Here is a 230686-nt window from a genome sequence, read left to right on the forward strand (position 1 = left end):
CTTCTATAATCTGTACAACTTGGCTCATAGAATAATCATTTCTTAGTTTTTCTACAATTAAAGTTTCGCTTTCTTCAACCATAAATGGGCTTGTAGAAAAAACATCTAAAACATCACGCAAATCAAAATACCCCATATAATCTTTAGTTTCATTTAAAACTGGGATAATATTAGTGTCATTGTCTGCAAAGATCTTTAATAGTTCTAAAACCGTTGCTTTTTCATCCGCAAAAAAAGAATTTAATAAGTGGGCGTGTTCCACTAATTCCTCTTCGTTATTTTCTAGTGTTTGTATATCCTCTTCAGCAAATGAACCTAACAACTTATTGTTTTCAATAACAGGAAAATGTGTGATATGGTAATTTATAAACACTTTTTGAGCACTTTTAACAGTGTCTTTTAAGCGAAGTGGTTTTATTTGGTCTAATAAGTAGTCGTTCATATTCATGCTTTACGAATATAGGATAAAATGATTTAATAAATTATATTTGCAGCCTAATTTTAGACAATGACAAAGTTAAGTGTAAATATTAATAAAATAGCAACTTTAAGAAATTCTCGTGGCGGAAATGTGCCAAATTTATTAAAAGTTGCAACAGATATAGAAAGTTTTGGTGGACAAGGAATTACTATTCACCCAAGACCAGATGAAAGACATATCCGTTATCAAGATGCTAGAGATTTAAAAAATATTGTAACGACAGAGTATAATATTGAAGGAAATCCTATAAAATCTTTCATGGATTTGGTCTTAGAAGTTAAGCCAACACAAGTTACTTTGGTGCCAGATGCGTTAGATGCAATTACCTCTAATGCAGGTTGGGATACGATTACACATCAATCCTTTTTACAAGAGGTAATTAAAGAATTTAAACAAAACGGAATTAGAACGTCAATTTTTATTGATACGGATGCAAAGTTGATTGAAGCTGCTGCAAAAACAGGAGCTGATAGAATTGAATTGTATACAGAAGATTTTGCAACACAATTTGAATTAGGTAATTTTGATGCTATTAAACCTTATACAGAAGCTGCTATTTTAGCTCATAAATTAGGATTAGGAATTAATGCTGGGCACGATTTAAGCTTAGATAATATTAAATTTTTTAAGGAGAATATCCCTAATCTAGCAGAAGTTTCTATTGGACACGCACTAATTGCAGAGAGTCTATATTTAGGTTTAGAGAATGTTGTAAATATGTATTTGCATCGACTAAAATAAGTAAGTATAATTTAGTAGAAATGTCTTCTCGAGCGCAGTCGAGAGGTTTATTTAGGTCTCGACTGCGCTCGACCTGACAAAATTAAACAATCTAAATGTCAAATAATCCGATATTACACTCAACTATAAAAGGCCAAGGAATTCCGTTATTAATTTTACACGGTTATTTTGGTATGTCTGATAATTGGAAAACTTTAGGAAATCAGTTTTCTGAAACGTATCAAGTTCATTTAATTGATCAAAGAAATCACGGACGTAGTTTTCATGAAGATGAATTTAATTATGAGGTTTTAGTTGAAGATTTATACGCATATATACAGCATTATAAATTAGAAAAAGTGTATATAATTGGACATTCTATGGGCGGAAAAACAGCAATGTTGTTTGCCGTTACATATCCTGAATTAGTTGATAAATTAATTGTTGTTGATATTTCTCCAAGACAATATCAACCACATCATAATGCAATTTTAGCAGGTTTAAATTCTATTGATTTTTCTAAAGAAGATGCTAGAGGGAAAGTCGATAAAAAACTAGCAACGTTAATTCCTGAATTAGGTGTTCGTCAGTTTTTATTAAAGAATGTGTATTGGAAAGAAAAAGGGCAATTAGCGTTTAGATTCAATTTAGAATCTTTAACCGATAATAATCCAGAAGTTGGTGAGGCATTGCCTTCTTTTACTGTTTTTGAAAAAGATACCTTGTTCTTAAAAGGAGAAAAGTCTAATTACATTACACAAGATGAAGAACCAATTATAGAAGCCCATTTTCCGAATTCTAAAATTGTAGAAATTAAAAATGCGGGTCATTGGTTACATGCAGAAAACCCGAAACAATTTTACGATGAAGTTTCTACGTTTTTAAAGTAAACGATAAGATTTATAAATAAAAAAAAGAGATTGAAACTAACTTTAGTTTTCAATCTCTTTTTTTGTTTTAAAATAATATTGATTATTTAATATTATGCTGGTCTAAGAAAGTTAGTATTAATTTTGCTATTTCTTGTGTTTTTTCTTCAGCGGCAAAATGACCTGCATCAAGCAAATGAAGTTCTGCATTTGGTAAGTCTTTTAAATACGCGTTGGCACTTTTATAATTAAATTTTAAATCCTTTTTACCCCAAACAATAAGTGTTTTAGGTTGATTTTCTTTCAGCATTTTCTGCCATTTAGGATATCTAATTAAGTTGGTGTTGTAATCCTGAAAAAGTTGTACCTGAATTTCTCTATCTTTTTTAGAACTTAAAAAAGCCAAATCATGTGTCCAAGCATCAGGGCTTTGTGTATTGGTTTTATCAGTATCTATATCAAACAGATATTGTTTGTTAATTATAGCATCTTTTCCTGTAAGACTGTACAGAAAATCATGTTTTTCTTTAGAAATATCCGTTTGTGCAGTTCTAAAAAAATCGATTCTTTTTGGTGTTAATCCCTCTAAATAGGCATTTGCATTTTGTACAATTAAAGCCTTAATTCTTTTAGGATTATTTGCCATCATTCTATAACCTACGGGTGCACCAAAATCTTGCATATACATTACATAATCATCAACTTTTAATTGATTAATTAACTTTTGAGTATAAGAAGCTAGTAAATCAAATGTATGTTTTGTGGTTTTCGGGTCTAAATGATCACTATAACCAGAGCCTAAATTATCTGGGGCAATAACATGATACTGTGTAGATAACATTGGTATTAGATTTCTGTACGAATGAGAAGAAGAAGGGTAACCGTGTAATAAAACAATGGTTGGGTTTTTTCTATCTCCAGATTCTCTGTAAAATAATTTAAGGCTATCAATCTTAATGTAATTATAGGTTGTTTTTGGTGGAAAATAATATGATTTCTTACTGATTTTAGAAGTATCTTTTTCCTACAACTTGCATCCAAAAATGGCACTTGATAAAAGTATAACTATTAATAATTGTTTCATTTTGATAGCCTTGTTTTAGGTTTAATAATCTCTAGATTAGACGTTAATTTTTAACATTCCTTCTCATAAAAACACTTATTTTATTGATGATGTCATCTCCATCTTCTTCTAAAGCAAAATGCCCAGTATCATAGATGTTATAATCAATGTTTTTTACATCTTTTTTAAAAGCGATAGCACCACTTTCTGGAAAGAAAGCATCATTTTTACCCTAAACAATTAATAATGGCGGTTGCTTGTCTCTTAAATATTGTTGCCATTTAGGATATAATTTTACATTATTCTGATAATCATAAAACAAGTCTATGTTTACTTTATGTGCATTTGGTCTAGAAAGCCTTAAGTAATCTAAGTTCCAATTATCTGGGTTTACAGTTTTAATATCTCTAACTCCATGCGTGTATTGCCATTTTAAACCTTCTAAAGAAAAAGCGGGTAATAAAGCGTCTTCTGTTTGCTTATTTCTGTTTTTCCATAGTGCTTTAATTCCTGCCCAAGCATCTCCTAAACCTTCTTTATAAGCGTTTCCGTTTTGGTTTATAATTGCTGTAACTCTTTCTGGATGTGCAGTTGCAATTCTAAAGCCAACGGGAGCACCATAATCTTGAATCATTAATGCGTAAGAACTGATTTCTTTCTTTTCTAAAAAAGCATTAATAGTGGTTGCTAAATTATCGAAAGTATACTCATATGATTTAGAATCAGGAAAATCACTATTACCAAAACCATTATAATCTGGCGCTATTAAATGATACTCGTTAGATAATTTATTTAATACTTTTCTGTATTGATGAGATGATGCAGGAAAGCCGTGTAATAATACAATTGTAGGGTTTTTAGGATTTCCTGCTTCTCTGTAGGCTATGCTAACTTCATTTATTAATATAGATTTATATGTTGTAGCTGTCATTTTTGCTGAAACATTAGTAGTCGCTTTAGTATCTACACCAATGTCTTTTTTGTTATTACATGAAATTAAAAGTGAAACCGTTGTAATTAGAATTATTAGATTCTTCATTTTTTTTATTCTTTGGATAAAAAACCATAGACAATAATAGATTGTACTATGGTTTTTTTATTTTTTGTTCTTAGTTTCTACCAGCCATTACACCACCATCTGTATCCCAGATTGCACCTGTAACCCAAGAAGCTTTATCAGAAAGTAAGAAAATAATACTGTTTGCAATATCAATAGATTCTCCAAAACGTCCAATTGGGTGAAAGTCATTAAAACCAACCAATGCTTTATTTGCAGCTTCTTTTCCTCCAAAAACACCATGATGAACAGGTGTGTTTACTAGTGCAGGAGATACAGCGTTTACACGAATATTATCTTCTGCTAATTCCATAGCTAAATGTTTTGTTAAAGAATGTAAACCTGCTTTTTGCATAGAATACGCAGAAGAAGGTGTTGCTTTTATTGCTTGTTGTGCCCACATAGAACCTACGTTTACAATAGAACCTCCATTTGTTTCTTTCATTTTTTTAGCAGCACTTTGTGTAATAAAAAAGAAACCTCTGTTTAAATCTTGGTAAGAGTTATAATCTTCCATTGTATGGTCTAAAAAAGGTTTAGGACCAAAAATTCCTGATGCATTTACCAAGAAATCTAAGTTTTCTAATGCAGTAATTTTTGTAATTAATGCAGCTACATCTTTTGTGTTAGAAATGTCTGCTGTGTGTTTAATTAAATTTGTTGCATCTGCAATTTTATCGGTATTTCTACCAACAACATGTACTATTGTTCCGTTTTCTAATAATGCATTTGTAGCTGCGTTACCAATACCACTTGTTCCTCCAATTACTAATGCTACTTTGTTTTTAAAATCTTTAATGTTTTATGTATTTATATTTTATAATAAAAAGACAGAAAAGTCTGTCTTTTGTTGTGCAAATTTTTTTATTTTATGATTTGCGAACACAAGTTTTTTGATTCTGTAATAGGCCAGTTTTCTTGGTGTAAATGGCTTTCGCCAACTGCTCCTTCGTATAATAAGTATATTTGTCTAGCAAGAGAATTAACTTGCTCTTCTTTAATGTTTTCTAAATTATTAGTAATTAATTTTACGATAAGGGCTATAAAACTATTTTTCTGAGATTGAATTTCATTTCTTATGATCTCATTATCTTTTGGTATTTCAGAAACTGTTTTAATACACCAACAACCATTAAAGTCTTTATCTTGAAAAAACATTTCTAGAAAATCGAAAATAGCTAAAATTTGATTTTTTCCTTTTGGTTTAGAAGTTGTAAAATTTTCAATATCTTGTATAAAGTTGATGTTTTTAAATTGTAGATACGCTAAACAAATATCTTCTTTAGATTTAAAATGATTGTATAGTGTTGCTTTTGCAATACCTGCTTCCGAAATAATTTCATTTATTCCCGTAGAATTATATCCATTCTTATAGAATAAGAAGGAAGCGGTTTCAATGATTTTATTTTTTATTTCAGAATGTTTCACGTTGCAAATATATAAAAATAAACAAAAAATAGACAAGTCTGTCTATTTTTTTTAATTAAACTTTAAATCAGTCTTTATTTTCGAATTTAGAAATAAATAATTTTAGAATCAATATCTTTGAGTTTTACAATTTTTCAATCATTTAATATATAAAAATGAACATAGAAAACGCACAAAAACAAGTAGACGATTGGATTAAAGCTCATGGAGTACGTTATTTTAACGAGTTAACTAACATGGCGCAATTAACGGAAGAAGTAGGTGAGGTTGCACGTATTATTGCTAGACGTTATGGTGAACAAAGTGAAAAAGAATCTGATAAAAATAAAGATTTAGGAGAGGAATTAGCAGATGTACTATTTGTGGTTTTATGTTTGGCAAACCAAACAGGAATCGATTTACAAGATGCTTTTGAGAAAAAATTAGATATTAAAACAAAACGTGATCACGATCGTCATCACAATAATCAAAAATTAAAATAATGACATTTTTAGAAAAAATAAAACAACCGCTGTTTTGGAGTAATTTTGCTAAAGTAGCTATTCCTTTCTTTGTAATTGTAACGGTAGTTTCTTTGTTAATGGCTAGTTTTAGCGATTTATTTTCTGCTGACTTTGCGAAAGTTATAGAAACTAATTTTGCTGACGGAAAATGGAAAAACTTCTTTGGGTTTAAAGTAGTCTTTAGTGCTGCTTATGGTTTGTATATGACCAATAAAAAAATGGTATAAATAAAAAGAAATCCCCAAGTTGAAACCTTGGGGATTTTAATAAAGTTGTTATTTCTGCTCTTGTTAATAGTAGGCAATAACAGAATTTAAAATACTTATTTTTTATAAACCTTAATTCCTGCTTTTATTTCTAAATCTAAATGATTTTTTCTAGGTGTTAATGGACAAGAATATTTGTCATTATAAGCACAATAAGGGTTGTAAGTATTGTTAAAGTTTAATATTACCGTGTTTTCTGCCGTAATATCTGTGGTCATTACATCCATATAACGTCCGCCTCCATAAGATGCTTCTCCAGAAGTATCATCTGTAAATGGTAAAAATAAATAGTCTTTATATTTTACGTCATCTAAATCATCCTGACTTTGGTAAATGGTTAATTCGTAATTTTTTCCTTGCAAAGTAAAATGTAATTTCCCGTATTCTTTGTACAAAGGCTTTCTTTCTGTGGTGGTTGCCATCTCAAATGTTGGTGCATTTTCTGTTTTTATTAATTTAGCTTCTACAATATAAGACGAATCTACTTCAAAGAAATCTAATCCTTTAAAGTGTCTTAAGTCTTTCTTTTTTAAAGGAGATATAGAAGCATCTTTAAAACTAGCGTTAAGTTCTTGTTGATATACTGTTTTCCCCATTATTGGACGTTTTCCTTGAGAATTACAAGAAATCATTATAAGAAGAATAGCAATAATAAATAGATTTATTTTCATTTTAAAGTATTTTAAAACAGAGTATTATACGTTTTTATTGATAATTTTTATTTTTAAAAATTATTTTTATCAAAAATACAATATTCAATTATTTTATGTAGTTTTGATGCATTAATAAAACAAAAAATGAATAGAGTCATTACATATCTTACCAAGTTATCGTGTAAAACGCGACAAAATCGGTATGTTTATATGTTTTGATAATAGTAATATAAAAATCAAACAATTATAAAAGTCCGACTTCATCGTCGGACTTTTTTGTTTTAATAAACGCTGTAACTTTTAATATCAATTTTATTCCAATCGAAAGATTGTTCAAGTGCTAAACTAACCAAACCATGAAAAAACTATATACCGATTATATCAATACTTTTAGAGGGCTCTCTAGTGAGGTTTGGTGGCTTTCATTAATTACATTTATCAACAGATCTGGAACTATGGTCATTCCTTTTTTGTCTTTATACCTTACAAAAAGTCTTCATTTTTCATTAACAGATGTTGGATGGATTATGTCTTTCTTTGGTTTAGGTTCTGTGGTAGGAACTTGGATTGGAGGAAAATTAACTGATAAAATTGGATATTACAAAGTAATGCTTGTGAGTTTATTTGGAACAGGAATTCTGTTTGTTTTTCTTCAATACGCAGCAACTTTTAATCAATTTTGTTTGGGTATTTTTACGGTAATGTTAGTTGCAGATGCTTTTAGACCTGCAATGTTTGTTGCTTTAAGTGCGTATAGTAAGCCAGAAAATAAAACACGTTCTGTAACTTTAATTCGTTTGGCAATTAACTTAGGTTTTTCTGCAGGACCTGCAATTGGTGGTTTAATAATTACAGGAATTGGTTATGCAGGCTTGTTTTGGATGGATGGAATTACTTGTGCGTTAGCAGCCTTTTTATTACTAAAAGTATTGCATCCTAAGAAAGCAAAAGTACAAGATGAAATAAAAGTAGAAAACCCAATTTCTGTATATAAAGATAAAGCTTTTTGGGTCTTTTTCATAGCCATGTTTATTTTCGGATTTGTATTTATGCAATATTTTTCTACAATACCTTTGTATTATAGTGATAAGCGTTTTTTATCAGAATTTGAAATAGGATTATTAATGGGTTTAAGTGGTTTATTTATTTTTCTGTTAGAAATGCCTTTGATAAAATGGTTAGAAGATTTAAAAAAATCTAAAGTTAAATTAATTGCCTTAGGCCTTTTTCTGGTCGGTTTTAGTTTTATTATTTTAAATTTAACAGGTTGGGTGGGTGTTTTAATTATCGGAATTTTATTAATGTCTATTGGAGAAATGATTGCTTTCCCGTTTTCGAATGCTTTTGCTATAGATAGGGCAGAAAAAGGAAATAAAGGAGAATACATGGCTTTGTATAGTATTGCATTTTCTTTATCACATATTTTTAGCCACAATGTTGGTATGCAATTGGTGGCTAAATTTGGTTTTGATACTACTTGGATGCTAGTTACAGCTTTTGCTTTTGTTGGCGTTTTAATTTTAATGTATCTACTACAGGTTCTAAAGAATGAAGTTTTGTAAATAAAAAATCCATCAACTTTATTGATGGATTTTTTTATGTTTTTTATGTTGATTGTTTTAAAACAGAAAACTCTATACTAGAATCTGTAAAAACAGTATGTGTTTGGGTTTTAAAATCTTTTTCATCCGCTTTGTAAATGTTGTCTACATACGTTTGCGGATTTAAATCTATTAATGGAAACCAAGTACTTTGTATTTGAACTTGTACTTTATGTCCTTTTTTAAACGTGTGAAAAACATCTTGTAGCTTTATATTTACGTCTGTTTTCTTATTTGGAATAAAAGGTTCTGGATGCTCAAAACTATTTCTAAAACGTCCACGTAAAACTTCACTTCTAACCATTAAATGATAATTACTCATTTTTAAGTGATCTTGAAGATTTTCATTTTTCTCTTCTGTTTCAGAAGGAAGAACATCAATTACTTTAACAATCCAATCTGCAGCAGAACCTGTAGTTGCTACTTTTAGTTTCGCTAAAATATCTCCTGCTAACGTAAAGTCTTCTGTTAAAATATCTGTTTCAAAAACCAATACATCCGGTCTTCTTGACGCAAAACGTTGATCGTCTGTCATGTATTTTCTTGGCGTAAAAACTGTTTTAATATCTTCTGAATACGGTACAGGTTTTTTAATATCACTAATGAAACTTATTTTTTCTGTTGATTTTTTTTCTGAACTTAATGCTTGATTTTCAGATAAAAACCAATCTTCTTTCACCACATTTTTAGGTGGCCATGCGTCATAAGATTTCCATTCTTTTCTGCCGGTATCAAAAACATAGGCTTCTGGCAATCCAGAGTTTTTATCGCCATTTCCTTTTAAGAAATGATTAAAGAATTTTGTTTCTACATCAGACTGAAATTTTAAAGAAATAGAATCTCCAAAATAATAGTTTCCAACATAGTTTTTAACGGTGTTTCTAGCCCATTTTCCATGATCCCAAGGACCAAAAACTAAGGTGTTGTAATTATTCTTACCATGTTTCTCAATACCTTTATAAGTTTCTAAAGGACCGTACAAATCTTCTGCATCAAATTCTCCGGCAACGACCATTGTTGCAACAGTAGATGGAACCTTGTTTAAATGCTGAATGATGCCTTTACTTTGCCAAACAGAATCATAATTAGGATGTTCTACAATTTCTTTCCAGAAAAAATCATCAATTTTATTTTTATTATCTGCAATTTTTGCATCTAACTTTTCATACTGAAAATATTCGTTTAGGTTTTTTAAAGGTCCTTTATCTAAGAAAAATTGATACTGATCTTGAGAATCCATTTTAGGAAACGAATACCAAGCTGAATCTGTTGGTGTGTCTTTGTAAGTACCAAATAAAGAAATTGCTCTAAAATAACTTAACATAAAAGCACCATTATGGTGAAAGTCATCAAAGAAAAAGTCTCCAATTGAGGCTTGTGGAGAAGCTGCTTTTAAAGCAGGGTGTGCATCAATTGTAGAAACGGTTGCATAATGCCCAGGATACGAAATACCCCAAGTACCTACATTTCCGTTATTATTTTCTACATTTTTTACCAACCAATCTATGGTGTCATAGGTGTCAGAAACTTCATCAGATTGTTTTGCTGCTTTATTAGGAATATAAGCACGCATATTATCATAGATGCCTTCACTCATCCAACGTCCACGAACATCTTGATAAACTACAATATTCAATTCTTTCATTAAATGAATATTAGGAGCAATTTTGGTTTTCATTTTTCCTTCTCCATAAGGCGCAGAACTATAAGGAGTTCTTTGCATTAAGATAGGATATGTTTTAGAATTGTCTTTTGGAGTATAGATGGTTGTGTGTAGTTTTACACCATCTCTCATTGTGATATCTACTTCTTTTTTTGTGTAGTTGTCTGCAACAAATGTGTTTTTATTGTCTTTTTTCTCTTCTGTTGCTTTTGTATTACAACTGATTAAAAAAGTAAAGGAAAAAGCTACAAAAAGGATTTTAAAAAAATGTTTCTTCATGGTTAGTTTTGCTGATTTTAGCTAGTAAAATTACAAAACTGAACATTAACTTTAATTATTTTGATGTTAAATTACATAATTGTAACCAAAATCATCATAACACTGATTTTTTTTCAACCTTTTTGTAGCCCTAAAATATTACTTAATAATAATTGTTTTTGATGTTTTAGCATTATTATCGTCAGAAATAACTACAAAATAAGTTCCTTTTGCTAATTTAGAAACATCAATATTTATAGCTGATTTTTGTTGATCATTTTTAGATTCTAAAACTTTTCTTCCATTAGCATTATAAAGTTGAACTAAACTTACATTTTGTTTGTCAGCTTTTACATTTAAAATACTACTTACAGGATTGGGATATACTGTAATTTTAGTATCCAAAGAAGGATTGTTTAAAGATAGGGTAGAGGTTTTGTAAAACTCTATTTCTTTAATGGCGCTCCAAGCACTTTCTCTTTTATCACCATCACTATTAAAACGTCCGTAACCAATTACTTTTACATAAGTAGCATCTACATTAATTGGATATTGATTAAAATCTGTAGTGTTGGTTGCTGTTAATAATAAATCTTCAGTAGTAGGCAATACCTTTGTGAAGTCTTTATCTTCAGTACCAGTTGTAGAAACTAATATTTGAAAACCAAAAGAGTCTGATTTATTGGTAGTGCTAAACTGAATTAAGGCAAGGCTATAAGTGTCTCCTAAATTATAAATAATATACTCACCGTCTCCTCTATAGAATTCTGGTAAAGTTGATCCATCATCTGCTGTCCATTCTGTATCAGAATCTTTATCCAAAGAATTTGTAGCAAACTCAGATTTTGATGAATTTTCTTTTGAAAAAGAATGTACAGTAACTTTATCTGTAGTTAAACCGGTTCCTGTATTAATAAGGTCGTATAAATCTGTTAAATCTGCGCCACTTTGTGTTATGGTTAAAGTTCTTACAATATCATCACCTCCTGCATCTTGTGTAAAAGTTATTGTACCTGTTCTGTTAGTTGCCTCTGTATTTTTTGTTACTGTAACAGCAATTGTTGCATCACCAGTACCAGAATTTGTATCAATGGTTATCCAAGCATCATTAGAAATAGCCGTCCAACTTACATTTGCTGAAACAGAAACAGGGTAGCTAGCCGCTTCTGCTGTAACTGTTGATAAACTACTAACCGTTAAAGACTCGCTTACTTGAATGGTACAATCTCCATCAGCAATACTAGCTCCTAAATTATCTATAAAACAAGCTCCAATTCCGTAACCTACCATCGCATCTGTTGTTGGTGTGTAAGTTCCCATATCTGCACCTTTGTTTTCAGATCCAGTTCCTGAAAAAGTAAAAATTTCACCATCAGCAGTAGCTGTAATTCCTGTTTCTTCAGAGAAACCTGTATTTGTTGCACCTAATGCAGCTCCAGTAAAAACATTTCCTTGGTAGGTTAATGCTGTTCCCATATTTGCATAAGCAGTTTCGCTATCTCCAGAAATAACGTCTGTTAAATTAGAATCTGCATTTGCAAAATAAATTAAATTATTAGAAACATTTCCTGTAGGATCTGTTGACCCTTTATCTTCGTTATAAAATAAAGGTGCATTTGTGTTTACAATAGAGTTATTAGCAACCGTAATATTTTCTGTTTTTTGATATCCGTTAGAAACATCGTCAGAAGTACAATCTACATCACATTTGCAGATCCACCTATAAAAGTGATACCATTATTCCATTTTGCTTGGTCGATAACTGTAATACAATCTTGAATGTAGTTATTTGTAATTTTATGATTACTATCGGTAATTCTAATTCCTCCTGTTCCGTCTACATCTTCACCTAAAAAGTAATTACCTTCTACAGTTGCGTAAGAACCATGTCGAAGTACTAAAGAACCTCTACATCTTCTAAAGGTGTTATTGGTATATGTATTTCCTTTACTTTTATTTGTTATAATTTCATTTTCACCATCAGACTGAACAAAATAATTATTGCTAATTGTTGCGTTACTGTTTACCATCTGGTATGAACTTGTACCCATACGTATGGTCTCACTATCGCCTGCATTAGATAAAGGAGAACCGTCTGCTTTGGTGCCGTATAAATCTTCTATTTTTGCAAAATTGTAAAAATAATTATTCATTACTCTATGCCCAACTTCTGCACAACTATTGTTTATTCCATCATCTCCCTCAGGAAATGCGTTGTATGCATATTCACCTAAAACGATTGCTCCGGCACTCACTTTATTCATAAAAGAACAGTTAATAACGGTGTTGTAAGTACCATATAACACAATCCACCTGTGTTTTGTAATTTGTCCGTCTGCTAAATCTTCTGCTAAATCATCTGGGTCAATTCCTAATCCATCAATTGCACAATTCTGAATGGTACTATGGTGTGCATAATTATTACCATTTCTAAATTCAATAAAATTACTAGCTCCATAACCACCTTTCCAATGAAAACCATCAACTATTAAATATTCTCCCGTTGCTATTACTGCTCCAGAATCATCTGTTTCACCACCAATTGTTAATCTTGGTCCTCCTGTAAACACAACTCCACCTGGAGTTTCTGCTCTAAAGGTAATAGGGTTTTCTGCTGTACCAGATCCTAAGAACCGCATGCGTTCATCTGTGTCGTAAACACCATTTTTTAAAATAATGACATCTCCAGGTTCATATATAACATCTCTTAAAGATTCAGGGTCATCTATGTTATAAGTGGTTTGAGAAAATGTATTGTAATTACATGTAACTACAATTATAAAAACAAGTACTACTTTGTGTAATGTGTGATAGTTAATCATTTCGTTTTTTTTTAATTTTTTAGCATATTATTTTTGTTTTTCAAATTGGTCTACCAATCTGGTCAACCAAAAATAACGATTTTTTTATAAAATATATCAATGTAATTCAACTAATTACAGATTTGTGTCCGTATTTAAATGATTTTAGATATTTTTATCGTTCATTAAAAAAGGTGTTATATGAGGATCGTAGGTGTGTTTGTTGTAATGATGGTTTTATTTAATTGTCAAGAAAAAAATAGTAGAAAGGGGATTGAAAAAGTTATAACCAAAACCAAAACGTTTACTAAGTTAGAGAAAGACAGGTATAATGTTGCTTTTTTAATTATGGATGGTACTTTTAATACAGAATTAACAGCTCCTTTTGATATTTTTCAGCATACTATTTTTAGAGAAAATATAAAGGCGATGAATGTTTTTACCGTTGCAAATACAGACAAACCAATTACTACTTTCGAAGGAATGAGAATTCTGCCAGATTTTAATTATCTAAAAGATTCGTTACCAAAAATAGATATTTTAGTTGTGCCTTCTGCAGAACATCATTTAGATACAGATTTAGAGGATACAGCGATGATTAATTTTGTAAAAAGAGTTGATAAGGATGCTACTTATATTACTTCTCATTGCGATGGTGCTTTTGTATTGGCAAAAGCAGGTTTGTTAAATGATAAAGTTTCTACCACTTTTCCTTCGGATATTGATAAAATGAGAGCAACGTTTCCGGGTTTAGATATTAGAAAAGAAGTGTTGTTTGTACACGATGGAAAATATATAACTTCTGCTGGTGGTGCAAAATCTTTTGAAGCTGCGTTGTATTTATGTGAGTTTTTATACGGAAAAGAAGTGGCAAAATCTTTAGCTAGTGGTTTGGTTATTGATTGGAATGTAGATGAGATTTCGCATTTAATTGTGGAGTAATTTGCTCTAGAATTGTTGTTACTAGTTTATGATTCTAATTTAACAGGTAGAAGATTAGATTCCTCAATCGTTCCTCATTTCGGAATAACATTCTTAGTGAAACTAACTTTTGATAAGGCGAATAGTTCATAAAAAACCTTAGCCCTGATTGAACGGTATGTTTGAGCTCTTACGCTTTTGGGCGTAAAGCGAGTAGTGAAAGCAGGAAATAGCTTCAAAATAATCTAAAAAAAGACATTCTTAAAATAAGTGTTTTTTCTATTAAAATTCTTGTATTTTTGCAAACTATGCAAGAACCAAAAAGACATCAATTAACCGACTGGTTACCAACTACAAACAAAGAAGTTAAAATTCGTGGTTGGGAAGAATTAGACGTTATTTTATTTAGCGGAGACGCTTATGTAGATCATCCATCATTTGGACCTGCAGTAATCGGTCGTATTTTAGAAAGTTATGGCTTGCGTGTGGCTATTGTGCCGCAACCAAGTGTAAACGATAATTTACAAGATTTTGAAAAACTAGGAAAACCTCGTTTGTTTTTTGGGGTTACTGGTGGTTGTATGGATCCGATGGTTTCTAATTATACGGCAAGTAAAAAGCGTAGAGATAAAGATGCCTATACACCAAATGGAGATAAGGGGTTTAGACCCGATTATGCAACGTCTGTGTATTCTAAGATTTTAAAGGAAAAATTTCCGGATATTCCTGTTTTAATTGGAGGGATTGAAGCTTCTTTGAGACGTGTAACACATTATGATTATTGGTCTGATAAATTATTACCAGGTATTTTAGAGACGTCTAAAGCAGATATGTTGGTGTACGGAATGGGAGAGCAACCTTTACGAGAAATTGTAGAGTTATTGCAAAAAGGGGTTCCGTTTTCTAGTTTAAAAAACATTAAACAAACAGCTGTTTACGTTAATGAAAAGAAAGAGAAATTACCTGTTGTAAATGATTGGGATGATGTTACTATTAACTCTCATGAGGCTTGTTTAAAGGATAAAAAAACGTTTGCTTCTAATTTTAAAGTGATAGAGCAAGAGTCTAATAAGTTAAAAGCACGTAGAGTTTTACAAAGAGTAGGAGAGAATACGTTGGTAATTAATCCGCCGTTTCCTACCATGACAGAAAAGGAAATTGATGGTTCTTTCGATTTGCCTTTTACACGTTTACCACATCCAAAATATAACAAACGTGGACCAATACCTGCGTTTGAAATGATAAAATTTTCTATCAACATTCACAGAGGATGTTTTGGAGGTTGTAGTTTTTGTACAATTTCTGCGCATCAAGGAAAGTTTATAGCAAGTAGAAGTCAGGAGTCTGTTTTAAGAGAAATTGATAAAGTGGCAAATATGCCAGACTTTAAAGGGTATTTATCTGATATTGGTGGGCCTTCTGCCAACATGTATCAGATGAAAGGAAAGGTACAGTCTATTTGCGACAAGTGTGTGGCACCTAGTTGTATATCGCCTGTAATTTGTTCTAATTTAGATACGTCTCATAAACCTTTAACGGAACTATACCAAGCAGTTGATAAACATCCGAAGATTAAAAAATCTTTTATTGGAAGTGGAATTAGACATGATATGTTGGTGCCGGAATTCAATAAAAACGCAGATCCAAAGGAATTAGATGCGTATACCGAAGAGGTAATGACAAAGCACGTTTCTGGACGATTAAAAGTTGCACCAGAACATACATCTGATCCTGTTTTAAAGTTGATGCGTAAGCCTTCTTTTAAATATTTTCATATGTTTAAAGAGCGTTTCGATAAAATAAATATTAAGAAGAAATTGAACTTACAATTGATTCCGTATTTTATTTCTAGTCACCCAGCAAGTGAGGTAGAAGATATGGCAAATTTAGCTGCAGAAACCAAAGATATGGGCTTTCAGTTAGAACAAGTGCAAGGTTTTACACCAACCCCTATGACGGTTGCAACAGTTATTTATTATTCAGGATATCATCCTTATACTTTAAAACCAACCAAAACACCTAAGACTAAAAAGGAGCGTGAAGACCAACATAAATTTTTCTTTTGGTATAAGAAAGAGAATAAAGATTGGATTAAAAACACTTTGAATAAAGTTGGAAGACAAGATTTATTACAGAAATTATTGCCTGAAAATAATTCTTGGAAAAAGAACAAAAATGCAAAAGAGGTAAAGAATACTTTTGATGATGCAGTGCCTGTTCCTTTTAATAAGAGAAAGAAAAAAGTAAGTAGAGCGCCTAAAAGAAGAAGGTAATTCTTTAGGTTTTTACAAATTGATACATAAAAAAAGGTCTGGTTTAATTAAAACCAGACCTTTTTTTGTGATCACTAAAGCATAACTATAAAAGTTTAGACACTATCCTAAAAAGTGTGTAAGTTCAAAATTTCAGGGTTAGGTTATTTATAACTTAATCCTGTTTTCAAATATAGCTAAAAATTGATTTAGTATCACTCCCCAATTTCTGATTGGCATGGTCCATTTTTTAGTGCTTTCTCTCAAAGCTAAAAACACGGATTTCATAACTGCTTCATCGGTTGGAAACGAGAGTTTGTTTTTTGTGTATTTCCGTATCTTTCCATTTAGGTTTTCTATAAGATTTGTGGTGTAGATTATGGTTCTTATTTCAATAGGAAAATCAAAGAATACTGTAAGCTCATCCCAATTATTTTCCCAACTTTTAATGGCGTAAGAATATTTAGAATCCCATTTAGTTTTGAAGTCATTTAAAGCAGCTTTGGCAGCTTCTTTTGTAGGAGCAGTATAGATTTGCTTCATGTCACGAGTAAATTCCTTTTTGTCCTTCCAGACCACGTAACGACACGAATTTCTTATTTGATGCACAACACAAATTTGAGTCGTTGATTTCGGAAAAATAGTTTTAATAGTATCCGTAAATCCATTTAAATTATCGGTAGCTGTGATAAGTATATCTTGAGTTCCTCGAGCTTTAATATCGGTTAAAACACTCATCCAAAAGGCTGAAGATTCATTTTTACCTAACCATAATCCTAGGACTTCCTTTTTGCCATCTGTTCTCAGGCCTACTGCAATATAAATAGTCTTGTTTATGACTTTAGAGTTTTCCCTAACTTTAAATACGATGCCATCCATCCAAACAATTAGGTAAGTGGCCTCCAAAGGCCTGTTCCGCCAAGCAATAACATCTTCTGTAATCTTATCTGTAATCCTTGAAATAGTGGATGTAGAAATATTAAAATCGTACAGCTCACGTATTTGTTCTTCAATATCACTGTTACTCATGCCTTTGGCATAAAGCGATATAATAATATTTTCGATGCCTTCTGTTGTACTTTCTCTTTTCTTTACAATTAAAGGATTAAAAGAACTATCACGGTCTCGAGGAACTTGAATCTCTGTTTCTCCTAAAACGGATTTTAATTTCTTTTTAGTGTAACCATTTCGAAGGTTGGCTGCTTTACTTTTTTTGTGCTTATCGTAGTCTAAATGGGCATCTAGTTCCCCTTCTAGTAACTTCTCAATACCACGTTTGTGCAACTGTTCTAAAAAGGATGTTAGCTCTGGTGCATTCTTGAATTGTTTTAAAAAGTCTTCGTTTAATAAATCTTCTGGTTTCATAAGTGTGTAAAAGTTAAAATTAATGAATAAAAAAATCTCAGATTAATATTTAACCTGAGATTTTAAAACTTACACAGTTTATGAGATACTGCCAAAGTTTATGATTTTTTAAAATTCTTTTCAGCTTTTGTTACATTCTTTTTTAGCTTTTCTATTTTACTTAACCACTTTTTGTTATCGTTAGGAGATAAATCACCATTCTTTTTAAGTTTATTGTATTTTTTAATACCACTTTTTAATTTATCGTTTGCTTTGCTTAATTTTTTCTGAGCTTTTACTTTGCTTTTTAAAGCCTTTTCAGCTTTTTTTACTTTCTTTTCAGCTGCCTTTTTTTCTTTTTCGGCTTTTTTGGCCGCTTTTATTTTTTCTTCATTTATAGTATGAATAGCAAAAATTTCATTGACCATTTCTGGTTTTAAGGTTTGAGTAACGTCTACCTTATCTAAATAAATTGATTTCTTTTTGATAGTATAAGTTTTGTCTTTATATACTACGTCTTGTGCATAAGAAATAGTTACTAAAAAAATGAATATTATAGTGAATAAGAATTGTATTTTTTTCATAATTATATGTTTAATGTTGCTATTTATTAGACACATAAAATTATAAAAAGTAACATAAAAACATAAAGATAATTTTAATACAGGTAATATTTTTTCTAATTTTACTGAAAATTAGTTTGTTATAAATAATAGGCGGTTACAACAAGAGAAGCGTGTTTTATTTCTATTTTTTTAATAAAAGAAAGTATAACGTATCTAAAAAAGAAGAAATTCACCTAAAATACTTCATGAAACTTATGTTTTAAAATAAATGCAGTATTTTTACTGTTCAAATAGAGTGAATTACAAAAAATATTTAAAATTGATGAAGAAAAAAGTATTTGTATCAGGTTGTTTTGATATGTTACATAGTGGGCATATTGCATTTTTTAAAGAAGCTTCTACATATGGAGATTTATATGTAGGTATTGGTTCTGATGCTACTGTGTCTGAGTTAAAAGGGCGTCATACTATAAATTCTGAACAAGAAAGAATTTATATGATTAACGCCATTAAATATGTAAAAAATGCTTTTGTGAATTCTGGTTCAGGAATGTTAGATTTTAAAGAAGATTTAGAAGCGTTAAAACCAGATTATTTTATTGTAAATGAAGATGGTTTTTCTCCTGCAAAAGAAGAATTGTGTAATGAGTTAAATATCGAGTTAAAAAACTTGAAAAGAATTCCGGATGCAGGTCTTCCTGAAAGATCTACTACTTCTTTAAGAACGGGAGGCAATTGTAGTTTACCATATAGAATAGATCTTGGAGGTACTTGGATAGATCAACCTTATGTTTCTAAATACCATCCAGGTTGGGCAATTACACTTTCTTTAGAACCAATTATTGAGTATAATGAACGTTGCGGAATGTCTACTTCTACTAGAAATGCTGCAAAAAAAATATGGCCTCATTATTTACCGTTAGAGAAGCCACAAAAATTAGCTGAAATACTTTTTAAGTTTGAAAATACACCTGGTTCTACTATGGTTTCTGGTGCTCAAGATGCAATAGGTATTTGTATGCCAGGTCTTGTTAGACATTATTATAGTGATGGTTATTGGCCAACAAAATTTGAATCTGTACATGACGAATCTGTATTGGGTTGGTTAGAAGACCATATTCAGATGGTTCTTTTATGGCCTAGAGAACAAGGTTTAGATTTGTTAGGAGAAACATATATTACAGAAGAGAATGTAAAATCTTTAGCAGATGCTTCTGAAGAAGTTTGGGAAGCGATTCAAAATAAAGATTTAGAGACATTTTCTGAAGCTTTTTTGAAGTCATTTGATGCACAAGTAAAAATGTTTCCTGCAATGGTTGATGACAAGATTCTTAAAGAAATTGAAAAATATAAAGAAAAAGCACTTGCCTGGAAACTAGCAGGAGCTGGAGGTGCAGGGTATTTAATTTTAGTTTCTGACAAGCCTATTGAAGGAGCGATGAAAATTAAAGTAAGAAGAAAAGAAGCTTTATAGTTTTTACAAAAAAAGATATTAAAGTTTTTCATCCTTTTATGAAAGGATGAAAAACTTTTTTTTATTTTTAAAATACCTGAATTAAAAACTTAGTTGCTCTTTAAATAAATAAGATTGTCTTCTAGAAATTTCTATTTCTTCCCCAGAATTCATTTCTATTTTTAACTTTCCGTTAAACCAAGAGACTACTTTTTTAACATGATTAATGTTGATGATTTGTTGTCTGTTGGCTCTAAAAAAGACTTCTGTTGGTAGTTTTTCTTCTACTTGTGCTAGATATTTATAAATTAATGGTTTTTTCTGATCAAAGAAGACACGCGTGTAATTGCCTACAATTTCAAATAACGAAATATCTTTTAATTTTACCAACCAACAATTTTCACCGTCTTTAATAAAAATTTGTTTGTCTAAACTTAACGCATTTTCATTTTTAATGATGGATGTTTCGTTGTTGTTCATACTTTCAATTACCTTCTCAATACTCTTAGAAAAACGTTTTTGATTAATTGGTTTTAATAAATAGTCAAAAGCATTGTATTCAAAAGACTTAATAGCATATTCGTCAAAAGCAGTGGTGAAAATTGTGATAGGAACTTCATCTAACATTTCCAAAAGCTCGAATCCATCTTTTTCGGGCATGTTAATATCTAAAAATAATAAGTCTGGTTTTGTGTTATTTATCAAAACAAAGGCATCATCTACATTTTCTGCTTCTCCTAATATTTCAATTTCTTTATGAGCTTTAATTAATTCTTTTAATTCATTACGAGCTAAACGAGAATCTTCAACAATAACTGCTTTTAATTTCATCATACTAGTGGAATTTTAATAGTTGCAATTACATGGTTTTCTATTTCTGCTAATTTAAAATTAGCAGCTTCACCATACTGTAATTTAAGTCTGTTTTTAATGTTTTTGATACCTAATTGAGTTCCTTTTACGTTTTTTTGTAGTGTTCCAGAATTTGTTAATTTTATTTGCAATTGATTATTTTCTATAGAAGTTGATAAAATTACTGAACCTCCTTGTTTTAGATTCGAAATTCCATGTTTAAGCGCGTTTTTAACCAACATTTGAATCATCATTGGTGGAATTTGTTTGTTTAAAGAATCCGGATCAATATGAGTTTCGAAATGCAAACGATTTTCAAATTGAATTTTAGAAATTTCTATATAATTTTCTACCATTTCTAATTCGTCTTCTAGAGAAATTGAATTTAAGGCGCTTTTTGTAAGAGAATAACGTAAAGTTTCAGATAAACTAGTGAGCATATTCCTTGCTTTATGAACATCTTCTAACATCAATCCACGTATATTATTTAGGCTGTTAAACATAAAATGCGGGTGTTGATTTGTCCTTTTAATGTATTTAATTGATACTCTTTTAGAGTGGCTTTTAATTGTAGTTGTTTAATTTGGACTGTTTTTAATTGATGATAAATTTTGATGGTTAAAAAAACAAAAAGCCAGATTACAAATAAGGTAGAAAAATAAAAAACATTATATATTTTACCTTCAAAGGTCATTTCTGAATCTGTATCATAATTAGTGCATTGTTTAACAATGTCTAACATTGGCCAAATAAACAAAGAATATAAAGCTTGTACAATCAAGAAAATTATTAAAATTTTCCATGTGATTTTTTTCCAATAGTTATTAAAGTTTATTTTTTTATCAATATAAAAAGAGATTAAAAACGTAAATACAAAAGCAAGTACCGCACATGTAACAGTTTCTAACCAATAGTACAAAACACGTTCAGAAGCTAACACATTGTCTGAAAGAAATAATTTTGGGCCAGCTAAAGTAGCTGTAAATAAAAGCAACCATCCAAGGAGATTGAATAGTATATAAAATCTTTTTAAAGATAAATTCATGTAATAGGTATGTTGGTTTTCTGATTTACAGTTTAAAAATTTAAAATTATTTTATCACAAGAATATTTGAAAAACGAATTCAACTGTTTTTTCAACTATTTCTATTGCTGCTTTTACAATTATAATCATAATTTATTATTTTTTGTATGATGATGTAAATGTAAGTGAGTAAACTACTTTTAAATTTGATAATATGATAAGCGGTAATTTGAATATGAGCAACGGAAAGTATATATATTGCATAATCACAGCTTTTAATCTATGCAATTATACTTTTAGTTTTATTAGATGCTAATTGGAATAGTAGTTTGTAAGGTTTTGATATTTAGAATTATAGGTTTTTAAACTCTATGCTTTCCTCTTGGGCCATCTCCTTTATATAATACAATTTCTGAATGTAATAGTTGTGCAGCATCTGCAGAACTTTTTACTTTAGAAGTACTACGTGCTAACATTTCCGATTCAAATTTTACTAACACACTTTTTCGGATTCCAATTTCTTTCCATTTAGATAATGGTTTACAACCTTTTGTAATGCCACGAGCAAGCGCTAAAGCATCTAACAAAGCTTGGTTTGCTCCTTGTCCTTTAAACGGACTCATTGGGTGTGCTGCGTCTCCTATTAAAGTCACTTTGGTTCCTTTTTCTAATAATTTAGGATTTAATAGTTCTCTGTCGTATACAGGGTAACCTGATATCTGCTCTTCATTGGTTGCCGATACTATTTGAGGAATAGGGCTGTGCCATTGAGTTCTTCGAGATGCTTCTTTTTTCAAAGATTTTGCTCCTTTAGTATTTAGATCTTTTGCCTCTTTTTCAGATATAGGAAAGCTAAGTTGCCACATTATGGAATCTGAATCATAAGGCATCATGTAAATTCTTTCATTGCCGTTTGCGGTTTGAAATACGGTGGCAGAATCTAGTAAAGAACTTTCTATATCTTTTAAGTTGTTTAGAGGACAAATACCTAATACAACCATACAGTTTAAGTAGCGTAGGGGAGAAGCGTCATCACCTATTAATCGTTTTCTTACGGTACTTCTAATCCCGTCTGCTCCAACAATTAGGTCTGCCTTTTCTTCTATAATATTATTGTCTACTTTAAAATTTAGATGAATATCTCCGTCCTCTGATTCTTTGTAATTCAAAAGTTGATGTCCCCATTTTACAATATTATTGTTACCGAGTTGTTCTAATAAAGCTAAACGTAAAGACTGTCTTGCAATGTGAATATTTGTTCGCTTGGGTGATGATTTTGTTTCTGACCGTCCCCATTTTCTAATTCCCCATTCTCCAATTATTTCTCCTTCAGTAGTATGCACCACGTGTCTGGTAGAAGTGATTCCTTCTTTTAGATTTAGAATACCCAAACTTGCCATTGCTTTGCTTGCTTGTTGTAAAGTAAGTCCGTACCCCTGAGATCTAGTGTTAAAACTAATGTCTCGTTCATAGAGGGTAAAAGGGATGCCACGATGTAAACAGGCTATCGCTAATGCAACTCCTCCAATTCCGCCACCAATAATGGCTACATCTGGGTAGTTCTCTTTGTTTACACTCGGAAAGTTATTAGCTTCAATAAGTCCTGTTCCTTTGCATTTAACACAGATGTGTAATGGTCCTTTAGGTAAAACAGGAGCAGTTGTTTCTCTATTAGATTTTTCAAATTGTTCTAATGATTTTTTATAATGAAGTCTTACTTTTTTAGGAAGACTTTTCCTTTTTTTACCTGTGCCTTTACAGTTTTTACAAACTCCCCAATAAACCTTTTTATCTTTCACTTCAGTTATTTTAATCAGTTTTTGGTTTTTAACAAATTGGAATTAGTTAACTGATTTTTGCTTTTTTAAAGGAAATCATTTTAATATTAACATTAAACCTATGGCTGATAAAACTCCTGATATTGTACTAATAATGTTGCTTTCTTCAAAAAAAATAACCTGTAACAATCCCAATGATTATAATTATGATTCCAATTATTTGTAATTTATTTACTTTCATAATGATAACAATAATAATAATAATAATAAATTATTTTTTTACCGCAATCATCATGTGTGGACTAAAAGGTAATAAGTACTCATCATTTTGTGTGAGGTTTTGCAAAGCCTTTAATGTTTTAGATTTTTTCTTATCCAGCATATTTGCAAAATATTCATTGTCTAACCAAATCATTCCTTCAACAGCAAAAAGATTTATAAAGTTGAGGTTTTGTTCTAAAAACTCTGCTTTTAATCCTTCTGGTTTGTGGTAAAAAGCATCTGCTAATAAAAAAGGAAAATCTTTTGGAGCATCATGAACACCTGTTGTTAATTCTTCTTTACACATATTAAAAAAAGAGTTGGCATGGATCATTCCATTCATTAGCCCCACAACTGTAGATGCTGTTGCGTTAATTGCAAACCCTAAAATAATTCCACCTTTTTTAACCACTCTTTTTGCTTCAAGAATGGCTGCAATTCTATCTTCTCTTTTTTGCAAATGATACAATGGACCGTGTAAAATTACCAAATCTGCAACATTGTCTTCAAAAGGTAATTTTTTAGCTTCACCAATAGCAACAGAAAAAGGGTTTTTTAATTTTTTGGCTCTGTTTTCTGCCAGTTTTATGTGTTTTAAAACAGGTTCTATTAAGTGAACGGTATGGTTGTTCTTAGCCAACCATTCAGAATATTTACCTGTACCACCACCAACATCAATAATTCTAGATTTTGGGTTAGAAATATGTAATTGTATGAGCTCTTTTATACGTTCAAATTCAAAAATTCCCATTCCTTTTTCTAGTCTGGTTTCTTCTGATGCTTTGTTGTAAAAATTGTCTAATTTTTTACTGATAAGAGTTTTATTTTTCACCTTGGATGTTTAAAAGATAAAAGTAAATAATTATAAACATTAAACTGCCATTCCGAAGACATAATGAGTAAGAATGTATCTAAAAGATAGGATTCTCAATCGTTTTTCATTCCGAAATGACAAAAAAACATAAAAAACGGATTGCTCCGTTGTTTTTTAGAAATAGCTGAATTAGCTTTTTAAGTGCTTGTTAAAAAAAGCAATGGTTCTTTCCCAAGATAAATCAGCAGCAGCTTCATCATATCTAGGTGTTGTATTGTTGTGAAACCCATGATTTACGTCTGGATAAAAATGAGCTTCGTGTTCAATATTATGCTCTTTTAAAATTGTTTCAAAAGCAGGCCAACCCTCATTTACTCTTTTATCTAAACCAGCATATTGTAATAACAAAGGAGCTTTAATTTTTACAGCATCTTCTTTTTGGGGTTGTCTTCCGTAATATGGAACGGCTGCAGCTAAATCAGGTAATCTTACTGCCATCATGTTAGAAATCCAACCTCCAAAGCAAAAACCAACAACTGCTACTTTTCCGTTACAATCTTTGTGAGATTTAAGGTAGTTGTAGCCAGCAATAAAATCTTCTAACATTTCACCTTGGTCCCTCTTTTTTTGCATATCTCTACCGTCATCATCATTACCAGGATATCCTCCCATTGGAGAAAGTGCATCTGGCGCTAAAGTTATAAAGCCTTCTAAGGCTGCTCTTCTGCCAACATCTTTAATATATGGGTTTAATCCACGGTTTTCGTGCACAACTATAATTCCGGGTAATTTACTTTCTCCTTCTTTAGGAATAGAAAGTAAACCTGTCATTTTTTTTCCTCCTTTAGGAGAGGCGTAATTTATCGTTTCAGATTTCAATCGAGGATCATTAGGTTCTACCAATATAGAATCTACATAATTAGGAGAAATAAAGCTTAATAAAGCTGGCAATGTAATTGCACCAACAGCATATAATGATAGTTTTTTTAGAAATTGCTTTCTGTCTATTTTATTATGCGCATAGTCGTCATATAAGTCAAATACTTCTTGACTAATGTCTTCTTTTTTAAGTGCTGCCATAGTTGTGTGTGTGTTAATTTTTGTTATAATTTCAACTAAGATAAATAATAAGGTGATGATTATTGTTAATTTATTTACAAACTTTGCAATCTTCCTTCTCCTTAATTTCTCCAACCAAGTTACCATCATCATTTAAAACAAAACCGCAGCAATCCATAAAGCCTTGTGCTATTAATTTTCTTGCACGCTGAATTTGAGATTTTGTAGTAGGTAACGATTGTTTTAATTGATCTGCAACTTCTTGTTGTTTCATTCCTTTTATATCCGAAAGAAATAAAGGGTCTCTGTATTTTTTTGGTAAGTGCTTTAATATTCCTATTAAACAATCTTTTTCTGTATGTTCATCTTTTAAGATACTCGTTTCTGCTTCAAAATTTGCAATTTCAAAAGTTTTATCGTTTACTCTCCAATAATCTAGAATAGAGTTTCTTGCTACTGTAAAACACCAAGGTTTTAACTTTGTAATATCTTTTAGAGTATGTAGTTTTGTATGAATTTTAATAAAGGAGTCCTGCAAAATATCATCTGCAATAATTGTGTCTTTTACTTTGCTGATAATAAATCGTTTTAAATCTTCAGAATATAAAGTCCAAACTTGTTTTGTAGTCATACTTTATTTTTAAAATGTCATTCCGAATAACAATAGAAGAATCCTGTGATGTGGTTCTCTTAATTCTTTATTCGGAATGATAGTTATTTAACAGTTACAATTGCTACAAGTACAGTTAGTGCAAGTACAATTTTTACAATCTCCGGTTTTACAACCTTCACAATTACAGTTACAATTTGTATTTTTCATGATATTCTATTTTAATGTTCATTTAATAGACGACGTATTATTTAAAAAGATGCATTAATTTAAGAAATATTTTTTTAATTCTTTTCTAATAGGAATTATTTTAACTGGAGAAATGTTGGTACCGCCAGTATTACCTCTTGGAACCCAAATTAATGTAAATAGTATAGCAGCTAATATTCTTAAGGCTTGCCCAATAATTTCTTCACTATTTTTTGTTTTAAAACCAAATATAAGCATGTAATAATGGCTTAAAGTATGTCTGTACAAATTATTTTGACCTAAAATATGTGCATTCTCTAAATGATAAAATGCTGTTTTATATTGTTTTTTATTAGTTGCAGCTTTTGCGATGTTTAATTGTTTATAGAATTCTGATTTAAATTTTTGATTCCGCATGTTTTTTATAATAGACAGAACCTTGTCAATAAAGATGCAGAAAAGTTAAAAAAAAAGAAATTGGATGACTTCATTTAAGTTTACGCCAATAAATTGGTCGAATTTTATTTTAAACTTCTATAGATTTTTGTAAACCCATTTTATTTTGATTCTCTAAAGTTTTGTTGATGTTCTTTTTATTTCATCATTCTAATCCTGATTATTACTATTTTATGGAAAAACGAATCTATTTGTGTTTTTCTTGATTTTAACAAAAATAAAAGGGATTTTTTTAATAGAATATTGATGATTGCTTATTTTAGCTTATTCAAACATTTTCTAGTTTCGCTTTTATGATTTTAAAAAACAAAAGAATATGGCAATTAAGTTTTGCGATGTCTTTATTACTATTGTTTTTAGCTTGTTCTAAACAAGATATTATTCGCCCGAATATAAAAAACAAATTTGCTAGGTTAGATAGTATTGCGCAAACACAACCACAAGAATTTTTTTTAGAATTAGATAGTTTAGTTCAAAATAATAAAGATTTAACAACCTTAGAACATGCCATGTTGCTGTTTAAAAAAGGAGAAATTTTATACCTGAATTTTAAATATCAAGAAGCAATTAATACACATTTAAAGTCCTATAAACTCTTTGTAGAATTAAAAGATAAGTACAACGAAGGACGATGTTTAATTACATTAAGCGGAGCTTATCTAAACGTGGGAGATATAGAAACATCGCAAATTTATGCGCTTAAAGCATTGCATTTAGCACAATTAATAGGTGATAAACGTATAGAAGGGAAAGCTTATAATCAACTATTTAATCTTCATTTTAAGTTAAAAGATTACAATAAAGCGTTGTTTTATATAACAGCAACCGATAGTTTGTTTTCTAAAAGTGTAGATACAGCTTCTATCATTTCATTAAAAAATAACAAAGCGAGTGTTTATTTGCAGTTAAAAGAATATAACAAAGCTTTAAACAGTTATTCTGAAGCAATGCATTTAAGTCAATCTAAAAGAGAACCTAAAATTTTAGCAAGTATTTTAAATAATATTGGATACACTTATATCGATGCAGGAAAATACGAAAATGCAGAAAAATTTCTAAGAGGTGCTGCAACTTTAAATAAGAATATAAAAGCAATTAATGCTGCGCCTTATAAAGGTTTGGGTAATTTATTTTTATTGAAATCTAAAAATGACTCGGCAGAAGTAAATTATAAAAAAGCATTAAGTATTTATGTTGCTAATAAAAATGTAAAAGATGAAATAGAAATTAGAGATAAGTTAATAGCTATTGCTATTATGTCTGGAGATTACGTAAAAGCCTTAGATAATCAAATAGTAAGAGATAGTTTGCAATTAAACGTGAATCGATTAGAACAAAATAGGCTTTTAAATTTTGCAAACGTTAATTATGAAGTTAAACAAAAGGAAACAGAAATTAATCATCAAAAAGAAATTAATAGTAGAAACCAATGGCTTTTAATTAGTACTATGTTATTATTTGTTTTGTTAGCTATAGCCACTGTTTTTTATGTGTATAATACAAAATTACTCGCAGCAAATAAAGCATCAAAGTTAGAGCAAAGTTTATTGCGCGTGCAGATGAATCCTCATTTTATATTCAATACATTGGCTGCAATTCAGAATATTACTTTAGAAGGAAACCCTATAAAATCATCTAATTATATTGCTAAGTTTTCTAAATTAATTAGACAAAATTTTGATTATGTTAGAAAAGAATCTATTTCGCTAGACAAAGAAATTAGTATGATTTCTAACTATATAGAAACCCAACAATTACGCTTTAATAATGTTTTTACGTATACTATTGAGGTAGACGATGCTATTGATGTTACTAAAATACAGGTGCCACCAATGTTATTGCAACCTTTTTTAGAGAATGCAATAGAATATGGTTTAAAAGAGAAACCAGAAGGAGGAAAGCTTCTGTTGACAATAGAAAAAGAAGCGCAAGAATTGTTGTTTGTTATTTTAGATAATGGAGTAGGAAGATCTGCAAAAGCCAAGCAAGAAGAATTAACAGAAGATTTACATGCAACATCTATTTTTAAAGAGCGTTTAAAAATGAGAAAAAAGGGAGAAGAAAAATCATTTATTCTTCAAGATTTATTTGATGAAAACAACAAACCATCAGGAACAAAAGTGTTTTTTAAATTGAAACTTTAATGATAAAAGCAGTTATAATAGAAGACGAATTTAATGCGTTAAATACATTAGATAAACTGATTAAATATACTCAAAAAGATATTGAAGTTGTCGCTAAAATAGATAATGTTACAGATGCTATTTCGTTTTTAAAAGAGGAAACTCCAGATTTAGTTTTTTTAGATATAGAGTTGATTGGCGGTAATGCATTTCAGATTTTAGAAGCTTTAGAGAGTATTTCTTTTAAGATAATTTTTACAACCGCTTATGATGAGTTTGCTATAAAGGCAATAAAGTTTGATACCATAGATTATTTATTAAAACCGATAGATTCAGTAGAGTTATCAGAATGTATAGATAGATTTAGAGTAGGCTATAAAAAAGAACAAGTTTATAAGAATGCTTTAGACAAGGTTTCTGAACTTAATAAAAAGGAGATTCAGAAAACCTTATTAATTAAAACGGCGGATGCTCAATATTTTTTGCAAACAAAAGACATTGTGCGTTGCCAGTCAGACGGAGCTTATACTATTTTTCATACAGTTGATAAAAAAATAATGAGTGCTCGTAATTTAAAATACTACGAGAATATTTTAAGTGAACACACTTTTGTACGCGTGCATCAATCTCATTTAATAAATATAAAATACATAAAAAAGATGAACTCAAACAATACGGTTCACTTAACAAACAATGAAGTTATACCAGTTGCTACACGTAAAAAATCGTACTTAAAACAGGTGTTAGATAACTTATAAATGCGAATATAAAACGAAAAAGAGCACATGTAAAACGGTTTTAAAATTATCCTAATCAAGTCTTAGTTTTGAGGTATACAAAGAAATAACCTTTAAATTAAAATATCATGGGATTAAAAGAAAACAGATTTACAAAAACATTTCAAGAAGAACAATTTCCAGAATTAAAAGCACAAATAAATGAAGCTGCCGGTTTTGATGTTACTTTAAACATTGAATGGAGTACTTTATTTGAAGATCGTTTTTTACACCTTTACAACGATTCTTACCCAAAAATATATTTCTTACCAATTATAGAAGCTTTTAAATCTATTGCTAGTGACGATATGGGGAAAGAAGCATTAGCAGAAAGCTTAAAAGAAATACACATATTAAATACCAAAGATCATCACAATCCAGCTAATGGATTCACATTTTCAGATGGAGTTTTAACAATAGACCATAGTCCTATATTAAATGCACCAGACGTTAATAGTAGAATTAAAGTGCTTATTGATTTATTAGAAAATAATTTATAAGCAAGCATTTAAGATTTAGTGTCATTGATAAAAGTTGTTAATATGTATAGATTCTTTTTTTATAGTATTTTAAGTATAGTTCTTCTACTGTTTGTTGGCTGTGGGGTGTCTAATATGAAAGCAAAAGAAGGGTTTGTAACATTTTTAAAAGAACATCATTATAATAAATATGAAATTATAACTTTTAAAAGAAACTTTAATACTGCAAATATGAACCCTAATTTATATTGGGTAGAATTAGCGCTTAAAGAGAATTCTAATATTATTATAAACTTTGAATGGAATGCAAAAGACAAAGCACTTTATGTTCCTTTTCATGACACTAAAGATAGAAGTATTGAAACATTAACAAATTATCAGAAACAAGAAATTCTACTTAGAGAAGAACTGTATGAAGTGTTAGATAATGATGTTTTAAGTATGGATGTAAATGTGTTTAATCATGCAATTAGCATTAGTTTAGATTCTGAGCCTACATTTAAGAAGTTTCAATATTTTTCAGATAAGATTTGTAGCGTTTTAGATAAATATCCAGATACCTGGACAAGGGAAGCACATGTAGATTTTAAAGTTAAAAGAGAAAGAAAAGGTTTTTACGAATTGATTGTAAAACCCAGTACGTTTAATGATAGCAACGGATCTTACAGATATAAACAACATGCTATAGTTGCAAATAACTATGGATCTGTAAAGGCAGAAAACATAGGTCATTTTATTAGTAAAGAATTTACGAAACCAAATTCTCCTGTGTACCTAAAGAATATTTGGGTCAATCAAAAAGATTTAAATTCATTTTATATCGCTTTTGAAAAACATGAACCACAAGAAAAAATCGAAGGAGATCGATATTTAACAAAAGGGGTAGGTATGTATTTGGTTAAAATGAATTACCCAAATCTAGAAAGGAAAACCTTAACCTATTACGATTACAAAACAATATCTAGAGACGGTATTTTTCTTTATTTAATAGATCAATTACCAAAAGACTATCAATATCTCTTAGAAGATTCATAACACAATTTTTTATCATGAAAAACACACATTATTATAAAGCGTTTGTAGCCCAAACGCCAGAGGAAATCTTACGTTCTGTTTTTAAAAAGGAAGAAGCTGTTTTAATCGCTATTTCATTAAATAATGGAAGTTATATAGAAGGAATAATTTTAGATCTAACGGAAGATAGTAGCCACAATAAATCGGTTTGTATGCTTTCTCAGAATGAAGATGTACTCTTTTTTAATACGCACAATATTGTGCTTATTACGGTTAAACAACCAAAAAAAATGGTTGTAGAATTGTCTAAAGGGGCAATTAGCAGGCCATTATCATCAGAAAATGAAAACTTAACGGTCTTGCAATTGAAACGCTGGTTAAATAATGAAAAAAGCTTGTTAGGAAGTGAAATAAAAGAATTTAATATAGACGATGTTTCGCTAGGAGAATTAAATAATCGATTAAACATTCAAGATGTTTTTACAGCATTAAAAAGTGTAGTTGATGAAATTACAAAAGATGCCTTAGGCAAAGAGGCTTGGCAAGGTATAGATACTATTGTTTTACAACAAGAAGACAAATTACAGCTTAATTGCCAAGTAAAAACACTAACAATAGCAATACCTATTGATAAAGCGTTACCAGAAAACTTATCTAATATTTTAGAAGAAAAATTACTTCAAATATTATAAAAATAAATAAAAAATCATTTTAATGAATTTAATAAAATAAAAATTATGGGACTTAAAGAAAAAAGAATTATCCAAGCATTTCAAAAAGAATTATTTCCAGCATTAGAAACAGAAATTAATAAAGCAGCAGGTTTTGCAGTTCCTTTAGAGATTTCTTGGAATACTTTAATGGAAGATCGTTTTTCTCATTTATATAATGATACGTTTCCTAAAATATATTTTTTACCATTAATAGAAGCTTTTAAAGCTATTTGTGTAGATGATATGGGCGTAGAGCTTTTACAAGCAGGTTTAAAAAACGTGGTGATTATTAATGAAAACGAAGAACATAATTTAGATCGTGCAATTACTTTTGAAGAAGGTGTTCTAAAAATTAATCACAGTCCTGTTGTAAATGCCGATGCTGTAGATCGTAAAACAGCTCGCATCATTTCTTTATTAGAAGAAAAATTAGAAGAGTTTGCAGAAGGAACTCCGGAAGCAGCAACTACGCAAACAGAAAGCACACAAGAAAAATCAGAAGAAACGAATAAAGTAACTATTCAAGAATTATATAATCAATCTGTTGTACTTTCTTTAGAAAAACAAGAGATTTTTGGTGAAATGGTAGAAGGCTTAGGCTGGAGCTGTGATATGTTAGAAGGAAAATTGACCTACGGAGACGATAAGGTTTTTGATATTCAGGTTTTAGGAACTTATTCAGAAAATGAAAAAAGTTGGTTATGGTCTTGGGCGAATACACAAAGTGGCATTCCAGAAAAGTTTTTACAAACAGCTTTAACAATAAAAGCAATAGGAGAAGCGTATCAAATTGAAGATATCATAACACCTAAAAAAGAATTCAGTTCAGACCCGGGAGCTTATTTTGCAACATTTGCATCTGTATTGGCAGAAGACAGTTGTTTTGTTCCTTTAGTTTTTAAAGGCTTAACGGTTTATGTTACGGTATCATCTACAGAAGCAGATAGTAAAGCAAGAACAGTACCTGCATTAATTTGTTCTCACTTTACAAATGCTGCAGCAAACTATCAATTTCCTCATAAATACAGTTTGTATTTTTATTTAAAAGGAAAAGGATATGAAGTAGAATTACCAGGAAACAACATTGTTGCTAAAAAAGGAGATGATCAAATTTTAGGAATTTTCGACTTAAAAGGTCGATTAATGAAAATTTCTAATTCAAAATTAACAGTTCAAGCCTAAAATAGAATGTCATATATATCAGAAACACTTTCAGAATTAGAAAAAGAACATCAAGCAGCTTTAAATACAGCGCAAGAAAAGATGTTAACCGATTTAAATGATGCGCAAGCATCAGGTAATTTCGATAAAATACAAGAAGCTAGTATTGTTTTTCAAAACATTACAACAGAATTAGCAGAAGAATACACCAAACGTATCGAAGAAATAAATGCTTTAAATCATAAAGAAATATTAGAAACAGTACCCGGAATTTATACGAATAATAGAGCCGACATCGATTTAAATTTATTGGTTTATGATGGTGATAGAGATTATGTGATCGCTTTTCAGAAAGACGAACTGATACAAAAGACATTAGAAAAGGTAAATAAAAATAGTGGTAAATTTAAATCTAGAAAACATTTATTAAAATCTAGTTTAAGGCTTACAAAAACCTTAGCTCCTATGCTTCATGAAATAGGAGAGCATTGTAAAAACACTTTAAAGCTAAAAGCTGATATTGAATTTTTTGTATACCAAGGAGATACTTTTAATGCTTCTTGTTATCCGCCAGATGAAAATAAGTTATACATTATTTTATCATCAGGAATCTTAGAGCGTTTTTCTAAAGAAGAGTTAACTTTTGTTGTTGGTCATGAAATAGGACATGTACTTTTTGAGCATTTTGATTATCCGGTAAGACAAATATTAGATACAGGAGAAAATGATTTAGCTCCAATTCATGCTATGAAATTATATGCTTGGAATAGAAATGCAGAAATTAGTGCAGATAGAGCAGGTTTATTATGTTGTCAAGACTTTGAAGCCGTTGGGCGCACTTTCTTTAAATTATCATCTGGTGTAACAACAGATTCTTTAGACTTTCAATTAAATGCTTATATAGAACAATTTGTAGATTTAGAAGAGGTTTTAAATGATTCTAATTTAGATCCTTCAGATTGGTATAGTAGCCATCCTTTTAGTCCTTTAAGAATTAAAGCTTTAGAGCTTTTTAATAAAAGTGAAACGTATGCAGCCTTTAACACGTCTATTTCTGGAGAAATTACAGAAGAAGCTATGGAGGTTGAAATTAAGCGCATTATGTCTCTAATGGAACCTGAAAATTTAGAGGAAGAAGGAGAACATTCCGAGAAAATACAACGTTTAATGTTTTTAGGAGGATATTTAATATCTAATGCCGATGGTGTTGTAGATGATTCAGAAATACAAGCATTAAGTAGTATTGTGGCTCCTAAAATTTTTGCCAATTGTATGATGACCATTAAAGGTCTTACAGAAGATGAAATGATTAGCGAAGTACAACAATTGACCAAAGATTTAGATGTTGTGCTGTCTGTGATGCAAAAGCTAAATATATTAAGAGATTTATCTATTATATCTTATGCTGATGGAGAAATAGATGATAGCGAAGTAAATGTTTTGTACAATCTAGCAAGGCTTTTGTATATCAATACAGATTTTATAGATCGTGTTATTGGTGATGCACAAGGAGTCTAATAAAAAGTTTATTAGTACTGTTTAAGAGTTGGGGGACTCTTTATGCAGTTAATTAGAAGGGTAGCAATTTTATATTGCTACCTTTTTTTAATATCCTAAGGTTTATAGTTTTGGTAATTCTTTTAATTAATCAGGTTTTATTGATGTTTTTAGTTTGTTTTATAAAAGTTGTGTATTCTGTTTTAGAACAGAATACTGAAAGCAGTAAAAAGAAACAATGGCGAAGTTTAAGAAGTTTATAAAAGTTAAAATCCGCTCATTATGAACGGATTTTGTAACTATTTTAAGTATAAAATATTTCTAGTAAACCTTTTTATTTAGTTGTAACAATTATAACACCGTTAGCACCTCTTACACCATATCTAGTTGTTTCTGGTCCTTTTAAAACCGTTACAGATTTAATATCTAAAGGCCTAATATTACCAAAAATTTCTTTTGATACAGTTGTTTCATTTAATATAAATAAAGGAGTCATATCTCCATTTATAGAATTGTATCCTCTAATTGTTATATCCTCGTCAGATACATGAACTCCAGCTATTTGTCCTCTTAAATAATCATAAATAGAATTAAATTGACCTGAGTCTGATTTTTTTTGTGTCTTAGTATTTTGAGATACGTGTAGGTCATTTCCTTTTTCAATTTTTATAATGATGTTTTCTTTTCCGTTGTATGCTATTTTTTTAATACCAATTTTTGGATGAAAAGCACTAATTTCTTTTGGTGCAGATTTTAGTTTTGTCTTAAAAACCCCACTAGAGTTTGTCCATACATTTTGTTTTACATCATCTAAAAGGATAATAGCCCCAGAAACAGGTTTGTTATTAACATCTTTAACTCTAATTGTAATGTTTTTGTTCTGAGAATTCATCCCAAGGCTAAAGAATAAGGAAGTTAATAGAATAATAAAATGTCTTTTTGTTACCATAATTTTTTATATTTAATGCTAAATATAACTTTTTATTACATATTTCTACGATATTGTCCACCAACTTTGAATAATGCTTCAGTAATTTGTCCTAGAGAACACACCTTAGTGGCTTCCATTAATTTATCAAATAGGTTCTCATTTTTAATTGCCGCTTCCTGTAAAATTGCAATTTGTTCTTTTACTTTCTTCGGATTCGCTTTGTTTAGCAATTCTTTTGTCTGAATTTGATATTGTTTTTCTTCTTCCGTTGCACGGATAATTTCTGCAGGTTGTACAGTTGGTGAACCTTTAGAACTTAAAAAAGTATTTACCCCAATAATTGGGAATTCTCCATTGTGTTTTAACGTTTCATAATACAAACTTTCTTCTTGTATTTTAGAACGTTGATACATGGTTTCCATGGCTCCTAAAACGCCTCCACGTTCTGTAATTCTATCAAATTCTTCTAAAACGGCAGCTTCCACCAAATCGGTTAATTCTTCAATAATAAAGGCACCTTGAATTGGGTTTTCATTCTTAGTTAAACCTAATTCTTTATTGATGATTAACTGTATTGCCATCGCTCTTCTTACAGATTCTTCCGTTGGCGTTGTAATGGCCTCGTCATAGGCATTGGTGTGTAAAGAATTACAGTTATCGTTAATTGCGTACAAAGCTTGCAGTGTAGTTCTTATATCATTAAAATCGATTTCTTGTGCGTGTAAAGAGCGTCCAGAAGTCTGAATATGATATTTTAACATTTGTGCTCTTGGGTTTGCACCGTATTTATTTTTCATGGCTTTTGCCCAAATTTTACGAGCAACTCTACCAATTACAGAATATTCTGGATCAATTCCGTTAGAGAAAAAGAAAGATAAGTTTGGTCCGAATTTATTAATATCCATTCCACGACTTAAATAATATTCTACATAGGTAAATCCGTTAGACAACGTTAACGCCAATTGTGTTATTGGGTTTGCGCCTGCTTCTGCAATATGATAGCCAGAAATAGAAACAGAATAAAAGTTTCTAACTTGTTTTTCGATAAAATACTCTTGTACATCACCCATTAAACGCAGCGCAAATTCCGTAGAAAAGATACAGGTATTTTGTGCCTGATCTTCTTTTAAAATATCTGCTTGTACGGTTCCTCTAACTTGCGCTAAAGTGTCTTTTTTTATTTGTTGATAAACATCCGAAGGTAAAATTAAATCTCCCGTTAATCCCAATAATAGTAGTCCTAAACCATTATTTCCTTCGGGTAAATCTCCTTGATAAACAGGTCTTTCTAACCCTTTGTTGTCATAGATTTCTTTAAACTTTGCTTCAACTTGTTTTTCTAATTTGTTTTGGATGATATATTTCTCACAATTCTGATCAATAGCTGCATTCATAAAAAAGCCTAACAACATAGGTGCTGGTCCATTTATGGTCATAGAAACAGAGGTCATTGCGTGACTTAAATCGAAACCTGAATATAATTTCTTGGCATCATCTAAACAACAAATTGAAACTCCTGCGTTTCCTATTTTTCCGTAAATATCAGGTCTTCTTCCAGGGTCATTTCCATATAAAGTAACAGAATCAAACGCTGTAGAAAGACGTTTTGCGTCCATTCCTAAACTCACATAATGAAACCTTCTATTGGTTCTTTCTGGTCCTCCTTCACCAGCAAACATTCTTGTTGGGTCTTCTCCGGTTCTTTTAAAAGGATACAATCCTGCTGTATAAGGAAATTCTCCCGGAACATTTTCTTGTAAATTCCAACGTAATAAATCTCCCCAAGCTTTATATTTTGGTAAAGCAACTTTAGGAATCTGTGAATGAGATAACGATTCACTGTGTGTTGCTATCTTTATTTCTTTATCACGCACTTTAAACGTGTAGATTGGGTCTTTATATTTCTGAACCTTTTCTTGCCAATTTAAAATCACTTCCCAGTTATAAGGGTTTAGATTTAATTTTACTTTGTCAAATTGAGCCAATAATAATTTTAAAAACTCTTTGTCATCTCGAGCGCAGTCGAGAGACAGAATTTCATCAGAATTTAATCCAGATTTAATAATTAGAGACTGCTTCGTACCTCGCAATGACGTGTCGTTTTCTATAATAGAAAGAATCGTTTGATAAATTCCATATAATTTTTGAGCAACCACAACTTGGTCATCTACTTTTTTATCATACGCTCTATTGCTTTCTGCAATTTCAGATAAATAACGAACTCTTGCAGGCGGAATTACAAAGATTTTTTCAGACATTTCTTTGGTGATTTCCATTTTAGATTTTAAATCTACTCCGGTTTTCTCTACCAACTTGTCCATAATACTTTTGTACAAAGTATTCATTCCTGGATCGTTAAATTGAGAAGCAATCGTACCATAAACAGGTAAATCATCTTGATGAATATGCCACAAATTATTGTTGCGCATGTATTGTTTTTTTACATCTCTAACAGCATCTAAAGCACCACGTTTATCAAACTTATTAATGGCAACCAAATCTGCATAATCTAGCATATCAATCTTTTCCAACTGTGTTGCAGCACCAAATTCTGGTGTCATCACGTATAAAGAAGTATCAGAATGTTCTATAATTTCGGTGTCTGATTGTCCGATTCCAGAAGTTTCTAAAATGATTAAATCAAACTCAGCTGCTTTTAAAACATCAATAGCTTCGTTTACATTTTTAGACAAAGCCAAATTAGATTGCCTTGTAGCTAATGATCGCATATATACACGAGAATTATTTATAGCATTCATTCTAATCCTGTCTCCTAAAAGTGCACCACCTGTTTTTCTTTTTGATGGGTCTACGGAAATTAATCCGATTTTTTTTTCGGGGAAATCAATTAAAAAACGACGTACCAATTCATCTACTAAAGAAGATTTTCCTGCACCACCAGTTCCTGTAATTCCTAAAACAGGAGCGGTTCCTTTTAATTTATCTAAAGGAGAAAAAATCTTTGTAAAATCTGTATGATTATTTTCTGCTAACGAAATTAACCTAGCAATTGTATTAACATCTTTATTCTTTAAATTTTCTAAAACTTTTTCATGTTCTAATTCCAATAACCAAGAACCATCTTCATTGCAAACTTTAAGAGTATGGGGTTCCTTTTCTTTAGTATCTGTTAAGGATGGATTTTCTGCTTTTTGAACTAAATCATTTATCATTCCTTGTAAACCAAGTTCCCTACCATCATCTGGAGAATAAATTTTTGTAATTCCATAATCCATTAATTCCTTTATCTCTTTAGGAAGGATTACACCGCCACCACCACCAAAAATTTTGATATGTCCAGCTCCTTTTTCTTTCAATAAATCTAACATGAATTTAAAATACTCATTATGTCCTCCTTGATAAGAAGTTATTGCAATGGCATTTACATCTTCTTGTATGGCACAATTTACTACCTCTTCCACAGATCTATCATGACCTAAATGAATAACTTCAACGCCTGTAGATTGAATAATTCTACGCATTATATTTATAGAAGCATCATGCCCATCAAAAAGTGCAGCAGCTGTAACAATACGTACTTTGTGTTTTGGTTTATAAGGTGTAGTTTGTTTCATTCGTAAAATTTATATAAAATTAGTATTGCAATTTAGTGAATTATTAAAAAAATACGTATTTTTTTAATAAATTATTGATTTTGTAGGGTTTTAGGGTTAATTCCATTTACATATTCTTCAATAACGTTGAGTTCCTTTGCATAAGAAAAACCTTCAAATCCGTTTATTTTTTCTAAACCAACTGTTGCGTTATAATATTTTAAATAGAGAGATGATAATGGTAAAAAAGTCCAATGCCATTTTTCTTCACTATAACCTGTTTTTCCATTTTTTTTAGAAGTATATGGTTGATAAAAACCAAATGTATGCGCGTTTTTTAACAACCAATTATATTCTTTTAGGCCTTTTCCTTTTTCGAAATAAGAATTCGTAAGACTGTTGATGTCAATATCTGTTCCCCAATGATGACGTGAAGTGGAAGGCATAGAACTAAATTCTAAAATCTTTTTTGCTCTTTCTAGAGGCGGAAAATTTTTATATTTATCATTCCATTTGTAATTCCAAATACGTTTTTGGTGGTCAAAATTTCTAGTTCCAGATATTACTGTAAATGAAATGCCCTCTTTTAAAGCAGCAGCATTCATTTGTAAAAAGGCCTCTAAAACTTCTTTTCTTAGGTATATTTCTTTTGATGAGTTTTCTTCTGGTACTAATGTAAAATCTGAGTTTTTTGTATAATCAAATTTTCCTAAAACATAATTCGAGTTTAGGTACTTTGGAAATTGAACGATAGAATCTTTTTTCTTAGAAACTTCAACAGTTTGTATGGCTATTTTCTTGGGTTTTGGTTTACAGCCATTAAAACATCCGAAGAAAAAAAGAACAACAGTTAGTTTTATAAGTATTTTATAAATGCCCAAAATTTTCGATTTTTTATGTAGTTAAAATTATTTTCATTTTGATATGCTTCACGTTCAAAACTTATATTTTTATAAGCAAGATAACGGTTTTTGTGCCTTAAAAATTTTAAAATCCATTCCAAAATATAAAAAATGTAAAAGAATATAAGTAATAATTCTGCTTGTTGTTTTATATGTATTTTTTCATGATTGATTAGTGTTTTGTTTTCTTTTAATTTTTTGTTTTTTAAGAAAATAAAAGGAAATAAGGTGATGCCTACAAAACCATTCGGAACAATATGTTTAGAAATTAAAATCATAGATAATAGTAGGCTAAAAGTTTAGTCTAAAATAAATAGATTTGTTTAGTATCACAAATTTAGTTTTTAAATGGCATAATTATTGCTCTTTGTTTTAAGTGTTAAAACGTTATTAATCACTCTTTTTTAGAAAGATAGAATACTGTTTTAGCTTACTTTTTATAGTAGATTTGTTAACTGATTCAATAATTTAAAATAGATATCATGAAAAAAATATTCCTATTCCTGTTTAGTACTGTGCTATTAACCTCTTGTAATGCTATAAAAGTTACAACAGATTACGATAATAAAGTTGATTTTAATCAATACAAAACATTTGCTTTTTACAAACCAGGAATTGATAAAGCAGAAATTTCTGATATTGATAAAAAACGAATTTTACGAGCAATAGAGTCAGAACTTATAGCGCAAGGTTTTTCTAAGTCTGAGAATCCAGATATGTTGGTGAGTATATTTACCAAGTCTAGAGAAAAGGTAGATGTACAGCAAAATAATAATTTTGGATACGGTTATGGTTGGGGTTGGAATCCTTGGATGATGGGAGGCATGAATAATAATATTAACGTTTCTCAATACACAGAAGGTACGTTGTTTGTAGACTTTATAGATAAAAAGAAAAAAGAATTGGTTTGGCAAGGAATTGGAACAGGAGCTTTAAAGCTTCAGAATAGAGAAAAAAAAGAAGCTAGAATTAAAGAGTTTGTAAAAGAAATTATTTCTAGATTTCCTCCAGGGAAAGAAAAATAAAAGTTAAAAAAGCGTTCTAAGGAACGCTTTTTTTATGGATTAAAAACTATTTTTGCAAGGTGTATAATAAAAGAGTAGAGTTAGAAGAAGGTGATTTTTATGTAAATGAACAAGGTTATAAGGTCTTTACAGAAAAGTTTCATCTAAAAAGAGGTCATTGTTGTAAAAGCGGTTGTAAACATTGTCCTTATGGATATGATAAAAAAACAGATTCTTTTAAATAAAAAAGTGACTTTTAAAGGGAAATAGTTTCTAAAAGGTAGATAAAATATAATAAAAATGATAAAAAGAATTTTAATTTTAGTGGTTGCACTTCAATTTGTAGGATGTGCAGAATTACAAAAAGTAGCAAACCAAATAACTCAAACTACTGGTTTAAGTGAAGAGCAAATAGGTAATGGTTTGCGTGAAGCTTTAGATAATGGTATAAAAAACCAGGTTTCTAAACTGACTGCTACAGATGGGTTTTATAAAAATGATTTGGTTAAAATTATGTTGCCTGCAGAATTACAAGCTGTAGACAATGGTTTACGTAAAATTGGTTTAGGTAACTTAGCCGATGAGGGAATTAAAGCTTTAAATAGAGCTGCAGAAGATGCGGTAAAAACAGCAACACCAATTTTTGTAGATGCAGTAAAAGAAATGACGTTTGCAGATGCAAAGAATATTCTTTTAGGAGATCAAAATGCAGCAACCTCTTACTTACAAGGTAAAACTACAGATAATTTAACAGCAAGTTTTAGCCCAGTAATTGAAAATTCTTTTTCTAAAGTAGGAGCAGATAAAGTTTGGAGTAACTTAATTAATAAGTATAATTCTATTCCTTTTGTGAATAAAGTAGATCCAGATTTAACTCAATATGTAACTAACGAAGCTTTAAAAGGTGTTTTTACAATGATTGAAGTAGAGGAAAAAGGAATTAGAGAAAAAGCAGGTTTAAGAACTTCTGCTTTGTTAAAACAAGTATTTGCATTGCAAGACTAAGTTTTATTCATTTTAACTTATAAGTTTTAAAAGACTCACTATTATATAAATAGTGAGTCTTTTTTTTTGTTTTAAAAATTAATATTTTAAGCTATTTCCTTTTTAAATTTGTTCTTTTTTTTAAGGGTAAAAAAGAATTTTTTCATACGATTTAGTCGATTTCTATCTAATAAATAGTAAAGATGCTCTATTTGTGAATTTTTGTTAAATTTAATAAAACAACTCTTTTTAACGTGTAATGTGTTGTTTATGAGTTTTTTGTGTGTTTTGTGTGCGTGTTTTTATTTTTTTATAATATTTAGGTGAAACTCATCGAGTGAAAAAAAAGTATAGTTTTTTAAAAAAAGTTTTATTTAAGAAAAATGAAGATAATTGTGTCAATAAAAATAATTGAAAATTCATATATTTATTAAATAATTAACTGTCAATTTGTGTTTTTTACACTTTTTTGCAGAAAATATTGTGATATCTATTAGCTTCTTGTTAAATAAAGAAGTGTATTTAGTTTTAAGTAATATTCAGTATTTTGTTTAAAACACTGAATATTGTTTAATGAATTTGATTTTTTTTATTCAAAAAATAAATAAATGTTAATCTATGTTTTTTATATTAAGAAAATTTTATGATTTTTGGAACATAATTAATTCAAATAGATATTACAATGAAAAAATTTTTAAAGGTATCCCTCATACTGTTTTTGGGGTTGATTGTGCAAGTTACTTTTGCTCAAAAGAAAACTATTTCTGGGACGGTCTCAGATGATTCAGGGAGCTTACCTGGTGTAAGTGTTTTAATTAAAGGTACAAGTACTGGTGTAGAAACCGATTTTGATGGAAAGTATCAAATTACAGCTCAATCAGGTGATGTTTTGGTGTTTAGTTACTTAGGTTACAAATCTACACAAAAGAAAGTAGGAACTTCTGCTGTTATTAATGTAGTTTTACAAGAAGATAGTAGTGTTTTAGAAGAAGTTATTGTTGTAGCATATGGTACAACAACTAAAGAAGCTTTTACAGGTTCTGCAAATGTTGTTGGTGCAAAAGATTTAGCACTTAGATCTGTAACGTCTCCAATTGGAGCTATTGAGGGTAAAGCTACTGGAGTTCAGTTTGTCGCGGCGTCTGGTCAACCTGGGTCTTCTCCTAGTATTGTAATTCGTGGTGTTGGTACTTTAAACGGAAGTACAACTCCATTATACATTGTAGATGGAATACAATTTGATGGTTCTTTAGGTTCTATAAACCAAGATGATATTGCTTCTATGACAGTTTTAAAAGATGCAGCTTCAACGTCATTATATGGTTCTAGAGCAGCAAATGGTGTAGTTATTATTACAACCAAAAAAGGAAAAAAGAATAGAATGACTGTAAGTGCATCAACTCAATACAGTGTAATTACAAGATCTGTTCCTAATTATGATATGGTAGGAGCTGGTTCTTATTATGAATTAATGTGGGAAGGTTACAAGAATACAATTGGTGGTGCAAACCCAGAAATTGAAGCTTCTGCAAAAATATTTAATCAATTAGGTTATAATCCATTTAATGTAGCAAATGACCAAATTGTAGGAACAGACGGTAAATTAAACCCTAATGCAGAACTTAAATATGAGTCTTTAGATTGGTTCGATTTCTTAGAAAGAACAGGTAGTAGAAAAAACCATTCTGTAAGCGTTGCTTCTGGTGGCGAAAATCATTCTGTCTTTTACTCTGCTTCTTATTTAAAAGAAGAAGGATATGTAATTGAAAGTGATTATGAAAGAGTTACAAATAGATTAAATGCAGATTTTTCTCCAACCGATAATATTACTGTTGGAGGTAGTGTTTATATTACATCTACAAATTCTCATGGACCAACTAGTGGAGGAGGGTCTTCTACAGCAAATCCTTTTAGTTGGGCTAATAGCTTAGGTCCTATTTATCCTGTTTATCAGGTAGATATTGATGGTAAAATTGTTAATGATGCTTCAGGTAATCCTTTATACGATTTAGGAGAAGGATACCCAGATAGTAATATTCAAACAAGACCTTACAATCCAGGAAGACATGGTATTGCAGAGTTAATTTTAAATGAAGATGAAGATAAGTTAAACTTATATGGGTTTAGAAACTATTTAGAAATTAAGCTTGCAGAAGGTTTAAAAGCTAAAGTAACTTATGGTAGAGATATTCAAGACAATATTATTAAAGGTTATGAAAATGAAACAGTAGGTGATGGTGCACCAACAGGTAGATATAGTGAAGATCGTTATAGAAGAGTTGTAGAGAACTTTAATCAAGTTTTAAGTTACAATACTTCTATTAAAGATGTTCATAATATAGATGTTACTTTAGGTCATGAAAGTTTTGATAGAAACTATTCTACATTAGGTGGTATTGCTAATACTCAAACTGCTACAGGTATTTATGAATTCGACAACTTTGCAGCTGGAGATAATGTAAATGGAAATAGTACAGATCATAGAATAGAAGGTTATTTTGCTAGATTAAATTATGATTTTGATAGCAAATATTACCTAAGTGCTTCTGTAAGAAGAGATGGTACTTCTAGATTTTCTAAAGATGCACGTTGGGGAACTTTTTATTCATTAGGTGGTTCTTGGAGAATTGATCAAGAGAAATTTATGGATAATGTTTCTTTTATAGATCAATTAAAATTAAGAGCATCTTACGGTGAAATTGGTAATGAAAGAGTTGGTTCTTATTACGCTTCTCAAGCATTATATGAAATTATTCCTAACGCAGGTGCACCTGGTATTATTTGGAGTAATACAGGAAATGTAGAATTAGAGTGGGAAAACCAAGTTAGTTGGGATGTTGCTTTAGAATTTAGTATGTTTAATAATGTGTTAGATGGTTCTGTAGAATTTTACAAAAAATCTTCTCAAGATTTATTATATGAATTAGGTATTCCTCTTTCAGAAGGATTAGATGTATTCCCTACAAACTTAGGAGATCTTTACAACCAAGGTGTAGAAGTAAGTTTAACAGGTCACTTATTAAGAACAAAAGATTTTAATTGGGATTTAAGTGTACAAGCTAGTACTTTTAAAAATGAAATTACAAAAATTGATAGTCCTGCAGACAACGGAACTAAACGTTGGGAAGAAGGAAGATCTATATATGATTACTACATCTACCATTATGCAGGAGTTGATTCAGCAAATGGAGATGCTTTATACTACATGTTTGAAGATACAGATGAAGGTGGAAGAACAGCTGTTTTAAATGCAGATGGAACACAGGCAACTACTAACGATTATCAAGAAGCTGGAGAAGCGTTTACAGATACTAATAGTATTCCAGATTTATTAGGATCTATTTCTAACTCATTTAGATATAAACAATTTACATTAGATTTCTTATTTACTTTTGGTATTGGAGGAGATATTTTAGATAGTGGATATTCTTCATTAATGCACCCAGGTACTTTTGGTAGAGCTTTACATGTAGATGCAGAAAACGCTTGGAGAGCTCCAGGAGATATTACAGACGTACCTCGTTTAGAAAACGGAAATCCTAACCAAACAATTGGTAGTTCTACTCGTTTCTTAACGGATGCATCTTATGTTTCTTTAAAAAATGTAAACTTAGGATATAGTTTTGATAAGGATGTTGCAGAAAAATTAGGTTTAAGTAATTTACGTATTTCTCTTTCGGGTGAAAATATTTTTATTAGTACAGAAAGAACAGGTTTAAACCCTCAATATAGTTTATCTGGTACATCAGGCGGATATGATTATAGTCCTTCTAGAACAGTTACTTTAGGATTAAATTTAGCTTTCTAGAAATTATTAAATTATAAATTATAAATAAAATATTATATTATGTTACGAAAAATTAATCTATTAATTTTAGGATTACTAGTAGTATTTGTTACCAGTTGTGAAGAAGAATTTCTAGAAACAACACCAACAGATTCTATTGCAGAGGCAGATGCTTTTGCAAGTGTAGACAACATGTTTTTGGTGTTAAATGGACTGCATAGAGTAATGTATGCTCAAAACCCAATATCAGGAGGAACTTCAAGTAGAAGTGGACAGAGTTATTATATGCCAGCTTTAGATGCTATGGGTGCTCAAATGATTCACTCATCACCAGGAAATGGTTGGATGACAAGTGAATTAAGATGGTTAACACATACAAATGCAAATTTTACAACAGTAAGTAATTTTTGGTACATGCGTTACCATATTATAGCATCATCTAACAATTTAATTAATTTAATTGAAGCAAATGGTTTTCCAGAAGCAGATGAAGATGTAAGAAATATTCTTGGTCAAGCTTATGCCTACAGAGCTTGGGCGTATCATCAGTTAATTTCAACTTTTGCAAAAGGATACTTAATTGGAGACCCTGCTACAGATGCTGGTGTTCCGTTATTGTTAATTACAGGTACTCCTTATACAAGTGCTCCTAGATCTACAGTTCAAGTTGTTTACGATCAAATAAATTCAGATATCGCAAATTCTATTAGCTACTTTGATGGTGCTTCTAGTCCAGAAAATAAATCTCATTTATCTATAAATGCAGCTCAAGGTTTAAAAGCAAGAATAGATTTAACACAAGGTAAATGGCAAGATGCAGCAGATGCAGCAATAGCAGCACGTGAAGGTTTTACTTTGTTAGATGAAGCTACTTGGTTATCTGGTTTTAACACAGTAGAGCTTTCTGAAGTAATTTGGGGGGGAACTGTTATTGAGTCAGAAACAAACTTTTTCCAATCTTTCTTTTACTTTATTAGTCCAACTTTTAATGGAAGTCAAAATAGATCAAACCCTAAGTTAATGAATAAAGAAGTTTATGATGCAATTCCATCTACAGACTTTAGAATTAACATGGCATTACCATGGGCTCCAAATACAAATTCTTCTGCATCTAATGGAGAAGGTGGTAGTTTTGAGACTGATCCTAATTATGATACTGAAGAAGAATTTTTTGCAGCAAAAGATTCAGTTATAAATAAATACGGTATGACTTCTGCGCACAACACACACCCATATATGGCGGTTAAGTTTTTACAGAAAAATCCAGGATCTATTGATCCAGATGATGTTATTTATATGCGTTCATCAGAAATGTATTTAATAGAAGCAGAAGCTAAAGCAATGTTATCAGATGTTTCTGGTGCTCAAACAGCTCTTCAGGCTTTTGGATCAGCAAGAGATACTGATTATGATTCTTCTGTATTTACTTCTGTAGATGCTTTAATGGATCACATTAAATGGCAAAGAAGAGTAGAGCTTTATGGAGAAGGATTTAGTTTTCATGATCACATCCGTTGGGATGAAGGAATTGATTTAACAAATTCTGGTGCTGATGATAACTTATATAGAGATGGTTATATTCAAGAAAAGCCTTCTTTAAATGATGGTTGGATTTGGAAAATTCCACAAGCAGAAATTGATGCAAATCCAAACTTAACTGAAGCGGATCAAAATTAAGAAGTTATTTTAACTTTATTAAATAGTAAAACCACCTTTTTAAGGTGGTTTTTTTGTGACTAAAATTTAATAAAAAGGATGCTCTGTTATATCGTACTGATGATAACCCTAAAAATTAATTGTATAAAAAATCTCTTTATTTTAAAACAAAGAGATTTTTTTTATTTAGTAAGGTTTTCTAGATAAGTGTTTTTTTAATGCAAGGTTTTAAAGTAATCAAAAGCCTTTATAAGCCTACTTCCTGTCCAAGAAAACATTTCTCCATCTACAAGTATCGCTTTTGCTTTAGGTGTAAAGTTTTCTATTTCTAAGATGTGTTCTTCTTTAAAAGGAAATGGTTCTGAAGACAGTAAGATAAAATCAAGTTGAGTGTTTAATTTCATTTCTTTTAAATCGATTTCAGGGTAGCGTTCTTTATGCTGATAGATATTATCAAACTTGTTTAACTCTAATAAATGATTGATAAAAGTTGTATTACCAACAGCCATCCAAGGATCTTTCCAAATAAAATAAACGACCTTTTTAGTTTCTTTATTCTTGATGAATTGCTTAAAATCTGTCAGTTTAAGACTGATTTCGGCAATCATTTTTAAAGCGTTGCTTTCTATAGAAAATAGTTTTCCGTATTGTTTTATAAGTGCTAGATTATCATCAATCGTAAAAATATCAGAAACATGAGTAGGTGCAATTTTTTCGCAAGTTTGTACGATTTCTTTAGTATTCTCTTCTTTGTTACAAAGGATAATATCAGGCTGTAAAGCCTTAATTTTATCAATATGAATACTTTTTGTACCGCCAACAACTGTTTTGGTTTGTCTTATGTAGTTGGGGTGAATGCAAAATTTTGTAACACCAACAATTGAATCTTCTAAACCTAAATCTACCAATAATTCGGTTAAACTTGGCACAAGACAAACAATCCGTTTTGGTGTTTTTTCTAACTCCAGCATTCGGCCTATTTGATCTTGAACCTGCATTTAATTATTGATTTAAAATAGCTGTCATTTCTTGTTGTAACTCTGCTGCTTTTGTAGCTGCTTTAGATGCAAAATCTTCGTTTTTAGAAGCGTAAATAATTCCTCTAGACGAATTGATTAGTAAACCAATATTTTCTGATAAACCATATTTACAAACATCTTGTAAATTACCACCTTGTGCACCAACACCCGGAACTAATAAAAAAGAATTCGGAACAATTTTTCTAATTTCTTTAAAGTATTCTGCTTTTGTAGCACCAACAACATACATTAAATTCTCTGAGTTTTTCCATCCTTTAGAAGTTTCTAAAACCTCTTTATATAATTCTCTGCCGTTTACTTCTTTTGTTTGAAAATCGAAAGCACCTTCATTAGAAGTCAACGCCAACATAATAGTATGTTTGTTTTTAAAAGCTAAAAATGGCTCTACAGAATCTTTACCCATATAAGGCGCAACAGTAACCGAATCGAAGGCTAAATCTTCAAAGAAAGCTTTTGCATACATGGTTGAGGTGTTGCCAATATCGCCACGTTTTGCATCTGCAATGGTGTAAATTTCTGGGTAATTACTATTTAAATACTGAATGGTTTTTTCTAGAGATTGCCAACCTTTAATACCATATGCTTCGTAAAAAGCCGTATTAGGTTTATAAGCAACACATAAATGATGTGTAGCATCAATAATTGCTTTGTTAAATGCAAAAATAGGATCTTCTTCTTTTAAAAGATGCGATGGAATTTTGTTTAAATCCACATCTAATCCGATGCATAAAAATGAATTTTTCTTTTTAATTTGTGCAATAAGTTCTTGTGTTGTCATTGGTTTTTTAATAGTTACGCAAAAGTAGTTATTTTTGTTTTTAAATAAACGCTTAGTTGTAAGTAATAGATATATTGTAAGACCAAAATTAAAAATAAATTTATGTTTAAAAAAGTATCTATTTTAGTTCTACTAACCATTTTTGTAAGTTGTAATTTAGAGAAACCAACTGTTTTTTCTGAAAAAGCTTTAAATGAAAAAGTATATAATTTAAATGATGAAGCATCAACTTTTAAAGAAATACTTGAACAACATAAAGGAAAAAAAATACTGATTGATGTTTGGGCTTCTTGGTGTAGAGATTGTATTGTAGGAATGCCTAAAGTAAAGGAATTACAAAAAGAATTTCCGGATGTGGTTTATCTATTTTTATCTGTTGATGAAAAAAAAGGATCTTGGAAAAGAGGAGTGGAGCGCTACAATGTTGTTGGTGAGCATTACAATTTACCAAACGGAATGAAAAAAGGAGATTTGGTCGATTTTTTGAATGTTAGTTGGATTCCGAGATATGTTGTTGTGGATGAAAATGGAGGGATTTCTTTATTTAATGCCATAGATGCTGCGGATAATGAGGTTATAATTGCATTAAAAAAATCTATATAAAACGTTATAGTAACTATTTACTTTTCTCAGTGATTTTTGTCTTTCCATTTCTTAAATTTACATCCAAATTAATAAAAACATTAACAAGCGCCTTTTAGGTGATAAAATAATAATTATGAGAACAAAAATAGTAGCAGGTAACTGGAAAATGAATAATGATAAGAAAGAAAGTAAAAAACTTATCAAAGATTTAAAAAAAGCAATTAAAAAAGAGAAATTAAAAAATACTCGTGTTATAGTTGCTCCTACTTTTGTAAACTTATCTGCTTCTTTAAAAGCAGCAAACGATTCTGCTATTGAAGTAGTTGCCCAGAATATGCACCAAGCTAAAAATGGCGCGTATACAGGAGAGATTTCTGCAGATATGTTAAAAGCAATCGGAATTAAAACGGTTATTTTAGGTCATTCTGAAAGAAGAACTTATTTTAATGAAACGGATGAATCTTTAGCAGCAAAAGTAGATGCTATTTTAGAAAATGATTTAGAAACTATTTTTTGTTTTGGAGAATTGTTAGAAGATAGAAAATCTGAAAACCATTTTGCAGTAGTAGAAAGCCAAATATCTAACGCATTGTTTCATTTAGAAGCAGGTGCTTGGAAAAGTATTATTTTAGCATACGAACCAGTTTGGGCTATTGGAACAGGAGAAACTGCAAGTGCAGAACAAGCACAAGAAATGCATGCTTTTATTAGAAGTATTGTAGCAAAAAAATACAATCAAGAAGTTGCTGATGCAGTATCTATCTTATACGGAGGAAGTGTAAAACCTGCAAATGCAGAAGAAATTTTTTCTAAACCAGATGTAGATGGTGGATTAATTGGTGGAGCTGCTTTAAACGTAGATGATTTTACAGGAATTATTAAAGCTATTTAAGCATCGTACTTAAAGATATTTACAATAAATTTGCATCGAGATTTTAAAATCTCGATGCATTTTTTTTACAAGAAAGTTTATGGACAATATTTATATAGAATACAATTTTACAGTAACGCCAAAAGAACCTGGAACAGAAATTTTAATTGCAGAATTAGGAGATGCTGGTTTTGAGAGTTTTGTTGAAAACGAAAATGGGGTAACAGCATATATTCAGAAAGACGATTGGAATGCCGCTGTTTTAGACGGGCTTTTTGTTTTAAATTCTGATGAGTTTTCTATTGAATACAACCAGAGTGAAATAGCACAAACCAATTGGAATGCAGAATGGGAAAAGAATTTTTCTCCTATTCAGGTAGAAGATGTGGTGAGTATTCGTGCTCCGTTTCATGAGAATCCTAATTTAAAATATGATATTGTAATTGAGCCAAAAATGAGTTTTGGAACAGGTCATCATGAAACTACACACATGATGGTACAGCATTTATTACAATTAGATTTAGAAAATAAAAAGACATTAGATATGGGATGTGGAACCGGAATTTTAGCAATTTTTGCTGAAATGAAAGGTGCAAATCCTATTGATGCTATCGATATTGATAATTGGTGTTATGAGAATTCAATCGAAAACGTTGAGCGAAATAATTGTAAAAATATTTCAGTTTTTGAAGGAGAAGCAGCGCTTTTAAGCAATAAAAAATATGATGTTATTATTGCCAACATCAACAGAAATATTTTATTGATGGATATGCAGGTTTACACCAACTGTTTAAATGATAATGGAGTACTTTTATTAAGTGGTTTTTATCAAGAAGATATTCCTGTTATTGATGCTGAAGTTTCTAAATATAATTTAAAGTTAGAAACTGTAATAGAAAGAAATAATTGGGTTGCTTTGAAGTACAATAAATTGTAATTTTGTAAATATGAGTACAAAAGAAAAAATACAAGAAGAAGTTGATGTCTTAGAGAAAGAAGTTTTTCAGCATGAAATCGTATTACATAATGATGATGTAAACACTTTTGATCATGTAATTGATTCTTTAGTTAATGTTTGCGACCATTCTTTTGAACAAGCAGAGCAGTGTGCAACTTTAGTTCATTATAAAGGGAAATGTACCGTTAAATCTGGAGAACTTAAAGATTTAGAACCAAGATGCTCTAAATTATTACAATTAGGTTTATCAGCAGAATTAGTTTAATTGAAAATAAGTAGTTTATGGAAAATGTTTTTAAGTACTATGAGTTTTCAGCTTTTTTTTTAGATACATCAGATAGCTTTTCTGGAAATGAGATTTGTTTTACAGAATTAAATGAAACTCATTTTTTAATTTTTGAAAAGAATAAGGATTCATATAATTTATATGTATCAAGATACCAGCATAAAAATGATATTGGTGTAAATGCACCAGAAATATTAGAATTATTAGTAGAAAACTACGATAAGAGTATTCCTGCTCACCGAATAATGATTAAGCAATATCTTCACTAAACTACCTTTCATCGAATATTTTTTTAGAAACCCCTATTTTATTTTTTATTTGTAGTGACTTTTATAGATAATATGAGTCTTATAGATAAGAAACAATATATATGGTTAAAAAAATTACTTTTTTACTAGTGATAATTTTTACGGTTCCGGCATTAGGATTTAGTCAAGCTATTCCTACTCCTGCAGGACCGCCACCTCCACCCGGGTTGCCTATAGATAATTTATTAGGTATTTTGTTTTTAATAAGTTTAGGAATAATATACGGATCTAAAAAGATTCTTAAAGATAGTAGTAGTTAGTTTTTATACTAAGTTTGGTTAGACGAAAAGGCCTTGAATTTTATTCAAGGTCTTTTCTATTTATAAAATCTTTAAATTATTATTTAAATTAAGTCTAAATAAAAATAATAAATTATATTTGCACGAAATATTACGAATATGGGGTGATGTAAAGATTTATTTAGATTAAAAAAAGACAAATTAAAATAGAAAAGTTTAATAAGAAGTAAGTACTATATAGGTTGATAAAAAAAGCGATTTCATTGAGATTAATAATTAGCGCATAAATTTATAGAGAAGAAATAAAAAGAAATCGTCACCTTTAAAAGCTTTTCGTATTTTTTTAAACGCAGTATTCATATGAGACTCTACTGTTTTTACGGATATGTCTAATTGGTCTGCTATTTCTTTGTATTTGAGTCCTTGAAACTTATCCATTTGTAAAATCTCTTTACACTTATCTGGCAAAGCATCAACTACAACCTTTAATTATAAAATACGCAGTTCTATTATTTCGTCATCATCATTAATTCGATCTCTTAAAGCACGTTCTTTAATTTCATCAAAAAAACTTTCTTTATGCTTTTGTTTTCTATAGGTATCTATATAGCTATTGTGGGTAATTCGGTATAGATAACTTTTAATCGATTTTTTAGAATCTATTTTTTTTCTAGTAGTCCATAATGTTATAAAGGTTTGTTGTACGATGTCTTCTGCCTCTTGTAGATTACCTGTAAAAGTGAAAGCATAGTCTACAAGTTTTTTATAATAGCGGTCAAATAGTATATGAAATGCTTTTTCATCATTTTTTTTAATATTATCAGCTAGCAATGAGTCGTCTAGAGAATTTTTCAAATTAATTGGAGGGGTTTTTTGAAAGAAAAAACAAATATCATAAAAATAATTAGATTTTGACTAAGGATTTAAAGGAAAGTGAACGTAATGTTAGTGTAAATTTAATAAAAGAGGCAATCTGTTGAAGAAAATAATTATAAAATATATAGCCAATACAATTACCAACTTAGAATTAGAAGAGCTGAAGTTGTGGTTAAAAGAAGAAAAAAATCAAAAGACTTTTGAACAATATATAAAAGCTTCTTATGATATTGATACAATAATGAATAAACCAGATCTAGATGCAGCTTATAAAAAATTAAGGCAAACTTTAGATGCGAAACAGAAATCAAAAGTAAGAATTCTACCTATTTGGTCTAAATATGCTGCTGCTGCAGTAGTTGTTTTTATGTTTTCTTATCTGTATACGTTTTACAATCAAGAACAACAGACAGAAGAGGTTTTAAACACTTTTGTAACCACGGTAACTTCTGGTGTAGATAAAGCAACTCTAACGTTAGATGATGGTTCTGATATCATTTTAGAAGAAGGTAAAACATATACCAACAATTCTGTAGCAAGTAATGGAGAAGAGATTGTGTATAAGGTTGAAGAAGAAATTACACCTAATAAAACAGGAGCTAAAACAATTGCATATAATTATTTAACGACACCAAGAGGAGGCGAGTTTCATGTAGTTTTAGCAGATGGTACAGAAGTTTGGTTAAATTCTGAAACTAAATTAAAATATCCTACTTTTTTTAAAGAAGGAGAATCTCGTAAGGTAGAACTTGTTTATGGGGAAGCTTATTTTGATGTGTCGTCTAGTAAAAATCATCATGGAGCAACTTTTAAAGTGCTGTCTAATTTACAAGAAGTAGAAGTACTGGGAACCGAATTTAATATAAAATCCTATAAAGACGAAACTAGCATTTATACAACGTTGGCAGAAGGTAAAGTAGCTGTAAGCAATAATAGTTTTAAAGAGAACTTAGTAGTTGGTGAGCAATCTGTTTTAAACAAAACAACTGGTGATATAGCTGTTAAAACAGTAAATATTTATAATGAAACAGCTTGGAAATCGGGTGTTTTTTCTTTTAAGAATAAGTCTTTAAAAGAAATTATGAAGGTTTTATCTAGATGGTATGATGTTGATATTGTTTTTGAAAACAAAAAACTTGAAACAATTAAGTTCAATGGTATTTTAAGTAGAAAAATGACACTCGAAGAAATTTTAATACCTATTAAAAGAAATGTCAATTTAAATTACAAAGTAGATAATTATAAAATAATTATAAAATAAAAAAGGGACGAAGTAAATACCGCTCAAAGTACTCTAGCTTCATCCCCCATTAAATATTAATTAAAAAGTTTAACTAATAGTTTACAAATTTATGAAAATTAATTTTACTCAAGAGTGGCTCAAAAAGCAAACTCAAACTTTAATTATGAGGACAGTATTTTTATTATTTTGTTCTACAGTATTTAGTTTTACTTCTATAGACGTAATCTCTCAGAATGCGGAAATTAAAATAAAGAAGGAAATAACCGTAACTGTCGATCAAATCTTTGACATTATTCAAGCGCAAACAGATTATACTTTTATTTATCGTTCAGATATGTTTAGAGGATTGCCTCCAGTACACTTAAATGAAGGTGTTATAAAGGCAAATAGGTTGTTATTATATGCAATACCTAAAAGGTATTATAGTTTCGAATTGTTTAAAGACAATACGATTGTAATAGAAAAAAGACCAACTTCTCGAAAAGTAGAAATAAGAGGTCAAATTGTTGATGTAAATAACGAGCCATTGGCAGATGTTAATGTAATCGTAGCAGATTTAAACTTAGGAACTTTTACAAATAATAAAGGGGAGTTCTCTATGGAATTACCTCATAAAAATTTTAAGATAACGATAAGTCTTTTAGGATTTAAAACTGTAGAGTTCGATTTAAGAACTCAACAAGATTTATCAAATATCAACATAACTTTAAAGGAAGATTTATTAGGGTTAGATGAGGTTGTGGTTGTTGCAAAAAAAACGATAAGTAGAGAAGGAAGTTCTACTTATAAAATAGGAAGTCAGGCAATAAAACAGGTTCAGGCAATGAATTTATCTGATGTGTTAAGTTTGCTTCCTGGTAATAAAATAGAGCAGTCTAATTTAACAACAAAAAAGCAAGCCAATATACGAAGTGCTGTCACTTCAAATTCTAATTCTTTTGGTACGGCAGTTATTTTAGATGGAGCTGCAATTAGTACAGATGCTAATATGCAAGCAAGAAATTCATCAACTTTAGATGGAGGTAAATCTGTTGTTGGTGGTGGTGTAGATTTAAGAAGTATCACCTTAGCAAATGTAGAATCTGTAGAAGTTATTGCAGGTGTAGCTTCTCCTAAATATGGTAATTTATCTTCCGGAGGAATTTTAGTAAAAAGTAAAGTTGGTAAATCACCTTATATCGTATCTACAAATGTAACGTCTACCAATTATCAAGCATCGGTAGCAAAAGGGTATGAGTTAAACGATTTTGGAGTTTTAAATACAGATTTATCGTATGCTTATTCTTCGGGTTCACCAACAGAACGTAAATTATTTTACCAAAGTTTTAACTTAGGATTGCGTTGGAAATTACCAGTTTTTAAAGGTTTAAAATGGAATCATTTTACATCATTTAGAGTTGGGCATTCAGATGATGGAAATCGTCATGAACCAGAAGAAGTTTTTAAAAACGATGCAGATGTTAAAAGTACTTCTTATCAATTAACGTTATCTGGAGATTTTTCTTCATCCGTTTTAGGGAAAATAAATTATAATTTTAGTGGAAATGTTGTAAACCAACACTCTTTTTATGATACTTATATTATTAATGGTCCTTTTCCTATAATAGAATCATTAGACAGTGGTACTTATAATACTACTTATTCTCCTAGTGCCTTTAATCAAATAAGAGATATAGAGGGAAAACCAATAAATATCAATGGAAGAATTGATGCTTCTCAAAATGCTAGTTTTAGAAATTTAGACTTCAATTTTGAAACAGGTTTACAGTATTCTTTTGATGATAATACGGGTAATGGTAGAGTTGCAACAGGAAATATTGTACATACCCAAGATGTTGCAGGAAGTAGATCTGCAACTTTTGAGAAAATTCCGGCTTCTAAAACATTTTCTGCTTATCATCAAACAATTATAAAACGTACGGGAGAAGCCTCTAAACAACAATTAAATTTAGGGCTCAGGTATGATTATATGTTGGAGCGTTATAATTTAGTATCTCCAAGAATGTCGTTTTCATCAAAACATAATGATTTTACAGCAAAAGTTGCTTGGGGAGTTTCTTATAAAGCGCCAGCAATGATTCAGTTATATCCTGGTAAATCATATATAGATTATATTAATTTTCAATACTATGCAGAAAATCCTGATGAACGTTTAGCGGTAGTAACTACGTATGTGTATCAACCTACTAATGAACATTTAAATCCAAATTATTCTGATTTAAAAGAAGTTGGGTTCGATTGGGCTCCTTCTTTTATGAATTTCAATTTTACGTATTTTAAAAAAGAAATGCGTAGAGGAATAAACACGACAGATGAGTTGTTATTGTTGCCTAAAGCTGTTTACGAAGTAGTTAGTGCGCCTACAGGAGAGCAACCAACTGTAGCGCCTACAGGAGAAGTAAACAACATTCCTAGAACGGTAAAAGTGATGAATAATAATTATTACGAATCTACAGATGGTCTAGAGGTTACTTTGAGTCCGCAGAAAATAAAAGCAACAAACACTCAATTTAATTTTAGATACAGTTATTTAGAAAGTGTAGTAACAGACAAAGGTTTTGATATTAATAAGTCTAATTATGTTGTAGGTGATAATTCTGTAAGATATGGTGTCTATGAAAACTCTTTAATAAAGGCAGTTAGAAGTTTCGGTACCTTAACACTAATACAACATATACCTGCTTTACGATTTGTTTTAACCCTTTCTGCAGAACTAAACTTTAAAGAAAGTAGCAAATATATAGGAGCAAGTTTATATCCATTTGCATATTATGATGTTAGCGGAAACTATATTGATATTCCTTTAGAAGACAGAGCTAATGCAGAATTTAGTGACTTAAAAAAAGACGAAAACTCTTTTACAACAACAGCAACTCCATTTTATAGCAATTTTAATTTACAGATACGTAAAGAATCTAAGCAAGGTCATTCGTTTAGTTTTTATGCAAATAATGCTCCTTGGAACAACCCAACTTATGAGTTTTTAGGAAGTAGAAGAAAATTGAATAATAAAATATCTGTAGGCTTTAATGTAACCTTATTAATTAAATAGTAACCAAATAAAAATAAATCAATAACCGTAAAACAAAAACATGAAACAAACAATTTTAAAACGAGTAGGATTAACAAAATTAATCGCATTATTTCTGTTAATATCAGTAGCAATTAGTTGTGATAGTGAAGATGATATTCCTAATTTAGGAAATTTAGAAGTTCAAGTTACATTGGCAAGTGGTCTTAATGATATTTCTTTAGCAGATATAGATGTAACTATTACGCAGACTGTAGATAACTCTACTTTAATTATGAATACAGATGCTAATGGTTTAGCTACTTTTTCTGATATTTCAATTGGAACTTACACTGTAGTTGTAGCACATGCAACAGAAGATTATACGTTAAGTGGTACTGCAAATAATGTTACAGTTACAAGACAAGAAACTGTTGCAACATCTGTAGAAGTAAATGCAGTTAATCAAGACGGAGGATTGGTAATTAAAGAAGTTTATACAGCTGGGTCTGGTTACATTACTTTATTTAAAGATTCGTTTGTAGAGATTTTCAATAATTCATCAGAGACTTTATATGCAGATGGTATGTATATCGCTAATTTATTTGGTGGTTCAGGAGCTACAGGAGACACATCAGTGTATACTGTATTAACAGATACAGATTATGTATACACAGATGTAATGAGTCAAATACCAGGTTCAGGTACAGATTACCCTGTAGAAGCAGGTAAAAGTATTGTAATTGCTTTAAACGCTATCAATTTTAAAGAAGGAAGTATAGCGCCAGATGCACAATTAGATAATACAGATGCTACCTTAGAGCATTATTCTGTAGATTGGTTAGAAGCACAAGGACGTGCAGGTAATGCTTTCTTTGAGCTTGACAATCCAGCGGTACCAAACATGACGAATATTTATATGTTTGAAGGAACTAATTTCTTTAGATTATCAACACCAGCAAGTATTGTTTTAGTTAGTGCTGATGTTACTTTTGATACTTCAGGCGTTGTAGATTATACAGCACCAGGATCTACAAGTACTTCTAAATTAATGAAAATTTCTATTGAAAATGTAGTTGATGGTGTAGATATTTTAGATAATTCTGGAGCTGCAGATTTTAAACGTATGCCTTCTTCTTTAGATGCAGGATATAGTTATTTAACTGCTGATGGAGCAATTTCTTATACAGGATTAAGTTCTAGAAGAAAAGTTGATGAAGTAGCAACTGCTCGTTTTGGTAGAACTATTTTATTAGACACAAATAATTCAACAGTAGATTTTGAAGCAATTGCTTTCCCAGATAAATATGGTTACAATAATTAATAAATTAAACCATGTAATAATAAAGAGAATGTTTTTAGCATTCTCTTTATTGTTTTGTGTGTTCGGAACTTTTTCTCAAAAAGCAGCAACTATAGATAGTTTGTCTGTTATTGAGCGAGACTTTCAATTCGAGTTATTTAAAAACAGGTATTTTCAAATTCCGTCGTTAATCAATCAAGCGAATCTTGGTAAATTTTCTTACGGAGAAGCGAGGTATTTATATGGAGAAGGAAAATTAAGACATCCGCAAGAATATAAAAAGCAAAACGGATTGTTTGCAAAGACCGCTTCTTTAGCAAATTTAGAAAATACAGATTGGACTTTTTATGGTAGTTTAGAATATTTAAATACTAGAATTGAAGATGTAGAAAACAATTTAACTTATTGTATTACAGAGTATAACTCTCCTTATTACTTTTTTCAGAAAACAACAGGTTTGTGGAATCATCAGAATTATAATTTTGAAGTAAGTGCGGCTCATAAAGTAAATTCTAAACTTAGTTTAGGAGGATATTTAAATTATGATACCAATTTTTACTTTAGAAAAACTGATACTAGAAATGAGTTAACAGCTTTAAAGATTAATGGAAAATTATCTGCGAGTTATCAGTTTAACGAAAAACATTTACTTAGTGTTGCTTTAGGTACAGCGTTTTTTAAAACAGATTCAGAACTAGGAAACAAGTTTCCGGAAAACAATACAGAGCTTACTGCAAATTATTACTTAAACACAGGTTTAGGTTCTTATATAAAAAACATCGATAATGGTTTTGAAACCAAAAGAGTCATTCCTCAATTGCAATTACACTGGCTTTTTAAACAAAATAATTGGGATGTATCTGTAGAAAGTACTACCAAATATGGTGTTGAGCGATGGATTGATAAAAACATTGTAAGAGTAGAAGAGAATGATGAGTTAACCAAGTATAGTTTTTTAAATCAAGAATTTAATGTTGTTTTTAATCAGTATCGTAAAAATAGCTTATTGTCAATAAATTTGAATGCGGAATATTTAAAAGGGAAAGGTAAAGTTTGGCAAGAAACAGGTGCGTATTATGCTAAAAACTTTAATGCTACAAACTATAATTTTAAAACTGAAGCAAACATTCTATTTTATAAACAATTATTAAATAAAGTAAGCTTGGGTATAAAATATGCTAATGTAGAGCAGTTAGATTTAAACTATGCCTATCAATTCGATTATCAATTTTTAGAGCCTACAGTAGCGCTAGGTTTGCATAAAGATATTTTTACCAAAGTGGCATTTTTTACCAACCTTTCAGGGTTATATCATCATGTTATAGATATGCAACACGATCCTTTTGCGGCTAATAATATTTACGTAGAATGGATTGGTAATAGCGTTGCAGATTATACGGGTACAAGTTCTTTTAATTTTAAGACCAAATTAGGTTTTGATGTAAAACTTAAAAATGAAAATAAATTAGAATGTTCTATCACGGGAGATTATTGGAAAGCGACAACATTATCTAATGAAACAGTGAATTATGTGTCTAAAAACGATGATTACCTAAGCTTAGTTTTAGGGCTTAAATTGTACTTTTAATATGTTTTCTGTCCTAAAGAATTAATAACTTAAATATAAAAATGAAACAGTTACTTAATCTAATGATCTTTTGTATTCCTCTTTTTATTTGGAGTCAAAAGATGGATAATGTTCATTTTGAAGAATATGATTTGGCAAACGGATTGCATGTTATTCTTCATAAAGATATAAACGAACCTAATGTAATTGTTGGTACAAAATACCATGTAGGTTCTAAAAATGAAGAAATTGGCAAAACCGGGTACGCTCATTTTTACGAGCACCTTTTATTCCATGGAACAAAAAATATCCCTCAAGGAGAATTAGAAAATATTATTTTAAATGCTGGTGGATATTGCAATGCGTACACCAATTACGATGTTACGTACTATTATCAATTACTACCTGCTCACGAGTATAAATTAGGACTTTGGGTAGAGTCGGAAAGAATGTTACATCCCGTTATAACGCAAGAAGGAATTAATCGTGAACGAGAAATTGTGAAGGAAGAAAAACGAATGCGTTATGACAATAAACCATTAGGTAATTCTTATTTTGAAATGATGTCTAAAATGTTTTCTGATGAAACTTACGGGCACAATATGATTGGTTCTATGAACGATCTTAATGTGGCTTCTAAAGAAGATTTTGAGGCATTTTTTAAAACCTATTACATTCCTAATAATGCCTGTTTAGTAGTTTCTGGAAATATTAATATTAAAGAAACTAAAAAATGGATCAAACTTTATTTTAAAGACATTTCGAAAGGGAAAAAAATAAAAAGACCTAAGAATTTTAATAGACTCTCAGGGCTCGAAAAACATACAGAAAGAACTGTAAAAGGTTTAAAAGAAGAATCTATAGTAATCGGGTATCCGTTAATGGCACAAAGTGATGCAGATGCTCCAGCAATGCAGATAATAACGGCTATTTTATCTGGAGATAGCGATTATTCTTATTTTGAGAATCATCTAAATTTAAAACAAGACACCATTATTAAGCGTATAAAAGCTTCTTCTGATTTTTGGGAAAAAGAAAGTACGTTACGGATAACTGCTACTGTTAAAAATAAAAATAGCGAGCCATATTTACTTCAAAAAATAGAGCAACAAATAGCGCTTTTAAAAAATACTCCTGTAGATACTACTTTATTACAAAAGGTTAAAAAGAAATTTGAATCTGCTTATGTAGACTACTTTTATCATGCAGAAACATTTGCAGATAAAGTGAGTAATTATTACCATTTGTATCCTAAAACAACTGATATTAAAAGCCTGATAGAAAATTTTAATAAAGTTACAACTGATGATATTCAGCGTGTTGCTAAAAAATATTTAGATAAAAATAATAGCGTCGTAATTGTGTATCATCCAGAATAATTGATTAAAAATGAAAAACATTTATATAGTACTTTTCGCTCTTTATTGCAGTTTTTCGTCTCTTGCACAAGTAGATCGTTCTATGCCGCCGGAAGCAGATGAACCTGTGAAATTAAATGTAGGTAAATTAATTCCTATAGAGTTAGAAAACGGACTTCGGGTTTATTTGGCTCCCGTAAAAGAGTACCCAAAATTCACCATTTCAGTAAATATTGAACTACCCGGTTATGATAAAGAATCAAGGTTAGCAGAAAAGAAAATTTTAAACAAAGCGTATTCAAGTAGGTTGTCAGAAAAATACCCTAATGGAGAAATAGATTCCATTACTAGTTATTATGGTGCTATGTCTAATGCAAATATGTTTGGAGGTACTATAAAAGGGATGAAAGAAGATATAGATCCTTTATTAGAGGTATATGTAGATGCTTTATTTCATCCAATTATTTCGGATGCCTATATAATCGAGAAGCAAAAAGATCAAGTAGAAAAAGAAGGTAAGGAAACAATAAAATTACCTTTACGTAAAAAAGAGTTTTCAGTAGGAAAAGTTATCGACTCTTTACTATTTGGCAGTGAAGAGAAGGTTGTTGAAATTAAAAACAAGGCAATTGCAAACTTTAAAGGTTTAACAATTAATGATGTTGAAAATTTTAAAAATGATAGAATTTTAGCCTATAATTCATTAATTGTAGTAGTTGGAGATTTTACAGAAAAAGAGTGTAAAGAATTAATGATGCGTTATTTTGGGAATTGGAAATCTGGAAAACCGTATGTTAAAGACAGTCCTTTAAATAAAAAAACTTCAATTATTAAAAGAAGGAAAATTGTAGTTGTAAATGCGCCAAATGCAGTTCAGTCAGATATTTCTTTTAGATGGCATTTAGGTGATGCACATACTTATTTTAAAGATGATATTAAACTTGAGGTATTGAATGAAATTTTTGGTGCAAGTCAATTATCATATTTATATAAAAACTTACGAGAAGATAAAGGACTTTGTTATTTTATACGATCTTCTGTAGGCACATCCGCAGTAGGTGGTAGGGGATCTGTTTTTACAACGGTACGAAACGATCAAACAGCTTATGCGGTAGAGAATATTATTTTAGAAATGTTGCGATTAAGAAATGGAAAAGTAAGTACTTCTGATTTAAAAATAGCGAAAAATAGCTTAATAGGTAGTTACACACGGTCTTTAAATGCAATATCACCAATTCCTTATATTACGTTTGCAATGCAAAAAGATGTATATCATCTTCCTGATGATTATTTACAAAGTAAGGTTGATAAATATTATGAGGTAAGTGTGGATGATATGATGGAGATGTCTCAAAAATATATAGATCCGTTTAAATCTGTGATATATATTAAAGGTAAAGTTTCTGAGTTAAAAGGTACTCTTGAGAAGTTTGGAGATGTTTTGTACTTTGAAGAGAATGGGACTAGAATAGACTAAAATTATCGCCCCTTTTTTAATTATTGATTATTAAAAATCCCAGAATTTATTCTGGGATTTTTTTATTGAATAGAAAAACTAATTTTTAAAAATTAGTTTTCTGTTTGTGTCATATTATCTGCAACTACAATTATATAATTAGCAATACTTGCTTTTTCTTCGGGTGTTAATTTACTCCATTCAGATACTGTTACCGTTGTAATTGATTTTAAGGTTAAACCTGGCTGAATTTTATGAACCCACCAAATAATTCCTTGTTGGTAGTTAGAGTGGTAAGAGCCTTCTATGTGAAGTAGTAAATCTCCTTTTTTAAAGTTTTTAAGAGAAAAATGCGCCATTGTAGCATCTTTTGCTGCTTGGGCAGTTTGTATATTTAACATATTTGGTGGTACATGACCACCCATATTATCGGCCATTTCTGCATACGCTTTTACGGTAGGGTCAAAATAGGTTTCTAAATCAGGACCAATTAAAGCTAATGCTTCTGGGCTTAATTCTTTTAAAGCATTTATTCCTTTTTTACTAATTAAAGAAGCATATCTTCTAGGAATATTGGTTGCAATAAAACGAAGTTTGTTTTCTTTTGCAAATTCAACTAAAGGTCTATAATCTGTGTCATAGTTGTTCCACATTTGTGTCATTTCAGGAAGCATTTTACTTTCTGGATACAATCCTGATAAATATTCATTTAAAACAAATTGATTTCCGCTTTCTAACATTTCTGCTCCAAAAAATAAAGAATCTCCTTAATATCAAACAAATTTTTACTTACTTCTAGTTGCAACCAATGTGCAATAGGATTGTAATGGTATTCGCCAAAAAATACCATATCGCTATCTGCAAGATCTTTAATCATTTTATCATAATTAGCAACTTTTCCATCGCTTTTAAATAATTGATATGCAGGCTTATTTTGAGCTTTCGTGGTATTGATAAAAGAGGTTAATAAGAAACTAATAAGTAGTAAGTATTTCATGTTTTGCTGTTGTTGTTTATTGCAAAATTAGCGGATGATTTAAGAGTGTTCAGTTAAAGGTTTGTTAAATATAAAGGCTTTAATACTAATTTTATCAAACTATTTTACAGTGTTTTTTTTGCTATTAGTTGAGAGAAGTAAAGTGTTTATACCACAAAAAAAAATAAGTTTTTGAGTGTGAATACCTTTAATTTTAGAAAAGTGGGCAAATTGTGGGCAAATAAAAAAAACCAGTAATTTCCAAATCGTTGGAAAGTACTGGTTTTAGTGGTGACCATGCTAGGATTCAAACCTAGAACCTCTTGAGCCGTAATCAAGTGCGCTATTCAGTTGCGCCACATGGCCGTTAAGCGGGTGCGAATATAATATCATTTTTTGATAACGGAAAGGAAATTATCATTTTTTTATGAATTTATTTTAATTTTAAAAGAATCAATGATTGGTTCTGCTTCTTTTAGGTCAGTTTTTAAAATAAATAGTTCTACAGAGTTAGATGGAACACCAAAACCAGCTAATCTGCCAGATTCTACTCCGTCTGATACTACAGAGTCAATACCTGCTTCTTTTAATAAGGATTGTAGTCCATTTACTAATATAGAGTTATCAGTAAACACTTTTGTATAATCTTCTGACATAATATTGTTTTTTTTAGGTTAATGAATTTTTAGTTATAAAAGCTCTCCATCCAATAATAGCTAGTTGAATTTTAGACGCTTTAGAAATATCCAGTCCTTTTTTTGTAAAGGAAGGTAAAATCAATTTGTTAATCTTTGCAAGTGTTTTAAAAACTTGTTTTTTCATTGGTCGTAAATTAGCTTTCAAATTTACTAAAATAAACAACTCAGCGTTTAAAGATTGAGTTGTTTAAAGATAAGCTACTTTTTTCTCTCTTCATATATAGTTCTGTTATTTTTTTGTTATAATAAAATTAGAAATATAATATCAGACAGGTCTTTGATGAATTTAGTTATAATAAGAATCATAATAGTTTGGGTTTTAAGGTTAGTAATTTAGGTCAATTTCGAAATTGTTTTATCAATATATAACCACTCTATGCTTGTTTCCAAGAGAACTATTAATTATTAATCAAATTGATTTTCTATTTATAACTTAAAAAGTTTATTTTGTTTTAATATGTAAGTTTATTTACTTGTTTTATGTTATTTATTGTAATGTTTATGTTTATTTATTGTCTTTATGTGTAAGTGTTTAATGGGGTATCTAGTTTCGTTTTTTTAAAACAAAGGGAAATCTGTTTTGTAAATTATAAAATTTTGGCTTTTCATTTTTTATTTATTTCTTAAAGTGATAAAAATGTATCTTCGTCAAAAATTAAAATTGATGAGTGTTTTTTATGTTATTATTGGATTAATCTTATTAGTTGTTGGCGGTGAGTTTTTGGTGAGATCGTCTATTGGTTTATCTTTTAAGTTAAGTATATCTAAAATGGTAATTGGTATGACTGTGGTTTCTTTTGCTACATCTGCCCCAGAATTATTGGTAAGTTTACAAGCTGCTTTAGATGGTTCTCCTGCCATAGCGTTAAATAATGTTATTGGTTCTAATATTGCTAATATTGGCTTGGTTTTAGGAATTACAGCTATAATTGGACCTATTGCGGTTAGTAAAGATTTTTATAAGTTGAATTGGCCTGTAATGATGTTATTTTCTTTGGTTTTATATTATTTTTTATGGAACGATAATGTTTTAACACAAATAGAGGGAATTATTCTTTTAGTTGGTTTAGCTGTTTTCTTATTTGTGTTGATAAGAAGTGCAAGAAAAGAAGATATTTCTATTGAAGAGGTTGATGATTCCCTTGCGGAAATTGGTTATGGGAAGATCTTTATTTGGTTATTAATAGGTGGTGTTGCACTTTATTTTGGATCGGAACTTTTAGTTAATGGGGCAAAAGATATTGCACAGAATATGGGAATTAGTGAAGGTGTTATTTCTATTACAATGATTGCTATTGGAACAAGTGTGCCTGAGTTAGCTGCTTCTGTTATTGCTGCTATAAAGGGGGAGAAAGCAATCTCTTTAGGTAACTTAATTGGTTCTAATATTTTTAATATAGCCTCTGTATTAGGTTTAACAGCTATTATTAAAGAAATACCTGTTACAGAAGCACAAATTTTATCTAGAGATATCTTTTGGATGTTAGGCTTTGCAGCTGTTTTATTGTTGCTAGTATTTTTACCTAAGAAGTTCGTTTTAAATAGATTTAAAGGAGTCTTTTTATTTTTAGGATATATCTTGTTTATTTATTTGGTTCTTTAAGTAGCGGTCAAGTAATGCTTTTATATAAGAAAAACGCTATCATTAATTTGTTAGCGTTTTTTCTGCCAATATGACTTAAGTTTTCTTTTTGGAGTAATAACGATTTTAATACGTCTTTTTTAATGCTGTTATTTTTGGGAAGTCATGTGATGAAATCAATTGGTTGTTTGTTGTAATATTAAAAAGACCTGCAGTAACTGGTTTTTAAGATGGTTTTGTTATTTCTTAAGTAAAAGGGTTTACAGTTATTGATTCATTCAAGCTATACGTAACAATCAACCACATTGTGTATCGTATTCTATTTTAATATTGTTTCTCATTTCTTAGAAGTAATTGTTTTGGGTATTTAAAAATACTGAACTCTTTGTTTTTTAAGGGGGCTGTTTTTTTTGCGTTAGGGATAGAGGTGGTATCCTTTTTTAATTTTAGCGATAGCAAAAATTTAAAAAGATATAACGGATAGCCCGACCTTTGGTAACGCCCAAAATAATTATATAAAAAAAAGCACCCACATTGCTGTAAGTGCTTTTTAAGATTTTATACTGTTAGTAATTATTTTATTGGTTTAACAGTTTTAATAATTCTAGCAGCTACTTTATATGGATCTGCGTTTGAAGATGGACGACGGTCTTCTAACCATCCTTTATATCCTTTTTCTACAACGATAATTGGAATACGAATTGATGCACCTCTATCAGAAATTCCCCAAGAGAAATCTGTAATTGCAGCAGTTTCATGCTTACCAGTTAAACGTTGGTCGTTAAACTCACCATAAATTTCAATATGTTCTTTTACTACTGGGCGGAAAGCTTCACAAATTTCAATATATTTATCTTTAGAACCACATTCTCTTAAAATAGAGTTAGAGAAGTTTGCGTGCATTCCAGAACCATTCCAATCAGTATCTCCTAATGGTTTTGGGTGGTACTCAATGTACATTCCTTTACCTTCGGTTAAACGGTCTAATAAATATCTAGATACCCAAATTTCATCTCCTGCTTTCTTTGCTCCTTTTGCAAACAATTGGTATTCCCACTGTCCAGAAGCAACCTCTTGGTTAATTCCTTCAAAGTTTAAGCCTGCATCAATACATAAATCTGCATGCTCTTCAACTAAATCACGACCATGAGTATATAAACCTCCTACGGAACAGTAATACTGCCCTTGTGGAGCAGGGTAACCACCTCTTGGAAATCCTAAAGGTAACCCTGTACTTGTATTCATTATAAAGTATTCTTGTTCAAACCCAAACCAGAAATCGTTATCATCATCTTCTATGGTTGCACGTGCATTAGACTCATGAGGAGTTCCATCTGCGTTCATTACTTCATTCATTACTAACCATCCATTGATACGTGTTGGATCTGGATAAATAGCTACTGGTTTTAAAATACAATCAGATGCTCCTCCAGAAGCTTGTTTTGTAGAAGAACCGTCAAAAGACCAAAGTCCTAACTCTTCAACTGTGCCTTTAAAGTCATCATGCTCTTCAACTTTGGTTTTGCTTCTCATATTCTGAGTTGGAAAATAACCATCTAACCAAATGTATTCTAATTTAATTTTTGCCATAATATATAATGTTTATGTAATGTTCGTCCTACAAAAGTCAAATATTTTCATTAGATATCAAAAAAAATAGGGGTAAAATATTTAAAATAGCTAAAAAATAATTTTATCCCTAAATTTGAAAGGGTATATTTGTATAAAGTTAAAAATAAGTAGAAAATATTACTAATATGTCAAGGATTAGATTTAACGCATTGCAAGAAACACTACGTAGAAAACCTATAAAAGTGATTCAAAATGAAAAAAGATCAACACTTTTTGGTCAGAATGTATTTAATAAATATGCTATGCAACAGTATCTTACACGTGCAGCGTACGAAAGTGTAATGAATGCAATTGATCATGGTACTAAAATAGATAGAAAAATTGCAGACCAAGTTGCGGTAAGTATGAAAGATTGGGCAATGTCTAAAGGTGCTACGCATTATACACATTGGTTTCAGCCGCTTACAGGAGCTACAGCAGAAAAACATGATGCTTTTTTTGAGTCTATAAATGGAAGTTTGGCTATGGAGAAATTTGATGGAGAACAATTGGTTCAGCAAGAGCCAGATGCCTCAAGTTTTCCGAATGGAGGGATTAGAAATATGTTTGAAGCTCGTGGGTACACAGCTTGGGACCCAACTTCTCCTGCTTTTATTTATGAAACAACATTATGTATTCCAACAATTTTTGTTGCTTATACAGGAGAGGCTTTAGATAATAAGACTCCTTTATTAAGGGCGTTACAAGCTATAGATACACATGCTACTGCTGTTTGTAAATATTTTGATAAAAATGCAAATAAAGTAAGTGCTACCCTTGGTTGGGAACAGGAGTTCTTTTTAATTGATGAAGCTTTGGTGCTTGCTAGACAAGATATACAGTTTACAGGAAGAACATTATTAGGCCATTCGCCTGCTAAAGGTCAGCAACTTGATGATCATTATTTTGGAACTATTCCTGCAAGGGCTATGAGTTTTATGCAAGATTTAGAGCAAGAATGTATGTTGTTAGGTATTCCTGTTAAGACAAGACATAATGAAGTTGCTCCAAATCAGTTTGAGGTAGCACCAATTTTTGAGGAAGCTAACTTAGCAGTTGATCATAATTCATTACTAATGGATGTGATGCAAAAAATATCTAGAAGGCATAAATTTAAGGTGTTGTTTCATGAAAAACCATTTGCAGGTATTAATGGGTCTGGAAAGCACAATAACTGGTCTTTGTCTACAGGTAACGGAACTAATTTGTTAAGTCCGGGTAAAACACCAATGAAGAACTTGCAGTTTCTTACCTTTTTTATCAATACAATTAAAGCAGTGTATCATTATGAAGAATTGCTAAGAGCTTCAATAGCGTCTGCAAGTAATGAATATAGATTAGGAGCCAATGAAGCCCCACCAGCAATTATATCGGTATTTATTGGTAGGCAATTATCTGCAGTTTTAGATGAATTAGAAAATGTAACTAAAGGAAAGCTTTCACCGCAAGAAAAAACAGATTTAAAGCTGAATATTATCGGTAAAATTCCTGAGATATTATTAGATAATACAGATAGAAATAGAACTTCTCCTTTTGCTTTTACAGGAAATAAATTTGAATTTAGAGCTGTTGGTTCTTTAGCAAATTGTGCGATACCTATGACAGTTTTAAATACTATTGTTGCCAAACAATTAAAAGAATTTAAGATTGAGGTGGATGCTTTAATAGAAGAAAAGGATCTTAAAAAGGATGAAGCTGTTTTTAATATTTTAAGAGAGTATATAAAAGATTCTAAAGCAATACGTTTTGATGGTGATAGTTATGGAGAAGCCTGGGAAAAAGAAGCTAAAAAAAGAGGTTTAACAAATTATAAAACTACTCCGGAAGCCTTAAAAGCAAAAGTTTCTGAGAAAACCATCTCTTTATTTGAAGAAATGGAGGTAATGAGCAAAGTAGAATTAGAAGCTCGTTATGAAATTGATTTAGAATCGTACGCTAAAAAGGTACAAATAGAGGGACGTGTTTTGGCTGATATTGCAAGAAATCAAGTAGTGCCTACAGCTATAATTTATCAGAATACTTTATTAGAAAACACCAAGAACTTGAAAGAGATTTTTGGAGATGAATATAAAATTATAGCCAAAGAACAATTAGAATTAATTATGTTAATTTCTAACCATATTACTAAAATTAATGCTTTGGTAATAAAAATGGAAGCTGAAAAAGTGAAAGTAAATAAGTATTCTGGATTTAAATTAGCAGCGCATTATAGTAATAAAATAAAACCTTTTTTTACAGATATAAGGTATCATTGTGACCAATTAGAAACTTTGGTTGATGATAATTTATGGCCACTTACTAAATATAGAGAGTTGTTATTTACTAAATAAACAGGTGTTAAATTGTTTATCTGTTAAAAAGTAAGGGTTAAAGATGATAATTATTCATTTTTAACCCTTACTTTTATAGGTGTTTTCCCTTGTTTTTGTTTCGTGTTTCTTGTTTTTTTAGATTTTATGGTGCTGATTGTTAGTTGTTTGTGTTTTTATTTTGTTTAGGGTTTTTATTTTATTTTTGGAATTAGATAAATAATTCTTATATTTGACTTGTTTAAACAAAGAATCGATCAAACTATATAGTTTACAACAACTCTTAATTTATGGAGTTGACTGAAAATGAAAAGTTATACTTAATAACTTAACATTTTATCCCTAATAATTTTAATTACCCCTAAAAATTTATTGTAGTATATCATATTCAATTTATCTCGAATAGATTTTGATATGCTTAATTTTTAACTAACGTATTTAAATTATTTATCATGAAAAAATTAGTAATTATGGCTATGTGTTTAGCTACAGGAGCGCTTTTCGCGCAAACTCCACAAGCAAATTGTGACGATTGTTCTTTTTCTCAAATCAATTCTGGACCACGAGGAGCAGTGGATAATACGAGTGATATCACTCAGAAAGGTATTCTAAATACCGCGAATGCCTATCAAATAGGAAATGGAAATTACTCTATAATAGATCAGGATGGTAAGAATATGGGTGTTGGTAATGGAGGAGATAGTAATAATTCTAGAGTCTATCAAGAAGGTGTTAGAAACCATTCAGATGTTAAGCAAGATGGAGACCGTAATATAGGTGTGGTTGAGCAAAGAGGATATGAAAACTTTGCTAAACAAGACGTAGGTGTTGGGTACTCGGAAGATAATGTTACAAGTGCTTTTCAAACAGGGACTTTAAACACTTCGTTTCAAAAACAACGTTATGACAATAACACAGCAACTGTAACGCAGGTAGGTACTGGTTTACTTGGTTTAGGTGCAAATTATGCAGAACAAGACCAAAGCAGTATGGCTAACGGTGTAGCTGGAAGTGTTGCAGAAATAGACCAAACAGGTACATTTAACGAAGCAAAACAAGTGCAAAGGGGAAGTAATAATGACGCGTATTCTCTTCAAAATGGTATAGGTAATACTTCTGCTGAAGACCAAACATCTGTTGCAGGAAGTACTTATTCTAATACTTCTACAGTTGATCAAACTTTTGTTGGAACTCCATGGTTAGGTAGTAACTTAGCTTGTGTTACACAAGCATCTGTTGCGGGAAGTAATACAAGTGCAATTACACAGACTAATGTTGCAGGTATAAATGCTTGGACTCCTGGAAACTCAGCAATTGTTAATCAAACAGCTAACTTATCTAGCAATATGAGTACAATTATGCAAAGTGGAGGTGCTAATCAAGCTTGTGTTGAGCAAATTGGTAACTAAAAACATTAAAATATTAACTTAATTTATAAGTAAGGAGGGGGTTTCCTCCTTACTTATTCTTCTAACACCTTCTATCATGAAAAAAAATAAAAACATATGGTGTTTTCTTCTATTTTTATTGTGTAGTTTATATATTACTGAGGTTTCTGCACAACAAGAAAAGTTGCCTACGTATTTTTCTAATAATTTCTCTCAGTTAAGTCCATTTAATGCTTCTTTTCTTATGGGTAATGATAATTTGTTGATAAATGGAAATAATCAAAATACCTTATTTCAACAACAATCCAGGAACATAAATAGTGTGGTGCTTAATCAGGTTGGATTTGATAATACTGCAGATATAAAGAGTTCAAATCAAACATCTCAGAATGTAAATCAAATAGGAAATGAGAATTATTATAGTTTTATTAATTACTATAATAGTAGTCCTATTAACTTTGGTGTTCATCAACAAGGAAACTCTAATTCGTTACAGATTTACGGTACAAATTCAATGATAAACGGAGCTGCTATAATTCAAAACAGCAATAATCAGGCACTTATTATTAAAAATTACTAAATGCATTTTTCTAAAATTGTTTTTTTTATTATATGTTTAAAAAGTAGCGTTGGTTTTAGTCAATCTGAAAATGATGTTTACGGAAAAATTAATGCTGATAAAAAAGATAATTTTATTACTCTAAAAGCAGAAGTAAATAATGATGGTTTGTTGCACATAGATAAGTTGTTTTATAACTTAATAGCACTAAAAAAAGGAAAGGGAGGGAATTACTCTAATAATAGACAGTCTGGAGAATTTTCTATTAAGCCCAATGAAAATATGGAAGTTTCCACTATAAGGGTTAACTTAAATGGAGGCGAAGAATTAAAAGTTTATTTATTTATTAAATATAACGAAAAATTAATATCTAAAGATTCACTTTGGATAATGCCTAAAAATAAACAGCAAAAAGTTGCTAATCAAACAACTGAAAAAGATTTTTTTCTTAAAGGGATAGTGGTAGATGAAGCGATCACTAAAATAGGTAAAGATTATCATGATCTTTTTTATCAATCTTATTTGTTATCTGGTATAAAATATCCTTTTGTTATAAAAATAAAAGAAAAACCAGGTATGGGAAGAACGAGTATTATTCTCGTTGAGGTAGAGGAAGTTAAAATACATGAGTTTTTTTCTAGACCAGATGAAGAATTTCTAAAATCGAATGTAGGAGTGGCGTTAGAACGACTGTATTTTTATGCTAAACAAAGAGGAGAGTTAAGAAATAAAAGTAAAATGTAAATAAAATTGTTATGAGAAAAAAGATATTATTTATTGTGTTGTTTGTTTGTGCTACTAGTTTTTCATTTTCACAACAATTGGTTTATAAATCGATAAACCCGTTTTTTGGAGGTGGTGATTCTTTTGCGTATCAACAGTTGTTAGCTTCTGCTAATGCTCAGAATGATTTTGTAGAGGAGAACTCAAGTCTATTTAGTCAATCTTCAGAAATAGAGAATTTTACAGATAATTTAAATAGACAATTATTAAACTCACTCTCTCAAGGATTGTTTCAAGAACAATTTGGTAGTCAAGGCTTGTCAGAAGGAACCTATGTTTACGGTTCTTTAGTTGTAGAGGTTAATCCTGGTGTTGGTGGTTTAAGTGTAAGTATCTTAAATACGTCTACGGGAGAACAAACTCAAATTACTATTCCAAACAATTAAACAAAATCTATGAAAAGGAAGTACTTTATTTTATGCTATTTCCTAATAGCAATCTTTTTTTCGAGTTGTGGAACTTATTTTAATCAACCTTTAGACCAGTCTAGAGCTAGAATCGGAGAAAATTCATCACCGGAAATGTCTATAAAAGGTTTTTTACCAAAAAATAAAACTGTAGTTGGAGTGTATAAATTTAGAGATCAAACTGGTCAATATAAGCCAGTAGAAAATGGTTCTACTTTTAGTACAGCTGTTACGCAGGGAGGTACTTCTATGTTGTTAAAGTCGTTAGAGGAATCTAATTGGTTTAAACCAATTGAAAGAGAGAATATTGGTAATTTATTAAATGAAAGGCAAATAATTAGAAATACTCGTCAAGAATATGCGGGAGATAATAAGCCTATAAAAATGCCGCCATTATTATTTGCAAATTATATTGTAGAAGGTGGTGTGGTGTCTTACGATTCTAATATTATTACAGGTGGTTCTGGTTTGCGTTACTTTGGAGTTGGTGCTTCAGGTGAATATCGTCAAGATAGAATTACGGTATATTTAAGAGTTGTTTCTACATCCACAGGCCAGATTCTTAAAAATGTTTATGTCTCTAAAACGATTTTATCACAAGGTCTTTCTGCAAATCTATTTAAATACGTGTCTTTAAGAAGGTTATTAGAAGCAGAAACAGGGATTACAAAAAATGAGCCAGCTCAATTAGCCGTAAAAGAAGCTATTGATAAGGCAGTAGAATTGTTAATTACAGAAGGTATTATAGATGGCATATGGGAGCCTGCTGGTGGAGAAGAAGTTGTAGATTTTGTAAAAAAGAATTATAAGGAAGAGCAAGAAGAGGCAGAGTTAACAGAATTATATAATAGAAAAGAAGAGTCTAGAAGAGGGAAGGTAGGCGTTGGTGTTGTTAGTGGGGTTTCTAAAATTGTTGGTGATTATTCTGATGCAGAATTCGGTTTAGGAACAGATTTACTGCTTAAATTCATGTTAAACAAATCTAGATTTGCATTTTCTTTAGGGCTTGGTTCTACTACGCTTTCTAATAAAAATATATTTGAAAAAACAGTTTATGATTCTAGTGTCAATTTTGAATACTATCTACTCCCTAATGATAAGATAACTCCTTATGCTTATCTTGGTGTGGGGTCTATTTCTAGTAAGGATTTAAGTGATAATTACTTTAAATATCAATACGGTATTGGTTTAGAATATCTTATTACTAATAAATTGGGAATAATATTAAGAGGGGAGCAAAATATTCTATCAACAGACAATTTAGAAGGTTTGGTTAGAGGAGAGAAAAATGATAAAATTTGGCATGTTAGAGCAGGAATTAATTTCTATTTTTAAAAAATAAATTAGTATGAAAACCTTACAAAAATTATTAACTCTTGTAATTATTAGCCTATTGTTTAGTTGTGGTGAGGAGACTACAATTGGTGCTGTAGAGTTTGGGAAAGTTACAGGAAAGGTTGTGAAATCAAGCAATTTTGAGCCTGTTGAGAATGCAAAAGTAACTTTGTCACCCACAAATAATACTACATTTACAGATGTTAACGGAGAATTTTTTTATGATGAAGTTCCTGTAAATGAATATTCTGTAGAAGCTTCAAAAGAGGGGTTTCTAAATAGTTTTGAGCCAGTTTCTTTAGAAGCGGGAACAACCGTTAATGTTATTTTTGAAATGCAGGTAGAAACTGCATTTAATATTCCACCAACAAGTCCAGTTTTATTAATGCCTATTGATGGTGTTGTTGATGTTGAAAATTCAGTTGAATTGGTTTGGTCTTCTGCTAGTGTAGATGATGATGATTTAACATATAGATTAGAGATTAAAAATGATTTTAATAATGATGTCATTAAAGTTCAAAATCTTTCTGATACCACTTACGTGGTTTCTAATTTAAAATTTGGAAAAAAATACTTTTGGCAAGTTGCGGTAACGGATAATATAAATTCTGAAGTTCTAAGCAGTTCAAATTCATTTACTATAAAAGGGAATCCAGATAACAGGTATACTTATGTAAGAGTTGAAGGGGGGAATAATGTAATTTATTCATCGAGTTTAGATGAAGATTTTGATGAAATAAATACCGTTAAATTAACAGAATCGAATACAAATTCTTGGAGGCCTAGAAAAAATAATACTGTAAACTTAATTGCATTTTTAAGACTATTTAATAACGAGGCTCATATTTTTACCATGAAACCAGATGGTTCCGATGTAAAAAGAGTAACTTCAGATATACCTATTAATACTTTTGATTTAAACGAAGTAGATTTTTCTTGGTCTTCAACTGGAGATAAACTTATTTATCCAAGTTTTGATAAATTGTATATGATTAATAAAGACGGTAGTGGTCTTCAAATGTTGTATAAAACTACAAATGGACATTTAATAACCGAGTGTGATTGGAGTGATGATGGAACAAAAATAGCGCTAAGAACAAATAATTCTGAGGGTTACGATGGGGCTATTTATACCATTGATATGAGCGGAAATGTATTAACTACGGTGGTGTCCGGAAGTGCTGGAGCTTTGGGAGGTTTAAACTTGTCTATAGATGGTAATTTATTAATTTACACTAAAGATGTAAGTGGTTTTCAGTCATTAAGTTATAGAAGACTGAGTAATAAAGTTTTTAAGTATAATTTTTTAACAATGACGGAAACAGAAATATTTACATCAAGACCAATAGGTACTAACGATTTAGATCCTCGATTTTCTCCAAATGAGGCAGAAATAATTTATGTAAATACTTCTAATGATGGTGTTTCTGAAAATAAAATATTTACCTCGCCAATTGATGGGAATAATAATAGAGAAGAAGTGTTTCTAGATGCAATTATGGCAGATTGGGAATAATTAAAATAAAAAATATTCAACTAAAAAAACCAAATGATAAAAATCATTTGGTTTTTTTATGATGCCACATAAAAGAAAGTTAAATTTGCAGCAACAACAACACAACAACATGAGTCAAGAAGTTTCTAAAAGATACGCACAAAGAGGTGTTTCGGCATCAAAAGAAGATGTACACAATGCAATTAAGAATATAGACAAGGGCTTGTTTCCTAAAGCATTTTGTAAAATTGTTCCAGATTATTTAACAAACGATGATGATTATTGTCTAATAATGCATGCAGATGGAGCGGGTACAAAATCTTCTTTAGCCTATATGTATTGGAAAGAAACTGGTGACATTTCTGTTTGGAAAGGCATTGCTCAAGATGCTTTAATCATGAATATTGATGATCTGTTATGTGTTGGTGCAACAGATAATATTATGTTATCTTCTACTATTGGTAGAAATAAAAGCAAAATTCCTGGAGAAGTTTTATCAGCAATTATAAACGGAACAGAAGAATTAATCGAAGATTTAAAAGGTTTTGGAGTAACGATTCATTCAACCGGAGGAGAAACTGCAGATGTCGGCGATTTAGTACGAACTATTATTGTAGATTCTACAGTAACTGCAAGAATGAAACGTACAGATGTTGTAGATAATGCAAACATAAAAGCAGGTGATGTAATTGTTGGTTTAGAATCTTTTGGACAAGCAAGTTACGAAACTGAATACAATGGAGGTATGGGGTCTAACGGATTAACTTCTGCAAGACACGATGTTTTTCATAAATATTTAGCAGAAAAATACCCAGAAAGTTTTGATGCTGCTGTACCTGAAGATTTAGTGTACTCTGGTAATACAAAATTAACAGACAAGGTAGAAAACTCTCCTATTGATGCAGGTAAATTGGTATTGTCTCCAACAAGAACGTACGCGCCAATAATTAAGAAAATCTTATCAGAATTTAATTCGGATACTGTACACGGAATGATTCATTGTTCTGGTGGTGCACAAACAAAAATATTACACTTTGTAGATGAGTTGCATATTGTAAAAGACAATATGTTTCCGATTCCGCCTTTATTTAAGTTGATACAAGAACAATCTAAAACAGATTGGAAAGAAATGTATCAAGTATTTAACTGTGGTCATAGAATGGAGATTTATGTTTCTCCAGAAATAGCAGAAGATATTATTGCTATTTCAAAATCGTTTAATGTAGATGCAAAAATTGTGGGTAGAGTAGAAGCTTCAGCAACTAAAAAACTGACCATTACAAGTGAGTTTGGTGTCTTTGAATATTAAAAGAAATCAAAAAATAAGGATATAAAAAACTCCAAATACTTTTAAAAGTATTTGGAGTTTTTTTTGTTTTGAACTAAGAATTTCTATAGAATTTTATAAGTTGTTAAAAGAGTGACTAATTTTTGAGTTTTAGTAAACTGATTAATATTCATATTCTAGACGTTCTCTTAATTCTAGTAGTTCAGTTTTTTGAGGAAATTGTTTTATCAACCTATCAACTAATTTTTTTCCTTTCAGACAATCTTTAAATTCATTTTCACATCTTAGACTATATGCGTTGGCTAATCGGTGGTTTATTACATAATCGTTTGGTAAAATTTTATTCGCTATTTCATATTCGAAAATGGCATTGTGCCAACTTCTTTCTTTTAGCCAATTATCGCCTTTCAAAATATATACAAGGCTTCTTTCAGCTTTATCTTTTAATTGAATTTTTTCAACATCTGCTTTAGTAACATTGTTATTCTGACTAACATTGTAAGTTACTAAACCTATTATAGAAAGCAGAACAAGAAGCGTGATACATATAGTATAAAATTTTCTCTCCCTTTCTTTTATAATCTTTAATCGAATAGTTCTTAATTGTGCTTTAGTGGCTTTTTTTAATACAATTTCACCTCCTGCAGATTTAATATATTCACTTTTAAGACTAAGAAAAGTCCTTTCAGGTCTGAACAGGCTTTTTTTTCTGAGTAATCTTTTATTGTTACTCAAACTAGTTCTCATTCCTTGAATACTTCCTCCTCCTGCCATTTTTTTTAGTTTTTAATGTTTTCGAATGGTTTAGTCTATGAGAATTTCTGGGGTTTAAACCGCAGTTTTCTGATGTTTAAATTTAGTGTTTTTAATATTTTGGAGACATGTTGTTTTATTGAATTTATCAATTTTTTAGCCCCATTTTTGTAAACCACAGTTATTTTTCAAATCAGAAAATATTTTTAAAACCTTCTTTGGCTGAATTGCTAAATATTAAATTAACTACTTAGATTCCCCTTTACGATTATATGTGTAGATTATTCCAACGATAAGAGCAAGAAACTAACTTTAATAGCAGTTTTAGATAAATTGATGAAACTAACGTTTCAGTTTTATTAAAATAAATAGTAATTACATAAAAAATAAAAGCTCAAAATAGGAATTGATAGAATTATGAGCCTAGAATAATAGTGTCTAAATTTATTGAAGAAAAGAGTTGTTTTTTTAGGTCAGTTGTTTGTTTTAAGCAGTATTTCTAGTTTTTTTTCCACCGAATAATTCATTTCGTCCTCAAGTTTAGTTCGGACAAAATAATATATAAAATCAGGGATTAATGGGCTTAAAACTCTGTTGTGATAAATTCTATCTTGGATTTTTCTCAATAATTCTTGGTCAATTTCCGAATTGATATTTACATCATTTAATTTTGATTCTATTAAGTTTCTCAAATGATTGAGATTGTCAATTGATTCCGTGTTAGAATTGATTTCTTTATATGCAAACATAAACACAGGTATTGAAGGTAAAATAACTTCAATTAGAAATGTTTGTAAACTCAAATCATTAAATAACGATAATAAAAAAAGTGTAACTACGGTAAGAATTGACAAAACTAGAACAGTACTTTTATATCGTTTTCTAACGGAGTAATCGTAAGTTATATTTGTCCTTTGACAAAGTAAACTTGCAATGTTTGTTTTTACATCTTTAAGATTTAAAGAATACCAACTAGTTACTTTTTGAACAAGAGATTTATTTTTTCTTGCTTTTTTTGAATTTCTTCTTATGGTTTCCTTGTCTATAAAAAGTGAATTTAATGTTTCATTTGTTGGAATATCGAGAACTTCACAATCAAATTGTTCTTGAATTGATGCTGCTATGTTTTTTAATCTTTCTACAATTTTTTCTACAATTTTTTCGCCAATAGCAGCAAAGACAAGATATAAAGCAAATATATAGCTTGATTGGTCTATTAGTTTTGGGTCTAATTTTACTATAATAGAAATGATTATTGGAAGCGGTACAGTTATAAATATCAATAAACCTTGATAATTTTTCGCATTAGAATAAACAGTTTTTTGGGCAAGTAAATCATCAATTTGATTATCTTGGTTTTGTAGGTTTAATATTTTTTTTCCTTTATTAGCCATAAGTTGGGAAATCTGGTCCGAAAATTTCTCGCCATTTATTTATTGCTTTTTGTTGGTCTTTTTCGTTTGTTTCTGCATATACTGCTTCTTTAGCTTTTTCGTAAGCCCAATCAGCTTTTTTAGATATTGCTATTTTTTCTGAAAATGTAAATGTATTTAGGTCTCCTTGATAGCCCTTAGGGTCATATACTGAATTTAATATAGCAGAAGATAGGTAATAGAAAAAATCTCTAATATCAAAATCTATCCATTGGCTCAATTCCGTTTTAGAATTAGCAAAATTTAGAACTATATTCTCGAATAAGTACGAGCCGGTTGTATAAGTAGAATTTCTTCTATTCCAATATTTTAATATTCTTATTAATTGTAATGTTCTCCCATCTTTGGCTTGATTTGCATCAGTAACTCTTTTTTGGTCGATTCTTGGGTCAGTTGGTTTCCAATCTCCGTTTCCATCAGGAATTAAATATAAATCTATATCTGTGAAAAAACAAGGAACAATATCAAATACCCATTCATAAGAATTAAGACTCAATGTAGCAGCTTCACCGCGACTATGCAGTTCAGCCGATTTGTATTGACCAATTTGTGATAAAGAGTTTTTTACTTTATTAACTACTCTTCTCGAATTTAAAATATCCGAGTCAGATAAATTCTTCAATCTTTGCCCAGTGTTAGGTGTGTTTATTTTATAGTGGTTGGTATTGTATTTTGTATAAGTCGCACCATTTCCATTAAAGCAAAACATTAAATCGACATCATCTAATTCTCTAATTTTTGTTTTTCTTTGAAAAGAACCAAAATTGACGTGTTTGGATTCGTTTTTTAAGGGAAAATTTAAATCTTCTTTTGAATCTAATCCATTTAATTGTGTGAACAACCAGTCTCGGCTTGTGCGAGCTTTGTCAGTTCTATCTTTCAAAAGATTTACTATGTCGTTATTAAATTCGTTAAAAGCTGAATTTACTGATGTTGCCATTTGGTTTGTTTATATTTCGTACAAAGTTGATGTGTTATGGAAAGTGGCGTTTAAAGTGAACGGCTATTTTCCGAAGGAAAATGGGAGTTTACAAAAATGCAACTAACTTTGATTAAGCTAAAAGTAGCAATTTTTTATACACGATGTTACCTGTAGTTTTATTTATTTGTCATAATTAATTCGACTAATTTTTTGAATGTACTTCTAACCAATTTATTGCTTTTTCGTTTTTTAATTGAGCAGCCCTTTTTATATTCTCAAATGCCAGTTCACTTTCATTATTCTTATAATGTTGTTCACCTTTTTGTAGATATGTCAAAGAAAGAACTGATTTTAGATCCTTGCTGTCAGGGTTGATTTTTTTTACTTGTTCATAACAGGCAAGAGCAGAATCATACTGTTCTTTGTCAGCATAGTTAATTCCAAGAACTATCCAATCTTTTTCTGTTCGCCAATCAATAAGATTAAAGTCTTCCAAATCATTATGCGTTGGTAGTTTTTTCTTAATTGCATTGCCCACTTTGTAATTTTCATGTCCTGACTGAGGTAAGTCGTCATTGTCTGTATCAATGAAAGACATGTCAAGATAAATGTTAATACTGCTCAAATTTTCAATTCGTTTTTCTTTGTCTGGAACTTCATAAATTGATTCCTTCAAATTGAAATAATCGAAGTTGAACAATATTGCCTTTCTTATGTAATTTTTTGAAACAGGAAGAATACTATCTGGCTTGAACATCCCTTTATAATTATTCTCCGCTAAAACTTTTCCGTAAGCAGAAATTATTTCTTGAGAAAAGGGAAAACAATATAAGTCATCCAATTTCCATTTTAAAGGGAATTTAATATCATCGAAAGTTAACTTGGCAAGTAAAGTTGCTTTATTTTCATTCTTTTGCCTACCAAACAACATATCTCTACTTTCGACTTCATCTAATGTTTTTAGCCAAAGTAAATGAAGATTTATTTCTTGTTTTCTTTTCCAATCTCCCGAAAAGTTAGCTTGTAATAAGTCTTCATCAAGTTTTTTCTTGATTTTTAAGTATGGGGTATTGCTTTCCTTTTTCCTCTTTATAGAATTGAATAAAAGTCTAGCGACTATTAAACCTCCAATGATGTAAAGTATTGTCATTAATTCTGTTGTTTTATGTTGTTCTTTTAAAGCACTAATGTTCATTTAAGTTCTGTCAATCCGAAATTACAGCCAACTCTTTACATCAGAATAAAAACTTTTCCTACCCCAATCCATAGCTCCTATAAAAGTAAGACAAAACAAAAGATTATGTTTACGGGTTTCCGTAGTTTAAATTGCGGTTTTGCGTAATCTTGTAAAAGAGGTGTGATTTAGAGGTTTTTTTTAGTGTTAAAAACGCTAAATTTCTAGATAAATAATCTAAAATCAACTTTAAAATGCTGATATTTAGAAGCTTTATTTTACGCACTGATAATTCAATAAAAATAAAATTATTTGTTAACTTTTGAGTGTTCATAAGTTTTTAATCCACTATATATCAGTTATTTAGTTGTTTTTTCTTGAAACTTTATGATTTTTATCATCTTTTAGGTTGTATATTTGCGGGATATTTATTCCTCAAAAACTTCTTAATTACTATGAAATCAGATACTGTAATGACACCTCGAAAAACTTATTCTAGAGACGAAGCTTTAAAAGCTGCACTTAACTATTTTAAGGGAGATGAATTAGCTGCAAGTGTGTGGCTAAATAAATATGCTTTGAAAGATTCTGCTGATACTATTTATGAAAGCACTCCTGATGAAATGCATCAAAGAATTGCTTCAGAAATAGCAAGAGTAGAACAAAAATATACAAACCCTTTAACGGAATCAGAAATTTTTGAGGCTATAAAAAACTTTAAATATATTGTACCTCAAGGAAGTCCGATGGCAGGAATTGGGAATCCTTTTCAAATAGCTTCTTTGTCTAATTGTTTTGTAATTGGTAATAATGGTGAGTCTGATTCTTATGGAGGAATTATGAAAATAGACCAAGAGCAAGTACAATTAATGAAACGAAGAGGTGGTGTTGGGCACGATTTATCTCACATTCGCCCTAAAGGGTCTCCTGTAAAAAATTCTGCATTAACATCCACAGGAATTGTTCCTTTTATGGAGCGTTATTCTAACTCAACAAGAGAAGTTGCACAAGATGGTAGAAGAGGTGCATTGATGTTGTCGGTTTCTATCAATCACCCAGATGCAGAAGATTTTATAGATGCAAAATTAGAGCAAGGTAAAGTTACCGGAGCCAATGTTTCTGTAAGAATTGATGATGCGTTTATGAACGCTGTAAAAGGAGACGGAACGTATTTGCAAAAATATCCCACGTTTAGTGAAAACCCTTTGTATACCAAAGAAATTGAAGCAACTAAAATTTGGAAGAAAATTGTACACAATGCATGGAAATCTGCAGAACCAGGAATTTTATTTTGGGATACCATTATCAATGAATCGGTACCCGATTGTTATGCAGATTTAGGGTATAAAACCGTTTCTACAAATCCTTGTGGTGAGATTCCTTTATGTCCGTATGATTCTTGTCGTTTATTAGCCATGAACTTGTTTTCTTATGTAGAAAACCCGTTTACAAAAAAGGCGGAATTCAACTTTGAATTGTTCAAAAAGCATATTGTGATTGCGCAAAGAATGATGGATGATATTATTGATTTAGAGCTAGAAAAAATAGATGGAATTTTAGCAAAGATTGAAGAGGATCCAGAAGAGGAAACAGTAAAAGCTACCGAAAGAAATTTATGGTTAAACATTAAACAAAAAGCTTTTGAAGGTAGAAGAACCGGTATTGGTATTACTGCAGAAGGAGATATGTTAGCGGCTTTGGGTATTCGTTACGGAAGTAAAGAAGGGAATACTTTTTCTACCGAGGTACATAAAGTATTAGGTGTTGAAACGTATAGAGCTTCTGTAAATTTAGCAAAAGAAAGAGGTGCGTTTTCTATTTTTGATGCCGATAGAGAAAAAGAAAATCCATTTATTTTAAGAATAAAAGAAGCAGATAGTAAACTGTATTATGAAATGTTAGAGCATGGGCGTAGAAACATCGCCTTGTTAACCATTGCACCAACAGGTACTACAAGTTTAATGACGCAAACATCATCTGGAATAGAACCTGTTTTTATGCCTGTGTATAAGCGTAGAAAAAAAGTGAATCCGAATGATAAGGATGCACGTATCGATTTTGTAGATGAGGTTGGTGATTCTTGGGAGGAGTATGTAGTTTTTCATCACCGTTTTAAACAATGGATGGAAGTGAATAACATAGATTCTTCAAAGAATTTTACGCAAGAAGAAATAGATGAGTTGGTTAAAAAATCTCCATATTACAAAGCGACTTCTAATGATATTGATTGGAATAGCAAGGTAGAAATGCAGGGAGCTATCCAAAAATGGGTAGATCATTCTATTAGTGTTACCGTTAATTTACCAAATGATGCAACAGAAGAATTAGTTGGCGAATTGTATTTAAAAGCCTGGGAAGTTGGTTGTAAAGGTGTAACGGTGTATAGAGATGGATCTCGTTCTGGTGTTCTAATTGCTGCAGACGATAAGAAAGAAACTAAAATAACATCGTCTACTTTCTCTAAGAAACGTCCTCAAATTTTAGAAGCAGATGTGGTTCGTTTTCAAAATCAAAAAGAAAAATGGATTGCTTTTGTTGGTTTGGTTGATAACAGACCTTATGAAATTTTTACAGGATTAACAGACGATGAAGACGGAATTTTAATTCCGCGTTGGGTAGACAAAGGATTGATTATTAAAAATAAAAACGAAGAAGGACTTACTAGATACGATTTTCAATATCAAAATAAAAGAGGATACAAAACAACGATAGAAGGATTGTCTCATAAGTTTAATCCAGAATTTTGGAACTATGCAAAATTAATTTCTGGTACCATTCGTCATGGAATGCCAATTGATAAAATTGTAGAATTGATACAAAGTTTACAGTTTGATTCCGAATCTATAAGTACTTGGAAAAACGGAGTGCAGCGCGCTTTAAAGCGTTATGTAGAAGATGGTACGGAAGTGAAAGGGCATACGTGTGATAATTGTGATTCAACCAATTTAATTTATCAAGAAGGTTGTTTAACTTGTAAAGATTGTGGTTCTTCTAAATGTGGATAGAATTTTATACATGAAATAAAAACGCCAAATGCTTTTTAAGTATTTGGCGTTTTTTTTGTTTGAATTTTTTAATTCTTTTTAATTCTTTCTGATTATGAAGCTTTATAAAGAAGCAATCGCTTTTTGTAAATCTTCTTTTAACTGAGAATTCATGATGTTCTTTTTCGAGTATTTCTGATTTATTTCAATCTCAATTCCGATGTAATTTTCTTTAAAACGCTTTCTTAAATACGTTGTAAATCCGTCTGCTTTTCCGAGATAGGGATAATTAAAACGCACATGCCATTTCGAATTTATCCTATGCAAAGCCTCTTTAAGTTGTAACGCTATCTTTTTTTCTTGTTGATTTGAGGAGTCGTATAAAAGGCCAATATCACAATTTCGAAGACTATCATTTAAAATAGGTGTAAACGAATGTATAGAAAGGTGTACAACAGTATTCTGGTTGGTAATAAGTGTTTCAATCTCATTTTTTACGGACTTTCTATAGATGTTGTAGTAAGTTTTAATAATGTCTTTTTTCTCTAAATCGGATAGTTTTTTTGTAAAATCAGAAAATAAATTTTTATGCCAAAGAGATCTATTTAGCTCTATGAACAATCTACTTGTTGTGCTGTAATTTGTGTAAATTGCTAAGTGCTTTAGCGTATTAAAAACATCTAAAGCACCTAAATCATAACCTCTATGGGTATTTAGAATTTCTTTATCACTAAAAAGAGTATGGAACTTTTCTGGAATTTCATTTCCTCCATGTTCACAGGTTATTACCAATTTCATTTCTATTTACTTGAGATAAATAGCGTGTTGGTTTCTAAGCAATTTGCTAATTGTGTATAAACGTTTATAATATTTTTATCCGAAGTATCAGCAGCAAGTGCATTTTCAATTCTTGTTGCGAGTGTTCCGTGTGCAAAAATAATCGTTAAAGCTTCTTGGTAGTTCTCAGAAATATTTTCTTTGACCAATTCAAAAAGATGTTTCCATACTTCTTTTACAGTGGAATCATCAGAAAGATTAAAAAGAGTTAAGTATTCTTTATTGCTGATTTTATAGTTTTCACCTTCATTAATAATTGGGTTTAAAATATTGAACAAATCTTGCTCGTTCCAGCTTTTTTGAATTTCTAAACTCGCTAATTTTCCATTTACCAATTGTTTTAGAACTTCAATAATCAACACACAAATAGCAATATCTGCTTTTGGACATTCTTGTATGTCTACTAATCTGATTTCTATGGCATTTCTATCAAAACGCGCAATGGCACCTCTAGAATTTAGAAAATGATGGTCTAAAATGTTATTGGTATCGTGTTGTTTAATTTGCTTTTTAATAGGATCAAAGATCGTTTTATGATAAGCTGATTTAGAAAACACTTGTTCAGGAATCACCATTCCTGTCATTTCCGGAATCTCTTTTTGATTGGTTTTATAATACTCTAATCGGGTGTCTTTAAAACCCGTAAAATTACCTTCTAAAATAGGTGAACTTGCGCTTAAACCCGGAATTAACGGTAAAATAACACGAATGGCAGCATGTAGTTTTTCGAATTCAACATCATCATAAAAAGGTAAGTTAATATGTGTGCTTTGTACATTAGACCAGCCGTGACCTTTGCAATTAAAAATTCGGTTATATAACTCATAAACCTCGCTATAACTGTGTTTCCATAGTTGTGTGTCTTGCAAAGGATTCATTAAAGGATGGCAAGCTGTTGGTAATAATTTGGTGTCTAACGGTTTTAAAATAGCATTAATTTCTAGAATATTTTTATGAAATTCTTCCGATAAGTTGGTAAGGTCTGCGGTAGGTCCGTTTGTTTTTATTTCCACAACATGTGCAACCAATTCGTTGCTCCAGGCAATAGCTCCATTATCAATATCAGAAGTAAGTTCTCCATTTTTTTTTGTCAATAAAATATCTACAATTGGTGCAACTTTAAAAGTGGTGTCATTAATTAACATGTATTCTAACTCAATACCAAAAACCTCAAACAATTTATATTTTGTTCCCATTTTATTCTAATCGTTTTTTTAATGCTGATAAAATTTCTGTATACACTACATCGCCATAAAAGGCATCTTCTACACCAAAATCTACATTTGGATTGTCGTTAATTTCAATAACCATCGGTTTGTTGTTTACAACTTTAATGTCTATTCCGTACAAACCTTTTCCCATAATTCTTGCCGATTTTAAAGCCATGTCTAAAACTTTTTTAGGCACTTTTTCTATCGGTAAACAATCAGCATCACCATCTTGTTCTTTTTTCTTTTTAGCATTCCAGTTATATATTTGCCAATGCCCTTTTGCCATGTAATATTTACAAGCAAAAAACGGTTTATCATCAATAATACCAATTCTCCAATCGTAATCAGAAGGGCAAAACTCCTGTGCTATGATAAGGTCAGATTCTTTAAGCATTTCATTGACTAAATCAGTATACTCACTTTCTGTTTTTGCTTTTTTTACACCAAAAGAAAAAGTAGAATCAGGTGCTTTTAATACACAAGGCAAACCAACTTTGTTAAGCACATCACCTATATTATCTCTATGCACAATAATTGTTTTTGGCGTTGCTATATTGGCATTGTTTAAAGCTTCTGCCATAAAAACCTTGTTGCAGCATTTTAAAATAGCATCAGGATAATCAATAATAGCAATTCCTTCTTGCTGCGCTTTGCGTGCAAAGGCATATGCTTCGTTATTTACCTCTGTACTTTGACGAATAAATAAAGCATCAAAAGAAGACAATCTGCTGAGGTCTTTTGGTTCAATAATTTCTGCATAGATGTTCATCTTTTCAGCAATATCAATAAACTTTTTTAGGGCTTTGGCATTACTTGGTGGCGCAGGGTCATTTGGGTCTACCAAAATGGCCAAATCAAAATCAGATTTTGCTAACTTAGGCGTGTCATATCGTTTTTTAGAAAAATACTGGTTGGCAAATTCATAGACACTTTCTAGGTGTTCATTTGGTATTTCAGATTCAGAAATAGCTTTGATACCTTGTATGTTCCACTTATTGTTGAAATTAAAATTTACACGTAAAAAAGGTACTTGAAAATGTTTGTAAAACAAGCTGCTTAATCCTTTGTATTTTTGAGCAACATTTTGACCAAAATAAATACTTAAAGTAAAGGACCTTGATTTGATGTTTTTTAAACTTTGTTGAATCTCATCATCAAATTCTTCTGAAACTATCTTTACAAGTTTCAGTGTTTTTAAATCTACAATGTTTTTTACAGTAGGGACGGCTAAATGACCTCTCGCTTCTGCTAATAGAGAAACATAGTATCCTTTAGATTGGTAACTGTAGTTTTTACAAAGGTTAAATATTCTAGCTTTTTTTATAGTAGAATATTTTGGATTGGTAAGATATTCTTGTGAGGAAATTACGGTAATATTATCAATCGAAAAAAGCCATTTTTCAGGTTGATTGGCAACAATGTATTTGTTCATTTAAGAAGCATAATCGCGATATATATTTTAAGTAAAATTATACTTTTTTTTGATTACAATTACAAAAGTTGAAAAAAAAATGTAATTATTTTTTTGTTGTTAACTTTCATGATAACAGAAGATAAGGGTGTTGTTTTTAATAACGTTTTGCGTTTTAAGGTGCTGTTTTTTTTGTTGTTTCAAGTTTTATTATCGCTGAAAATGAATCAGATGTTTAGTTTACGATTGTAGATTGTGACAAATCTTTATTTAAAAGAATTATTTCTCTTTCTTCTGTTGGTTTTAAATGTATACGTTCTTCTTTATTTTTATAGTAAAAACAGTTATTTCATCTCTTTTTGTTTTATTTAGATTAGGCGTTTCTTTATAATTCCATCATGAATTAATTGCTTATTTCTGTCTTTAGAACCTGTTTTTAAAAATCTAAATTGAATAGTTTCTATCTTTTATTACTATTCGGAGGCTTTTTTAGAGTACGTTTTTTAGGTAAGCATTTAATTTAAAGGCATTTTGACTCTCTTTTTTCTAAGAATATAAGTTATGTTATAGTTTTTGCTTTAAAAAGTCAAGATTATGTAGCTATCAAGATAATATCTGTTATTTTTGCCGTAACAAATTCTTAACCTTGAGTAATACAAACAATACTTTTTTCGAGAGTGATTTTATCGCTAAAAACCAACAAGTTTTTCTTCCTATTTTAGAAGAAAAAAATATAGAACTTTTTATAAAAAGAGAAGATTTAATCCATCCTTTTGTTTCAGGTAATAAATTTAGAAAGTTAAAATACAATCTAGAAGAAGCTAAAAAGCTTAAAAAGAAGGCGGTACTTACTTTTGGAGGTGCTTATTCTAATCATATTGTAGCGACTGCGGTTGCTGGTAAAATGGAAGGTTTAAAAACTTTTGGTATTATTAGGGGAGAAGAATTGGGTAAAAATCTAGAACAAACTTTAGAAGAAAACCCAACGTTAAAGGTTGCTCATGAACACGGAATGAAATTCCATTTTGTTTCTAGAGAACTGTACAGACAAAAAACGTCGTTTGGTTTTATTGAAAAAATGAAAAATAAATGGGGTGATTTTTATTTAATTCCAGAAGGAGGAACAAATTTTTTAGCAGTGAATGGCTGTGAAGAGATTTTAACAAAAGAAGATGCTCAGTTTAATTACTTATGTGCTGCAGTTGGTACTGGAGGTACGTTAGCTGGTTTGATAAAAACGTTAAAAAGAAAACAAAAGGTATTAGGTTTCCCTGCGTTGAAAGGAAACTTTTTATCCGAAGAAATAAAAAAATATACCATTAAGAATGATAATTGGAAATTACAAAAAGGATATCATTTTGGAGGTTATGCCAAGCATAGTGAAGAATTAATTACGTTTATTAATGATTTTACAGATAAAACAGGCATTCTATTAGACCCTATTTATACGGGTAAAATGGTGTTTGGTATTGTAGATTTAATTAAAAAAGATTTTTTTGCTGAAGGAACTAAGATTTTAGCAATTCATACAGGAGGAATTCAGGGAATTGCTGGATTTAACCAGATGTTAGAAAAGAAAAATGAGCCAATAATTAAAAGTATATGAAGTTAAGAGTTGTATTATTTTGTGTTAGTTTATTAATTTTATCAAGTTGTGGGTCTAGCAAAAAAGCTAGTAGAACTAAAAAGGATGCTGGTGTTGTTTTAAATGAACCGAAGCCTGTAAAAATACCTACATCAAGTGAAGTAGAACGAACTAAGGATTTAATAACTAAAAACTCAAATTTAAATAAACAAACTTTAGATTATATTAGAAAATATGCAGCAGTTTCTGTTAAAGAAATGCATTTGCATAGAATTCCTGCTAGTATTACGTTAGCCCAAGGTATTTTAGAATCGGGTAGAGGAAGGAGTGAATTGGCTTTAAAATCGAACAATCACTTTGGTGTAAAATGTCATAGTGAATGGCAAGGACAACGCGTTTATCATGACGATGATCATAAAGGAGAATGCTTTAGAAAATACCAATATGTAGAATCTTCTTATGGTGATCATTCTGCATTTTTAACACAAAGAAGAAGGTATGCTTTTTTGTTTAATTATCGCAGTGATGATTATAAAGGTTGGGCTAGAGGGTTAAGAAAAGCAGGATACGCTACAGATAAAAAATACCCAAATAAACTTATCAAAATTATTGAAGACTACAGGTTGCATGAATTTGATAAAATTAAAAGCAATGGCTTTAATGTTGATCATAAAAATACAAAAGTTGTGATAGAGGATAAAGGTCTCCAAAAAACTATTAGTAAATACTATGAAGTTAAAAAAGGAGATACGCTGTATTCTATTTCTAGAAAATTTAATACAAGTGTTGAGGTTCTTAAAGAAATTAACGGCTTAACAGATAATACAATTTCTATTGGGCAACACTTGCTTACTAGATAAAGTAAGCTTGTTATTTAGATTTGCTTGCTATCAATTTTGTTAATACTTTTTCTACGCCATAATTATCGTTACTTTCGGTAGTGTAATTGGCAATTTTTGTGATGTCTTTGTGAGCGTTTTTCATAGAAAAACTAAAATCTGCCTCTCCTAACATTTCGATATCATTATGGTAATCACCAAAAACCATCGTTTCTTCTTTAGTGATATTCAAAATCTGTTGCACCTTTCTTAAAGCGTTTCCTTTATTTGCTTTTTTATCAGAAATATCTAACCAATTTTTTCCGGAGATTTTAATGAGTAATTCATCATCTAAATCCTTTATAATTGGGTACACATATTCTTCTGAAGATGTAAAATGATAAATGGCTACTTTTAAGAAATCTTCCTTATCTACAATGCTGTTTAAGTCTTCTACAATTTTGTACTTGGTATAATATTCTTGAAACAAATCAATAAATTCTTCATTTTTAGAATCGATAAATGCCCCATCTTTTCCACATAAAACTACCTGAGAATTTTTGATAGTTTTTAAAACGGGAAGAATCTTTTTAATTTTATCTGCAGAAAGTAAATTTAAAACAAGTAGTTCTTCTTTTTTTTTCGCTATTCCACCATTTTCTGCAATTACATAAATATCATCTTTAATGGCTGCTAATTTAGAGACGATACTATTGTATTGCCTTCCGCTTGCAGCACAAAAAATAATATTATTTTCTTTTAGTTGTTCAAATAGTTCGAAGAATAAGGTGCTTACTTCCCCTTTAGAGTTTAGTAGTGTTCCATCCATATCAGAAACTACTAATTTTACTTTAGATAAATTCATTGTATGTACGCTAAAGATGTGTGTTTATAATATATTTTTAGTAGAATTTCTTTCAACTAAATCTGTCTTAACAATAACAGTTTCATGCTTTTTCTTCACCTTAGACTTGTCTTCTAATCGGTTGATAAGCATTTCTGCAGCTGTAGCTCCCATAATTTCTCCGTGTTGGCTAACTGTTGTCATTCTTGGGCTAGAGTGCCTTGCTAGAATTCCGTTAGAAAATGAAATCACAGAAAAGTTTTCTGGAATTTTGTGTCCTTGTTTTATGGCTACTTTCATAGCTGCAATAGCAGAAGATTCATCTGTAGCAATAACGCTGTCTATGGTGTTATTTTTAAAAATAGGAGTTAAAATATTCTCGTAGTTTTTATAGTTGTCATCTATATTTATAATAAGGTTTTTTTCGGCTTTAATATTGTAATCTTCTAAACCTTTTAAATATCCTAATTGTCTTCTTCTTCCAATATCTAAATTATTCATTGTAGAAATAAAGGCAATATTTTTATGACCAGATTTTACTAAATAGGAAACAGTGCTTCTAGCGCTGTCAAAATTATCTGTAACTACTTTGTCGCATTTTAATTTATCTGCAACTCTATCAAACATAACGATTGGAGTATCATTGTCTAAAACTTCTTGAAAGTGTTTATAATCTCCTTTAGAAACTGTTTCTTCTGCAAGAGATAATATAAAACCATCTATACTTCCGTTAGAAAGCATTTCAATTGTTTCTACTTCTTTCTTAAAAGACTCGTTAGAAATACATGAAATTATTTTATAACCTCTGTCGTTAGCAACTTTTTCGATACCGTTAAATACCTGTGCAAAGAAATAATTTAACATATTCGGAATTATAATTCCGATTGTTTTGGTTTGCCTATTCTTTAAACTTAATGCATTAAAGTTCGGTTTGTAATTTTTTTCTTTAGCGTATTTTTGAATTTTATCTTTTGTACTTACGCTTATTTCATAACTGTCGTTAAGTGCTTTAGAAACAGTAGAAATAGAAACATTAAATTCTTTAGCAATGTCTTTGATGGTAAGTCTTTTCATATTTGATTCAAAAATTAAAGACTAAAATACAAAATTCCCATCATAGTTGAGTTATAAAATAATTATTTTACAATTTTATAATATTGTCGGTTCTTTAGAAGTTCAAAAATTAGGAAACCGTAAAGGATAACGTATTCTATACCAACAAACCAGAGGTTTTCTTTCCAAGGAGTGTTTGCGTAGGCTTGATAGCTAAAAATAATTACGATTGTCCAAATTACAGGGAAACGATATTTGGTAAAAACAGATAAAACTAAAGGTGTTGCTAGATACCAAGGATGTACTGTTGTTGCGGTAAAATAATAAAAACACAATCCGAATAACAATGCTGTGATTAATTGAATCATCGATTTATTTTGCCTAAAAAATGTGATGATTATAAGAAATAAGATGGTTAAAATAGGGGTGATTTTTCCAATAATTGCAATCTCATTATAGCCTCTAAACTGGTATCCAATTTCTCTAAAAATATAATAAAAACTGGCATTAAATTCAAAGTTTCTAAACCATAAACCAACAGAATTAGCATAATTATTAATGAATTCGGATGAATAAAAAGGAAGAAATAGAATGATGATTGTTGTTAATGTTATTGCATAAAACCCTATAAGTTTTTTTATTCCTGAAAAGCTAGGAATCCATTTTAAACCAAAACTATTACGAGTAGTGTTCGAAGAAGTAACTTCTTTTTTATTAGAAGATTTTTGAACAAACCATTGAAAAAACAAGGGTAAAAACAATAGCGGAATTAACTTTACGGAAACAGAACAAGCTAAAAGTACTGCGGCCCATATCCATTTTTGCTGATGTAATTTGTATAAACTCCAAATTAAGAAAAATAACATAACCGGCTCAAAATGCAAGTTCCCCGTCATTTCTATAATTATAAATGGATTTAATGCATACAAAAAAATGTTTTTTACAGGCAAGTTTAATCTTTCTAGTAGTTTCTTTCCGAAATACAGAATTCCAATGTCTGCAAGAATAATAATCAGCCTTAAAACTACAATAGAACCAAAAATACTTTTACTAGCAAATAAAGCAGCAATTATAAAACAAAGTTGGTTAATAGGTGGGTAGTTGGTATAATGACTTCCATTCATCTCCCCCATACCTGCGTATAAATTAGATGTTTCAGGAATAGGATGAATGCCTTGCTTTATATACGTTTCTGGTAATGATAAATACGGATTTAATCCTTCAAGAATCATACGTCCATCCCAAATAAATCTGTAGAAATCTTGAGATAAATTTGGGATAGCGAAGAGGAAAATCAACCTAAAAAGAATAACTAATCCAATTAAAGTTGATGTGTTTATAGATTTGCTTTTGATCAAAAAAAAGAAACAAGTAAAAAGTGAAAACCATAAAAATAAAAGTTTATAGAATTCTGTTCTTTCTAAGTAATAAGCAAAAGTTACATATAAAAGTGTGCTAATTAAAATTAGGAATACGTCTTTGTATTTGGTAAAAGACGACATTAAGCTTTAGAGAATATTGATTTGACGAATACATAACTATACCCAATAAAAAGCATTAAGTGAAAAGGAAATAACCCAAAATCTCCACCTTGGTCTCCCACGATAAATGCACTATACATTCCAAAAACAAAGTAAATAGCCAATATACCTTCTAAAATTACATGAAAAGATGGCTTTTTCTTAATGTACTTATTGCTTTTCCATTCTCCTTTTAATCCATTAATATTGAATTTTGGAGTTCTAATAAATTCACTTTTTTTACCTAAATGACCTTCTAAAACAGCAATTGTGTTGTGTAAAGAAAAGCCCATTGCTATTGAGAAAAAGGTAAAAAATGATCCAATATATTTTATAAACTTTATAAATCCGCCACCATATATTGCTTTAAACATAAACCAATAACAAACAAAAAAGATGAGTGAGCTTATTACAAAAAAGCTCATTACATAAAAGTAAACCTTTAAATGCTCGTATTCGTTTTTTATGTACAACATTGGTACACTTAAAACTGCTACCAAGAAAATACACGTAAACATAGAACTGTTTAATAAGTGTAATAAACTATGAATTTTAGTTTTAAACGGAACGTTTTTACTTTTAATAACACGTTTCATCATTTTCTGAAAATTCTCTGCACCACCTTTATTCCATCTAAATTGTTGAGATCTAGCAGCACTAATAACGACCGGTAATTCAGCGGGAGTTATTACTTCTTCTAAGTATTTAAATTTCCAGTTTTTTAATTGTGCTCTATAACTTAAATCTAAATCTTCTGTAAGGGTATCACCTTCCCAGTTACCAGCATCATAGATACATTCTTTTCTCCAAACACCAGCAGTACCGTTAAAGTTGATAAAATGTCCTTGGCTATTTCTACCCACTTGTTCTAATGTAAAGTGTGCATCTAAAGCAAAAGCTTGAATTTTTGTAAGCGTAGAATAATCTCTGTTAATATGCCCCCAACGAGTTTGAACAACACCAATTTGTGAGTCTTTAAAATATGGTACTGTTTTGTATAACCAATCTGGTTCTGGTAAGAAATCTGCATCAAAAATAGCAATGAATTCTCCTTTAGCTGTTTTTAAACCTTCTTTTAATGCCCCTGCTTTAAAGCCTTGTCTATTGCTTCTTCTAGTGTGTTGAATGTCTATTCCTAACGATTGAATTTCTTTGATAAGTTTAGCTGTAATCTCTACAGATTCATCGGTAGAATCATCTAAAACTTGAATTTCTAACTTTTCTCTTGGATATTCTAACTTAGCAATGTTTTTTAACAAACGTTCCATCACATACAATTCGTTGTAAATGGGGAGTTGTATTGTAATAAACGGAATCTCGTTAGTATTAGAAAAATCAAATTTTTCTGAGTTGTCTACTTTTTTTCTCGACTTTAAATAGTTTAAAAGTAAGTTTAATTGCGCTAATGCATACATAAAAATGAGCAATAACGATAACGAGTAAATAAATATAATAATGTATTCTATAACCACTATTTGAAACTGTATTTAAAAATCCAACCTAATATTTTTATTCCTGCAAAGATACTTCCTTTTACAGTACCAGATACTTTAGAAACGCCTATTCTATTTCTATATTTTACAGGGATTTCTACGTAACTTAATTTTTGTTTTAATGCCTTTAATTGCATTTCTACGGTCCAACCATAGGTTTTATCTTGCATGTTTAGCGCTAATAATTTATCATATTTAATAGCTCTAAAAGGACCTAAATCTGTAAATTTTGCTCCGAAAAATAATTTCATTAAAAAAGTTGCAAGCCAATTACCAAAGACTTGTTGAGGGGTCATAGAACCACTTTCTCTTAATTCTTTAACGCGAGAACCAATAACAAAATCTTTATGATCGTGTAAGATAGGATGAATGATTTCTGTTAATTGTTCTGGATAATCAGAGTAATCACCATCTAAAAATACAATAATTTCTGGCTTTGTTTTTTGCTCAGAAATATAATCCATACCTTTTAAACACGCATAACCATACCCTTTTCTTGTTTCTGATAAAACAGTAGCTCCTGCATTTTTAGCATTTATCTCTGTATTATCAGTTGATTTGTTGCTTATTACAATAATCTCATCAACAATTTTAGGAATATCGTTTATAACATTTGTTATGGAGTCTTGCTCATTATAAGCGGGAATAATAACTTTTATTATGGGTTCTATCATTTTAAATCATTTAGACTGTTTTCCTTTCTAAAGGATGAAAAGTCTGTCCACTCTTGTATTTTTTTATCATTTTTATATTTCTATGCTTTTACCAACTTTCGTTTTTTGTAAATTAAACAATAACCGTTTTTTTGATTATTTTTCAATTGGCACTTGTGGGAAATATCACCATTACTATCATAAAATAACCACCAATTTGTTTTTATGCCCTTAATAAAATGACCCTCTTTTTCTTTAGTTGCAAATTTGCTGTAAAAATACCAATAATTGGTTTCTAAATTATCAGTAAAACGACCTTCTTTTTTAATATTTCCATTTTTATAATAATATTTCCAAAAAGCTGTTTTTTTATCACCGTTTTGACAACCTTCTTCTTTTATTTGTCCGTTTTTGTAGAAAACTTTATGATATTGTTTCTGACTGAAAAACATCAACGAGAAAAAGAGAAAATAGATGAGGGGAATTTTTTTCATGATTAATTTTAGTGCACTAAGTTTTGTAGGGTTTTGTTTTAGAATTTAGTGATTTTATTAATAAAAAAGCATTTAGATAACCATAACAAGTACCAAAACTATGGCTGTTATCTAAATGCTAACTTTACTGTTAATTATTTTTTATTCATTAAATCCATTAAGTCAACATCGTTTCCTAATAAGATTTCTGTAGGATTAATTCTACCTTCTTCTGGTCCGTTTTCTAATTTTAAAACTCCTCTAGGGCAAACTGCAGAACAGATACCACAACCAACACAACTAGAACGTACAATGTTTTCTCCTTTTTGCGCGTAAGCTCTTACGTCAATTCCTTGCTCACAATAGGTAGAACAGTTTCCACAAGAAATACATTGTCCGCCATTAGTAGTAATTCTAAATCTTGATTTAAAACGTTGCACAAAACCTAAATATGCAGCCAACGGACAACCAAAACGACACCAAACTCTATTACCAAAAATTGGGTAGAAACCGGTACCAATTACACCAGCAAAAATAGCACCTATTAAAAAGCCATAAATATCTTGAATGGTTTGTGTTTTAATACCTAAAACTTGACTTTCTTGAGTAAAGAAAGTGTACAAAGCAAAACCGGTCATTACTAAAACAAAAACTAATACAGAGTGAATTACAATACGTTCTACTCTCCAAGAAAGTAAGGTTTTACTAGAGTTTTGTCTGTATGGATCTCCTAGTGTTTCTGCCAAACCACCACAACCACAAACCCAAGAACAATACCATCTTTTTCCGAAGAAATATACCATAACTGGTACTACAACAATTGTTAAAACAACTCCCCAAACTAAAATGAACAATCCAAAAGCACCACTTGCAAGCAGTTCTTCTAAATTCCATCTAAAGAAAAAGTCGTAATCTAAAGGGAAGGCATTTTTAAAATCATACCAAGGCATTTGAAAACGAACTAAAATTTCTGGAATTAAAAAAGCAAATACAATTTGAAAGAATAAAACAGAGGTAGTTCTTAAGATTTGATATTTATTATGACGGTATTTTATATACATTCTCACCGCCATAACAGTCATTACTGTACAGTATAAAAAACCATATAAAAACCATTGACCTGAAGGGTTTCCGCTAAGGGATTTACTAATTGGATCTACTAAATACACCCAGTTTACAATAAAATCTGGATAAAAATAAAGTAGTATATAAAAAGTAACTAAAAAGATAAAAGTAAACCAACCAATCCAACCACGGTTGGTAACTGCGCTTAAGAAAATTCCATCATTTTTAATTCCTGGTTTGCCAAGTAAAATTATATCTGGTACAATAAACATTAATGCACCAATTATACCTAAACCAAAGGTTAAAAACCAAGCCCAACCTGTGTTGTCTGCAGCAAAACCTTTACCAGATTTTTTTGCCAGTTCAAAACTGATACTATGTGGTTTTCCTGAGATTTTATATTGAAATTGTTTTCCTTTAGCATCCCAATTTTTCTCTGAATCATATTTAGCAATTAAGGCATCATAATGATTATTAGAGGTTTCGTAAGCATTAATTACACGGCTAGAAAATTGAAAAATATTTAAAGCTTCATCAGTAACGATTGCTTTAGAAAGTTCGTCTTTTATAATTTCGCTTTTATATCCTTTTTCTTTAATAAAAGTGTCTAATTCAGGTTGTGTTAAATTAAATGAACCTGTAAAGATGGTTCCTATAAAGAAGGTTAATCCTAATAGAAAGGTAATTAATCCTGTTTGTTTTATGAGTTTCAAAATAATTATGGGGTATTATATGTTTTTAATGAAAGTTTTTTTTTGAGATGCTTAATATCAATTAGATACTAAAAATTCTTTTCCAACTTTTCTTTTTTAATTGGATATTTGTATTGTTTTCTTGATTGAATTTTGCTACAATTTCTGCTTCATGTAATTTGAAAAATTCTGGATCAAAATTAGCATCAGCCAAGAACTCTAACACATATTCAACAGATTTATTTTCTGTTAACCATTTGTCAAAAACTTCATGACGCATTCTAATTCCGAAGGTATTTATCCCTAAGAATTTTTTGGTGTTTTTATCAAAAGAAATAGTAATACATTTATTATCCGTTGGATGCTGCCATTGAAAGTAAGCTTCATTTTCCTGTTTCCCTCTTTCGCTAAAAACCCAACCATAGGTTTGATATTCTATGTCTAAAAATTTAGCTGAATTAAACCAATGTCCTGGCTTGTAAGCTGTTTTATTGCCACAAATGGTTTGTGCTAACGTTTCTCCCATCATTCTACCAGTATACCAAACAGCTTCTATATTTCTACGCTGCCCAATAGCTTCGTGTTGTTCTGCACAATCTCCAATGGCATATATATTAGGAATGTTGGTTTCTAAAAAACGATTTACTTTTACACCACGACCTAATTTTATACCAGATTCTTTTAAGAAATCGATATTAGGAGTTACACCAGCTGTTAACCCAACAACGTTACACGGAATTTCTTCGCCCGTTTCTTCTATAATTATAGATTTTACGCGTCCGTTTTCATCAGACTTAATTTCTTTTAAATTGGTGCTTAATCGTAAATCTATGTGATGTTCTTTAATATGTTCATTAATCATTGCAGATTCTTGCGCAGGTAAAACACCGTTCCAAAAACTATCTTCACGTACTAAAAAAGTAACAGGTATTTTTCTGCTTCTTAACATTTCTGCCAATTCTATACCAATTAATCCACCACCAACAATTACAGCTCTATTACAAGTTTTATTATCTGGAGCATATTTTTCTAGCTTCTCTAAATCTTGTTTATGATACATACCTAAAGTACCTTCTAGGTCTTGCCCTGGCCAACCAAATTTATTCGATTTAGAGCCTGTTGCAATAATTAAACGATCAAAAGAAAGTGTTTCTCCGTTTGTAAAATCTAATTGCTTTTTATCGGTATTTACTTTTGCTACGAATCCTTCTTTTAAAGAAATTCTATTTTTCTCCCAAAACCAATTCTCATAAGGTTGTGTGTGTTCAAACTTCATGTGCCCCATATATACATACATAAGTGCGGTCCTAGAAAAGAAGTATTTTGTTTCTGCAGAGACAATGGTTATTTTATGATCAGAATTTTTTCTGATATGTCTTGCAGCTGTAACGCCAGAAATTCCGTTACCGATAATTACAATATGTTCCATAGTTGATAGATTGTTGGGGTTATGTCGAAGCTAAAGTTAAGAACTTAATTATTATTCTTCAATTTAATTGAATTTAGAATAATTATAAATAAAAAATATTAGTAAGTATCTTTCAATTGATTAGACTTATCTGAAATATTTTATAATTAAATACAATCAACCAAAAAATGAAAAATTATATCTCAAAAAATATTTTAGTAGTAGTTTTAGTCTTAAACTTAAATGCTTTTGCTCAAGAAGGTAACGTCTCTAAAAGTAACGTTCAAACTTATACCCCTTCTAAGTTATTAAATAAAGGGCAATGGGATATTAAGTTTTTTAATGGTTTATATACAGAAACAAAAGGAACATCAAAAGGAGTAAAGGCAGATAAATTAAGAGAAAACTATTTTACAAGCACTTTAGATATTTTTACAGGAGTATCAGACAATAACCGTTTAAATGTTGGTTTATTATTAGAATATAGATCTAATACCATAAACGGTAAAAGTGCAACGTCTGTTTTTAGTTTAGGGAACGATGTTAACTCTAGAAAAGGGTTATCTTCTTTTGCTCCTGCAATAAAATGGCAGCCAATTGAAAGTGTTGGTAATTTCTCTATACAAAGTGCATTTCATATTCCTATTAATAACGAAGAATCTGATGGGAACGGTGTTTATTTAGATCAAACGGCGTATATGTTTCAAAATAGATTTTTTTATGATTATACATTACCAAGCGGAAAATGGCAATTGTTTACAGAATTAGCAACAGAGTATAATTTTGGTTCTGAAGAAAGTTTTGCTAATGATACGTTTGTATTGGCACCAGGTGTTTTTATGAGTTATTTTCCAACAGATAAATCTACCGTTTTAGGCTTTGTACAACACTCTCAACGTTTTGGAGATTTTACACAAGATTATACTGCTTTGGGTTTTGGAGGGAAATATCAATTAAACAGCACCTTAAATATAGAAGCTTTGTACAGTAAATTTGTTCGAGGAAGTGATACCGGATTAGGACAAAGTTTTAACATTGGTTTAAGAGCTTTATTTTAATTAAAAGCTATTTTTATGGCTTTATGAAAACATATAAACTCCTTTTTTTATTGCTGATATTCATTCAGTTATCTTGCAATAGCCAACAGAAAAAAATAAATGGACTTAGTTTTGTCGCGTCAAGAGATAAAATTGATACAACACATACAAATTCAGTCTTAAGGGCACAAAGCAATTATGTTGCATTGATGCCCTTTGGTTTTATTAGAGATTTGTCATCACCAGAAGTACAGCACAATACAAGCAGGCAATGGTTTGGTGAAACCAGAAGTGGCTTATTGCAATATGCAAACGAATTTCAGAAAAATGATGTAAAAATCATGGTTAAGCCTCAAATTTGGATTGGTCATGGTCAGTTTACCGGACGCATAGAGATGGATTCTGAAGAAAAATGGGCGGTTTTAGAAAAATCATATTCAGACTTTATATTAGGATATGCAAAATCGGCACAAGAAATCAATGCAAGCCTCCTTTGTATTGGTACAGAATTAGAAAGTTTTGTAATGAACAGGCCAGAATATTGGAGTCATCTAATTAAAGAAATAAAAAAAGTATACAAAGGTAAATTAACCTATGCTGCAAATTGGGATGAATATAAACGTGTGCCTTTTTGGGATGAAATGGATTTTATTGGTGTTGATGCCTATTTTCCGTTAAGTGATAAAAAATCACCAACAGTAGAAGAGTTAGAAGTAGGTTGGAAACTTCATAAAGAGGAAATTAAAAGTGTGCAGAAAAAATATAATAAACCTGTTCTGTTTACAGAATTTGGGTATAGAAGTGTAGATTATACAGGAAAAGAACCTTGGGATGCAAATAGAGTAGAGGGCAATGTAAATTTACAAGCACAAGTAAATGGCCTACAAGCAATACACAATCAATTTTGGAAAGAAGATTGGTTTGCAGGTGGCTTTGTTTGGAAATGGTTTCATAGACATGATAAAGTTGGTGGAGTAAATGATAATAGATTTACCCCTCAAAATAAACCAGCAGAATTAGTTCTTAGAAAACTATACCAGCAAAAATAGATATATAAAACATGACGAATGTCCTATATATTTCTGTACTTAACATTTAAATTTGTGTAATAACCATAAACCACTATTATGAAAAAAATAATTGTACCTATAGATTTTTCTAAACACTCAGAGTTTGCATTAAAAACGGCAGCACTTTTAGCAAAGAAGTATAATGCAACTGTTTATGCTTTGCATATGTTAGATTTACAAGAGATTTCTTTAACGGAAAGTGAAGATAATCAACAAGAAAAAGCATTCTTTTTCTTGAAATTAGCAGAAAAAAAGTTCAAAGATTTTTTAATTAAAGATTATTTAAAAGGCATAAAGATTGTTCCTGTCATAAAACAGTTTAAAGTTTTTAGTGAGATAAATGATATTTGTAAAGAAGTAAATGCAGATTTAATTATTATGGGATCTGAAGGTGTAAGTGGGCTAAAAGAATTTTTTGTAGGCTCTAATACAGAAAAAGTAGTAAGATTTGCAAATTTACCCGTTTTAGTGATAAAAAATGAAATGGAAAATGCAGATTTTTCAGATATTGTAATTGCTACAGATTTTTCTGAAGAAAGTATTCCTGGTTTTCAAAGAATGTTAGAAACATTAGATTTTTTAAATGCTAAAAAGCATATTTTATATGTGAACTTGCCTAATGAAGAGTTTAAAACAACTTCTGAGATGGAAAAAATGGCAAATAACTTTTTAATGAAAGCAGAAGGAGATGTTCATAGAATGATTAATGTAAACTATGTTTGCGATAGAACTATAGAAAAAGGGATTCTTAATTTTTCGAATGCAGTAGGAGCAGATTTAATTTCTGTAATTACGCATGGTAGAATAGGATTATCTCATATTTTTGCAGGAAGTATTGCAGAGGATATTGCAAATCACTCTACATTGCCAATTATGACTATTAAAATTTAGAAAGACATGACGATTAAAAATTTTTTGATAACAGTTTTTATTTCACTTTTCCTCTCTTCGTGTACCGAAGATAATGATATCACTGTTCCAAGAAATTTACAGGAATATATAGATGTTTCAACTAATACAGATTTAGGAGATGTTTTTGCTTATGCAGCAAGTGCTAGTGGAAGTACAACTCTAACGTATGTTTATTTTGCACCAGAAGAAAGGGCTACAGATATTAGATATTATGAAGCAGATAGCCTAAATGTAGATCAACTAGATTTTTCTAATTACAGAAGACAAAATCTTACTGCAACCAATGTTTTTGATGGGAAACTAAAACGTTTTTCAAGGTCTGGGTCAGAAGAAAACTGGTGTTTGGTTACCTATATGTTAGATGGTGAATTGCATAAATCTAATCCAATTCGTTTAAAAATTGAAACAAATCCAACAAGTTGGACGGATGAAGTTACTATAGAATTTCCAACAACATTAAACCCAAAATTCACTTGGTCAGATTTTGGCGTGAGTGATAATGTTATTTATTTTGAAGCAATTTCTGAAGTAGATGATGATAGTTTTGTCTCTGGTGTGTATACTTTAGATAAAACATTTCAATATTTTGATACTGCAAATGTAGAAAGCTATATAGATGTTTCAGAATCTCCTGATGATTTGGTAGAAGACACAGAGTATCTTTTTACCATGATGGCAATTAGTGATGATTACTGGGTAAATACTGTAATTGAAGAAACATTTGTACCTAGAAATTTAGAGGAATATGTAACCTTAAATGACACAAAAACTATTGAAAAAGCATTCGCTTTTGCAGCAAGTAGTAGTGGCTCTCAAAGTCTTTCTTACATCTATTATGATTTCTTTACAGGTTCTTCTGCTATGAGATATTATGAAACCGATAATACATTGGTAGATGAAAATGATTTTTCTAACTATAGAAGAAAAATGCTAACAGATGAAGCTGTTTACGGAGGAGAACTCAGAAGGTATTCTAGAACAGATGATGCAGAAAGTTGGTGTATTATTACCTATGTTATTGATGAAACATTGCATATTTCTAATCCGGTAAAAATTAAAAACCAAACAAGGCCTACAGAATGGCTTACCGATCTAGAGATTACATTTCCAGAAACATTACTACCTAATTTTACTTGGACGGACGGAACTTATTTAGAGAATGTTGAGTATTTAGAAATTATCACAGATTCTGATAGTAACTTTTTATCAGGTACTTTTACAGAAGATAAAATGTTTCAGTATTATGATACTTCTAATGTAACATCAGAAATTAATACTGAAGCTCCAGAAGCCTTAATTTTAAATGAAGATTATAAAATTACTGTAATGGGCTTAAGTGATGATCATTGGGTTAATTTAATGATTCAAGAAACTTTTACGGTAGAATAGTGAACTTTAAAAACAATCTTTTTTGTCTTTTTTTATGTATAATTTCTTTTCTGTTTTCTCAGGAAAACACCATTGTTGAGGTTAAAATTAAAGGGATAAAAAGGCTAAAAGAATCATTTATTCAGAAGATTATACAAACAAAAAAAGGTGTTGTATTAGATTCTGCAGCTATAGAAAAGACATCATTCTTTTAAAAGGTTACCTGCCGTAGGGCATGCATATTATCAAGTATTTCTTTTGGATGATCATCTTTCTAATGTGTCTATAAATATAGAGGAAAACTTTACCATTCTACCAGAAGTTAATTTTTGGACAACAACAAATCAGCAGTTTTCTTATAAATTAGGATTGTATGATTATAATTTTTTAGGAAGAAATATCACCTTTGGTGGCTTTTATCAAAATAATGGTTTTGATTCTTATGGCATCAATTTTAAAGCACCTAATTTGTTTTCTAAAAAGTGGGGCTTAGCACTCAATCATCAAAATTGGAAAAGTGAAGAGCCTTTGTATTTTGGCACCGAAACTGCAAATTACTTGTATAACAATATTTCTTTTGAAGCATTAGGCTTGTATCAAATCAACCTAAAATATCAATTTAATTTTGGTGTAAATTTCTTCAATGAAAAATATCAATACATCTCAGGGGCAACAGATCCTTCAGTTCCAAGAGATTTAGATTTAGATAAATTACTATTTAAATTGGTGTACACGTATGATAATTTAGATTACTATTATCAATATGTAAAAGGGTTTAAGAGTGTTTTATATGCTCAATATGTTACTTCTAATAATCCTTTTCAAGAAGATTTTTTAATTGCTTGGAACGATTTTTTCTACTATAAAAGATTTGGAGAAAAAGGAAATTGGACCAATAGGGTTCGTTTTGGTTTGTCTTCTAATCAGCAAACACCTTTTGCGCCATTTGCTTTAGATAACAACGTAAACTTGCGTGGAGTAGGTATTTTGGTTGATAGAGGAACAGGTAGTTTTGTTTGGAATACAGAATATAGACATACTATTTTAGATAAAAATTGGTTGGCAATTCAGACCAATGTTTTTACCGATTTTGGTTCTTGGAGAAATCCAGGAGGCGAATTAAATGATTTTTTTGAAAGTAATAATATTAGAGTATACTCTGGTTTTGGTTTGCGTTTTATCAGTAAAAAAATATACAATGCTACTTTTAGAATCGATTATGGTTTTCGGGTTTCTCATAACCCAGGGCAATCTAAAGGAGGTTTGGTATTTGGAGTAGGTCAATATTTTTAATCTAAATTTAATATTAGTTTCTTACTTCTTAAAGATAAACACTTAGTTTTGCTGAAAAATAAGATTAAGATGAGAACTTTTGCAATTGGAGATATTCATGGTGGATTAAAAGCATTAATTCAGGTTTTAAATAAACTAGAACTAAAAGATGGTGATAAGATTATTTTCATGGGAGACTATGTAGATGGTTGGAGTGAATCTGCTCAGGTTGTTCAATTTTTAATTGATTTATCAGAAAAGTTTGATTGTATTTTTATCAAAGGAAACCACGATGTTTGGTGTGCAAATTGGTTAAAAGATTCAAACGATGTAAACCCTTCTTGGTTTTTACATGGTGGTAAAGAAACAATGGAGAGCTATGCTAGTTTTTCTGAAAAAGATAAAAAACAACATCTAGAATTTTTCGAAAATTTGCCACTGTACTATATAGATACAGAAAATAGATTGTTTTTGCATGCAGGTTTTACTTCTATGCACGGCGTAGAAAAAGAACAGTTTAAAGAGCTATTTTATTTAGACAGATCTTTGTGGGAAATGCTACTTGTATTAGATCGTAAAATCGAAAAGGATTCTATATTTTATCCTAAAAGAATACAACATTATAAAGAAATATACATTGGTCACACGCCAACAACCAATTACAATAACCCCAACCCAATGAATATTGCTAATGTTTGGAATGTTGATACAGGTGCAGCTTTTAAAGGGAAGGTGACTGGTTTAAATATAGAAACCAAAGAGTTTGTACAGAGTGATAATTTACCAAGTTTGTATCCTAACGAAAAAGGTAGAAATAAATAAGACAACGTTTGTTATTTATCGAGACACTATCCTAAAAAGTGTGTAAGTTCAAAATTTCAGGGTTAGGTTATTTATAACTTAATCCTGTTTTCAAATATAGCTAAAAATTGATTTAGTATCACTCCCCAATTTCTGATTGGCATGGTCCATTTTTTAGTGCTTTCTCTCAAAGCTAAAAACACGGATTTCATAACTGCTTCATCGGTTGGAAACGAGAGTTTGTTTTTTGTGTATTTCCGTATCTTTCCATTTAGGTTTTCTATAAGATTTGTGGTGTAGATTATGGTTCTTATTTCAATAGGAAAATCAAAGAATACTGTAAGCTCATCCCAATTATTTTCCCAACTTTTAATGGCGTAAGAATATTTAGAATCCCATTTAGTTTTGAAGTCATTTAAAGCAGCTTTGGCAGCTTCTTTTGTAGGAGCAGTATAGATTTGCTTCATGTCACGAGTAAATTCCTTTTTGTCCTTCCAGACCACGTAACGACACGAATTTCTTATTTGATGCACAACACAAATTTGAGTCGTTGATTTCGGAAAAATAGTTTTAATAGTATCCGTAAATCCATTTAAATTATCGGTAGCTGTGATAAGTATATCTTGAGTTCCTCGAGCTTTAATATCGGTTAAAACACTCATCCAAAAGGCTGAAGATTCATTTTTACCTAACCATAATCCTAGGACTTCCTTTTTGCCATCTGTTCTCAGGCCTACTGCAATATAAATAGTCTTGTTTATGACTTTAGAGTTTTCCCTAACTTTAAATACGATGCCATCCATCCAAACAATTAGGTAAGTGGCCTCCAAAGGCCTGTTCCGCCAAGCAATAACATCTTCTGTAATCTTATCTGTAATCCTTGAAATAGTGGATGTAGAAATATTAAAATCGTACAGCTCACGTATTTGTTCTTCAATATCACTGTTACTCATGCCTTTGGCATAAAGCGATATAATAATATTTTCGATGCCTTCTGTTGTACTTTCTCTTTTCTTTACAATTAAAGGATTAAAAGAACTATCACGGTCTCGAGGAACTTGAATCTCTGTTTCTCCTAAAACGGATTTTAATTTCTTTTTAGTGTAACCATTTCGAAGGTTGGCTGCTTTACTTTTTTTGTGCTTATCGTAGTCTAAATGGGCATCTAGTTCCCCTTCTAGTAACTTCTCAATACCACGTTTGTGCAACTGTTCTAAAAAGGATGTTAGCTCTGGTGCATTCTTGAATTGTTTTAAAAAGTCTTCGTTTAATAAATCTTCTGGTTTCATAAGTGTGTAAAAGTTAAAATTAATGAATAAAAAAATCTCAGATTAATATTTAACCTGAGATTTTAAAACTTACACAGTTTATGAGATACTGCCTTTATCGACCATAAATATAAATCCCGAAACAATCAACAGATTCTTTCGGGATTTAAAATAATTATTTTTTAACTAAATACCTTTAGTTATTTATCTTTCTTTGGATGTACTATTGTCATTTCATCAATTAAATGAGTAGCTCCTGCATATTTATCAACAATAAATAATACATATCTAATATCTACCATGATGTTTCTACAAATTTCAGGATCGTAGTTCATATCACTCATGGTACCTTCCCAAACTCTATCAAAATTTAAACCTATTAAGTTTCCTTCAGCATCTATTGCAGGACTTCCAGAGTTACCACCTGTGGTGTGATTTGTACCTAAAAAACAAACCGGAACTTTACCATTTTTATCAGCATATTGTCCGTAATCTTTTGTTTTATGAAGTTCACGTAATTTTTCTGGAACATCAAATTCATAATCTCCAGGAACATATTTTTCAATAACTCCATCTAAATAACTAACAGGATTATAGTAAACGGCATCTCTAGGCGCATAACCTCTTACTTGTCCGTAAGTAACGCGTAAAGTACTGTTTGCATCCGGAAAATAACGCGCATTTGGCAAGGCTTCCATCAATGCTTTCATATAGGTTTTTTGCAAAGCTACAATCGGTTCATTTTTTAGTTGATATTCTCTATTCAAATCCTTATAAAATGCTTCAATCATTGGTTTTGCATATTGATATGCAGCATCATTATTCAAGTTTTTAAGCACTTTTTTAGCTTTTCCATCAAACAATTGTAAAGCGGTATCTAGATTTGTAAAAGCTGTTTTTTCATAAATACTAGCATCAACGTTATCGTTATAGAAAGGCATTACATTTTCGAACACACCTTTGTCTACACCCACATCATAATTTTTGTGAATGCCTTTTAAAGTGCTTTCTATAGCAGCTTTTGCTTTGTCAAAAGACTTTGGATCTTTATTAATCGCTTGCTCAAACTGATATGCTCTAAAAGTCATGGTCATCAGTTCATTTGTTATTAAAAAGACTTCAATAAAGTTTCTTCTTTTGATGTTGATAGGAGCAAACTCTTTATATAAACGATCAAATTCAGGAAGAATATTTCCATACTTTTCCGTTAAGTTTTTTTCTGCTAATGCATTTGTAAAAGTAGCTTCAAAGGCTTGTCTTTTTTCTACCGCATCACTTTTTTGAATACCTAAATTTTCTCCAATCCATTTTTTCCAAGCATTGGCAATTCTAGCTTGTTTAGAAGCGTATTTAATACGAACCTCATCACTAGTTTTCATTTTTGAATCAATAACCTTTAAGGCAGCTTCTCTAATAGCGATATTTGTTGGGTTGTATTCTTCTGTAATGTGTTTAATTGCAACTGCAGGTAAATACTCGTCTGTGGTTCCTGGAAAACCAAAAACTAAGGTAAAATCACCTTCTTCTACACCGTCTAAAGAAATTGGTAAAAAGTGTTTTGGTGTATAAGGTACGTTGTCTTTACTGTATTTTGCAGGGCGATTATTTGCATCAGCATAAATTCTGAACATAGAAAAATCTCCAGTATGTCTAGGGAAAACCCAGTTGTCTGTGTCGCTACCAAATTTACCAATATTTGTTGGTGGTGCACCCACTAAACGAATATCCTCAAAACGTTCTGTAACAAATAAAAAGAATTGATTTCCTTGAAAAAAGGATTTTATTTTGGTTTGTTGCCAAGCTTCTTTGGTGATTGTTTTTTGTAAAGCATTCCCGTTTTTTGTAATGATAGATTGTTTTTCTTTTTCAGTTAAAGAATCATTGATGCCTTCTAAAACTTTGTCAGTTACATCTTCTATACGAACAATAAACTCAATATATAAACCTGGGTTTGGTAATTCTGCTTCTAAGTTCATGGCCCAAAAACCATCCTTTAAATAATCGTTCTCTAAAGTAGAATGAGATTGAATTTGACCAAAACCACAATGATGGTTTGTTAAGATTAAACCTTTAGGAGAAATAATTTCACTAGTACAACCTCCGTTAAAATGCCCAATTGCATCTTTTAAGCTAGAATTGTTAACATCGTAAATGTCTTTTGCTGTTAATTTACTTCCTAAAGAAGTCATTTCTTGTTCGTTCATTCCTTCTAAAAGAGAGGGAATCCACATACCACCTTGTTGTGCAAATACTTGTACAGAAAGGAGTAAAAATAGTATTTTAATATATTTCATATGTATTATTTTATAAAGGGATAAAGATACAAAAAGGGTTACTTTTTACCTAAAGGATATATTTCTTGTTCGATGAAATTTTTTGGAAATTCTTCATCTCCTTCAAAGCCCAATTCTATGTCTCTGCCAGAATACGGAATGTAGTTTGTTTTAAAAATATAATCCCAAATACTTAATGTAATTCCGAAGTTTACGCCATTTTTTCTGTCTTCTGGCAGTTCTTTTACGTGATGCCAAATGTGCATTTTAGGGTTGTTTAAAATATATTTTAACCAACCATAATCCCAATTAATATTTGCGTGGTTTAAATGCCCTATAAAAATGTTAAAAAAGTGGACAATAGCAACATCTTTTGCTGAAAATCCTCCAATAATGGCTAACGGAATGTATTTTAAAGAACTGTAAACTACAGGTTCCATCCAGTGATAACGTAAGTGTGCGGCAAAGCCCATTTCTTTTACTGAGTGATGTACTTTGTGAAAATTCCAAAGAAATTCGAAAGTATGTAACAGTCTGTGTGTCCACCACTGTACAAAATCAACCACAATAAAAAAGATAAAAATTCGTGCAAAAAAGGGTAGTTTATTAATTTCTAATAATTGAAAATTAGCAATTGATAGACCTACAATTCCTAAGAAATCATTAAACAATTGTGCAGCCGAATTTGATAAAGCAATGAGTACAATTAAATTCAATAAAAAGAAATTGAAGAACATATAAAACGTGTCTAGCCAAAAGTCTTTTCTAAATAATGATTGATTTTTTCGCCAAGGAAAAATAGCTTCTAATGCCCAAACAACTAGTGAAATAATGATTAATCCGTAGAAATAGTTTTCCCAATTGAGTTCCATTAAAACGGACTGTTTTACGTAATTCCAATAATCGGAATAAGAATTTTTTATGATGTCTAAGTATTTGTTCATAATCTAAAGATGGCATTTGCAACATCGTTTATAAGAAGTCTATTTTTAATTTAAAAACTAACCCGAAAAGAATATTTAAAAAGGGGTATTGGTATTGCTAAAATAAAACAATAAGGACTGAAAATAAAGTAAATTCTAAAGCAAAATAATTATCATCATAGCTCCAAAATTTATTGTCTGTAACCAATAAAGAACGTTTAAAAAAAAGTAAAAGTGTATGAAGAATATAATTTTAAACATATTTAGCCTTTTATTAATTGGGCTATCTGCAAACTCTCAAACAAAAGTTTATTATGTATCATTAAAAAAAGATGTAAAAATACCTGCACTTCCAATAAAGGAATACAAAGGTGAAAAGAAACAAACACTTGGAGAAAAAATAGCAGTTTATCCAGATATAGAATTTCAAGAAATTACAGGTATTGGTGGTGCGTTTAATGAAATTGGTGGACTAGCATTAATGTCATTACCGGAAGAAAGTAGAGAAAACGTTATGAGTAACCTTTTTAGTAAAGACCAAGCTCAGTTTTCATTTTGTAGAACTGCCATTGGTGCTAGTGATTTTGGTACAAATGCCTATAGTTATGCTGAGGTACCTAATGATTATGCAATGGAACATTTTTCTATCAAAAGAGAAGAAAAAAGTGTGATTCCATATATTAAACTGGCTCAAAAGTACAATCCGAATTTAAAATTATTTGCTTCTCCTTGGAGTCCTCCAGGGTGGATGAAATATTCTGGACTGATGGATCAAGGAAAAGAAAATGCAGCAGAAAACAAGTTAAAAGATGATCCTGAAATTTACAAAGCGTATGCCTCTTATTTTTCTAAATATGTATCGGCTTATAAAAAAGAAGGAATTGATGTACATAAAATTTTAATTCAGAATGAAACAGATATCAGTACCAAGTATCCTTCTTGTGTAATGCATCCAGAACAGATGTATAAATTTGTAGCTTCTTACTTGCGTCCAGAGTTTGATGATAAAAACATTAAAACTGAAATTTGGGCAGGTACTTTCCGTACTTATGGAGCTTTAGATGCCTTAGAGTTTGCAAACAAAGATGCGTTCCTTAACGCTGTAGATGGTATTGGCATACAGTATACCAACACAAAATTTATAAGTGATATGAATTTGTTGGTGAATAATAAGCCAACAATGCATACCGAAGGCGTTTGTTACAATGGAAAAAATACAGTAGAACAAGCTTTTAAAAGATTAGGAGAGGTTGCTTAGTAAATATATGCAACCAGGAGCAAAAAGGATTGCTTCTTTTTCTAAAGGAACAATTATTTCTCTAAAGAAAGACAATACCGTGTTTTTATTTGTTCAGAACAAAACGGATGTTGCAAAGAATTATCAATGTGTAGAAAAAGGAGAAACGGTTGCTATTGCTACTATTCCTGCAAATTCAGTTGCTGTAATTAGCTATGTGAGCAAGAAGCTATAATAGTATAAAGTGGTGGTTAGATAAAAGTGAATCACAAAAAAACTCCTAATTCTATTGTTAAAATAGAATTAGGAGTTTTTTTATAATGTCTAAGTGTTTATTTATAACACTTTTATTACCTCTTTAAATAATGCAATCATTTTAGGCTCTGCTTTACCAGCAACGGCAATAATTTCTGAAATATCTACAGGTTGTAAGTTTTTTGGATCACATTCATCCGTTAACACAGAAATAGCAGCGCAAGGTAAGTTTAATTGTTTGGCAACAATAACTTCTGGTACAGTACTCATGCCTACAGCATCAGTTTCTAAAATTTGTAACATTCTATATTCTGCTCTCGTTTCTAGTTGAGGTCCTAAAACACTAGTGTAAACACCTTCGTGTAATAAAATATTTTGTTCTTTGGCAATTGCACTAATTTTAGAGTTCATTTCTTTAGAATAGGGTTCTAACATATCTGCAAAAATATTACCAAAATTATTAGCGCCTTTAAAAGCTAAAGGAGAACTTCCTTGTAAATTAATATGATCGTTTATCAGCATTAAATCTCCTTTTTTATAAGTAAGGTTAATTGCTCCTGCTGCATTAGAAACTAATAAGTTTTTAATACCTAAACCGTGCATGGTTCTAATTCCGTAAGTAACTTCCCAAGCATTGTAGCCTTCGTATAAATGAAAACGGCCTGCCATTACAACCACCTTTTTTCCTAATAATTCTCCGTAAATTAATTTACCAGAATGAAACTCTACCGTTGCCACAGGGAAATTGGGAATATCTGAATACGAAATTTCTTTTTCAATTGAAATTTCATCAACTAATTTTCCTAATCCTGTACCTAAAACAATTCCTATTTCTGGATTTGTAATTCCGTTTGATTTTAAAAAATCGATGGTTTCTTGTAATTGTTGTTGCTTCATTATCTTAAAAATTGTTGAAATGCAGGATGATGCCCAATATCTTCAAACACATCTACATCATTTAATTCTGTTAACAAAAATACTTTTTTATCTTCTAAATCAGCCAAAGTATCTTTTCTAACTGAATCCGTTCCCCAGTCTTTGTTTTTGAAGATATTTTCTTGGAAAGAATTCATGCCTAAAAGATAATAACCACCATCTATTGCAGGTCCAATTACAACATCATTTTTATCTAATGCTGTAAATGCTTTTTCTATGTTTTCTGATGATAAATCGTATAAATCACTACCAATGATCATTACTTTTTCATAACCAGCATCAAATCCATTTTTAAACGCATTTAACATTCTAATACCTAAATCTTCTCCAACTTGTTGGTGTTTTTGAAAAACGTTTTCGTTCCAAATGTCGTTCTCTCTAATTTTGACGGAATAATAAACCGCTTTATCAGATGTAACTTCTGATGCAATATTTTTGGTTCTTTCTAGTAAGAATTTATAAATTTCTAGAGCAGTTTCATCTCCAACAGTTTTTGCCAAACGTGTTTTTGCTTTTCCTAATTCAGGATTTCTAGTAAAGATTAATAATAGGTTTTTATTCATTTTTTTAAATTTTGTCATTCCGAAATGAGGAACGATTGAGGAATCTTTGGATTGAAAATAGATTTCTTCTATCGTTGAAATGATATTTGTGCTTTTTAATTGAGTTGGTTTTGAAAACCGCTACTGCTAACTGCAAACTAATTTTATTGATAAACTTTTTCCCCTTTTGTAAGCCATTTGCCCCATTCTTTATTAAAAGCGTGGACTTTTTCTGTCGTATTACCTAAGGTATCCATTACTTTAAAATTGTTGTTTTTCCACTCGAAAATTCCACCGTATAGATTAAAAACATTGGTGTAACCATTTTTAATCAATTTGTTAGCAACAATTTCAGAACGAATTCCAAGAGAGCAATACACTACAATTTTAGCATTTTTATCCGTTGGTAATTTCTCTAAAGTTTCATTAATATTAAAATCATCAAAACCAACAAGAATTGCGTTTTCTAAATGACTAACGTTATATTCTTGTTCTTCTCTAGCATCCAATAAAATAGCTTTTGTTGTCGTTAAAGTATCTACAGAAATGTATGGAACATTATTCTTGTTGAATTTATTCAGTAATTTATCTAGTTTCTTTTGTGCAGAAACGGTAGAAGATATCAGTAAAAAAAGGATGCATATTTTCTTCATTTAAGTTGATTTTTTTTAAAATTTTCACAAAATTAGATCAAACACTTTAAATTAATATTTAACTTTTATAATTGAATTCCGAATCCTTGTAAATCACTTTCTAAAGGTGGTAAAAATTCTGTAATAATAGTTCTAAAATATTCTTTGGGTAGTATACCGTTTTGCATTAATTTACTAGTTAATTTATAATTGTAATCTAACGTGTAAAGTTAAAGTTTTCTTTCGAATCATCTAAAATAGCATGCCAAACAAGTGGAGTTCCTTTATTTGCTGGAATAGCTATTATTTCAGGATTTAACCAAAGTTGTTCTTTTTCTGGTTGATAAAAAGGCAATCCGCAATAACCTACAACAATTACATTGCTATTTATAGCTTTAAAATTAGGTTGTTTTATTACCAAATCTATAGACTTCTAAATAAATATTGATTCATTAAAATAAGAAATATACACCACAGTTACTTGTTGTTTAGCGTATTTAAAACTTTCCGAAATAATAAAAGAGCTTGTTTCCAAGCTCTTTTGCTATTCTGTAATTTTACCGAATTCTCTTAAATCGGCTGCTTCATATAAGTTTTTAGACTTTAATTTATTTTTATTAAAAAATAAAAACACTATTTTTCGTTTAAAGTCCAATCATATTTTAGGTAACTAACTTTTGCTTTAGGGCTAATTTTAGTTGTAGAATATTTGTTTAAATATTCTATAACCGAACCTTTTTTAGTGAAATCTACTTTAAACCAATCGAAAATTGAAGAAATTTGAACTTTATTAGCCGAAATTTTATTTCTAGTTGTATCATTTATAAACTCCTTCATTAGTTTTTCTAAAGTTGCATCTACATTTTGTTCTGTAAAAGCTACATTACCTAATTTAGGACAAGAACCAGAAGCACAATTTACACCCACATGAACTCTCGAATCAAATAAGTTTTTACGTAAAATAGTATGTTCAATATCATCTAAAGTATATGTTTTTCCACCCACTTTTGCAAAAGGGATTTTCCAAGCAGTTTTTCCATCTTGTTTGATATCTGTAATGCTTTTTAGAGGATAATTTTCTAAAATAATTTTGATAGTATATGCGTTGTAAGCATTTATCCAAAATGCTCTTTGTTTGTTTTCTGACCAAGAACTTGCTGGTGTTATTTTTTCTAAATAAGAAAGGTAACTGTCTAATTTAGCTTCATCATTTTTTAATGATTTATAATCTACAACGCCGCTTTTAGTAACGTGTTTTTGTAATAAGCTGTTAAAAATTGAAGTTTGTGCATTTACTTGTGATAAAGTAAAAATAGCCACTAATGTTAAAAGTATTTTTTTCATTGTATGTAATTTCTATAGATATAGACGAAACCTTTTTAAGTTGATTACAAAAAAGACTTCGAAATTAGTTAAATTAAAGTTAAGTCAGTTTTTTTGTTGCTTTAAAAAGGGGTAAGTTAGTAAGTTGTGCTGTTATTTTTTAGTTTTAAAGGAAGTTTCTTAACAAGTTTGGCCCCGATTGAAGCGACTGTTTGAGCTCTTTTTGTTTTTACAAAAAAGCGAGTGCCTTTCGACTTCGCTCAAGATAAACTACAAGCGGGATTAGCTTCCAATAAAAATGATTATTTTTGCCACTAATTAAAAGAATAAATAGTTACAAAAATACATATTTTATGAAAGCATATATTTTTCCGGGTCAAGGAGCGCAATTTACAGGAATGGGATTGGATTTATACGAAAAGTCTGCATTAGCGCAAGAATACTTTGAAAAAGCAAACAAAATTTTAGGATTCTCGATTACAGATATTATGTTTGAAGGAACTGCTGAGCAATTAAAAGAAACGAAAGTTACGCAGCCAGCAATCTTTTTACATTCTGTAATTTTAGCGAAAGTTTTAGGAGATTCTTTTCAACCAGAAATGGTTGCAGGACACTCTTTAGGAGAATTATCTGCTTTGGTTGCAAACGGAGTTTTAACTTTTGAAGATGGTTTAAAATTAGTTTCTAAACGTGCTTTGGCAATGCAAAAAGCGTGTGAAGCTGCACCTTCTACAATGGCTGCTGTTTTAGGATTGGCAGATAATATTGTGGAAGAAACCTGTGCAGAAATTGATGGAGTAGTGGTTGCTGCAAATTACAATTGTCCTGGACAATTAGTTATTTCTGGTGAAATTGCTGCTGTTGAAAAAGCATGTGAAGTTTTAACTGAAAAAGGAGCAAGAAGAGCCTTGTTATTACCTGTTGGTGGTGCGTTTCACTCGCCAATGATGGAGCCTGCAAGAGCTGAATTAGCTGCTGCAATTGAGGCAACTGAATTTAGCAAGCCTACTTGTGCTATTTATCAGAATGTAGTTGCAAAAGCAGTTACAAGTCCAGATGAAATAAAAGAAAATTTAATTGCTCAATTAACGGCACCTGTAAAATGGACGCAATGTGTACAAGCAATGATTGCAGATGGTGGTACAGAATTTATAGAAGTTGGACCAGGTAAAGTATTACAGGGTTTAATGCGTAAAATTGATAGATCTGTTGCTGCTAGTGGTGCTGCGTTAGTAGAATAGATTTTAGTAAAGTACTCTTATAGAAAAAAACGAACTTGTGAGAGTTCGTTTTTTGGTTTTTTTTTTGGTTTCGTTAACGGTTTTGTGTATGATTAGTGGCGTGTTTAAGCACCTAATTTAGTAAATAAAAACCGAATAGAAAATCCGAGAGGATTTTCGTAAGTAGGCGAGAACTAGCCATTAATTATACACGGTGTTCTACGCAGTTTTTATTCAGCTATTCTTTTTTTCAAATCCATTCTTTCGTGTAATATTCTCGTAATCTCAACATAATTTTCGTTTAAAGTTCTATAGAATATTATATGTCGATTTGATTTTATTCCTAAAAGTTGCTTTGAAATTCCTTCATAATTCTTTCCTAAATCTGGATTTTCAGCAATTTCCTCACAATTTGAGATTAGTCCATCGTAATATTTATCGGCTTGTTTTTCCGACCAAACCTCAAATGTATATTCCCAAATTTTTGATAAATCCGTAACAGCTTTGTTCGTTAGTTTATATTCAGCCATTCGAGTGCTTTTTCGCCTTTAGAGATTCAAGATGCTTTTTCGGGTCAAAATCGTGCGCTATTCCGCTGTCTATTCCTTCTTGAATTGCTTTTTTCAATGCAATTACTTTACTTTCTTCTTCTTCTAAAAGTCTTAATCCTGCTCGTATTACTTCGCTAACGTTTTTAAATCTTCCCTCACTAATACTACTTTGCACGAATTGGTCAAAATAATTTCCGAGTGATATTGATGTGTTTTTGTTCATTTTGATACTATTTACATCAAATATACCAAAAATTGGTATGATTGCAAAATTTTTCTCAAATTGCGTAGAACTCTAATGATATGAAATCGTTTCAATGTTTTATATCAGAAGTTAATGAAGTTAGCTTTTTACAAGGATAGAAACAAACTAAATTAGTTTTTAATGTATTTTTTTAAGTTAAGTATTGTATAAAAAATATAAAAAAAAGTCCCAATTTCTAACTTGAAATTTGGACTTTTTAAATGAAAGTATTTAAGATTTAATTCTTGATTTTTTCTTGTGTTTTATTTAATAAAATAGGTTCTCCATAACCTAATTCTTTCATTCTACCCAATTGCGTTTCTGCATCACCAACAACTAACCAAATCATTTTATTAGGATTAACGTATTTGTTTGCTAATGCCGTAATTTGCTCTTTGGTCATGTTGTTAACCGTGTTTTCTTGGTCTTTTACATAATCTGCATTCCAGTTATAATCACTAATATTAGATAACATATTTAGTTTTGCTCTAGAAGTTTCAAAAGCTCTTGCGTTACTTTTAATTAAGAAACTTTTGGTAGTTTCTAAATCTTTATCAGAAAAAGTAGTTGGGTATTCTTCTAATATTTTCTTAACAGCTTGTGCAGATTCTAAGGTTACGTTAGATCTAACTCCGCTAGAAATAGTAAAAGTTCCTTTTGCTTTTGTTCCAGAAAAACCAGAACGAATTCCGTAGGTATATCCCTTTCCTTCTCTTAATTCTTGTGTTAAACGAGAAGCAAAACCACCACCACCAAGAATATAGTTCATAACAGAAGCAGCATAAAAATCTTTATCTGTTGCAGCTAAAGCTGGTGCGCCAAATTGTAAAACAGATTGTTTTGCGTTTGGTATATCGTAAAAATAAACAGCAGGCTTAGTTGGTGTATCTGGAGTTTTATATACTGGAATTGTAACTTCTTTTGCAGGCCAATTAGTATTTAAAGTAGCTAGAGAAGCCACTACTTTTTCTTTAGAAATATCGCCAACAATTAACATTTTTGCTACAGATGGAGAAATGTTGTTGTTGTAATATGCTTTTAAATCGTCAATTGTTATTTTTTCTACGGATGTTATACTACCTAAGATGTTTTTAGAACGAATGTTGTCTTTTCCGTAAATTAATTCATTGTAAGCATTTCTTGCTACAGAATTAGGACTTGCTTCTTGCTGACGTAAATTAGCAATTGTTGCTTTTTTTAGTAAATCGAATTCTTTTTCATCGAACCTTGGTTCTAACAAAATTTCTTGTGTTAATGCCAATGTTTTATCATAGTTTTTGGCTAAAGTTGTTCCGCTTAAAGTAATGTTTTCTACGTTTGAATACACGTAAATAGAAGCTCCTAGTTCTTGTATTGCTTCTTCTAATTCTTTTACCGTTTTATTTTTGGTTCCTTTATTTAATAAGTCTGCAGTTAAATTAGCGACACCTAATTTATCCATAGACTCTAATAATTGTCCGCCATCAATAGTAATATTAAAACGTACTAAAGGAACTTCTTCATTCTGTATTCCAAATATTTTTAGACCATTGTCTAAGCTACTTTTATATACTTCAGGTACTGCTAAAGAAGGTGTTTCTCCGTAAGGAGGTTCTACACTTCTATCAAAAGTAGAAGGTGTTTTCTCGTAAGTAGCAGCAATTTTAGGATCGAATTTTTCTTCGGCTCCTGTTACAATTTGTTCTTCAACCACATCTGCTAAAACAGCACCTGTTAAAGCTAAATCAATTGCATTTTTAGGAATAAAACTAGTAGCAACATAATTTTTGTTTTTAATGTATTTGTTATAAACACGTAGCACATCTTCTGTGGTTACCGCAAGGGTATTTTTAATGTCTTCAGTTACAAAACCAGGGTTTCCTGTATAGGTGTTGTAAGAAGCTAAATTTGTTCCTTTACCTAAAACACTCGATAAACTGCTGTAAAAACTAGTTTCTTGTCCTGCTTTAATCTTGTTTAAGTCTTTTTCTGAAATTCCTTCTGCTTCAAATTTTGCAAATGCTTTTACAATTCCATCTTTTACTGCGTCTAATTTGGTGTCATTAAAAGCTCTAACGATAAGTTGAGTTTCTCCTGCAACTTCAGAAAAATAATTATACATAGTTGTGTTTGATGTTAATTTTAATTCATCAACCAAAACCTGATTTAAAGGAGCCGATTTTCCATCAGTTAAATACTGAGTTAAGACTTCTAAAGCATAAGAATCTGTATGGTATTGCTCTACTGTTGGCCAAACCATTGTTAATTGCGGAACTCTAGCAAAATTATCTTCATAATATAAAGACTTAATTTCATCTACTTTTCCAGGTCTTTTTTCTAATGCAGGAATTTCTTCTGTTCCCTTAGGAATTTCATCAAAATATTTATGAACCCATTTTGTAGCTTGTTCAATATCTAAATCACCGGACAATACTAAAGTTGCATTGTTGGGTACGTACCATTTTTTAAAAAATGTCTTTACATCGTTTAAAGTAGCGTTTTGTAAATCTTCTAGAGAGCCAATTACTTGCCAATTATATGGGTGGTTACTTGGATATAGATTTTTACCAATTACATATTGATTATGTCCGTAAGGTCTGTTATCTATACTCTGTCTTTTTTCATTTTTAACAACTTGTTTTTCTTTTGCTAAAACAGGATCTGTAACGGTGTTTATAAACCAACCTAACTTATCTGCTTCTGCCCAAATCATTTTTTCTAAACCATCTTTTGGTACGGTTTGTAAATAATTTGTTCTATCTCTAGAAGTAGATCCGTTTGCACCAGAACCACCAATTCTTGCACTCATTTTATCTAAACCACCTTTTCCTAAATTTTCTGATTCTAAGAATAACAAGTGTTCAAATAAATGGGCAAAGCCGGTTCTACCTTCTACTTCTCTTGCAGAACCTACATGAACCATTAATTCTACTGCGACAACAGGGTCTGACTTGTCTACGTGAAAAACAACATCTAAACCATTGTCTAGTTCAATTTTTTGGTAGTTAATACTTAATTCGGGTGTTTTCTCTTTAGGAGTTTCTTTACAACTTAAAAAGGTTGTTGTAACTAAAAAAGCAAGTAATATTTTTTTCATTTGGGTTGATTTTTTAAAGATTGGAAAATACTAAAATTAATTGATGAGAAAACTTTAGAATTGTTAAATTAAATAAGTTTCTAAAAGAAATAGATTAAGATGCTATATGGCACTTTGTGTACTTTTTTCCCTGCCAAGTCTTTATATCTTCCATTTTTTTATCAATTTTAGCAACCATTTCAAAGTTTTTTAATCCGTTCCATTTTGGTGCTATTAATAAATCTACAGGAGCTTGACTGATAAAGCGTTCTATCACAATATCTGGTCTTAATAATGCAACGAATTCGGTTATAAATCGAATATAGCTCTCTTGAGTAAAAAGCTGAAAATCTTCTGGGTTTCGTTTGTATTGAGAGGCCATAATCGATTTTTTTACAATTTGTAAATGGTGTAATTTTAAGGTGTTAATAGGTAGTTTAGAAATTTCAATAGCGTGGTTTAATAAGTCTTCTTTAGTTTCTCCAGGTAACCCCATAATTAAATGGGCGCCTAAATGAAAACCTCTGTTTTTACATTTGTTAAAAGTAGCAATAGTGTCATTATAAGTATGACATCTGTTTACTTTTTTTAATGTTTTATTTAAAGTGCTTTCCACACCAAACTCTAAAGAAATAAAATGCTTTTTTGATAGAAAAGATAGGTAATCGATAACTTCATCAGAAATACAATCTGGTCTTGTGCCAATAACCAAACCAATTACATTTGGCACGCTTAAAGCCTCGTCATACATTTTTTTTAATGATTCAAAATCTGAATAGGTATTTGTGTATGCTTGAAAATACGCTAAGTATTGTTGTGTTTTGTATTTGGTAGCAAATCTAGAAATACCTTCTTCTAACTGTTGTTTTATGCCTTTTGTTGGTTGGCAATAATCTGGATTAAATGTATTGTTGTTGCAATAGGTACAACCTCCGTAGCCTTTAGAGCCGTCTCTGTTTGGGCAAGAAAACCCAATGTCTAAAGATATTTTTTGAACTCTTTCGCCGAAAGTTAATTTAATAAATGATGAATAATCTAAATAGCGTTTTCCTGAAAATTTCATAAAAAATATCTTTAAGAAATAATATAAATAATAAGGTTATTGAAAGAAAGTATGCTAAAAAAAAACTCCAATTTTAATAATTGGAGTTTTTTAATTTTGAATTTATTTTTGAGCTAGTTGCCATTTCCATGAAGAGGCTAATGCTTCTTCTAGAGTTTGTTCTGTTTTCCAGTTTAATTCTTTGTTAGCAATAGTAGTATCTGCATAAGCAGCAGTAATATCACCTTCTCTTCTTGGAACAATTTTATAATTTAATGGTTTTCCAGAAGCTTTTTCAAAAGCTTTAATTACTTCTAAAACAGAACTTCCTTTTCCTGTACCTACATTAAAATATTCAAATGCTTTTTTGTTATTCTTTTTGATTAGACGTTGTAAAGCAGCAATATGTGCTTTTGCTAAATCTACTACGTGAATATAATCACGAACCGCAGTACCATCTACAGTATCATAATCATCACCAAAAACAGATAATTCTGCACGCATACCTGCAGCTGTTTGTGTAATATAAGGAATCAAGTTTTGAGGTACTCCTAAAGGTAATTCTCCAATTTTAATTGATGGGTGTGCGCCAATCGGGTTAAAATATCTTAAGGCAATAATATTTAAATCATGTGCTCTACTAGCGTCTCTTAAAATTTCTTCACCAATTTGTTTTGTGTTTCCGTAAGTAGATTCTGCTGCTTTTACAGGTGCATTTTCTGTAATAGGCAACTCATCTGCTTGACCGTAAACAGTACAAGAAGAGGAGAAAATAAAGTTGTCTAACTTTCTGTCTCTCATTTCTTGTAATAAATATACTAAAGAACCTAAGTTGTTTTCGTAGTAATCTAAAGGTTTGTGCATACTTTCTCCAACTGCTTTAAAGGCAGCAAAGTGAATAATACCGTCTACTTTATTGTTTTCGAAAAAGTTTTTTACATCACTTTTAATTCTTAAATCGATTTGATGAAAATCTGGCTTAATACCTGTTATAGATGTAATGTTATCTAGTACACCGATAGATGTGTTCGATAAATCATCGATAATTACTACTTCAAAACCTTCGTTTTGTAATTCTACAACGGTGTGAGAACCAATAAATCCTAATCCTCCTGTAATTAATATTCTTTTCATTCTGTTTTATTTATGCATCATTAAGAGGAATTACAATGCAGTAATATGTTTGGTTATTATAAGATAGCAATGTTGTTTTTCCTCTAAATAACAATGCTATCCTTTTTAGTCTACAAAATCTAAAATAGTCTTTGTAATAAACTCTAATTGTTCTTTGTCTAGCTCTGTGTGCATTGGTAAAGAAATTACGGTCTTTATCAACTCATTGGTTACAGGGAAATCACTTTCGTTGTAACGAGTATCAGCATACGCTTTTTGAGAATGCAAAGCTACTGGATAGTATATCGCATTCGGAATTCCGTTGTCTAACAAATGTTTGTGTAATGCATCTCTTTTACCATTTGTAATTTGCAACGTATATTGATGAAATACGTGGCAATCACAAGTATCACAGATTTCGCCACAGGCACTTGTTGTTGGTGTAATAATATGTTCTGAAACAGAAAGTGCTTCGTTGTAAAAACGAGCCGCGTTTCTTCTTGCTTCACAATAGGTATCTAGTAAAGGTAATTTAGCTTTTAAAACTCCGGCTTGTATAGAATCTAAACGAGAGTTTACACCTACTACATCATGATAGTAACGTGTATACATTCCGTGATTTACAATTCCGCGAATGGTATGTGCTAATTCGTCATCATTTGTAAAAATAGCTCCACCATCTCCGTAACAACCTAAGTTTTTAGAAGGGAAGAAAGAAGTTGTACCAACGTTTCCAATAGTACCTGCTTTCTTTTTTGTTCCGTCTTTAAAAGTATAATCTGCTCCAATTGCTTGCGCATTGTCTTCAATTACAAAAAGATTGTGCTCTTTTGCAATTTCCATTACAGCATCCATATTTGCCACTTGTCCAAATAAATGAACAGGTACAATGGCTTTTGTTTTTGGAGTGATCGCTCTTTTTAAAGCTTCAATATCTATGTTGTATGTTTCTGCATCAACATCTACTAAAACAGGTGTTAGTTTTAATAATGCAATTACTTCTACGGTTGCAGCAAAAGTAAAATCGGCAGTAATCACTTCATCACCTTGCTCTAAACCTAGTCCCATCATTGCTATTTGCAATGCATCGGTTCCGTTTGCACAAGGAATTACGTGCTTTACATCTAGATATTTCTCTAAATCTGCTTGAAATTCATGAACTAAAGGTCCATTTATGTATGCTGAAGTATTTAAAACCTCTTCTATAGAAGAATTTACAGCTTCTTTTATTTGTTGATATTGACCTTGTAGGTCAACCATTTGAATTTTTTTCATATAAAAAATTTTGCTCATCAAAAATACGAACTTACTTTCATTTTCTTTGTAGTTATCCGTAAATAATAATTCTGTTATCTTTGAAAAAAATCAATTTTATGAAGTTTTTAGGACGTTTTTTTAAAATTCTGTTAATTCTTGTCGTGTTGCTAGTTGTTTCTGTCTGGATGTATTCAAAAACATATTATCCAAAATATTCTGGAGAGCTAGAATTGAAAAATATTTCTGATAAAGTAACCGTATATTTTGATGATATTGGTGTGCCTCATATCAATGCTCAAAATCAAAAAGATGCTTATGTTGCTTTGGGGTATGTACATGCTCAAGAAAGGTTATGGCAAATGGAATTGATGCGAAGAATTGCGGCCGGAAGACTGTCTGAAATTTTTGGAAAAGACTTGGTTAGGGTAGATCAGTTTTTTGGAGGGTTAGGGATAGAAGAAGCGGCAGAGAAAACCATTGCAGGTTTAGACAAAACAACTCAATCTTATATTTTAACTCAGTCATATTTAGAAGGAGTCAATCAGTATATAGAAGAAGGGAAAACACCTTTAGAATTTACGTTGGTAGGAGTAGAGAAAGAAAAATATACCATTAAAGATATTTATAATGTTTTTGGTTATATGTCTTTTAGTTTTGCTGTTGCTCATAAAACAGATCCTTTATTAACAGAAATTAAAGAAAAGCTAGGGGATTCGTATTTAAATGAATTGTTGAATTCTAATAATGAATATTTGACAATTAATAGAACGAGTATTCCAACTAAAATAGAAGCAACATTTTCTAAAACGGTAGCTTCTATTATGGATGATTTACCTGTTTCTCCTTTTATTGGGAGTAATTCTTGGATTCTAGGACCAGAAAAAACAAAGAACGGAAAAGTGATTTTTGAGAACGATCCGCACATAGCTTTTTCGCAACCTTCAGTTTGGTATCAAAACCATATAAAAACTCCCGATTTTGAAATTTATGGATTCAATATTGCTTTAATGCCGTTTCCATTGTTAGGGCACAATAGAGAATATGCTTATGGTTTAACCATGTTGGCAAATGATGATTTAAACTTTTATGTAGAAGAAAATAATCCTGCGGATGCAGCAGAATATAAAACGGTAGATGGTTATAAAAAGTATGAATTGAGGGATAAAACAATTCGTATAAAAAATGAAATTGACACTACTTTTAAGGTAAAAGTAAGCAAGCATGGACCTATAATGAATGATTTAATAACACATATTATAGATGATAGGCCTATTGCAATGAATTGGGTTTACACGCAATTGCCTAATGAAATGTTAGAGGTGTCTTATAAAATTTCTCATGCGCATTCTATGTCCGATTTTAAAAGTGGAGTTGCTAGAATTCATGCGCCAGGTTTAAATGTAATGTATGGTGACGCAAAAGACAATATTGCTTGGTTTTCTTCTGCAAAATTGTATCAATTAAGAGATAGCTTGTCTTCTAAAACCTATTTAAATGGAGCTTCTGGTAATGATGAAATTTTAGAGTTTTTACCTTTCGAAGAAAACCCGAAAGCTATAAACCCAAGTTGGAATTATGTGTATTCTGCCAATAATCAAGTAGATTCTGTAAGAGGTAAGTTGTATCCAGGATATTACCAACCACAAGACAGGGCTAAAAGAATTGTAGAGTTATTAGATAAAAAGAATGATTTTACAAAAGAAGATGTTGCTAATATGACCTACGATGTAAAATCATCTACGGTGGCAGAAATTATTAATAGTTTGTTGAAAAGTGTAGATAAATCAGGATTGTCTGCGTCTGAAAGAAAAGCGTTTTCTATACTTCAAAATTGGGATGGCGATTATTTAAAAACGGCAGTTGGTCCTACGATTTACAATCGTTTTTTATATGAGTTTTTAAGTGCTACTTATAAAGATGAATTGGGTGATAGTTTCGACTTGTTTATCAATTCTCAATTACAAGATGAGGTGTTGTTGAATCAGATAGAAAGAAAGAGTTCTGTTTGGTGGGATAATGTTGCTACTAAAAATAAAATTGAAACGAGAAACAATATCGTTCAAGAATCATTTAAAAAGTCTTTTTCATTTTTGCAAAATCAGTTGGGTGAAAATGTTGATAGCTGGACTTGGAATAGGGTTTTTTCTGTGGAATATGAACATGCTATAGGAAAAGCGGGAGGATTGTTGCGTAAACTCTTTAACTTAGGTCCTTATGAAACGATTGGTGGGAATGAGGTTATAAATAATCAGATTTTTAAATTAGATAGTACGGGGTATTATAAGGTAACTGCAGGTCCCTCTACACGAAGAGTTATCGATTTTTCTGATGTAGAAAATAGCTTAGCAGTTATACCTACAGGGCAATCTGGTAATGTATTTAGTAAGTTTTATAAAAATCAAACAAAAAAATATTTGCAAGGGGAATTTGTAAAAATGAAACTAAATCAAACTGAAATTGAACAAAGTGAGAATGTATTGATTTTTAAGCCGATGGAATAGCAAGAATTATTATTGGTGTTCAAAAAAATAAAGGAAGAGAAGATATAGTATTTTGTCATTTCTGCCTTTTGGGAGAAATCACATAAAGTTAGGTAAGTGCTATCACTGCTATGAGATTTCTCCTAGCGTCGAAATGACAATTGGAGTTGAAAATAACATCTAGAGGTATTTTAAGAAATAAAAATTACAAACAAGCGTTCCAAATAACCTCTTTTGGTGTAGGTGCTGTAATGGTAACTTGCTCTTTGGTTACAGGGTGTGTAAATTGAATTTTGCGCGCATGTAGGTGAATACTTCCGTCTTTGTTACTTCTGTCAAATCCGTATTTTAAATCGCCTTTTATAGGGGAACCAATGTTAGAAAGTTGTGATCTAATTTGGTGGTGTCTACCGGTTTCTAAATCAACTTCTATTAAGGAGTAATTGTCTAATTTTTTGATAACAGTATAATGAAGAATCGCTTTTTTACTTCCGTCAATTTCTTTAGCGTATGCAGTAGATTTATTGTTCTTCGGATTCTTTTTTAAGAAATTAATTAAGGTATCTTTTTCTTTCTTTGGATGGTTTTTTACAACTGCCCAATACGTTTTATTGATAGTTTTCTCTCTTAGCATCTTATTAAGACGCTCTAGGGATTTAGATGTTTTTGCAAAAATAATAATACCAGAAGTGGGTCTGTCTAACCTATGTACAACTCCTAAATATACATTTCCGGGTTTATTGTATTTGTCTTTAATGTATTCTTTTACAACATCACTTAAAGGTTTGTCTCCTGTTTTATCACCTTGTGTAATATCGCCTGCGCGTTTATTAACAATGATAATGTGGTTGTCTTCAAATAAAATTTGTAAATTTTCTTTAGTAGAATGCATTCTTGATTATTTAAAATCTTTAGCAACATCTTCATTCACGCCATCAATAAAATCTAAAAACTCTTCTCTTCCAAGTCCTGTAGAAGAAGAAGTGATAAAAGATTTAGGAAGCGTCTCCCAAGTGTTTAATAATTTCTTTTTGTAAGAAGTAATTTGTTTGTTTAGTTTAGAGCTACCTAATTTATCTGCTTTGGTAAAAGCAATGCAAAATGGAATTTGATTTTCACCCAAAAACTTCATGAATTCTAAATCAATTTTTTGAGGATCGTGTCTAGAATCTATCAAAACAAAAGTACAAACTAGTTGTTCTCTTTCTTTAAAGTAGTTTTCTATAAAAAACTGAAAAATGGTTCTTTTCTTTTTAGATACTTTAGCATAACCATAACCAGGTAAATCTACTAAAAACCATTCCTCATTAATTTTAAAGTGATTAATAAGTTGTGTTTTACCAGGTTTCCCAGAAATTTTAGCTAAATCTTTGCGCTCCATTAACATGTTAATTAATGAAGATTTACCAACATTAGAACGTCCTATAAATGCATATTCGGGCATTCTTTCTTTTGGAGCATTAGTAACATTACTATTGCTCATCACAAAATCTGCAGATCTAATTTTCATTATAATAGGTCTCTTTTTATTGAAATTTCTCTAAGCGAGAATTATATATTTTTAGAAGTAAGCCATGAATGAAGAATTTTGTTGAATTCTTCTGGTTTTTCCATCATTGCTGCATGCCCACATTTATCAATCCAAAATAACTCTGAATTCGATAAAAGTTTATGAAAGTCTTCGGCTGCTTCAGGTGGTGTAACACCGTCTTGTTTTCCCCAAATTAAACATGTTGGATGTTTCATGTCGGGTAAATCATTCGCCATATTGTGTCTTATGGCACTTTTGGCAATAGATAACGTTTTTAAAGCTTTCATTCTGTCATTAACAGTACTGTAAACATCATCTACTAATTCCTTAGTTGCAATTGCAGGGTCGTAAAAAACTTCTCTGGCTTTTTGTTCTATGTATTCGTAGTTTCCTCTTTTAGGAAAACTATCTCCCATTGCTTTTTCATACATTCCAGAACTACCTGTAAGTACAAGAGCACTCACTTTTTCTGGGTAATGTTTTGTGAAATATAAGGCAATATGACCTCCTAGAGAGTTTCCTAAAAGTATTGCGTTATCTATCTGTTTGTGTTCTAAAAACTCCTTTAAAAACTTTGCTAAATTTTTAACATTTGTTTTTAAAAGGGGTAAAGAATATAAAGGTAATTCTGGGATTAAAACTTTGTATCCGTTGCTAGAAAAATGATCAAAAGTTGAGTCAAAATTACTCAAAGCTCCCATTAATCCATGTAAAATAATGATTGCAGGTCCTTCTCCAGCTTCTGCATACGTAAATTTCCCTTCCTCTGTTAACTTATCAGTCATTAATTATTAATTGGCTTAGAAGCAAATGTAATTCTTTTTTACGAAATAAATATCGTTTTCGTAAAGGACTATTCTTAAAATAAAATAGACTCTACCTGCAATGAATTGTTAATAAAAGCGTTATTTATTAACAATGTGGTAAAAAGTGGTAAAAAGTGGTAAAATTTACATATTTTTGACTTCAATTAATATGTTTTAAGTGTGATAAACCTAATTGGTACATATGAGTGTAAATCAGATGCTAAGGGGAGATTGATGTTTTCATCAGCCTTTAAAAAGCAACTAGATTCTGTGTTACAAGATGGTTTTGTCGTGAAAAGAGCTGTTTTTCAACCGTGTTTAGAGTTGTATCCGATGAAAGAATGGAACTTGATGATGGAAAAAATCAACAAACTTAACAGGTTTAGTAAAAAGAATAATGATTTTATTAGAAGATTTACAGCAGGAGTAAAGATGGTAGAATTAGATGCTACTGGTAGAATTTTAATTCCAAAAGATTTGTTTGAGTTTGCAGGAATTAAAAAACAAGTAGTAATGTCTTCTTCAGTGAATATCATTGAAATTTGGGATAAAGAGAAGTATGAAAAAGCCATTGATGATGCAGCAGATGATTTTGCTGATTTGGCTGAAGAGGTAATGGGAAATACAGAATTAGATGAATTATCATAATCCAGTTTTATTGCAAGAGAGTGTAGATGCGTTAGCTATTAAAGAAGACGGTGTTTATGTAGATGTTACGTTTGGTGGCGGAGGTCATTCAAGAGAAATTTTGAAAAGATTGGGTGCAAATGGGAAATTGTTTGGTTTTGATCAAGATCCAGATGCTTTAGGAAATGTAATTGATGATGAGCGTTTTGTTTTGATTCCTGAAAATTTTAGATATATCTCAAGGTTTTTGAGGTTTAATGGTGTGCGAAAAGTAGATGGTGTTTTAGCGGATTTAGGTGTTTCTTCTCATCAGTTTGATGAGGCGGAAAGAGGGTTCTCTACTCGCTTTGATGGTGATTTAGATATGAGAATGAATCAGAAATCTAAAACATCAGCTAAAGAAATTGTCAATTCATATTCAGAGGAAAAATTGGCGGAAATATTGTTTTTATATGGAGAGTTGAGGAACTCTAGAAATATAGCAAAAACAATTGTAGAGAAGAGGCAAGAAGAGAAAATAGATACGAGTTTTCAGTTAAGAAAAGTGTTGCAAAAGTATTTACCAAAAGCAAAAGAACATAAAATTATAGCCCAAATTTTTCAGGCGATTCGAATAGAAGTGAACGAGGAATTAGATGTTTTAAAAGAGTTTTTAGAGCAGATGCCTAATTTATTAAAAGAAGATGGTCGATTAAGTGTAATCTCATATCATTCTTTAGAAGATAGGTTGGTGAAAAGGTTTATAAGAACTGGCTTGTTTAAAGGTGAGTTAGAGAAAGATGTTTTTGGTAGAAGTAATGAACCAATGCAAAAAGTAGGGAAGTTGATTGTGCCTACGGCGCAAGAGATTAAACTAAATAATAGGGCTCGTAGTGCTAAGTTAAGGATAGCAACTTTAAGAAAGTAAGATGTCTAAGGTTAAAAAAGGACTTTACGATTTTCTGAGAGGAAGTTTTCTTACAGATGATGCTGCCTTTAATAATTGGCGAATCATCATTTTTGTGGTTATGTTGTTGTTAATTATGATAACAAGCGCACATAAAGCAGAGCGAAAAGTTATTCAGATATCAATTTTGAATAAACAGAAAAGAGAGTTAAGAGCAGTGTATGTGGATACTGGTACTATTTTAATGAGAATGAAAATGGAGTCGAGTATCAGAGAAAAAGCAAAGGCAAGAGGTTTAGAACCTTTAAAATCCCCACCGAAGAAAATAAAAGTAACCATTAAAGATTAATAAAATTGGCAACTCAGAAAAAAAGCATACTTACAAAATTCTACTTAGTAGCTGCTTTTATGACGCTATTTTTGTTGGCTATTGTGTTTCGTGTTTTTTCCATTCAACATACGGAGGGAGATAAGTATCGAAAATTGTCTACAGAATTAACTATCAGACAAGATACTATTTACGCTAATAAGGGAAATGTTTATGCGGCAGATGGAAATTTGCTGGCTACTTCTATGTCTAAATTTACGATTAGAATGGATGTGGTTGCTGTAGATAGTGAAATTTTTGAGAAAAACATTGTGGCATTGTCTAAGTCGCTTTCAGGTATGTTTGGGAGAACGTCTTACTATTATCAAAATAAATTAAGAACAGCAAAAAAGAGGAGAAATAGATATTTGTTAATAGCTAGAAATGTAGGTTATACAGATTATTTGAAGATTAAGGATTTTCCTATTTTTAATAGAGGTGTTTATTCAGGAGGTTTTATTGCGGAGCATAAAACGGTAAGAGCACATCCTATTGGTAAGATTGCTGCGCGTACAATTGGGTATGCAGATTTTAGAGGGGAAGCAGGTATAGAAGGTGCTTTTGCAGATTATATGCAAGGAGTAAATGGTTTGCGATGGAAGCAAAAAATCGCAAAAAATCAGTGGAAACCTATAAATGATGTAAATGAAAAGGAGCCTATTGATGGGCATGATATTATAACAACTATAGATGTTAATATTCAGGATATTACGCATCATGCTTTGTTAGATAAATTAAAGTTTTTTGAAGCAGAGCATGGTAGTGCTGTAGTTATGGAGACTGCAACAGGAGAAATTAAGGCAATTTCTAATTTAGGAAGAGATTCTAATGGAGGATATTACGAAAAAAGAAATTATGCTGTTTGGGAAAGCCATGAGCCAGGTTCTACTTTTAAGTTAGCGAGTTTAATGGTTGCTTTAGACGATAAAGTAATAGATACATCAACTATTGTAGATACTGAAAAGGGTAGGATTTATGTAAATAATAGAAAGGTAGAAGATTCTCATCATGGTGGTTATGGTAAGATTTCCGTAGCAAGAGTGTTAGAGGTTTCTTCTAATGTTGGTGTGGTAAAGGTGATTCAAAAGTATTACGATAAAAATCCTCAAAGGTTTTATGATAAAATAGCCGAATATGGTTTTACAAAGCCAATTGGTTTTCAAATACAAGGAGAGGGGAAGCCTTATGTTCCGAGTCCGAAAGATGATAGTTGGAGTAAAATTTCGCTAGAGTGGATGTCTTGGGGTTATGGTATTTCTGTGACGCCAATGCAGACGTTAATGTTTTATAATGCTGTTGCAAACAACGGTGTTATGGTAAAACCAAGATTTGTAAAAGAATTAAGAAGAGAAGATAAGGTTGAAAAGGTTTTTGAAACCGAAGTTGTAAACCCTAAAATAGCTTCTGATGAGACTTTAAGTAAGTTACGAAAAGTGTTAGAAAATGTGGTGGTTAAAGGTACGGGTAAAAGTATTTATTCATCTAACTTTTCTATGGCGGGAAAGTCTGGGACTGCTAAAAAATACATTCCTAGAACTAAAAATAGTAAAGGAGAATGGGAAGGCGGTTTTTATTCAAGTCAACGTTATGTAGCTTCCTTTGCAGGTTTTTTTCCTGCGGATAATCCAAAATACTCTTGTATTGTAGTTATCCACGATCCAAAGAAAAAGAAAGGATATTATGGGGCAACAGTTGCTGGACCTGTTTTTAAGGAAATTGCGCAGAAGATTTATACAACAACTCCTATTGATAATCAGTCTGTAGATGATAAAATAGAATTTGCAGCTATAGATGAAAAGTATTTAAATTTTGATAAAGAACTAAATAAAGAATATCAAGAAGTTCCGGATGTTAGAGGGATGTCTGGTATGGATGCTTTGGCATTGTTAGAGAATATCGGGTTAAAAGTACAGTTTACTGGAGTTGGTAAAGTGAAGTCTCAATCACTGAGTAAAGGAGAGAAATTAATAAAAGGAAGAACCATTATTTTAAAACTGTCATAAACTGAAGAATTTAAAAGACATATTATATCAGGTTGCTATAGATCAAGTATTTGGGCTTACGGATGTTGAGGTGAATTCTGTTGTTTTCGATTCTAGAAAGATTGAAAAGAATGATGTTTTTGTTGCTCAAAAAGGAGTTTCTGTAGATGGTCATTTATATATAGAAAAAGCAATTAATTTAGGTGCAATTGCAATTATTTGTGAAGATTTTCCTGTGGGTAAAAAAGCAGGAATTACGTATGTACAAGTTGCAGATGCAAATGTTGCTTTAGCTATTATGGCTTCTAATTTTTATGAAAATCCGTCCAAAAAGATGCCGTTAATAGGTGTTACGGGTACAAACGGAAAAACAACCATAGCATCACTTTTATATCAGTTGTTTAAAAAAGCAGGTTATAAAGTAGGGTTGCTTTCAACGGTAAAGATTTTGGTTGATGAAGTTGAGTTTAAAGCAACGCATACAACGCCAGATTCTGTTACCATCAACAGGTATTTAGATAAGATGATTGATGCTGGTGTAGATTATTGTTTTATGGAGGTGAGTTCTCATGGAATTCATCAAAAAAGAACAGAGGGTTTAGTGTTTGCAGGTGGGATTTTTACAAACCTATCACACGACCATTTAGATTATCATAAAACATTTGCAGAATATAGAGATGTAAAGAAAACCTTTTTTGATTCGTTACCTAAAGCTGCTTTTGCGCTTACTAATATCGATGATAAAAATGGTGACTTTGTGTTACAAAACACAAAAGCTAAGAAAGTAACTTATGCTTTAAAAACATTAGCAGATTATAGAGCTAAGATTTTAGAAAAACAGTTTTCTGGAACACTTTTAAAAATAAATGAAACAGAAGTTTGGACCAAGTTAATTGGTCAGTTTAATGCTTCTAATTTGTTGGCAATTTTTGCAACTGCTGAATTATTAGGGTTAGAAAAGTTAGAAATTTTAACAGTTATTAGTCAGTTAGAAAATGTTAGTGGTCGTTTCGAGTATGTTATTTCAGAAGATGGAGTTACGGCAATTGTAGATTATGCACACACGCCAGATGCTTTAAAAAACGTATTAGAAACCATTAATGATATTAGAACAGGTAATGAGAAATTAATTACAGTTGTTGGTTGTGGTGGTGATAGAGATGTAACAAAAAGACCAAAAATGGCACATATTGCTTCTCAGTTAAGTAATCAAGCGATTTTTACATCAGACAATCCTAGAACAGAAAATGCACAAACTATTTTAGATGAAATGGAAGTTGGTGTTGCTGCTGAAAATTATAAAAAAACATTGTTAATTCTAGATAGAAGACAAGCAATTAAAACTGCTTGTAAATTTTCTGAAAGAGGAGATATTATTTTAATAGCAGGAAAAGGGCATGAGAATTATCAAGAAATTAATGGAGTGAGAACTCATTTTGATGATTTAGAAGAAGTAAAGAACTGTTTCAATCAATTAAAAAAATAATTAAGAATGCTATATTATTTATTTGAATATTTAGAAAATATAATGGATTTTCCTGGTGCTGGATTGTTTCAGTTTATCACATTTAGAGCTGCGGGAGCTTTTATTTTATCATTATTAATTTCAACAATTTATGGTAGAAGAATTATAGATTTTTTAAGAAATCAACAAGTTGGAGAAACGGTTAGGGATTTAGGTTTAGATGGTCAAAAACAAAAAACAGGAACGCCAACAATGGGAGGTGTTATTATCATTTTAGCAACATTAATTCCTGTTTTCTTATTAGCCAAATTAGATAACATCTATGTAATCATTTTAATAATAACTACGGTTTGGATGGGGTTAATTGGTTTTTTGGATGACTATATAAAGGTTTTCAAAAAAGATAAAGGCGGTCTAAGTGGTAAGTTTAAGGTTTTAGGTCAGGTTGGTCTGGGTGTTATTGTAGGTTCTATGCTTTATTTTAATGATGGAGTTACTATAAAAGAACAATTACCAAAAGAGCAACAAATAATAAATAAAGAAGGGAGAAAGGTTGTTTTTGGTGAAGCACATAAATCTACAAAAACTACAGTTCCTTTCTTCAAAGACAATGAATTAGAGTACTCAAAAGCCTTGAGTTTTTTAGGGGATGGCTATGAAAAATATGGATGGATTGTTTTCATATTTATTACTGTTTTTATTGTAACAGGAATTTCAAATGGAGCAAATTTAACAGATGGAATAGATGGTTTAGCAACTGGTTCGTCAGCAATAATAGTGTTAACCTTAGCGGTTTTTGCTTGGGTTTCTGGAAACATCATTTTTGCAGATTATTTAGATGTAATGTATATACCAGATTCGGGTGAAATGACTGTTTTTATTTTGTCGTTTGCTGGGGCATTAATTGGTTTTCTGTGGTACAATACGTATCCGGCTCAGGTCTTTATGGGAGATACAGGTAGTTTAACTATTGGTGGAATTATAGCGGTTATTGCAATTGCTATCCGTAAAGAGTTGTTGTTGCCAATTTTAGCAGGAATATTTGTAGTAGAAAATCTTTCGGTAATTATGCAGGTTTCTTGGTTTAAGTACACAAAAAAGAAATTTGGAGAAGGAAGAAGGATCTTTAAAATGGCGCCTTTGCATCATCATTATCAAAAATTAAACTATCACGAAAGTAAAATTGTAGTCCGTTTTTGGATTGTTGGAATTTTGTTAGCAGTATTTACAATTGTTACTTTAAAATTAAGATAAATGAAAAGGCTCGTAATTCTTGGTGGTGGAGAAAGTGGTGTTGGTACAGCACTTTTAGGAAAACAAAAAGGGTACGAAGTCTTTGTTTCGGATAAAAACGGAATATCAAAAAAGTATAAAGAAGTTCTTTTAAATAACGAGATCGATTTTGAGGAAAATCAACATACAGAAAGCAAAATTTTAAGTGCCGATGTAGTGATGAAAAGTCCTGGAATTCCAGATAAGGTTGCTTTAATTCTGCAATTAAAAGAAAATTCAATTCCTGTTATTTCAGAAATTGAATTTGCAGCGCAGTTTACAGCCGCAACTATTGTGGGAATTACAGGTTCTAATGGAAAAACAACTACCACATTGTTATTGCATCATATTTTAAAAAATGCAGGTTTAAATGTTGGTGTTGCAGGTAATATTGGTGACAGTTTTGCGCAACAAGTTGCAGAGCAATCTTATGAAAGCTATGTGTTAGAATTAAGTAGTTTTCAGTTAGATGGAATAGAGAGTTTTAATAGTCATATTGCAATTTTAACAAATATTACACCAGATCATTTAGATAGATATGAATATGATTTTAATAAATATATAGATTCAAAATTTAGAATCACTAAGAATCAGACAGCAACCGATTATTTAATTTATGATGCAGATGATGATGCTATCAATAATTGGTTAAAAGAAAATAAAACAAGCGCAAAATTAGTTCCGTTTTCGCTTGAAAAAGAATTAGAGTATGGAGCCTATATCAAAGACAATAATATTATTATCAATATAAATAAAGACAAAATTAACATGCCGTTATCAACTTTATCAGTAAAAGGAAAACATAATACAAAAAATGCTATGGCAGCTACTATGGCGGCTCAATTATTAAAGGCTAGAAAGCAAGTTATTATAGAGAGTTTAGAAGATTTTGAAGGAGCAGAACACCGCTTAGAAAATGTAGCAAAAGTTAGAGGAGTAGAGTATATAAATGATTCTAAAGCTACCAACGTTAACGCAACGTATTATGCGTTAGAATGTATGGATAAAACCACAATTTGGATTGTTGGTGGTGTAGATAAAGGAAACGATTATAACGATTTGTTGCCTTTGGTTAGAGAAAAGGTAAAAGCAATTGTTTGTTTGGGTGTTGATAATGATAAGATAAAAAACACTTTTGGTTATGTGGTAGATATTATTGTAGAAACTGCGGGAGCGGAAGAAGCTGTAAAGGTATCTCAAAAATTAGCAGAAAGTGGAGAAGCTGTTTTATTGTCGCCAGCATGTGCTAGTTTCGATTTGTTTGAAAACTATGAAGATAGAGGTCGTCAATTTAAGAACGCAGTAAGAAATTTGTAAAGTTGTTTAATCGTGTAATTGTTTACATGTTTAATTGAAATAGAATAATATTTAATTAAGAATCTAAAAGTCTAAGTGTTTAAATAATGAAAACCATTTTTCAATATATAAAAGGAGATAAAACCATTTGGGCAATTGTTGCTATTTTGGCCATATTCTCATTTATGCCAGTTTATAGCGCAAGCACAAACTTGGAGTATGTTGTTGGTTCTGGTTCTTCTTTTGGGTACCTTATAAAACATGTAGTTTTGTTAATTATGGGCTTTGCTATTATTTATGGGGTTCATAAAGTGCCTTATAGATTTTTTTCTGGTGGTTCGGTAATAATGCTTCCTGTAATTGTCTTTTTATTGATTTATACGCTGTCTCAGGGTACAACTATTGGAGGGGCAAATGCAAGTAGATGGATTAGTATTGGTGGTATTGGTTTTCAAACCTCTACATTGGCAGGTTTGGTGTTGATGGTATATGTAGCAAGATATTTATCTAAAAATAAGGATAATGTAATTGGTTTTAAAGAAAGTTTATGGCAGTTATGGTTGCCTGTTGCTGTTGTTTTAAGCTTAATTTTACCTGCCAATTTCTCTACAACGGCAATTATTTTCACCATGATTTTAATTATAACTTTTATTGGTGGATATCCGTTAAAATATTTAGGAATTATAATCGGAGCCGGAATTGGAGCGTTGTTGATTTTTGTTTTAGCAGCAAAAGCTTTTCCTGATTTAATGCCGAATAGAGTACAGACATGGGAAAACAGAATTACAAGTTTTTCTGATGATGAAGGCAAAGAAGCTTACCAAGTAGAAAAAGCAAAAATAGCTATTGCTATGGGAGAAACATTTGGTGTTGGTCCTGGTAAAAGTGTACAAAAAAACTTTTTACCTCAGTCTACATCAGATTTTATTTATGCCATAATTGTTGAAGAATATGGTTTAGTTGGTGGTTTTTTAATTGTATCGATATATTTTATTTTGCTGTTTAGAATTTTTGTTGTCATAAGAAAAACGACAACAATTTTTGGTACTTTGTTAGTCCTAGGAGTTGGGCTTCCAATTATTTTTCAGGCTTCTATAAATATGGCGGTTGCAACCAATTTATTTCCAGTAACAGGGCAAACTTTACCGCTAATTAGTAGTGGTGGTACTTCTATTTGGATGACTTGTTTTGCATTAGGAATGATTTTAAGTGTAAGTGCTTCTAAAGAGGAGACAGAAGAAGATATTTTAGATGATAACCCTTTAAACATACTTCATGAAACAATCGATTAACATATTAATCTCTGGAGGAGGTACAGGAGGGCACATTTATCCTGCTATTGCGATTGCAAACGAATTGAAGTTGCGTTATCCGAATGCTAAATTTTTGTTTGTAGGGGCAAAGGATAAAATGGAAATGGAAAAAGTTCCGCAAGCGGGATATGAAATAAAAGGATTGTGGATTTCTGGAATACAAAGAAGGTTAACGGTAGACAATTTATCTTTTCCTTTTAAGTTGATCAGTAGTTTATGGAATGCATCTAAAATTATTAGAAAATTTAAACCAGATGTAGCTATTGGTACAGGTGGTTTTGCAAGTGGGCCAACTTTAATAATGGCAAATAGAAAAGGAATTCCGACTCTTATACAAGAGCAGAATTCGTTTCCTGGAATTACTAATAAATTATTGAGTAAAAAAGCTTATAAAATTTGTGTTGCTTATGATAATTTAGAACGTTTTTTTCCTGCTGATAAAATTGTAAAAACAGGAAATCCTGTTCGTCAAGATTTATTATCTATTCATTCTAAAACAGAAGAAGGTAAAAGTTTTTTTAAATTAGATAAAAACCAGAAAACTATTTTAGTTTTAGGAGGTAGTTTAGGAGCAAGGAAAATTAATCAATTGGTGGAAACTAATTTAGAATTCTTTAAAAAACAAGGAGTTCAGGTTATTTGGCAATGTGGTAAATTGTATTTTGAAGAATATAAAAAATACAACGAAATAGAAAATATTCAGGTGCATGAGTTTTTAAATAGAATGGATTTTGCATACGCTGCATCAGATATTATTATTTCTAGAGCAGGCGCGAGTTCTGTTTCCGAATTGTGTATTGTAGGGAAACCTGTATTGTTTATTCCTTCACCAAATGTGTCGGAAGATCATCAAACAAAAAATGCAAAGTCTATTGCGAATAAGCATGGTGCAATTTTGTTAAAGGAAAGTGAATTAGAAACATTTCCAATTGTTTTTGAAACCTTATTAAAAGATAAAGGAAAACAAAGCAATTTGTCAGAAAATATAAAGGAACTAGCGCTTCCGGGAGCAACAACAGCTATTGTAAATGAAGTAGAAAAATTATTAAAATAGTGAATTTAAATAATATACATAACGTCTATTTTGTCGGAATTGGAGGCATAGGAATGAGTGCAATTGCTCGTTACTTTGCGTCTAATGGAAAAAAGGTGGCTGGTTATGATAAAACAGCTTCTCAAATTACTTTAGATTTAGAAGGTTTGGGTGCTGAAATTCATTTTGAGGATGCTGTTAAAAACATTCCTATTTCATTTTTAAATACAGAAAAAACGTTGGTTGTCTATACACCTGCAGTTTCTAAAAATCATGCTGAATTAAGTTATTTTTTAGAGAATGGTTTTACGGTTTTAAAAAGAGCAGAAATTTTAGGCAAAATAACAGAAACAACTTTTTGTCTTGCGGTTGCGGGTACACATGGTAAAACAACCACTTCAGCTATTTTAGGGCATATTATGCAGGAAGTAAATGCAACTGCTTTTTTAGGTGGAATTGCAGAAAACTATGATTCTAACCTAATTTTAGGTGCTGATAAAGTTAGTGTTGTAGAAGCAGATGAGTTTGATCGATCTTTCTTAAAGTTGAGTCCTAATATTGCTTGTGTAACCTCTATGGATGCAGATCATTTAGATATTTATGGAGATGCAGAAGCTTTAAATGAGTCTTTTGTAGAGTTTGCAAACAAGGTTTCTGGAACATTAATTGTAGCAAAAGGATTACCGTTAAAAGGGTTGACTTATGCAATTAATGAGGTTGCAGATTATGTTGCTTCGAATTTAAAAATAGAAAGCGGAAAGTATGTTTTTGATGTAAAAACACCGTCATCAGAAATTAAAAATATTGAATTTCATTTACCAGGTCAGCATAATGTTACGAATGCATTAGCGGCAATAGCTATGGCTGATGTTTATGGAGTCTCGTTAGATATAATTAAAAAACGTTTATCAACTTTTAAAGGCGTAAAAAGAAGGTTTTCATATAAAATTAAAACAAACGATTTTGTATTAATTGATGATTATGCGCACCATCCAACAGCAATAAATGCGGTAGAAAGTTCTGTAAGAGAAATGTATCCGAATGAAAAAGTATTGGTTGTTTTTCAGCCACATTTGTTTTCTAGAACAAAAGATTTTATTGAAGATTTTGCTGTTGCATTATCAAAATTTGATGAAGTTTTATTGTTAGACATTTATCCTGCAAGAGAAGAACCGATTGTTGGAGTAGATTCTAAATGGTTGTTAGATAAAATTGATTGTAAGAATAAAAAATTAAGTAAAAAAAATAAATTAGTAAAAGATATTAAAAATTCGTTGGCAAGTGTGGTAGTAATGTTGGGTGCTGGTGATGTTGGATTGCTGGTTAATGAGGTACGTGATGAACTTTTAAAAACGATAGAAAATGAAGTTTAAGAAGTTTTTAAAATACATAGCATTCCTTTTATTAATAGGGTGTTTGGGGTTTTTGTATAGTTTTTCTGGAAAAAGAAATTCGAATAAAAAAGTGACAGAAATTATTATAGAATTTGAGGCTGGAGACAATCAATTTTTGACACATTCTATGGTTAATAAATTGTTAATACAAAATGACACAACTGTGAAAAACCAAGCAAAATCTGTGATAAATTTATACAGTTTGGAAAAAACGGTTTCGGAAAACCCATATGTTGAAAATGCAGCTGTATTTTTAACCATATCGGGGACCCTAAAATCCATCATAAAACAGCGTACACCTGTTGCAAGAATTGTTGATAAAAAAGATTCTTATTATGTTGATAAACAAGGTGTAAAAATACCTTTGTCTAGTAATTATTCAGCAAGAGTAATGCTTGTTTCTGGTGTTAAACAAGAGGAAGAAGTAAAAGAAATATTGCCTTTAATATCCTTTATTTTACAGGATAATTTTTTGCAAAAAGAAGTGGTTGGAATTGAGAAATTCGCCGACGATGAGTATCAATTTTCCGTGAGAAGTGGAAATTATAAAATTGATTTTGGAAAATTATCTGAAATTGATGTGAAATTTAAGAAGTTAAAAGCGTTTTATAACAAGACATTTGAAGATAAAACGATTGAAGAGTATAAAACGATTAATTTAAAATATCACAACCAAGTTGTGTGCGCAAAATAAATCAAAATGGAGAACAATAAAATAGCAATTGGTTTAGATATTGGTACAACCAAAATCGCAGCAATGATTGGTCGTAAGAATGAGTATGGCAAGATTGAAGTTATAGGAATTGGTAAAGCCAAAAGTTTAGGTGTAAAACGTGGTGTTGTAAGTAATATAACGCAAACAATACAATCTATTCAGCAAGCAGTAGAAGAGGCAGAAAGTGTTTCTGGTGTTAAAATTCATGAAGTTGTTGTGGGAATTGCTGGGCAACATATTCGTAGTTTGCACCACAGTGATTATATTACAAGAAATAATGCAGATGAGGTAATTGATGATAATGATATTGAAAATTTAATAAACCAGGTTCATAAATTAGTGATGTTACCAGGAGAAGAAATTATTCATGTATTACCACAAGAATATAAAGTAGATTCTCAAGCAGATATTAAAGAACCTATAGGAATGTACGGTGGTCGTTTGGAGGCAAACTTTCATGTAGTTGTTGGTCAGGTTTCATCCATTAGAAATATTGGACGTTGTGTAAAGAGTGCAGGTTTAGGTTTAAGTGAAATTACATTAGAACCTTTAGCATCTGCATCTGCAGTATTAAGTCAAGAAGAAAAGGAAGCAGGAGTTGCATTGATTGATATTGGAGGAGGAACAACAGATTTAGCTATTTTTAAAGACGGAATTATTAGACATACAGCTGTAATCCCTTTTGGAGGAAATGTAATTACAGAAGATATTAAAGAAGGCTGTTCTATTATAGAAAAGCAAGCAGAATTATTAAAAATAAAGTTTGGTTCTGCATGGCCTGGAGAAAATAAAGAAACAGAGATCGTTTCTATACCTGGTTTAAGAGGTAGAGAACCTAAAGAAATTACTTTAAAAAACTTATCAAGAATTATACATGCTAGAGTTCAAGAAATTATTGAGCATGTGTATTTAGAGATAAAAAATTACGGACATGAAACTGCAAAAGGAAAACTAATTGCAGGTATTGTGTTAACAGGTGGAGGAGCGCAACTAAAGCACTTACGCCAGTTGGTAGAATATATAACAGGGATGGATGCAAGAATTGGCTATCCTAACGAACATTTGGCAGGAGAATCTGATGAACTTTTATCTAGTCCGGCTTTTGCAACAACTGTTGGTTTATTAATGGAGGGTTTAGAAAAACAAAAGCCAGATCCTGTTGTAGAAGAAGAAGTTATTAAAGAGGAGGTTATAGAACAAGTTATTGATGAATATCAAGAGCAAATTCAAGAAGAAAAACCACCTGTGGTTGAGGAAGTACCAAAACCCAAAAAGAAGTCGTTTTTTGAAAAATTTACAGAAAGTTTAAAAGATTTTTTGGACAACGCAGAATAAAGATTGAGATTAAGAGAAGAGAACAAAAATCAAAAAAATAATAATAAACAATATATCGGTTATTATGAGCGCAGAATTCGATAACATTTCATTTGACATGCCTAAGACACAATCTAACACAATTAAGGTAATTGGAGTTGGTGGAGGCGGTAGTAACGCAGTAAACCACATGTTTACGCAACAAATTAAGGGAGTAGACTTTGTAATCTGTAATACAGATGCACAGGCTTTAGAAAATAGTCCTGTTCCTAATAAAATTCAATTAGGGGTAAGTTTAACTTCTGGTTTAGGTGCAGGTGCAAATCCAGAGGTTGGAGCACAGGCAGCTAAAGAAAGTATGCAAGAAATTCAGCAAATGCTGAATACTCAAACCAAGATGGTATTTATTACTGCTGGTATGGGTGGTGGTACTGGTACAGGAGCGGCTCCTATTATTGCAAAAATTGCAAAAGATATGGATGTTCTTACTGTAGGTATTGTTACGATGCCTTTTGCCTTTGAAGGTAGAAGACGTGCTAAACAAGCCCAATTAGGAATCGATCAATTGCGCCAAAATGTTGATTCTTTAATTGTAATAAATAATAATAAATTACGTGAAGTTTATGGAAACCTTGGTTTTAAAGCTGGTTTCTCTAAAGCAGATGAAGTTTTGTCTACAGCTTCTCGCGGAATTGCAGAAGTAATTACGCATCACTATAAACAAAATATAGATTTACATGATGCTAAAACTGTACTTTCTAATAGTGGAACTGCAATTATGGGTTCTGCAAAAGAAGAAGGGCAAACTAGAGCAAAAACAGCTATTATTAAAGCATTAGATTCTCCTTTATTAAATGATAATAAAATTACAGGAGCTAAGAATGTATTGTTATTAATTGTTTCTGGTACCAATGAGGTAACCTTAGATGAAATTGGTGAAATAAACGATTACATTCAAGATGAAGCTGGTTATGATGCCAATATTATTATGGGTATTGGAGAAGATGAAGAGTTAGGTGATGCTATTGCTGTTACTATTGTTGCTACAGGTTTTGCAGCAGATCAACAAAGTACAATTACAAATACAGAGGTAAAAAAAATTGTTCACACTCTTGAAGACGAGCAAAAAGCGACGTATGATTTTAGTGAAAAAACAATTACTAAAGCACCTTCTTTAAACGAGCCGTTAACAAATGCTGTAGAAGAGAAAGTTGTTCATTCTTTAGAAGAAGAAGTTGTAGTGCCAAAAACAAATTTGGTTAAAACGACTAATGAGATCGTAAATATGTCGGTTGTTTATGATGAGGTTGATTTAGAAATTGCTTCTGAAGATGATTTTGTTATTACAGATGTAACTCCAGCTCAAGAAGTACAAGCTGTAGAAGAACCAAAAGCAGTGCAACCTAATTTATTATTTGATTTACCTTTAACTCCACAGGCAGAAGTAGAAACTCCAAAAGTAAACGAGATTGAAGCTACAGATGTAGAAGAGGTTGTTTTTGAGAGAAAAGTGGTAGAAAAACGTTATGTTTTAGAAGACTTTGATGCGCAACCAACTATTGGTAAAAGTTCTGGTATGGTAGAAAAAAAAGTCGTTGAAGAAGAAATTAACTTTGAATTAAAGACAAGAGCTCCTCAAGCAGAAGTAAACCAAATAGAAACGCAGAGTGAAGAGGTTTCTCCTTTAGATTTAACAATTACGGAGTTACAAAAAAGAGCTGAAGAGAGACGTAAAACCATGAAAGGTTTCAATTATAAGTTCAATGATCAGATGAACAAAAATATAGACGATATAGAGCGTCAACCAGCTTATAAAAGATTAGGAATAAATTTAGATACCAATAGTCCTATTAGTAGTACAAAAACTTCTATTCAGAAGAATACAGATGAAATTAGTTTTAAATCTAATAATTCTTTTTTACATGATAATGTAGATTAAACTTTTAATAAGTTCCCCCAAAATAGTATTTAACCATATCTTTAAAAAGATATGGTTTTTTATTTTAAGAAAATAAATGAATTCGTCATTTTAAAACTTCAATTGGTCTACATTTTTAGGTTAATTGTCTTAGTAAGTGAAGTTAAAAAGTAGTATCTTAATATCTTTACTTAAAATTAGGAATTATGATAAAACATTTACACAACTCAATTACTAAAATTTTATTCTTTTTACTGATCATTTTAAGCATATCTATAACTGCTCAGGATGAACCATTTAATTGTGATTATAACGCATATTTATTTCAGAGAAATGATATTTATGCCTTAGATTTAGCTTCAGGTAGCTCTTATGTTGTAAAAGAAGATGTTACAGAAGGATCTGTAAATGCAGTAGGTTATAACCCTGCAGACGGATATATTTGGGGATCATTAAGTACGCCTGCAAAAACAATTGTAAGAATTGGAAAAAACTTTAATGTAGAAACTTTTTATATAGATGAGTTACCAACTTCTAGCAGATATGTTGGAGATGTTAGTTCTGAAGGAATTTACTATTTAAAAGGTGGTGGAACTAGTTTTTTAAAATAGATTTAAATCCTGAATCTGCTAATTACACAAAATATGTAAGTACAAATACCTTATCAAAAAATATTTCTGTGCATGATTGGGCTTTTAATGCTGTTGATGGTCATTTATATACTGTAGAAAAAAAGACAAATATATTGTATCGAATTAACGCTGCTACAGGTGAAGTAACTGACTTAGGAGAAGTTCCTATTTTATCAGGTTTAAGTTATACGTATGGAGCTGTTTATTTTGATGCTTCAGGTCGTTTTTATGTTTCAGCAAACCAAACAGGAACAGTATATGTTATTCAAAGTGTACAAACATTACAAGAAGGAAGCTCTTTAGATTCTAATCTTTTTGCATACGGACCTTCAAGTAGTTCTAATGATGGTGCAAGATGTCCTACGGCACCTGTGCCTCAAGAAGATTGTGCAAATGGTGTAGATGATGATGGAGATGGATTAGTAGACTGTGATGATCCTGCGTGTTCTGGTGTTGCAGCTTGTCCTGTACTTGCGCCAGAAGTTTCTAGTGGAAATGATGGTGGTTTAGAAAGTAATGACCGTCTTTCTCAGCAAATAAATCAAAGAAATTATTTAAGGAAAAAAGAGAATTATAAGTTTGACAAATCAAAAGCAAAAAGAGTAATAAAAACTAAGAATTATAAAAAGACTGTATCAAAAAGTACAAGTTTTGAATTAAAAGATTTAATTCCTTTGGATGTAATTCCTGGAACTACAACCTTAGAATCTTCTCCGTCAGATTTAATTGCTATTACAAATGCAACCGAACTGTATTCTGTAGATTATGTAAAGGATGGAGAAACAGTAGCTGTTGTTTTGGCAACAAAAACAGAAAACGGAGTGTATGAACATACTAAGTTTATTTGTGATCGATTGTTAGGAGCAGAATTATTATCTGTTTCTACCATAGAACTATTTCAAGAAGAGGTGGAAGAAGGAGAAGATGGCGAAGAAAAAGAGGGCGTACACTTTATTAAATCAATTATAAAGAATAGCAACGAATCAAAGGAATTTGTTTTAAGTTTTTCTGGAAGATTGATTAATGATGATGTAAATTTTGAAATAGACAGTCATTGGAATATTGATAAATATGAAGCGGGAGCAACTTATTATAACTTTCAAATTTGGACAAATAGTGTAGATGATTTGTTAACTTTGGGAGAAGAAGCTTTGGCTTTATTTGAAATACAAAAGCCTATTTCAGATTATGTTACATCAACACCACCACCTGTTTTTGTTAAAAAAGGAGAATATGTAAACGGTACTTTAGAATTAGAGTTGATTAATGTTAGAAGAAGTAAAAGTGTGGTTATTGATGCTGGATTTAAAAGAACAGAAACTTCTGCAACAGAGTATTTTAATAATACAATGAGTTTAACAGGTAATTATATTGAATCTTTGGTTATTGAAACAGGAAACATTTTTGACATTGGTTTTAGAATTGAAAATGAATATAATTTAACTCCAGATGATTTATTTATGTCGGATGGTGTTTGGGGAAAAGATGATTCTCCTGCAGGAACAACTGTTAGCGAATTTGCAATTACACAAAATGATAATATTTATGTTGGTAGTGGGTATAGGGTAGAAAGAAATATTTATTTAAAAGCAATAACAAGTGAATATGTTTCTGCATTTAGATCATTTACACCAAGAACTACCGCTGTTGATTTATCTGAATTTGATACGTTTGAGTTAGATGCAAGCGGAACAGGTGATTTAGAGATTACAATTTTAAAAGAAGGTATTGATGCGTGGGAAAATCAATTTAGAACCACTATAAAGTTAAACGAAACAGAAAGTCATTATACAATTCCTTTAGCACATTTTGTATCTGCAGCGGGAGGTAATATTAATCTAACAGATGCTATAAACATTACTTTTACCATGTCTTCTGATGGAACAACCGTTTTAGAGAAAGAAATGAATTTAAAAGATATACAGTTTACACAACAAGCACTTAACGTTAATACAGAGGTTATTGCAGAAAATGAAGCAATATTAACTCCAAATCCAATGAGTTACAATGCTAATTTAAGTTTTTATGCAGAAACAAATGCAGTAACAAAAATTGAAGTATATAATGTAACGGGTGCTTTGGTTAAATATACGGAAGAAAATACCACGATTGGAAACAATAAAGTTTCTCTGTTAAGAGAAGGTTTAAAATCTGGTGTTTATTTTATCAAAATTAGAAATGATTTTAGAAATTATAAAACAATTAAATTGGTTGTGAATTAAAAAGGCAGTATCTCATAAACTGTGTAAGTTTTAAAATCTCAGGTTAAATATTAATCTGAGATTTTTTTATTCATTAATTTTAACTTTTACACACTTATGAAACCAGAAGATTTATTAAACGAAGACTTTTTAAAACAATTCAAGAATGCACCAGAGCTAACATCCTTTTTAGAACAGTTGCACAAACGTGGTATTGAGAAGTTACTAGAAGGGGAACTAGATGCCCATTTAGACTACGATAAGCACAAAAAAAGTAAAGCAGCCAACCTTCGAAATGGTTACACTAAAAAGAAATTAAAATCCGTTTTAGGAGAAACAGAGATTCAAGTTCCTCGAGACCGTGATAGTTCTTTTAATCCTTTAATTGTAAAGAAAAGAGAAAGTACAACAGAAGGCATCGAAAATATTATTATATCGCTTTATGCCAAAGGCATGAGTAACAGTGATATTGAAGAACAAATACGTGAGCTGTACGATTTTAATATTTCTACATCCACTATTTCAAGGATTACAGATAAGATTACAGAAGATGTTATTGCTTGGCGGAACAGGCCTTTGGAGGCCACTTACCTAATTGTTTGGATGGATGGCATCGTATTTAAAGTTAGGGAAAACTCTAAAGTCATAAACAAGACTATTTATATTGCAGTAGGCCTGAGAACAGATGGCAAAAAGGAAGTCCTAGGATTATGGTTAGGTAAAAATGAATCTTCAGCCTTTTGGATGAGTGTTTTAACCGATATTAAAGCTCGAGGAACTCAAGATATACTTATCACAGCTACCGATAATTTAAATGGATTTACGGATACTATTAAAACTATTTTTCCGAAATCAACGACTCAAATTTGTGTTGTGCATCAAATAAGAAATTCGTGTCGTTACGTGGTCTGGAAGGACAAAAAGGAATTTACTCGTGACATGAAGCAAATCTATACTGCTCCTACAAAAGAAGCTGCCAAAGCTGCTTTAAATGACTTCAAAACTAAATGGGATTCTAAATATTCTTACGCCATTAAAAGTTGGGAAAATAATTGGGATGAGCTTACAGTATTCTTTGATTTTCCTATTGAAATAAGAACCATAATCTACACCACAAATCTTATAGAAAACCTAAATGGAAAGATACGGAAATACACAAAAAACAAACTCTCGTTTCCAACCGATGAAGCAGTTATGAAATCCGTGTTTTTAGCTTTGAGAGAAAGCACTAAAAAATGGACCATGCCAATCAGAAATTGGGGAGTGATACTAAATCAATTTTTAGCTATATTTGAAAACAGGATTAAGTTATAAATAACCTAACCCTGAAATTTTGAACTTACACACTTTTTAGGATAGTGTCATTAAAAATAATTTTCACCTATTGTTTATTAAAAAATCCCGTAATTAATTTTTAATTACGGGATTTTTTTTTAAATATTTTTTCATCATCGTAGATCTTTAATGCTGTAATACTTTTTTTTGGGGGGATTGTGGTTCTTTTTTTGTCATGCTTTTGTGTAGAAGTTACTTAATAGGTTCTTAAAAAGAACGTGAGCTTAAGCTCTATTAAATGTATCTGAAGAATTAAACTTGTAAGTTTATATGATCAAGGAAAAATAGTAAGTAAGTTTTAAGAAACCTTATAGATTCCTTTATTTATTTTTAATAGGAATATAGTTGTTTTTTCTTTTTTTTGTTTTTAACTAACTGATAAAAAGGTTTTAAAGTTTGTTTAAGTAGCGTTATTTTTTATTGGATGCTATGGTTTGTAAGTAATACTATCTTATAATCTAGTGTATTAGCTCTTTAAAAGGTTTTTTAATTTACAAAACTTAGCTAAACGGGGCAAAGATGCTATTTAACTATAGTTAAATGTTAATGAGTTGATTTGATGTTTTTTAAGAGGTTTTAAGATTATCTTTGAATAAGATTATAAGAAATTGATATAAAGTTTAAAAATATATAGTCCCCTAGATTGTCCCCCAATTTTTCCTAAAACCATGTCTAAATTTAGATATGGTTTTTTCTTGTTATACTATAAGAGGTCTGCTTTGTGCTTTTATTGTTCGTGAAAAAATAGTCTTTTAATAGGTAATCTTGTTTACAAAAATAGTCTGCGTGAAGGATTGAAGCAATTGTTTGAGCTCTTTTTGTTTTTACAAAAAAGCGAGTGTGGAAAGCCTGACCTGAAAGGGTACGCCATAAAATAACTTCTACTAATATTTGTTTTTATGGAGTATGATTAAAGAATGGTAGACGTTTTAAAACAAAAAAAATCCATCTATATAAGATGGATTTTAATATGTAATGAGATTTAAAGTTTAACTTAATGCTTCTTTAATTCTTTTAATTGCTTCTCTAATTTGTAATTCTGATGCTGCATAAGATATTCTAATACAGTTTGGCGTACCAAAAGCTTCACCGGTTACTGTAGCCACATTTGCTCTTTCTAAGATAAATAAAGAGAAATCACTTGCAGTTTCTATCTTATATCCGTTGATAGTTTTACCAAAGAATGCAGAAACATCTGGAAAAACGTAAAAAGCTCCTTCTGGAACGTTTACTTTAAAACCATCAATTTCTCTTAATAATCCAATAATGATATCTCTACGAGTTTTAAACTCGTCTACCATATATTGAATTTTAGAAACTGGTGCTAAAACTGCTGTAATTGCTGCTCTTTGAGCAATACAGTTTGTACCAGAAGTAATTTGACCTTGCATTTTTGTACATGCTTTAGCAATCCATTCTGGAGCACCAATATAACCAATTCTCCAACCTGTCATAGCAAATGCTTTTGCCAAACCGTTTACAGTAATGGTTCTGTCGTACATGCTTTCAATTGCTGCAAAACTAAATGGTTTTGTTTCGTAATTGATATGTTCATAGATTTCATCTGATAAGATAAAAATCTGTGGGTGTTTTTCTAAAACTGCTGCCAACGCTCTGTATTCTGCTTCACTATAAATAGTTCCACTTGGGTTGTTTGGTGAGTTAAAGAAAATCATTTTTGTTTTAGGCGTAATAGAAGCTTCTAATTGTTCTGGAGTGATTTTAAAATCATTCTCTATAGAAGAAGGAATTTCTACATACGTTGCTTCGCATAAAATTGCAATTGCAGAGTAGCTTACCCAATAAGGTGCTGGTAATAAAACTTCGTCACCTGGGTTTAATAATACTTGTGCTATGTTTGCAATAGATTGTTTTGCTCCTGTAGAAACAACAATCTGACTTGGTTTGTAAACTAAGTCATTATCGCGCTTAAATTTAGTGCAAATAGCTTCTTTTAAATCTGCATACCCATCTACTGGAGAATACGAATTGTAATTTTGATTGATAGCTTCAATAGCAGCGTCTTTAATAAAATCTGGAGTATTAAAATCTGGTTCTCCCAAACTTAAACCAATAATATCTTTTCCTTCTGCTCTTAGTTCTCTTGCTTTAGCAGCCATTGCTAAGGTTTGAGATACAGGTAAACTGTTAATTCTGTCCGATAATGGATTTTTCATCTTACTGTTAGTTGTTGTTGTTGTTTTACTTATGCTATTTCTGGGTTTTTACCCAAAACTCCCAAATGTCTAAAATGTTCTATAACTGCTTTACGCATGGTTGCATATTCGTTATAAGGCAAATTAAATTCCTTGGCGGTTTCTTTTACAATTTTAGCTAATTTATCATAATGTACATGAGAAATATGCGGAAAAATATGATGTTCAACTTGATGATTTAACCCACCTGTATAGAAGTTTACCAACCAATTGCTAGGCGCAAAGTTAGATGTAGTGTATAATTGGTGGACTGCCCAAGTGTGTTCTAAATTTCCATCTTCATCTGGAAGTGGCATTTCTGTATTTGGTACAATATGTGCCAATTGAAAAACCAAACTTAAAATCATACCTGCAGTATAGTGCATTACAAAGAATCCTATTAAAACTTTCCACCAAGCAATGTCTAAAACTAATAAAGGTAAAACAATCCAAAGGGCATAATAAGCTATTTTAGAAATTACCAATTTGGTCCATTCTGTTGCTGGGTTAGGGAATTTACCATAAGATAATTTGCGTTTTAAATAACGATGCATTTGTTTAATATCTGTAGTAATTGCCCAGTTAATGGTTAATAAACCATATAAAAATATAGAATAATATTTCTGAATTTTATGTACTGGCAGCCACTTAGAATGTTGAGAAAAACGAATAATTCGTCCTGCATCTATATCTTCATCATGCCCTTCTACGTTGGTAAATGTATGGTGTAAAACATTGTGTTGTACTTTCCAATTATACACGTTTCCGGCAAGAATATAAATACTACTTCCCATAAGTTTGTTAACCCATTTTCTTTTAGAAAAAGAATCGTGATTGGCATCGTGCATCACATTCATACCAACACCAGCCATTCCTATTCCGGTAATCACCATTAAAAGTGCCATTACCCACTGAGGCATAGTAACTGTTAAGATTAAAATAAATGGAACTAAGAAAAGAGAAAACATAATAATTGCTTTTGTGTACAATTTCCAGTTTCCTGTTCTTTTTAATTCGTTTTCTTTAAAATATGTATTTACTCTTTTATTAAGGGTTCTAAAGAATTTAGCTTTATCAACTCTCGAAAAATTTATTGTTTTCATGTACTGTTTTAAATAATTTACAAAAATATGCTTTTTGAAATAGCTTTTTATGATAAACGTCAGTTATTGTTAAGAATTGTTCCAATGCAAATGGCTATTTTTGCAATTCAAATATATTTATTGATGGAAATTATACTTAAATACTTTAAAGACCTAACGGCAACTCAAATTGATCAGTTCTCTAAACTTCAAGAATTATACCAAGATTGGAATTTAAAAATAAACGTTGTTTCTAGAAAAGATATAGACGAATTATACTTACGCCATGTCTTGCACTCTTTGGCAATAGCCAAAGTGGTACAGTTTAAACCCGGATCTAAAGTAATGGATGTTGGTACTGGTGGAGGTTTTCCTGGTATTCCTTTAGCCATTTTATTTCCAGAAACTCAGTTTCATTTAGTAGATTCTATTGGTAAAAAGATAAAAGTAGTAAATGAAGTTGTTGCTGGTTTAGGTTTAGAAAATGTAAAAACTACCAATGGTAGAGTAGAAGAGGTAAAAGATACTTATGATTTTATTGTAAGTAGAGCAGTAGCACAAATGGAAACTTTTGTGGGATGGACAAAAGGTAGAATTGCCAAAAAACAAAATCACGATTTAAAAAACGGAATCTTATACTTAAAAGGTGGAGATTTATCTGAAGAATTAAAATTATACACTTCTGCTACAATTTACGATTTACCTGACTTTTTTGATGAAGATTTTTATGAAACAAAAAAAGTGGTTCATTTAGGGATGAAGTATAAAGCATAATGCTTTAAGAAATAAAAATATTAAGTATTAAGATTTTTAGAGGCTGCTATTTTTAGCAGCCTTTTTTGTTGCTACAATACTAATGATTAGTATTTGTGTGGCATGAAACAACATTAGTGGTAATAAAACAATACCAATAGTTGCCATGTTACCAAAGAGTATTTTTGAAAAGACCGTACCATGTACTAAAGACTTTTTTGTACCACAAAATTGTGCTGTTATTTGATCTTCTCTGTTAAGTTTTAGTTTTTTAGACAAAAAACCAGTGAGGTAAAAAGCGATAGAAAACAATAGGATAACACCACCTAAAATAATGCATAAATCTAAAAACGAAACAGCGCTAAAGATGTTTCTTTCAAAAGATTCTGCAAAACTTTTGTAAATAATTAAAAGGATAATCGATTTATCAAAAAGAGTAAGTTTACTGCTGTGTTTTTGTACAAAAGCACCAAAAAAACGTTGTAAAGAAAGTCCAATTATAACCGGTACAATTATTTGAAGAATTAGTTTGATATAAATATCAGTAAAATCGAAGTCTGATTGTATTTCATTAACAAATAGTCCCATCCATAAAGGAGTTATGGCAATACCAATAATTCCAGAAATACTGGCATTAAAAATTGCTCCAGGAATATTTCCTTTAGCTAAAGAAACCATTACAACCGAAGAAGATACTGTAGATGGTAAAGCAGCTAAGAAAAAGAAGGCTAACCAAATGGTTTCTTGTTCTGAATTTTGTATAAATGGATGTACTAATAAAACGAGTAAGGGAAACAATAAAAAGGTAGATAGTTGTACCAAAATATGTAATTTCCAGTTTTTGAGTCCTGCTTTTAACTTACTCGGACTCAGTTTTAATCCGTAGAAAAAGAAAATAAGTGAAATACCAATAGAACTAATCGTGTTAATTGGAAACTTACTTTCTTGTGTTCCCCATTGAGGAAATAAATAAGCTATTAGTATTACGACTACTATAGAGAGAACAAACTTATCAATCTTTATTTTCATACATTATTTTTAAAATTAACAAATCATCATCAACCGATGTTCTCCTGTTTTTTCTTTTGGAGCTCTATGCAGACAAGGAAGTACTTTGCTTTCTGGATGATCTATTGCTAGTTTCCATAAATTACCGATTCCTAAATTTATTGGTTGTGCTTCTGGTTTTGCTTGATAATGTAAATCAAAGAAATATTCACTTAAAAACGATTCAAAACCAGCATCTGGTCCATCATAAAGTTTTTTGAGTTCAATTCTTATTTCTGGAACTAAAATTTTTTGTGTGCCTTGCGAGTTCGGTAAAATATCACTTGATGCTCCATGATATGTGCATAAAAAAGTATCTGCTGGTATTGGAGAACGATCTACATGAAACGAATATACATCCGTAGGGAAAAAAGGAAATGCATCATCTCTCTCGTAATGCTTAATGATATTTAAAGTTGGAATTTTACCATGTTTTTTTAATACCTTAAAGTCGTTTAAAAGAATTTCTAGCGCAAGTTGACCTTGTTCACTTAACTGAAGATCTAAAAGTTGTTGAGGGAGAATTTCACTCATATTTCCATCTAGTGTAATTTTATTGACTATTTCAGAAAAATCACCTTTTAAAGTACGGTTCCAACAGATTGCGTTGATATCTCCTTTAAATTTAGTAGATAGTAAATCATTAAAGTTATCAACTTTATAAATTTGATTTTTGCTCATTATGGTTTACATTTCTAATTTAAAGGTGCTAAAAATAACAGGTTTTACTTCGTGCAAAGTTCCGTCTTTTTATGAAAGAATAAAGCCAAATTAAAACAAAATATTTATTCTTCAAACAAAATCATCATAGAAATTCCTGGTACAGATACATTGCCTTTAACTTCTTGCTTTCCTTCAAAATCAAAAGAATCGTTTATAACAGCAACTCTATAAGTTTGGTCTAATTGGTAATTTATAATTTTATTTTGGCTATTAAAAATAACTAGTATTTTAGACCAAGAATCCTTATTGGCATTATTTTTAAGTTGATAAGAAACGAGGCTATGATCTATTTTTTTAAACTCTAAGTTTTCTTGCACTTCTTTAGCCGTTGTCATGCGAAATGCAGGATGTTTTTTTCTTAATTTGATAAGGTTTTTATAATAAGCTAAAACGTCGCTATTTTTCACTTTTAAATTCCAATCTATTTCATTTATTTTATCTGGTGATTTATAAGAATTATGATCTCCTTTTTTGGTACTCATTATTTCTGAACCTTCATGTAAAAAGGGAGTTCCTTGTGAGGTTGTAACAATAGCAGTTGCCAATTTATGCATTGCTTTTATATCCTTTAAAGATGCATCTGGTCTAGATATTTTTAATTTATCGAATAAGGTGTAATTGTCGTGACAAGAAACGTAATTGATAGCTTGCCAAGGTTGCAGTGCCCAAGGAAAATCTGTATGATTTATATACATGTAATTTACTTGAGGGTGTTGTATAACTCCAACAATTCCACATTTTAGAGATTCTTCTTTAAATTTAGCACCACTAACAAAGCCAGTACTTCTATCATCAAAGGTGCTTCCTTTTATGGCATCTCTAATTTCATCAGAAAAAGCGGCAATTTTGGGCATTTGTGGAATGTGTTTTTTTAAAGCCCTTTTCTGTTCTGGTAACGGTGAGTCTCCACCTGTCCAACCTTCTCCATAAATAAGTGCACTTGGGTTTATTTTGGTAATTTCATCGGCAATTAGGTTCATTGTTTCAACATCATGAATGGCCATTAAATCGAAACGAAAACCATCTAAATGATATTCTTCGGTCCAATATTTAACAGATTCCAAAATAAATTTTTGTGTCATTTTTCTTTCTGATGACGTTTCATTCCCACAACCCGATGCGTTAGAATAACTACCATCGTTGTTAAAACGATAATAATACTTGGGAGTTTCTAAATTAAAATTTGAGTTTTCTATAACTCCAGTGTGGTTGTACACAACATCTAGAATAACACCAATTCCCGCATTATGAAATGCTTGTATCATTTTTTTAAATTCCGGAATTCTTACTTCTGCTTTAAAAGGATCTGTAGAAAAAGAGCCTTCTGGAACATTGTAATTTTGAGGGTCGTATCCCCAATTAAATTGTGGCACCTCTAAATGAGTTTCATCAATAGAATATTGATCGAATGTTGGCAATAGGTGAACATGTGTGATTCCTAATTCTTTAATATGGTCGATTGCTGTAGCTACATTAAGTGTGCTTTTAACGCCTTTTTCTATCAAACCTAAATATTTACCAGGATACGAAGAGTTCGCCTCTGTTTGAATGGTAATATTGCGAATATGCAATTCGTAAATAATAGCCGAATTAGGTGATTTTAATTGCACATATGTATCTTGTTCCCAATTTTTAGGATTAATGGCATCCATATTTAAAACCATAGCTCTTTCTCCATTTACGCCTACAGCTTTTGCATAAATACCTGGGGTTTCTGACAACCAATTTTCATTAATAAAGGTTTGATACGTATAATAGGTTCCGTCTAAATCTCCTTCAATTGTTTTTAGCCAAAGTCCATTTTCTTCAGGTACTAAATTAAAAGTAGCAAAGACTTCAGAGTCATTTCCTGTTTTATAGAAATTTAATTTTACAGCGGTGGCGGTAGGAGACCATATTTTAAAAGTAGTTTTTTCTTTAGAGTAGTCTAACCAAAGGCTTTTATCTGTTGTTGGGTATTCTTCAAAAGAAGAAAAATTGTGTTTATTCTGTTCCATCTCATCCTTATTGAAAGTACAAGAAAGTTCTTCTTTTTTATTCACATATCCAATGTAATTCTTGAATATATTTTGAGTTTTTATTGCGCTGTTATTTGTCTATTTTCTAAAAAATAGAAGAAGTAGTTTTTGAAGTAAATTTTTCTAAAAACAACATTCCTTTATAAGAATTCCCTTTAACGTTTAACTTCGGACTCCAAACAGCAATGCAGTATTTATCTGGGAGAATGGCAACAATTCCGCCTCCAACACCACTTTTACCGGGTAATCCAACACGAAAAGCAAACTCGCCAGATTCATCATAAAAACCGCAAGTAAGCATAATGGCATTAATTCTTTTTGTTTGACTTTCTGTAATTACTCTTTCTCCTTTTTGTGTTGTAAAATTATCAATCGTTAGAAATAAAAATATTTTTGAAAGTTCTTTACAAGTCATTTCTAAAGAACACATGTAAAAGTAAAAATCTAAGACTACATCTACATCGTTTTTAATGTTTCCAAAAGATTTTATAAAATTACAAAGCGCCACATTTCTATATCCAGAAGCTTTTTCAGATTGTGCTACTTTTTCGTTGTATTGTAAAGTTGGAATGTTAGAAATTTCTTTACAGAAGTCTAAGAAGTCTTCTTTTGGATTTTTAAGGTGGCTTACCAATACATCGCAAATTACAATTGCACCAGCATTGATAAAAGGGTTTCTTGGCTTGCCTAAATCTGCTTCTAATTGCAATAAAGAATTAAACGGGTTTCCAGAAGGTTCTACATCTACTCGGTCCCATATTTTTACACCTTCAAATTTATAGGCTAAGGTTAATGAAAGAATTTTAGTAATACTTTGTACCGAAAACTTTTTATCAAAATCGCCAACACCAAAAGATTCTTTATCAATAGTTGTAATATTTATACCAAAATTTTCAGGATCTACAAAGGCCAATTCAGGAATGTAATTGGCTACTTTACCACTTTGAGGCATGTTTTTTACTTCTAAATAAACGTCCTCAATTATTTTTTGATACTTCTCCATTTTTTATTGATGTTCTTAGTCATCACAAACCTATTCTAAAATTAGGTAAGAAACAACATAAAAAAGAAATCAAAAAAAAGGAACTACATTGCTGTAATTCCTTTTTTTAATATTTTTATGAGATTCCTCAATCGCTTAAAAAAGCTCATTTCGGAATGACAATTCGTAATAATATTGTTACACAAGCTCAACAAACAAACCTTCGTCTGTTTTAGTAACCTTTGCAACTTTATGTTTTGTTAAACCTTTAATGGTTTTATCCCATTTCTTGTTAGACAAACCAGACTTTACTTTTAAGTCGTTTAAATCTATTTTTTCTGCTTTGGTAACAATTGCCAAAACAGCTTTTTCATCATCATTCAATTCTACTGCAGCTGCTTTTTTCTCTGGTCTCATTTGAGGAAAGAATAAAACTTCTTGTATAGATTGGTTGTTTGTTAAGAACATAATTAAACGGTCCATTCCAATTCCCATTCCAGACGTTGGTGGCATTCCGTATTCTAAAGCTCTTAAGAAATCTTCATCAATAAATTCAGTTGCCTCATCATCACCTTTCTGCGCCAATTTAAGCTGGTGTTCAAAACGCTCACGCTGGTCAATTGGGTCATTTAATTCAGAATAGGCATTTGCAATTTCTTTACCACAAACCATTAACTCAAAACGCTCTGTTAATTCAGGGTTGTCTCTGTGCTCTTTACAAAGCGGAGACATTTCTTTAGGATAATCAGTAATAAAAGTTGGCTGAATGTAGTTTCCTTCACATTTTTCACCAAAAATTTCATCAATTAACTTTCCTTTCCCCATAGTTTCATCCACAGGAATATTCATGCCTTTTGCAGCTTCTCTAATTTCAGCTTCTGTTTTACCAGTAATATCAAAACCAGTAAAATTTTTAATAGAATCTGCCATTGTTACTCTTGCGTATGGAGCTTTAAAGTCTATTTTGTGTTCACCAAAAGTAGCTTCCGAAGTTCCGTTTACAGCAATTGCACAATGCTCTAGAAGTTGCTCTGCAAAATCCATCATCCAATTGTAATCTTTGTAAGACACATAGATTTCCATGGCTGTAAATTCTGGGTTATGAGTTCTGTCCATTCCTTCATTTCTAAAGTTTTTAGAGAATTCATAAACACCATCAAAACCACCAACAATTAGTCTTTTAAGATACAATTCATTAGCAATTCTCATATATAGTGGAATGTCTAATGAGTTATGATGCGTTATAAAAGGTCTTGCTGCTGCACCTCCAGGAATTGGTTGTAAAACCGGAGTTTCAACTTCAAAATAACCAGCATCATTAAAGAAAGAACGCATTGCGTTAAACAATTTTGTTCTTTTTATAAACACCTCTTTTACGTGTGGGTTTACTACTAAATCTGCATAACGTTGTCTGTAACGTAATTCAGGATCTGTAAAAGCATCATAAGTAACACCGTCTTTTACTTTTGGTAAAGGCAATGGTTTTAAAGACTTGCTTAACAATGTAAAGTTTTTAACACGCACTGTTTTTTCTCCCACTTTAGTGGTAAACAATTCACCTTCTATACCAACGAAATCTCCTAAATCTAGTAATTTTTTAAAAACATCATTATACAATGTTTTATCCTCACCAGTACAAATTTCATCACGGTTAAAATACACTTGTATTCTACCTTCTCCATCTTGCAGTTGTGCAAAAGAAGCTTTTCCTTGTATGTTAATAGACATTAGTCTACCAGCAATAATTACCTTTTTTCCTTCAGCATAATCTTGCTTTATCTTTGCCGAATTTGAATCTATTGGATATAAATCTGCAGGATAAGGATTGATGCCTAAAGCGCGTAATTTTACGAGCTTTTCTCTACGTACAACTTCTTGTTCTGATAATTGCATTTGCTGTTTAGTTTTCTAATGTTTATTTAAGAATGCAAAGATACAATCAAATGAATTAATAGACAATTGAGAATAAAATAAAAAACAACTTCTTTATTTGAGAATATTAAAAAACATCGTATATTTGTCGGCTGCTTTTTGTTAGGGCAGCATTAGTTGTGTTGTTTTGGCGCTTTAGTAAAAGCGTCGTGGTTTTGTTAACCAATGGAAAGCTTCCCTGAAACGGGACGCTTTTTTTTATGCCTTTTTGTGAACAGAAATCACGTTTGTTTTTGTATAATGTGCCAATTTCTCTTTTAAACGCTGTGTCTTTTAGTAGCTATTTCCAGCTTGGAATTTATCTTTAGCGAAGTAGAAAGGCTATACCTTTTATGCTCTCATTATAAAGTTTACTTTTTTGTAAACTGTGGTAATCTCTTTTTGATTAGCAGATTGCTTCGTGCCTCGCAATGACAATTTTAAAAAAGGCATAAAAAGGAAGCCACTTATAATGCGAAGCATTTAACGATTCCAAAAAATATTAAATTGTAGTTAATCTGGGCTAGAGTTGTTTGCAGACTTATATCAATCTTTTAATTATATGTAATAATAGATAAGTAATTGTCTCGTCATTGCTAAGAATGAAGCAATCTCTAAATATAGAAAACGTAAGTTTTAATAAACAGATTACTTCGTCGTTCTTACTCGTAATGACGCTTCTCATGATTTGTTGAGAATAAAAAATAGTATTTAAAAAAAGCTTCCTTTAAATTCCCAAAACTGAATTATAAATAACACAAAATAGATGGCTGCAATAGAAAACTTAATAGTTGCAGAAGCTAAAAAACCAAGAAACGCTCCAAAAGAAGCTTTTAAAGCTCGGTTTGTGTCTTTGCTATCATAAAGTAATTCCCCTATAAAAGCACCCAAGAAAGCACCAATTAACATTCCGAATGGAATAGGGGTGAACAAACCGATAAATAAACCAATTGTAGTACCGTAAACTCCATATTTTGTGCCGCCAAAACGTTTTGTACCCATGCCAGGTATAAAGTAATCGAGAATCCAAATTAGAATCGCTACTGCTAAAGTAATTCCTAAAAAAGTCCAATCCATCGGAATTATTTTAGTGAAATGTAATAAAAGTAAACCCAACCAACTTGTTAAAGGTCCTGGTAAAATGGGCAAAAAAGCGCCAATAATGCCTAAGCAGACGAAAAGGAATCCTAATAGTAATAAAAATATATCCATAAAAATTTTAATAATTATAAAGGTTTAAAGTCAATAGACATCTACAATTTTCTAATTATAAGACGATTATACTAAAGTTATGTTACAAATATTATTAACTAAAAAATTAGTTTAAACTAAATATTTAGTTATATTTGCATTGTTGAACTAAAAAATTAGTTATAATTATGAGCAAACAATTAACAAAAGCAGAAGAGCAGATTATGCAAATCTTATGGGATTTACAAGAAGCTTCTGTAAAAGAAATAATAGATAAATTACCAGAACCAAAACCTGCATACAATACCGTTTCTACCATTGTTAGAATTTTAGAAACGAAGGAGTTTGTGGATCATAAACCCGTTGGAAGAGGGTTTTTATATTTTCCGATAATTGAAAAAGAAACGTATAGCAACCAGAGTTTACACAAATTAATGAATGGTTATTTTGATGGTTCTTTTAAAAGTTTGGTGTCCTTTTTTGTGAAAGAAAATAAAATGGATGTTGCCGAACTAGAATCTATTTTAAAGGAAGTGAATAAAGGGAAGGAGTAAACAGTTTTCAGTTGCAGTTGGCAGTCTCAGTTTTCAGTTTTAATTATTATTAAAGTGTAGATGTTATTCCGAATGCTACTGAAATTAAAATACTTTTTTAATTGAAAGTATCTAGCGCAGCTAAAGAAGAGGAATCTCTTTCCTATATAGAAGTAGTTTTTTCAATATGAGATTTCTCAATCGTCTAAAAAGACTCATTTCGAAATGACAGTGTGATAATAAAAAAATAAAAAAAAACTATGATCAATTATATTCTACAAGTCATATTATTTCAAGTATTGTTTTTGGCTATTTATGATTTCTTTCTAAGTAAAGAAACCTTTTTTACTAAAAACAGATGGTATTTAATTAGTACACCAATTGTATCTTTCATTTTACCGTTTATTAAAATTCCTACGTTTCAAAAAGCGGTTCCAAAAGAGTTTATTATCTATTTACCAGAAATTGTTTTATCACCAGAAAAAGTAATTCAGGATGTTATTCAAGAAACGAGTTTGTATGAATCTATAAATTATGTACAGCTTTTATTTTGGTTTGGATTCAGTCTTTTTTTGATACTTTTTTTAATAAAACTGTTTAAAATAACAAACCTAATTAGAAGAAGCGAAGTTGAAAAAAAAGCGAATCATACGTTAGTTTTAATACCGAATCAAACGAAAGCATTTTCTTTTTTTAACTTTATTTTTTTAGGAAAAGAAATTCCAGAATCTCAACAAGCACAAATTATAGCACACGAATTGGTGCACAGTAATCAAAAGCACTCTTTAGATTTATTGTTCTTCGAATTTTTAAAAATTATGATGTGGTTTAACCCAATGATTTTTATGTATCAAAAGAGAATAACACTCATTCACGAGTATATTTCTGACGAAGTAGCTGCAAAGTCTGAAACAAAAGAAATGTATATCAATAACTTATTATCCAACTTTTTTCAAGTTGAAAACATTGCCTTTGTGAACCAATTTTATAAAAAAACCTTAATTAAAAAAAGAATTATTATGATGAAAAAGACACAATCAAAAAAAATGAATCAATTAAAGTATTTAGTTTTAATTCCGCTATTGGCGAGTATGTTATTTTACACTTCTTGTGCAGAAAATGAAGTAAAAGAAGATGTTGTTGCAAAAAAAGAGTTGCAAACTAGATACTTTGAATTGAAGGATGGTGTAACTGCTACTAAGGGTAAAAATGAAACTTATTTAGATTCTTATTTTGGATCTGGAATTCCTGAAGGAGTAGAAGTTAGTTTGAGTGATCTAACTGTTGAAGAAAGAGAGGAATATGATGAAATTATGAATAGAATTAATTCTTTAAAAAATGAGAAGTATTCTTCAATGTTTGATATTAAGATTTATAAAAAGAAAAATGGAAGAAAAACAATGGCATCAATTGTTGATTATTCTAAGATGAAAAAAGATAGTAATGCTGAATTTGTAGAAACAGAAGATGTTTCATTTATGGTTATAGATAAAGTACCAACTTTTCCAGGTTGTGAATCTGGAGATAAGAAATGTTTTTCTAAAGAAGTTCAGAAGCATTTTTCTAGAAACTTTAATGCAGATTTACCAAATCAATTGGGTTTAGAAGCAGGGAAGAAAAGGATTTTTATAGGTTTTAAAATTGACAAAGAAGGAAATGTAGTAGATGTAAATGCAAGAGCACCGCATAAAGATCTTAAGGAAGAAGTTATTGCGGTAATGAATACGTTGCCTAAAATGATTCCTGGTGAACATGATGGTAAAAAAGTTGGTGTAAAATATTCAATTCCGATTTCAATAATAGTAAATTAATACATCTATGAAAAGGAGAAATTAAGTGTATAATTATTTGAAATAGTTAAAGTCGAGGTGTAAGCTTCGGCTTTTTCATTTTTAAATATAAGTTGTTTTTATACCCAAAATTGGCTTTTTTTTAAGGCTTAAAAAGTTTAAAGTACAAGTCAACAAAATTTAGTAAATTCACACTCTAAATAAAAGTATGTTTTTAAGGGTTTTATCTTTTTTAATAATGTTGGTTTTTATCACTTCGTGTGATTTATTTTGCCCTCCAAAGGATAAAAACACATCAGATTTAGATACTATTGTAGATTTTTCTTCTGTAGATACTTTTCCTTCTTTTAAAACTTGTGATGCTATTATTGATAAACAAGAAAAAATGGATTGCTTTCGAACAACCATTCACCAGAAAGTAGGAGCGGAGTTGCAACAACATTCATTTGCTGTTAAAGATTCTATTAATGAAATGGTGTACGTGGATGTAATTATTAATTCTGAAGGAATTTTTAGCTTAGATACTATTCAGGCTTCAGTAAACCTTAAAAAGGAATTACCAGAATTAGATAGTTTATTAAAAGTGAGTGTAGAAAATCTTCCAAAAATCTATCCTGCAAACAAGCGAGGAATTCCGGTTACTACAAAATATCGATTGCCTATTAGAATTCAATTAAAAGAATAAAAAATATAGAATCTACAATCTATTCTTTAACTTTTTTCATTTTTTGATAAAGAGTATAATAAGGCTGTTTTAACGTTAATGTTTTTTATAGATATGCTTTTTTTTCTGTATATAATTTATTTTTTAAGTTATTTTGATGCATTAAATGTAACGGTTTCGTAATAATCACCTTGAAAAATGAGAATTATAGTAACATTAAATTAATTTATATTTAATGTTTTATATTTACCGCAAGCAAAAATACTTTTAAGCTTCTTTGTCTTTTTAAATAAGAATACTTGCTCGTTTTAAAGGACAAAAGTATTTTTATAAAAAAGCTAATTATTATATTTTTTATGAATAACCATCTTTTAATAGCGCAAATAAAAAAGAAAGATACCGTTGCTTTTAAAAAATGTTATGATTTATTTTTTCAAGATTTAGTGGTTTCTGCAAATAGATATGTATCAGATTTTTTAGTTAGTGAAGATATTGTTTAAGAAGTATTTGTTTATATCTGGGAACACTCAGAAAAGATGGAAATTAAAACATCATTAAAAGCCTACTTATTTGTGATGGTTAAAAATAGATGTTTGAATCATTTAAAATCTGTAAAAATTACAGATAACCAAGATTATATAGAATATAGTAGATCTTTAATAGACCGTGTAGAATTACCTAATTTTACAGAAGATAACAATACTCTTTATTTAAAGGTTTTAGCCATTGTTGATGAGATGCCTTTAAAAATGCAAAAAATTTTTAAATTAAAATTTATAGAAGATTACAAGTATAATGAAATTGCAGAAGAACTAAATATTTCTTTAAATACTGTTAAAACACAGTTGAAAAGAGCTAAAATTAGGATTAATGATTCTTTAGTAATTTTGCTTTTTTGGTTAATATTTATCAATGTTTTTACCTTGATGTTGGTTTAATTTGAATTTTTTTAAAATTTATTGATTTTTTTTGTCACCCTTTTTTAGTTTTACGTTGTCTTTAGTGTATAGTATTTAATTACAAATTATAATTACACTTAAAAAAGACATTCTTAAAATGGAATTTTTCTTAATAATAAAAAAAATAAACAATACGCTTTCCGAAGAGGAAAAGATAGTGTTTGATAAATGGTATTCGGAATCTGAAAAACATAGAGCGTATTTTAAAAATGTAAAAGAAAACAAGAATTCTGAAAAATATCTTTTTGACAAAGAAAAGAATTGGACAGCAATAAAAGGTAAGGCTAAAATCAGCAAAAAAACTACTTGGAAATATTATGCAGCAGCAGCTTCAATTGCATTATTGTTTTCAATATCTTATTTATTTAATCCTATAAATAAAAAAGTAAACACTTCAGAAATAATTACCGATACAGGTTATAGTAATAAAGCAATACTAACTTTAGAAGATGGTGAAGAAATACTTCTCTCTAAAGATCATAAAATAGAAAACGCTCTTTTTAAAAGTGAAGATAAAAGTATTGCATATAAAAAAAACAATACAAAAAGAGATTAAAGAAGTTACTACGCAACCAAAAATTATTTATAACTATCTAACAACAAAAAAAGGAGGAGAATTCTCTTTAACCTTGGCAGATGGAACTAAAGTGTGGTTAAATTCAGAATCTAAGCTTAAGTATCCAGTAAGTTTTATAAAGGGAAAACCAAGAACTGTAGAACTAGTTTATGGAGAAGCTTATTTTGAAGTTTCATCAAGTAAAAAGAATTCTGGAGATGGTTTTATTGTTTTAAACACTTTACAGAATATATCTGTTTTAGGAACTCATTTTAATGTAAAAGCATATCTAGAAGATCATCTAATAACAACAACCTTATTAGAAGGTAAAGTTATGGTTGAAAATAACGAAAAAGTTAAAATGTATTTAAAACCTAATGAAGAGACCATTTTAAATGCTTTAACATTAGAAATGCAAAAGAAAGAGGTAAATGCAAAAGAAAAAATTTCTTGGGTAAAGGGGTATTTTAGTTTTGACAATACTTCTTTATTAGAAATCACAAAAATACTTTCTAGATGTTATGATGTTGACATCTCTTTTGAAGATGAAAAAATTAAAGATTTAAGATTTAATGGAGTTTTGAGTAAAAAGCAAGACGTAAAATCTGTCTTAGATGCAATTATAAATACAACAGATATTACTTATGAAGTAAATAATAGAAAAATTAAATTTAGAAAATAAAAAGGAATGTGGTTTGTCCATCTCTCACAATATTAAAACCACAATTCCTTAGGTTCATGCTTATTAATAATTAAACACTTAACAAATTTATGGAAATTAAATTTACTGGAGACTTTTTTCTGTTGCGAAAAAAGCTATTAACAACTATTATGAAAACGTTCATATACTTATTCTGTGCCATCTCATTTGCATTTGTACCAAGTGAAGGAGTGTCACAAAACGCTAAAATTAAAATAGACACAGATAAAACCATATCTGTAGAAGAAGTTTTTAATTTGATTAAAATGCAAACAGATTATACATTTGTTTACGAAAATAGTATTTTCAAAAAACTTCCAAAAGTTAGCTTACACAAGGGGATTATCATTGTAAAAGATCTTTTAGATAAAAGCTTACAAGCAAGTAATGTTGTTTATCAATTTAATAAAGATGGTTCAATTTCATTAAAAAAGAAATCTGTTCAGCAAAAGGTTTCAGGTGTTTTAGTTGATGATAAAAACATGCCTATTGTGGGGGCTTCTGTTCGTATAAAAGCAACAGGTATTGGTGTTGCTACAGATTTTAATGGAGAATTTTCTATACCAGCTTCTAAAGGAGATATATTGGTTTTTCAATCATTAGGTTTCGAGTCTAAAGAAGTAGTAGTTGGTAGTTTGTTTGTTTGTTATAAAGGTAGTCTTACAAGAATCATCAGAAAACTTAGCAGGAATTGTAATCACAACAGGTTACGATAAAATTAACAAGAAAAGTTTTACTGGAGCAGCAACAACCATTAAAGCAGCAGATTTAAAAATTGATGGTATTAATGATGTAAGTAGAATGTTAGAAGGTAAAGTAGCCGGAGTTATTGTACAAAACATTACCGGAACTTTTGGTGCTGCGCCACAGATAACTATTAGAGGTTCTTCTTCTGTATTTGGTAACAATAATCCATTGTACGTTATAGATGGTGTGGTGCAAGAAGATATTGTAGAGCAAGATTTAGATGCTTTAACTTCTGGAGATGCGTCTACTTTAATTAGTTCTTCTATAGCGGGTGTTAATGCTACAGATATAGAAAAAATAGATATTTTAAAAGATGCTTCTGCCACTTCTATTTATGGTGCAAGAGCAAGAAACGGAGTTGTAGTTATAACGACTAAAAGTGGTAAAAGAGAGAGCCCTTTAAAAGTAAGTTACACGTTAGAGCAAACGGTAAGAGATATACCATCTTATTCTCAATATGATATTTTAGATTCTAAAGAAACCATTGGTATTTTAGAAGGTTTAAGAAGTCAAGGTTATTTAAGACTACCAGGTGTTGGTAATTCTAGATTTTCTGGAGTTTATGGTATTTTAGAAAAGAAAATTAACAGCTATTCTAATGGAGGTTTTGGAGTACAAAATACTCCAGAAGGTAGAAGTGCTTTTTTAAAGGATTACGAGTTGGCAAATACCAATTGGTTTAAAAAATTGTTTAGACAATCTTTAATGCAAAACCACACGCTTAACTTTACAGGTGGTGGAGAGAACAATTCTTTTTATGCATCTATTGGTTTTTTACATGATCCGGGTTGGTCTGTTGCAGATAAAGTATCTAGAATTACAACGAACTTAAAGAATACATTTTACTTTTCAGATAAGTTTAATATTTCAATTGCTACAGTTGCATCTGTTAGAAAACAAAAAGCACCAGGTTCTTTTAATAGAGAAGCCAATGTTGTAGACGGTCAGTTTAGTAGAGATTTTGATATCAATCCGTTTAGTTACGCATTAAATACTTCTAGAGCGTTAAGACCAAGAGATAATGATGGTAATTTAGAATACTACACCAATAATTGGGCTGATTTTAATATTTTAGAAGAATTAGAAAACAATACATTAGATTTAGATGTAAAAGATATTCGTTTTCAATTAGATGCTTCTTATAAAATTTCAGACAATATTACGTACGATTTAAATGCTTCTGCAAGATATGTAAATAGTGTTAGAGAGCATCAAATTAGAGAAAACTCTAATGTTGTTAGAGCTTATAATGCAGACGAAACCACTGTAATAGCAAATGCAAATATCTTTTTATACACAGACCCAAATAATCCAGATGCGATTCCTGTTTCTGTTTTTCCAGAAGGTGGTTTGTATCGTAAATTCGATAACAGTTTAACTTCTTATTATGTTAGAAACAGTTTTCAGTTAAAGAAATATTTTAATCAAAAGCATAATTTTAATGCTTTATTAGGTCAAGAATTAAGATATGTAGATAGAAATAACGAGAATTTTACAGGTTATGGTTTACAATATGAAAACGGTTTTGTACCATTTACAGATGCTAGATTATTAGAAAAAGTAGTTGCAGAAGGTGGAAACTATTTTGGGTTGGGTAGAGAAAGAGAAAGAACGGTTGCCTTCTTTGGTAGAACTACGTATACATATAATGATAAGTATGTTTTTTCTTTAACAGGAAGGTATGATGGTTCTAATAGACAAGGTAGAAGTTCTAAATCTAGATGGTTGCCTACAGGTACTGTAAGTGCAAAATGGAATGCAAGTGAAGAAGATTTTATACAAAAATCAAAAACCATTAATAACCTACAATTTAGAGCATCTTATGGTTTAAGTGCTTCATCAGGTCCTGCTACCAACTCTTTGGCAATTTTTAGAAGTGAAATTACAGATAGATTAACGCCATCTGAAAGAGAAACATATTTAGATATTCAAGATTTAGAAAACTCTGAATTAACTTGGGAGAAACAACACGAATTAAACATTGGAGTAGATTTAGGATTATTTAATAATAGAATTCAATTTACGGCAGATGTGTATCAAAGAGATATTTTTGATAATATAGACTTTGTGAGAACTTCTGGTATTGGAGGAGAATTTTTTAAAACAGGAAATAATTCTGATACAACTCAAAAAGGAATCGAGTTTGCTTTAACATCAACCAATGTAAAAACAGATAATTTTAGTTGGACCACTTCTTTAAACTTCTCTTTTTTCGATCAAGAAATAACAAAATTACAGAACAAACCAAGAGTAATTGATGTTTTGGTTTACAAGGAGGAAAATTAGAAGGATATCCAAACAATTCTTTATTCTCTTTTCAGTTTGATGGATTAAATTCAGACGGTATACCAACATTTATTTTACCAGAAGGAGACAACCCAGTTACAGATGTAGATTTTCAAGACAGTTCTAATATTACAGATTATTTAGTGTACAACGGTTCTGTATTACCAAATGTTGCTGGTGGTTTTTCTAATTCATTTAAATATAAAAATTGGGATTTAAATATGTTAATCACTGGTTCTGGTGGTAATGTTGTAAGGCTAAACCCTGCATTAGATAACTTTTATTCTGGTACAAATGTATTTACAAAAAGTAGTATTAATAGATGGGTTTTACCTGGAGATGAAAATATTACCAATATTCCTAAAGTTATAGATGTTAGAGATAATAATATTTATAACAGTAGCGATTTGTCTAGAGCCTACAACGTTTATAATTTTTCTGATGCAAGAGTAGTTAATGGAGATTTTTTAAGAATGAAAAGCATCTTTTTAGGGTACAGTTTTAATAAAGATGTATTAGATAAATTAAGCCTTTCTCATCTAAAACTTAAATTACAAGGAACCAACTTGTTTTTATTGTATTCGGATGATAGATTAAATGGGCAAGACCCAGAATTTTATGGCACAGGTGGTGTTGCTTTACCTATAACTAGACAATTTACAATGTCTTTAAATATTGGACTATAAAATATATTACAATGAAAAAACTACAGAAAAATATTTTAAAAATAACCACAATTATATCTTTATTCTTATTAATTAGTTGTGATGATTATTTATCTGAATTACCAGATAATAGAGCAGAAATAGATTCTCCAGAAAAAATAAGCGCTTTAGTTACTTATTAGCTCTACATCATCATGGTGGGGTAGAAATTTTTGGAGAACTAATTATGGATTATCAAATATAAATTCTGATGCAATTTTTCAGGCAGACAATCCATTTGGTAAAGGTTGGGCCTATGATATTTTTGGTTCTAGTGAAGGTTTTAACAATCCTAAGTTCGATGAGTATTTTAAAGTAACAAATCAATCTGCAGGAACCGGTAGAGGGTATACTGGTTTGGTGTTATTTGGTAATGATGAAGCTCTTTTAAATAGGGCAGAAGCTTATGCGATGCAAGAAGATTATGCTAACTGTTTAAACGATTTAAATGTTTTTTTATCAAAGAAAACAGAAGGTTATAATAGCGGTACAGATATTTTAACAGAAGACATGGTACTTAATATGTTTCCTGTAACTCCAGGTGAATTAACTCCTTTTTACACTTTTAAAGATGATAAACAAATTTCTTTTATCAATGCGATTTTAAAATTCAGACAAAAAGAATTTTATCACGAAGGGGTAAGATGGTTTGATGTAAGAAGGTTTAACATTGCTATTAAAAGATATTATAGAAAAGATGATATAGATGTAGAATTGCCTAAAGATGATTTAAGAAGACAATTACAAGTTCCAGAATCTGCAATAAACTTCGGACTAACACCTAATCCTAGATAATTATGAAAAAGATATATATGTAGCAGTTTTAATTTTCGGAATTATTTCTGCTTGTAATCTAGATGAAGATAAGTTAACAGACAGTAACTTAAATACAGAAACACCAAGTTTAAATACTACCGATGAGTGGTTAAGAGACCATATTACAATTCCATATAATATTGATGTAAACTATCAATGGGACGAAGGTAGAGTAGATTTAGATAGATATTTATTTCCACCAACTTTAGAAAAAGTAGTGCCTATTATGCAAGTGGTTAAAAAAGTTTGGATTGATACCTACACAGAGTTAGGTGGAGAAGATTTTGTAAAAATAATTGCACCAAGAGAAATGGTTTTGGTTGGTGGTACAAATTTAAATCCAAGCGGAACAAGAACTTTAGGTTTTGCAGAAGGAGGAAAGAACATTGTGTTATTTGAAACCGATTTAGTAGATGTTAAGAATAAAAGCCAAGTAACAAGGTTTATTCAAACAATTCAGCATGAATATACGCACATTTTAAATCAACAAGTTCGTTACGATGAAGAAGCTTTTAAGCAAATAACCCCTAGTGGTTATACTGCACAATGGTTTAATCCTGCCAATGAAGAAGAACGATTTGATATTGCAAACAGTCTTGGTTTTATAACGGATTATGCGAGACTTAATGAAGGTGAAGATTTTGCAGAAATGGTAGAAACAATTCTTACCAATAACGCAGAAGATTACCAAGAAATTATAGATAATATTAAAGCTAAAATTATAAGTAATGCAGTTTCTACTGCCTTGTCTAATTTAGATTCTGATGCTACACAAGCAGAAATAGATGCTGCAACCCAAGGAGCAACAATTACAGCAACTCCACAAGCAGATAATGCTGTAGCGTTGATAAAAGCCAAAGAAGCAATTGTTGCAGAATATTTTAAGAAATCTTTTAATATAGATTTATATGAATTACAAAAATTAGCTACCGATAATATTTTAGAAGCAATTAAATAATACTAAGAACATGAAAAAAATAAAAATAAATACGTGTCAATTAATTGTAGCGCTTTGTCTTTTTGTATTAAGTAGCTGTGATGAAAACAATGATCCTGAACTTTTATTTGAAGACACACCAACAGTTAGAATAGAAAAGAGTATTGCAGAATTAAAAACAGCTCTTCAAGGTTCTGAAAACGGATGGAAAACAACTTATTTTACGGATGATTCAGAACTAGGAGGTTTTACTTTTTTATTCGATTTTATTAGTGATTCAGAAGTAATTATGGATTCAGATTTTGGAACGCCAGATGTTAGCGCTACGAGTTTGTATGATATTACTTTAGGCTCTACTGTTAAACTTACTTTTACAACAAAAAACGTAATTCATCAGTTATCAGATTCAAATAATTTTCCAGATGATGATTTAAGAGGACAAGGTTATAAAGGTAGTTTTGAGTTTTTATACTTTAAAACAGAAGGAGATGATATTCTTTTTAAGTCTAATAGAGATCGTGATATTATCATTCGTTTTTCTAAAGCGTCTAAAGAAGATTGGACTAGTTTAACAAGTCTAAATAAGACAATGTTAGAAACTAACATTCCAAAAAATCCATTAAAATCTGTTTTTAGAAATATTACTTTAGAAAGTGGAGGTAAAACAACTTTATATGGTTTTTCTTTTAATGAAGCTAGAAGGTTTGCAACAGTTACAGCAATAAGTAAAGATGCTGTAAAAACAGACCTTAGCTTTGGTATTGCACCAAAACCTACTGGTTTTGTTGTTAGTCCTGCAATAGAAATAGAAAATGTAGTCTTAGAAGAGTTTATTTACAATTTAGATGATGATGAGTTTGTTGCTGAAGTTGATGGTGTTAAAATTACTTTAAGTTATGCTGATGAACTAAGTTTTCTATTACCATTTTATGATTTTGGAAACGAGTCTAGAGGTAATAATAATATGAGATTGTATAGAACTAATTTACCTAATTCAGATTTATCTAGTGAAAATTTTATAAACTTTTATAAAGAATGGGAAGCACATTTTACAGCTACTCAAAGTGGTAGAACTGTTACTAGAGTCTATTTATATAATTTAGAAACTGTAGATAATTCTTTTGTTCAAGTAAGATATTTATCTAGTGGACGTTCATTTAGTTTAAATTTTAAATTTACGTATACTGTTACAGAAAATGCTACTGGTAATAAAATTTATAAATTAACAGAAACGGTACCCGTTAATACAACAAGAAGAGCAGGTATATTACCGCTATTAGATTTTTTGTTTAGAGATAGTGGTTTCTATGTACAAAAAATGGTTGATTTTAATGCAAATCAAAATACCTTAGGTATAATTCCTGTTGATGATACTACAATGCTTGCGCAATGGTATGATTTTTAAAAAAAAATATATTCCCCCAATAACTTTAAGTTTTAAAACTTATCATTTTTACTAAAGATGAACCTTTTTCTAATTAAAAAGGTTCATCTTGTTTTTGTGCCTATTGGTTGTTTTTATTATAAGATATAAAAAAAGGTTCTAACTTTTGCTTTCGCAATAATTAGAACCTTTAATATTTTATTGAAACTCTAAACTTAGAACCTTTTTAAAAAGTAAACTGTTTAATTCAACATTTTCCAAAGTTTGTCTTTTAATTCTTGCAGGCCTTTTTGAGCAACTGAAGAAATAAATATAGCTTCTACACCTTCTGGTAAATCTGCTTCTATTTCTGCTTGTAACTCATCATCTAACATATCTGTTTTAGAAATGGCTAGTAAACGGTCTTTATCTAACAACTCTGGGTTGTGTTTTTTAAGCTCATTTAAAAGAATTTCATATTCTTTGTTAATGTCATCACTATCTGCAGGAACTAAGAATAATAACGCGGAATTACGTTCTATATGACGTAAAAAACGATGTCCTAAACCTTTTCCTTCTGCTGCACCTTCTATAATTCCAGGAATATCTGCAATTACAAATGTTTGATGGTTTCTATGTTCTACAATACCTAAGTTAGGTTTTAAAGTAGTAAAAGCATAATCTGCAATTTTTGGTTTTGCAGACGTTAATACGGATAATAAAGTAGATTTTCCTGCATTAGGGAAACCAACTAAACCAACATCTGCTAGTAATTTTAATTCCATTCTAAACCAACCATCAAAACCGTCCATACCTGGTTGAGCATATCTTGGTGTTTGATTGGTAGAAGATTTAAAGTTCCAGTTTCCTAATCCTCCTTTTCCTCCACGTAATAAAATTACTTCTTTTTGATGTTCTGTAATTTCTACAATTACTTCATCTGTATCTGCATCTTTAATGATGGTACCTAATGGTACATCAATATAAATATCATCTGCATCTGCACCAGAACTTCTACTAGCACTTCCGCCACCACCACTTTCTGCTCTAAAGTGACGTTTAAATTTTAGGTGAAACAACGTCCACATATTTTTATCACCTCGTAAAATAATGTGTCCTCCACGTCCACCATCTCCACCGTCAGGCCCACCTTTGGTAATATACTTTTCTCTATGTAAGTGCATAGAACCTTGTCCTCCTTTACCAGAAGAAGCGTATATTTTTATGTAATCGACAAAATTTCCTTCAGTCATAATTGTTGTTTAATCGTGTAAATGTTTAAGTGTTTAATTGCTCTATGTAATATTCGTTTAAAGGTTACACAGTTAAACAATTACACAGTTACACATTTTAAAGTGCATCAAATACTTTTGCAATTCTTTGTGTAATTTCTTTAATAGAACCCAAACCATTAACGCCGTAGTATTTATCTTGAGCATCAAAATAATCTTTTAAAACAGCTGTTTTTGTGTTGTATTCGTTAAAACGGTTTCTAATTTTACTTTCATCAGTATCATCTGTTCTACCGCTTGTTTTTCCTCTTTCTAATAAACGAGTAACTAAAGCATCTTCTGGCACTTCTAATGCTACCATTCCGTTTATTTGTTCTCCTTTTTCAGCTAAAAAAACATCTAAAGCTTCTGCTTGAGATTCTGTTCTAGGAAAACCATCAAAAATAAAGCCATTTGCATCTGCATTTTTTTCAACTTCAGCTTTTAGCATATTAATAGTTACTTCATCCGGAACTAAATCTCCTTCATCCATATATTTTTTAGCTAACAAACCTAATTCAGTTTTATTTTTAATGTTAAAACGGAATACATCTCCTGTAGAGATATGTACCAAGTTATACATGTCTTTTAAAAAATCTGCTTGTGTTCCTTTTCCTGCACCTGGAGGGCCAAATAATACGATGTTTTTCATTTTAGGTTGTGTTGATAATTGATAAATTGCAGGGTAATTTCTACCTAAACCATTATAATCTAAACCGTAACCAACAATAAATTTATCTTCAATGTTTTTTCCGATATAATCTATATGTAGTTCTTTTCTAAATACGTCTGGTTTAAAAAATAACGTTGCAATTCTTAGTTGTTTTAAATTTTTATCTCTAAAGATATTATAAATTTCTTGAAGAGTGTTTCCTGTATCAATAATATCTTCTAATATAATTACAGTTCTTCCTGTTAAGTCTTCATTTATACCTACTAATTGTTTTACGTCTTCTGTAGAAGAGGTACCACTATAGGAAGCTAATTTTACAAATGACACTTCACAATCTCCATTAAATTCTCTTATAAAATCTGCGGCAAATAAAAAGCATCCGTTTAAGATACCTACAAAAAGAGGGACTTCTCCTTTAGGCAAGTCTGCTTTTACTTGTACTGCTAATTGTTTTACGATTACCGCAATTTCTTCTTGATTAATAAAAGGTTTAAAATATAGATCTTGAAGTTTTATAATACTCATGAGGTTGTTCTTTTAATTGCTAGCTGTTCAATGAAAAAACCGTTTTTAAAATCTGATGCTCAGGAATTAAAAACGGTTTCAATATATCTAAAAATAAGTTTAATTATTTTTTTCTTCTTTTTTAGTGGTGTCAAACATAATTGGTGTTGCCACAAATAATGATGAATAAGTACCTACTACTACACCAATAATTAAGGCGAACATAAATCCTTTAATAGAATCTCCTCCAAATAAGAAGATTGCTAACATTACTAATAATGTTGTTAAAGAAGTATTTATGGTTCTACCTAATGTAGAGCTTAGTGCTTTGTCTACTACTTCACTATATTTCCAGTTAGGATGTGTACCTGTAAATTCTCTAATTCTATCGAAAATTACCACGGTATCATTCAGAGAGTATCCAACCACTGTTAGAATTGCTGCAATAAACGATTGTCCTATTTCCATATCAAAAGGCATAAAACTGTAAGTAATAGAGAATACACTTAATACAATTAATACATCATGGAATACTGCAATTACTGCTCCAATAGAGAAAGAAATTTTTCTAAAACGTAATAAAATGTATAAGAAAACTACCAATAAAGATCCAAATACTGCGTATAATGCTGATGTTTTAATATCATCTGCAATAGTTGGTTCTACTTTCATATAACTCATTACTCCAGAACCTTCTTTTTCGAAACCTGGTTTAAAGTCTTCGTAAGTAGTTGTTCCTAAATAAGATTTTAATCCTGTAAATAATGCACTTTGAACTTGGTCATCTACATCTTGTCCATCTTCATCAATTTTATAAACAGTTGTTATTTTTAATTGATGATCAGAACCATATGTTTTTACTTCTGGAGCCGTACCAAAAGCATCTTTTAAAGTTGAAGCAACTTCTGTAGCGTTCATTGTTTGATCGAAACGAACAACATAAGAACGTCCTCCTTTAAAATCTACACCTTGTTTTAATCCAACAGAGAAAATAGAAACGATACCTGCAATAATTACAGCACCAGAAATGATGTAAGCAATTTTACGTTTTCTTAAGAATTCTACATTAATATTTTGGAACCATCCTTTAGAGATAGAAGTGTTAAATGTTAAGTTAGCACCTTTGTTTACAGATTTATCAATTAATAAACGAGTAATAAAAACGGCTGTAAATAAAGATGTTGCAATACCAATCATTAATGTTAAAGCAAAACCTTTAATTGGTCCTGTACCAAAAACATATAAGATAACACCTGTTAAAAGAGTAGTAATGTTAGCATCGATAATTGCAGATAAAGCTCCTTTAATAGAGAAACCTTCTTCTACAGATTGTTTTAATCCTTTCTTAATTGCTAAACTTTCTTTAATCCTCTCAAAGATAATAACGTTTGCATCTACAGACATACCAATGGTTAAGATAATACCTGCAATACCAGGCAATGTTAACACTGCGTTGAAAGAAGCTAAAATTCCGAAGATAAATAAGATGTTTACAGCTAAAGCGATGTCTGCATATAAACCAGCTTTACCGTAGTATAAAATCATCCACACTAAAACTAATAAAATAGCCAATCCAAAAGATTGAATACTGTGGTCTATAGATTCTTGTCCTAAAGATGGTCCTACAACTTCTGCTTGAATAATTCTTGCAGCTGCAGGTAATTTACCAGCTTTTAAAACGGTAGCAATATCTTCTGCTTCTGTAATAGTCATGCTTCCACCAGAGATAGAAGTTCTACCACCTGTAATAGGAGTATTCACAGAAGGAGCAGTATACACATAGTTGTCTAATACAACAGCTACAAATTTACCTTGGTTTTCGGTAGTCATTTTAGCCCATTGCTTAGTACCAGAACTATTCATGGTCATACTAACTTCTGGTTTGTTTAATTGGTCAAATACTTGAGAAGCATCTAAAATTACATCACCTTCAATAGTCGCATTACCACTACGGTTTCCTTTAATAGCATATAAACCAATTAACTCAGTTCCGTCTGTACCTTTATTAGATTTATAATCCCATAAAAATTTAACATATTTTAATTCGTTAGGCAATAACGCTTTCACGTCTTTTCTGTTTAACAAACTATTTACCATTGCAGTATCTAAAACTCTAGCTTGTCCAACTAAAGAACTCATTTGTTGTTGAGATTGTGCTATGTTTGGAAAGAAATAGGTAAAAAGGTTCTTTTGGCTTACATCTGTAGAATCGATTGATTCACCTAATAAATCATCAATATCATCTTTTTTAGTTGAGTCGATAACTTTTTCTGCTGCAGTATCGTCTTTTAAGATTTCAGCAATTTTACCATTTGCAGTAAAAAAGTAATTTTGAACTTCTGCATTAGTATATACTTCCCAAAACTGTAATTCTGCTTTACTAGTAATTAAACGTGTAACACGCTCAATATCTTTAGCTCCTGGTAATTCAATTTGAATTCTACCAGAGTTTCCAATTCTTTGAATGTTTGGTTGTGTTACACCAAACTTATCAATTCTACTTCTTAATACTTCAAAAGCAGTACCAATAGAACTGTTAATTTCTTCTTGTAAAGTTTGTTTAACGGTAGCATTAGCTTCGTTAAAAGTAATTTTTTCACTTAAAGCTTTTGTTCCAAAAATAGAAGGGTCACTTAATTTAGTGTCACCAGCTACTTTTTCAAATTCTTGAAAGAATAAGTCTAAATATGTAGCGTTACTATTTTTTTGAGCTTCATCAGCAGCTTCTAATGCTTGGTTAAAAGCAACGTTTTTAGAATCGTTAGCTAAGCTTTTTAAAACTTCTTTTACAGATACTTGTAAAATAGCGTTAATACCACCTTTTAAATCTAGACCAAGATTCATTTCTTTGTCCTTTACATCATTATAAGTGTACGTTGTTACACCTAAATTAATAATGTCTTTGTTTGCAACACTGTCTAAGTACTTTCTTTCAAAAGTAGCTTTTTGTCTTGCATCAATATTATCACCTTTGCTTTCTGCATATGCTGCGGCATCATCTTCTACCTTAGTGGCTAAAAATGTAAATGATAATTGGTATAAACTTACTAAACCAAAAAGGATAGCAAATAACTTTATAAGTCCTTTATTCTGCATTTTATATGTATTTTATAATCAAATTTTTAAAAACGAGCAAATATATGGCTTCTCGTAAAATCTGACAATTATTTTTGTTGATTGTTTTTTGTAATTATGAGTATGGTACTCATGATTTTAAAGAGGTCGGTAAAAAATGTAAATGAATATATTTTTATAAAAGGAAGCTGTTGGGACCTGCTCTAACTTCAGGTTCATTGTAAGAGGTTTTATCCTTTATAAAAGGATTCTTTTTATGTACTTTATAAGTAGTTTTAAAGAGTTGATTTGCTTTATTTTGATCTATTTTTTTTAGAAAAGCAAATGAGTTGTAATTTGTAAGTTTGTCTGAATTGTATTTAATTTCAAGTACAAAATGGAAATCGGAATTAGAAATATCAGCTTTGTTCGTTATTTCATGAATATCAATATGGTACTTAGATGAAGTCTTGTTTTTTTCTTTATGGTTAGAATTGGTATTTACAACCAATGCATGTTCCTGTACAAGTTTTTTCTTTATATTATCAATATGAAAAACACTGTAGTAAGAAATTTTTAAGGTTCCGTGATCTGTTTCATTGATTTTAATATTAGAAACACCAATTTTTAGAAGCTTTTCTTTTACATCAGCAATAGTACTTTCAATATCTTTATTGTCAATTTTAGCATCTACAAATTCAAGCACTATTTCTTGATTAGGTAAGGTAACCTCTTCATGAAATGCTCCAAAACAAATAAATAGTAAGAATAAAGTACCGATGTACCATTTTGTCCTCATGTGTCAAATATATAAAAAAAGATTGCTTTTTAGTTCTTTAATAAACAATCTAATTTATTTTTATAAGTTGTTGTGTTTATTGAATAATATACATTTTTAAAATACAAGATAATTATCATATTCTGGCTTCTTAAAAATCAATATTTTTGTTCTCTTGTTCCGTTGTAAATATATTGTTTGGCTGTTTTTTCACCTTGTTGTTTAAATGTTTAAAAACCTATTAGACTTGTTGTTATGCGTTTATTTTATTACTTAGAATACCATTATGATAATTTTTTTTATGATTTTTTGAATTACATTTTATTTATCATAATTCAATTTTTATTCATTATTTAATGAATGATTTTAAGATAATTGCAGTTGTTTTATTGTATCAATAATTTAAAAGGTTTTGTTTATTGATTTGATTGTTGCATAATTTAAGTATGTTTGTTATAATATAATAACCCCCAAATATTATACTAATTGATTATTTTTTCCCCTTTAAGGTCTACCTTATTATCACGGATTCTAAAAAAAAATAGTTATAAAGATGCCAGTTATTTTTATAGGTCTTTTTTTAGTGTAAAAAACATTAACTACTATTTGTTATTGTTTGATGAATTAAAGCTTAGGCAAGTAGTTTCTACTGAAAATGAAATTTTTTTTACTTCTAAGTTTAAATTCGGTAGTACAATTAGAGAAGTTAAACGTGGTCTTAAAGATGATTTTCATGCTGTTAAAACACTTTGTGGTACAGTAATTTTATATTCTAAAGCTTTAATTGGTGATGATAAGGTTGTTTTATAACTTCATTTTTATAAAAAGAAGTTAGTTCTTTTTAGGTACACTTTTACCAACATGAATAATATAGAACAAATTGAAAGTATTTTACGAGAAAAATATTTGAAGTTTGATTCTAAAGTTTCTTTTTCTGATTTTGCTAATAAAGATCCTTATGGTAATTCGATTTTTGTAGATGATAAGGTTAATTTTTCTGTATTATATTTTTCTTTCAATTTTGAATTTCATGATTATGTAATGAATCTTAAAAAAATAAATGAAGAAAAGATCATTGCTAAAAAGATAAATTGGAATGCAGAAATTAAGAAAAGACTTTAGTGCTATTTTTTTTGAAAAATAAAGCAGTGTTTCTATTACTATTTTGTTATTCGTTTTTTAAAATGAGAGTAATACTTAATCTTATTTCTCCATAAGAAACTTCTTCGTTTAGTTTGTCGTAAATAGGTTTTAGCTCTATTTTTCGCTCCAAATCATTAAAAGCAACTCGTACTTTGTCTACAACTTCTCTATCTACAAGTTCTTCTAAATTCACCTCTTTTCCCTCCATGTAAAGTTGAGATAAGTGTGAGAAAATAGTGGTTATAGACAAATTTCTTTTTTCTGCAATTGCTTTTGGTTTTAAACCTTCTTTAAATAAGTCAAAAGTTTTTTGAATGGTACTAATTTTCCTTGGTTTGGCTACTTTTTTAAATTTACGAATCACGTTCATAAATTCTTCACCATACTTTTCCATTTTATTCATTCCAACTCCAGAAATAGCTAAAAATTCATTTTCGGTTGTTGGAAGTTCGCTTGCCATTAATTTTAATGTTTTATCATTAAAAATAATGTATGCTGGCATGTTTTCTTCTTTAGCTATGGAGTATCTTATTTTTTTAAGTTCGGTAAATAAATCTTTGTTAGTTTCTCCTTCAGTAGTTGTTTTTATTGTTTTTGTTTTCTTCTTTTTATCTTCGGAAGTTGTAGGGGTTGTTAGTCGAATTGTTTTTTCTCCTTTTAAAACTTTCCACCCGATGGGTGATATTTTTAAAGCAGAATTTTCACTATACATGATTTCAATCAATCCTTGGTTTGCCATTTGAATCACATAATCTCGCCAATCAAAAAAACTAACATCTTTTCCTATTCCGTAAGTTTTTAAATTGAAGTATTGTTTTGTATGAATATCTGCATTGTTACTTCCTCTTAAAACGTTAATCAACATGGTAATTCCGTCTTTCTCTTTCATTCTTACGATTCCAGAAAGTGCTTTTTGAGTTAAAATAGTGCCTTCAAAATCTTTAGGAGGATTTTCACAAACATCACAGTTACCGCAATTCTCTGTTAGATGTTCCCCAAAATAAGATAATAAAATTTTTCTCCTACAAGATTTCGCTTCTGCAAATTGAAGCATCCTATTCAATTTTTCTTTTTGCATGTCGCTATTTGCGCCTCCATCTGCAAACTGACTGTACAATACAAAATCTCTCATATTGTAGTATAAAACAGTTTCTGATGGCAATCCATCTCTTCCTGCTCTTCCAATTTCTTGGTAATAGCCTTCTAAGTTTTTTGGTAAGTTGTAATGAATTACAAAACGAACATTAGATTTGTCAATTCCCATTCCGAAAGCGATGGTTGCAACCACTATTTTTATATCATCATTTATAAAATCGGTTTGCGTGCTTTCTCTTTCTTCATGATTCATTCCTGCGTGATAAAATGCTACAGAATGCCCTTCTTTTTTAAGATAGTTTGCAACTTCTTCTGTGTTTTTTCTACTTAAGCAATAGATAATACCGCTTTCATTTTTTCTTCGTTTGATAAAACTAGTAATTTCTTCTAGTTTTTTCTTTTTTGCAACTTGTCCTCGTACTTCAATACTTAAGTTTTTTCTGTTGAATGAAGAAATAAATAATTTTGAATTTGATAATCCTAACTGATTTTCAATATCTTTTCTAGCAGATTTATCCGCAGTAGCGGTTAATGCCATAAAAGGGACATGTGGCAATGAGTTTCTAAAAACTTTTAATTGTGTGTATTCGGGTCTAAAATCATGTCCCCACATACTTACACAGTGTGCTTCATCAATAGCGACTAATTTTATGTTTAGTTGTTTTAACCAAGTATTACGAACAGCTATTAGTTTTTCTGGAGATAAATATAATAGTTGTATTTCTCCGTTAATGGCTTTATTAATTACTTCGTTTTCTTCTTGTGGAGAATTGGAGCTGTTAAAAAAATCGGCTTTTATTCCGTTTGCTTTTAAAGCTTGTACTTGATCTTTCATTAATGAAATAAGCGGAGAAACTACAATTGTAATTCCATCAAATAATAATGCAGGTATTTGGAAACAAATAGATTTTCCTCCTCCGGTTGGCATTAATACAAAACTATCTTTTCCTTCTATGGTTCTGTCTATGATTTCTTCTTGTAAAGGGCGGAAATTCTCGTAACCATATATGTTTTTTAAAAGGGTATGTGTTTGCTTTTTCACTTTTTCAATAATTAGAATGCAAAGATACGTGTTATCTGTAAATCTATTAGATTATGGCTTGTTGATGTTCTTTTAGTGTTACATCTTACTAAGAGTTTGATAGTAATAAAGATTATTTAAAGTTTGTTTGTAGTTAAAGGATTTTGCTACGTCTAGAGGTTAGTATTCTTTTTTATTGTTGATAAATGCTGTGCTAAAACAGATAATGATGTATAAAAAAAGCCTCAAAGAAAATGTTTTTGAGGCTTTTAAATATTAAATGTGGTGTTAGATAAAATCTATTGATAGATTTATAATTCTAATAAACCGTTAGTTGCTTTAACACCAACTGCAGATTCTGCTAATTTTTCTTTTTCAGTATCTGTTAAGCTAATTTCAACAATCTTTTCAATTCCGTTAGCGCCTAATACACAAGGTACACCAATTGATAAATCGCTTAAACCAAATTCACCTTCTAATAAAGCAGAACAAGGGAATATTTTTTTAGTATCGCAGGCAATTGCTTGTACCATTGCAGAAACTGCTGCACCTGGAGCATACCAAGCAGAAGTACCTAATAAACCAGTTAAGGTTGCTCCACCAACTTTAGTGTCTTGTACAATTTTATCCATACGTTCTTCAGATAAAAATTCTGAAACAACAACACTATTTCTAGCTGCTTTTCCTATTAATGGCACCATACCTGTGTCTGAGTGTCCACCAATTACCATACCGTCAACATCAGAGATAGGCGCACCTAACGCTTCTGCTAATCTGTATTTAAAACGAGCAGAATCTAAAGCACCACCCATTCCGATAATTTTGTTTTTTGGTAATCCAGTAGTTTTATGAACTAAATAAGTCATTGTATCCATTGGGTTAGAAACCACAATGATAATTGTATTTGGCGAGTGTTCAATTAAGTTAGCTGAAACTGTTTTTACAATTCCTGCGTTTATTCCAATTAATTCTTCACGGGTCATTCCTGGTTTACGTGGAATACCAGAGGTAATTACACAAACATCAGAATTAGCTGTTTTAGAATAGTCGTTTGTACTTCCTGTAATTTTTGTATCAAAACTGTTTAAAGAAGCAGTTTGCATTAAATCCATTGCTTTACCTTCTGCAAAACCTTCTTTAATGTCTAAAATAACAACTTCGGATGCAAAATCCTTAATTGCGATGTATTCTGCACAACTTGCACCTACTGCACCTGCTCCTACTACTGAAACTTTCATATATATAATTTTTAAGATTTATAATGTATTTGATCTCTAACAAAAGTACGAAAATTACTTAAGATTTTAGTTCTAAAAAAGTAAAAAGACACCTTAAAAAGGTGTCTTTTTACGAAAAGGATTTCGACTCTTTTTATCTAAAACTAAATGCAATACCTGCGTTAACGGTATTGTATTCTTGTAAGGTGTAACTTCCAAAAATCTTAAAGAATCCTAGGCTTAATCTTGCTCCAATTGTAGATGTTAACCCGCTAACTTTGTAGTCTAAGTTTAAAGGGTCAACTAGTGTTTTTTTGTATGTTTGATTAAGTCCTCCTGAATATTCTAGTTCGTAAGTTCCGTTTATATTTAAAGAAGAAGAACCGCTAACATATCCAATACCACCATAAATATTTATAAAAGGGAAGTTTAATGAAGCTAAAGCTTGCACTGTATAAGAATCTAATTTTAATTCGCCTAAACCGTTAGTTATGGTTATTCCGTTTTCGCTCGGGTCGTCTATAACACTTGTAACTGTCATATTCGTAAAAGCACCCATTATAGAAACGTGAAGAGGTAATTTGTCTAAAGGGCCAAACCATTCTGTAATTTCTTTTTTAATTCCTAAACCAAATAATTTCCCTTTTGCATCATCGCTACCTACTTCTGGTACAACACGTACAGTTGCTTCGAACTGATAAGGTAGACCTAAGCTTATTTGTACGGATGGAGTTGGTGCTGCGTTTAAAGGTAAATCGTCTCCAAAACCATCTGGCATTGTAAAATTTCTCACTAATTCTGGGTGGATACCATTGTTTATTGTAGGGTCTGAGTTTGCAGGTATGGTTACCTCAAAACCATTTTGTATAGCACTATCACTACTTCCTAAAACGGTAGGAGAAGTAATTGGGTTTTTTGTGATTTTATCGGATAAGTTTAATGAATTTACATTAAAAATTTCTTTATCAGATGGAATAAGGGAAAGGTTAGCGCCTATGGTGATATCAAAACCTAATGTTTTGTGAACTTTTGCTGTATGGAACCAACCACTGCTCATTCCGTAGATAAAGCCTTCTGCTGCTGGTCTCAAGTAAGCTTCTGTTAGCAGGTTTGCGTCTGAAATGTCAGCAAAAAGAATGTTCTCTAAACCATCTTGCGCTTTTGAGTTAAATGTAAAGGTAAATATGCAAATAATAATTAATAGGCTATTTTTCATTGCTTTGAGGTTTTATTAATAATTGGTTAAAATTATGTTAAAGTGATTGCTAAAATAGATGATTTTATCAATAAAAAAAGGGTCCTTAAATTTTAATCCCTTTAAAGGGAGGAATAATTCTTATAAATAGGTGTGTAAAATGTGTTGAGATCTATTGGTTTTTAGGTAAAAAAAAATACACATTCCTATTACTAGAAATGTGTATCATATATAATTGTTTAGAATAAAACTTATACATCAATATTTGCATACTTTGCATTTTTTTCAATAAAATCTCTACGTGGCGGAACTTCATCTCCCATTAGCATAGAGAAAACTCTGTCTGCTTCTGTTGCGTTGTCTATAACAACTTTACGTAAAGTTCTAAACTCAGGATTCATAGTAGTATCCCAAAGTTGGTCTGCGTTCATCTCCCCAAGACCTTTATATCTTTGGATAGCAACATTACCGCCCATTTGCTGTGCAATAATATCACGTTGATTGTCATCCCAAGCGTATTCTCTTTTCTGACCTTTTTTAACTAAATATAAAGGTGGAGTTGCAATGTAAATATAACCTTGCTCTACCATTGCTCTCATATATCTAAAAAAGAATGTTAATATTAAGGTAGCAATATGTGATCCATCTACATCGGCATCACACATAATAACTACTTTATGATAACGCACTTTAGATAGGTTTAAAGCTCTTGGGTCTTCTTCTGTTCCGATAGAGACACCTAAAGCGGTAAACATGTTTTTGATTTCTTCGTTTTCAAAAACTTTATGTTGCATTGCTTTTTCTACATTCAAAATCTTACCACGTAGTGGAAGAATTGCTTGGAAGTTTCTATCTCTACCTTGTTTTGCTGTTCCACCTGCCGAATCTCCCTCAACTAAGAAAATTTCACATTGTGCTGGGTCAGTTTCAGAACAGTCAGATAATTTACCAGGTAAACCACCAATAGACATTACCGTTTTACGTTGTACCATTTCTCTGGCCTTACGTGCTGCGTGTCTTGCGGTTGCTGCTAATATTACTTTCTGAACAATGATTTTTGCATCATTTGGGTTTTCTTCTAAATAGTCAGATAACATTTCTGAAACCGCTTGCGATACTGCAGAAGTAACTTCTCTGTTTCCTAATTTTGTTTTTGTTTGCCCTTCAAATTGTGGTTCTTGTACTTTTACAGAAACAATAGCTGTTAATCCTTCACGAAAATCATCACCAGCAATTTCGAATTTTACATTTTTTAATAATCCAGATTCATCTGCATATTTTTTTAATGTACTTGTTAAACCACGTCTAAAACCAGATAAATGTGTTCCTCCTTCGTGCGTGTTAATGTTGTTTACGTAAGAGTGTAAGTTTTCTGCGTAAGAAGTGTTATAAACCATGGCAACTTCTACAGGAATACCATTTTTCTCACCTTCCATAGAAATTACAGAGCCAATTAATTGCTCGCGAGTAGAGTCTAGGTATTTGATAAATTCTGGTAAACCTTCATCAGAATGAAAAACTTCTGATATAAAGTTTCCTTCATCATCTGTATTTCTTCTATCTGTTAGTGTTATGGTGATTCCTTTATTTAAAAAAGATAATTCACGCATACGAGTAGATAAAGTCTCGTAGTTAAATTCTGTGGTTTGTTTAAATATTGTTTTATCAGGTAAGAAAGTAACAATAGTACCTGTAAAGTCAGATTCTCCAATAGTTTTTACTGGATATAGTGCTTTTCCTTTTTCGTACTCTTGTTCCCAAACTTTTCCTTCTTTGTGTACGGTTGCTCTTAAATGATCTGATAATGCATTTACACAAGAAACACCAACACCGTGTAAACCACCAGAAACTTTATAAGAATCTTTGTCAAATTTACCACCAGCACCAATTTTAGTCATTACAACTTGTAATGCAGAAACGCCTTCTTTTTTGTGGATTCCTACAGGTATTCCACGACCATTATCTTTTGTGGTAATTGAGTTGTCTTCGTTTATGGTAACATCAATTGTGTCACAATAACCTCCCATTGCTTCATCAATAGAGTTATCTACAACCTCATATACTAAATGGTGTAAACCACGTACTCCAACATCTCCAATATACATGGAAGGACGCATTCTTACATGCTCCATTCCTTCCAGTGCCTGAATACTGGAAGCATCATAATTATTTTTATTCTCTTCGCTCATTATAAAAGTTAAATTATGTCATTTTGGGTAAGTATGACGAAGTGCTCTATTTATTAAAAGATTGCTTCACTACTTTTTATATGACGTTTATTTTAATAAAATCTCGTTTTTAAAAAACGAATTTAACAATCTCAAATTTACGACTTATAAAGTAGTTTTAAAAGCTTTTTAATGATTTTGGTCTAAAATTATCAACATTTGTTAATTTTATAAAAGTGCTTTAAATCGCTTAAAATGGGTTTTAAAATTAATTTTGATATTTTTTATTTCAGATTAAAACTCAGAATGATAAAAAGTGGCTTAAAGCTTTTATTTTGGAATTGTAAAATAGCGTTGATTTTCTGTTTAACGGAATATTTAGCGCATTATTTATAGCTCTAAGTTAAGTTGATAAAACTCCGCTAAAAAGATAATTCTAATTCAGTAAAATAATTAAATAGATCTAAATCAGTGAATAGTGTTTAGTTGTTTTTCTAGTAAAAAATAAAGGCTATAAATAGGTTTCAATTTTGATGTTACTGTTTTGTAAATTATTTGTAAAAAAGGAGTTGAACTTATTTAAAAAGTAACTATTCTATGATTTTAAGTTAACAAGTGTCTTGCTTTACTAGGATAAATTAGCAGTCTAATATAATCTTAAAATAAAATAAATGTACTTTAAATTTTTACTTACTTTTTTAACACTATTTAGTGTAGTTAGTATAAACGCTCAGGATACTGGCGTATTAAAAGGAACGATAACAACAGAGGATGGAGAGCCTATTATGGGTGCAAATGTTCATATTAAGAAATTGTCTTTGGGTACAACTTCTAATGAAAATGGAGAATTTATATTAGAGAAAATTACAAATGCTTCTTATATTGTAGAAGTTTCATATTTAGGGTACAATACAATTGTAAAGAAAGTATTGATTAGTCATTCAGAAACAATTCAAAACTTTGTTTTAAAAGAAAGCTCATATCTATTAGAGGGTGTTGTGGTAACATCTCAAAAAAGAGAGCAAAAAAATAAAGATGTTCCAATTGCTATTACTTCTTACGGAACAGATTTTATAGAAAATCAAGGAACTTTTGAGTATGATGCTTTATCAGAATATGTACCTGGTTTTCAAGTGCAGATTCAAAGTGTTAATAATCCTGGAATTGTTATTAGAGGAATTACAAGTGATAGTGGAGATTCTAGAGTAGAACCAAGGGTTTCTATATTTCAAGACGGAGTTTCAATTAGTAAATCTAGAGGATCTGTTGTAGAATTGTATGACATAGAACGTGTAGAGGTTTTAAAAGGTCCGCAAGGAACCTTGTTTGGTAGAGGTGCGCAAATTGGTGCGATGCATATCATTCAGAATAAAGCAAAAAACGAAACATCTGGGGCTGTAAAAGTTGGTTATGGTAATTACAATCAGGTTTTAACAACTGGGTATTACAATACACCTTTGGTGGATGATAAATTGTTTTTTAGAGCTGCGGCAATTTATAATTCTAGAGATGGTTTTATAGAAAATGTTTCTGGTGGAGATTTAAACGGAAAAGAAACACTTGCTTTTAGAACATCATTTAAATATTTAATAAATGATAATACAACTTTAGATGTTATTGCAAATTGGCAAAAAGATACGCCTCCAGGTACTTCTTTTAAAAGTGGAACTTATGCGCCAATTGGTGGCGATACAAATCCAAATACTTTTGCTGATTTAGAAAGGGGAGAAGAATTAGGTTTAGATAGAACTGTTTATGGTGTTACAGGTATTTTAAAACATGAGCTGAATGATGTTTGGGATGTTACTTCTACAACGGCTTATAGACAATTTGATTCTAACGAAGCTTTTGATGCTGACGGAACTGCTGCTCCTGCACTTTATTTTAGAGAAATTTCTAAAGGAAAACAATTTAGTGAAGAAGTGAGATTCAATTTTGATACTGATGAGAAATTTAGAGGATTCTTTGGAGGTAACTTTTTCTATGAAGACGGTTCGCAAGAAGTACCTTGGGAATTGGATGAAAGAAGTTTTGGGATGTTAATTTTAAACCCTGCTGCTTTTGTTTTAAACGGTGTACCAACGTTGTTGTCAAATATACCTAATGATCCTGCAACTTTTGGCCCAATAGCAGGTGCTCCTTTAAGTTCTTACAATAAAGAAACAAATACAAATTTTGGTAAAAATTATTCTGGAGATATTTTTGCGGATGCTTCTTATGATGTTACAGATAAATTATCGATTACTTTAGGATTAAGAGCAACTTGGGAGAATATTAATGCGGCGTATCAAGTAGAAGATGCTGTTACTCCATCTAACTTAGGGCATTTAACAGGTAATTATCCAAATATTTTATTTGCAAGTACAAATGGAGAAAAAATAGAGGCTAGTGATAATTTTTTATCTGCAGTTGGTCGTTTCGCAGTAAATTATGATGTGAATGATAATATTACTTTATTCGGAACAGCTGCAAGGGGAAGAAGACCCAACGTTATTAGTGTTACAGCAACGGAAACAAATATATTATCTGATGAAACGGTAATGTCTTATGAAATCGGAGCAAAATCATTATTTTTAAATAATAGATTACAGTTTGATATCAATGCATATATGTATGATTATGCTAATTTTCAAACAACAATTACCAAGTTTGAAAACGGAAACCTTATTTCTATACCAGAAGATAGTGGAAATGCAAGTTCATTTGGTTTTGAAGCCGCTACGCAATTTGCTTTTACAAAAAGCAGCAGTTTCTTTGCTAATTATGGGTATATAGATGCTTCTTTTGATGATAAAGATTCTAATGGGAATGAACAAGCTTTAGCAGGAAACACATTTAGATTAACGCCTAAACATTCATTTTCTTTTGGATTTAACATCAACCCAAAAATTAATAAAAATTTAGATTTCTTTTTTAGACCAACATATACTTATAAGTCTAAAGTGTTTTTTGAAGAAACTAATTTACCTAATATTTCGCAAGACGGTTATGGAATCTTAAATTATAAAGTGGGGCTAACCATAAACAAAATGTATGAGCTTGGTTTTTACATGAACAATGCTTTGGGTAAACAATATATTATTGATGCAGGTAATACGGGAGGAGCTTTCGGAATTCCGACTTTTATTGCGGGAGCACCAAGGTTTTTTGGAGCACAATTAAAAGTGAAGTTTTAAGTTTTAAAAATAAATAAGAAAGACGGTTAGAAATGTATTCACGTTTTTAATCGTCTTTCTTTAAATATAATTATAATGAATAAAAATATTTTATCGTTTCTTTTTTTAATACTGTTTATTACTGTTGTTAAAGGACAAGATGTTGTAAATTTAGCTGCTTTAGAAAAAAGTATACATAATAAAGAAGCTAATAGTAAGGGAATGAAATCAGGAAATGAAGCCAGAATTATTTGGTCAGAAAATTATAAGGAAAAGGAATCTCCAATTGCATTTGTGTATTTACATGGTTTTGGTGCAAGTGGTAGAGAAGGGGAGCCGGTAATGAGTATGCTTTCTAAGAAATACAATGCAAATGTTTATCTATCTCGTTTAAAAGAACATGGTTTAGATAGAGATGATAATTTTATAAACCTAACACCAGAAAATTATATTGCTTCTGCAAAAGAAGCTTTAGAAATAGGAAAAAAGATTGGTAAGAAAGTTATTTTAGTAAGTACATCAACAGGTGGAACATTAAGTTTAAAATTAGCGTCAGAAGATGCTTCTATTTTAGGATTGGTGATGTATTCTCCGTTTATCGGACTTAAAAATCCTGCATTTGCAGCCATTGTAACTCCAGAAGGAAAAGCAGGATTTATAAAAATGAATGGTAGCGAAATTATGAAGCAAAAAAGACCACGGGAAGAAGCTAAATATTGGTCTACTTCTTATCATATTAATGGGTATGAGGCTTTGAAAAAAATGTTAATCAGCAACATGACTCCGCAAACATTCTCTAAAGTTAAGATTCCTGTTTTTGTCGGGTATTATTATAAGAATGAAGAAGAACAAGATCAGGTAGTTTCTGTGGATGCAATTTTAAAAATGTATGATGGTTTAGGTACTTCTGTCGATAAAAAAAAGAAAGTCGCTTTTCCGAAAGCCGGAAATCATGTAATTGCGTGTGATTTAAGGTCGAATGATTGGGAAAGTGTATATAATGAAACTGTAGCTTTTATTGATGCAACGATTTTAGAGAAAAAGCAACAATATAATTTTGAATTGCAAGGGCATAGAGGTGCAAGGGGTTTATCACCAGAAAATACAATGCAAGCTTTTGAAAAAGCGTTAAATTTAGGTGTAAATACCATAGAGTTAGATGTGGTTATTAGTAAAGACAACAAAGTAGTGGTTTCTCATGAGCCTTGGTTAAATGATGAAATTACGTTAGATGCCAAAGGAAAACGTATTACAAAAAAAGATGCTGCTGCTTTTAATATGTATAAAAATAAGTATCAAGAAATAAAGAAATATGATGTTGGTTCATTAGGGAATTCTAAGTTTCCTGAGCAAGAAAAAGTTGCAGCTTACAAACCTTTATTGTCTGAAGTAATTGCTTTTGCTGAAACTAAAAATACTGAAATTCTTTATAATATAGAGATTAAAAGCACGCCTACGGATGAAAAAAATGGATTTCAACCCGCTGTAGCGGAATTTTCAGATCTTGTAATAGCGCAATTAAAAAAAGCAAAATTACCTGTAGAAAGAATCGTTATTCAAAGTTTTGATCCTAGAATTTTAGAATATATTCATAAAACGTATCCAGAATTTATTTTGGCATTTTTAACGTATCAGAATGATTTTAAAACGAACATGAAAATGTTAAGTTTTGTGCCAGAAATTTATAGTCCATATTTTGTGTTGTTAAATAAAGAGGAAGTTAGTAGCATTCAGAAAAATGATATGAGGGTTATTCCTTGGACAGTAAATAAGAAAGAAGATATGATTAACTTATTAAATATGGGGGTTGATGGTTTAATTACAGATTATCCTAATATTGCAATTCCTTTAAGAAAGTAAGTTTTTTTATTATAAATCGTGAAGTCCCCCAATTTTGCCGTTGAATTTATAAGGAACCGACTATTTAATTAGTAGGTTTCTTGTAAATAAACTTTGATATTTGTTATATCAATAAATAAACAACGATATATTAGAAATATTGTAATGGTTGTATAAAATCTTAAAAAAGAAGATTATAAACGACATTTTCTCTATATATTTGGCATCAATAACGTTACAATGATAAATAATAACAACAATCGTAATTTCAATAATCCTAATTGTTAGGGTAAGAAGGTTGTTGTTTAGAAATATATACATAAAGCCTTCCAAATCGGAAGGCTTTTTTTGATTGAAAAAATGCTTCTCGCTTTTTATGCGAGATTTCAAAAGAAGTGTCATTCTCACGAAAGCGGGAAACTAAAAAAATAAAGAAATGAGCAAAATAATGACGGTAGACATTTTGTCTAGTATTAAAGGAGCAGAGCCATCGGAATCGGTGAATCAATTATTTGAGGTAATTAAAAATGCAAATACATCAGATAATAACGTTAATACCAATCATAACAATGCTGTAACTTTAGATGATTTAAGAGAAGATGTTGTTATTGATAGTCCGCAGGCAGAAAAACAAATAATTATTGAAAACTTTCCGAAAGAAAAGAATGGTTTTTTAGTAGTTTCTAAAGTGATAGAAGAATAATTATGGAATCGCAAATACATAAAATTCATCAGCAATTGGTGAACAAAGAAATTTCGTGTACAAAACTGGTACAAGAAAGATTAGATTTATTAAAATCGAACACACACAATACGGTCAATTCCCTTTTAGATACCTTGGCGCTAGAATTAGCTGCTAAAGTAGATGCTAAAATTGCAAACGGACAAGAAATTGGTTTGTTAGAAGGAATTCCATTCGGAATTAAAGATGTGTACATGGTGCAAGGAACTTTAACAACGGCAAGTTCAGATTTATTAAAAAAATACAAATCGCCATATACGGCAACTGCTATTCAGAAATTATTTGATGCAGGTGCAATACCGTTAGTAAAAGAAAATTGTGATTCTTTTGGACACGGTTCTTCTTCTGAAAACACCATTTTCGGAGCCGTTAAAAACGCAATCAATACAGATTTAGTTTCTGGAGGTTCTAGTGGAGGTTCTGCAGTAAATGTTGCCAAAGACTTTACGGTATTTTCAATTGGTGGAGATACGGGAGGTTCTGTTCGTCAACCGGCAGGTTATAATAATGTCTACGGATTAAAACCAACGTACGGAAGAATTTCTAGATTCGGATTAATGGCATACGCATCTTCTACAGATTGTGTTGGCCCAATTGCAAAATCGATAGAAGATATTAGAATTGTTTTAAATGTGATGAGTGGTCAAGATATTAAAGATCAAACTACCTATCAATCGGAAGCTATATCAGAAGAGAATATTTTAAATGCTGATGACATAAAAACTGTTGGATACTTTAAAAATTTCATCGAAAATGATGCGATTGATGCCAAAGTAAAATCGGACTTTTTAGCAACCATAGAAAAAATAAAAGCCAAAGGAATTGAAGTAAAAGAATTAGATTTCTTTGAGTCTGATACCTTAGTTTCTACCTACTATACTTTAGCAATGGCAGAAACGGCATCGAATCTATCTCGATTAGATGGTACCAATTACGGAAATAGAATAGAAGGAGATAGTTTAAAAGATACGTATTCTATTACACGATCAGAAAATTTCTCTGAAGAATCTAAACGTAGAATTGTTGGTGGAAACCAAGTATTATCTCAAGGTTTTTCTGATGAAATTTACTTAAAAGGATTAAATGTAAGAGATCAAATTATAGCTAATTTTGAAAAAGATTTTAAAGAGGTTGCTATTATTTTATCACCAGTAACACCAAATTCGCCACCAAAAATTGGCGATAGTTTAAAAGATCCTTTAGCAATGTATTTGTCTGATGCGTATACGGTTGGTTTTAGTTTAGGGCAATTGCCAACGTTAACAGTACCACAAGGAACAGAAACAGGATTACAAATTACGGCAGCAAAAAATAATGACGAACTTGTTTTGAAGTTTGCTAACTTCTTAAAAGATACGATATAATGGAACTGGAACAATTAAATGAGCTTATAAAAAAGCACGACTTAGAGTTAGTAATCGGTATTGAAACGCACGTTCGATTAAATACAAAATCAAAGTTATTCTGTTCTTGTGCAAATCAAGAAATAGAGCAACCAAACCAAAATATATGTTCGGTTTGTACTGGACAAATGGGAGTTTTACCTTCTATTAATAAAGAAGCAATTACCAAAGCTATTTATTTCGGTAAGGCAGTAAAATCTACTTTCTCAAACGAAGTAATTTCTTGGGATCGTAAACATTATGAATACCCAGATAACCCAAAGAACATTCAAATTACACAGTTTCACAATCCTGTAATACCAGATGGACAAGTTTCTTGTTATAGAAATGACGGTTCGCAATTTACAGTGAGTTTAACACAAACTCATATAGAGGAAGATGCTGCAAAATTAATGCACGAAAAGAAAGTATCTTTAGTCGATTTTAACAAAGCGGGAGTTCCGTTAATAGAAATTGTAACAGATCCTTGTATTCGTCATATAGAAGATGCATCTACGTATGCACAGTACATTCAGCGTATTGTTCAGAATTTAAAAATATCTGAAGCAAATCTTGAAAAAGGAGAGTTTAAATCGGATGTTTCTGTATCGCTTCGTAAAAAACACACGTATGATTTAAACCCAAGAACAGAAATCAAAAACTTAAATTCTTTTAAGTTTATGGTAGATGCTTTAAAGGAAGAAATTGAAAAGCAATTAAGTTATTACGTAGAAAATAAAGCGTTTAGACCAGACCAAACAACGGTTTTATGGGATGCAGATTTAAAGCAGACTAAAACCATGCGTAAAAAGGAATTTGAAGCAGATTATCGTTTTATTTCTGAGCCAGATTTACCTTTTGTAAACATCAAGAAAGCTGTAGATAGTATACATGTTGATATTAGTTCTTTGCCTTTTGCAGTAGAATCTATTTTGATAAAAGGTGGCGTTTTACCACAAGATGCTAAGTTTTTTACAGCAGATTCTTTACGTTCAGAAGTTTTTGTTGCCATCAATAATAAAATAAATGATGCTTCTTTTGTTGCCAAAACATTGGTAAATAATATTGGAGCAGATGAGTATGAGAATATTCATAGTGTAGATCAATTAGCTGAGATTTTTCAATTATTTAAAGATGATAAAATAACGTCTGTTTTAGTGCAAAACGGAATTACATCGTATTTAAAAGATAGAACTTTCGATTACAACAAGTATTTTGAAGACAATACTATTTCTGAAGATAAAATTAAAGATGCCGTTAAAAAAGTAATTGCAGAAAACGAAGCAACAGCAAACGATATTAAAGCAGGAAACCAAGGAAAAGCAGGTATTCTTGTTGGTAAAGTTATTGGTATTATTGGTAAAGGCGCATCAGGGAAAGTAATTCGTCAAGAAATATTAAATGCTTGTTCTGCGGATGTTAAAACGACTAAGAGTGCAGCAGTAGCTGATGAGTCAAAAGCAACTAGTGATCAGCCAAAGGCAAAAATAGAAGAAGAAACGTTACCTCAAGTTCCTATTATTATAAAAGAGGAATACAGAACACATAAAATTTCTCAAATATCAGAAGATTCAATTAATGATGAGGTTACTTTATCTGGTTGGGTTTCTAGTGTTAGAGATCATGGTGAATTAATTTTTATTGATTTACGCGATTCTAGCAATCAAGTTTTTCAAGTACGTTTAAGTAAAGAGACATTTCCTAATTTAGATGAGCTTGTAAAGTTAAAATCAGAATCTGTAATTTCTGTTACCGGAGTTGTAGTTCAAAGAAATGAAGATGATTATAATGCAGGTTTAAGAACGGGTAAGTTAGAATTAGAAACGTCTGCTTTAGATATTTTAAACTTATCTAAAACGCTTCCTTTTGAAATAAAAAGAGCAATGAAATCGAACGAGAATGTTCGTTTTCAATATAAGTTTTTAGATCATAGAAATGATGAGGTTCGTAAAGCAATTGTAAACCGTCATAAAGTAATCAAGCTAATGCGTGATATCTTAGACGAAGAAGAGTTTTTAGAAATTGAAACACCTATTTTAACGGCAGGTACAGACGAAGGAGCAAGAGAATTTATTGTGCCTACAAGAAAACAAGCAGGTTCTTTTTATACGCTTCCACAAGCACCACAACAGTTTAAACAAATGTTAATGGTTGGTGGTTTTGAAAAATATTTTCAAATAGCACGTTGTTTTAGGGATGAAGATTCTCGTGGAGACAGACAACCAGAATTTACACAATTAGATATAGAAATGGCGTACGCAAGTATGCAGCAAATTATCGATTTAAACACCAAAATGTTTAATGAGATTGTGAAGAAAATCTATGGTAAAAAATGGGTTTTACATCCTTTTGAAGTAATTACGTATAAAAACGCAATGGATAAATATGGTTGTGATAGACCAGATTTACGTTACGGATTGCAAATGCAAGACATTACAGATATTGTAAAAGATACTACATTCCAAGTTTTTAGCAAACCTATTGAAGAAGGCGGAATTGTAAAATGTATTAAAGTTTCTGCAGCAGAGCAAGGAAACAAAAGAGCTTCTAAAGGACAAATTGAAAACTTAACTGCCATTGCACAACAAAATGGTTTGGGTGGTTTGGCATATATTATTGTAAATGAAAATGATTTACAATCGCCAATTATTAAGTTTTTAGGAGAAGAAATTGCAGCAAATATTATAAAAGCTACAGATGCTAAAGTTGGAGATATTGTATTTTTCTCAGCAGCAGATTATGCAACAGCAAACAAAGCATTAGATGCGGTTCGTCAAGAAATGGGACGCATTTTTAAATTGATAAATCCGAAAGAATTAAGACCAGCGTGGGTTGTAGATTTCCCAATGTTTGAAAAAACAGATGAAGGAAGATGGACATTTACACACAACCCTTTTTCTATGCCAGCAATCTATGATTTAGAAAAGCACATGACTGGAGAAGGAGAGGAAATAGGAGCTATTATAGCGCAACAATACGATTTAATCTTAAACGGTTATGAGATTGGTGGAGGTTCTGTTCGTGCACATAAATCAGAAATTTTAGAAGCAACCTATAAAAATATGGGTTATGATAAAGAAGAAATGATGAAAAGTGTGGGTACAATGTACAAAGCTTTTCAGTATGGAGCGCCACCTCACGGAGGAATTGCTTGGGGAGTAGACAGATTAATGATGATTTTAGAAAAGAAAGCTTCTATTAGAGAGGTAATGGCTTTTCCTAAAACAGGTTCATCAGAAGATTTATTGTTTAATGCGCCTTCAATTTTATCTGATAAAAAGGTAGAAGAAATGAATGTTAGAATTATAAGGAAATAATTTAATTAACCTACAGGTTTTTAAAAACTTGTAGGTTGAAAATTTATAAAAAATAATTAAGAAGAAAGGTTGCCTATTTTAAAAATCTATCTTACTTTTGTTAAACAATGAAAAATAATACAATAAATACAGGTTGGTGGAACTCTCTTATCTAATAAGTGAGAAAAAACCTATATGTATGTAACATAAAATTTAAAAAGGCTTATCTCACGATAAGCCTTTTTTTTTATGATGATTTTTTAATCATCCAAACTAAAAATACTGAATTTAATTCAGCATCAAAATGAAGAAATTACAATTTAAGACAATTCATAAAAAAAAAATGGCAGATACAGTTACACCAGTTGGGCTGTACTTACGTTTTAGAGATAAATACGCAAACACACTGTTGTTAGAAGGTTCAGATTATCACAGTAAAGAAGAAAGTTTTTCTTTTATTGCAGTAGAACCAATTGTAACGATGAAAGTAGATAATTATCAGTTTACGGTTTCTCATAAAGGAACACAACTAGATGAGCAACCTATCAATAAAAACTTTTACGACTTATACGATAATTTCAAAGACACAATAGCGTTAGATTGTCCGGCCGAATTAAAATCTTACAACGGATTGTATGGTTATACAACCTTCGATTCTGTTCAGTATTTCGAAAACATCAAGTTTACAAACAAGAAAGCACCTTCTGCAATTCCAGAAATGCAATATAGTTTTTACCGTTTTATTATTGTTATTAATCATTTTAATGATGAAATGACACTGATAGAAAATATAGAAGAAGGTACAGCATCTCGCATACATGAAGTAGAAACCATTATAGATGCACAAGCATTTAATACCCAAAAATTCGAAATTGTAGGCGAAGAAACTTCAAATGTTACAGGAGACGAATTTAAAGAATATGTAAGAAAAGCAAAATCACACTGTAAAAGAGGAGATGTTTTTCAACTCGTATTATCACGCCAATTTCAGCAAGAATTTAAAGGAGACGAATTCAATGTCTATAGGGCATTACGTTCTATCAATCCGTCGCCATATTTATTTTATTTCGATTACGGTTCATTCAAATTAATGGGATCTTCACCAGAGGCACAAATTAAAATTTCTGCAGGTAAAGCTACTATCAATCCTATTGCAGGTACGTTTAGAAGAACGGGCGATATGGCAGAAGACATTAAGTTGGGTAAAAAATTATCCGAAGATAAAAAGGAAACGGCAGAACACGTAATGTTGGTAGATTTAGCCCGTAACGATTTAAGCAAACATGCCGATAAAGTTACGGTAGAGGTTTTTAAAGAAGTGCAGTATTTTAGCCACGTAATTCACTTAGTTTCTACGGTTAGAGGTAAGATCAAAGGAAATCCAATAGAAATTGTTGGAGACACTTTTCCTGCCGGAACTTTAAGTGGAGCGCCAAAGTACAAAGCAATGGAGTTGATCGATAAATACGAAAATCAAACCCGTGGTTTTTATGGAGGAGCAGTAGGTATTATCGGTTTAGATGGTTCCGTAAATTTGGCCATTGCCATTCGTTCTTTTGTTAGTAAAAACAACGTTTTATATTCGCAAGCAGGCGCAGGAATCGTTATTCATTCCGACGAAGAAAAAGAATTACAAGAAGTAAATAATAAGTTAGCAGCTTTAAAGAAAGCGTTAATTTTAGCAGAAAATATTTAGGGCGTTTTAACAGGCTTTCCACTATATCTTTTTTCCGAAAAAGAAAAAAGGTTAAGAATATCAGCAGATATTCGAACGGTGTAAATCCTTAACGCGAATTGAGTATTAAGTCATTACGAGGAGTTTTTCCGACGAAGTAATCTCTTAATTAATAAACAGATTGCCACAGCAAATGAAAAATTTGCTTCGCAATGACAATTAGAAAAAACATGAAAATATTAATTTTAGATAATTACGATTCGTTTACCTATAACTTAGTTCATATGGTAGAGAAAATTACAGGAAACTTTCCTGCAGTTTTTAGAAATGACGAAATCAGTATTGCAGATGTAGGCACGTATGATATCATTATGTTATCTCCAGGACCAGGTGTTCCGGATGAAGCAGGAATCTTAAAAGAAGTCATTAAAACATACGCAGGTATAAAACCAATATTCGGAGTTTGTTTAGGTTTACAAGCAATTACAGAAGTTTTCGGAGGAAAAATCATCAATTTAGACGATGTTTTTCACGGAGTTGCCACAGAGATGAGGGTCTCAGACCCTTCAGCCACAATTTTTAAAGATGTTCCAGAAACATTTATGGCGGCACGTTACCATTCTTGGGCAGCAACAGACGAAGGTTTTCCAGAAGAAATACAAGTAACTGCAAGAGATGAAGATGGATTAATTCAGGCAATTGAGCATAAAATATTTCCAATATCTGCGGTTCAGTTTCACCCGGAATCTATTTTAACAGATGTTGGTGAGCAGTTGGTTACTAATTTTATCAATAGTGTAAAAAAGTAATGTCATTACGAGAGAAACGAAGTAATCTCATTTTTAATTAAAAGGTTGCCACATCAAATTATCATTTGATTCGCAATGAGAAGTAAGAATTATGAAAGCAATTTTAAACAAATTATATAATCACGAAAGATTGTCTAAATCTGAAGCAAAACAAATCTTAAAAGATATTGCTGCAGAGAAATACAATGATGCGCATTTAGCATCATTTATGACCGTTTTTATGATGCGTCCAATAACAGCAGATGAACTTGCTGGCTTTAGAAATGCGTTAATAGAATTGGCTGTAAAAGTAGATTTATCAGATTATAATACCATAGATATTGTTGGTACAGGTGGAGATGGAAAAGATACATTCAATATCTCTACCTTAACTTCTTTTATTGTTGCAGGAACAGGACAAAAAGTGGCAAAACACGGTAATTATTCGGTGTCTTCTCAGTCTGGTTCTTCCGATATGTTAGAAAGTTTTGGATACAACTTTACCAATGATGAAAACATTTTGAGAGAACATCTAGAGAAAGCAAACATTTGCTTTTTACACGCTCCAAAATTTCATCCTGCAATGAAAGCTGTAAGTCCTACAAGAAAAGCATTGGCGTTAAAAACGTTCTTTAATATGTTAGGTCCTTTGGTAAACCCAAGTTCACCTAAAAACCATATGTTAGGGACTTTTAATTTAGAAATTGCACGTTTGTATAATTATATCTTGCAAGAAGAAGATATCAATTATGGTATTATTCATGCGTTAGATGGTTATGATGAAATATCGTTAACAAGCGGATTCAAGTTCTTTACTAAAAACGGAGAACAAATTATAAATCCAGAAGATTTAGGGCAGAAAAGAATTCAGCAATCAGAAATATTTGGAGGAAATTCAGTTGCAGATGCAGCAAAAATTTTCAAATCTATTTTAGAAGGAAAAGGAACAGAAGCACAGAATAATGTGGTTTTAACAAATGCTGCTTTTGCATTAACTATTGTGGATGAAACAAAATCTTTTGATAGCGCTTTTGAAGAAGCAAAAAGTTCGCTTTTTGGATTGAAAGCAAAACAAATATTAGAAAAATTAGTAAGTTTATAATTAGAACATCATTAATAACGAGGTTACGAGAGAAATAATCTGTTTATAAAAAGAGATTGCTTCGTTCCTCGCAATGACAGAAGTGAAATTAATAGTAATAAATAAAACGTCATTCCGAAGGAAGTATGACTGAAGGAATCTTGTAATTTGAATTAACAGATTGCTTCGTACCTCGCAATGACAGAATATATAAGAAATGACAATTTTAGATAAAATAATCGCATTTAAAAAGAAGGAAATAGCTAAGATAAAGGCAGAAGTTCCTGTTCAGAAATTAGTACAAAGTCCTAGTTTTGGAAGAACAACTTTTTCATTAAAAAAATCGTTGCTAGAAGTTGGTTCTACAGGAATTATTGCCGAATTTAAACGTCAATCTCCTTCTAAAGGAATCATTAACGACAAAGCAACTATTGCAGAGGTTACTAATGGGTATTTAGATGCAAATGTAGCGGCACAATCTATCTTAACCGATACTTCTTTTTTTGGAGGTTCTATGGCAGATTTGATGGAAGCAAGAATCATCAACCAACAAAAACCAATATTAAGAAAAGATTTTATTGTTGATGGATTTCAGATTGTAGAAGCAAAAGCAATTGGTGCAGATGTCATTTTATTAATTGCGTCTTGTTTAACAGCAACCGAATTAAAAAACTACGGAAACTTAGCAACAGATTTAGGTTTAGAAGTTTTATATGAAATCCATACACAAGAAGACCTGGATAAAATTAACGATTTAGACAATAAAATTATTGGAATCAATAACAGAAACCTAAATACTTTTGAAGTCGATTTAGAGCACTCTATTAAGTTAGCAGGTCAAATTCCGGATACATGTTTAAAAGTTTCTGAAAGCGGAATTTCTGATCCCAAAATTATTACAGGATTAAAAGAGTTTGGTTTTCAAGGGTTTTTAATTGGAGAAAACTTCATGAAAACGGATAATCCGGGAGAAGCTTGTTTAGATTTTATCAATCAAATACACTAAGAAAAAGTGTAAACGTGTAATTGTTGAATTGTGTAAAAAACAGTTTGAAAAGATTTAGTGATAACGATTAAACGCATAAACAGTTAAATAATTAAACCATTTTCAGTATGAAATTAAAGGTTTGCGGAATGAAATATGTAGAAAATATCCAACAAGTTGCGGATTTGCAACCTGATTATTTGGGGTTTATTTTCTATGAAAAATCAAAAAGAAATTTTGAAGGAATTATTCCTGAATTTCCAAATTCGATAAAAAAAACAGGTGTTTTTGTAAATGAATATATCGAGATTGTTATTTCTTTAGTTGAAGAATATAGATTAGAAGCTATTCAGTTACACGGAGATGAATCTGTGGAATATGTTACCGATTTAAAAAATCAGTTAACAGAAAGAAGAGCGTTGTTTATTGAAGAAAATAAGCAAATTAAAAAGAAGAAAAATCAACATTATATTTCTGAAAATGAAGTTGAGGTTATTAAGGTTTTTGGAATTAAAGACGAGTTTAATTTTGATGTATTAAAACCTTATTTAGAAGTTGTAGATTTCTTTTTGTTTGACACTAAAGGAAAGGAAAGAGGAGGAAACGGAACAAAATTCGATTGGTCTGTTTTAGAGAAATATCCTTTTGATATACCTTTCTTTTTAAGTGGAGGAATCGGATTAGATGATGTAGAAGAAGTTCAAAAAATAATGAAATCAGATTTACCTATTTACGCATTAGACGTAAATAGTCAGTTTGAAAGTAAGCCAGGAGTTAAGAAAATAGAAGAATTAGAAAAATTTAAAAAGAACGTCATTACGAACGTAGTGAAGTAATCTGCTTATTAATTAAGAGATTGCTTCGTTCCTCTCAATGACAGAATATTATAAAATATGAAATCAAAATTTCACCCAGACAAAAACGGTTATTACGGACAATTTGGAGGCGCATTCATTCCAGAATTGTTATATCCAAATGTGAAAGAATTAGAAGATAATTACATTCAAATATTAGAATCTGATGAGTTTCAAGAAGAATACAAGTCGTTATTAAAAGATTACGTTGGTCGCCCAAGTCCGTTGTATTTGGCAAAACGTTTGTCAGAAAAATATGGCGCTTTTATTTATTTAAAACGAGAAGATTTAAATCATACAGGAGCACATAAAGTAAACAATACTATTGGTCAGATTTTGGTTGCTAAGAAATTAGGGAAGACTAAAATTATTGCAGAAACAGGAGCAGGGCAACATGGTGTTGCTACCGCTACCGTTTGTGCTTTAATGGGCTTAGAGTGTACTGTTTTTATGGGAGAGAAAGACATTGAGCGTCAAGCTCCAAATGTTGCTCGTATGAAAATGTTGGGTGCAAAAGTAATTCCTGCTTTAAGCGGAAGTAGAACATTAAAAGATGCAACAAATGAAGCAATTCGTTATTGGATTCAGCATCCTGAAACTTTTTATTTAATTGGTTCTGTTGTTGGTCCGCATCCGTATCCAGATATGGTTGCTCGTCTACAAGCAGTAATTTCAGAAGAAATGAAATGGCAGCTAAAAGAGAAAACAGGTAAAGAAAATCCGGATACAATTATAGCTTGTGTTGGTGGAGGTTCTAATGCTGCTGGTGCTTTTTATCACTATATGGATGATGAAGAGGTAGAATTAATAGCAGTAGAAGCTTCTGGTTTAGGAGTTAATTCTGGTGAAAGTGCTGCCACTTCTCAATTAGGACAAGTAGGAATTATTCATGGTTCTAAAACCATTTTAATGCAAGATGAATACGGACAAATTGTTGAACCTTATTCTATTTCAGCAGGTTTAGATTATCCTGGAGTTGGTCCGTTACATGCCTTTTTATATGAAAGTAAAAGAGCTAAATTTATGAATGCAACAGATAAAGAAGCTTTGGCTGCCGCTTATGAATTAACTAGAATAGAAGGAATTATTCCTGCTTTAGAAAGCGCACATGCTTTGGCTGTGTTATCTAAAATTAAATTTAGAAAAGACCAAGTTGTAGTGGTAAATTTATCGGGTAGAGGAGATAAAGATTTAGAAACGTATATCAATCATTTAGAGGATTAATGAATTCTAAAATAGTATATATAGAAAATGAGTTGGTGTCTTTAAGAGAAGATTTAAAGAACCATCAACTTTATAAAAAGTTAAACTCTATAGAAGATATAAAAACTTTTATGGAAGCACATGTTTTTGCTGTTTGGGATTTTATGTCGCTTTTAAAAGCATTACAGATAAATTTAACAACGGTTTCAATTCCTTGGATTCCGAAGAAAAACACCAACTTAGTTCGCTTTATAAACGAAATTACGTTAGCTGAAGAAAGTGATGTTAATAAAGACGGTGTTTTAAAAAGCCATTATGAAATGTATTTAGATGCGATGCAAGAAATGAATGCAGATTGCTCTAAAATAGAAGGTTTTATCAATGAAATTATCAATGGAAAAGATGTTTTGAAATCTATTGATAATTTAGAAGTGCATAACGCTATAAAGGATTTTGTTTCTTATACTTTTAAGGTAATTGATACAAATGAAAGCCATAAAATAGCAGCTTCATTTACGTTTGGTAGAGAGGATATTATACCAGATATGTTTATAAAAATTGTAGATGAAACTACCTTAAAAAGTAATAAGAAATTTGATAATTTTATTTATTATTTAGAAAGACATATTGAGTTAGATGGCGATGAACATGGGCCTTTATCATTACAAATGATTGAGGAATTATGTGGGAATGATGATAAAAAATGGCAAGAAGTTTTAGAAGTAGCCAAAGAGTCTTTGCAAGTAAGAATAAATTTGTGGAGTGCTGTTGAAGAAGAATTAAAAAGTAAAAAAGAATCAGTTTTAGCATGAAAAAATTAGAAACAATCTTTCAAGAAAAGAAAAATTTATTATCGATTTATTTTACTTGTGGATATCCTAAGTTAGAGGATACGACTAAAGTAATTGCTGAATTAGAAAAAAGTGGTGTAGACTTTATAGAAGTTGGTTTGCCATATTCAGATCCTTTAGCAGATGGACCAACCATACAAGATAGTAGCCAGAAAGCATTAGATAATGGTATTAATTTAGATCTTATTTTTGATCAATTAATGACCATTAAAGAAGCCAATAAAACGCCTTTAGTTTTAATGGGGTATTTAAATCAGATGCTTAAATATGGCGAAGATAAATTTTGTCAGAAAGTAGTAGATTGTGGTATCGAAACTGTTATTTTACCAGATTTACCAATGGTGGAATATGAAAATCATTACAAAGATTTATTCGAAAAATACGGACTTACAAATGTGTTTTTAATAACTCCGCACACATCCGAAGAAAGAATTAGAAAAATAGATTCTTATTCTAAAGCATTTATTTATGTGGTGGCTTCTGCTTCTATTACGGGTGCAAAAGGTGATATTTCTAACAATCAGGTAGCTTATTTTGAGAGAATTAAAAACATGAATCTAAAGAGTAATTTAATTATCGGTTTTGGTATTTCTGATAAAGAAACATTTACGACTGCTTGTAAATATGCAAACGGAACTATAATTGGTTCTGCATTTATAAAGAATTTAGGTTTAAACGGAATTGATAAAATTAATGATTTTATAAAACCGATAATTAGTTAAGGAATTCTTAAATATTTCTTAAAGAGCCTTTTAAAAAAGGCTAAGCATTTAATAAAGTTTATTTTAGTCATTAAATACCTAACTATAATGATTAAAAAAACTTTATTTCTGTTTGTAGTATTCTGTACTACAACTCTTTTAACTGCCCAAAACACTTTAATACGAATGCCTTCTATCAGTCCGGATGCCTCTAAAATGGCATTCAGTTATGATGGAGATATTTGGGTTTTAGATTTAATGACCAACCAAACTAAGCGGTTAACAATCCATCAAGCATATGAGAGTAATCCTATTTGGAACCCTCAAAGTAATCAGTTAGTTTTTACCTCAAACAGAAGAGGAAATACAAATATTTTTAAGACCAATTTAAGTGGAGGAGTTCCTACACAATTGACCTATTATCCTACAACAGATACTCCTAGTCAATGGAACTCTAATGGAGAAATTATATTTTCTAGTAATAGAATTTATAAAGGAACAGAAAGAGAAACATCTATTTATAAAATTGATGAAAACGGAGAAACTCCAAATCGTTTTATGACTGCTTTAGGGAGTCAGGCTTCAATTTCTCCAAATGGTAATTTTGTTGCTTTTGTAAAAGGAACTTGTAGAATTTCTAGAGAAGATTATAATGGTCCTGCACAAAGAGATATTTGGGTTTATAATTTAAAAACGAAAGCATATTTTCAAATTACTACTAGTAATAAAAATGATCATTCTCCACTTTGGGACGCTCAAAACAACCTGTATTATATAGGTTCTAAAAGCGGTAGATACAATATTTACAAAACATCTTTAAATGCAGATGGAAGTAAAAGTGATACTGAAAATAAATTAACAGATTTAAAAGTGAATGGAGTATTGTCTTTTACTGTAAGTAATAATGGAAGTGTTGTTTACAACAGTGGGTTAGATGTTTTTAAAATAGAGAACGGAACTACATCTAAAATAGATTTAAATTTAGCTACAGATAATCGATTTGAGTTACAAGAAACAGAAACGGTATCTAACGGAATTAAAGATGTACAAGTATCTCCTAATGGTAAATTAATTGCTTTAAGTATTAATGGCGAAATTTTTGTAAAAGAAAATAATAAGGATAAAATAAAAAGCAATAACGTTAGTAAGCATCCTTTTAAAGATGATAATCCTTTTTGGATAGATGATAATACATTAGGTTTTTTATCTGATAGAGATGGTCAAAATGAACTTTATAAAGTTGTTTCTACGGATGATAAAGTAAATTTAAGCAGAAGTTTAAAAACAAAAATAACGAGACTTACAAAAAGTAAAATAGATGTTTTTGAACCATTGGTATCGCCAAACGGAAAGAAAATTTCTTATAGAGTTGGTAGAGGGCAATTAATAATTGCAGACTTAAAAGATGGTAAAATAGTAAGCCCAAAAAGTTATTCAGATTCTTGGGCAGCCGCAGAAGGCGTTTCTTGGAGTCCGGATAGTAAATATATAGCCTATTCTCAAGATGATTTAAATTTTGATAGCGAAATTTATATACAATCTATAGAAAATCCATCAAAAAAAATAAACGTTTCTATGCATCCTAGGTCAGATTCCTCTCCAGTTTGGAGTCCCGATGGAAAAAAACTTTCTTTTGTTTCTAATAGAGCAGGAGATAGAGGCGGAATAAATTATGATACTTGGATGATTTGGTTACAAAAATCTGATTGGGAAAAAACAAAAACAGATTTTGAAGATGGCGATTATTATAGCACTAAAGAAGAAGCTAAAAGTAAGACAGAAAAGCCTGTTGTACATGTAAAAATAGATGAAGATAAAATTTACGATCGACTAGTTCAGGTAACTAATTGGGCAGGTAATGAGTATGGTAGATTATTTAGTGCAGATAGTAAAAGTATGTATATTTCTGCTACAGACCCAGCAACACAACAAAATGGGTATTATAAAATAGATTTAAAAGGAGGTAAAGCAAAATTAGTTAAAGATGTTTCTAGTGTAAATGGATTTAGTTTGCATAAGGATAATTTATATTATTCTTCTAAAGGACAATTAAAATCATTAAACTTAAAGACAGATAAAGTAGCTTCTTTTTCTCATTCTGCAACTTATACAACAGATTTTAGTAAATTAAATGAACAAGTTTTTGAAGAAGGAGTTAGAGCTATAACAGCAGGTTTTTATGACCCTAAATATCACGGCTATAATTGGAGTGAGATTGTAGAAAGATACAGACCTATGGTTTTGGCTACGGCTGCCAAACAAGATTATTCTTTTGTGTTTAATAACATGTTAGGGCAGTTAAATGCAAGTCATATGGGCTATAGAGGAGCAACTCCAGAAAAGGTTTCTGATGATAAAATAGGATTGTTAGGTTTAGATGTTTCTAATGTGAAAAATGGTGTTAAAATCAATTTTATCTTACCAAACTCTGCAGCAACAAAAAACAATGTTTCTTTGCAAAAAGGAGATGTTATTACCGCTGTAAACGGAGTAGAAATTAAAGAAAATACTAACTTTTATAGTTTGCTAAAAAATACTTCTGAAAATGAAATCTTATTAAATCTAGCTGATAAAAGAGAAATTGTGGTAAGAACAGAATCTACCAGAACGATTAGTAATTTACGATATGAAGAGTGGATAAACTCTAGAAAAAAGTTAGTAGATGAATATTCTAACGGACAATTAGGTTACATTCATATACAAGGTATGAATTTACCCAGTTTTGAGCGTTTTGAAAGAGAATTAAAAGCAAGTGGTTACGGTAAAAAAGGTATTGTAATTGATGTTAGAAATAATGGTGGTGGTTGGACTACAGACCGTTTAATGGCCGTTTTAACTGTGCAACAACATTCTTACACAGTACCAAGAGGAGCTACAGATAATTTACAAATAGATAATAAGAAGTTTGCAGGAAATTATCCTTTTAATGAAAGAGCTTTGTTGGCTGTAAATACAAAGCCTTTAGTTGCTTTAACTAACGAAAGCAGTTATTCTAACGCAGAAATTTTTGCGCATGCATTTAAAAGTTTTAAGTTAGGTAAAGTTGTTGGGCAACCAACCTTTGGAGCAGTAATTTCTACCGGCTCTCAAAGATTACAAGACGGTTCTATTAGAATGCCATATAGAGCATGGTATGTTAAAGAATCAGGAATGAATATGGAAAACGGACCAGCAGTACCTGATGTTTTAGTACAAAATAAACCAGGTTGGAAAGCAAGAGGAGAAGATGATCAATTAAAGAAAGCCGTAGAAGTGTTATTGCAAGATCTAAATTAAAAGATAAATTACTAAAGATAAAAAAAAAGCGAAACTTATTAAGTTTCGCTTTTTTTTTATCTTTAAAAATTGAATTTAGTCATTAACGCTAATTAATTTCACATCAAAAGCTAATATACTATACCCAGGTATTGTACCTTGTCCGTACTCTCCATAACCCAATGAATAAGGGATTAATAGTACACCATCTCCACCTTCTTTAAAAAGTTGTAAACCTTCTGTCCAACCAGCAATTACTTGGTTTAATCCAAACGTTGCTCCAGAGACAGTACTTTCATCAAAAACAGTTCCGTTTAAAAAATAACCTTTATAAGCAACTGTTACACTAGAATTACTTGTTGGTATTTCTCCTGTACCTTCATTATTTACAACATAATACAAACCAGATTCTGTTTTTGTAGCTTCTAAATTATTATCATCAATATATTTTAAGATAGCAGCTTCATTTTGAGCGTCATAATCATCATGAACAGCAATAAGTTCTATTTCAAAAATTAAAACGGTTCCACAAGGAATAGAACCAGAAGAGTTTCCTGCTTCTCCAAAGGCCAATTCAGAAGGGATGATTAATGTTGCTTTACCACCTTCTTTTAATAGTTGAATTCCTTCGCTTAATCCAGGAATAAGTGTTTCTAAGTTAAGTATTGAAGACTCACTTTCTCCATTATCAGTTCCATCTAAAAGATATGCTTTATATTTAATATCTACAACAGAGTTTTCAGTTGCAGCTTTCCCAGTACCTTCATTTTCTATAATATAATGTAAGCCAGAGTCAGATTCTGTTGTAGCTAATTCTTTGCTCTCAATGTATTCAATAATATCATCTTCTGTTTGTGGGGTACAACTAACATCATCTTTAAGACAAGAAGTAAAAAGAATTATTGATAAAAAAAGTGTTAAGTAGGATTTCATTTTATGATTTTAAAATTTCACGCAAATGTAAAATAATTACAAATCATCATAAATTAAAATTTTATAAACTATTCATAAAATTTTGTTATATTATTAACTCAAAACAAAAATAAATATGGAATTACCAAAAAGAGCTGGAAATAGATCGCTAGCAGTTGAATTAGAAGAAGGAAAAAACTATGCTTGGTGTACTTGTGGTTTGTCTGAAAAGCAACCTTTATGCGATGGTAAACACAGAGGAACAGGCATGAGTCCGAATGTTTTTACTGCAGAAAAAACAGAGACAAGAAATTTGTGTGCATGTAAACTAACCAACAATGGGCCTTTTTGCGACGGTTCTCATAAATAATAATAATGTCATTCTTAATATAATTAGGAATGACAATTATTTGATACTTCTATTTCGAAGGTAAACCTATTGAGTCTATAGGTATTTTTGCTTTCTTGTTTTTTTATTTAGATTTTAGAAACTTTTTAGTTTGGTAATGTCTTTTTTTCTTCATTATTAAAATGAAACGACCTTTTGCAATGAGATCATTACTATTTTAGCGTTTAATTATCTTTAATTAATAGACTTGGATAAAAATCTTCTTAAATTTGAATATTAATTTGATATATGATTAAGAATTTAATTAGATATTTTAAGAGCATTTATTTTATTAAAGCATTTTTAGTTGCTTTAGCCATGGTAATTGCTGTGTTAGTCTCAGTTTATTTTTTCGATAGTTTTGATGTAGGGTTTAGTATTGCTTTAGGTGCTATTTTATGTGCTCCATCAGATGTTTCTGGTAGTGTGAAACATAAGTTTTATGGAATGTTGGCATCTATAATTTTAGCCTTTTCTATCACGTTATTAATAGGTTGTTTTAATGATTATCTTCCTGTTTTAGTTCCTTTATTAATCGTTTTAGTTTTTTTAGTTTCTTACATATCTGTATTTGGTTTTAGAGCTTCTTTAATTTCCTTATCAGGTTTAATTGCATTGGTTTTAGCTTTCGGACACCATAGCACAGAGATTTCTATTTTAGAGCATTCGTTATTTATTGTGTTAGGTGGTATTTGGTATTTAATTTTAGCAATTTCAACACAATTGTTGTTGCCTAAAGTTCAAGCAGACTTTTTGTTTGTTGAATTATTGGAAAAAACAGCAGAGTTTATAAAAATTAGGGGAAAACTGTTAGCGGAAGTAAATGATAGAACACTTCTTTTAGAAGAAAATTTTAAACTTCAAACAGCCATTAATGAGCTTCAAGAGAATATACGTGAAGTTGTTTTAGAAAAAAGATTCAGTTCAGGGTTTAGCAATAGAACAAGGCGTCAGCAGTTAATTTTTTCTAAAATTATTGAAATTTATGAGCTCGCTATTTCAAATGCAATAGACTATGAAAAGTTTGATAATCTATTTAAAGAACATCATGAGAAAGTAGATGAATTTAAGCTTTTAATTTTTGAAGTTTCAGAAAAACTAAATCACATTTCAAAAGTTATTTTAAAGGAAGAAAAGCTAACTTATGAAAACAATTTTAAGGTTTTACTTAAAAAAATAGATAATCATATTCAAATTTATAAGGTTGATGTTGGCTTACCAGAATCTAGAGAAGGGGTTATCTTTTTATTGAATTATAAAGCATATCAAGAAAAACAGATTAGTAATTTAATGGATATTGTTAGAATACTAGACAACTATTCTAAAAACGATAAAATTAGAGCCATTAAAGATGCAGAACAGTTTTTAACTACTCAAGATTATGATGTTAAAAAACTGAAAGCAAATTTTACATTTAAGTCACCTATTTTTAGACATTCTTTAAGATTAACGCTTACCATGCTCATTGGTTTTGCAATTGGTTTTGTGATAGAAATGCAACAATCTTATTGGATTTTGTTAACGATAGTTGTTATTATGCGACCTGGTTATGGCTTAACTAAACAAAGAACAAAGAGCAGGGTAGTAGGTACATTAATCGGAGCTGCTGTAGGCGTCGGAATCATTTTTTTAACACAAAACCCAGTTATTTATGGTTTAATAGCTGCATTGTCTTTAATAATTGGTTTTTCTTTGGTGAAAGAGAATTATAGAAATGCGGCAGCTTTTATTACACTTTATGTGATTTTTATGTATGCATTAATCCATCCAAATATCTTAACAGTTATAAAGTTTAGAGTTGCGGATACGTTAATTGGTTCTTTGTTAGCGTATGTTGCAAATTACTTTTTCTGGCCTGCTTGGGAAGCTAAAAATATCAAAGAATTTTTATCAAAATCTATTGAAGGTTTTTCTGATTTTTTAAAACAGATTGATGTTTTGTATCACCAAAAAGGAGAAGTACCTACAGTTTATGCGTTGGCTAGAAAAGAAGCGTTTTTACAAGTAGGAAACTTAAATGCTGCATACCAAAGATTGGTTCAGGAGCCTAAATCTAGGCAAGAGAATATAGCAATATTTTACGAGCTTGTAACCGTTATTAATACTTATTTATCCTCACTTTCTTCTTTAGGGATGTATATAAGAACAAATGAAACAGGTAAAGTGCCAAAACAATTTGAAGTTTATATCAAGCATATCTTATCTAATTTAGACAAGGCGATGGAACTTTTAAATAATACAGAATCTACAATTTGTTTAGAAAGTGAAGAGTTAGCTATTGCTACAAAACATTATGATGATTATTTTCAAATTTTATCAAACAAAAGAGATAAAGAAATTGAAAAAGGACTGCCAATTACAAAAGAAATGAGGTCTCAATTACATGAAACACAATTAGTGTCTGAGCAAGTAAGATGGTTGTTAAGCTTGTCTGAAAGTTTGATAAAAAACATCAAGAAAATTTAGTTTTTTATCAAACTTCATATAGACTGTAAAGTGTTTTTATTTGTAATATTTAATAAACTTTCTCGCCATTTAAGAAAGTAGAAACAGCTTTTGTATTCGGTATTTTATTTCCCTCAACTTTCATAATATCTTGATTTAAAATTACAAAATCTGCAAATTTACCAACTTCAATAGAGCCTTTTTCATCTTCTTCAAAATTAGAATAAGCTGCCCAAATAGTCATTCCTTTTAAGGTTTCTTCTCTGCTTAAAGCATTTTCCATCTGAAAACCATTTTCAGGATAATTGTTGAGGTCTTTTCTAATAGTGGCCGCGTAGAAAGTTAAAAACGGATTCACTTGTTCTACAGGGAAATCTGTACCCAAAGCAATTTTTCCATATTTGTTTAATAAATCTTTAAAAGCATATGCACCTTTCATTCGTGTTTCACCTATTCTGTCTTTTGCCCAATACATATCAGAAGTTGCATGTGTTGGTTGTACAGAAGGTAGAATGTTATCAAATAATTCAAAATCATTAGGAGCAATAATTTGAGCATGTTCTATTCTCCATCGTCTGTTTTTTTCGTTTTTTAAAACTTGTTTATACGTTTTTAAAAGCCAAGTATTTGCAGAATCACCAATAGCGTGTGTATTCATTTGAAAATCAGATGCAGCAATTTGTTTTGCAATTTCTTGATATCTCTCTGGGCTATAAATCAAGGCGCCAAAATGATTTTCTCTATCAGAATATGGTTTACGCATTGCAGCTCCTCTAGAGCCTAATGCACCATCTCCATACACTTTAAAAGAACGCACATTTAATCGGTCGGTTTTTACAATTCCATTGTTAATGTAATAGTCTATTTCTTTTTGATTATCGCCAGAAACCATTGCGTAAATACGCATTTTTAAACTTCCAACTTGTTGTAAACTATCAATTAATTCAATTGTTTTTCTGTTGATTCCTGCATCATCTACGGTAGTTAATCCATAAGAAAAAGAAATTTTTTGCGCGTCTAATAAACCTTTAATAGTTTCTTTTTTTGATGAATTAGGTATTTTAATAAAATCCATAGCAGCATCTATTAAAATACCCGTTAATTCGCCATCTTTTAAGATGATTTCTCCTCCAGAAATTTTTGTATCTTTTGTAATTTCTGATAAATTTAAGGCAGCCTGATTAACCAATAAAGCATGACCATCTACTCTTGTAATGGCAACAGGGATTGTTGGAAAAAGTTTGTCTAATTTTTCTTTTGTTGGAAATTCTTTCTCTTCCCAATCATTTTGATCCCAACCACGACCTGTAATAAAAGTTGAGTTTTTTTCTTTCTGAAAAGCGACTAACTTTTTTAGCACTTCATCGTAACTTTTAGTGCCCGATACATCTACTTTTTGTTGTTGCATTCCCATTCCATAAAAATGACAATGTGCATCTATTAAACCAGGTACAATTGTTTGATTTTTTGCATCAATAATATTTTTAGATTTATATGTTTCTTGTATTTCTTCAGATGTTCCAATAGCAATAAATTTTCCGTCTTTTATGGCAAAAGCAGCTGCTTTTTCAAATTGTTCGTTAACGGTATATGTATTAGAATTGATGACAATTAAATCTGCTTGTTGTTGTGTACTACAAGAAGCAAATACAAATGATAAACTAAGTAATATAAGCAATTGTTTCATTTTTGGTGGTTCTAAGTTTATGATTTGAGGTAAATGAGGTATGATAAATACATCAATAAAAATTGCAAAGGAATTCTAATAATGGCTATTTTTTTAGAACCAATTGCAGGTCTTTCTTTTGTAAGGTCCCAAATATGGATTGGAAGAAAAAGAATCATCAAAATAAAAATACCAATGGCAGCATTCTTTACTGTAGATGGAAAAAATAATCCCAATCCCAAGAAGAATTCAATAATTCCAGCTAAATAATTAACCAATTTTTTTGGTAAAAAATTAGGGATAAAGTGTTTAAAAATATTAGGTTTTATAACGTGCATAATTCCTGCAAAGCAGAAAAACACACCAAAAATTATTTTTAAAACAAGTATAAATACATCCATAAAATTAAGGTTTTACCGGAGTATTGTTATATAAATATTTATCCATTAAATAAATTATGCTTGCCATAGAGGCGCTACCTAACTCTAACTCACGTTTGTTTACTTTGTCAAAAGTATCTGTGCTAGAATGATGATAATCAAAATAACGCTGAGAATCTGGTTTGTAGCCAACTAAAGTGACATTTTCTGCTTTAAGTGGACTGATATCTGCGCCAGAACTTCCTTTATCTAAATCGTGTAAACCGTAAGGAGTTAGTAATTTTTTCCAGCTTTGTAAAAGTTTTGTGTTTACCGTATTTGCATCTATAGAAAAACCTCTTGGGGTATGACCACCTTCATCAGACTCTAAACCAGCAATATGTTTTTCTTTATTTAGTTTTGCTAATTCTGCATATTTTAATGCACCTCTAATTCCATTTTCTTCATTCATAAAAAAGACAACTCGTAAGGTGTTTTTAAGTTTTATGTTATTCTTTTTAAATAAATAAGCAACTTCTAAAGACTGTACAATACCTGCACCATCATCATGAGCACCTTCACCTAAATCCCAAGAATCTAAATGACCTCCAACAACCATAATGTTTTCTGGAGTTTTAGCCCCTTTTATTTCGCCTACAACGTTAAAAGAAGGTGCATCCGCTAAGGTTTCACAATTTTGTTTAAAGTAGAATTTTAAGGTGGGGTCTTTCTTTAAATCAGTACTTAAAATTTCTGCGGCTCTAGAGCTAATTGCAGCTGTTGGTATGTATTGTTCTTTTGGTAAATCTCCATAACTCATGGTTCCAGTATGTGGATAGTCATCAATAGAATTGGTCATTGATCGTACAATAACTGCTTTTGCTCCAAATTTACCACAAACCATTGCCCCAGCATAACGTTGTCCAGCACAACCTCCGTATGCTTGAAAGGTGTTTATTATGGTGTTGTCAAAAGCACCATTGAAGAAAATAATTTTACCGCGTAATTTCTCGCCTATTTCTTCTGCCTCTTTTAAGCTTTTTACTTCTATAACTTCCGCTAAAATACCAGTTTTTGGGGTTGCAATAGAAAAACCTAATGCACAGATTGGTACGTCTTTTTGTATGTCATTTATTGTGTAAGTAGCAACTTCTTTTTCTCCTCTAACCCAATGTGGTACCATAACAGGTTGTAACCAAACCGAATCTAACCCAACTTCTTTCATTAGTTTTTCTCCCCAAATCACGGCTTTTTCAGCTTCTGGAGAACCTGATAACCTGCCACCAATATTTTGAGTTAAATCTCGTAACCACTCATAAGACTTACCTTCTGTTAATGCAGTGTTGAATAGTGTTTTTATATTTGTGGAATCAATTTTTTCTTCTGCAGAAAATTGAGTGTTGTCTATTATTTTTTCTTGTTTTTGATTGCAAGAAATTAGTAAGATTGATGATAAAAATAAGAGTAGTAATTTTTTCATATTTGGTAGATTATTTAATTTTATAAAGCTACAAAAATGAAATGACTATTTATTTAATTTGTAAATGAATATGATCATCATGTCTAACTGCTCCACAACCATGAAACCGAACCTTAGAATTACTGATGTTTAACCTGTTTTTAAGATGAGGTTCTATAAAAATTTTGCTAACAGATTTCTCTTTTAAGAGCTGTATAATAAGATTTTTAGTAGCTTTTTCTGATAATTTTAAATTTGAATTAAAGCTACCTAAAGTAAAGTATTTGGTAAAATCATACTGCCAAAATCCTTTTTCTTTGCAAATTTGGGTTTGATTGGTTTCATTCTTTTTAGGTGAAACAAAGACTCCATAACCACTGTTAGATGGTTTTAAATTTGTTTTTACACCTTTTTCAGTTTGATATATAAAAGAAATATCAATCTTTTTACCATCATTATGACTTAAATGTGGAAGTAATGGAAAACCATCAAAAAAAGGAAAATTTGCATCTAAATAAATAACTTTTAAAGAAGGAGATTTGGTATTAAACTTTAAAGAAACAGCTGTTAATACTTTATGCATTTTAGGCGTTACGTAGTTTCTGTTAAAGAGTTTTGTTATAAAATTATGTGCTGCCAAGTTTTTAGTATCCTCAATTTTAACACGTCCAAAAAAGGGTGCAACTTTTGGAACGATTAAAAAAGATGTTATTAAATATACAGTGGTAAAAAATAATATCCTCTTAAATTTATATTTTGATATTTTATTAGAAATTAACAAAAATGTAATTGCATATAATATGCCACCAATTTGAGTTATTACAGTTAAAAATGTAAAAATTAATAAATGTAGGATTCTTTTACTTAAATAGTTAATGCTCATTTATAATTTTACTAGCCTCAGAAAGTATGCTTCGATGTTTTTTGGCATTTACGTTAGTCATGGCATTTATTTCTGTAATAACTTCCGTTAAAACTTCTTTTGCTGCTGCTATTTTGTTGTTTCTAATTAAGAACTTAGAGAGTTCTAGTCTTTCGCTATAATGAGAATAACGGACATCAATTTTTCTTAATTGATTTTCTGCCAATTCTATTTTGCCTTTTTGCTCTAATGCCAATCCATAAAAAAAGATGGTTTCTTTAAAGTTTTTTTGAAGGTTTATTTTTGGAGCATACGCAACAACCTTATCATAATTCTGAATGTTATAATAACAAATAATTAGTTTGTTTATGGTGTGTGGGGCGTCTTTAAAATTACTTTCTAACGCATTTTCATAGTGTTCAATTGCCTTGTGATACTCTTTGTTTTGTGCATACGCATCGGCTAAATTAATTTTATTTTGAAATGTGTTAGAAAATTGTAAGGCTGTTTCTAATTCTTTAATCTTTTTTGTAGGATTAATTATAGTCGTTATTTCTTCTGTAATATGAGTAACGTCTCCTTTACTGATTACCTGTGTTAAAAGGTAAATAATACACCCCAATAACGGAATAAAAAAGATGATAAAATACCAGTAAAAATTGTTCTTATTCTTGTAAGCATGATACACACAAAAAACTTGAAAAGCAATAATAAAGTAGTACAGCATAAAGTAAATTTAATACAAAATTTTAAAAATCGAATTTATACGTTAAACCTCCTAGTACTTGAAACCCTTGTGTGTCAAAATTTGCAAAACGTTGGTATTTTGTATTTAAGACATTATTTAGTTTTAGAAAAGCAGAAAACTTATCGTTAAAATGATATCCTCCGTTTAGGTTTACATCTGTAAAAGAATCTACAGTTTCTGTGCCGCTAAAGCTAGTAGGGTATTGGTTAGCATACAATGCATCTTTTCTTTCGCTTACAAAGAAAATATTGGCACCTGCAAACCATTTATTTGTTTTGTATTTGGCAGAAATATTTCCTTCTAAAGAAGGTAAGTTCCAGGCTTCTATAGCGTTTTCTAAAGTATAGTTATTGTATATTCCTTGTAGTCCGAATGATAGGTTTTTAGAATATTCATATTCTAGCTCTGCAAAAAAGGTGTTGGTTTTTACATCATCATAATATACATCAAAAGAGTTGCCATATTCATAACCATTTAAATCCATGCTATTATAAGTAGTATTGGTTCCATCAGATTTAGAATTGTTTCTTAAAAATAATGGTTTGTCTTCTTCTGATTTAAAACTAGCCTTAACGTTAAAACTTAAATCATCTATAATTAAACCTTTAAAGCCCAAAAATAAGTTCGATTTTTCTAAAGTTTGCGTTATAAAAAGTGTTGGTGAAACATATGGATTTTCTTCTGTAAAGTTTTTGTAGGTATTGGTATGTAAATCACCCGTAAAACCTCCGTAAACATTTAAATATCCTTCTATTATTGGTCCTTCAACAAAAATATCAGGTAATATAAAAAAGTTGTTCGCGCTGTTTTCTGAATCAAACGAAGCAATTAATTTAAGACCCGGTTTTATAGAAAAACCTTCTAATTCTATTTTATATTGTGGGTTTATGCTAATGGTAGTTGTACCATATTTTACAGCATTAGAATTGCTATAATCGTTTTTAAATTCTCCCTTTAAAAACTCGATACTTGTAGCTATAGAAATATCATTTAAGTTTGATCTTAAGAAATCTAAAGGCAGATTTAATTTAGCTTCAAATTTGGCTAAAATTTCACTGCTTTTATAACTATCTGTAAAGTTGGCTATTTTTATTTTTCCTGAATGAATATAAGAATCCTGAAAATTGAACTCGCCAATTAAATCAAAATAATTATATACTTGCTCTTCATTTATAGAAGAAATTGTGGGAGCAGTATAATTAAGGTCAGGTAAACCGTACCAATTATAAAGATTTCTTTCAGAATTTAAACTTACTTTCCAATCGAAATAACGCTCTTGTTGTTTGTAAAATGCCCCAATATTAAAGTTAGAAAAATTACTATTAAGTGCTGTGTTACTCACATTGTCTAAAGAAGCTAAGTATTTTGCATTAAAGCCAAATTCGTTTTCAAAACTTGTACTATGGTTTAGATATGCTTCTAAATATGGAGTTGTATAATTACCAAAACCAGCTGCTAAATAGTTCTTGTACACTCTTTCTTTAACGCCTACATCAATGCCTTTTACAACACCGCTTTTAGGAATAAAAGTAGAGGCAACCGGAGCAGAAAAAATAGTGTATTCTAGTTTTTTCTTCTCGTTGTTTTTAAGCAATTCTATTTTTGGATTTTTATTGATCTTTTTGGCATCAGAAATTTTAGGATTGTATTTTGTAACAACATTTACAACTTCTGTTTTTACGGTGTCTATAGCCTGTTCCTTTTTTTGTGCGTTTAAACTTAAAAAAGAAAAATAGACTAGAAATAATATGAAACCTTTTTTCATTATTTTTTATTTTTTTTAATTGTCATCTCCTCTTTAATTGGAGTTACAGAGTTATTAGTTTTGGCTTCGTTTTCTTTAATTATTTTTAGCTCTTCTTTTGCTTCTTCAACAATGTCTTTAAATTGTGTAAAGTTTTTAATGATGTTTTCTAAAACAAAAGTAGCTTGATATACATCTTTTAAACCATAATAGTTTTTACCCATTATAATATAACTTTTTACAGCCCAATATTTATAAGAAGAGTAATTTGCTATTAAATCTTGAACCGTTTTATTTGAATCTAGGTATTCTTTTTGTTGATTTTTAAAGAAAGCATTATAATACAATGCTTCTGCTTTTAATTCACCAGAAGCCTTCGTTTCTAGTTCTGTATAATATTCTTCTGCAGTGTAAAAATCTTCATTTTTTAAGGAAGCTCGTGCAATAATTATTTTAGCATCGTTTTCTAGTTGGCTATTTAATTTATCTTTTGCAAGAATTTTTTTAGCGTATTCTATTGCTTGATTATATGATGATGTCTCAAAATAGCCTTTCATAAGATTACTCTGAGCAAATAATATGTTTTCTGTACTATAAGCTTCTAACTCTAATCTATCTAAAATTTGTATGGCATTTTCAAATTCATCCCTTTCAAGAAATATTTGTGCTAATTTGGCAAGAGAATCTTCGCTATATTCATTTTGTCCTTCTTCTAAAACATTTTGATAATAGGCTATAGCCTTGTTAAATTCTTTTTCTTTAAATAAGATGTCTGCCAAGTAATAATTAGCCTTTAGTTTGTGAATTCCATCAGGAAAAGAAATGGTGTATTTAGAAAGTGCTATTATAATTTCATTACCATCTTTAGCTTCAAAATATTTTTTCTCTGCTACAGCAAAGGTCGTATTGTCTAAATCTGAATCTGTAACATTGATAAATTTTAAGCCAGAGATCCAATCTACATATTCGTTTAAGTTGCCATTATCAATATAAATATTTCTAGCATTTGCAACTGCTTCAAAAGCATCAGGAGAATTTGGGAATTGACTCGTAGTTTGTTTAAATTTTTCTAGTGCTTTTTTACTCTCATTTTCACTATAATATAATAAGCCCTGACGCACTAATGCTTTTGGTAGAAAAATACTATTTGGGTGTTTTTCTATTAACCTATTGTAAGCAAGATGTGCTTTGTTATTATCCTTTATTAAGGTGTATGTATTTGCTAGTTGAAATAAAGCATCATCTTTTAAGTTAGAAATTTGGTATTTATTTACAACATTGGTAAGCGCATTAATTTTAGCTTGGTTATTTTCTATAAAACCATAACTCATCCCTATTTGGTATTGTGCATAATCTGCTTCTGCACCATAGGTATTAACAACGGCAGCATAAGCGTCAATTGCTTTTCTGTAATTTCTAAGCGCAAAGTAACTATCACCCAAACGAATAAATGCATCGTCTTTAATGTCTTTTTCTATAGTACCATCTTGTAAGAAATTTTCGAAAGAAACGGCAGCACTAGCATATTCTTTTAATGTAAAATTACTGTACCCTATATTGTAGTCAAGTAGTTTAAAATCTTCACTATTTGATTTTAACTCCCTTTTTAAAGCAGTAAATTTAGATAGTGCTTCTTTTGGGCTCTCTAATTGATATAAAGTTTCTGCTTCCCAATATTTAGCTTTTTCACTTATAGATATGTCTGTAGCTTTTTTACCTGCAACAAACAAAGGCAATGCTTCTTCTAATTTTTGATCATTAAATAACTGAATACCTCTGTACAGAGAAACTTCAGAAATTAAAGAATTATTTTTCTCAGTTTTCTTTTTATTTAGAAACTCTAAAGCACCTTTAAAATCTTGCTGATGTAAGAAAGAAGAAACTACTAAATCATTAATTTCTTCATAAGCTACAGATTTTGGGTATTCTTTTAAGTACTCTTGTAAAACTTCTGCAACACTTTTAAAAGGATTTCCTGCTTCGTAACTTAATTTAGCATAATTTAAAGCAGCATCTTCTTTAATTTTTCTATCAAAATCCATTTCAGAAGCCGTTTTAAAAGCATTTAAAGCCTCTGTTTTTTTATCTAAATTAAGGTAACACTCACCTAAATGATAATATGCATTTTGAGAAACAAAGTTTTTCTCGTCAATAATTTTATTAAAATTACTAATTGCGTTTTCAAAATCGTTTTGCTTGTAATAGGCATATCCTAATTGATAAAAATCGGTGTTGTTCCATTTTCCTTTTTTACCAGTATATGCTTTTAAATACGGAATTGCTTCACTATATTTTTCTAAATTGAAATAACTCTCACCAATTATTTTAGAAATCTCAGACCTGTCTTTTCTCTTAAAAGTGTTAATCAATTGTTTACCAACCGTAATACAACGTTCAAATTTACCTGCCTGAAAACTAATATCTAATAAATAGTAAGAAATTTCTACACGATAGGTTTCATTGTCTGCAATTTCTTTAAAGGTAGATTCTGCAATGCCATAATCTTCTAATTTATAAGCAATGTAGCCGTAATAATATCTAGAATCGTTCCCGTATTTGGCATCATTAATTAAAGGAAGAAATTTTTCTTTAGCCAATGGCAAATTGTTGGTAACCACATAAGAGTAGCCCATTTTAAAATTGAGTTCTTTTTTATCTTCTGTAGAAAGGTAACTGGCATCTACTTTTTTGAACCATTTAAGTGCATAAGCCGCTTTTTTATTGGCAAAGTAATAATTTGCAACCGTAAATATGGCTGTATTTTTTTTACTACTATTAGGGTTCTCTTCAATAAAAGCAAGTACTTTTTTGTCTGCTTCTGGCTGCTTTAATCGTACAGCACACATAGCATCATAATAAGCAGCATCTGCTTTTAAATTAGAGGCTGTAGTAGCCGTTTTATGTATTGCTATAAAACTTGTTTGTGCGGCAGCATAGGCTTTTTCGTTAAATAATTTTATAGCATTATTGTATTTTGTAAAAAGATTTGTTTCTACAATTGTTTGCTGACTATAACCTGCAAAAACAATTAATAATAAGAAACATGTAATAAAACGTTTTTTTATAAAAATTAATTTCATATAATTATTTTTGATACCTAGAATGAATAACGAACTTATTTTAATTTTGTTTGATGTTAGAAGAAAAAATACGAAAAATATTTTAGTTCAAAAATAAGAATTGTTTATAATTCATAGTATAAAATCGTTCAAAACTTTTAAGTTTGTAAAAACAAGTTTTTTATGGAAAAACCAGTCTTATTTTTAGAAAACGCAGAGATTTATCAAAGAGAAAATTTGGTATTGTCTAACGTAAATTTATCAATACAAAAAGGAGAGTTTTATTATTTAATTGGTAAAACAGGAAGTGGTAAGAGTAGTTTGATGAAAACCCTATACGGAGATTTAAAATTACAAAAAGGTGCAGGTAGTATTGTAGATTTTGATTTAAAAAAAATAAAAGAAAAAGAAATTCCTTTTTTAAGACGAAAAATAGGAATTGTTTTTCAAGACTTTAAATTGTTAAGTGATAGAACTATTTTTGGAAATTTAGAGTTTGTCTTAAAAGCTACTGGTTGGAAAGATAAGAGTAAGATTAAAGATAAAATTAACGAGGTTTTAGACAAAGTAGGTATGAAAACTCAAGCTTATAAAAAAACATATGAGCTTTCTGGAGGAGAACAACAAAGAATAGCTATTGCAAGAGCGTTGTTAAATGATCCTGAATTAATTTTGGCAGATGAGCCAACGGGTAATTTAGACCCAAAAACTTCTTTAGAAGTGATGGAACTTTTAAACGAAATTCATAAAAGTGGAAAAACCATTTTAATGGCAACACACGATTATCAATTAATTGTAAAGTTCAAACAAAAAACATTAAAGTGTGAAGGCGGGGAGTTGTTTGAAGTTGCCCAAAAAGCAACTGTATAATGCTATCTGTACTGATACCAACATATAATTACAATGCTTTTTTTTTGGTGCAAGAAATACATCAACAGTTAATTTTAGAAAATATAAAATTCGAAATTATTTGTTTAGATGATGGTTCTAAGTCGCCATTAAATGTAAAAAATAAAGAAATAAATAAACTTTCTTTTTCTAGTTTTAAAAGTCTAGAGCATAATATTGGTAGAAGTGCTATTAGAAACTTGTTAGCAAAAAAAGCAACTTACAATTGGTTGTTATTTTTAGATGCAGATGTTATTCCTGTAAAATCTAATTTTATAAGAAAATATATTAGTTGCTCTGCAAAAGATAAGACTGTTTTTTGTGGAGGATTATTGTATGAAGATATAAAAGAAAACTTTAAGTTATTACGTTATAAATACGGTAAAAAACATGAAGAGATTTCTGTAGAAAAACGTATTGCACATCCAGATAAATATTTTTTTACCTCTAATTTTTTAATTCAGAAAGAAACCTTTAATAGTGTGAAATTTGAAGAAAAATTAATACAATATGGACGAGAAGATTTGTTGTTTTCTTTAGAGCTGATAAAGAAAGGACATATAATCGAACACATAAATAATGAGGTGTATCATTTAGGTTTAGATAAAAATGATTTGTTTGTTGCTAAAACTAAAGAAGCAATGGAAAACCTTATTTTTATTGATAAACAAAATCTAATCGACACCGAAGAAATGCCTTTAGTAAGTTTGGTTAGAAGAATAGCAGCTGTAAGAATGACAAGAATAGTTGGAATGTTTCATCTCTTTTTTGAAAAATTAGCCATTAAACAATCTTCTGTTTTTTTCTTAAATTGTATGAAGGTAAGTTATATGTGTCATTTAAAATTAAAGCATGAATAGAAATGAAATAGCTCATTTAATTTGTACTAAATTAATAGCTAATAAAGAGGTTTTAAAAGCACAGTTTTTAAAATCTAAAGAAACTATTGGTTATTTTTTTATTGATGATTTATTACCTGAAGAATTAGCGTTAGAAATTCACAATAAATTTCCTACTACAAAGCAAGCTGTTCGAAAAAAGAATTTAAGAGAATTTAAATTTACAGCGTACCAAATGGATGATTATAATACACTTTTAGAAGAAGTTATTTATGCATTTCAAAATAAAGAAGTAGTTGCACTGGTTTCTGAAATTTGCGAATTAGAAGAGATTTTTGAGGATGAGCATTTGTATGCTGGAGGATTATCTTTAATGGAAAAAGATAATTTTTTAAATCCGCATTTAGATAATTCTCATGATAAGGATAGAAATAGATGGCGAGTTTTAAATCTTTTGTATTACGTAACACCTAATTGGAATACAGAAAATGGCGGTCACTTAGAAATTTGGCCACAAGGATTAAAAAAGACACAAACCACTTTAGAAAGTAAATTTAATAGGTTGGTTGTTATGACAACTCACCAAAATTCTTGGCATTCTGTAAGTAAAGTTTTAAAGGATGATACAAGGTGCTGTGTGTCTAATTATTATTTTTCTGATACACCAATTTTAGTTTCAGATACCTTTCATATAACAACATTTAGAGGTAGATCTTCAGAAAAAGTGAAAGATGTTTTTTTGAGAATAGATAACAGTATGCGTTCTAGTTTGCGTAAACTGTTTAAAAAAGGTATTAGAGAAAATCCTCATCAATATAAAAAATAGTTATTTTAAATTATTGAAAATAGCAAGCAATTTTCTCTCTTGCTTTTCCCAAACTAATTCTTGTTTGGCTTTTTTTAGTGCTGTAGAAAAATCTTTCTCTAGTATAGATTTAATTTGCGTAGCAAGTTTTTTAGGGCTTCTATTTGTAACTACTTCTCCTACTTTATAGTCTATTGCAATTTGTTTCATTTCAGGTAAATCAGAAACTAAAATAGGTACTTCTGCTTGGATGTAATCAAATATTTTATTGGGTAAGGCAAATCTATAGTTTAAACCTAAATCTTCTTCTACACTAATACCTAAATTAGCCAAAGGAGTTAATTTGTGTAGTTGCTTCGGAGAAATCTTCCCTAAGAAATGAATTTTATGCGTTAAGTTATTATTCTTTACTTGCTGTTTTAAGTTATTAAATAGGTCACCATCACCAATAATTACTAAAAGTGTATTTTCTAAAAAAGGCATGGTATCTATCATTAATTCTAAGCCTCTTCCTAAATTTACAGCACCTTGATATAAAATAATTTTTTGATCTTTAGAGTGAAAAGGAAATTTACCCAACTGAATTTCTTTTTCTTTAGGTAAATTGATAATTGTTTTAAAGTCGGTTTTGTATTTATTGTGATAAAATGCAGCAATACTATTACAAACCGTGTATGTGTTTTTTAGTTTTGGAAGTATCCAAGCTTCTAAATTAGACCAACATTTTTTAACAAAAGGTTTGTGTACTAATTCAGGAATTTCTGGAAATAACTCATGACTGTCATAAACTATTTTTTTGCCCTGTAAAATGCTAACTAAATAATTGGGTAATAAGGTGTCTAAATCATTAGACAGCAATATGTCTTTTTTAGAAAAAAGCAAAATAAAAAATAAACGAAAATTATACTCAGCATAAAATAAGAACCCCTTGTTAAAAACTAATCGGATTCTTTTTGTGGAATATTTTCTATTTAAAGGTTGGCTATTCTTTAGTTTTCTACCTATTAAAATAATTTTAAAACCATTTTGATGTAACGTACCGCAAACCTTATCAACACGTTGGTCTGTTGATAAGTCATTTGTGACAGAAACGATTATTTTTTTCAAAATTTATTTACAGTATTTAGCAAAAATATACTTTTAATTTATGAAAGTCATAAAAATGTGTAACGTTATGCAGATTCTCTTCTTTGTGATACTCTTTTTTGTAAATAAGATGTGGATTTGTTTACTTGATATTCAGAAGCTTACTTATAATTGAACTAATAGACTAACTAATTAATTAATCTTCCAAAATGCCTAAATGTCCGTCATGTAAATCTAGTTTTAGAAAAAGACTAACTCGTAGTTTAGTTTTAAAATTAATTCCTAATTCTAAACTTTATAGTTGTCGTAATTGTAAAACCAAATTTTTAAAAGTCCCTTATTTTTTTAAAGCTATTGTATTAAAAAGATTAAAACTCGAAAAGAACTAAATTCTAAAAAAAATAGAAAAGCCTTCAAAATTTTGAAGGCTTTTTTAATTTTAACTGTAAATATTTAGTTGAAATTCAGATTCTCATCCTAAAAGGGAATTTGTTTTTTGTCGTATTATCTATATAAGTGCATCTATTTTGTAAATTTATATATTTTTTTAGGATAAAATTAAGGTTTATTTAACATTTTTATTTTAAACCTTATAGTTTTTTTTGTATCAAAGTTGTTGAAACTAAACCATCACAAATTGAAAACAACACTACTATTATTTTTGTTATTTATTTCTTCTACCTTATTTTCTCAGAAATTTACTTTAGAAGGTGTTCTTAAAGATCAAGATTCTATTGTTTTAAATGGAGCAACAGTATATGTACAGAGTGTAAAAGATAGTGTTCCCATAGCTTATGGTATTACAAATAAAAATGGTGAATATTCTTTACGAGTAAATTCTGGAGAGGATGCTAAAGTGATTTTTAATATAGCATCTTTGGGGTACCAACCTTATGTTAAGGTTGTTAAAGTACCACTTAGTGGCACATTAAATATTGGGTACATTGTGCTAAATAACGATATAGAAGAGTTAGATGTTATTACAATTATAGCGAGAGCTCCGCCTGTTTTAATTAAAAAAGATACTGTAGAGTACAATGCAGATAGTTTTAAAACCTTGCCGAATGATAAGGCTGATGATTTATTAAAAAAATTACCAGGAGTAGACATCGATATAGATGGTATTATTACGGTAAACGGAATAGAAGTAACAGCTATAAATGTAGACGGAATGCGGTTTTTTTGTGAGCAAAAAGGAGATATCGCTTTAAAAAACCTGCCAAGTAATGTTATTAGTAAAGTACAAGTAACAGATTATAAAACCGATAATCAAAAATTTACTGAAGAGGAGTCGGATTCTGGCACCAAGGAGATTAATTTTAAAATTAAAAAAGGGAAGAACAGAGCTACTTTTGGTGATGTGAAGCTAGGTTATGGTACAGATGAAAAGTACCAAGCTAATGCAAATATTTTTAAATTAATAGACGGTAAATAAATAGGCGTTATTGCCGGAAAAAATAATATAAATCTTTCTAAAGGGATTAATTCTTTACCAGATACAGACACTAGTAATGGGTATATAGAATCTGATTTTGTTGGAGCAAATTATACAAAAGGGAAATGGAATGAAACAAGTGTAAACGGTAATTATAGGTATAGTGCACAAGATAGAGATTTTGAGAACATAAGTCATAAAGAAACTTTTTTACCCGACTTAAATTATATTACAGACTCTAAAAGTAGTAGTTTCTCAGATTCAGATAGTCATACAGCCGGAGCTGATTTAAAATTTATTATAAAACCAAAAAGTACTTCTTCCAATAAAAAAGTCCGTTTATCTAACAAAACAGATTTCAAGAGCTCTAATCAAGAATCTGGTGGTTCTGTAAAAAGTGAGTCGTATTATGACAATGGAGATTTAGTAAGTGATTATAGTTCTAATAGCGAATCTACTTCATCTAGTAGCGAATTTAAAAATGAATTTTCGGTTACACCTGTTTTAAATAATAAAGCAGATTATTTAAATATAAGTTTAGGTACAGATTTCAGCAAAACAGATTCAGATAGTCAAAAATACTCTAAAAACATTCTTGTTAATAGTGATAAAACAGTTATTCAAGATCAAATTAATACGACCTATAGTAATAGTAGTAATAGTAGTGATATTAGTTTTAATGCCTTTTGGAGTAAAGAATTATTTACAAATTTTAGGTTAATGCCTAGATATAAGGCAACAGTTATTACTACAAAAAGTGAAAAGTATATTTATGATTTTGATGATGCATCAGAAGAATATAATGATTTTAATGAGCTACTAAGTTCAGATAGTAAATATGTTACCACAACCTTAAGGCCTGCATTAAAATTAAGATATCAGTATAAAGAACTTCGTTTTGAGGTAGAAGGAGCTTATACAAACACTTACAGAGATTATGAAGATGAGTTGGTAACTGCTCGTGATTTTAAGGCAGATTTTGACTATTTAACCTATTCAGGAAGAGTGCGCTATAGAGATGAAAATGGATATAAAAATATCTCATTAGAGTATGATCAAAATGTAGATTTACCATCCGTAGGGCAGTTACAACCCGTAGAAAATGTAAGTAATATTACACATGTAATTGTAGGTAATCCGCTTTTAAAACCAGGAATAAGTCATAATGCACGTTTTCAATATCAAAATAATTTAGCGTACAATAATATCAATATTTCAGGAAACCTTAGAGCTCAATTTATTAAAGATAAAATTATAAATTCTACCATTACAGATGCCGATCTAAATAGGTACACCACTTATAGTAATATTGATGGTGATTATTCTTATACTGGAAATGTAGCGGTTTCAAAATCGTATTTTAACAGAAAAACAAATATCAATTTAAATGCACGTTTTAATGCGAACTATAAGAATAGTTTGTCTATTCAAAATGATGTGAAATTTACAGCAAAAACAACCGTTTTAAAACCTTCATTTTCTTTTAGCTATTCTTATGATAACAAAGTTGATGTAACTACAACATACAGTTATTCTCAAAATAAGAGTATTTATGATACCGATGCGTTTAATGATAACAGTTATTTTGTGCAGAATTTAGATATAAACTCTAACGTGTTTTTTCTTAAAAATTCATTTTTATCTAATAGGGTTTCTTATCGTTACAATAGTAGGGTAGGTGATGAGTTTGATGGAGATGCCGTTTTTTTGAATGCAGGCTTAGGTGTTGAGCTTTGGGATAACAAAGCAACACTTTCTGTTGTGGCTTACGATATGCTTGGAAAAAATAATGGTTATAGAAGATCTGTAACAGAAACCTATATTCAAGACGTAGAAAATAAAATTCTAGAACAATATTTTATGCTAACTTTTGTATATAAGTTTGGTAGTTTTGCTGGTCAAAAAATGAATGTTCAAGGAAAAAATAGAAGTGGTGGAGGGCGTTCTAGAGGAGGTTCTAGAAGAAATTGATAAAAATAATCTTTAAAAAATAAAAAACCTGTAAATAAAATATTTACAGGTTTTTTTAATTGTGGAGACGCCGAGTATTGTATTTGTTATTACTAAAAATTATTTTAAATAATAATTAGCTATAAAACCCTTTATTTTAAGGGTTTTCTTATATTCGTTAAAGTTTAGAGGTATAACCTGATATAACATTTTCAGCACCTAAAACAGCACCTATAAATTTTAACTATGAAATACTCTTTTAAGCTAAAGCATCCGAATCAAGAAAAAGAAACACTTATCTACTTTACATCATCTTTCAAAAATGAGGGTAAAACTTTTGTTTATTCTACAGGTGAAAAAATTGAGCCCAAGTTTTGGGATTTTAAAAATAAGCTACCATTGTCAAGGGGTAAAACTTCTAAGTTTTCTAATAGTATAAAATTACAATTAGATAGACATTCAAACCTTTTCTTAGAAACAGCTAGTTTATATAAGAAAATGAAAGAGGATTTTACATCAAAAACGTTGAAGTCAGCTTTTGATGAAGAGTTTAAAAAAACTACAGGCAAAGCAAATGTTTTTTTTGAAGCTTATGATGCTTTTACTGCTGAGAAAACAAATAGTAAAGAATGGTCAGCTGCTACTGTTAAAAGATATAAGAATATTAAAAATTTACTTACAAAATTCGAAAATGAAAAAAAATATAAACTAACTTTTACTAGTGTTAATGATCGTTTTTATAGTGAGTTTACAGCTTATTGTTTGGATGATTTAAAGCATATTAATAATACGTATTCTAGGAATTTAGGATTGATAAAAACATTTTTGTTTTGGTCTTTAAAAAATAAATACACATATAATGATTCTTTTATTTCCTTTAAGAAACTTGAAAGAGTAATAACAAAACAAATAGCCTTAACAATTGAAGACTTAAATAAATTACTTGAGTTTGATTTTGATTTAGAAAAACATGAAAGAGTAAGAGACGTTTTTGTTTTTGCTTGTGTTACAGGGATGAGATTTGGTGAATTATCATTGATAAAGAAAAGTAATGTAACCAACGAAAATATAATTCTTAAAGAAGATAAAGATCTCTCAA

At 30.5% G+C, this 230686-nt stretch carries 195 protein-coding genes, 1 tRNA gene and 2 pseudogenes (2 of these 198 running past the window's edge); 109 read left to right on the forward strand and 89 right to left on the reverse strand.

Features of this window, described 5'->3' with window-relative positions:
* Positions 1-442: the 5' portion of a CBS domain-containing protein gene (locus WG945_RS13585; protein WP_231874660.1), read on the reverse strand. The gene continues 212 nt to the left of window position 1, outside the view; only the first 442 of its 654 coding nucleotides appear in the window; the start codon lies at positions 440-442; its stop codon lies off the left edge, out of view.
* Between the two features lie 66 nt (positions 443-508).
* On the opposite strand from WG945_RS13585, the gene WG945_RS13590 reads away from it, so the two are divergent.
* Both WG945_RS13590 and WG945_RS13595 read left to right on the forward strand, forming a co-directional pair.
* Positions 509-1222: a pyridoxine 5'-phosphate synthase gene (locus WG945_RS13590; RefSeq protein ID WP_068450371.1), complete on the forward strand. Its 714-nt coding sequence runs from the start codon at positions 509-511 to the stop codon at positions 1220-1222.
* A gap of 95 nt (positions 1223-1317) precedes the next feature.
* On the forward strand, positions 1318-2091 hold the full coding sequence (locus WG945_RS13595) for an alpha/beta fold hydrolase (RefSeq protein ID WP_068450372.1): 774 nt from the start codon (positions 1318-1320) through the stop codon (positions 2089-2091).
* A gap of 82 nt (positions 2092-2173) precedes the next feature.
* Here the strand turns inward: WG945_RS13595 and WG945_RS13600 are convergent, their stop codons facing one another.
* From WG945_RS13600 to WG945_RS13615, 4 genes are all read right to left on the reverse strand, one after another.
* Positions 2174-3076, reverse strand: coding sequence for an alpha/beta fold hydrolase (locus WG945_RS13600; protein WP_157603663.1), 903 nt, complete (start codon positions 3074-3076; stop codon positions 2174-2176).
* Positions 3077-3365: 289 nt separating this feature from the next.
* Positions 3366-4172 carry an alpha/beta fold hydrolase gene (locus tag WG945_RS13605; RefSeq protein ID WP_231874661.1) on the reverse strand — a complete coding sequence of 269 codons (807 nt, stop codon included), beginning with the start codon at positions 4170-4172 and terminating at the stop codon, positions 3366-3368.
* Positions 4173-4242: 70 nt separating this feature from the next.
* The gene (locus WG945_RS13610) at positions 4243-4989 is read right to left on the reverse strand and encodes an SDR family NAD(P)-dependent oxidoreductase (RefSeq protein ID WP_068450374.1); all 747 of its coding nucleotides are present in this window, start codon (positions 4987-4989) and stop codon (positions 4243-4245) included.
* A gap of 65 nt (positions 4990-5054) precedes the next feature.
* Complete coding sequence (locus WG945_RS13615) at positions 5055-5618, reverse strand: TetR/AcrR family transcriptional regulator (protein WP_068450376.1); 564 nt, start codon at positions 5616-5618, stop codon at positions 5055-5057.
* Between the two features lie 155 nt (positions 5619-5773).
* On the opposite strand from WG945_RS13615, the gene WG945_RS13620 reads away from it, so the two are divergent.
* Positions 5774-6100 (forward strand): nucleotide pyrophosphohydrolase, encoded by a 327-nt coding sequence (locus WG945_RS13620; RefSeq protein WP_068450377.1) that lies wholly within the window; start codon positions 5774-5776, stop codon positions 6098-6100.
* Positions 6100-6348, forward strand: coding sequence for a hypothetical protein (locus tag WG945_RS13625; RefSeq protein ID WP_068450379.1), 249 nt, complete (start codon positions 6100-6102; stop codon positions 6346-6348). The genes WG945_RS13620 and WG945_RS13625 overlap by 1 nt, the downstream gene beginning before the upstream one ends.
* 95 nt (positions 6349-6443) lie before the next feature.
* Here WG945_RS13625 and WG945_RS13630 read toward each other — a convergent pair whose 3' ends face one another.
* Complete coding sequence (locus tag WG945_RS13630; RefSeq protein WP_068450381.1) at positions 6444-7058, reverse strand: DUF1684 domain-containing protein; 615 nt, start codon at positions 7056-7058, stop codon at positions 6444-6446.
* 338 nt (positions 7059-7396) lie between these two features.
* On the opposite strand from WG945_RS13630, the gene WG945_RS13635 reads away from it, so the two are divergent.
* The gene (locus tag WG945_RS13635; protein WP_068450383.1) at positions 7397-8602 is read left to right on the forward strand and encodes an MFS transporter; all 1206 of its coding nucleotides are present in this window, start codon (positions 7397-7399) and stop codon (positions 8600-8602) included.
* Between the two features lie 43 nt (positions 8603-8645).
* Here WG945_RS13635 and WG945_RS13640 read toward each other — a convergent pair whose 3' ends face one another.
* The 3 genes from WG945_RS13640 to WG945_RS13650 all read right to left on the reverse strand — a co-directional run bounded on the left by WG945_RS13640 (position 8646) and on the right by WG945_RS13650 (position 13384).
* The gene (locus tag WG945_RS13640; protein WP_068450384.1) at positions 8646-10583 is read right to left on the reverse strand and encodes a CocE/NonD family hydrolase; all 1938 of its coding nucleotides are present in this window, start codon (positions 10581-10583) and stop codon (positions 8646-8648) included.
* 138 nt (positions 10584-10721) lie between these two features.
* Positions 10722-12038 carry a T9SS type A sorting domain-containing protein gene (locus WG945_RS13645; protein ID WP_231874662.1) on the reverse strand — a complete coding sequence of 439 codons (1317 nt, stop codon included), beginning with the start codon at positions 12036-12038 and terminating at the stop codon, positions 10722-10724.
* A gap of 221 nt (positions 12039-12259) precedes the next feature.
* A complete protein-coding gene (locus WG945_RS13650) occupies positions 12260-13384 on the reverse strand; it encodes a polysaccharide lyase 6 family protein (RefSeq protein ID WP_231874663.1) in 1125 nt (374 codons plus the stop codon).
* A 180-nt stretch (positions 13385-13564) separates the two neighbouring features.
* On the opposite strand from WG945_RS13650, the gene WG945_RS13655 reads away from it, so the two are divergent.
* Both WG945_RS13655 and WG945_RS13660 read left to right on the forward strand, forming a co-directional pair.
* Positions 13565-14305: a DJ-1/PfpI family protein gene (locus WG945_RS13655; RefSeq protein WP_068450386.1), complete on the forward strand. Its 741-nt coding sequence runs from the start codon at positions 13565-13567 to the stop codon at positions 14303-14305.
* 287 nt (positions 14306-14592) lie between these two features.
* Positions 14593-16557: a YgiQ family radical SAM protein gene (locus WG945_RS13660; RefSeq protein WP_068450388.1), complete on the forward strand. Its 1965-nt coding sequence runs from the start codon at positions 14593-14595 to the stop codon at positions 16555-16557.
* 147 nt (positions 16558-16704) lie between these two features.
* On the opposite strand, the gene WG945_RS13665 is transcribed toward WG945_RS13660, so the two are convergent.
* Together WG945_RS13665 and WG945_RS13670 are read right to left on the reverse strand one after the other, a co-directional pair.
* On the reverse strand, positions 16705-17901 hold the full coding sequence (locus WG945_RS13665) for an IS256 family transposase (protein ID WP_038527458.1): 1197 nt from the start codon (positions 17899-17901) through the stop codon (positions 16705-16707).
* A gap of 98 nt (positions 17902-17999) precedes the next feature.
* Positions 18000-18464, reverse strand: coding sequence for a hypothetical protein (locus WG945_RS13670; RefSeq protein WP_068451172.1), 465 nt, complete (start codon positions 18462-18464; stop codon positions 18000-18002).
* A gap of 304 nt (positions 18465-18768) precedes the next feature.
* Between WG945_RS13670 and WG945_RS13675 the strand changes: the two genes are divergently transcribed.
* Positions 18769-19920, forward strand: a complete 1152-nt coding sequence (locus WG945_RS13675; RefSeq protein ID WP_068451188.1) for an adenylyltransferase/cytidyltransferase family protein — start codon at positions 18769-18771, stop codon at positions 19918-19920.
* An 81-nt stretch (positions 19921-20001) separates the two neighbouring features.
* Here WG945_RS13675 and WG945_RS13680 read toward each other — a convergent pair whose 3' ends face one another.
* The 8 genes from WG945_RS13680 to WG945_RS13715 all read right to left on the reverse strand — a co-directional run bounded on the left by WG945_RS13680 (position 20002) and on the right by WG945_RS13715 (position 26903).
* Positions 20002-20733 (reverse strand): LytR/AlgR family response regulator transcription factor, encoded by a 732-nt coding sequence (locus WG945_RS13680; RefSeq protein WP_068451170.1) that lies wholly within the window; start codon positions 20731-20733, stop codon positions 20002-20004.
* On the reverse strand, positions 20730-21254 hold the full coding sequence (locus WG945_RS13685) for a sensor histidine kinase (RefSeq protein ID WP_082864275.1): 525 nt from the start codon (positions 21252-21254) through the stop codon (positions 20730-20732). Before WG945_RS13685 ends, WG945_RS13680 begins: the two co-directional genes overlap by 4 nt.
* Positions 21239-21796 (reverse strand): hypothetical protein, encoded by a 558-nt coding sequence (locus WG945_RS13690; protein ID WP_068451164.1) that lies wholly within the window; start codon positions 21794-21796, stop codon positions 21239-21241. Before WG945_RS13690 ends, WG945_RS13685 begins: the two co-directional genes overlap by 16 nt.
* A 341-nt stretch (positions 21797-22137) precedes the next feature.
* Positions 22138-23583 carry an FAD-dependent oxidoreductase gene (locus WG945_RS13695; RefSeq protein ID WP_068451162.1) on the reverse strand — a complete coding sequence of 482 codons (1446 nt, stop codon included), beginning with the start codon at positions 23581-23583 and terminating at the stop codon, positions 22138-22140.
* A 241-nt stretch (positions 23584-23824) separates the two neighbouring features.
* Entirely contained in the window at positions 23825-24646 is an 822-nt protein-coding gene (locus WG945_RS13700; RefSeq protein ID WP_068451159.1) for a class I SAM-dependent methyltransferase, read from the reverse strand.
* A gap of 171 nt (positions 24647-24817) precedes the next feature.
* On the reverse strand, positions 24818-25708 hold the full coding sequence (locus WG945_RS13705; RefSeq protein ID WP_068451146.1) for a dienelactone hydrolase family protein: 891 nt from the start codon (positions 25706-25708) through the stop codon (positions 24818-24820).
* 70 nt (positions 25709-25778) lie between these two features.
* On the reverse strand, positions 25779-26318 hold the full coding sequence (locus tag WG945_RS13710; RefSeq protein ID WP_068451144.1) for a sigma-70 family RNA polymerase sigma factor: 540 nt from the start codon (positions 26316-26318) through the stop codon (positions 25779-25781).
* Positions 26319-26561: 243 nt separating this feature from the next.
* The gene (locus WG945_RS13715; protein ID WP_068451142.1) at positions 26562-26903 is read right to left on the reverse strand and encodes a DUF3703 domain-containing protein; all 342 of its coding nucleotides are present in this window, start codon (positions 26901-26903) and stop codon (positions 26562-26564) included.
* A gap of 374 nt (positions 26904-27277) precedes the next feature.
* Here WG945_RS13715 and WG945_RS13720 point away from each other — a divergent pair, with 374 nt between their 5' ends.
* From WG945_RS13720 to WG945_RS13750, 7 genes are all read left to right on the forward strand, one after another.
* Positions 27278-29086 (forward strand): tetratricopeptide repeat-containing sensor histidine kinase, encoded by a 1809-nt coding sequence (locus WG945_RS13720; RefSeq protein ID WP_231874682.1) that lies wholly within the window; start codon positions 27278-27280, stop codon positions 29084-29086.
* The gene (locus tag WG945_RS13725) at positions 29086-29823 is read left to right on the forward strand and encodes a LytR/AlgR family response regulator transcription factor (protein ID WP_068451136.1); all 738 of its coding nucleotides are present in this window, start codon (positions 29086-29088) and stop codon (positions 29821-29823) included. The genes WG945_RS13720 and WG945_RS13725 overlap by 1 nt, the downstream gene beginning before the upstream one ends.
* A gap of 107 nt (positions 29824-29930) precedes the next feature.
* Positions 29931-30341, forward strand: coding sequence for a hypothetical protein (locus WG945_RS13730; protein WP_068451133.1), 411 nt, complete (start codon positions 29931-29933; stop codon positions 30339-30341).
* 114 nt (positions 30342-30455) lie between these two features.
* Positions 30456-31355: a hypothetical protein gene (locus WG945_RS13735; protein ID WP_068451130.1), complete on the forward strand. Its 900-nt coding sequence runs from the start codon at positions 30456-30458 to the stop codon at positions 31353-31355.
* Positions 31356-31369: 14 nt separating this feature from the next.
* On the forward strand, positions 31370-32026 hold the full coding sequence (locus tag WG945_RS13740) for a hypothetical protein (RefSeq protein ID WP_068451128.1): 657 nt from the start codon (positions 31370-31372) through the stop codon (positions 32024-32026).
* A 45-nt stretch (positions 32027-32071) separates the two neighbouring features.
* Positions 32072-33229: a DUF6882 domain-containing protein gene (locus WG945_RS13745; RefSeq protein WP_068451125.1), complete on the forward strand. Its 1158-nt coding sequence runs from the start codon at positions 32072-32074 to the stop codon at positions 33227-33229.
* A gap of 6 nt (positions 33230-33235) precedes the next feature.
* Entirely contained in the window at positions 33236-34726 is a 1491-nt protein-coding gene (locus tag WG945_RS13750) for a M48 family metallopeptidase (protein WP_068451122.1), read from the forward strand.
* Between the two features lie 313 nt (positions 34727-35039).
* On the opposite strand, the gene WG945_RS13755 is transcribed toward WG945_RS13750, so the two are convergent.
* The 4 genes from WG945_RS13755 to WG945_RS13770 all read right to left on the reverse strand — a co-directional run bounded on the left by WG945_RS13755 (position 35040) and on the right by WG945_RS13770 (position 40370).
* Positions 35040-35654 (reverse strand): TonB-dependent receptor plug domain-containing protein, encoded by a 615-nt coding sequence (locus WG945_RS13755; protein WP_082864274.1) that lies wholly within the window; start codon positions 35652-35654, stop codon positions 35040-35042.
* Positions 35655-35689: 35 nt separating this feature from the next.
* Entirely contained in the window at positions 35690-39211 is a 3522-nt protein-coding gene (locus WG945_RS13760; RefSeq protein WP_068451117.1) for a methylmalonyl-CoA mutase family protein, read from the reverse strand.
* 71 nt (positions 39212-39282) lie between these two features.
* Complete coding sequence (locus WG945_RS13765; RefSeq protein ID WP_157603696.1) at positions 39283-40071, reverse strand: M15 family metallopeptidase; 789 nt, start codon at positions 40069-40071, stop codon at positions 39283-39285.
* Positions 40047-40370 (reverse strand): hypothetical protein, encoded by a 324-nt coding sequence (locus WG945_RS13770; protein WP_068451114.1) that lies wholly within the window; start codon positions 40368-40370, stop codon positions 40047-40049. The genes WG945_RS13765 and WG945_RS13770 overlap by 25 nt, the downstream gene beginning before the upstream one ends.
* 204 nt (positions 40371-40574) lie before the next feature.
* Here WG945_RS13770 and WG945_RS13775 point away from each other — a divergent pair, with 204 nt between their 5' ends.
* From WG945_RS13775 to WG945_RS13795, 5 genes are all read left to right on the forward strand, one after another.
* Positions 40575-41117 (forward strand): DUF4136 domain-containing protein, encoded by a 543-nt coding sequence (locus tag WG945_RS13775; protein WP_068451111.1) that lies wholly within the window; start codon positions 40575-40577, stop codon positions 41115-41117.
* A gap of 59 nt (positions 41118-41176) precedes the next feature.
* The gene (locus tag WG945_RS13780; RefSeq protein ID WP_197482101.1) at positions 41177-41341 is read left to right on the forward strand and encodes a DUF5522 domain-containing protein; all 165 of its coding nucleotides are present in this window, start codon (positions 41177-41179) and stop codon (positions 41339-41341) included.
* Positions 41342-41396: 55 nt separating this feature from the next.
* Positions 41397-42101 (forward strand): DUF4197 domain-containing protein, encoded by a 705-nt coding sequence (locus tag WG945_RS13785; protein ID WP_068451108.1) that lies wholly within the window; start codon positions 41397-41399, stop codon positions 42099-42101.
* A gap of 661 nt (positions 42102-42762) precedes the next feature.
* On the forward strand, positions 42763-45888 hold the full coding sequence (locus WG945_RS13790) for a SusC/RagA family TonB-linked outer membrane protein (protein WP_068451105.1): 3126 nt from the start codon (positions 42763-42765) through the stop codon (positions 45886-45888).
* Between the two features lie 39 nt (positions 45889-45927).
* The gene (locus WG945_RS13795) at positions 45928-47544 is read left to right on the forward strand and encodes a RagB/SusD family nutrient uptake outer membrane protein (protein ID WP_068451102.1); all 1617 of its coding nucleotides are present in this window, start codon (positions 45928-45930) and stop codon (positions 47542-47544) included.
* Positions 47545-47738: 194 nt separating this feature from the next.
* On the opposite strand, the gene WG945_RS13800 is transcribed toward WG945_RS13795, so the two are convergent.
* Positions 47739-48521, reverse strand: coding sequence for an ABC transporter substrate-binding protein (locus WG945_RS13800; RefSeq protein ID WP_068451099.1), 783 nt, complete (start codon positions 48519-48521; stop codon positions 47739-47741).
* Between the two features lie 4 nt (positions 48522-48525).
* Positions 48526-49341, reverse strand: a complete 816-nt coding sequence (gene pyrF / locus WG945_RS13805; RefSeq protein WP_068451096.1) for an orotidine-5'-phosphate decarboxylase — start codon at positions 49339-49341, stop codon at positions 48526-48528.
* 102 nt (positions 49342-49443) lie between these two features.
* Here pyrF and WG945_RS13810 point away from each other — a divergent pair, with 102 nt between their 5' ends.
* The 6 genes from WG945_RS13810 (at position 49444) to WG945_RS13835 (ending at position 52609) form a co-directional block, all read left to right on the forward strand.
* Positions 49444-49944 carry a TlpA family protein disulfide reductase gene (locus WG945_RS13810; protein WP_068451093.1) on the forward strand — a complete coding sequence of 167 codons (501 nt, stop codon included), beginning with the start codon at positions 49444-49446 and terminating at the stop codon, positions 49942-49944.
* Between the two features lie 115 nt (positions 49945-50059).
* Positions 50060-50818, forward strand: a complete 759-nt coding sequence (tpiA, locus tag WG945_RS13815) for a triose-phosphate isomerase (RefSeq protein WP_068451089.1) — start codon at positions 50060-50062, stop codon at positions 50816-50818.
* Positions 50819-50897: 79 nt separating this feature from the next.
* Positions 50898-51734, forward strand: coding sequence for a 50S ribosomal protein L11 methyltransferase (gene prmA, locus WG945_RS13820; RefSeq protein WP_068451086.1), 837 nt, complete (start codon positions 50898-50900; stop codon positions 51732-51734).
* A 10-nt stretch (positions 51735-51744) separates the two neighbouring features.
* Positions 51745-52020, forward strand: coding sequence for an ATP-dependent Clp protease adaptor ClpS (locus tag WG945_RS13825; protein WP_068451082.1), 276 nt, complete (start codon positions 51745-51747; stop codon positions 52018-52020).
* 17 nt (positions 52021-52037) lie between these two features.
* Positions 52038-52310, forward strand: coding sequence for a hypothetical protein (locus tag WG945_RS13830; protein ID WP_068451079.1), 273 nt, complete (start codon positions 52038-52040; stop codon positions 52308-52310).
* A gap of 101 nt (positions 52311-52411) precedes the next feature.
* Positions 52412-52609 (forward strand): hypothetical protein, encoded by a 198-nt coding sequence (locus WG945_RS13835; RefSeq protein ID WP_068451076.1) that lies wholly within the window; start codon positions 52412-52414, stop codon positions 52607-52609.
* A gap of 255 nt (positions 52610-52864) precedes the next feature.
* On the opposite strand, the pseudogene WG945_RS13840 reads toward WG945_RS13835, so the two are convergent.
* Positions 52865-53443 (reverse strand): annotated as a pseudogene (locus WG945_RS13840) (RNA polymerase sigma factor).
* 121 nt (positions 53444-53564) lie between these two features.
* On the opposite strand from WG945_RS13840, the gene WG945_RS13845 reads away from it, so the two are divergent.
* The 6 genes from WG945_RS13845 to WG945_RS13870 all read left to right on the forward strand — a co-directional run bounded on the left by WG945_RS13845 (position 53565) and on the right by WG945_RS13870 (position 63422).
* Positions 53565-54725 (forward strand): FecR family protein, encoded by a 1161-nt coding sequence (locus tag WG945_RS13845; protein WP_082864271.1) that lies wholly within the window; start codon positions 53565-53567, stop codon positions 54723-54725.
* A 145-nt stretch (positions 54726-54870) separates the two neighbouring features.
* Positions 54871-57759, forward strand: coding sequence for a TonB-dependent receptor (locus WG945_RS13850; RefSeq protein WP_197482099.1), 2889 nt, complete (start codon positions 54871-54873; stop codon positions 57757-57759).
* A 40-nt stretch (positions 57760-57799) separates the two neighbouring features.
* A complete protein-coding gene (locus WG945_RS13855; protein WP_068451068.1) occupies positions 57800-59041 on the forward strand; it encodes a DUF4876 domain-containing protein in 1242 nt (413 codons plus the stop codon).
* Positions 59025-60608 (forward strand): DUF6850 family outer membrane beta-barrel protein, encoded by a 1584-nt coding sequence (locus tag WG945_RS13860; protein WP_068451065.1) that lies wholly within the window; start codon positions 59025-59027, stop codon positions 60606-60608. The genes WG945_RS13855 and WG945_RS13860 overlap by 17 nt, the downstream gene beginning before the upstream one ends.
* Before the next feature lie 41 nt (positions 60609-60649).
* A complete protein-coding gene (locus WG945_RS13865) occupies positions 60650-61966 on the forward strand; it encodes a M16 family metallopeptidase (protein ID WP_068451063.1) in 1317 nt (438 codons plus the stop codon).
* A gap of 10 nt (positions 61967-61976) precedes the next feature.
* Positions 61977-63422 carry a M16 family metallopeptidase gene (locus tag WG945_RS13870; protein ID WP_082864270.1) on the forward strand — a complete coding sequence of 482 codons (1446 nt, stop codon included), beginning with the start codon at positions 61977-61979 and terminating at the stop codon, positions 63420-63422.
* 92 nt (positions 63423-63514) lie between these two features.
* On the opposite strand, the gene WG945_RS13875 is transcribed toward WG945_RS13870, so the two are convergent.
* From WG945_RS13875 to WG945_RS13895, 5 genes are all read right to left on the reverse strand, one after another.
* On the reverse strand, positions 63515-64141 hold the full coding sequence (locus WG945_RS13875) for a ChaN family lipoprotein (RefSeq protein WP_262501966.1): 627 nt from the start codon (positions 64139-64141) through the stop codon (positions 63515-63517).
* On the reverse strand, positions 64135-64398 hold the full coding sequence (locus tag WG945_RS13880) for a ChaN family lipoprotein (protein WP_262501965.1): 264 nt from the start codon (positions 64396-64398) through the stop codon (positions 64135-64137). Before WG945_RS13880 ends, WG945_RS13875 begins: the two co-directional genes overlap by 7 nt.
* A 268-nt stretch (positions 64399-64666) precedes the next feature.
* Positions 64667-64743, reverse strand: a tRNA-Arg gene (locus WG945_RS13885).
* Positions 64744-64802: 59 nt separating this feature from the next.
* Entirely contained in the window at positions 64803-65033 is a 231-nt protein-coding gene (locus WG945_RS13890) for a putative signal transducing protein (protein WP_068451059.1), read from the reverse strand.
* 13 nt (positions 65034-65046) lie between these two features.
* Entirely contained in the window at positions 65047-65199 is a 153-nt protein-coding gene (locus WG945_RS13895) for an SsrA-binding protein (protein ID WP_068451056.1), read from the reverse strand.
* 540 nt (positions 65200-65739) lie between these two features.
* Between WG945_RS13895 and WG945_RS13900 the strand changes: the two genes are divergently transcribed.
* Positions 65740-66678: a calcium/sodium antiporter gene (locus WG945_RS13900; RefSeq protein ID WP_068451182.1), complete on the forward strand. Its 939-nt coding sequence runs from the start codon at positions 65740-65742 to the stop codon at positions 66676-66678.
* Positions 66679-67230: 552 nt separating this feature from the next.
* Here WG945_RS13900 and WG945_RS13905 read toward each other — a convergent pair.
* Entirely contained in the window at positions 67231-68247 is a 1017-nt protein-coding gene (locus tag WG945_RS13905) for a glutamine synthetase beta-grasp domain-containing protein (RefSeq protein ID WP_068451053.1), read from the reverse strand.
* Positions 68248-68414: 167 nt separating this feature from the next.
* Here WG945_RS13905 and WG945_RS13910 point away from each other — a divergent pair, with 167 nt between their 5' ends.
* The 8 genes from WG945_RS13910 (at position 68415) to WG945_RS13945 (ending at position 77853) form a co-directional block, all read left to right on the forward strand.
* A complete protein-coding gene (locus tag WG945_RS13910; protein WP_068451051.1) occupies positions 68415-70598 on the forward strand; it encodes a glutamine synthetase III in 2184 nt (727 codons plus the stop codon).
* Between the two features lie 431 nt (positions 70599-71029).
* Entirely contained in the window at positions 71030-71986 is a 957-nt protein-coding gene (locus WG945_RS13915; protein WP_068451046.1) for a hypothetical protein, read from the forward strand.
* Positions 71987-72104: 118 nt separating this feature from the next.
* On the forward strand, positions 72105-72545 hold the full coding sequence (locus WG945_RS13920) for a hypothetical protein (protein WP_231874681.1): 441 nt from the start codon (positions 72105-72107) through the stop codon (positions 72543-72545).
* Complete coding sequence (locus tag WG945_RS13925) at positions 72546-73268, forward strand: CsgE family curli-type amyloid fiber assembly protein (protein ID WP_068451040.1); 723 nt, start codon at positions 72546-72548, stop codon at positions 73266-73268.
* Between the two features lie 11 nt (positions 73269-73279).
* Positions 73280-73693: a curli assembly protein CsgF gene (locus WG945_RS13930; RefSeq protein ID WP_068451037.1), complete on the forward strand. Its 414-nt coding sequence runs from the start codon at positions 73280-73282 to the stop codon at positions 73691-73693.
* A gap of 9 nt (positions 73694-73702) precedes the next feature.
* Positions 73703-75049 carry a CsgG/HfaB family protein gene (locus tag WG945_RS13935; RefSeq protein ID WP_068451034.1) on the forward strand — a complete coding sequence of 449 codons (1347 nt, stop codon included), beginning with the start codon at positions 73703-73705 and terminating at the stop codon, positions 75047-75049.
* A 13-nt stretch (positions 75050-75062) separates the two neighbouring features.
* A complete protein-coding gene (locus tag WG945_RS13940) occupies positions 75063-76565 on the forward strand; it encodes a carboxypeptidase regulatory-like domain-containing protein (protein ID WP_068451031.1) in 1503 nt (500 codons plus the stop codon).
* 109 nt (positions 76566-76674) lie between these two features.
* On the forward strand, positions 76675-77853 hold the full coding sequence (locus tag WG945_RS13945; protein WP_068451176.1) for an AIR synthase related protein: 1179 nt from the start codon (positions 76675-76677) through the stop codon (positions 77851-77853).
* A gap of 141 nt (positions 77854-77994) precedes the next feature.
* On the opposite strand, the gene WG945_RS13950 is transcribed toward WG945_RS13945, so the two are convergent.
* The 4 genes from WG945_RS13950 to WG945_RS13965 form a co-directional block, all read right to left on the reverse strand.
* Positions 77995-78606, reverse strand: coding sequence for a hypothetical protein (locus WG945_RS13950; RefSeq protein WP_068451029.1), 612 nt, complete (start codon positions 78604-78606; stop codon positions 77995-77997).
* A 452-nt stretch (positions 78607-79058) separates the two neighbouring features.
* Positions 79059-79979, reverse strand: coding sequence for an S-4TM family putative pore-forming effector (locus WG945_RS13955; RefSeq protein ID WP_068451026.1), 921 nt, complete (start codon positions 79977-79979; stop codon positions 79059-79061).
* Complete coding sequence (locus tag WG945_RS13960; protein ID WP_068451023.1) at positions 79972-80958, reverse strand: SMODS domain-containing nucleotidyltransferase; 987 nt, start codon at positions 80956-80958, stop codon at positions 79972-79974. Before WG945_RS13960 ends, WG945_RS13955 begins: the two co-directional genes overlap by 8 nt.
* Positions 80959-81142: 184 nt before the next feature.
* Positions 81143-82135 carry a tetratricopeptide repeat protein gene (locus WG945_RS13965; RefSeq protein WP_068451018.1) on the reverse strand — a complete coding sequence of 331 codons (993 nt, stop codon included), beginning with the start codon at positions 82133-82135 and terminating at the stop codon, positions 81143-81145.
* Positions 82136-82569: 434 nt separating this feature from the next.
* Between WG945_RS13965 and WG945_RS13970 the strand changes: the two genes are divergently transcribed.
* Complete coding sequence (locus WG945_RS13970; protein ID WP_068451015.1) at positions 82570-85119, forward strand: adenosylcobalamin-dependent ribonucleoside-diphosphate reductase; 2550 nt, start codon at positions 82570-82572, stop codon at positions 85117-85119.
* 102 nt (positions 85120-85221) lie between these two features.
* Here the strand turns inward: WG945_RS13970 and WG945_RS13975 are convergent, their stop codons facing one another.
* From WG945_RS13975 to WG945_RS13985, 3 genes are read right to left on the reverse strand one after another with little or no spacing between them, the layout of a single operon-like run.
* Entirely contained in the window at positions 85222-85896 is a 675-nt protein-coding gene (locus WG945_RS13975; protein ID WP_068451013.1) for an N-formylglutamate amidohydrolase, read from the reverse strand.
* A 2-nt stretch (positions 85897-85898) separates the two neighbouring features.
* Positions 85899-87131, reverse strand: coding sequence for a glutamate-cysteine ligase family protein (locus WG945_RS13980; protein WP_068451011.1), 1233 nt, complete (start codon positions 87129-87131; stop codon positions 85899-85901).
* 1 nt (position 87132) lies between these two features.
* On the reverse strand, positions 87133-88578 hold the full coding sequence (locus tag WG945_RS13985) for a RimK family protein (protein ID WP_068451008.1): 1446 nt from the start codon (positions 88576-88578) through the stop codon (positions 87133-87135).
* Between the two features lie 625 nt (positions 88579-89203).
* Here WG945_RS13985 and WG945_RS13990 point away from each other — a divergent pair.
* Positions 89204-90163, forward strand: a complete 960-nt coding sequence (locus WG945_RS13990) for a 1-aminocyclopropane-1-carboxylate deaminase/D-cysteine desulfhydrase (RefSeq protein ID WP_082864269.1) — start codon at positions 89204-89206, stop codon at positions 90161-90163.
* A complete protein-coding gene (locus WG945_RS13995) occupies positions 90160-91002 on the forward strand; it encodes a glucosaminidase domain-containing protein (protein WP_068451005.1) in 843 nt (280 codons plus the stop codon). Before WG945_RS13990 ends, WG945_RS13995 begins: the two co-directional genes overlap by 4 nt.
* Positions 91003-91012: 10 nt before the next feature.
* On the opposite strand, the gene WG945_RS14000 is transcribed toward WG945_RS13995, so the two are convergent.
* The 8 genes from WG945_RS14000 to WG945_RS14035 form a co-directional block, all read right to left on the reverse strand.
* Positions 91013-91825, reverse strand: coding sequence for a Cof-type HAD-IIB family hydrolase (locus WG945_RS14000; RefSeq protein WP_068451002.1), 813 nt, complete (start codon positions 91823-91825; stop codon positions 91013-91015).
* Positions 91826-91849: 24 nt separating this feature from the next.
* On the reverse strand, positions 91850-92878 hold the full coding sequence (locus tag WG945_RS14005) for a LacI family DNA-binding transcriptional regulator (RefSeq protein WP_068450999.1): 1029 nt from the start codon (positions 92876-92878) through the stop codon (positions 91850-91852).
* Between the two features lie 62 nt (positions 92879-92940).
* Positions 92941-94359 carry a mannosyltransferase gene (locus WG945_RS14010; RefSeq protein ID WP_068450996.1) on the reverse strand — a complete coding sequence of 473 codons (1419 nt, stop codon included), beginning with the start codon at positions 94357-94359 and terminating at the stop codon, positions 92941-92943.
* Positions 94359-95792: a cellulose synthase family protein gene (locus WG945_RS14015; protein WP_394364777.1), complete on the reverse strand. Its 1434-nt coding sequence runs from the start codon at positions 95790-95792 to the stop codon at positions 94359-94361. Before WG945_RS14015 ends, WG945_RS14010 begins: the two co-directional genes overlap by 1 nt.
* Positions 95793-95848: 56 nt before the next feature.
* Positions 95849-96544, reverse strand: a complete 696-nt coding sequence (locus WG945_RS14020) for a glycosyltransferase family 2 protein (protein ID WP_068450991.1) — start codon at positions 96542-96544, stop codon at positions 95849-95851.
* An 80-nt stretch (positions 96545-96624) separates the two neighbouring features.
* Positions 96625-97017, reverse strand: a complete 393-nt coding sequence (locus tag WG945_RS14025; RefSeq protein ID WP_231874680.1) for a hypothetical protein — start codon at positions 97015-97017, stop codon at positions 96625-96627.
* Between the two features lie 134 nt (positions 97018-97151).
* Positions 97152-98774, reverse strand: coding sequence for a 4Fe-4S binding protein (locus tag WG945_RS14030; RefSeq protein ID WP_068450988.1), 1623 nt, complete (start codon positions 98772-98774; stop codon positions 97152-97154).
* A 61-nt stretch (positions 98775-98835) separates the two neighbouring features.
* Positions 98836-100182, reverse strand: a complete 1347-nt coding sequence (locus tag WG945_RS14035; protein WP_068450985.1) for an NAD(P)/FAD-dependent oxidoreductase — start codon at positions 100180-100182, stop codon at positions 98836-98838.
* A gap of 167 nt (positions 100183-100349) precedes the next feature.
* On the opposite strand from WG945_RS14035, the gene WG945_RS14040 reads away from it, so the two are divergent.
* From WG945_RS14040 to WG945_RS14065, 6 genes are all read left to right on the forward strand, one after another.
* On the forward strand, positions 100350-101219 hold the full coding sequence (locus tag WG945_RS14040; protein WP_068450982.1) for a hypothetical protein: 870 nt from the start codon (positions 100350-100352) through the stop codon (positions 101217-101219).
* Positions 101220-101242: 23 nt separating this feature from the next.
* Positions 101243-102247: a glycoside hydrolase family 113 gene (locus WG945_RS14045; RefSeq protein ID WP_068450975.1), complete on the forward strand. Its 1005-nt coding sequence runs from the start codon at positions 101243-101245 to the stop codon at positions 102245-102247.
* Positions 102248-102325: 78 nt separating this feature from the next.
* Positions 102326-103159 (forward strand): universal stress protein, encoded by an 834-nt coding sequence (locus tag WG945_RS14050; protein ID WP_068450972.1) that lies wholly within the window; start codon positions 102326-102328, stop codon positions 103157-103159.
* Positions 103160-103165: 6 nt separating this feature from the next.
* Positions 103166-104569, forward strand: coding sequence for a hypothetical protein (locus tag WG945_RS14055; RefSeq protein WP_068450970.1), 1404 nt, complete (start codon positions 103166-103168; stop codon positions 104567-104569).
* A gap of 237 nt (positions 104570-104806) precedes the next feature.
* A complete protein-coding gene (locus WG945_RS14060) occupies positions 104807-105841 on the forward strand; it encodes an outer membrane protein assembly factor (RefSeq protein WP_317039193.1) in 1035 nt (344 codons plus the stop codon).
* Between the two features lie 69 nt (positions 105842-105910).
* Entirely contained in the window at positions 105911-106642 is a 732-nt protein-coding gene (locus WG945_RS14065) for a metallophosphoesterase family protein (protein ID WP_068450968.1), read from the forward strand.
* Positions 106643-106713: 71 nt separating this feature from the next.
* Here the strand turns inward: WG945_RS14065 and WG945_RS14070 are convergent, their stop codons facing one another.
* The 3 genes from WG945_RS14070 to WG945_RS14080 all read right to left on the reverse strand — a co-directional run bounded on the left by WG945_RS14070 (position 106714) and on the right by WG945_RS14080 (position 111106).
* A complete protein-coding gene (locus tag WG945_RS14070; RefSeq protein WP_038527458.1) occupies positions 106714-107910 on the reverse strand; it encodes an IS256 family transposase in 1197 nt (398 codons plus the stop codon).
* A gap of 179 nt (positions 107911-108089) precedes the next feature.
* Positions 108090-110183 (reverse strand): S46 family peptidase, encoded by a 2094-nt coding sequence (locus WG945_RS14075; RefSeq protein ID WP_068449595.1) that lies wholly within the window; start codon positions 110181-110183, stop codon positions 108090-108092.
* A 38-nt stretch (positions 110184-110221) separates the two neighbouring features.
* Positions 110222-111106, reverse strand: coding sequence for a sterol desaturase family protein (locus WG945_RS14080; RefSeq protein WP_068449596.1), 885 nt, complete (start codon positions 111104-111106; stop codon positions 110222-110224).
* A gap of 217 nt (positions 111107-111323) precedes the next feature.
* Between WG945_RS14080 and WG945_RS14085 the strand changes: the two genes are divergently transcribed.
* Together WG945_RS14085 and WG945_RS14090 are read left to right on the forward strand one after the other, a co-directional pair.
* Entirely contained in the window at positions 111324-112343 is a 1020-nt protein-coding gene (locus WG945_RS14085) for a glycoside hydrolase family 30 protein (RefSeq protein ID WP_068449597.1), read from the forward strand.
* Positions 112344-112350: 7 nt separating this feature from the next.
* Positions 112351-112557, forward strand: a complete 207-nt coding sequence (locus WG945_RS14090) for a hypothetical protein (RefSeq protein ID WP_068449598.1) — start codon at positions 112351-112353, stop codon at positions 112555-112557.
* A 101-nt stretch (positions 112558-112658) separates the two neighbouring features.
* Here WG945_RS14090 and WG945_RS14095 read toward each other — a convergent pair whose 3' ends face one another.
* The 5 genes from WG945_RS14095 to WG945_RS14115 all read right to left on the reverse strand — a co-directional run bounded on the left by WG945_RS14095 (position 112659) and on the right by WG945_RS14115 (position 116031).
* Positions 112659-113474, reverse strand: coding sequence for a purine-nucleoside phosphorylase (locus tag WG945_RS14095; protein WP_068449599.1), 816 nt, complete (start codon positions 113472-113474; stop codon positions 112659-112661).
* Positions 113474-114076 (reverse strand): TIGR04282 family arsenosugar biosynthesis glycosyltransferase, encoded by a 603-nt coding sequence (locus WG945_RS14100; RefSeq protein ID WP_068449627.1) that lies wholly within the window; start codon positions 114074-114076, stop codon positions 113474-113476. Before WG945_RS14100 ends, WG945_RS14095 begins: the two co-directional genes overlap by 1 nt.
* A gap of 143 nt (positions 114077-114219) precedes the next feature.
* Positions 114220-114708 carry a rhodanese-like domain-containing protein gene (locus WG945_RS14105; protein ID WP_068449600.1) on the reverse strand — a complete coding sequence of 163 codons (489 nt, stop codon included), beginning with the start codon at positions 114706-114708 and terminating at the stop codon, positions 114220-114222.
* 196 nt (positions 114709-114904) lie between these two features.
* On the reverse strand, positions 114905-115108 hold the full coding sequence (locus WG945_RS14110; RefSeq protein WP_068449601.1) for a hypothetical protein: 204 nt from the start codon (positions 115106-115108) through the stop codon (positions 114905-114907).
* 212 nt (positions 115109-115320) lie between these two features.
* Positions 115321-116031: a DUF547 domain-containing protein gene (locus tag WG945_RS14115; RefSeq protein ID WP_068449602.1), complete on the reverse strand. Its 711-nt coding sequence runs from the start codon at positions 116029-116031 to the stop codon at positions 115321-115323.
* A 332-nt stretch (positions 116032-116363) separates the two neighbouring features.
* On the opposite strand from WG945_RS14115, the gene fabD reads away from it, so the two are divergent.
* Complete coding sequence (gene fabD, locus WG945_RS14120) at positions 116364-117251, forward strand: ACP S-malonyltransferase (protein WP_068449603.1); 888 nt, start codon at positions 116364-116366, stop codon at positions 117249-117251.
* 209 nt (positions 117252-117460) lie between these two features.
* Here fabD and WG945_RS14125 read toward each other — a convergent pair whose 3' ends face one another.
* The 6 genes from WG945_RS14125 to WG945_RS14150 all read right to left on the reverse strand — a co-directional run bounded on the left by WG945_RS14125 (position 117461) and on the right by WG945_RS14150 (position 124510).
* Positions 117461-117760: a type II toxin-antitoxin system RelE/ParE family toxin gene (locus tag WG945_RS14125; RefSeq protein WP_068449604.1), complete on the reverse strand. Its 300-nt coding sequence runs from the start codon at positions 117758-117760 to the stop codon at positions 117461-117463.
* Positions 117753-118004, reverse strand: a complete 252-nt coding sequence (locus WG945_RS14130; protein WP_068449605.1) for a type II toxin-antitoxin system ParD family antitoxin — start codon at positions 118002-118004, stop codon at positions 117753-117755. Before WG945_RS14130 ends, WG945_RS14125 begins: the two co-directional genes overlap by 8 nt.
* Before the next feature lie 259 nt (positions 118005-118263).
* Entirely contained in the window at positions 118264-121101 is a 2838-nt protein-coding gene (locus WG945_RS14135) for a M16 family metallopeptidase (RefSeq protein WP_068449606.1), read from the reverse strand.
* 94 nt (positions 121102-121195) lie between these two features.
* Positions 121196-122143, reverse strand: a complete 948-nt coding sequence (locus WG945_RS14140) for a TIGR01212 family radical SAM protein (RefSeq protein ID WP_068449607.1) — start codon at positions 122141-122143, stop codon at positions 121196-121198.
* 102 nt (positions 122144-122245) lie between these two features.
* A complete protein-coding gene (gene galE, locus WG945_RS14145) occupies positions 122246-123256 on the reverse strand; it encodes a UDP-glucose 4-epimerase GalE (RefSeq protein WP_068449608.1) in 1011 nt (336 codons plus the stop codon).
* Positions 123257-123361: 105 nt separating this feature from the next.
* On the reverse strand, positions 123362-124510 hold the full coding sequence (locus WG945_RS14150; protein WP_068449609.1) for a DegT/DnrJ/EryC1/StrS family aminotransferase: 1149 nt from the start codon (positions 124508-124510) through the stop codon (positions 123362-123364).
* A gap of 98 nt (positions 124511-124608) precedes the next feature.
* On the opposite strand from WG945_RS14150, the gene WG945_RS14155 reads away from it, so the two are divergent.
* Positions 124609-126993 (forward strand): penicillin acylase family protein, encoded by a 2385-nt coding sequence (locus WG945_RS14155; protein WP_068449610.1) that lies wholly within the window; start codon positions 124609-124611, stop codon positions 126991-126993.
* 184 nt (positions 126994-127177) lie between these two features.
* Here WG945_RS14155 and WG945_RS14160 read toward each other — a convergent pair whose 3' ends face one another.
* From WG945_RS14160 to WG945_RS14170, 3 genes are read right to left on the reverse strand one after another with little or no spacing between them, the layout of a single operon-like run.
* Positions 127178-127864, reverse strand: a complete 687-nt coding sequence (locus WG945_RS14160) for an RluA family pseudouridine synthase (RefSeq protein ID WP_068449611.1) — start codon at positions 127862-127864, stop codon at positions 127178-127180.
* 6 nt (positions 127865-127870) lie between these two features.
* Positions 127871-128482 carry a ribosome biogenesis GTP-binding protein YihA/YsxC gene (gene yihA / locus WG945_RS14165; RefSeq protein ID WP_068449612.1) on the reverse strand — a complete coding sequence of 204 codons (612 nt, stop codon included), beginning with the start codon at positions 128480-128482 and terminating at the stop codon, positions 127871-127873.
* Between the two features lie 41 nt (positions 128483-128523).
* Positions 128524-129288 (reverse strand): alpha/beta fold hydrolase, encoded by a 765-nt coding sequence (locus WG945_RS14170; protein WP_068449613.1) that lies wholly within the window; start codon positions 129286-129288, stop codon positions 128524-128526.
* Positions 129289-129489: 201 nt separating this feature from the next.
* On the opposite strand from WG945_RS14170, the gene mraZ reads away from it, so the two are divergent.
* The 16 genes from mraZ to WG945_RS14250 all read left to right on the forward strand — a co-directional run bounded on the left by mraZ (position 129490) and on the right by WG945_RS14250 (position 149038).
* Positions 129490-129957 carry a division/cell wall cluster transcriptional repressor MraZ gene (gene mraZ / locus WG945_RS14175; RefSeq protein WP_068449614.1) on the forward strand — a complete coding sequence of 156 codons (468 nt, stop codon included), beginning with the start codon at positions 129490-129492 and terminating at the stop codon, positions 129955-129957.
* Positions 129944-130843 (forward strand): 16S rRNA (cytosine(1402)-N(4))-methyltransferase RsmH, encoded by a 900-nt coding sequence (rsmH, locus tag WG945_RS14180; protein ID WP_068449615.1) that lies wholly within the window; start codon positions 129944-129946, stop codon positions 130841-130843. The genes mraZ and rsmH overlap by 14 nt, the downstream gene beginning before the upstream one ends.
* A 1-nt stretch (position 130844) precedes the next feature.
* Positions 130845-131171, forward strand: a complete 327-nt coding sequence (locus WG945_RS14185; RefSeq protein WP_068449616.1) for an FtsL-like putative cell division protein — start codon at positions 130845-130847, stop codon at positions 131169-131171.
* Between the two features lie 59 nt (positions 131172-131230).
* The gene (locus tag WG945_RS14190) at positions 131231-133192 is read left to right on the forward strand and encodes a penicillin-binding protein (RefSeq protein ID WP_068449617.1); all 1962 of its coding nucleotides are present in this window, start codon (positions 131231-131233) and stop codon (positions 133190-133192) included.
* Between the two features lies 1 nt (position 133193).
* Positions 133194-134657, forward strand: coding sequence for a UDP-N-acetylmuramoyl-L-alanyl-D-glutamate--2,6-diaminopimelate ligase (locus WG945_RS14195; RefSeq protein WP_068449618.1), 1464 nt, complete (start codon positions 133194-133196; stop codon positions 134655-134657).
* A 6-nt stretch (positions 134658-134663) separates the two neighbouring features.
* Complete coding sequence (mraY, locus tag WG945_RS14200) at positions 134664-135890, forward strand: phospho-N-acetylmuramoyl-pentapeptide-transferase (protein ID WP_068449619.1); 1227 nt, start codon at positions 134664-134666, stop codon at positions 135888-135890.
* A complete protein-coding gene (murD, locus tag WG945_RS14205) occupies positions 135891-137225 on the forward strand; it encodes a UDP-N-acetylmuramoyl-L-alanine--D-glutamate ligase (protein ID WP_068449620.1) in 1335 nt (444 codons plus the stop codon).
* A gap of 86 nt (positions 137226-137311) precedes the next feature.
* Positions 137312-138496, forward strand: coding sequence for an FtsW/RodA/SpoVE family cell cycle protein (locus WG945_RS14210; protein WP_068449621.1), 1185 nt, complete (start codon positions 137312-137314; stop codon positions 138494-138496).
* The gene (gene murG, locus WG945_RS14215) at positions 138480-139571 is read left to right on the forward strand and encodes an undecaprenyldiphospho-muramoylpentapeptide beta-N-acetylglucosaminyltransferase (RefSeq protein WP_068449622.1); all 1092 of its coding nucleotides are present in this window, start codon (positions 138480-138482) and stop codon (positions 139569-139571) included. Before WG945_RS14210 ends, murG begins: the two co-directional genes overlap by 17 nt.
* Positions 139571-140923, forward strand: a complete 1353-nt coding sequence (murC, locus tag WG945_RS14220; protein WP_068449623.1) for a UDP-N-acetylmuramate--L-alanine ligase — start codon at positions 139571-139573, stop codon at positions 140921-140923. Before murG ends, murC begins: the two co-directional genes overlap by 1 nt.
* Entirely contained in the window at positions 140913-141638 is a 726-nt protein-coding gene (locus WG945_RS14225) for a cell division protein FtsQ/DivIB (protein ID WP_068449624.1), read from the forward strand. Before murC ends, WG945_RS14225 begins: the two co-directional genes overlap by 11 nt.
* 6 nt (positions 141639-141644) lie before the next feature.
* Entirely contained in the window at positions 141645-142994 is a 1350-nt protein-coding gene (ftsA, locus tag WG945_RS14230) for a cell division protein FtsA (RefSeq protein WP_068449625.1), read from the forward strand.
* Between the two features lie 64 nt (positions 142995-143058).
* Positions 143059-144912, forward strand: coding sequence for a cell division protein FtsZ (gene ftsZ / locus WG945_RS14235; RefSeq protein ID WP_068449626.1), 1854 nt, complete (start codon positions 143059-143061; stop codon positions 144910-144912).
* Between the two features lie 185 nt (positions 144913-145097).
* A complete protein-coding gene (locus WG945_RS14240; RefSeq protein ID WP_231874630.1) occupies positions 145098-145502 on the forward strand; it encodes a DUF6923 family protein in 405 nt (134 codons plus the stop codon).
* A gap of 68 nt (positions 145503-145570) precedes the next feature.
* Positions 145571-147745: a DUF6923 family protein gene (locus WG945_RS14245; RefSeq protein WP_231874631.1), complete on the forward strand. Its 2175-nt coding sequence runs from the start codon at positions 145571-145573 to the stop codon at positions 147743-147745.
* A 96-nt stretch (positions 147746-147841) separates the two neighbouring features.
* Positions 147842-149038, forward strand: a complete 1197-nt coding sequence (locus WG945_RS14250; protein WP_038527458.1) for an IS256 family transposase — start codon at positions 147842-147844, stop codon at positions 149036-149038.
* A 1010-nt stretch (positions 149039-150048) separates the two neighbouring features.
* Here the strand turns inward: WG945_RS14250 and WG945_RS14255 are convergent.
* Positions 150049-151236: a pyridoxal phosphate-dependent aminotransferase gene (locus WG945_RS14255; protein WP_197482102.1), complete on the reverse strand. Its 1188-nt coding sequence runs from the start codon at positions 151234-151236 to the stop codon at positions 150049-150051.
* Between the two features lie 29 nt (positions 151237-151265).
* Positions 151266-152357, reverse strand: coding sequence for a fatty acid desaturase family protein (locus WG945_RS14260; protein ID WP_068451192.1), 1092 nt, complete (start codon positions 152355-152357; stop codon positions 151266-151268).
* Positions 152358-152480: 123 nt separating this feature from the next.
* On the opposite strand from WG945_RS14260, the gene rsmG reads away from it, so the two are divergent.
* Positions 152481-153110: a 16S rRNA (guanine(527)-N(7))-methyltransferase RsmG gene (gene rsmG / locus WG945_RS14265; RefSeq protein WP_068451299.1), complete on the forward strand. Its 630-nt coding sequence runs from the start codon at positions 152481-152483 to the stop codon at positions 153108-153110.
* Positions 153111-153146: 36 nt separating this feature from the next.
* Here rsmG and WG945_RS14270 read toward each other — a convergent pair whose 3' ends face one another.
* The 6 genes from WG945_RS14270 to WG945_RS14295 all read right to left on the reverse strand — a co-directional run bounded on the left by WG945_RS14270 (position 153147) and on the right by WG945_RS14295 (position 160982).
* Positions 153147-154118: a bile acid:sodium symporter family protein gene (locus tag WG945_RS14270; RefSeq protein WP_068451195.1), complete on the reverse strand. Its 972-nt coding sequence runs from the start codon at positions 154116-154118 to the stop codon at positions 153147-153149.
* Between the two features lie 15 nt (positions 154119-154133).
* Positions 154134-154817: a hypothetical protein gene (locus WG945_RS14275; protein ID WP_068451199.1), complete on the reverse strand. Its 684-nt coding sequence runs from the start codon at positions 154815-154817 to the stop codon at positions 154134-154136.
* 104 nt (positions 154818-154921) lie between these two features.
* The gene (pulA, locus tag WG945_RS14280) at positions 154922-156901 is read right to left on the reverse strand and encodes a type I pullulanase (RefSeq protein WP_157603697.1); all 1980 of its coding nucleotides are present in this window, start codon (positions 156899-156901) and stop codon (positions 154922-154924) included.
* Between the two features lie 61 nt (positions 156902-156962).
* Positions 156963-157880: a glutaminase gene (locus WG945_RS14285; protein WP_068451205.1), complete on the reverse strand. Its 918-nt coding sequence runs from the start codon at positions 157878-157880 to the stop codon at positions 156963-156965.
* A 177-nt stretch (positions 157881-158057) separates the two neighbouring features.
* The gene (lysS, locus tag WG945_RS14290) at positions 158058-159752 is read right to left on the reverse strand and encodes a lysine--tRNA ligase (protein ID WP_068451208.1); all 1695 of its coding nucleotides are present in this window, start codon (positions 159750-159752) and stop codon (positions 158058-158060) included.
* Positions 159753-160481: 729 nt separating this feature from the next.
* Positions 160482-160982, reverse strand: a complete 501-nt coding sequence (locus WG945_RS14295; protein WP_068451211.1) for a DUF456 domain-containing protein — start codon at positions 160980-160982, stop codon at positions 160482-160484.
* A 167-nt stretch (positions 160983-161149) separates the two neighbouring features.
* On the opposite strand from WG945_RS14295, the gene WG945_RS14300 reads away from it, so the two are divergent.
* From WG945_RS14300 to WG945_RS14365, 14 genes and pseudogenes are all read left to right on the forward strand, one after another.
* Positions 161150-161515, forward strand: a complete 366-nt coding sequence (locus WG945_RS14300; RefSeq protein WP_068451213.1) for a BlaI/MecI/CopY family transcriptional regulator — start codon at positions 161150-161152, stop codon at positions 161513-161515.
* 239 nt (positions 161516-161754) lie between these two features.
* A complete protein-coding gene (locus WG945_RS14305) occupies positions 161755-163305 on the forward strand; it encodes a M56 family metallopeptidase (RefSeq protein WP_068451216.1) in 1551 nt (516 codons plus the stop codon).
* A gap of 187 nt (positions 163306-163492) precedes the next feature.
* Positions 163493-163969: a hypothetical protein gene (locus WG945_RS14310; protein WP_068451220.1), complete on the forward strand. Its 477-nt coding sequence runs from the start codon at positions 163493-163495 to the stop codon at positions 163967-163969.
* A gap of 335 nt (positions 163970-164304) precedes the next feature.
* On the forward strand, positions 164305-164448 hold the full coding sequence (locus WG945_RS14315) for a hypothetical protein (RefSeq protein ID WP_157603698.1): 144 nt from the start codon (positions 164305-164307) through the stop codon (positions 164446-164448).
* Between the two features lie 12 nt (positions 164449-164460).
* Positions 164461-164886 (forward strand): annotated as a pseudogene (locus tag WG945_RS14320) (sigma-70 family RNA polymerase sigma factor); the annotation flags it as partial.
* A 118-nt stretch (positions 164887-165004) separates the two neighbouring features.
* Positions 165005-165463, forward strand: coding sequence for a hypothetical protein (locus WG945_RS14325; RefSeq protein ID WP_068451226.1), 459 nt, complete (start codon positions 165005-165007; stop codon positions 165461-165463).
* Positions 165414-166145, forward strand: a complete 732-nt coding sequence (locus WG945_RS14330) for a FecR family protein (RefSeq protein ID WP_082864278.1) — start codon at positions 165414-165416, stop codon at positions 166143-166145. The genes WG945_RS14325 and WG945_RS14330 overlap by 50 nt, the downstream gene beginning before the upstream one ends.
* A 149-nt stretch (positions 166146-166294) precedes the next feature.
* Entirely contained in the window at positions 166295-166879 is a 585-nt protein-coding gene (locus WG945_RS14335; protein ID WP_231874683.1) for a carboxypeptidase-like regulatory domain-containing protein, read from the forward strand.
* A complete protein-coding gene (locus WG945_RS14340; RefSeq protein ID WP_340866692.1) occupies positions 166803-169196 on the forward strand; it encodes a SusC/RagA family TonB-linked outer membrane protein in 2394 nt (797 codons plus the stop codon). The genes WG945_RS14335 and WG945_RS14340 overlap by 77 nt, the downstream gene beginning before the upstream one ends.
* Positions 169197-169339: 143 nt before the next feature.
* Complete coding sequence (locus tag WG945_RS14345) at positions 169340-169882, forward strand: hypothetical protein (RefSeq protein ID WP_231874685.1); 543 nt, start codon at positions 169340-169342, stop codon at positions 169880-169882.
* A gap of 11 nt (positions 169883-169893) precedes the next feature.
* Complete coding sequence (locus WG945_RS14350) at positions 169894-170043, forward strand: hypothetical protein (protein WP_157603699.1); 150 nt, start codon at positions 169894-169896, stop codon at positions 170041-170043.
* A 118-nt stretch (positions 170044-170161) separates the two neighbouring features.
* Positions 170162-170695, forward strand: coding sequence for a RagB/SusD family nutrient uptake outer membrane protein (locus WG945_RS14355; RefSeq protein ID WP_394364778.1), 534 nt, complete (start codon positions 170162-170164; stop codon positions 170693-170695).
* A 43-nt stretch (positions 170696-170738) separates the two neighbouring features.
* Positions 170739-171674, forward strand: coding sequence for a substrate import-associated zinc metallohydrolase lipoprotein (locus WG945_RS14360; protein WP_231874686.1), 936 nt, complete (start codon positions 170739-170741; stop codon positions 171672-171674).
* A gap of 10 nt (positions 171675-171684) precedes the next feature.
* On the forward strand, positions 171685-173058 hold the full coding sequence (locus tag WG945_RS14365) for a DUF4302 domain-containing protein (RefSeq protein ID WP_068451237.1): 1374 nt from the start codon (positions 171685-171687) through the stop codon (positions 173056-173058).
* A 221-nt stretch (positions 173059-173279) separates the two neighbouring features.
* Here the strand turns inward: WG945_RS14365 and obgE are convergent, their stop codons facing one another.
* The 4 genes from obgE to WG945_RS14385 form a co-directional block, all read right to left on the reverse strand.
* Complete coding sequence (gene obgE / locus WG945_RS14370) at positions 173280-174269, reverse strand: GTPase ObgE (protein ID WP_068451240.1); 990 nt, start codon at positions 174267-174269, stop codon at positions 173280-173282.
* A 97-nt stretch (positions 174270-174366) separates the two neighbouring features.
* Positions 174367-175485 carry an adenylate kinase gene (locus WG945_RS14375; RefSeq protein WP_082864281.1) on the reverse strand — a complete coding sequence of 373 codons (1119 nt, stop codon included), beginning with the start codon at positions 175483-175485 and terminating at the stop codon, positions 174367-174369.
* 99 nt (positions 175486-175584) lie between these two features.
* Complete coding sequence (gene secDF, locus WG945_RS14380; RefSeq protein ID WP_068451242.1) at positions 175585-178560, reverse strand: protein translocase subunit SecDF; 2976 nt, start codon at positions 178558-178560, stop codon at positions 175585-175587.
* Positions 178561-178714: 154 nt separating this feature from the next.
* Positions 178715-179317, reverse strand: a complete 603-nt coding sequence (locus WG945_RS14385; protein ID WP_068451245.1) for a hypothetical protein — start codon at positions 179315-179317, stop codon at positions 178715-178717.
* Between the two features lie 465 nt (positions 179318-179782).
* On the opposite strand from WG945_RS14385, the gene WG945_RS14390 reads away from it, so the two are divergent.
* Together WG945_RS14390 and WG945_RS14395 are read left to right on the forward strand one after the other, a co-directional pair.
* Positions 179783-180106, forward strand: a complete 324-nt coding sequence (locus WG945_RS14390) for a hypothetical protein (RefSeq protein WP_157603700.1) — start codon at positions 179783-179785, stop codon at positions 180104-180106.
* A gap of 51 nt (positions 180107-180157) precedes the next feature.
* Entirely contained in the window at positions 180158-180418 is a 261-nt protein-coding gene (locus tag WG945_RS14395) for a hypothetical protein (RefSeq protein WP_068451251.1), read from the forward strand.
* 46 nt (positions 180419-180464) lie between these two features.
* On the opposite strand, the gene recQ is transcribed toward WG945_RS14395, so the two are convergent.
* The 4 genes from recQ to gyrB form a co-directional block, all read right to left on the reverse strand.
* Complete coding sequence (gene recQ, locus WG945_RS14400) at positions 180465-182576, reverse strand: DNA helicase RecQ (protein WP_068451254.1); 2112 nt, start codon at positions 182574-182576, stop codon at positions 180465-180467.
* Between the two features lie 290 nt (positions 182577-182866).
* Complete coding sequence (locus tag WG945_RS14405) at positions 182867-183793, reverse strand: malate dehydrogenase (RefSeq protein ID WP_068451256.1); 927 nt, start codon at positions 183791-183793, stop codon at positions 182867-182869.
* 133 nt (positions 183794-183926) lie between these two features.
* The gene (locus tag WG945_RS14410) at positions 183927-184988 is read right to left on the reverse strand and encodes a DUF6588 family protein (RefSeq protein WP_068451259.1); all 1062 of its coding nucleotides are present in this window, start codon (positions 184986-184988) and stop codon (positions 183927-183929) included.
* A gap of 230 nt (positions 184989-185218) precedes the next feature.
* Positions 185219-187156: a DNA topoisomerase (ATP-hydrolyzing) subunit B gene (gene gyrB / locus WG945_RS14415; protein ID WP_068451260.1), complete on the reverse strand. Its 1938-nt coding sequence runs from the start codon at positions 187154-187156 to the stop codon at positions 185219-185221.
* Between the two features lie 650 nt (positions 187157-187806).
* On the opposite strand from gyrB, the gene WG945_RS14420 reads away from it, so the two are divergent.
* The 14 genes from WG945_RS14420 (at position 187807) to WG945_RS14485 (ending at position 208963) form a co-directional block, all read left to right on the forward strand.
* Positions 187807-190311 (forward strand): TonB-dependent receptor, encoded by a 2505-nt coding sequence (locus tag WG945_RS14420; RefSeq protein ID WP_068451262.1) that lies wholly within the window; start codon positions 187807-187809, stop codon positions 190309-190311.
* A gap of 75 nt (positions 190312-190386) precedes the next feature.
* Positions 190387-192150, forward strand: a complete 1764-nt coding sequence (locus tag WG945_RS14425) for a glycerophosphodiester phosphodiesterase family protein (protein WP_197482103.1) — start codon at positions 190387-190389, stop codon at positions 192148-192150.
* A 415-nt stretch (positions 192151-192565) separates the two neighbouring features.
* Positions 192566-192832: a hypothetical protein gene (locus WG945_RS14430; RefSeq protein ID WP_068451264.1), complete on the forward strand. Its 267-nt coding sequence runs from the start codon at positions 192566-192568 to the stop codon at positions 192830-192832.
* 2 nt (positions 192833-192834) lie between these two features.
* Positions 192835-194235, forward strand: a complete 1401-nt coding sequence (locus tag WG945_RS14435) for an amidase family protein (RefSeq protein WP_068451267.1) — start codon at positions 192835-192837, stop codon at positions 194233-194235.
* Positions 194235-197570, forward strand: a complete 3336-nt coding sequence (gene gatB/aspS / locus WG945_RS14440) for a bifunctional amidotransferase subunit GatB/aspartate--tRNA ligase AspS (protein WP_068451270.1) — start codon at positions 194235-194237, stop codon at positions 197568-197570. Before WG945_RS14435 ends, gatB/aspS begins: the two co-directional genes overlap by 1 nt.
* 283 nt (positions 197571-197853) lie before the next feature.
* Positions 197854-199245, forward strand: coding sequence for an anthranilate synthase component I family protein (locus tag WG945_RS14445; protein ID WP_068451273.1), 1392 nt, complete (start codon positions 197854-197856; stop codon positions 199243-199245).
* 209 nt (positions 199246-199454) lie between these two features.
* On the forward strand, positions 199455-200033 hold the full coding sequence (locus tag WG945_RS14450) for an anthranilate synthase component II (protein WP_068451306.1): 579 nt from the start codon (positions 199455-199457) through the stop codon (positions 200031-200033).
* A 91-nt stretch (positions 200034-200124) separates the two neighbouring features.
* On the forward strand, positions 200125-201114 hold the full coding sequence (gene trpD / locus WG945_RS14455; protein ID WP_068451276.1) for an anthranilate phosphoribosyltransferase: 990 nt from the start codon (positions 200125-200127) through the stop codon (positions 201112-201114).
* A gap of 196 nt (positions 201115-201310) precedes the next feature.
* On the forward strand, positions 201311-202099 hold the full coding sequence (gene trpC / locus WG945_RS14460; protein ID WP_068451279.1) for an indole-3-glycerol phosphate synthase TrpC: 789 nt from the start codon (positions 201311-201313) through the stop codon (positions 202097-202099).
* A gap of 107 nt (positions 202100-202206) precedes the next feature.
* Positions 202207-202914: a phosphoribosylanthranilate isomerase gene (locus WG945_RS14465; RefSeq protein WP_068451282.1), complete on the forward strand. Its 708-nt coding sequence runs from the start codon at positions 202207-202209 to the stop codon at positions 202912-202914.
* 57 nt (positions 202915-202971) lie between these two features.
* On the forward strand, positions 202972-204156 hold the full coding sequence (gene trpB / locus WG945_RS14470; protein WP_068451284.1) for a tryptophan synthase subunit beta: 1185 nt from the start codon (positions 202972-202974) through the stop codon (positions 204154-204156).
* Positions 204156-204947 carry a DUF3050 domain-containing protein gene (locus WG945_RS14475; protein WP_068451286.1) on the forward strand — a complete coding sequence of 264 codons (792 nt, stop codon included), beginning with the start codon at positions 204156-204158 and terminating at the stop codon, positions 204945-204947. Before trpB ends, WG945_RS14475 begins: the two co-directional genes overlap by 1 nt.
* Positions 204944-205708 carry a tryptophan synthase subunit alpha gene (trpA, locus tag WG945_RS14480; RefSeq protein WP_068451289.1) on the forward strand — a complete coding sequence of 255 codons (765 nt, stop codon included), beginning with the start codon at positions 204944-204946 and terminating at the stop codon, positions 205706-205708. Before WG945_RS14475 ends, trpA begins: the two co-directional genes overlap by 4 nt.
* An 87-nt stretch (positions 205709-205795) precedes the next feature.
* On the forward strand, positions 205796-208963 hold the full coding sequence (locus WG945_RS14485) for a S41 family peptidase (protein WP_068451292.1): 3168 nt from the start codon (positions 205796-205798) through the stop codon (positions 208961-208963).
* Between the two features lie 75 nt (positions 208964-209038).
* On the opposite strand, the gene WG945_RS14490 is transcribed toward WG945_RS14485, so the two are convergent.
* A complete protein-coding gene (locus tag WG945_RS14490; protein WP_068451308.1) occupies positions 209039-209875 on the reverse strand; it encodes an FKBP-type peptidyl-prolyl cis-trans isomerase in 837 nt (278 codons plus the stop codon).
* Positions 209876-209990: 115 nt separating this feature from the next.
* Between WG945_RS14490 and WG945_RS14495 the strand changes: the two genes are divergently transcribed.
* Together WG945_RS14495 and WG945_RS14500 are read left to right on the forward strand one after the other, a co-directional pair.
* A complete protein-coding gene (locus WG945_RS14495; RefSeq protein WP_082864284.1) occupies positions 209991-210224 on the forward strand; it encodes a CDGSH iron-sulfur domain-containing protein in 234 nt (77 codons plus the stop codon).
* A gap of 267 nt (positions 210225-210491) precedes the next feature.
* Positions 210492-212708, forward strand: a complete 2217-nt coding sequence (locus WG945_RS14500) for an FUSC family protein (RefSeq protein WP_068451314.1) — start codon at positions 210492-210494, stop codon at positions 212706-212708.
* Positions 212709-212757: 49 nt separating this feature from the next.
* Here WG945_RS14500 and WG945_RS14505 read toward each other — a convergent pair whose 3' ends face one another.
* The 7 genes from WG945_RS14505 to WG945_RS14535 are packed head-to-tail and all read right to left on the reverse strand — an operon-like array spanning position 212758 to position 222605.
* A complete protein-coding gene (locus WG945_RS14505; protein WP_068451316.1) occupies positions 212758-214374 on the reverse strand; it encodes an amidohydrolase in 1617 nt (538 codons plus the stop codon).
* A gap of 17 nt (positions 214375-214391) precedes the next feature.
* On the reverse strand, positions 214392-214754 hold the full coding sequence (locus WG945_RS14510) for a DoxX family protein (RefSeq protein ID WP_068451319.1): 363 nt from the start codon (positions 214752-214754) through the stop codon (positions 214392-214394).
* A gap of 4 nt (positions 214755-214758) precedes the next feature.
* A complete protein-coding gene (locus WG945_RS14515; RefSeq protein WP_068451323.1) occupies positions 214759-216192 on the reverse strand; it encodes a M20/M25/M40 family metallo-hydrolase in 1434 nt (477 codons plus the stop codon).
* Between the two features lie 49 nt (positions 216193-216241).
* Positions 216242-217054: a hypothetical protein gene (locus tag WG945_RS14520; RefSeq protein WP_068451325.1), complete on the reverse strand. Its 813-nt coding sequence runs from the start codon at positions 217052-217054 to the stop codon at positions 216242-216244.
* Positions 217044-217760: a tetratricopeptide repeat protein gene (locus WG945_RS14525; protein ID WP_068451327.1), complete on the reverse strand. Its 717-nt coding sequence runs from the start codon at positions 217758-217760 to the stop codon at positions 217044-217046. Before WG945_RS14525 ends, WG945_RS14520 begins: the two co-directional genes overlap by 11 nt.
* A gap of 22 nt (positions 217761-217782) precedes the next feature.
* Positions 217783-219546 carry a TonB-dependent receptor gene (locus WG945_RS14530; RefSeq protein WP_068451330.1) on the reverse strand — a complete coding sequence of 588 codons (1764 nt, stop codon included), beginning with the start codon at positions 219544-219546 and terminating at the stop codon, positions 217783-217785.
* Positions 219546-222605: a tetratricopeptide repeat protein gene (locus WG945_RS14535; RefSeq protein WP_082864285.1), complete on the reverse strand. Its 3060-nt coding sequence runs from the start codon at positions 222603-222605 to the stop codon at positions 219546-219548. Before WG945_RS14535 ends, WG945_RS14530 begins: the two co-directional genes overlap by 1 nt.
* A 162-nt stretch (positions 222606-222767) precedes the next feature.
* On the opposite strand from WG945_RS14535, the gene WG945_RS14540 reads away from it, so the two are divergent.
* From WG945_RS14540 to WG945_RS14550, 3 genes are read left to right on the forward strand one after another with little or no spacing between them, the layout of a single operon-like run.
* Positions 222768-223454: a cell division ATP-binding protein FtsE gene (locus WG945_RS14540; protein ID WP_068451333.1), complete on the forward strand. Its 687-nt coding sequence runs from the start codon at positions 222768-222770 to the stop codon at positions 223452-223454.
* Positions 223454-224332, forward strand: coding sequence for a glycosyltransferase family 2 protein (locus tag WG945_RS14545; RefSeq protein ID WP_068451336.1), 879 nt, complete (start codon positions 223454-223456; stop codon positions 224330-224332). The genes WG945_RS14540 and WG945_RS14545 overlap by 1 nt, the downstream gene beginning before the upstream one ends.
* Positions 224325-225137: a 2OG-Fe(II) oxygenase gene (locus tag WG945_RS14550; RefSeq protein ID WP_068451339.1), complete on the forward strand. Its 813-nt coding sequence runs from the start codon at positions 224325-224327 to the stop codon at positions 225135-225137. Before WG945_RS14545 ends, WG945_RS14550 begins: the two co-directional genes overlap by 8 nt.
* On the opposite strand, the gene WG945_RS14555 is transcribed toward WG945_RS14550, so the two are convergent.
* Positions 225138-226223: a glycosyltransferase gene (locus tag WG945_RS14555; protein WP_197482104.1), complete on the reverse strand. Its 1086-nt coding sequence runs from the start codon at positions 226221-226223 to the stop codon at positions 225138-225140.
* Between the two features lie 616 nt (positions 226224-226839).
* Between WG945_RS14555 and WG945_RS14560 the strand changes: the two genes are divergently transcribed.
* From WG945_RS14560 to WG945_RS14570, 3 genes are all read left to right on the forward strand, one after another.
* The gene (locus WG945_RS14560) at positions 226840-227637 is read left to right on the forward strand and encodes a hypothetical protein (RefSeq protein WP_068451345.1); all 798 of its coding nucleotides are present in this window, start codon (positions 226840-226842) and stop codon (positions 227635-227637) included.
* Between the two features lie 531 nt (positions 227638-228168).
* Positions 228169-229608 carry an outer membrane beta-barrel protein gene (locus tag WG945_RS14565; RefSeq protein WP_231874688.1) on the forward strand — a complete coding sequence of 480 codons (1440 nt, stop codon included), beginning with the start codon at positions 228169-228171 and terminating at the stop codon, positions 229606-229608.
* 225 nt (positions 229609-229833) lie between these two features.
* Positions 229834-230686 carry the 5' portion of a tyrosine-type recombinase/integrase gene (locus tag WG945_RS14570; protein WP_068451350.1) on the forward strand. It continues 401 nt past the right edge of the window, so the window shows 853 of its 1254 coding nt (coding positions 1-853); the start codon lies at positions 229834-229836; its stop codon lies off the right edge, out of view.

Source organism: Polaribacter atrinae, assembly GCF_038023995.1.
In the GTDB taxonomy this organism is placed as follows: domain Bacteria; phylum Bacteroidota; class Bacteroidia; order Flavobacteriales; family Flavobacteriaceae; genus Polaribacter; species Polaribacter atrinae.

What these genes read in the sequence shown, in the direction of transcription:
- WG945_RS13590 (WP_068450371.1), top strand. Translation starts at nt 509, where the DNA reads ATGACAAAGTTAAGTGTAAATATTAATAAAATAGCAACTTTAAGAAAT.
- WG945_RS13595 (WP_068450372.1), top strand. Translation starts at nt 1,318, where the DNA reads ATGTCAAATAATCCGATATTACACTCAACTATAAAAGGCCAAGGAATT.
- WG945_RS13605 (WP_231874661.1), bottom strand. Translation starts at nt 4,172, where the DNA reads ATGAAGAATCTAATAATTCTAATTACAACGGTTTCACTTTTAATTTCA.
- WG945_RS13620 (WP_068450377.1), top strand. Translation starts at nt 5,774, where the DNA reads ATGAACATAGAAAACGCACAAAAACAAGTAGACGATTGGATTAAAGCT.
- WG945_RS13625 (WP_068450379.1), top strand. Translation starts at nt 6,100, where the DNA reads ATGACATTTTTAGAAAAAATAAAACAACCGCTGTTTTGGAGTAATTTT.
- WG945_RS13630 (WP_068450381.1), bottom strand. Translation starts at nt 7,058, where the DNA reads ATGAAAATAAATCTATTTATTATTGCTATTCTTCTTATAATGATTTCT.
- WG945_RS13635 (WP_068450383.1), top strand. Translation starts at nt 7,397, where the DNA reads ATGAAAAAACTATATACCGATTATATCAATACTTTTAGAGGGCTCTCT.
- WG945_RS13640 (WP_068450384.1), bottom strand. Translation starts at nt 10,583, where the DNA reads ATGAAGAAACATTTTTTTAAAATCCTTTTTGTAGCTTTTTCCTTTACT.
- WG945_RS13645 (WP_231874662.1), bottom strand. Translation starts at nt 12,038, where the DNA reads ATGGGAACAGCATTAACCTACCAAGGAAATGTTTTTACTGGAGCTGCA.
- WG945_RS13650 (WP_231874663.1), bottom strand. Translation starts at nt 13,384, where the DNA reads ATGATTAACTATCACACATTACACAAAGTAGTACTTGTTTTTATAATT.
- WG945_RS13655 (WP_068450386.1), top strand. Translation starts at nt 13,565, where the DNA reads ATGAGGATCGTAGGTGTGTTTGTTGTAATGATGGTTTTATTTAATTGT.
- WG945_RS13660 (WP_068450388.1), top strand. Translation starts at nt 14,593, where the DNA reads ATGCAAGAACCAAAAAGACATCAATTAACCGACTGGTTACCAACTACA.
- WG945_RS13665 (WP_038527458.1), bottom strand. Translation starts at nt 17,901, where the DNA reads ATGAAACCAGAAGATTTATTAAACGAAGACTTTTTAAAACAATTCAAG.
- WG945_RS13670 (WP_068451172.1), bottom strand. Translation starts at nt 18,464, where the DNA reads ATGAAAAAAATACAATTCTTATTCACTATAATATTCATTTTTTTAGTA.
- WG945_RS13675 (WP_068451188.1), top strand. Translation starts at nt 18,769, where the DNA reads ATGAAGAAAAAAGTATTTGTATCAGGTTGTTTTGATATGTTACATAGT.
- WG945_RS13680 (WP_068451170.1), bottom strand. Translation starts at nt 20,733, where the DNA reads ATGATGAAATTAAAAGCAGTTATTGTTGAAGATTCTCGTTTAGCTCGT.
- WG945_RS13685 (WP_082864275.1), bottom strand. Translation starts at nt 21,254, where the DNA reads ATGTTTAACAGCCTAAATAATATACGTGGATTGATGTTAGAAGATGTT.
- WG945_RS13690 (WP_068451164.1), bottom strand. Translation starts at nt 21,796, where the DNA reads ATGAATTTATCTTTAAAAAGATTTTATATACTATTCAATCTCCTTGGA.
- WG945_RS13705 (WP_068451146.1), bottom strand. Translation starts at nt 25,708, where the DNA reads ATGGCAGCACTTAAAAAAGAAGACATTAGTCAAGAAGTATTTGACTTA.
- WG945_RS13710 (WP_068451144.1), bottom strand. Translation starts at nt 26,318, where the DNA reads ATGACTACAAAACAAGTTTGGACTTTATATTCTGAAGATTTAAAACGA.
- WG945_RS13715 (WP_068451142.1), bottom strand. Translation starts at nt 26,903, where the DNA reads ATGCGGAATCAAAAATTTAAATCAGAATTCTATAAACAATTAAACATC.
- WG945_RS13720 (WP_231874682.1), top strand. Translation starts at nt 27,278, where the DNA reads ATGTCTTTATTACTATTGTTTTTAGCTTGTTCTAAACAAGATATTATT.
- WG945_RS13725 (WP_068451136.1), top strand. Translation starts at nt 29,086, where the DNA reads ATGATAAAAGCAGTTATAATAGAAGACGAATTTAATGCGTTAAATACA.
- WG945_RS13730 (WP_068451133.1), top strand. Translation starts at nt 29,931, where the DNA reads ATGGGATTAAAAGAAAACAGATTTACAAAAACATTTCAAGAAGAACAA.
- WG945_RS13735 (WP_068451130.1), top strand. Translation starts at nt 30,456, where the DNA reads ATGAAAGCAAAAGAAGGGTTTGTAACATTTTTAAAAGAACATCATTAT.
- WG945_RS13740 (WP_068451128.1), top strand. Translation starts at nt 31,370, where the DNA reads ATGAAAAACACACATTATTATAAAGCGTTTGTAGCCCAAACGCCAGAG.
- WG945_RS13745 (WP_068451125.1), top strand. Translation starts at nt 32,072, where the DNA reads ATGGGACTTAAAGAAAAAAGAATTATCCAAGCATTTCAAAAAGAATTA.
- WG945_RS13750 (WP_068451122.1), top strand. Translation starts at nt 33,236, where the DNA reads ATGTCATATATATCAGAAACACTTTCAGAATTAGAAAAAGAACATCAA.
- WG945_RS13755 (WP_082864274.1), bottom strand. Translation starts at nt 35,654, where the DNA reads ATGGTAACAAAAAGACATTTTATTATTCTATTAACTTCCTTATTCTTT.
- WG945_RS13760 (WP_068451117.1), bottom strand. Translation starts at nt 39,211, where the DNA reads ATGAAACAAACTACACCTTATAAACCAAAACACAAAGTACGTATTGTT.
- WG945_RS13770 (WP_068451114.1), bottom strand. Translation starts at nt 40,370, where the DNA reads ATGATTTTAATTTCTAAACATATTGTTCCGAATGGTTTTGTAGGCATC.
- WG945_RS13775 (WP_068451111.1), top strand. Translation starts at nt 40,575, where the DNA reads ATGAAAAAAATATTCCTATTCCTGTTTAGTACTGTGCTATTAACCTCT.
- WG945_RS13785 (WP_068451108.1), top strand. Translation starts at nt 41,397, where the DNA reads ATGATAAAAAGAATTTTAATTTTAGTGGTTGCACTTCAATTTGTAGGA.
- WG945_RS13790 (WP_068451105.1), top strand. Translation starts at nt 42,763, where the DNA reads ATGAAAAAATTTTTAAAGGTATCCCTCATACTGTTTTTGGGGTTGATT.
- WG945_RS13795 (WP_068451102.1), top strand. Translation starts at nt 45,928, where the DNA reads ATGTTACGAAAAATTAATCTATTAATTTTAGGATTACTAGTAGTATTT.
- WG945_RS13800 (WP_068451099.1), bottom strand. Translation starts at nt 48,521, where the DNA reads ATGCAGGTTCAAGATCAAATAGGCCGAATGCTGGAGTTAGAAAAAACA.
- pyrF (WP_068451096.1), bottom strand. Translation starts at nt 49,341, where the DNA reads ATGACAACACAAGAACTTATTGCACAAATTAAAAAGAAAAATTCATTT.
- WG945_RS13810 (WP_068451093.1), top strand. Translation starts at nt 49,444, where the DNA reads ATGTTTAAAAAAGTATCTATTTTAGTTCTACTAACCATTTTTGTAAGT.
- tpiA (WP_068451089.1), top strand. Translation starts at nt 50,060, where the DNA reads ATGAGAACAAAAATAGTAGCAGGTAACTGGAAAATGAATAATGATAAG.
- prmA (WP_068451086.1), top strand. Translation starts at nt 50,898, where the DNA reads ATGGACAATATTTATATAGAATACAATTTTACAGTAACGCCAAAAGAA.
- WG945_RS13825 (WP_068451082.1), top strand. Translation starts at nt 51,745, where the DNA reads ATGAGTACAAAAGAAAAAATACAAGAAGAAGTTGATGTCTTAGAGAAA.
- WG945_RS13830 (WP_068451079.1), top strand. Translation starts at nt 52,038, where the DNA reads ATGGAAAATGTTTTTAAGTACTATGAGTTTTCAGCTTTTTTTTTAGAT.
- WG945_RS13835 (WP_068451076.1), top strand. Translation starts at nt 52,412, where the DNA reads ATGGTTAAAAAAATTACTTTTTTACTAGTGATAATTTTTACGGTTCCG.
- WG945_RS13850 (WP_197482099.1), top strand. Translation starts at nt 54,871, where the DNA reads ATGAGGACAGTATTTTTATTATTTTGTTCTACAGTATTTAGTTTTACT.
- WG945_RS13855 (WP_068451068.1), top strand. Translation starts at nt 57,800, where the DNA reads ATGAAACAAACAATTTTAAAACGAGTAGGATTAACAAAATTAATCGCA.
- WG945_RS13860 (WP_068451065.1), top strand. Translation starts at nt 59,025, where the DNA reads ATGGTTACAATAATTAATAAATTAAACCATGTAATAATAAAGAGAATG.
- WG945_RS13865 (WP_068451063.1), top strand. Translation starts at nt 60,650, where the DNA reads ATGAAACAGTTACTTAATCTAATGATCTTTTGTATTCCTCTTTTTATT.
- WG945_RS13870 (WP_082864270.1), top strand. Translation starts at nt 61,977, where the DNA reads ATGAAAAACATTTATATAGTACTTTTCGCTCTTTATTGCAGTTTTTCG.
- WG945_RS13875 (WP_262501966.1), bottom strand. Translation starts at nt 64,141, where the DNA reads ATGTTAGAAAGCGGAAATCAATTTGTTTTAAATGAATATTTATCAGGA.
- WG945_RS13880 (WP_262501965.1), bottom strand. Translation starts at nt 64,398, where the DNA reads ATGAAATACTTACTACTTATTAGTTTCTTATTAACCTCTTTTATCAAT.
- WG945_RS13890 (WP_068451059.1), bottom strand. Translation starts at nt 65,033, where the DNA reads ATGTCAGAAGATTATACAAAAGTGTTTACTGATAACTCTATATTAGTA.
- WG945_RS13895 (WP_068451056.1), bottom strand. Translation starts at nt 65,199, where the DNA reads ATGAAAAAACAAGTTTTTAAAACACTTGCAAAGATTAACAAATTGATT.
- WG945_RS13900 (WP_068451182.1), top strand. Translation starts at nt 65,740, where the DNA reads ATGAGTGTTTTTTATGTTATTATTGGATTAATCTTATTAGTTGTTGGC.
- WG945_RS13905 (WP_068451053.1), bottom strand. Translation starts at nt 68,247, where the DNA reads ATGGCAAAAATTAAATTAGAATACATTTGGTTAGATGGTTATTTTCCA.
- WG945_RS13910 (WP_068451051.1), top strand. Translation starts at nt 68,415, where the DNA reads ATGTCAAGGATTAGATTTAACGCATTGCAAGAAACACTACGTAGAAAA.
- WG945_RS13915 (WP_068451046.1), top strand. Translation starts at nt 71,030, where the DNA reads ATGAAAAAATTAGTAATTATGGCTATGTGTTTAGCTACAGGAGCGCTT.
- WG945_RS13925 (WP_068451040.1), top strand. Translation starts at nt 72,546, where the DNA reads ATGCATTTTTCTAAAATTGTTTTTTTTATTATATGTTTAAAAAGTAGC.
- WG945_RS13930 (WP_068451037.1), top strand. Translation starts at nt 73,280, where the DNA reads ATGAGAAAAAAGATATTATTTATTGTGTTGTTTGTTTGTGCTACTAGT.
- WG945_RS13935 (WP_068451034.1), top strand. Translation starts at nt 73,703, where the DNA reads ATGAAAAGGAAGTACTTTATTTTATGCTATTTCCTAATAGCAATCTTT.
- WG945_RS13940 (WP_068451031.1), top strand. Translation starts at nt 75,063, where the DNA reads ATGAAAACCTTACAAAAATTATTAACTCTTGTAATTATTAGCCTATTG.
- WG945_RS13945 (WP_068451176.1), top strand. Translation starts at nt 76,675, where the DNA reads ATGAGTCAAGAAGTTTCTAAAAGATACGCACAAAGAGGTGTTTCGGCA.
- WG945_RS13950 (WP_068451029.1), bottom strand. Translation starts at nt 78,606, where the DNA reads ATGGCAGGAGGAGGAAGTATTCAAGGAATGAGAACTAGTTTGAGTAAC.
- WG945_RS13955 (WP_068451026.1), bottom strand. Translation starts at nt 79,979, where the DNA reads ATGGCTAATAAAGGAAAAAAAATATTAAACCTACAAAACCAAGATAAT.
- WG945_RS13960 (WP_068451023.1), bottom strand. Translation starts at nt 80,958, where the DNA reads ATGGCAACATCAGTAAATTCAGCTTTTAACGAATTTAATAACGACATA.
- WG945_RS13965 (WP_068451018.1), bottom strand. Translation starts at nt 82,135, where the DNA reads ATGAACATTAGTGCTTTAAAAGAACAACATAAAACAACAGAATTAATG.
- WG945_RS13970 (WP_068451015.1), top strand. Translation starts at nt 82,570, where the DNA reads ATGAAATCAGATACTGTAATGACACCTCGAAAAACTTATTCTAGAGAC.
- WG945_RS13975 (WP_068451013.1), bottom strand. Translation starts at nt 85,896, where the DNA reads ATGAAATTGGTAATAACCTGTGAACATGGAGGAAATGAAATTCCAGAA.
- WG945_RS13980 (WP_068451011.1), bottom strand. Translation starts at nt 87,131, where the DNA reads ATGGGAACAAAATATAAATTGTTTGAGGTTTTTGGTATTGAGTTAGAA.
- WG945_RS13985 (WP_068451008.1), bottom strand. Translation starts at nt 88,578, where the DNA reads ATGAACAAATACATTGTTGCCAATCAACCTGAAAAATGGCTTTTTTCG.
- WG945_RS13995 (WP_068451005.1), top strand. Translation starts at nt 90,160, where the DNA reads ATGAAGTTAAGAGTTGTATTATTTTGTGTTAGTTTATTAATTTTATCA.
- WG945_RS14000 (WP_068451002.1), bottom strand. Translation starts at nt 91,825, where the DNA reads ATGAATTTATCTAAAGTAAAATTAGTAGTTTCTGATATGGATGGAACA.
- WG945_RS14005 (WP_068450999.1), bottom strand. Translation starts at nt 92,878, where the DNA reads ATGAAAAGACTTACCATCAAAGACATTGCTAAAGAATTTAATGTTTCT.
- WG945_RS14010 (WP_068450996.1), bottom strand. Translation starts at nt 94,359, where the DNA reads ATGTCGTCTTTTACCAAATACAAAGACGTATTCCTAATTTTAATTAGC.
- WG945_RS14015 (WP_394364777.1), bottom strand. Translation starts at nt 95,792, where the DNA reads ATGTATGCATTAGCGCAATTAAACTTACTTTTAAACTATTTAAAGTCG.
- WG945_RS14020 (WP_068450991.1), bottom strand. Translation starts at nt 96,544, where the DNA reads ATGATAGAACCCATAATAAAAGTTATTATTCCCGCTTATAATGAGCAA.
- WG945_RS14025 (WP_231874680.1), bottom strand. Translation starts at nt 97,017, where the DNA reads ATGAAAAAAATTCCCCTCATCTATTTTCTCTTTTTCTCGTTGATGTTT.
- WG945_RS14035 (WP_068450985.1), bottom strand. Translation starts at nt 100,182, where the DNA reads ATGGAACATATTGTAATTATCGGTAACGGAATTTCTGGCGTTACAGCT.
- WG945_RS14040 (WP_068450982.1), top strand. Translation starts at nt 100,350, where the DNA reads ATGAAAAATTATATCTCAAAAAATATTTTAGTAGTAGTTTTAGTCTTA.
- WG945_RS14045 (WP_068450975.1), top strand. Translation starts at nt 101,243, where the DNA reads ATGAAAACATATAAACTCCTTTTTTTATTGCTGATATTCATTCAGTTA.
- WG945_RS14050 (WP_068450972.1), top strand. Translation starts at nt 102,326, where the DNA reads ATGAAAAAAATAATTGTACCTATAGATTTTTCTAAACACTCAGAGTTT.
- WG945_RS14055 (WP_068450970.1), top strand. Translation starts at nt 103,166, where the DNA reads ATGACGATTAAAAATTTTTTGATAACAGTTTTTATTTCACTTTTCCTC.
- WG945_RS14065 (WP_068450968.1), top strand. Translation starts at nt 105,911, where the DNA reads ATGAGAACTTTTGCAATTGGAGATATTCATGGTGGATTAAAAGCATTA.
- WG945_RS14070 (WP_038527458.1), bottom strand. Translation starts at nt 107,910, where the DNA reads ATGAAACCAGAAGATTTATTAAACGAAGACTTTTTAAAACAATTCAAG.
- WG945_RS14075 (WP_068449595.1), bottom strand. Translation starts at nt 110,183, where the DNA reads ATGAAATATATTAAAATACTATTTTTACTCCTTTCTGTACAAGTATTT.
- WG945_RS14080 (WP_068449596.1), bottom strand. Translation starts at nt 111,106, where the DNA reads ATGAACAAATACTTAGACATCATAAAAAATTCTTATTCCGATTATTGG.
- WG945_RS14085 (WP_068449597.1), top strand. Translation starts at nt 111,324, where the DNA reads ATGAAGAATATAATTTTAAACATATTTAGCCTTTTATTAATTGGGCTA.
- WG945_RS14090 (WP_068449598.1), top strand. Translation starts at nt 112,351, where the DNA reads ATGCAACCAGGAGCAAAAAGGATTGCTTCTTTTTCTAAAGGAACAATT.
- WG945_RS14095 (WP_068449599.1), bottom strand. Translation starts at nt 113,474, where the DNA reads ATGAAGCAACAACAATTACAAGAAACCATCGATTTTTTAAAATCAAAC.
- WG945_RS14100 (WP_068449627.1), bottom strand. Translation starts at nt 114,076, where the DNA reads ATGAATAAAAACCTATTATTAATCTTTACTAGAAATCCTGAATTAGGA.
- WG945_RS14105 (WP_068449600.1), bottom strand. Translation starts at nt 114,708, where the DNA reads ATGAAGAAAATATGCATCCTTTTTTTACTGATATCTTCTACCGTTTCT.
- WG945_RS14115 (WP_068449602.1), bottom strand. Translation starts at nt 116,031, where the DNA reads ATGAAAAAAATACTTTTAACATTAGTGGCTATTTTTACTTTATCACAA.
- fabD (WP_068449603.1), top strand. Translation starts at nt 116,364, where the DNA reads ATGAAAGCATATATTTTTCCGGGTCAAGGAGCGCAATTTACAGGAATG.
- WG945_RS14125 (WP_068449604.1), bottom strand. Translation starts at nt 117,760, where the DNA reads ATGGCTGAATATAAACTAACGAACAAAGCTGTTACGGATTTATCAAAA.
- WG945_RS14130 (WP_068449605.1), bottom strand. Translation starts at nt 118,004, where the DNA reads ATGAACAAAAACACATCAATATCACTCGGAAATTATTTTGACCAATTC.
- WG945_RS14135 (WP_068449606.1), bottom strand. Translation starts at nt 121,101, where the DNA reads ATGAAAAAAATATTACTTGCTTTTTTAGTTACAACAACCTTTTTAAGT.
- WG945_RS14140 (WP_068449607.1), bottom strand. Translation starts at nt 122,143, where the DNA reads ATGAAATTTTCAGGAAAACGCTATTTAGATTATTCATCATTTATTAAA.
- galE (WP_068449608.1), bottom strand. Translation starts at nt 123,256, where the DNA reads ATGAAAAGAATATTAATTACAGGAGGATTAGGATTTATTGGTTCTCAC.
- WG945_RS14150 (WP_068449609.1), bottom strand. Translation starts at nt 124,510, where the DNA reads ATGAAAAAAATTCAAATGGTTGACCTACAAGGTCAATATCAACAAATA.
- WG945_RS14155 (WP_068449610.1), top strand. Translation starts at nt 124,609, where the DNA reads ATGAAGTTTTTAGGACGTTTTTTTAAAATTCTGTTAATTCTTGTCGTG.
- WG945_RS14160 (WP_068449611.1), bottom strand. Translation starts at nt 127,864, where the DNA reads ATGCATTCTACTAAAGAAAATTTACAAATTTTATTTGAAGACAACCAC.
- yihA (WP_068449612.1), bottom strand. Translation starts at nt 128,482, where the DNA reads ATGAAAATTAGATCTGCAGATTTTGTGATGAGCAATAGTAATGTTACT.
- WG945_RS14170 (WP_068449613.1), bottom strand. Translation starts at nt 129,288, where the DNA reads ATGACTGATAAGTTAACAGAGGAAGGGAAATTTACGTATGCAGAAGCT.
- rsmH (WP_068449615.1), top strand. Translation starts at nt 129,944, where the DNA reads ATGAATTATCATAATCCAGTTTTATTGCAAGAGAGTGTAGATGCGTTA.
- WG945_RS14185 (WP_068449616.1), top strand. Translation starts at nt 130,845, where the DNA reads ATGTCTAAGGTTAAAAAAGGACTTTACGATTTTCTGAGAGGAAGTTTT.
- WG945_RS14190 (WP_068449617.1), top strand. Translation starts at nt 131,231, where the DNA reads ATGACGCTATTTTTGTTGGCTATTGTGTTTCGTGTTTTTTCCATTCAA.
- mraY (WP_068449619.1), top strand. Translation starts at nt 134,664, where the DNA reads ATGCTATATTATTTATTTGAATATTTAGAAAATATAATGGATTTTCCT.
- murD (WP_068449620.1), top strand. Translation starts at nt 135,891, where the DNA reads ATGAAAAGGCTCGTAATTCTTGGTGGTGGAGAAAGTGGTGTTGGTACA.
- WG945_RS14210 (WP_068449621.1), top strand. Translation starts at nt 137,312, where the DNA reads ATGAAAACCATTTTTCAATATATAAAAGGAGATAAAACCATTTGGGCA.
- murG (WP_068449622.1), top strand. Translation starts at nt 138,480, where the DNA reads ATGAAACAATCGATTAACATATTAATCTCTGGAGGAGGTACAGGAGGG.
- WG945_RS14225 (WP_068449624.1), top strand. Translation starts at nt 140,913, where the DNA reads ATGAAGTTTAAGAAGTTTTTAAAATACATAGCATTCCTTTTATTAATA.
- ftsA (WP_068449625.1), top strand. Translation starts at nt 141,645, where the DNA reads ATGGAGAACAATAAAATAGCAATTGGTTTAGATATTGGTACAACCAAA.
- ftsZ (WP_068449626.1), top strand. Translation starts at nt 143,059, where the DNA reads ATGAGCGCAGAATTCGATAACATTTCATTTGACATGCCTAAGACACAA.
- WG945_RS14240 (WP_231874630.1), top strand. Translation starts at nt 145,098, where the DNA reads ATGATAAAACATTTACACAACTCAATTACTAAAATTTTATTCTTTTTA.
- WG945_RS14250 (WP_038527458.1), top strand. Translation starts at nt 147,842, where the DNA reads ATGAAACCAGAAGATTTATTAAACGAAGACTTTTTAAAACAATTCAAG.
- WG945_RS14255 (WP_197482102.1), bottom strand. Translation starts at nt 151,236, where the DNA reads ATGAAAAATCCATTATCGGACAGAATTAACAGTTTACCTGTATCTCAA.
- WG945_RS14260 (WP_068451192.1), bottom strand. Translation starts at nt 152,357, where the DNA reads ATGAAAACAATAAATTTTTCGAGAGTTGATAAAGCTAAATTCTTTAGA.
- rsmG (WP_068451299.1), top strand. Translation starts at nt 152,481, where the DNA reads ATGGAAATTATACTTAAATACTTTAAAGACCTAACGGCAACTCAAATT.
- WG945_RS14270 (WP_068451195.1), bottom strand. Translation starts at nt 154,118, where the DNA reads ATGAAAATAAAGATTGATAAGTTTGTTCTCTCTATAGTAGTCGTAATA.
- WG945_RS14275 (WP_068451199.1), bottom strand. Translation starts at nt 154,817, where the DNA reads ATGAGCAAAAATCAAATTTATAAAGTTGATAACTTTAATGATTTACTA.
- WG945_RS14285 (WP_068451205.1), bottom strand. Translation starts at nt 157,880, where the DNA reads ATGGAGAAGTATCAAAAAATAATTGAGGACGTTTATTTAGAAGTAAAA.
- lysS (WP_068451208.1), bottom strand. Translation starts at nt 159,752, where the DNA reads ATGCAATTATCAGAACAAGAAGTTGTACGTAGAGAAAAGCTCGTAAAA.
- WG945_RS14295 (WP_068451211.1), bottom strand. Translation starts at nt 160,982, where the DNA reads ATGGATATATTTTTATTACTATTAGGATTCCTTTTCGTCTGCTTAGGC.
- WG945_RS14300 (WP_068451213.1), top strand. Translation starts at nt 161,150, where the DNA reads ATGAGCAAACAATTAACAAAAGCAGAAGAGCAGATTATGCAAATCTTA.
- WG945_RS14305 (WP_068451216.1), top strand. Translation starts at nt 161,755, where the DNA reads ATGATCAATTATATTCTACAAGTCATATTATTTCAAGTATTGTTTTTG.
- WG945_RS14310 (WP_068451220.1), top strand. Translation starts at nt 163,493, where the DNA reads ATGTTTTTAAGGGTTTTATCTTTTTTAATAATGTTGGTTTTTATCACT.
- WG945_RS14315 (WP_157603698.1), top strand. Translation starts at nt 164,305, where the DNA reads ATGAATAACCATCTTTTAATAGCGCAAATAAAAAAGAAAGATACCGTT.
- WG945_RS14325 (WP_068451226.1), top strand. Translation starts at nt 165,005, where the DNA reads ATGGAATTTTTCTTAATAATAAAAAAAATAAACAATACGCTTTCCGAA.
- WG945_RS14335 (WP_231874683.1), top strand. Translation starts at nt 166,295, where the DNA reads ATGAAAACGTTCATATACTTATTCTGTGCCATCTCATTTGCATTTGTA.
- WG945_RS14350 (WP_157603699.1), top strand. Translation starts at nt 169,894, where the DNA reads ATGAAAAAACTACAGAAAAATATTTTAAAAATAACCACAATTATATCT.
- WG945_RS14365 (WP_068451237.1), top strand. Translation starts at nt 171,685, where the DNA reads ATGAAAAAAATAAAAATAAATACGTGTCAATTAATTGTAGCGCTTTGT.
- obgE (WP_068451240.1), bottom strand. Translation starts at nt 174,269, where the DNA reads ATGACTGAAGGAAATTTTGTCGATTACATAAAAATATACGCTTCTTCT.
- WG945_RS14375 (WP_082864281.1), bottom strand. Translation starts at nt 175,485, where the DNA reads ATGAGTATTATAAAACTTCAAGATCTATATTTTAAACCTTTTATTAAT.
- secDF (WP_068451242.1), bottom strand. Translation starts at nt 178,560, where the DNA reads ATGCAGAATAAAGGACTTATAAAGTTATTTGCTATCCTTTTTGGTTTA.
- WG945_RS14385 (WP_068451245.1), bottom strand. Translation starts at nt 179,317, where the DNA reads ATGAGGACAAAATGGTACATCGGTACTTTATTCTTACTATTTATTTGT.
- WG945_RS14395 (WP_068451251.1), top strand. Translation starts at nt 180,158, where the DNA reads ATGAATAATATAGAACAAATTGAAAGTATTTTACGAGAAAAATATTTG.
- WG945_RS14405 (WP_068451256.1), bottom strand. Translation starts at nt 183,793, where the DNA reads ATGAAAGTTTCAGTAGTAGGAGCAGGTGCAGTAGGTGCAAGTTGTGCA.
- WG945_RS14410 (WP_068451259.1), bottom strand. Translation starts at nt 184,988, where the DNA reads ATGAAAAATAGCCTATTAATTATTATTTGCATATTTACCTTTACATTT.
- gyrB (WP_068451260.1), bottom strand. Translation starts at nt 187,156, where the DNA reads ATGAGCGAAGAGAATAAAAATAATTATGATGCTTCCAGTATTCAGGCA.
- WG945_RS14420 (WP_068451262.1), top strand. Translation starts at nt 187,807, where the DNA reads ATGTACTTTAAATTTTTACTTACTTTTTTAACACTATTTAGTGTAGTT.
- WG945_RS14425 (WP_197482103.1), top strand. Translation starts at nt 190,387, where the DNA reads ATGAATAAAAATATTTTATCGTTTCTTTTTTTAATACTGTTTATTACT.
- WG945_RS14430 (WP_068451264.1), top strand. Translation starts at nt 192,566, where the DNA reads ATGAGCAAAATAATGACGGTAGACATTTTGTCTAGTATTAAAGGAGCA.
- WG945_RS14435 (WP_068451267.1), top strand. Translation starts at nt 192,835, where the DNA reads ATGGAATCGCAAATACATAAAATTCATCAGCAATTGGTGAACAAAGAA.
- gatB/aspS (WP_068451270.1), top strand. Translation starts at nt 194,235, where the DNA reads ATGGAACTGGAACAATTAAATGAGCTTATAAAAAAGCACGACTTAGAG.
- WG945_RS14445 (WP_068451273.1), top strand. Translation starts at nt 197,854, where the DNA reads ATGAAGAAATTACAATTTAAGACAATTCATAAAAAAAAAATGGCAGAT.
- WG945_RS14450 (WP_068451306.1), top strand. Translation starts at nt 199,455, where the DNA reads ATGAAAATATTAATTTTAGATAATTACGATTCGTTTACCTATAACTTA.
- trpD (WP_068451276.1), top strand. Translation starts at nt 200,125, where the DNA reads ATGAAAGCAATTTTAAACAAATTATATAATCACGAAAGATTGTCTAAA.
- trpC (WP_068451279.1), top strand. Translation starts at nt 201,311, where the DNA reads ATGACAATTTTAGATAAAATAATCGCATTTAAAAAGAAGGAAATAGCT.
- WG945_RS14465 (WP_068451282.1), top strand. Translation starts at nt 202,207, where the DNA reads ATGAAATTAAAGGTTTGCGGAATGAAATATGTAGAAAATATCCAACAA.
- trpB (WP_068451284.1), top strand. Translation starts at nt 202,972, where the DNA reads ATGAAATCAAAATTTCACCCAGACAAAAACGGTTATTACGGACAATTT.
- WG945_RS14475 (WP_068451286.1), top strand. Translation starts at nt 204,156, where the DNA reads ATGAATTCTAAAATAGTATATATAGAAAATGAGTTGGTGTCTTTAAGA.
- trpA (WP_068451289.1), top strand. Translation starts at nt 204,944, where the DNA reads ATGAAAAAATTAGAAACAATCTTTCAAGAAAAGAAAAATTTATTATCG.
- WG945_RS14485 (WP_068451292.1), top strand. Translation starts at nt 205,796, where the DNA reads ATGATTAAAAAAACTTTATTTCTGTTTGTAGTATTCTGTACTACAACT.
- WG945_RS14490 (WP_068451308.1), bottom strand. Translation starts at nt 209,875, where the DNA reads ATGAAATCCTACTTAACACTTTTTTTATCAATAATTCTTTTTACTTCT.
- WG945_RS14495 (WP_082864284.1), top strand. Translation starts at nt 209,991, where the DNA reads ATGGAATTACCAAAAAGAGCTGGAAATAGATCGCTAGCAGTTGAATTA.
- WG945_RS14500 (WP_068451314.1), top strand. Translation starts at nt 210,492, where the DNA reads ATGATTAAGAATTTAATTAGATATTTTAAGAGCATTTATTTTATTAAA.
- WG945_RS14505 (WP_068451316.1), bottom strand. Translation starts at nt 214,374, where the DNA reads ATGAAACAATTGCTTATATTACTTAGTTTATCATTTGTATTTGCTTCT.
- WG945_RS14510 (WP_068451319.1), bottom strand. Translation starts at nt 214,754, where the DNA reads ATGGATGTATTTATACTTGTTTTAAAAATAATTTTTGGTGTGTTTTTC.
- WG945_RS14515 (WP_068451323.1), bottom strand. Translation starts at nt 216,192, where the DNA reads ATGAAAAAATTACTACTCTTATTTTTATCATCAATCTTACTAATTTCT.
- WG945_RS14520 (WP_068451325.1), bottom strand. Translation starts at nt 217,054, where the DNA reads ATGAGCATTAACTATTTAAGTAAAAGAATCCTACATTTATTAATTTTT.
- WG945_RS14525 (WP_068451327.1), bottom strand. Translation starts at nt 217,760, where the DNA reads ATGCTGTACTACTTTATTATTGCTTTTCAAGTTTTTTGTGTGTATCAT.
- WG945_RS14530 (WP_068451330.1), bottom strand. Translation starts at nt 219,546, where the DNA reads ATGAAAAAAGGTTTCATATTATTTCTAGTCTATTTTTCTTTTTTAAGT.
- WG945_RS14535 (WP_082864285.1), bottom strand. Translation starts at nt 222,605, where the DNA reads ATGAAATTAATTTTTATAAAAAAACGTTTTATTACATGTTTCTTATTA.
- WG945_RS14540 (WP_068451333.1), top strand. Translation starts at nt 222,768, where the DNA reads ATGGAAAAACCAGTCTTATTTTTAGAAAACGCAGAGATTTATCAAAGA.
- WG945_RS14545 (WP_068451336.1), top strand. Translation starts at nt 223,454, where the DNA reads ATGCTATCTGTACTGATACCAACATATAATTACAATGCTTTTTTTTTG.
- WG945_RS14550 (WP_068451339.1), top strand. Translation starts at nt 224,325, where the DNA reads ATGAATAGAAATGAAATAGCTCATTTAATTTGTACTAAATTAATAGCT.